Origin of the sequence: Azospirillum sp. A26 (assembly GCF_042604635.1) — a bacterium.
GTDB classification, from domain to species: Bacteria; Pseudomonadota; Alphaproteobacteria; order Azospirillales; family Azospirillaceae; genus Azospirillum; species Azospirillum palustre.
Genome location: NZ_CP170474.1, coordinates 665,001 through 895,686, shown reverse-complemented (window position 1 = coordinate 895,686; position 230,686 = coordinate 665,001). Strand labels below are relative to the sequence as shown.

186 protein-coding genes, 1 tRNA gene, 2 rRNA genes, 22 pseudogenes and 1 other annotated feature (2 of these 212 only partly in view) are annotated in these 230,686 nt (G+C 65.6%); of the genes and pseudogenes, 133 read left to right on the top strand and 78 right to left on the bottom strand.

The window, feature by feature from the left end; genetic code table 11:
• The 4 genes and pseudogenes from ABNQ39_RS27690 to ABNQ39_RS27675 form a co-directional block, all read left to right on the top strand.
• Positions 1–874 carry the 3' portion of an ABC transporter substrate-binding protein gene (locus ABNQ39_RS27690; RefSeq protein ID WP_376964570.1) on the top strand. Its footprint begins 242 nt before the window's first position, so 874 of the gene's 1,116 nt are visible here — the last part of the coding sequence; the start codon falls outside the window, past its left edge; it ends in the stop codon at positions 872–874.
• A gap of 86 nt (positions 875–960) precedes the next feature.
• On the top strand, positions 961–3,489 hold the full coding sequence (locus tag ABNQ39_RS27685; protein ID WP_376964568.1) for an ATP-binding cassette domain-containing protein: 2,529 nt from the start codon (positions 961–963) through the stop codon (positions 3,487–3,489).
• Complete coding sequence (locus tag ABNQ39_RS27680) at positions 3,486–4,442, top strand: ABC transporter permease (RefSeq protein ID WP_376964566.1); 957 nt, start codon at positions 3,486–3,488, stop codon at positions 4,440–4,442. The genes ABNQ39_RS27685 and ABNQ39_RS27680 overlap by 4 nt, the downstream gene beginning before the upstream one ends.
• Before the next feature lie 91 nt (positions 4,443–4,533).
• Positions 4,534–4,862, top strand: a pseudogene (locus tag ABNQ39_RS27675) (transposase); the annotation flags it as partial.
• A gap of 59 nt (positions 4,863–4,921) precedes the next feature.
• Here the strand turns inward: ABNQ39_RS27675 and ABNQ39_RS27670 are convergent.
• The gene (locus ABNQ39_RS27670; protein WP_376964564.1) at positions 4,922–6,622 is read right to left on the bottom strand and encodes a methyl-accepting chemotaxis protein; all 1,701 of its coding nucleotides are present in this window, start codon (positions 6,620–6,622) and stop codon (positions 4,922–4,924) included.
• Positions 6,623–7,053: 431 nt separating this feature from the next.
• Here ABNQ39_RS27670 and ABNQ39_RS27665 point away from each other — a divergent pair, with 431 nt between their 5' ends.
• From ABNQ39_RS27665 to ABNQ39_RS27610, 12 genes are all read left to right on the top strand, one after another.
• A complete protein-coding gene (locus ABNQ39_RS27665) occupies positions 7,054–8,814 on the top strand; it encodes a sensor histidine kinase (protein ID WP_376964562.1) in 1,761 nt (586 codons plus the stop codon).
• Positions 8,811–9,434 carry a response regulator transcription factor gene (locus ABNQ39_RS27660; RefSeq protein ID WP_376964560.1) on the top strand — a complete coding sequence of 208 codons (624 nt, stop codon included), beginning with the start codon at positions 8,811–8,813 and terminating at the stop codon, positions 9,432–9,434. Before ABNQ39_RS27665 ends, ABNQ39_RS27660 begins: the two co-directional genes overlap by 4 nt.
• Positions 9,435–9,715: 281 nt before the next feature.
• A complete protein-coding gene (soxC, locus tag ABNQ39_RS27655) occupies positions 9,716–11,059 on the top strand; it encodes a sulfite dehydrogenase (protein WP_376964558.1) in 1,344 nt (447 codons plus the stop codon).
• On the top strand, positions 11,043–12,077 hold the full coding sequence (locus ABNQ39_RS27650; RefSeq protein ID WP_376964556.1) for a c-type cytochrome: 1,035 nt from the start codon (positions 11,043–11,045) through the stop codon (positions 12,075–12,077). Before soxC ends, ABNQ39_RS27650 begins: the two co-directional genes overlap by 17 nt.
• A 24-nt stretch (positions 12,078–12,101) precedes the next feature.
• Positions 12,102–12,560, top strand: coding sequence for a thiosulfate oxidation carrier protein SoxY (soxY, locus tag ABNQ39_RS27645; protein WP_376964554.1), 459 nt, complete (start codon positions 12,102–12,104; stop codon positions 12,558–12,560).
• A gap of 23 nt (positions 12,561–12,583) precedes the next feature.
• The gene (soxZ, locus tag ABNQ39_RS27640; RefSeq protein ID WP_376964552.1) at positions 12,584–12,895 is read left to right on the top strand and encodes a thiosulfate oxidation carrier complex protein SoxZ; all 312 of its coding nucleotides are present in this window, start codon (positions 12,584–12,586) and stop codon (positions 12,893–12,895) included.
• A gap of 47 nt (positions 12,896–12,942) precedes the next feature.
• Positions 12,943–13,755: a sulfur oxidation c-type cytochrome SoxA gene (gene soxA, locus ABNQ39_RS27635; RefSeq protein ID WP_376964550.1), complete on the top strand. Its 813-nt coding sequence runs from the start codon at positions 12,943–12,945 to the stop codon at positions 13,753–13,755.
• A gap of 11 nt (positions 13,756–13,766) precedes the next feature.
• Positions 13,767–14,432, top strand: a complete 666-nt coding sequence (soxX, locus tag ABNQ39_RS27630) for a sulfur oxidation c-type cytochrome SoxX (protein ID WP_376964548.1) — start codon at positions 13,767–13,769, stop codon at positions 14,430–14,432.
• On the top strand, positions 14,429–16,153 hold the full coding sequence (gene soxB / locus ABNQ39_RS27625) for a thiosulfohydrolase SoxB (protein ID WP_376964546.1): 1,725 nt from the start codon (positions 14,429–14,431) through the stop codon (positions 16,151–16,153). The genes soxX and soxB overlap by 4 nt, the downstream gene beginning before the upstream one ends.
• Before the next feature lie 54 nt (positions 16,154–16,207).
• Positions 16,208–16,636 carry a DsrE family protein gene (locus ABNQ39_RS27620; protein WP_376964544.1) on the top strand — a complete coding sequence of 143 codons (429 nt, stop codon included), beginning with the start codon at positions 16,208–16,210 and terminating at the stop codon, positions 16,634–16,636.
• Between the two features lie 13 nt (positions 16,637–16,649).
• Positions 16,650–17,756 (top strand): YeeE/YedE family protein, encoded by a 1,107-nt coding sequence (locus ABNQ39_RS27615; protein WP_376964542.1) that lies wholly within the window; start codon positions 16,650–16,652, stop codon positions 17,754–17,756.
• 29 nt (positions 17,757–17,785) lie between these two features.
• Positions 17,786–18,796 carry an MBL fold metallo-hydrolase gene (locus ABNQ39_RS27610; RefSeq protein ID WP_376964540.1) on the top strand — a complete coding sequence of 337 codons (1,011 nt, stop codon included), beginning with the start codon at positions 17,786–17,788 and terminating at the stop codon, positions 18,794–18,796.
• A gap of 96 nt (positions 18,797–18,892) precedes the next feature.
• On the opposite strand, the pseudogene ABNQ39_RS27605 reads toward ABNQ39_RS27610, so the two are convergent.
• The 4 genes and pseudogenes from ABNQ39_RS27605 to ABNQ39_RS27590 form a co-directional block, all read right to left on the bottom strand.
• Positions 18,893–20,111 (bottom strand): annotated as a pseudogene (locus tag ABNQ39_RS27605) (IS3 family transposase).
• Positions 19,711–19,827 (bottom strand) — a sequence feature (AL1L pseudoknot). It overlaps the preceding pseudogene by 117 nt.
• Before the next feature lie 56 nt (positions 20,112–20,167).
• Positions 20,168–20,524, bottom strand: a pseudogene (locus ABNQ39_RS27600) (transposase); the annotation flags it as partial.
• Positions 20,525–20,801: 277 nt separating this feature from the next.
• Positions 20,802–21,263 (bottom strand): annotated as a pseudogene (locus tag ABNQ39_RS27595) (transposase); the annotation flags it as partial.
• 148 nt (positions 21,264–21,411) lie between these two features.
• Positions 21,412–22,326 carry a LysR family transcriptional regulator gene (locus tag ABNQ39_RS27590; RefSeq protein WP_376964538.1) on the bottom strand — a complete coding sequence of 305 codons (915 nt, stop codon included), beginning with the start codon at positions 22,324–22,326 and terminating at the stop codon, positions 21,412–21,414.
• Positions 22,327–22,720: 394 nt separating this feature from the next.
• Here ABNQ39_RS27590 and ABNQ39_RS27585 point away from each other — a divergent pair, with 394 nt between their 5' ends.
• Together ABNQ39_RS27585 and ABNQ39_RS27580 are read left to right on the top strand one after the other, a co-directional pair.
• Entirely contained in the window at positions 22,721–23,794 is a 1,074-nt protein-coding gene (locus ABNQ39_RS27585; RefSeq protein ID WP_376964536.1) for a tartrate dehydrogenase, read from the top strand.
• Between the two features lie 150 nt (positions 23,795–23,944).
• The gene (locus tag ABNQ39_RS27580) at positions 23,945–24,478 is read left to right on the top strand and encodes a transposase (protein WP_376965049.1); all 534 of its coding nucleotides are present in this window, start codon (positions 23,945–23,947) and stop codon (positions 24,476–24,478) included.
• Positions 24,479–24,558: 80 nt separating this feature from the next.
• On the opposite strand, the gene ABNQ39_RS27575 is transcribed toward ABNQ39_RS27580, so the two are convergent.
• Complete coding sequence (locus tag ABNQ39_RS27575; RefSeq protein WP_376964534.1) at positions 24,559–25,218, bottom strand: cupin domain-containing protein; 660 nt, start codon at positions 25,216–25,218, stop codon at positions 24,559–24,561.
• A gap of 178 nt (positions 25,219–25,396) precedes the next feature.
• Here ABNQ39_RS27575 and ABNQ39_RS27570 point away from each other — a divergent pair.
• The 22 genes and pseudogenes from ABNQ39_RS27570 to ABNQ39_RS27465 form a co-directional block, all read left to right on the top strand.
• A pseudogene (locus ABNQ39_RS27570) lies at positions 25,397–25,961 on the top strand (IS5 family transposase); the annotation flags it as partial.
• A gap of 363 nt (positions 25,962–26,324) precedes the next feature.
• The gene (locus ABNQ39_RS27565) at positions 26,325–27,392 is read left to right on the top strand and encodes an extracellular solute-binding protein (protein WP_376964532.1); all 1,068 of its coding nucleotides are present in this window, start codon (positions 26,325–26,327) and stop codon (positions 27,390–27,392) included.
• Between the two features lie 68 nt (positions 27,393–27,460).
• A complete protein-coding gene (locus ABNQ39_RS27560; protein ID WP_376965047.1) occupies positions 27,461–28,609 on the top strand; it encodes an ABC transporter ATP-binding protein in 1,149 nt (382 codons plus the stop codon).
• Complete coding sequence (locus ABNQ39_RS27555; protein WP_376964530.1) at positions 28,606–29,454, top strand: ABC transporter permease; 849 nt, start codon at positions 28,606–28,608, stop codon at positions 29,452–29,454. The genes ABNQ39_RS27560 and ABNQ39_RS27555 overlap by 4 nt, the downstream gene beginning before the upstream one ends.
• Positions 29,451–30,236 carry an ABC transporter permease gene (locus ABNQ39_RS27550; RefSeq protein WP_376964528.1) on the top strand — a complete coding sequence of 262 codons (786 nt, stop codon included), beginning with the start codon at positions 29,451–29,453 and terminating at the stop codon, positions 30,234–30,236. Before ABNQ39_RS27555 ends, ABNQ39_RS27550 begins: the two co-directional genes overlap by 4 nt.
• Positions 30,237–30,286: 50 nt before the next feature.
• Positions 30,287–31,537 (top strand): NAD(P)/FAD-dependent oxidoreductase, encoded by a 1,251-nt coding sequence (locus ABNQ39_RS27545; RefSeq protein ID WP_376964526.1) that lies wholly within the window; start codon positions 30,287–30,289, stop codon positions 31,535–31,537.
• Positions 31,534–32,874 carry an NAD(P)/FAD-dependent oxidoreductase gene (locus tag ABNQ39_RS27540; RefSeq protein ID WP_376964524.1) on the top strand — a complete coding sequence of 447 codons (1,341 nt, stop codon included), beginning with the start codon at positions 31,534–31,536 and terminating at the stop codon, positions 32,872–32,874. Before ABNQ39_RS27545 ends, ABNQ39_RS27540 begins: the two co-directional genes overlap by 4 nt.
• A 129-nt stretch (positions 32,875–33,003) precedes the next feature.
• Positions 33,004–33,381, top strand: coding sequence for a RidA family protein (locus tag ABNQ39_RS27535; protein WP_376964522.1), 378 nt, complete (start codon positions 33,004–33,006; stop codon positions 33,379–33,381).
• Positions 33,382–33,451: 70 nt separating this feature from the next.
• Positions 33,452–33,835, top strand: a complete 384-nt coding sequence (locus tag ABNQ39_RS27530; RefSeq protein ID WP_376964520.1) for a RidA family protein — start codon at positions 33,452–33,454, stop codon at positions 33,833–33,835.
• Positions 33,819–34,745, top strand: a complete 927-nt coding sequence (locus tag ABNQ39_RS27525) for a 2-hydroxyacid dehydrogenase (protein ID WP_376964518.1) — start codon at positions 33,819–33,821, stop codon at positions 34,743–34,745. The genes ABNQ39_RS27530 and ABNQ39_RS27525 overlap by 17 nt, the downstream gene beginning before the upstream one ends.
• A gap of 198 nt (positions 34,746–34,943) precedes the next feature.
• Positions 34,944–35,072, top strand: a pseudogene (locus ABNQ39_RS27520) (IS5/IS1182 family transposase); the annotation flags it as partial.
• A gap of 53 nt (positions 35,073–35,125) precedes the next feature.
• Positions 35,126–35,479, top strand: a complete 354-nt coding sequence (locus ABNQ39_RS27515) for a cupin domain-containing protein (protein WP_376964516.1) — start codon at positions 35,126–35,128, stop codon at positions 35,477–35,479.
• A gap of 30 nt (positions 35,480–35,509) precedes the next feature.
• A pseudogene (locus ABNQ39_RS27510) lies at positions 35,510–36,585 on the top strand (isocitrate/isopropylmalate family dehydrogenase).
• Positions 36,582–37,073 (top strand): aldehyde dehydrogenase family protein, encoded by a 492-nt coding sequence (locus tag ABNQ39_RS27505; RefSeq protein ID WP_376964514.1) that lies wholly within the window; start codon positions 36,582–36,584, stop codon positions 37,071–37,073. Before ABNQ39_RS27510 ends, ABNQ39_RS27505 begins: the two are co-directional and overlap by 4 nt.
• A gap of 63 nt (positions 37,074–37,136) precedes the next feature.
• A protein-coding gene (locus ABNQ39_RS27500; protein ID WP_376964512.1) for an IS3 family transposase occupies positions 37,137–38,275 on the top strand; the annotation gives its coding sequence in 2 pieces (ribosomal slippage) (positions 37,137–37,392 and positions 37,392–38,275; 1,140 coding nt in all).
• Positions 38,276–38,668: 393 nt separating this feature from the next.
• Positions 38,669–39,622: a LysR family transcriptional regulator gene (locus tag ABNQ39_RS27495; protein WP_376964510.1), complete on the top strand. Its 954-nt coding sequence runs from the start codon at positions 38,669–38,671 to the stop codon at positions 39,620–39,622.
• A gap of 160 nt (positions 39,623–39,782) precedes the next feature.
• A complete protein-coding gene (gene dctP / locus ABNQ39_RS27490; RefSeq protein WP_376964508.1) occupies positions 39,783–40,808 on the top strand; it encodes a TRAP transporter substrate-binding protein DctP in 1,026 nt (341 codons plus the stop codon).
• A gap of 11 nt (positions 40,809–40,819) precedes the next feature.
• Positions 40,820–41,395 (top strand): TRAP transporter small permease, encoded by a 576-nt coding sequence (locus ABNQ39_RS27485; RefSeq protein WP_376964506.1) that lies wholly within the window; start codon positions 40,820–40,822, stop codon positions 41,393–41,395.
• 1 nt (position 41,396) lies between these two features.
• On the top strand, positions 41,397–42,680 hold the full coding sequence (locus tag ABNQ39_RS27480; RefSeq protein ID WP_376964504.1) for a TRAP transporter large permease: 1,284 nt from the start codon (positions 41,397–41,399) through the stop codon (positions 42,678–42,680).
• Positions 42,681–42,765: 85 nt separating this feature from the next.
• Entirely contained in the window at positions 42,766–43,698 is a 933-nt protein-coding gene (locus tag ABNQ39_RS27475) for a hydroxymethylglutaryl-CoA lyase (RefSeq protein ID WP_376964502.1), read from the top strand.
• Positions 43,691–44,926 (top strand): CaiB/BaiF CoA transferase family protein, encoded by a 1,236-nt coding sequence (locus ABNQ39_RS27470; RefSeq protein WP_376964500.1) that lies wholly within the window; start codon positions 43,691–43,693, stop codon positions 44,924–44,926. Before ABNQ39_RS27475 ends, ABNQ39_RS27470 begins: the two co-directional genes overlap by 8 nt.
• Positions 44,927–44,968: 42 nt before the next feature.
• Positions 44,969–45,598 (top strand): gamma carbonic anhydrase family protein, encoded by a 630-nt coding sequence (locus ABNQ39_RS27465; protein ID WP_376964498.1) that lies wholly within the window; start codon positions 44,969–44,971, stop codon positions 45,596–45,598.
• A gap of 244 nt (positions 45,599–45,842) precedes the next feature.
• On the opposite strand, the pseudogene ABNQ39_RS27460 reads toward ABNQ39_RS27465, so the two are convergent.
• Both ABNQ39_RS27460 and ABNQ39_RS27455 read right to left on the bottom strand, forming a co-directional pair.
• Positions 45,843–46,157 (bottom strand): annotated as a pseudogene (locus ABNQ39_RS27460) (transposase); the annotation flags it as partial.
• Positions 46,158–46,759: 602 nt separating this feature from the next.
• Positions 46,760–47,276, bottom strand: a pseudogene (locus ABNQ39_RS27455) (transposase); the annotation flags it as partial.
• 128 nt (positions 47,277–47,404) lie between these two features.
• Here ABNQ39_RS27455 and ABNQ39_RS27450 point away from each other — a divergent pair.
• From ABNQ39_RS27450 to ABNQ39_RS27440, 3 genes are all read left to right on the top strand, one after another.
• Positions 47,405–48,418, top strand: a complete 1,014-nt coding sequence (locus tag ABNQ39_RS27450) for an aldo/keto reductase (RefSeq protein WP_376964496.1) — start codon at positions 47,405–47,407, stop codon at positions 48,416–48,418.
• Between the two features lie 108 nt (positions 48,419–48,526).
• Positions 48,527–49,378, top strand: coding sequence for a VOC family protein (locus ABNQ39_RS27445; protein WP_376964494.1), 852 nt, complete (start codon positions 48,527–48,529; stop codon positions 49,376–49,378).
• Between the two features lie 63 nt (positions 49,379–49,441).
• Positions 49,442–49,855 (top strand): putative quinol monooxygenase, encoded by a 414-nt coding sequence (locus tag ABNQ39_RS27440; protein WP_376964492.1) that lies wholly within the window; start codon positions 49,442–49,444, stop codon positions 49,853–49,855.
• Positions 49,856–49,912: 57 nt separating this feature from the next.
• Here ABNQ39_RS27440 and ABNQ39_RS27435 read toward each other — a convergent pair whose 3' ends face one another.
• The gene (locus ABNQ39_RS27435) at positions 49,913–50,812 is read right to left on the bottom strand and encodes a LysR family transcriptional regulator (RefSeq protein ID WP_376964490.1); all 900 of its coding nucleotides are present in this window, start codon (positions 50,810–50,812) and stop codon (positions 49,913–49,915) included.
• A gap of 198 nt (positions 50,813–51,010) precedes the next feature.
• On the opposite strand from ABNQ39_RS27435, the gene ABNQ39_RS27430 reads away from it, so the two are divergent.
• Both ABNQ39_RS27430 and ABNQ39_RS27425 read left to right on the top strand, forming a co-directional pair.
• Complete coding sequence (locus tag ABNQ39_RS27430; protein ID WP_376964488.1) at positions 51,011–52,108, top strand: alkene reductase; 1,098 nt, start codon at positions 51,011–51,013, stop codon at positions 52,106–52,108.
• Between the two features lie 55 nt (positions 52,109–52,163).
• Positions 52,164–53,423 carry an MFS transporter gene (locus ABNQ39_RS27425; protein WP_376964486.1) on the top strand — a complete coding sequence of 420 codons (1,260 nt, stop codon included), beginning with the start codon at positions 52,164–52,166 and terminating at the stop codon, positions 53,421–53,423.
• 98 nt (positions 53,424–53,521) lie between these two features.
• On the opposite strand, the pseudogene ABNQ39_RS27420 reads toward ABNQ39_RS27425, so the two are convergent.
• Positions 53,522–53,845, bottom strand: a pseudogene (locus ABNQ39_RS27420) (transposase); the annotation flags it as partial.
• A gap of 85 nt (positions 53,846–53,930) precedes the next feature.
• Between ABNQ39_RS27420 and ABNQ39_RS27415 the strand changes: the two are divergent.
• Positions 53,931–54,140: a hypothetical protein gene (locus tag ABNQ39_RS27415; protein ID WP_376964484.1), complete on the top strand. Its 210-nt coding sequence runs from the start codon at positions 53,931–53,933 to the stop codon at positions 54,138–54,140.
• Here ABNQ39_RS27415 and ABNQ39_RS27410 read toward each other — a convergent pair.
• The 3 genes from ABNQ39_RS27410 to ABNQ39_RS27400 form a co-directional block, all read right to left on the bottom strand.
• Positions 54,124–55,167, bottom strand: coding sequence for a DUF3829 domain-containing protein (locus ABNQ39_RS27410; protein WP_376964482.1), 1,044 nt, complete (start codon positions 55,165–55,167; stop codon positions 54,124–54,126). The two genes, ABNQ39_RS27415 and ABNQ39_RS27410, sit on opposite strands and share 17 nt — an antisense overlap.
• Before the next feature lie 64 nt (positions 55,168–55,231).
• On the bottom strand, positions 55,232–55,735 hold the full coding sequence (locus ABNQ39_RS27405; protein WP_376964479.1) for a hypothetical protein: 504 nt from the start codon (positions 55,733–55,735) through the stop codon (positions 55,232–55,234).
• Between the two features lie 100 nt (positions 55,736–55,835).
• The gene (locus ABNQ39_RS27400) at positions 55,836–56,249 is read right to left on the bottom strand and encodes a hypothetical protein (RefSeq protein WP_376964476.1); all 414 of its coding nucleotides are present in this window, start codon (positions 56,247–56,249) and stop codon (positions 55,836–55,838) included.
• Positions 56,250–56,689: 440 nt separating this feature from the next.
• Here ABNQ39_RS27400 and ABNQ39_RS27395 point away from each other — a divergent pair, with 440 nt between their 5' ends.
• Positions 56,690–57,661 carry a hypothetical protein gene (locus ABNQ39_RS27395; RefSeq protein WP_376964473.1) on the top strand — a complete coding sequence of 324 codons (972 nt, stop codon included), beginning with the start codon at positions 56,690–56,692 and terminating at the stop codon, positions 57,659–57,661.
• A gap of 155 nt (positions 57,662–57,816) precedes the next feature.
• Positions 57,817–58,389: pseudogene (locus tag ABNQ39_RS27390) on the top strand (DDE-type integrase/transposase/recombinase); the annotation flags it as partial.
• 79 nt (positions 58,390–58,468) lie between these two features.
• Here ABNQ39_RS27390 and ABNQ39_RS27385 read toward each other — a convergent pair.
• Both ABNQ39_RS27385 and ABNQ39_RS27380 read right to left on the bottom strand, forming a co-directional pair.
• A complete protein-coding gene (locus ABNQ39_RS27385; RefSeq protein WP_376964470.1) occupies positions 58,469–59,158 on the bottom strand; it encodes a response regulator transcription factor in 690 nt (229 codons plus the stop codon).
• Positions 59,159–59,177: 19 nt separating this feature from the next.
• Positions 59,178–61,607: a sensor histidine kinase gene (locus ABNQ39_RS27380; RefSeq protein WP_376964467.1), complete on the bottom strand. Its 2,430-nt coding sequence runs from the start codon at positions 61,605–61,607 to the stop codon at positions 59,178–59,180.
• A gap of 944 nt (positions 61,608–62,551) precedes the next feature.
• Here ABNQ39_RS27380 and ABNQ39_RS27375 point away from each other — a divergent pair.
• From ABNQ39_RS27375 to ABNQ39_RS27360, 4 genes are read left to right on the top strand one after another with little or no spacing between them, the layout of a single operon-like run.
• Positions 62,552–68,230, top strand: coding sequence for a two-partner secretion domain-containing protein (locus ABNQ39_RS27375; RefSeq protein WP_376964464.1), 5,679 nt, complete (start codon positions 62,552–62,554; stop codon positions 68,228–68,230).
• Positions 68,227–69,993, top strand: coding sequence for a ShlB/FhaC/HecB family hemolysin secretion/activation protein (locus ABNQ39_RS27370; protein WP_376964461.1), 1,767 nt, complete (start codon positions 68,227–68,229; stop codon positions 69,991–69,993). The genes ABNQ39_RS27375 and ABNQ39_RS27370 overlap by 4 nt, the downstream gene beginning before the upstream one ends.
• 21 nt (positions 69,994–70,014) lie before the next feature.
• On the top strand, positions 70,015–71,889 hold the full coding sequence (locus tag ABNQ39_RS27365; protein ID WP_376964458.1) for a tetratricopeptide repeat protein: 1,875 nt from the start codon (positions 70,015–70,017) through the stop codon (positions 71,887–71,889).
• Positions 71,886–73,955, top strand: a complete 2,070-nt coding sequence (locus tag ABNQ39_RS27360) for a tetratricopeptide repeat protein (RefSeq protein WP_376964455.1) — start codon at positions 71,886–71,888, stop codon at positions 73,953–73,955. Before ABNQ39_RS27365 ends, ABNQ39_RS27360 begins: the two co-directional genes overlap by 4 nt.
• Positions 73,956–74,081: 126 nt before the next feature.
• Here ABNQ39_RS27360 and ABNQ39_RS27355 read toward each other — a convergent pair.
• Positions 74,082–74,183: pseudogene (locus tag ABNQ39_RS27355) on the bottom strand (IS5/IS1182 family transposase); the annotation flags it as partial.
• A gap of 63 nt (positions 74,184–74,246) precedes the next feature.
• Between ABNQ39_RS27355 and ABNQ39_RS27350 the strand changes: the two are divergent.
• Positions 74,247–75,419: pseudogene (locus ABNQ39_RS27350) on the top strand (IS3 family transposase).
• A 69-nt stretch (positions 75,420–75,488) separates the two neighbouring features.
• On the opposite strand, the gene ABNQ39_RS27345 reads toward ABNQ39_RS27350, so the two are convergent.
• From ABNQ39_RS27345 to ABNQ39_RS27315, 7 genes are all read right to left on the bottom strand, one after another.
• Positions 75,489–76,166: a DAK2 domain-containing protein gene (locus ABNQ39_RS27345; RefSeq protein WP_376964452.1), complete on the bottom strand. Its 678-nt coding sequence runs from the start codon at positions 76,164–76,166 to the stop codon at positions 75,489–75,491.
• Position 76,167: 1 nt separating this feature from the next.
• Entirely contained in the window at positions 76,168–77,169 is a 1,002-nt protein-coding gene (locus ABNQ39_RS27340; RefSeq protein WP_376964449.1) for a dihydroxyacetone kinase subunit DhaK, read from the bottom strand.
• A 28-nt stretch (positions 77,170–77,197) separates the two neighbouring features.
• Positions 77,198–78,940, bottom strand: coding sequence for an acetolactate synthase catalytic subunit (locus ABNQ39_RS27335; protein ID WP_376964446.1), 1,743 nt, complete (start codon positions 78,938–78,940; stop codon positions 77,198–77,200).
• Between the two features lie 75 nt (positions 78,941–79,015).
• Positions 79,016–80,206, bottom strand: a complete 1,191-nt coding sequence (locus ABNQ39_RS27330) for a CaiB/BaiF CoA transferase family protein (RefSeq protein WP_376964443.1) — start codon at positions 80,204–80,206, stop codon at positions 79,016–79,018.
• A 10-nt stretch (positions 80,207–80,216) separates the two neighbouring features.
• Positions 80,217–81,014, bottom strand: a complete 798-nt coding sequence (locus tag ABNQ39_RS27325) for a CoA-transferase subunit beta (RefSeq protein WP_376964440.1) — start codon at positions 81,012–81,014, stop codon at positions 80,217–80,219.
• Positions 81,015–81,048: 34 nt separating this feature from the next.
• Complete coding sequence (locus ABNQ39_RS27320) at positions 81,049–81,954, bottom strand: CoA transferase subunit A (protein ID WP_376964437.1); 906 nt, start codon at positions 81,952–81,954, stop codon at positions 81,049–81,051.
• A gap of 122 nt (positions 81,955–82,076) precedes the next feature.
• A complete protein-coding gene (locus ABNQ39_RS27315; protein WP_376964434.1) occupies positions 82,077–83,153 on the bottom strand; it encodes a LacI family DNA-binding transcriptional regulator in 1,077 nt (358 codons plus the stop codon).
• On the opposite strand from ABNQ39_RS27315, the gene ABNQ39_RS27310 reads away from it, so the two are divergent.
• The 6 genes and pseudogenes from ABNQ39_RS27310 (at position 83,131) to ABNQ39_RS27285 (ending at position 89,617) form a co-directional block, all read left to right on the top strand.
• On the top strand, positions 83,131–84,897 hold the full coding sequence (locus tag ABNQ39_RS27310) for a sugar ABC transporter ATP-binding protein (protein ID WP_376964431.1): 1,767 nt from the start codon (positions 83,131–83,133) through the stop codon (positions 84,895–84,897). The genes ABNQ39_RS27315 and ABNQ39_RS27310 overlap by 23 nt on opposite strands.
• The gene (locus ABNQ39_RS27305) at positions 84,894–85,901 is read left to right on the top strand and encodes an ABC transporter permease (RefSeq protein ID WP_376964428.1); all 1,008 of its coding nucleotides are present in this window, start codon (positions 84,894–84,896) and stop codon (positions 85,899–85,901) included. The genes ABNQ39_RS27310 and ABNQ39_RS27305 overlap by 4 nt, the downstream gene beginning before the upstream one ends.
• A gap of 60 nt (positions 85,902–85,961) precedes the next feature.
• Entirely contained in the window at positions 85,962–86,975 is a 1,014-nt protein-coding gene (locus tag ABNQ39_RS27300) for a substrate-binding domain-containing protein (RefSeq protein WP_376964425.1), read from the top strand.
• 97 nt (positions 86,976–87,072) lie between these two features.
• Complete coding sequence (locus ABNQ39_RS27295; protein ID WP_376964422.1) at positions 87,073–87,972, top strand: CoA transferase subunit A; 900 nt, start codon at positions 87,073–87,075, stop codon at positions 87,970–87,972.
• Positions 87,969–88,814 (top strand): hypothetical protein, encoded by an 846-nt coding sequence (locus ABNQ39_RS27290; RefSeq protein WP_376964419.1) that lies wholly within the window; start codon positions 87,969–87,971, stop codon positions 88,812–88,814. Before ABNQ39_RS27295 ends, ABNQ39_RS27290 begins: the two co-directional genes overlap by 4 nt.
• 108 nt (positions 88,815–88,922) lie before the next feature.
• Positions 88,923–89,617: pseudogene (locus ABNQ39_RS27285) on the top strand (IS6 family transposase).
• A 358-nt stretch (positions 89,618–89,975) separates the two neighbouring features.
• On the opposite strand, the gene ABNQ39_RS27280 reads toward ABNQ39_RS27285, so the two are convergent.
• Positions 89,976–90,434, bottom strand: a complete 459-nt coding sequence (locus tag ABNQ39_RS27280; RefSeq protein WP_376965064.1) for a hypothetical protein — start codon at positions 90,432–90,434, stop codon at positions 89,976–89,978.
• Positions 90,435–90,491: 57 nt separating this feature from the next.
• Between ABNQ39_RS27280 and ABNQ39_RS27275 the strand changes: the two are divergent.
• The 3 genes and pseudogenes from ABNQ39_RS27275 to ABNQ39_RS27265 form a co-directional block, all read left to right on the top strand.
• Positions 90,492–90,671: pseudogene (locus ABNQ39_RS27275) on the top strand (efflux RND transporter periplasmic adaptor subunit); the annotation flags it as partial.
• 253 nt (positions 90,672–90,924) lie between these two features.
• Positions 90,925–91,278, top strand: coding sequence for an HlyD family efflux transporter periplasmic adaptor subunit (locus ABNQ39_RS27270; RefSeq protein ID WP_376965045.1), 354 nt, complete (start codon positions 90,925–90,927; stop codon positions 91,276–91,278).
• Entirely contained in the window at positions 91,275–93,431 is a 2,157-nt protein-coding gene (locus ABNQ39_RS27265; protein ID WP_376965043.1) for an HlyD family efflux transporter periplasmic adaptor subunit, read from the top strand. Before ABNQ39_RS27270 ends, ABNQ39_RS27265 begins: the two co-directional genes overlap by 4 nt.
• 99 nt (positions 93,432–93,530) lie before the next feature.
• Here the strand turns inward: ABNQ39_RS27265 and ABNQ39_RS27260 are convergent, their stop codons facing one another.
• Together ABNQ39_RS27260 and ABNQ39_RS27255 are read right to left on the bottom strand one after the other, a co-directional pair.
• Complete coding sequence (locus ABNQ39_RS27260) at positions 93,531–94,283, bottom strand: efflux RND transporter periplasmic adaptor subunit (RefSeq protein WP_376964416.1); 753 nt, start codon at positions 94,281–94,283, stop codon at positions 93,531–93,533.
• Positions 94,280–95,614, bottom strand: a complete 1,335-nt coding sequence (locus ABNQ39_RS27255; protein ID WP_376964413.1) for a TolC family protein — start codon at positions 95,612–95,614, stop codon at positions 94,280–94,282. Before ABNQ39_RS27255 ends, ABNQ39_RS27260 begins: the two co-directional genes overlap by 4 nt.
• A 558-nt stretch (positions 95,615–96,172) precedes the next feature.
• Between ABNQ39_RS27255 and ABNQ39_RS27250 the strand changes: the two genes are divergently transcribed.
• On the top strand, positions 96,173–100,966 hold the full coding sequence (locus ABNQ39_RS27250; RefSeq protein WP_376964410.1) for a DUF4347 domain-containing protein: 4,794 nt from the start codon (positions 96,173–96,175) through the stop codon (positions 100,964–100,966).
• 231 nt (positions 100,967–101,197) lie between these two features.
• Entirely contained in the window at positions 101,198–101,665 is a 468-nt protein-coding gene (locus ABNQ39_RS27245) for a DDE-type integrase/transposase/recombinase (protein WP_376964407.1), read from the top strand.
• 339 nt (positions 101,666–102,004) lie between these two features.
• Here the strand turns inward: ABNQ39_RS27245 and ABNQ39_RS27240 are convergent, their stop codons facing one another.
• A complete protein-coding gene (locus ABNQ39_RS27240; RefSeq protein WP_376964404.1) occupies positions 102,005–102,751 on the bottom strand; it encodes a TetR/AcrR family transcriptional regulator in 747 nt (248 codons plus the stop codon).
• Positions 102,752–102,894: 143 nt separating this feature from the next.
• Here ABNQ39_RS27240 and ABNQ39_RS27235 point away from each other — a divergent pair, with 143 nt between their 5' ends.
• From ABNQ39_RS27235 to ABNQ39_RS27205, 7 genes are all read left to right on the top strand, one after another.
• Positions 102,895–104,037, top strand: coding sequence for an ABC transporter ATP-binding protein (locus ABNQ39_RS27235; protein ID WP_376964401.1), 1,143 nt, complete (start codon positions 102,895–102,897; stop codon positions 104,035–104,037).
• A gap of 22 nt (positions 104,038–104,059) precedes the next feature.
• A complete protein-coding gene (locus tag ABNQ39_RS27230; protein WP_376964398.1) occupies positions 104,060–105,124 on the top strand; it encodes an ABC transporter substrate-binding protein in 1,065 nt (354 codons plus the stop codon).
• Positions 105,121–106,017: an ABC transporter permease gene (locus ABNQ39_RS27225; protein WP_127005018.1), complete on the top strand. Its 897-nt coding sequence runs from the start codon at positions 105,121–105,123 to the stop codon at positions 106,015–106,017. Before ABNQ39_RS27230 ends, ABNQ39_RS27225 begins: the two co-directional genes overlap by 4 nt.
• Positions 106,014–106,817, top strand: coding sequence for an ABC transporter permease (locus ABNQ39_RS27220; RefSeq protein WP_376964394.1), 804 nt, complete (start codon positions 106,014–106,016; stop codon positions 106,815–106,817). Before ABNQ39_RS27225 ends, ABNQ39_RS27220 begins: the two co-directional genes overlap by 4 nt.
• 82 nt (positions 106,818–106,899) lie before the next feature.
• Positions 106,900–108,525, top strand: a complete 1,626-nt coding sequence (locus ABNQ39_RS27215; protein WP_376964391.1) for a class I adenylate-forming enzyme family protein — start codon at positions 106,900–106,902, stop codon at positions 108,523–108,525.
• Between the two features lie 65 nt (positions 108,526–108,590).
• The gene (locus tag ABNQ39_RS27210; RefSeq protein ID WP_376964388.1) at positions 108,591–109,367 is read left to right on the top strand and encodes an enoyl-CoA hydratase/isomerase family protein; all 777 of its coding nucleotides are present in this window, start codon (positions 108,591–108,593) and stop codon (positions 109,365–109,367) included.
• A 172-nt stretch (positions 109,368–109,539) separates the two neighbouring features.
• Positions 109,540–110,535 (top strand): MDR family oxidoreductase, encoded by a 996-nt coding sequence (locus ABNQ39_RS27205; protein ID WP_376964385.1) that lies wholly within the window; start codon positions 109,540–109,542, stop codon positions 110,533–110,535.
• A 74-nt stretch (positions 110,536–110,609) separates the two neighbouring features.
• Here the strand turns inward: ABNQ39_RS27205 and ABNQ39_RS27200 are convergent.
• Together ABNQ39_RS27200 and ABNQ39_RS27195 are read right to left on the bottom strand one after the other, a co-directional pair.
• Positions 110,610–111,377: pseudogene (locus tag ABNQ39_RS27200) on the bottom strand (IS6 family transposase).
• A 235-nt stretch (positions 111,378–111,612) separates the two neighbouring features.
• Positions 111,613–112,587 carry a LysR substrate-binding domain-containing protein gene (locus ABNQ39_RS27195; RefSeq protein ID WP_376964382.1) on the bottom strand — a complete coding sequence of 325 codons (975 nt, stop codon included), beginning with the start codon at positions 112,585–112,587 and terminating at the stop codon, positions 111,613–111,615.
• A gap of 171 nt (positions 112,588–112,758) precedes the next feature.
• Between ABNQ39_RS27195 and ABNQ39_RS27190 the strand changes: the two genes are divergently transcribed.
• The 6 genes from ABNQ39_RS27190 to ABNQ39_RS27165 all read left to right on the top strand — a co-directional run bounded on the left by ABNQ39_RS27190 (position 112,759) and on the right by ABNQ39_RS27165 (position 118,229).
• Positions 112,759–114,081: an aspartate aminotransferase family protein gene (locus tag ABNQ39_RS27190; RefSeq protein WP_376964379.1), complete on the top strand. Its 1,323-nt coding sequence runs from the start codon at positions 112,759–112,761 to the stop codon at positions 114,079–114,081.
• A 203-nt stretch (positions 114,082–114,284) separates the two neighbouring features.
• Complete coding sequence (locus ABNQ39_RS27185) at positions 114,285–115,190, top strand: amino acid ABC transporter substrate-binding protein (RefSeq protein ID WP_376964376.1); 906 nt, start codon at positions 114,285–114,287, stop codon at positions 115,188–115,190.
• A 135-nt stretch (positions 115,191–115,325) separates the two neighbouring features.
• Positions 115,326–116,084 carry an amino acid ABC transporter permease gene (locus ABNQ39_RS27180; RefSeq protein ID WP_376964373.1) on the top strand — a complete coding sequence of 253 codons (759 nt, stop codon included), beginning with the start codon at positions 115,326–115,328 and terminating at the stop codon, positions 116,082–116,084.
• An 11-nt stretch (positions 116,085–116,095) separates the two neighbouring features.
• On the top strand, positions 116,096–116,782 hold the full coding sequence (locus ABNQ39_RS27175; RefSeq protein ID WP_376964370.1) for an amino acid ABC transporter permease: 687 nt from the start codon (positions 116,096–116,098) through the stop codon (positions 116,780–116,782).
• 53 nt (positions 116,783–116,835) lie between these two features.
• Positions 116,836–117,615 carry an amino acid ABC transporter ATP-binding protein gene (locus ABNQ39_RS27170; RefSeq protein WP_376964367.1) on the top strand — a complete coding sequence of 260 codons (780 nt, stop codon included), beginning with the start codon at positions 116,836–116,838 and terminating at the stop codon, positions 117,613–117,615.
• 116 nt (positions 117,616–117,731) lie between these two features.
• Positions 117,732–118,229, top strand: coding sequence for a 2OG-Fe dioxygenase family protein (locus ABNQ39_RS27165; RefSeq protein WP_376964364.1), 498 nt, complete (start codon positions 117,732–117,734; stop codon positions 118,227–118,229).
• A gap of 27 nt (positions 118,230–118,256) precedes the next feature.
• Here the strand turns inward: ABNQ39_RS27165 and ABNQ39_RS27160 are convergent.
• A protein-coding gene (locus ABNQ39_RS27160) for an IS3 family transposase (RefSeq protein WP_376964361.1) occupies positions 118,257–119,428 on the bottom strand; the annotation gives its coding sequence in 2 pieces (ribosomal slippage) (positions 118,257–119,143 and positions 119,143–119,428; 1,173 coding nt in all).
• Between ABNQ39_RS27160 and ABNQ39_RS27155 the strand changes: the two genes are divergently transcribed.
• Positions 119,416–119,898, top strand: coding sequence for a hypothetical protein (locus ABNQ39_RS27155; protein WP_376964358.1), 483 nt, complete (start codon positions 119,416–119,418; stop codon positions 119,896–119,898). The genes ABNQ39_RS27160 and ABNQ39_RS27155 overlap by 13 nt on opposite strands.
• Before the next feature lie 180 nt (positions 119,899–120,078).
• Here ABNQ39_RS27155 and ABNQ39_RS27150 read toward each other — a convergent pair whose 3' ends face one another.
• From ABNQ39_RS27150 to ABNQ39_RS27140, 3 genes are read right to left on the bottom strand one after another with little or no spacing between them, the layout of a single operon-like run.
• Positions 120,079–121,182, bottom strand: coding sequence for an ABC transporter ATP-binding protein (locus ABNQ39_RS27150; protein ID WP_376964355.1), 1,104 nt, complete (start codon positions 121,180–121,182; stop codon positions 120,079–120,081).
• A 17-nt stretch (positions 121,183–121,199) separates the two neighbouring features.
• Positions 121,200–122,627, bottom strand: a complete 1,428-nt coding sequence (locus tag ABNQ39_RS27145) for an amidase (protein WP_376964352.1) — start codon at positions 122,625–122,627, stop codon at positions 121,200–121,202.
• A 10-nt stretch (positions 122,628–122,637) separates the two neighbouring features.
• The gene (locus tag ABNQ39_RS27140) at positions 122,638–124,017 is read right to left on the bottom strand and encodes an aminotransferase (RefSeq protein WP_376964349.1); all 1,380 of its coding nucleotides are present in this window, start codon (positions 124,015–124,017) and stop codon (positions 122,638–122,640) included.
• Between the two features lie 212 nt (positions 124,018–124,229).
• Between ABNQ39_RS27140 and ABNQ39_RS27135 the strand changes: the two genes are divergently transcribed.
• The 4 genes from ABNQ39_RS27135 to ABNQ39_RS27120 all read left to right on the top strand — a co-directional run bounded on the left by ABNQ39_RS27135 (position 124,230) and on the right by ABNQ39_RS27120 (position 128,344).
• Positions 124,230–125,183: a transketolase gene (locus ABNQ39_RS27135; RefSeq protein WP_376964346.1), complete on the top strand. Its 954-nt coding sequence runs from the start codon at positions 124,230–124,232 to the stop codon at positions 125,181–125,183.
• Positions 125,180–126,199: a transketolase family protein gene (locus ABNQ39_RS27130; protein ID WP_376964344.1), complete on the top strand. Its 1,020-nt coding sequence runs from the start codon at positions 125,180–125,182 to the stop codon at positions 126,197–126,199. The genes ABNQ39_RS27135 and ABNQ39_RS27130 overlap by 4 nt, the downstream gene beginning before the upstream one ends.
• A 59-nt stretch (positions 126,200–126,258) precedes the next feature.
• A complete protein-coding gene (locus ABNQ39_RS27125) occupies positions 126,259–127,572 on the top strand; it encodes an aspartate aminotransferase family protein (protein ID WP_376964341.1) in 1,314 nt (437 codons plus the stop codon).
• Between the two features lie 94 nt (positions 127,573–127,666).
• Positions 127,667–128,344 (top strand): GntR family transcriptional regulator, encoded by a 678-nt coding sequence (locus ABNQ39_RS27120; RefSeq protein ID WP_376965041.1) that lies wholly within the window; start codon positions 127,667–127,669, stop codon positions 128,342–128,344.
• Between the two features lie 23 nt (positions 128,345–128,367).
• Here ABNQ39_RS27120 and ABNQ39_RS27115 read toward each other — a convergent pair whose 3' ends face one another.
• The 5 genes from ABNQ39_RS27115 to ABNQ39_RS27095 form a co-directional block, all read right to left on the bottom strand.
• Positions 128,368–129,114, bottom strand: coding sequence for an SDR family NAD(P)-dependent oxidoreductase (locus ABNQ39_RS27115; protein ID WP_376964338.1), 747 nt, complete (start codon positions 129,112–129,114; stop codon positions 128,368–128,370).
• Positions 129,111–129,914 carry an ABC transporter permease gene (locus tag ABNQ39_RS27110; RefSeq protein WP_376964335.1) on the bottom strand — a complete coding sequence of 268 codons (804 nt, stop codon included), beginning with the start codon at positions 129,912–129,914 and terminating at the stop codon, positions 129,111–129,113. The genes ABNQ39_RS27115 and ABNQ39_RS27110 overlap by 4 nt, the downstream gene beginning before the upstream one ends.
• A gap of 38 nt (positions 129,915–129,952) precedes the next feature.
• Positions 129,953–131,203: an ABC transporter permease gene (locus tag ABNQ39_RS27105; RefSeq protein WP_376964332.1), complete on the bottom strand. Its 1,251-nt coding sequence runs from the start codon at positions 131,201–131,203 to the stop codon at positions 129,953–129,955.
• Positions 131,204–131,228: 25 nt separating this feature from the next.
• Positions 131,229–132,287, bottom strand: coding sequence for an ABC transporter substrate-binding protein (locus tag ABNQ39_RS27100; RefSeq protein ID WP_376964329.1), 1,059 nt, complete (start codon positions 132,285–132,287; stop codon positions 131,229–131,231).
• Between the two features lie 79 nt (positions 132,288–132,366).
• A complete protein-coding gene (locus tag ABNQ39_RS27095; protein ID WP_376964326.1) occupies positions 132,367–133,410 on the bottom strand; it encodes a polyamine ABC transporter substrate-binding protein in 1,044 nt (347 codons plus the stop codon).
• A 236-nt stretch (positions 133,411–133,646) separates the two neighbouring features.
• Here ABNQ39_RS27095 and ABNQ39_RS27090 point away from each other — a divergent pair, with 236 nt between their 5' ends.
• Entirely contained in the window at positions 133,647–133,850 is a 204-nt protein-coding gene (locus ABNQ39_RS27090) for a transposase (protein ID WP_376964323.1), read from the top strand.
• Between the two features lie 147 nt (positions 133,851–133,997).
• On the opposite strand, the gene ABNQ39_RS27085 is transcribed toward ABNQ39_RS27090, so the two are convergent.
• From ABNQ39_RS27085 to ABNQ39_RS27075, 3 genes are all read right to left on the bottom strand, one after another.
• Complete coding sequence (locus ABNQ39_RS27085; RefSeq protein WP_376964320.1) at positions 133,998–134,804, bottom strand: SDR family NAD(P)-dependent oxidoreductase; 807 nt, start codon at positions 134,802–134,804, stop codon at positions 133,998–134,000.
• A 72-nt stretch (positions 134,805–134,876) separates the two neighbouring features.
• Entirely contained in the window at positions 134,877–135,437 is a 561-nt protein-coding gene (locus ABNQ39_RS27080; protein WP_376964317.1) for a carboxymuconolactone decarboxylase family protein, read from the bottom strand.
• Positions 135,438–135,528: 91 nt separating this feature from the next.
• On the bottom strand, positions 135,529–136,476 hold the full coding sequence (locus tag ABNQ39_RS27075) for a LysR family transcriptional regulator (RefSeq protein ID WP_376964314.1): 948 nt from the start codon (positions 136,474–136,476) through the stop codon (positions 135,529–135,531).
• A 232-nt stretch (positions 136,477–136,708) separates the two neighbouring features.
• On the opposite strand from ABNQ39_RS27075, the gene ABNQ39_RS27070 reads away from it, so the two are divergent.
• Positions 136,709–136,852 (top strand): hypothetical protein, encoded by a 144-nt coding sequence (locus ABNQ39_RS27070; protein WP_376964311.1) that lies wholly within the window; start codon positions 136,709–136,711, stop codon positions 136,850–136,852.
• 35 nt (positions 136,853–136,887) lie between these two features.
• A complete protein-coding gene (locus ABNQ39_RS27065; RefSeq protein WP_376964308.1) occupies positions 136,888–137,565 on the top strand; it encodes a peroxiredoxin-like family protein in 678 nt (225 codons plus the stop codon).
• A gap of 248 nt (positions 137,566–137,813) precedes the next feature.
• Here ABNQ39_RS27065 and ABNQ39_RS27060 read toward each other — a convergent pair whose 3' ends face one another.
• From ABNQ39_RS27060 to ABNQ39_RS27050, 3 genes are all read right to left on the bottom strand, one after another.
• Complete coding sequence (locus tag ABNQ39_RS27060; protein ID WP_376964305.1) at positions 137,814–138,434, bottom strand: NrsF family protein; 621 nt, start codon at positions 138,432–138,434, stop codon at positions 137,814–137,816.
• Positions 138,435–138,445: 11 nt separating this feature from the next.
• Positions 138,446–139,003, bottom strand: coding sequence for a sigma-70 family RNA polymerase sigma factor (locus tag ABNQ39_RS27055; protein ID WP_376964302.1), 558 nt, complete (start codon positions 139,001–139,003; stop codon positions 138,446–138,448).
• A gap of 300 nt (positions 139,004–139,303) precedes the next feature.
• Positions 139,304–139,777 (bottom strand): PRC-barrel domain-containing protein, encoded by a 474-nt coding sequence (locus ABNQ39_RS27050; RefSeq protein WP_376964299.1) that lies wholly within the window; start codon positions 139,775–139,777, stop codon positions 139,304–139,306.
• Here ABNQ39_RS27050 and ABNQ39_RS27045 point away from each other — a divergent pair.
• The 9 genes from ABNQ39_RS27045 to ABNQ39_RS27005 all read left to right on the top strand — a co-directional run bounded on the left by ABNQ39_RS27045 (position 139,776) and on the right by ABNQ39_RS27005 (position 147,614).
• A complete protein-coding gene (locus ABNQ39_RS27045) occupies positions 139,776–140,015 on the top strand; it encodes a hypothetical protein (protein ID WP_376964296.1) in 240 nt (79 codons plus the stop codon). The genes ABNQ39_RS27050 and ABNQ39_RS27045 overlap by 2 nt on opposite strands.
• Positions 139,990–140,562 carry a cytochrome b/b6 domain-containing protein gene (locus ABNQ39_RS27040; RefSeq protein ID WP_376964293.1) on the top strand — a complete coding sequence of 191 codons (573 nt, stop codon included), beginning with the start codon at positions 139,990–139,992 and terminating at the stop codon, positions 140,560–140,562. Before ABNQ39_RS27045 ends, ABNQ39_RS27040 begins: the two co-directional genes overlap by 26 nt.
• Positions 140,563–140,574: 12 nt before the next feature.
• Entirely contained in the window at positions 140,575–141,366 is a 792-nt protein-coding gene (locus ABNQ39_RS27035; protein WP_376964290.1) for a molybdopterin-dependent oxidoreductase, read from the top strand.
• 23 nt (positions 141,367–141,389) lie between these two features.
• Positions 141,390–143,393, top strand: coding sequence for a hypothetical protein (locus ABNQ39_RS27030; protein WP_376964287.1), 2,004 nt, complete (start codon positions 141,390–141,392; stop codon positions 143,391–143,393).
• Positions 143,394–143,519: 126 nt separating this feature from the next.
• Complete coding sequence (locus ABNQ39_RS27025) at positions 143,520–144,662, top strand: trans-sulfuration enzyme family protein (RefSeq protein ID WP_376964284.1); 1,143 nt, start codon at positions 143,520–143,522, stop codon at positions 144,660–144,662.
• Between the two features lie 34 nt (positions 144,663–144,696).
• Positions 144,697–145,413, top strand: coding sequence for a TIGR04282 family arsenosugar biosynthesis glycosyltransferase (locus tag ABNQ39_RS27020; protein WP_376964281.1), 717 nt, complete (start codon positions 144,697–144,699; stop codon positions 145,411–145,413).
• Entirely contained in the window at positions 145,410–146,174 is a 765-nt protein-coding gene (locus ABNQ39_RS27015) for a glycosyltransferase family 2 protein (RefSeq protein WP_376964278.1), read from the top strand. The genes ABNQ39_RS27020 and ABNQ39_RS27015 overlap by 4 nt, the downstream gene beginning before the upstream one ends.
• Before the next feature lie 7 nt (positions 146,175–146,181).
• Positions 146,182–147,249, top strand: a complete 1,068-nt coding sequence (locus ABNQ39_RS27010) for an NAD-dependent epimerase/dehydratase family protein (protein ID WP_376964275.1) — start codon at positions 146,182–146,184, stop codon at positions 147,247–147,249.
• Positions 147,246–147,614, top strand: coding sequence for an EamA family transporter (locus ABNQ39_RS27005; protein WP_376964272.1), 369 nt, complete (start codon positions 147,246–147,248; stop codon positions 147,612–147,614). The genes ABNQ39_RS27010 and ABNQ39_RS27005 overlap by 4 nt, the downstream gene beginning before the upstream one ends.
• 170 nt (positions 147,615–147,784) lie before the next feature.
• Here ABNQ39_RS27005 and ABNQ39_RS27000 read toward each other — a convergent pair whose 3' ends face one another.
• From ABNQ39_RS27000 to ABNQ39_RS26990, 3 genes are all read right to left on the bottom strand, one after another.
• On the bottom strand, positions 147,785–148,525 hold the full coding sequence (locus tag ABNQ39_RS27000) for a Sua5/YciO/YrdC/YwlC family protein (RefSeq protein ID WP_376964269.1): 741 nt from the start codon (positions 148,523–148,525) through the stop codon (positions 147,785–147,787).
• A 31-nt stretch (positions 148,526–148,556) separates the two neighbouring features.
• Entirely contained in the window at positions 148,557–149,768 is a 1,212-nt protein-coding gene (locus ABNQ39_RS26995; RefSeq protein WP_376964266.1) for an MFS transporter, read from the bottom strand.
• Positions 149,769–150,180: 412 nt separating this feature from the next.
• Positions 150,181–151,815, bottom strand: a complete 1,635-nt coding sequence (locus ABNQ39_RS26990; protein WP_376964263.1) for a long-chain-fatty-acid--CoA ligase — start codon at positions 151,813–151,815, stop codon at positions 150,181–150,183.
• A 368-nt stretch (positions 151,816–152,183) separates the two neighbouring features.
• Here ABNQ39_RS26990 and ABNQ39_RS26985 point away from each other — a divergent pair, with 368 nt between their 5' ends.
• Positions 152,184–152,513: a hypothetical protein gene (locus ABNQ39_RS26985; protein WP_376964260.1), complete on the top strand. Its 330-nt coding sequence runs from the start codon at positions 152,184–152,186 to the stop codon at positions 152,511–152,513.
• Positions 152,514–152,603: 90 nt separating this feature from the next.
• Here the strand turns inward: ABNQ39_RS26985 and ABNQ39_RS26980 are convergent, their stop codons facing one another.
• Entirely contained in the window at positions 152,604–153,389 is a 786-nt protein-coding gene (locus ABNQ39_RS26980) for a GntR family transcriptional regulator (protein WP_376964257.1), read from the bottom strand.
• Between the two features lie 110 nt (positions 153,390–153,499).
• Here ABNQ39_RS26980 and ABNQ39_RS26975 point away from each other — a divergent pair, with 110 nt between their 5' ends.
• From ABNQ39_RS26975 to ABNQ39_RS26950, 6 genes are all read left to right on the top strand, one after another.
• On the top strand, positions 153,500–154,357 hold the full coding sequence (locus ABNQ39_RS26975; protein ID WP_376964254.1) for an isocitrate lyase/PEP mutase family protein: 858 nt from the start codon (positions 153,500–153,502) through the stop codon (positions 154,355–154,357).
• A gap of 5 nt (positions 154,358–154,362) precedes the next feature.
• Positions 154,363–155,760, top strand: coding sequence for a 3-isopropylmalate dehydratase large subunit (leuC, locus tag ABNQ39_RS26970; protein WP_376964251.1), 1,398 nt, complete (start codon positions 154,363–154,365; stop codon positions 155,758–155,760).
• 4 nt (positions 155,761–155,764) lie between these two features.
• A complete protein-coding gene (gene leuD, locus ABNQ39_RS26965) occupies positions 155,765–156,370 on the top strand; it encodes a 3-isopropylmalate dehydratase small subunit (RefSeq protein ID WP_376964248.1) in 606 nt (201 codons plus the stop codon).
• Positions 156,367–156,990 carry an MmgE/PrpD family protein gene (locus ABNQ39_RS26960; protein WP_376964245.1) on the top strand — a complete coding sequence of 208 codons (624 nt, stop codon included), beginning with the start codon at positions 156,367–156,369 and terminating at the stop codon, positions 156,988–156,990. The genes leuD and ABNQ39_RS26960 overlap by 4 nt, the downstream gene beginning before the upstream one ends.
• A 35-nt stretch (positions 156,991–157,025) precedes the next feature.
• A complete protein-coding gene (locus tag ABNQ39_RS26955) occupies positions 157,026–157,823 on the top strand; it encodes an MmgE/PrpD family protein (RefSeq protein WP_376964243.1) in 798 nt (265 codons plus the stop codon).
• 102 nt (positions 157,824–157,925) lie between these two features.
• On the top strand, positions 157,926–158,504 hold the full coding sequence (locus ABNQ39_RS26950) for a cysteine hydrolase (protein WP_376964240.1): 579 nt from the start codon (positions 157,926–157,928) through the stop codon (positions 158,502–158,504).
• Between the two features lie 140 nt (positions 158,505–158,644).
• Here ABNQ39_RS26950 and ABNQ39_RS26945 read toward each other — a convergent pair whose 3' ends face one another.
• A complete protein-coding gene (locus ABNQ39_RS26945) occupies positions 158,645–159,424 on the bottom strand; it encodes an IclR family transcriptional regulator (RefSeq protein WP_376964237.1) in 780 nt (259 codons plus the stop codon).
• A 335-nt stretch (positions 159,425–159,759) separates the two neighbouring features.
• On the opposite strand from ABNQ39_RS26945, the gene ABNQ39_RS26940 reads away from it, so the two are divergent.
• The 5 genes from ABNQ39_RS26940 (at position 159,760) to ABNQ39_RS26920 (ending at position 164,156) form a co-directional block, all read left to right on the top strand.
• A complete protein-coding gene (locus ABNQ39_RS26940; RefSeq protein ID WP_376964235.1) occupies positions 159,760–160,581 on the top strand; it encodes a sugar phosphate isomerase/epimerase family protein in 822 nt (273 codons plus the stop codon).
• 101 nt (positions 160,582–160,682) lie between these two features.
• Entirely contained in the window at positions 160,683–161,312 is a 630-nt protein-coding gene (locus ABNQ39_RS26935) for a nuclear transport factor 2 family protein (RefSeq protein ID WP_376964232.1), read from the top strand.
• Entirely contained in the window at positions 161,297–162,391 is a 1,095-nt protein-coding gene (locus tag ABNQ39_RS26930) for a maleylacetate reductase (RefSeq protein ID WP_428846417.1), read from the top strand. The genes ABNQ39_RS26935 and ABNQ39_RS26930 overlap by 16 nt, the downstream gene beginning before the upstream one ends.
• Before the next feature lie 42 nt (positions 162,392–162,433).
• Positions 162,434–163,309, top strand: a complete 876-nt coding sequence (locus ABNQ39_RS26925) for an intradiol ring-cleavage dioxygenase (protein ID WP_376964229.1) — start codon at positions 162,434–162,436, stop codon at positions 163,307–163,309.
• Between the two features lie 43 nt (positions 163,310–163,352).
• The gene (locus ABNQ39_RS26920) at positions 163,353–164,156 is read left to right on the top strand and encodes a shikimate dehydrogenase family protein (protein ID WP_376964226.1); all 804 of its coding nucleotides are present in this window, start codon (positions 163,353–163,355) and stop codon (positions 164,154–164,156) included.
• A gap of 89 nt (positions 164,157–164,245) precedes the next feature.
• Here the strand turns inward: ABNQ39_RS26920 and ABNQ39_RS26915 are convergent, their stop codons facing one another.
• The 9 genes from ABNQ39_RS26915 to ABNQ39_RS26875 all read right to left on the bottom strand — a co-directional run bounded on the left by ABNQ39_RS26915 (position 164,246) and on the right by ABNQ39_RS26875 (position 172,467).
• Positions 164,246–165,139 carry an alpha/beta fold hydrolase gene (locus ABNQ39_RS26915; RefSeq protein ID WP_376964223.1) on the bottom strand — a complete coding sequence of 298 codons (894 nt, stop codon included), beginning with the start codon at positions 165,137–165,139 and terminating at the stop codon, positions 164,246–164,248.
• 7 nt (positions 165,140–165,146) lie between these two features.
• Entirely contained in the window at positions 165,147–165,455 is a 309-nt protein-coding gene (locus tag ABNQ39_RS26910) for a YciI family protein (RefSeq protein WP_376964220.1), read from the bottom strand.
• Positions 165,456–165,498: 43 nt separating this feature from the next.
• A complete protein-coding gene (locus ABNQ39_RS26905; protein ID WP_376964217.1) occupies positions 165,499–166,275 on the bottom strand; it encodes an ABC transporter ATP-binding protein in 777 nt (258 codons plus the stop codon).
• Complete coding sequence (locus ABNQ39_RS26900; protein ID WP_376964214.1) at positions 166,265–167,011, bottom strand: ABC transporter ATP-binding protein; 747 nt, start codon at positions 167,009–167,011, stop codon at positions 166,265–166,267. Before ABNQ39_RS26900 ends, ABNQ39_RS26905 begins: the two co-directional genes overlap by 11 nt.
• Complete coding sequence (locus ABNQ39_RS26895) at positions 167,008–168,009, bottom strand: branched-chain amino acid ABC transporter permease (RefSeq protein ID WP_376964211.1); 1,002 nt, start codon at positions 168,007–168,009, stop codon at positions 167,008–167,010. Before ABNQ39_RS26895 ends, ABNQ39_RS26900 begins: the two co-directional genes overlap by 4 nt.
• On the bottom strand, positions 168,006–168,881 hold the full coding sequence (locus ABNQ39_RS26890) for a branched-chain amino acid ABC transporter permease (protein ID WP_376964208.1): 876 nt from the start codon (positions 168,879–168,881) through the stop codon (positions 168,006–168,008). The genes ABNQ39_RS26895 and ABNQ39_RS26890 overlap by 4 nt, the downstream gene beginning before the upstream one ends.
• Positions 168,882–168,953: 72 nt before the next feature.
• The gene (locus ABNQ39_RS26885; protein ID WP_376964205.1) at positions 168,954–170,090 is read right to left on the bottom strand and encodes an ABC transporter substrate-binding protein; all 1,137 of its coding nucleotides are present in this window, start codon (positions 170,088–170,090) and stop codon (positions 168,954–168,956) included.
• A 59-nt stretch (positions 170,091–170,149) separates the two neighbouring features.
• Positions 170,150–171,205, bottom strand: coding sequence for a Gfo/Idh/MocA family protein (locus tag ABNQ39_RS26880; RefSeq protein ID WP_376964202.1), 1,056 nt, complete (start codon positions 171,203–171,205; stop codon positions 170,150–170,152).
• A 320-nt stretch (positions 171,206–171,525) separates the two neighbouring features.
• Entirely contained in the window at positions 171,526–172,467 is a 942-nt protein-coding gene (locus tag ABNQ39_RS26875) for an alpha/beta fold hydrolase (protein WP_376964199.1), read from the bottom strand.
• 112 nt (positions 172,468–172,579) lie between these two features.
• Between ABNQ39_RS26875 and ABNQ39_RS26870 the strand changes: the two genes are divergently transcribed.
• Positions 172,580–173,218, top strand: a complete 639-nt coding sequence (locus ABNQ39_RS26870; protein ID WP_376964196.1) for a TetR/AcrR family transcriptional regulator — start codon at positions 172,580–172,582, stop codon at positions 173,216–173,218.
• A gap of 16 nt (positions 173,219–173,234) precedes the next feature.
• Here the strand turns inward: ABNQ39_RS26870 and ABNQ39_RS26865 are convergent, their stop codons facing one another.
• The gene (locus tag ABNQ39_RS26865; protein WP_376964193.1) at positions 173,235–174,014 is read right to left on the bottom strand and encodes an IclR family transcriptional regulator; all 780 of its coding nucleotides are present in this window, start codon (positions 174,012–174,014) and stop codon (positions 173,235–173,237) included.
• 88 nt (positions 174,015–174,102) lie between these two features.
• Between ABNQ39_RS26865 and ABNQ39_RS26860 the strand changes: the two genes are divergently transcribed.
• The 6 genes from ABNQ39_RS26860 (at position 174,103) to ABNQ39_RS26835 (ending at position 179,413) form a co-directional block, all read left to right on the top strand.
• Positions 174,103–175,629 carry an MFS transporter gene (locus ABNQ39_RS26860; RefSeq protein ID WP_376964190.1) on the top strand — a complete coding sequence of 509 codons (1,527 nt, stop codon included), beginning with the start codon at positions 174,103–174,105 and terminating at the stop codon, positions 175,627–175,629.
• A gap of 22 nt (positions 175,630–175,651) precedes the next feature.
• A complete protein-coding gene (locus tag ABNQ39_RS26855; RefSeq protein ID WP_376964187.1) occupies positions 175,652–176,551 on the top strand; it encodes a sugar phosphate isomerase/epimerase family protein in 900 nt (299 codons plus the stop codon).
• Positions 176,552–177,146: 595 nt separating this feature from the next.
• Positions 177,147–177,422, top strand: coding sequence for a DDE-type integrase/transposase/recombinase (locus ABNQ39_RS26850; protein WP_376964184.1), 276 nt, complete (start codon positions 177,147–177,149; stop codon positions 177,420–177,422).
• Positions 177,419–177,739, top strand: a complete 321-nt coding sequence (locus tag ABNQ39_RS26845; protein ID WP_376964182.1) for a DMT family transporter — start codon at positions 177,419–177,421, stop codon at positions 177,737–177,739. The genes ABNQ39_RS26850 and ABNQ39_RS26845 overlap by 4 nt, the downstream gene beginning before the upstream one ends.
• Positions 177,739–178,956: a cystathionine beta-lyase gene (locus ABNQ39_RS26840; protein ID WP_376964179.1), complete on the top strand. Its 1,218-nt coding sequence runs from the start codon at positions 177,739–177,741 to the stop codon at positions 178,954–178,956. Before ABNQ39_RS26845 ends, ABNQ39_RS26840 begins: the two co-directional genes overlap by 1 nt.
• A gap of 28 nt (positions 178,957–178,984) precedes the next feature.
• The gene (locus tag ABNQ39_RS26835; protein ID WP_376964176.1) at positions 178,985–179,413 is read left to right on the top strand and encodes a GNAT family acetyltransferase; all 429 of its coding nucleotides are present in this window, start codon (positions 178,985–178,987) and stop codon (positions 179,411–179,413) included.
• Positions 179,414–179,596: 183 nt separating this feature from the next.
• Here the strand turns inward: ABNQ39_RS26835 and ABNQ39_RS26830 are convergent.
• The 3 genes and pseudogenes from ABNQ39_RS26830 to ABNQ39_RS26820 form a co-directional block, all read right to left on the bottom strand.
• Positions 179,597–180,063 (bottom strand): annotated as a pseudogene (locus ABNQ39_RS26830) (IS6 family transposase).
• A gap of 117 nt (positions 180,064–180,180) precedes the next feature.
• Positions 180,181–181,512, bottom strand: coding sequence for an IS4 family transposase (locus ABNQ39_RS26825; protein WP_376964174.1), 1,332 nt, complete (start codon positions 181,510–181,512; stop codon positions 180,181–180,183).
• Positions 181,436–181,603: pseudogene (locus tag ABNQ39_RS26820) on the bottom strand (IS4/Tn5 family transposase DNA-binding protein); the annotation flags it as partial. The gene ABNQ39_RS26825 and the pseudogene ABNQ39_RS26820, both read right to left, overlap by 77 nt.
• 694 nt (positions 181,604–182,297) lie before the next feature.
• On the opposite strand from ABNQ39_RS26820, the pseudogene ABNQ39_RS26815 reads away from it, so the two are divergent.
• Positions 182,298–183,531 (top strand): annotated as a pseudogene (locus ABNQ39_RS26815) (integrase core domain-containing protein); the annotation flags it as partial.
• A gap of 178 nt (positions 183,532–183,709) precedes the next feature.
• Here ABNQ39_RS26815 and ABNQ39_RS26810 read toward each other — a convergent pair.
• On the bottom strand, positions 183,710–186,505 hold the full coding sequence (locus tag ABNQ39_RS26810) for a DNA/RNA non-specific endonuclease (RefSeq protein ID WP_376964171.1): 2,796 nt from the start codon (positions 186,503–186,505) through the stop codon (positions 183,710–183,712).
• A 487-nt stretch (positions 186,506–186,992) separates the two neighbouring features.
• Between ABNQ39_RS26810 and ABNQ39_RS26805 the strand changes: the two genes are divergently transcribed.
• From ABNQ39_RS26805 to ABNQ39_RS26795, 3 genes are read left to right on the top strand one after another with little or no spacing between them, the layout of a single operon-like run.
• Positions 186,993–189,818 (top strand): S8 family serine peptidase, encoded by a 2,826-nt coding sequence (locus ABNQ39_RS26805; protein ID WP_376964168.1) that lies wholly within the window; start codon positions 186,993–186,995, stop codon positions 189,816–189,818.
• A 9-nt stretch (positions 189,819–189,827) separates the two neighbouring features.
• On the top strand, positions 189,828–191,813 hold the full coding sequence (locus tag ABNQ39_RS26800) for a trypsin-like serine peptidase (protein WP_376964165.1): 1,986 nt from the start codon (positions 189,828–189,830) through the stop codon (positions 191,811–191,813).
• Positions 191,814–191,825: 12 nt separating this feature from the next.
• Positions 191,826–195,050, top strand: coding sequence for a hypothetical protein (locus tag ABNQ39_RS26795; protein WP_376964162.1), 3,225 nt, complete (start codon positions 191,826–191,828; stop codon positions 195,048–195,050).
• Between the two features lie 113 nt (positions 195,051–195,163).
• Here ABNQ39_RS26795 and ABNQ39_RS26790 read toward each other — a convergent pair whose 3' ends face one another.
• Positions 195,164–195,919, bottom strand: a complete 756-nt coding sequence (locus tag ABNQ39_RS26790) for a hypothetical protein (protein WP_376964159.1) — start codon at positions 195,917–195,919, stop codon at positions 195,164–195,166.
• Positions 195,920–196,958: 1,039 nt separating this feature from the next.
• Between ABNQ39_RS26790 and ABNQ39_RS26785 the strand changes: the two genes are divergently transcribed.
• From ABNQ39_RS26785 to ABNQ39_RS26770, 4 genes are all read left to right on the top strand, one after another.
• The gene (locus tag ABNQ39_RS26785; RefSeq protein ID WP_376964156.1) at positions 196,959–199,961 is read left to right on the top strand and encodes a PAS domain-containing protein; all 3,003 of its coding nucleotides are present in this window, start codon (positions 196,959–196,961) and stop codon (positions 199,959–199,961) included.
• Positions 199,958–201,547 carry a CHAT domain-containing protein gene (locus tag ABNQ39_RS26780; RefSeq protein ID WP_376964153.1) on the top strand — a complete coding sequence of 530 codons (1,590 nt, stop codon included), beginning with the start codon at positions 199,958–199,960 and terminating at the stop codon, positions 201,545–201,547. Before ABNQ39_RS26785 ends, ABNQ39_RS26780 begins: the two co-directional genes overlap by 4 nt.
• A 69-nt stretch (positions 201,548–201,616) precedes the next feature.
• The gene (locus tag ABNQ39_RS26775) at positions 201,617–202,993 is read left to right on the top strand and encodes a pentapeptide repeat-containing protein (RefSeq protein WP_376964150.1); all 1,377 of its coding nucleotides are present in this window, start codon (positions 201,617–201,619) and stop codon (positions 202,991–202,993) included.
• A 430-nt stretch (positions 202,994–203,423) separates the two neighbouring features.
• Positions 203,424–203,837, top strand: coding sequence for a hypothetical protein (locus ABNQ39_RS26770; protein ID WP_376964147.1), 414 nt, complete (start codon positions 203,424–203,426; stop codon positions 203,835–203,837).
• A gap of 46 nt (positions 203,838–203,883) precedes the next feature.
• On the opposite strand, the gene ABNQ39_RS26765 is transcribed toward ABNQ39_RS26770, so the two are convergent.
• From ABNQ39_RS26765 to ABNQ39_RS26750, 4 genes are read right to left on the bottom strand one after another with little or no spacing between them, the layout of a single operon-like run.
• Entirely contained in the window at positions 203,884–208,815 is a 4,932-nt protein-coding gene (locus tag ABNQ39_RS26765; RefSeq protein ID WP_376964144.1) for an ATP-binding protein, read from the bottom strand.
• Positions 208,812–210,308, bottom strand: a complete 1,497-nt coding sequence (locus tag ABNQ39_RS26760; protein ID WP_376964141.1) for a hypothetical protein — start codon at positions 210,306–210,308, stop codon at positions 208,812–208,814. Before ABNQ39_RS26760 ends, ABNQ39_RS26765 begins: the two co-directional genes overlap by 4 nt.
• Before the next feature lie 16 nt (positions 210,309–210,324).
• On the bottom strand, positions 210,325–212,130 hold the full coding sequence (locus ABNQ39_RS26755) for an ATP-binding protein (RefSeq protein WP_376964138.1): 1,806 nt from the start codon (positions 212,128–212,130) through the stop codon (positions 210,325–210,327).
• 1 nt (position 212,131) lies between these two features.
• Complete coding sequence (locus ABNQ39_RS26750) at positions 212,132–213,319, bottom strand: DNA cytosine methyltransferase (RefSeq protein WP_376964135.1); 1,188 nt, start codon at positions 213,317–213,319, stop codon at positions 212,132–212,134.
• A gap of 132 nt (positions 213,320–213,451) precedes the next feature.
• On the opposite strand from ABNQ39_RS26750, the gene ABNQ39_RS26745 reads away from it, so the two are divergent.
• Positions 213,452–213,904, top strand: a complete 453-nt coding sequence (locus tag ABNQ39_RS26745) for a very short patch repair endonuclease (RefSeq protein ID WP_376964132.1) — start codon at positions 213,452–213,454, stop codon at positions 213,902–213,904.
• Between the two features lie 757 nt (positions 213,905–214,661).
• On the opposite strand, the gene ABNQ39_RS26740 is transcribed toward ABNQ39_RS26745, so the two are convergent.
• The gene (locus ABNQ39_RS26740; RefSeq protein WP_376965062.1) at positions 214,662–214,904 is read right to left on the bottom strand and encodes a hypothetical protein; all 243 of its coding nucleotides are present in this window, start codon (positions 214,902–214,904) and stop codon (positions 214,662–214,664) included.
• The gene (locus ABNQ39_RS26735) at positions 214,871–214,984 is read right to left on the bottom strand and encodes a transposase (protein ID WP_376964129.1); all 114 of its coding nucleotides are present in this window, start codon (positions 214,982–214,984) and stop codon (positions 214,871–214,873) included. Before ABNQ39_RS26735 ends, ABNQ39_RS26740 begins: the two co-directional genes overlap by 34 nt.
• Positions 214,985–215,259: 275 nt before the next feature.
• Between ABNQ39_RS26735 and ABNQ39_RS26730 the strand changes: the two are divergent.
• Both ABNQ39_RS26730 and ABNQ39_RS26725 read left to right on the top strand, forming a co-directional pair.
• Positions 215,260–215,721: pseudogene (locus tag ABNQ39_RS26730) on the top strand (transposase); the annotation flags it as partial.
• A 142-nt stretch (positions 215,722–215,863) separates the two neighbouring features.
• A pseudogene (locus tag ABNQ39_RS26725) lies at positions 215,864–217,522 on the top strand (ISL3 family transposase).
• A gap of 74 nt (positions 217,523–217,596) precedes the next feature.
• Here the strand turns inward: ABNQ39_RS26725 and ABNQ39_RS26720 are convergent.
• Positions 217,597–217,926 (bottom strand): hypothetical protein, encoded by a 330-nt coding sequence (locus ABNQ39_RS26720; protein ID WP_376964126.1) that lies wholly within the window; start codon positions 217,924–217,926, stop codon positions 217,597–217,599.
• A gap of 208 nt (positions 217,927–218,134) precedes the next feature.
• On the opposite strand from ABNQ39_RS26720, the gene ABNQ39_RS26715 reads away from it, so the two are divergent.
• Entirely contained in the window at positions 218,135–218,296 is a 162-nt protein-coding gene (locus ABNQ39_RS26715) for a hypothetical protein (protein WP_376964124.1), read from the top strand.
• Between the two features lie 347 nt (positions 218,297–218,643).
• Here ABNQ39_RS26715 and ABNQ39_RS26710 read toward each other — a convergent pair whose 3' ends face one another.
• The 3 genes and pseudogenes from ABNQ39_RS26710 to ABNQ39_RS26700 all read right to left on the bottom strand — a co-directional run.
• Positions 218,644–218,823, bottom strand: a complete 180-nt coding sequence (locus ABNQ39_RS26710; RefSeq protein ID WP_376964121.1) for a hypothetical protein — start codon at positions 218,821–218,823, stop codon at positions 218,644–218,646.
• 13 nt (positions 218,824–218,836) lie between these two features.
• Positions 218,837–219,067, bottom strand: coding sequence for an AbrB/MazE/SpoVT family DNA-binding domain-containing protein (locus ABNQ39_RS26705; RefSeq protein ID WP_376964118.1), 231 nt, complete (start codon positions 219,065–219,067; stop codon positions 218,837–218,839).
• A pseudogene (locus ABNQ39_RS26700) lies at positions 219,057–219,477 on the bottom strand (transposase domain-containing protein); the annotation flags it as partial. The pseudogene ABNQ39_RS26700 and the gene ABNQ39_RS26705, both read right to left, overlap by 11 nt.
• Positions 219,478–219,861: 384 nt before the next feature.
• On the opposite strand from ABNQ39_RS26700, the gene ABNQ39_RS26695 reads away from it, so the two are divergent.
• On the top strand, positions 219,862–221,034 hold the full coding sequence (locus ABNQ39_RS26695) for a hypothetical protein (RefSeq protein WP_376964115.1): 1,173 nt from the start codon (positions 219,862–219,864) through the stop codon (positions 221,032–221,034).
• 109 nt (positions 221,035–221,143) lie between these two features.
• Here ABNQ39_RS26695 and ABNQ39_RS26690 read toward each other — a convergent pair whose 3' ends face one another.
• Positions 221,144–221,503, bottom strand: a complete 360-nt coding sequence (locus ABNQ39_RS26690; protein WP_376964112.1) for a helix-turn-helix domain-containing protein — start codon at positions 221,501–221,503, stop codon at positions 221,144–221,146.
• A 467-nt stretch (positions 221,504–221,970) separates the two neighbouring features.
• On the opposite strand from ABNQ39_RS26690, the gene ABNQ39_RS26685 reads away from it, so the two are divergent.
• The 7 genes from ABNQ39_RS26685 (at position 221,971) to ABNQ39_RS26655 (ending at position 228,469) form a co-directional block, all read left to right on the top strand.
• The gene (locus ABNQ39_RS26685) at positions 221,971–222,531 is read left to right on the top strand and encodes a hypothetical protein (protein ID WP_376964109.1); all 561 of its coding nucleotides are present in this window, start codon (positions 221,971–221,973) and stop codon (positions 222,529–222,531) included.
• 320 nt (positions 222,532–222,851) lie between these two features.
• The gene (locus ABNQ39_RS26680; RefSeq protein ID WP_376964106.1) at positions 222,852–223,436 is read left to right on the top strand and encodes a hypothetical protein; all 585 of its coding nucleotides are present in this window, start codon (positions 222,852–222,854) and stop codon (positions 223,434–223,436) included.
• Between the two features lie 45 nt (positions 223,437–223,481).
• A complete protein-coding gene (locus tag ABNQ39_RS26675) occupies positions 223,482–223,649 on the top strand; it encodes a hypothetical protein (protein WP_376964103.1) in 168 nt (55 codons plus the stop codon).
• Positions 223,646–223,837, top strand: a complete 192-nt coding sequence (locus ABNQ39_RS26670; RefSeq protein ID WP_376964100.1) for a helix-turn-helix domain-containing protein — start codon at positions 223,646–223,648, stop codon at positions 223,835–223,837. Before ABNQ39_RS26675 ends, ABNQ39_RS26670 begins: the two co-directional genes overlap by 4 nt.
• A 196-nt stretch (positions 223,838–224,033) precedes the next feature.
• Positions 224,034–225,701, top strand: a complete 1,668-nt coding sequence (locus tag ABNQ39_RS26665; RefSeq protein ID WP_376964097.1) for a tyrosine-type recombinase/integrase — start codon at positions 224,034–224,036, stop codon at positions 225,699–225,701.
• A gap of 4 nt (positions 225,702–225,705) precedes the next feature.
• Entirely contained in the window at positions 225,706–226,791 is a 1,086-nt protein-coding gene (locus ABNQ39_RS26660; RefSeq protein ID WP_376964094.1) for a tyrosine-type recombinase/integrase, read from the top strand.
• A gap of 7 nt (positions 226,792–226,798) precedes the next feature.
• Positions 226,799–228,469, top strand: coding sequence for a recombinase family protein (locus ABNQ39_RS26655; RefSeq protein ID WP_376965037.1), 1,671 nt, complete (start codon positions 226,799–226,801; stop codon positions 228,467–228,469).
• Here ABNQ39_RS26655 and ABNQ39_RS26650 read toward each other — a convergent pair.
• From ABNQ39_RS26650 to ABNQ39_RS26640, 3 genes are all read right to left on the bottom strand, one after another.
• Positions 228,426–228,502: transfer RNA gene (locus ABNQ39_RS26650), tRNA-Met, on the bottom strand. The two genes, ABNQ39_RS26655 and ABNQ39_RS26650, sit on opposite strands and share 44 nt — an antisense overlap.
• 81 nt (positions 228,503–228,583) lie before the next feature.
• Positions 228,584–228,699: ribosomal RNA gene (gene rrf / locus ABNQ39_RS26645) — 5S ribosomal RNA — on the bottom strand.
• A 148-nt stretch (positions 228,700–228,847) separates the two neighbouring features.
• Positions 228,848–230,686: ribosomal RNA gene (locus ABNQ39_RS26640) — 23S ribosomal RNA — on the bottom strand (it continues 906 nt past the right edge of the window).

Sequence of the window (230,686 nt, the reverse complement as noted above, 5' to 3'; positions counted from 1 at the left end):
GGAGGGCAAGATCGCCGACTTCATCGTCGCCAACGGCGACGGCTCGACCAACCAGCAGATGAGCCAGATGGGCGACCTCATCCTGCGCAAGGTCGATGTGATCGCCATCGACGCCGCGTCGGAAACCGCGCTGAACGGCGTGATCCAGAAGGCCTGCAAGGCCGGCATCACCGTCGTCGCCTTCGATTCCCTGGTGTCGGCGCCCTGCGCCTACACGCTGGGCTTCGATTTCCGGAAATATCAGGCCGACATGGCGACCGAAATCGCCAAGCGCCTGAACGGCCGCGGAAACGTCATCATCGTCCGCGGCGTCAAGGGATCGGCGCCCGACAACGAGATGTATGGCGGCCAGATGGAGGCGCTGAAGAACTTCCCCGACATCAAGGTCGTCGCCACCGTCTACGGCCAGGCCACGACCGCGACGGCGCAGTCCGCCGTCGCCAACGTCCTGCCGAGCCTTCCGAAAATCGATGCGGTGATCGGCCAGGGCGGCGGCGACGATTTCGGCATCGCCCAGGCTTTCGAGCAGTATGGCGGCGACTATGAGAAGAAGCCGCCGCTCATCACCGGCGGCGGCAGCTCCAACTTCATTCAGTGGTGGGCGGTCCAGAAGGAGAAGTCCGGCTACTCGACCGTCTCGATGAATTCGGCCCCCGGCATCGGCAGCGCGGCCTTCTGGCTCGCCTATGAAATCGCCAAGGGCGCCAAGCCGGCGAAGGCGCTGACCATGCCGGTCACGGTGGTCGACGAGACCAATCTGAACGAGTTCCGCTCGATGCCGTCCGGCACCATCGTCAGCCCGACCTACAGCCAGGATTGGGTTCAGAAGACCCTGCTCGGTGCCGGAGGCCAGACCCAGGCGCAGGCCAAATAGCATCGGCCGCTCCCGCAGGGGACAGCCATCGGGCCGGCACGCAGCCGGCCCGTTTTTGCCTTCACCGACGAGAGGCCGACCGCGCCATGAGTTCCGCCCTTTCCAAGGATGCCCACCGTCTTGACCGCGTCCCGGCGGACGGCGACCCGCTGCCCGGGCGCTCCGGGCCGGTCGTCGTCCTCGACGGGATCTCGAAATCCTATGGCCCGAGCCGCGTCAACGACGACATCCACCTGTCGATCCACCCCGGCGAAGTCCTTGGGCTGGTCGGTGCCAACGGCGCCGGCAAAAGCACGCTGATGCGCATTCTGTGCGGCGTCACCCAGCCGGACGAGGGAACCCTCGCCATCGCCGGCACGCCGGTGGAGTTCGCCGGCCACAGCCCCCGCGCGGCACGGGCCCGCGGCATCCGCATCGTCCATCAGGAACTGTCGCTCTGCACCAACCTGACGGTCGCTGAAAATTTCTTCCTCGAATCGCCGGATTATGGCGGGCGGTTGCCACTGTGGCGCCCGCGCTACCGCGCGCTGGCGCGGCAAGGCATCGAAGCCGTCTTTCCCAACAGCGGCATCGCTCCCGACACCGTGGTCGGCGACCTGACGCTGGGCCAGCGCCAGATGGTGGAGATCGCGCGGGCCGCCAGCGATCCGGCCCTGCGCCTGCTGATCCTCGACGAGCCGACCTCCTCCCTCGACAGCGAACGCGGCGCGCAACTGCACGCCTTCATCCGCCGCCGCGCGCGCGACGGGGTGTCCTTCATCTTCATCAGCCACAAGCTGCGCGAGGTGCTGGATGTCGTCGGCAGCGTGGCGGTGATGCGCAACGGCCGGGTCGTCCGCGAGGGGTCGGCCGCCGGCTTCACAATCCACGCCCTGGTCGATCTGATGGGCGGCGACGGCGAGCGGCGCGGCCGCCGCACCGGCGACAACGCCGCTGGAACAGCCCGACAAGGCACGGCCCCCCTGTTGCGGATCGGCGGACAGGCGACCGCCCCGCTCGGCCGCTCCATCGATGTCGCGGCCGGGACGGTCCTCGGGCTCGCCGGGCTGGAGGGCGCCGGCCAGAAGGAACTGCTCCACCGCATCCGCGCCTGCGCGGCGGGCGGACGCGATCCCGATCTCACCTGCACCGCCAAGGCGGGGTTCGTGTCGGGCGATCGCCAGCGCGAGGGCGTCTTCGCACTGTGGGACGTGCTGCGGAACATGACCGTCGCCGACGTGGCGCGCCGCCGCTTCACCGCCCTGCTGTCGCCCGGCGCCGAGCGCGAGGCGGCGGAGCGGTGGGCCGGCCAGCTGCGGCTGGCGCCGGAGCGGCTGCCCTCCCGCTTGCTCGACCTCAGCGGCGGCAATCAGCAGAAGGCGCTGGTCGCCCGCGCCCTGCTGCCCGGCTTCGACATCGTCCTGCTCGACGATCCGATGCGCGGCGTGGACATCGGCGCCAAGCATGATTTCTACCGGGTGATCCGCGAGGCCGCCGATGCCGGCCGGCTGGTCGTCTGGCTCAGCACCGAGGATGTCGAGCTGCTGGAATGCGACCGGGTGCTGGTCTTCCAGAACGGCGCCGTCGTACGCGATCTGGAGGGCGAGGACATCTCCGAGGACAGCATCGTCGGTGGCGCCTTCCAAAGCGAAGCGTCCGGCCGGTCCGCCACATCTTCCGCGGCTCCCATTGCGGCCACTCCCGAAACGGCACGCTGGACGGCCGGTCTGGTGTCGGCGATGCCTCTGGCGAGCCTCGCGCTCGTCGCCGGGGCGCTGGGCTGGCTGAACCCGTCGGCGGTCAGCCTGTTCGGCATGGATCTGCTGCTCAGTTCCGCGGTGCCTCTCGTGCTGATCGCGCTCGCCCAGATGATCGTCGTCGGCGGCAGTCAGGTCGATCTCGGCATCGGCGCCTATGCCGGGCTGGTGAACGTCGTCAGCGCCACCCTGCTGGTCGAACAGCCCGCCCTGGGTGCGGCGATGCTGGCCGCCGTACTCGCCGGCTATTCGCTGCTCGGCGCCGTCATCGAACGCCGCCGGATTCCCGCCATCGTCGTGACGCTCGGCGCCTCCTTCATCTGGCTCGGCTGCGGCTTCACCCTGCAGGCGGCACCGGGCGGCTCCAGCCCCGACTGGCTCACCGCCGCCTTCGGCTGGCAAATCCCCGGCCTGCCGACCGCGGCGGTGATGGTGGTGCTGGCCGGACTGTGCGGGCTGCTGGTCGACCGTTCGCGCCTGGGCGTCGTCCTGCGCGCCTTCGGCAACAACGGGCACGCCCTGGTCCAGGCCGGATGGTCGCCGCTGCGCCACAGCGTCCTGCGCTATCTCGTCGCCGGGCTGTTCGCCACCGCCGCCGGTCTGTCGATGACCGCCATCACCACCGCAAGCGACATCAACGCCGGCAGCAGCTTCACCCTTCTCAGCATCGCCGCCGTCGTGATCGGCGGCTGCCGGCTGGTCGGCGGCGTCACCGCCCCGGCCGGCGTGGTGGCGGGGGCGGTGACCCTTTCGCTCATCGGCTCGCTGCTGAGCTTCCTCGACATCAGCACTGATTACAACGCCGCGGTCCAGGGCCTGCTGCTGATCGGCATCCTGGCGCTGCGCACGCTGATCGACCGCAAGGAGACCGAAGCATGAGGACGCTTCTGACCTGGACCGACAAGCGCCCCTGGTCGTGGTCGCTTCTGGGCATCCTGATCCTGTGGCTGGTTCTCGGCATCCTGACCGCCCGCTTCAGCGTGCAGAGCCTGTCGGGGGTGATGACGACCGCGGCTTTCCTGCTGTTCCCGGCGCTGGGCCAGATGCTGGTCGTCACCACCGGGCGCGGCAACATCGACCTTTCGATCCCCAGCGTCATCACCCTGTCGGCCTTCCTGTCGGTGAACATCGTCGACGGATCGGACCGCATGCTGCCGCTCGGCCTGCTTGCGGTGCTGGGGGCCGGCCTCGCGGTCGGGCTGCTCAACGCCCTGCTGGTCCTGATGCTGCGCATCCCCGCGATGATCGCGACGCTGGCGACCGGCTATGTGCTGGCCACTGCCACCATGCTCGCCAACCGGTCGGCCGCCGGTTTCCAGATCAGCCCGATCCTGACTTGGCTCACCAGCGGGCGGGTGCTGTCCATCCCGGTGATCGTGATCGTGGCACTGCTCGCCACCATCCTGTGCGCCTTCGTGCTACGGTGGACGGTGTTCGGCCGCGTGCTGTCCGCCGTCGGGCAGAACCAGCGCGCCGCCGCCTTCGCCGGCATCCCGGTCGGCCGGGTGGTCACCACGACCTTCGTCGCCAGCGCCATGATCGCCGCCCTCACCGGGACGCTGCTGTCGGCACGGGCGGGGGGCGCCTTCCTCGACATGGGCAGCCCCTTCCTTCTCCAGTCGGTCGGGGCGGTCGTGCTCGGCGGCACCCTGATCTTCGGCGGCAGCGCCACCGCCGCCGGTACCCTGTTCGGTTCCATCCTGCTGGTCCTGATCGTCACCACCATGCAGATCGCCGGACTGCCTGGAGGAACCCAGGAAATCATCCAGGGGCTGGTCATCATCGCGGTCCTGGCCTTCGCAGGCGATGCCCGCAGCCGCGGCTCGGCATAGGCGGAGCCCGACGTTGGTGCAAATAAGCCGGGCTTGTGGCGGTCGGGAGGGAGAGCAGGTATAGAGGCGGCCCGCTGAAGCCGAGACCCCGATGCCGTACAAGGCCAACGAGCCCCGCCGCCATAAGATCCCGAAGGCCCGCTATCGGGTTGAGAACTGGTCGGCTTACGATGCGGCGCGGCGCCGGCGGGGTGACCTCTGACGATCTGGGTGTCGCCGGAGGCGGTCGCCACGTGGACGCCGCCCGCCACGGGGCGGCGTGGCCGGCCGGTGCGCTACTCGGACTTGGCGGTCGAAGCCGGGATGCTGCTGCGCCTGGCGTTCGGTCGGCCTTGGCGCCAGACCGAGGGGCTGCTGGGATCGCTCATGCGCCTGCTCGGCCTGGAGTTGCCGGTCCCCGATCACACCCCCTTCTCCCGGTGATGCCCGTAACCATCATCTCGCGCCTACAACAAAATTTGCAACAGAGCCGCTGCGGGTTATGCAGTCCGGATTGAAGCGAGAAAACCGCCAACCTGTGCATGCAGCGACGATGCCTCACCGGAAAGCGCTGCGGCAGCGTTCTTGACTTGGTCGGCCGCCGCCTCGGTGTCGCGGGCTGCCGCCTCCACACCGCTGATGTGTGAGGACACTTGGCTGGTTCCCTGCGCCGCCTCCTGGGTGTTGCGTGCGATCTCCCGCGTTGCCGCGCTCTGCTGCTCGACTGCAGCAGCAATGGTGGCAGAGATTTGGCTGATGGAACGAATCGTGTTCCCGATGCTGCGGATGGCCGTGACGGTCTCGGTGCTCGCCGCCTGAATGTCCTGGATCTGTGCGGTGATCTCCTCCGTCGCGCGCGCTGTGGAGGCGGCGAGGTTCTTCACCTCGTTCGCCACGACGGCAAAGCCCTTGCCCGCCTCGCCGGCCCGCGCCGCCTCGATGGTGGCGTTGAGCGCCAACAGGTTGGTCTGGCTGGCGATGCCGGTGATCAGATGGGCGACTTCGCCGATCTTGGTTGCGGCCGACGACAACCCCTCCACAGTCGTGTTGGTGCGCGCCACCTGCTCCACGGCCTCGCCAGCGACGCCGTTGGCCTGCTCGATCTGGCGGCTGATCTCGGCGATGGACGCGGTCAACTCGTCGGCAGCCGCGGCGACCGTCTGCACATTGCCGGAAGCCACCTCGGACGCGTTGGCCACCGCGGCGGTACGCTCGTGCGTCGATTCCGCGGTGCGATTCATGAGTTGGGCGGTTTGCTGCATCTGGTCGGCAGCGTTTGTCAGTACCTCGAGTTGCCCGGTGACGCCAGTCTCGAAGTCGGCGATCAGTCCGTCGACCGTCTGGCGGCGCCGGTCCTTCATCGCCTCCTCCTCATGCTGCCGTGCCTCCAGACGGTGCATCTCGCGCGCATTGTCGCGGAAGATGTGGAGCGCGTGCGCCAGCGTGCCGATTTCGTCATGGCGTCCGATGTCGAGAGCCTCCAGTTCGACCTCCAAGTCGCCACGCGACAGCCGTTCGGTCGCCGATGTCAGGCGGCCCAGCGGGCGGGAGACGTGACGCCGGACGATCCAGGCCAACAGTCCCAACGACAGGGCAATACCAAGCCCCGATCCCAAGGATTGCCAAAATACCGCGGCGTTGTAGATGGCCTCGCCGCTCTTTTGGGCAGCCTGCATCTCTTCCTTGGCTGCGGCGACCAGTTTGTCCGCCTCGCCGTTGATCTTGAAGCGCACGTCGCGCATCTCGCCGAAGATGACCTGGAAAGCCTCGTCCTTCTTGCCTTCGGCCGACAGGGCGATAGCCCGCTGGGCCAACCGGTCATATTCGCCCGACAGGGCCTGAATGTCCTTTGCCGGCATTGAAATGGCCGGCGCAGGATTGGTTTCCAGAATGTGTGCCGAATGATCCAGCACAGCGGTCAGGCGCTGCTGATAGCGTCCGCGAATTGTCTTCACGTCCTCCGGCTTGGTGGCGAGCACGGCGTTCGAGGTGGCGATCGCCGTGACGTTCAACTCGCTGCTCAGACGTAGAGCCATCTCCAAACGCGCCGCATCGCGCTCAACCAATTGCACATTCTGTTCGTGCAAGGTGGACAGCAATACCAGACCATACACCGCGATACCGATGGCGATGGAAGCCAGCAGCAGCGATGGACCCATGATCTTGGTGACAAGACGGGTGCGGGTGAGCGACAGCGACATTAGAGACACCTTATTAAACCCAATCAACCGGACGGACGCTGTACGGGCAGAACACTGTGACGTCACTGTCGAATAGAAATATTTACGGTCAGTTTACATTTTTCATTGTTTAGGATGTTTGCGCGCCGTTTCAGCTGATGCGCCTACGACCAGAACTGCGGTCTACCGCCGAGTATTGCCGACGCTTCCAACGGTTGCGCCGCTGACATGCCTCTCACGACTCTGCGGAGGATGGCGGCATGATTCCAACCCAATTGCTTCTGGAAAATCCGGGACGGTTCGGTCCATCCGATCGTGCCCCACCGTGGCTGGATGTGTCGGAACGCCCCGCATCGGGTCCACGATGTCGTAGCCGGTCCGCGATCCTTCAGTCTATGCTGTCGCTCATGCGGGCATGGCTGATTGTTTCATGTGTCATGATGATGGGCGCGATGCCTGCGATTGCGGAGCCGGACGCCGTGCATGTTGGCGTGCTTGCCTATCGCGGGTCGGAGCGGGCCGCGCGGGATTGGGAACCGACCCTGGCCCATCTTGAGCGCGCGATCCCCGGCCGCCGCTTCGTCATGCTGCCGCTCGACCTGCCGGGCATGGTTCTGGCCGTCGCCGACCGCCGCGTCGATTTCGTCATCACCAACCCCGGCAGTTACGTCACGCTGGAGGCACGCTTCGCGGTGACGCGCATCGCGACGCTGGAGTCCGGCTCGCCGGACCTCCCCATCGCCGCGGTCGGATCCACCGTCATCCGCCGCGCCGACCGCACGGCAATCCGCGGGTTGGCCGACCTGAAGGGCAAGCGGTTGGCGGTGGTGTCGACCGATGCCTTCGGCGGCTTCCAGATCGCTTGGCGCGAGATGGAGGAGGCGGGTGTCCGCCCCTTCACCGATCTGGCGGATCTGACGACGGTGGGCTTTCCGATGGATGGGGTGGTGGAGGCGGTGCGCAGCGGCAGCGCCGACGCCGGCGTGATCCGCGCCTGCCTGCTGGAGGCGATGATGGCGCAAGGCCGCATCGCCCCGGACGAAATCGCGGTGGTCGGCGAGAAACCGTCGGCGGGCATACCTTGCCGTGTGTCGTCGCGGCTTTATCCCGATTGGCCCTTCGCCCGGCTGGCGCATACACCGCGCGATCTGGCCAGGCGCGTGGCCGCGGCACTGATGACCATGGACGGCCCAGCGACCGGGGGACTGAGTTGGACCGCCTCGCTCGACTACACCTCTGTGCATGAACTGTTCCGCACGCTGCACATCGGCCCCTATCCGAAGACGCCGCCGACGCTGGAGGAGATGCTCAGCGACAACTGGCACTGGCTGGCGATCGCGGCGGCGGCGGTGCTTTGGTGGGTGGTCCATGCCGCACGGATCGAGGTGCTCGTCCGCCGCCGCACCGCCGAACTGGAACGCGAAATCGCCGAGCGCGAACGTGCGGAAACGACCGCGCTGCGCCTGCGCGAGGAGCGCGACCAGCTCTCCCGCCTCGGCATCGTCGGCGAGATGGCCAGCAACATCGCCCATGAATTGAATCAGCCGCTGGCGGCCATCGGCAATTTCGCCGGCGGCATGGCCCGCATCCTGGACGCCCCGGCGCCCGACCTCGCGATGCTGCGCGCCGGAGCGCGCTCAGTCGCGGAACAGGCCGAGCGCGCCGCCGCGATCATCCAGCGCACCCGCGGCTTCGTCAGCCGTCGCGACGCCCAGCGCTCCCCCCTGTCGGTGAACGCCGTGGTGGAGGAAACCCTGTCGCTGTTCGGCGCGCTGCCGGAGGCCGGGCTGTCCATCGTGACAGAGCCGGCCGACGGGCTGCCCGAGGTCAGGGCCGACAAGGTGGAGCTTCAGCAGGTGCTGCTGAACCTGCTGCAGAATGCGGTGGAGGCAACGCGGAGCGGCAATGATGGTGGCGGCGGCGACATCGTCCTGCGCACCGCGCTGTCCAGCGGCATGGTGATGATCGAGCTGCGCGATTCCGGTCCGGGCGCGCCGGAGGAGGAGAGACGGCGGATGTTCGAGCCCTTCTTCACCACCAAGCCCGGCGGGCTGGGCCTCGGCCTGTCGATCTGCCGTACCATCGTCGAGCGGCATGGCGGCCGCATCTGGGCGGAGCCCGGGGTTCCGCACGGGCTGTCCGTCCGCTTCACCCTGCCGCCGGCCGCCGGGGAAACCGCATCATCATCGCCCGTCCAGGAGACACGCACATGACCGACACCCCCCTGGTCCTGGTGGTGGACGATGACGAGGCGATGCGCAGTTCGGTGCAGTATCTGCTGGCCTCCATGGGCATCGCCTGTGAAAGCTACGCGTCTGCCGAAAGCTTCCTCGCCTCGCCGCACCTGCGCCCGCCGTTGCGGCCGGGCTGCATCCTGCTGGACGTCCGCATGCCCGGCATGAGCGGGATCGAGCTGCTGCGCCACCTGAAGGAACGCGGGTGCAAGCATCCGGTGATCATGGTCACCGGCCATGGCGACGTCCCGCTTGCCGTCGCCGCCCTGAAGGGCGGAGCGGAGGACTTCATCGAAAAGCCCTGGAAGGAGCAGGCGCTGCTCGACGCCATCAACGCCGCCACTCGCAAGAGCCGCGAGGTGCTGGCGCGCAGCGCCGGCCGCGAGGCGGTGGAGGCCCGGCTGGCCCAGTTGAGCCGGCGAGAACGCGAGGTGCTGGCCCTGGTCCTCGACGGTCGTCAGAACAAGGAGATCGCGACGGCGATGTCGATCTCGGTCAAGACCGTCGAGGGCCATCGCCAGATGGTGATGGAGAAGATGGGCGCCCGCTCCGTCGCCGAACTGGCCCGGCTGGCGCTGACGCCCGGCGACCGGGTTTAAGCGACCGAGTTTAAAGGGGCCGACCAAGGCTTCAGCGGCACGCCCTGCCTGAAACCAAGGGTTTTCCCTTGGTCCCGACCGGAATCGACCCGGTGGCGGCGATTGTTCGCCACACGTACCATAAGCGCGACAAGAACACCGGCAGCGAACCGGAAGGAATTCAGACCGACATGAGCAAGTTGCGGCCAACGGGAGAAGCGACTCCCCGAACCGATCCGCTCGTCCCCGGCGCGGATATAACCAGCCCGGATATCCCCGGCGCGGATATCCGGGCCGGCCGGTTGCGGCGGGCGCCCGAGAATTTCCTGACCGCCGACGACATCCGGCTGGTCGACAAGGGACGGCGCGATTTGCTGCGCGCCAGCTTCCTGGCGGCGGTGGCGGCCGGCAGCGCGGCGGCACTCGCTGGTCGCGCCGCTACGGCAGCGGCCCCGGCGGATGCCGCCGGCGACCCCAACATCCTGAACCCCACCCCCTGGGGCAGCAGCCTGGGTCAGCCGGTGGCGGCCAATCCCTACGGCCAGCCGTCGAAGCACGAGCGCGGGCTGGTGCGCCGGCAAAGCCCCGGCCTGACCCAGGTGGCCGCCGCCAGCGTGTCCTTCGCGCCTTTGCAGGGTCTGTTCGGCATCGTCACGCCCTCCGGCCTGCATTTCGAGCGGCACCACCAGGGCTGGCAGGACATCGACCCCACCCGGCACCGGCTGATGGTCAACGGCGCCCGGCCGGACTTCGTGAAGACGCCCAAGGTCTACACGATGGACGACATCATGCGCCTGCCGCCGGTGTCGCGGATGCACTTCATCGAATGTGGCGCCAACACCGGCATGGAATGGGGCAACGTCGCGGTCCCCACCGTGCAGTACACCCACGGCATGCTGTCATGCAGCGAGTTTACCGGCGTGCCGCTGCGCACCCTGCTGGAGGATTGCGGTGCCGACCTGAAGGCCGCCAAGTTCATCCTCGCCGAAGGCGGCGACGGCTCGTCGATGACCCGCACCATCCCGATCGAACTGGTGCTGTCGGGCGAGGTGATGGTGGCCTACGGCCAGAACGGCGAGATGCTGCGGCCGGAGAACGGTTATCCGCTGCGCCTCGTGGTGCCGGGGGTGCAGGGCGTCTCCTGGGTGAAATGGCTGCGCCGGATCGAGGTCGGCGACCGGCCCTACGCCACCAAGGACGAGGCGGTCCACTACATCGACCTGATGCCCGACGGCCAGCACCGGCAATACACCTCCATCCAGGAATGCAAGTCGGTCATCACCAGCCCGTCGGGCGGCCAGACCCTGCTGGACAAGGGGTACTTCACCATCAGCGGTCTCGCCTGGTCGGGCCGCGGGGCGGTCAAGCGGGTGGATGTCTCGACCGACGGCGGCATCAATTGGACGCAAGCGACCTTGCAGACGCCCGTCCTGTCCAAATGCCTGACCCGCTTCACCCTGCCCTGGAACTGGGACGGCCGTCCGGCGCTGCTGCAATCGCGCGCCGTCGACGAGACCGGCTTCGTCCAGCCCGCCTACGGCCAGCTGCGCGCGGTGCGCGGCACGCGGTCGATCTACCACAACAACGCGATCCAGACCTGGCAGGTCGCCGAAAGCGGGGACGTGAACAATGTCCAGATCCTGTAAAGCGGCGCTGTTCGCCGCCGTCCTCCTCGGCTGGGCGGCGCCGGCGCTGGGGGATGGCTTCGCCAATGTCGGCCGTCCGGCGACACCGGCCGAGGTCAAGGCCTGGGACATCGATGTCGGTCCCGACTTCGCCGGCTTGCCCAAGGGGTCCGGCACCGTGTCGCGCGGCATGGAGATCTGGGAGCAGAAATGCGCCAGCTGCCACGGCACCTTCGGTGAGAGCAACAGCGTCTTCAACCCGCTGGTCGGCGGCACGACCGCCGAGGACATCACGAGCGGCCATGTCGCCGCGCTGAAACGCACCGACTTCCCGGCGCGGACGACCTTCATGAAGGTCGCCACCGTCTCCACCCTCTACGACTATATCCGCCGCGCCATGCCGTGGAACGCGCCGAAGTCGCTGAGCGATGAGGACGTCTATGCCGTGCTGGCCTATCTGCTGAATCTCGCGGAGATCGTGCCGGACGACTACACCCTGACCGACGCGACGATCCGCGACGTGCAGAAGCGCATGCCCAACCGCGACGGCATGACCACCGCCCACGCCCTGTGGCCCGGCCCCGACTTTCCCGGTGTCGCGACAAAAGCCGACACCGCCAACGCCGTCTGCATGACCAACTGCAAGCCGAAGGCCGAACTGGCGTCGCAGCTGCCCGAGCATGCCCGCGGCGCCCATGGCAACATCGCCGAACAGAACCGCATCATCGGGCCGGTCCGCGGCCAGCGCACCGGCCCGGACACGGCGGCAGCTGCGGCCCCCTCCCCTGCCCTGGCGCTGGCGGAGCAGTCCGGCTGCCTGTCCTGCCACGCCGTCGACACCCGCGTTGTCGGTCCGAGCTACAGCGAGATCGCCGCCCGCTACCGCGGCAAGAACAACGCCGACGCACTGGTGTCGAAGGTCAAGGCCGGCGGCGAAGGCGCCTGGGGCGCCGTGCCGATGCCGCCGCAGGACGATCTGAGCATCGACGACGCCAAGACCCTGGTCGCCTGGATCCTGTCCGGCGCGCCGCAGAAGTAACGAGACCGAGGAGGAGCATCTCTCATGACACAGGCAGCGATGGAACGGCGTCAGTTACTGACCTTCCTGGGAACGCTGGCGGCGGCCGGATTCGTGGTGCCGCGGGTGGCTCTCGCCAACTGGGACAAGACCGCCTTCGACGCCAAGACGATGGACGACGCGTTGAAGGCGCTGGGCGCCGGCGCACCGGCCAACAGCGGCGACGTGCAGATCGTCGCCTCCGACATTGCGGAGAACGGGGCGGTGGTTCCGGTCCAGGCGATCAGCAAGCTGCCCAACACCGAACGCATCGCCATCCTGGTGGAAAAGAACCCCAACATGCTGGCCGCCGCCTTCGACATGGGGCCGGACACCATCCCGGAGGTCACCGCCCGCATCAAGATGGGCCAGACCTCCAACGTCATGGTGCTGGTCAAGGCGGACGGCAAATTCTACGCGGCCGCCAAGGAAATCAAGGTGACGCTCGGCGGCTGCGGCGGCTGAGCGGACAGGAAAGGAGCACGACGATGGGCAATCCGATGAAGATCCGCGCCTCCGCCAAGGACGGCGTCACCGAGATCAAGATCCTGATGAGCCACGAGATGGAAACCGGCCAGCGCAAGGACGCCAACGGCACGGTCATCCCCGCCTGGTTCATCAACGAGGTCACCGCCAAGCTGGATGGCAAGACGGTGATGCAGGCGCAGTGGGGGCCGTCGATTTCCAAGAACCCCTACCTCGCTTTCAAGGTCAAGGGCGGCAAGTCCGGCGACAAGGTGTCCGTCACCTGGGTCGACAACAAGGGCGACACCCGCTCCGACGAAGCCACCGTCACCTGAAGTCAGCACTGGCGGACGGACAAGAACAAGGACGGGAGGGGGAAGAGATGGACCGCGTAAGCGTTGGGGTTGCGGCGTTCCTTGCGGTGTCGGCGGTGGCCGCCACGGCGGCCTACGCACAGAAGGATGCGGCACAGGAGGGCATCGAGGCCTACCGCGAAGCTTTGCAGGACGGCAACCCCGCCGAACTGTTCGAGTTGAGCGGCGAGGAGCTGTGGAAGACGCCTGCCGGCCCGAAGAAGGCCTCGCTGGAGAAATGCGACCTCGGCCTCGGCCCCGGCGTGGTCAAGGGCGCCTATGCCCGGCTTCCGCACTACTTCGCTGACACCGACCGCGTCCAGGATCTGGAATCCCGCCTGCTGACCTGCATGGAGACCTTGCAGGGCAAAGACCCGAAACCCTATGTCGAGGCCGCCTTCACCGCCCCGCCGAAGGAAGAGATGATCGCGCTCGCCGCCTACGTCTCCGGTCAGTCCAAGGACGATCCCATCGCCGTCACGCCCAAGCATCCCAAGGAACAGGCGATGTACGACTTGGGCAAGCGGATGTTCTACTATCAGGGCGGCCCTTACGACTTCTCCTGCGCCACCTGCCACGGCCAGGAAGGCACGCGCATCCGTCTCCAGGAGCTGCCCTACATCCCCGGAACCAAGGGAGCGGCGGCCGGCTGGGGCAGCTGGCCGGCCTACCGGGTCAGCGCCGGCCAGATGTGGTCGATGCAGTGGCGGCTGAACGACTGCTTCCGCCAGCAGCGCTTCCCCGAACCGGTCTACACCTCCGACGCGACCATCGCGCTGTCGATGTTCATGGCTGCCAACGCCAGCGGAGCACCGATGAAGACACCTGGAATCAAGCGTTGAGGGAGGCCGCCATGAAAGATGTCGTGAAATACGCCGCCTTCGCCGCCGTCCTGCTGCTGGCCGGCCCCGCGCTCGCCGAGACCAAGGCCGGATCGTCCTGGGGACCGGGGGCCGACGATACCGCCTTCGCCCACATGCTGGCCGCCAGCTTCAAGGATAAGGGCATCGCCAAGCTCGATCGCCTGACCCAGGACGAGACGCAGGCCTTCTGCTCCGACCCCGAAGCCGCCGCCAGCCCGGCCGCCGCCGAGAAGCGTCAGCGCATCGAGGCCGCCAACATGGCGACGGTCAACTGGCCGTCCGACGGCAAATGGCTGGGTGACTGGAAGGAGGGCGAGAAGATCGCCCAGAGCGGCCGCGGCAACACTTGGACCGACAAGCCGGGCGAGCCCAACGGCGGCAACTGCTACAACTGCCACCAGATCAGCCCGGCGGAGATTTCCTACGGCACCATCGGCCCCAGCCTGCTGCAATATGGCGCGCTGCGCGGCGGCGACGAGGAAACGATGAAGGCAGCCTGGGCCAAGATTTACAACGCCAAATCGCTGAATGCCTGTTCCAACATGCCGCGCGCCGGCCATATGGGCATCCTGGCGGAGGCGCAGATCAAACACCTGATGGCCCTGCTGTTCGATCCGGCCTCTCCGGTCAACGCCAAAGCGGGGAAGCCGCAATGAACCGCCGCGAGTTCCTCACCGTCCTGGCCGCCGCCAACGCCGCCGGCCTGCTGCTGCCGGGCGCTGGCCTCGCTCGCGCGGAGGCTCTGGCGGACGCTGTATATGACGCGCCGGCTTTCGGCAACGTCTCGCTGCTGCACATCACCGACTGCCATGCCCAGCTGAAGCCGATCCATTTCCGCGAGCCGAGCGTCAACCTCGGCATCGGCGACATGGCCGGCCGGGTGCCGCATCTGGTGGGCAACCGGCTGCTGGAACATTTCAAGCTCCCCGCCGGAGGCCGCGAGGCGCATGCCTTCACCTGCCTGGAGTTCGAAAAGCTGGCCGGGCTGTACGGCAAGGTCGGTGGCTTCGCCCATCTGGCGACGCTGGTCAAGCGGGTGCGCGCCAACCGGCCGGGCGCCCTGCTGCTCGACGGCGGCGACACCTGGCAGGGATCGGGCACCGCGCTGTGGACGCAGGGCCAGGACATGGTGGAGGCGGCCAAGCTGCTGGGCGTCGACATCATGACGCTGCATTGGGAATGCACCTACGGCCAGGACCGCGTGAAGGAGATCGCCGAGAAGGACTTCGCCGGCCACATCGAGATCGTCGCCCAGAACATCAAGACCGCCGATTTCGGCGACGAGGTGTTCAAGCCCTACACCATGCGCGACGTCAACGGCGTCAAGGTCGCGGTGATCGGACAGGCCTTTCCCTACACGCCGATCGCCAACCCGCGCTACATGGTGGCCGACTGGACCTTCGGCATTCGCGAGGAGGAGATGCAGGCGACGGTCGACACCGCCCGCGCCGCCGGTGCGGCGGTGGTCGTCGTGCTGTCGCACAACGGCATGGACGTCGACCTGAAGATGGCGTCGCGTGTTCGCGGCATCGACGCCATTCTCGGCGGCCACACCCATGACGGCATGCCGGCGCCCAGCATCGTCGCCAATCCCGGCGGCCGGACGCTGGTCACCAACGCCGGTTCCAACGGCAAGTTCCTGGGCGTGCTCGACCTCCATGTGACGGGCGGGCGGGTCGCCGATTTCCGGTACCGGCTGATGCCGGTCTTCGCCAACCTGCTGCCCGCCGATCCGGAGATGGACGCGCTGATCACGCGTGTCCGCGCCCCCTACGAGGCGAAGCTGGGCGAGACCCTGGCGGTGACGGAGGGCACGCTGTACCGGCGCGGCAATTTCAACGGCAGCTTCGATCAGGTGATCCTCGACGCCCTGATGGCGGAGAAGGATGCCGAGATCGCCTTCTCTCCCGGTTTCCGCTGGGGCACCACCCTGCTGCCCGGCCAGCCGATCACCATGGAGAACCTGCTGGACCAGACCGCCATCACCTACCCCTACGTCACGCTGACGCAGATGAGTGGCGAGCAGATCAAGACGGTGCTGGAGGATGTCTGCGACAACCTGTTCAACCCCGACCCCTATTACCAGCAGGGCGGCGACATGGTGCGCGTCGGCGGCCTGTCCTACGCCTGCGACCCCGCCGCCCCGGCCGGGCAACGCATCCAGGACATGACGCTGAACGGCAAGCCGCTGGAGGCGTCGAAGAGCTACAAGGTCGCCGGCTGGGCACCCGTGGCGGAAGAGGCGAAGGCGGCCGGCGGCGAGCCGATCTGGGACCTCGTCGCCCGCAATCTGCGCGCCCGCAAGACGGTGGCGCCGCCGCAGCTTAACCTGCCGACCCTGAAGGGCATGGACGGCAACCCCGGCCTCGCCGCCTGAACCCCGGCTCCCCTTTTCCACGTGTTCCAGCACCGAACCGGAAAGGCTCAGACCATGAGCGTTCGTCGTTTCCTGGCCCCCCTGCTGATGCTGTTCTCCCTGGCCGGCGCCGCCCCGGCGCTGGCCCAGGACAAGGTCGTCTACCACATCGACAATGCGGCCGAGCAGGGCACCAAGGCGTTGCGCAACATCCGCAACCATCTGGACGTGGCGCCGAAGACCGAAATCCGCGTGGTCACCCACGCCGAAGGCGTCGACCTGCTGATGGAAGGCGCCAAGGACCAGAAGAACAACATCGAGTATGCGCCGCTGATCTCCGATCTGAAGGGGCGCGGTGTCCATTTCGAGGTGTGCGAGATCACCATGAAGCGGCGCAACCTGACCAAGGACCAGTTCGTGATGGAGGCGGAGTTCACGCCGTCCGGCGTCGTCCGCATCACCGAATTGCAAGCGCGCGACCACTACGCCTACATCAAGCCCTGAAAGGGCTGCGGACATGGGTCTCACCATCGACGCCCTGATGGAAAGCCTGGGCGAGGACAGCTTCATGGCGCTGGGCGGGCTGCTGATCGGCACGTTGTTCGGCGTGGTGGCGCAGCGGTCGCGCTTCTGCCTGCGCGCCTCGACGCTTGAGGTGGCGCATGGCCGGCTGGGTGACCGGCTGGCGGTGTGGCTGCTCGCCTTCTCCACCGCGCTGATGACGACGCAGGGACTGATCCTGCTGGGGCTGTTCGACACCGGCAGCGTCCGCCAGCTCAACAACCCTGGCAGCCTGTCGGGGGCGGCGATCGGCGGGCTGATGTTCGGCTGCGGCATGACGCTGACCCGCGCCTGCGCCAGCCGCATGCTGGTGCTGTCGGCGACCGGCAATCTGCGGGCGCTGCTGTCCGGTCTGGTGTTCGCGGTGGTCGCCCAGGCGGCGATGCGCGGCGTGCTGTCTCCGCTGCGCGAGGCGATCAACGGCTGGTGGGTGATTTCCGGTCAGCAGCGCGACCTGCTGGCGCTGGCCGGCGCCGGGCATGGCGGGGCGCTGCTGTTCGGGTTGGGCTGGTTCGCGGCCGGCGTGGTGATCGCGCGGCGCAACCGCCTGTCGGGCTGGTCCTGGCTGGGTGCGGCGGGGGTCGGAGCGACGGTTGCCGCCGCCTGGTGGTTCACCTGGCGGGCCGCCGCCGCCGCCTTCGATCCGGTGACCATCCATTCGCTGAGCTTCACCGCGCCCTCGGCCGATTTCCTGATGCTGGTGCTGTCGCCGCCGGGCACCCGCTGGAGCTTCGACACCGGCCTCATTCCCGGCGTGGCGCTGGGCGCCTTCCTGGCCGGGCTGGCAGGTCGCGATCTGAAGCTGGAGGGCTTCAATGACGGCTCCACCATGCGGCGCTACATCGTCGGCGGCTGCCTGATGGGGTTCGGCAGCGTGCTGGCCGGCGGCTGCGCGGTTGGGGCGGGGGTGTCCGGCGCCTCCATCTTCACGGCGACGGCGTGGCTGGTGCTGTGGTCGATGTGGATCGGCGCGGTGCTGACCGACCTCGCCATCGACCGGCCGGCACGGCCGTACACCGCCGCCACCGCCACCGCCACCGTTCCCCCCGTCGCCGCAGACTGACTTCCGGCACCATGCATAGGAGAGCCCGCATGCTTCGCCTGCCCCGCCGCCGCCTGCTGACCGCCGGTGCGGCGCTCCTGGCCGCCTTGCCGGGACTGGAGACGGTCCGCGCCTTCGCCGCCGGGGTGGAGTCCTTCGTCAAGGGGCCGCCGGTGCCCGACATGCTGCCGGTCCAGGTCAGCCCACATGTCTGGATCATCCAGGCGCCCGACGGCTTTCCAACGCCGCAGAACCAGGGAATGATGGCGAACATCACCTTCGTCATCGGCCGCGACGGCGTGATCGTCGTCGACAGCGGCGCCTCGCTCCAGATCGGCGAGATGGCGATCCGCATGCTGCGGACGCTGACCCCCAAGCCGGTCGTCGGCATCGTCAACACGCATTATCACGGCGATCACTGGCTAGGGAACCATGCCTTCGCCGAGGCGTTCGGTGAGGATCTGCCCCGCTACGCCCTGCCCGGCACGCGGGAAGCGATCTCAGGCGTGCAGGGCAGCTTCTGGCAAAGCGCCATGGTCAAATGGACGGCGCAGGCGTCAGCCGGGACGCGGATCGTCGCCCCCAACCGCGACGCCGCCCATGGCGACGAGATGTCGCTGGGCGACGTCCGGCTGCGCCTGCACCATTACGGCACCGCCCACACCCCATCCGATCTGGCGGTCGCAGTGGTGGAGGACGGCGTCATGTGCGTCGGCGACATCATGATGGACCGCCGCATCGCAAACATGGACGACGGGTCCTATCTCGGCACCTTCGAGACGATGGACAGGTTGCGGGCCGACAGCGATACCCGCATCTGGCTGCCGGCCCACGGCGTGCCTGGCCCCGGCGTGCCGGAGTGGCAGCGCAGCCTGTTCGAAGGCATCTATGAGACCTGCGTCGCCGCCGTGAAGGCTGGCAAGCCCGTCGAGCAGGCGAAGGCCGCCGTGCTGGCCGACCCGCGCGTCGCCTCCCGCGCGGCGGAAACCAAGGGCTGGGACAGCAACATCGCCAAATACATCAGCCTCGCCTATCTGGAGGCGGAACAGGCCGACTTCTGAGCGGTGGGCTCCCGGAGTTCTGGAGCGTGGTGAAAGATGCGGCCGGTTGTGGCGGGGTGAACCGCGCCGGGTTTCCCGGAGGCCATTTGTCTTGAGTCACGCTGCCATGGCGACGTCCTCGGTTTGAGCATAATAGCGCGCTTCGGCCTCGGCGGGAGGAACGTTTCCGATGGGTTCGAGCAGGCGCCGGTTGTTGAACCAGTTGACCCACTCCAAGGTGGCGAACTCGACAGCCTCCAGGGTGCGCCATGGCCCGCGGCGCCGGATTACCCCGGTCTTGTAGAGACCATTGATGGTCTCGGCCAAGGCGTTGTCGTAGGAATCGCCAACGCTGCACACGGAGAGCTCGACCCCAGCTTCGGTGAGACGCTCTGTGTAGCCGATCGCAACGTATTGCGATCCACGGTCGCTATGGTGGATGAGGCCGCTGCCCTTGGCGGGCCGGCGGTCGTGGAGTGCCTGTTCGAGTGCATCCAGAACGAAGCCGGCATGGGCTGTGCTGGATACCCGCCATCCCACAAGGTGTCGATGACGAAGACCACGTAGACGAAGCCCTGCCATGTCGATAAGTACGTAAAATCTGCCACCCACAAGGCGTTTGGACGTGGCGCCTGGAATTGGCGGTTCACCAGGTCAGCGGGACAGGGCGCCGCCCGGTCGCTGACCGTGGTGCGCACCACCTTGCCACGCATCGCTCCCTTCAAGCCCATTTGCTCCATCAGTCGGGCCACCGTGCAGCGTGCCACGTCGATGCCCTCCCGCCTCAACTGCCGCCAGACCTTGCGTACCCCATAGACCTGGAAGTTCGCGTCCCAGACCCGCCGGATAGCCCCACTCAGCTCGGCGTCGCTCCGCGAACGGGCCGGCGCCTTGGATGGATCGGCCCGACGGGCGGCATGGGCATAATAGGTGGACGGGGCGATCGGCAACACTCGGCAGATCGGCTCGACCCCGTGAACGGCGCGGTGCGCGTCGATGAAGGCGATCATTTCTTGAACGGGCGGTCGAGCTCCGCCTGGGCGAAATAAGCCGACGCCTTGCGAAGGATCTCGTTCGCCTGGCGCAGTTCCCGCACCTCGCGCTCCAGCGCCTTGATCCGCTCCTGCTCGTCCGTCGTTGGGCCGGGGCGCTTGCCCTGGTCACGCTCGGCCTGGCGGACCCAGTTCCGCAGTGTCTCGGGATTGCAGCCGATCTTCGCCGCAATCGAACTAATCGCCGCCCACTGCGAAGCGTGTTCGCCTTCGTGCTTGAACACCATCCGAACCGCACGCTCGCGGACTTCAGGGGCGTATTTGGGGGATGCCTGTTTCGTCATGATGACCCCAGTTTCTCAGAAGATGGGCCCTCCGGGAAACCCGGCGAGGTTCACAGAACCAGATCGTCCACCGAACGGGTCGAGACGCCCTGGATATAGGCCTCCTGGATCACTGCCGTCAGCGCCTTCTCGGCCATCCGCCGCGGCTCCAGGAAGCCGGGGAAGTAGCTGCCCCTGCGCAGCTTGGGGATGCGCAGTTCGACGGTGCCCGCTCGGGTTTCCCAGTCGCGATCCCGATAGCCGTTGCGCCGGACCAGCAGCTCGACCGACCGTTCACCATGACTGGCGCCGGTCAAACCCTGAACCTCCAGTTCCATCAGCCACTCGGCGGCGAAGCCGATCATCTCGCGCAGAACATCCGCATCCGCGCCCTTCTCAAGCATCGCGCGAAGCGCCATCATCTCGTCGGTCATCGTGGTCACCATCGGTCGAGGTTGTGTTGTGGTGACCAGACGCTATCGAAGAACCACGATGACCGCCCCGCTATGGATAACCGGCCCGCCTACGCCAGCCATCGAAGGGCGCTGCGGCGGGCCGGTTCCCCACAGCTCCTACACCACCTCATGGGACACGACCATAGCCGGTTGATCGCAATTGGATAATTGCTGTCACGGCTCCTCACAGACCGTCCATCAGCCACAATCGGCGACATTGGCATCCCCGCGGCGGAGCGGTCGCCGGTCCCGGAAGTGGGCCTCCATGCTTTTCCAGGTGCCGCTTGCCCGTGCCGAACACCTTCAGCCCGGTGGAGTCGATGACCATGCTGACCGGCCCGTCCGTCCTGGCCAGGGCTGACGCGACCCCCACATTGGCGCTGCGCCAGGAGAAGGTCGTGTGATCCGGAACCGTGATCCGGCACCGGCACCGGCAGTTCCGGGCCGAGCAGGCGCATGAACAGGCCCAGCAAACCCTTGGTCTGCCGCCATGGCCGACTGAACGCCAGACTCAGCATCAGCCCGGCTTCGATCGCCACGTCCGAGTAGCGCGCCGGCCCATTGCGGGCGGCGTCCAGCCGGCAACCGTCTCCGGCGTCACCCAGATCGTCAAGTCACCGCGCCGGCGCAGCGCCGTATCGTAGGCTGACCAGTTCTCCACACGGTGCCGGGCCTGCGGGATCTTATGGCGGCGGGGCTCATTGGCCTTGTACGGCATCGGCGGCTCGACTTCTGCGGGCCGCCTCCATACCCGCTCGCCCTCCCGACCACCACCAGCCCGGGCTTTGTGCATAAACGTCCTTTGAAATCACTTCGCTCGCGGCATGGTGGCCTATTTGCCCCGGTGGCTTCATCGCTTTGAAGCGTCAACTACGCTCCGCATAAGCCTCCAGCCCGCCCTGCAGCAGGGTGAGCATCTCGTCTCGCAGTTCGTCGCGCACACCGCGAACCCAGGACACAGCCAGAGGCAGTCCACTGGCTCCCTTGGAACTCTTCGCCATCAATGGGATGAAGCAGACAGCATCGTTCTTCATATGGGAGGTCCATCGCGGAACGATGGCAATGCCCAGGCCGGCGCCGACAAGATTGATGATCGTCTGCTTCTCTTCGGCAAGTTGTCCGATCACGGGCCGCAAGCCTGCTTCCGCAAACAATCCGGTGGTCGCGTCATGACTGTGAGGACGAAATCTGCGATCGGGCACGATCAAGGGCTGGTCCGCCAAATCCGCAATTTCAACCTGTTCCCGGTTGGCCAGCGGATGCCGGGCTGGAATGGCCACCACGACGGTTTCATGGAATAGAAACTGAAATTCAAGGCGCTTTTCGGGACTTTCCGGCGGCCGGACGAAGGCGAGATCGAGGCGTCCGGACAACAGACGGGGCAACAGGCGGATCGTCTTGTCCTCAACCAGCTGGACGGCGACTTCGGGGTATCGTTCCCGGAAATCGCGCAGCAATCGAGGGATCAGGCCAGCAGCCGCGCTGTCGATGGCCCCGACCCGAAGAACCCTCGCGCGGCTACGTCCCCGCAACCGGAAGCGCGCAGCTATGCCGTCAGCCCTGAGGAGGAGGTCACGGGCTTCGACGAGCAACGCCGCACCGTTCTCGGTCAGTGCAACGTTGCGTGTGGTCCGGCCCAGAAGGCAAGTTCCGAGCTCCTCCTCCAGCAACCTTATTTGGCGGCCCAAGGCTGCCGGCAGCATGTTGAGCCGGTGTGCCGCACGTCCGAAATGCAATTCCTCGGCCGCCGCGACGAAACAGCGAAGCTGGTGCAGATCCATGACTGACTCCCCCGCAAAGCGATTATATCACGTTTTTATATAATCGCGGATGAATTGACTCCCTCGTCGATCTGACGGAATTTGCCTGGAACGGCCATCCGTTCTTCGTCATTTCTGTCGATTTCAATAATCCGGATACTCATTAAACTGAATGATGGGCTCCAGCGAAGCTATCAAAAATAAAGGACAGGAACGATCATCAGTTATTAGATGAAACGCTTGGTTTTTGTGGATTTCATCGCATCTGTATTGTCCTGTTGAATCCGTCCGTTATCAGGAAACGCAGCGAAATCGACGTTCCTGCTCTGGCAAATGCTCCAAATGAACCACAGACGGGCAAGTTCCATATCGCCCGATGCCACTCTTCGTACTCCGGACTGAGGAACTTTCCAATATGCGCACATACTCCATCGCCGCCATTCCCGCCGACGGCATCGGCCCGGAGGTCATCGGCGCCGGTACGATCGTTCTTCACACGCTGGAGCAGCGGATTTGCAACGTCCGGTTCGATGTCGCCACTTTCAACTGGGGTTCTGACTATTACAGGAAACATGGCGTCATGATGCCTGCAGACGGGCTGCAGACACTCAAGTCATTCGACGCCATCTATTTCGGCGCCGTCGGTTCGCCGGATGTGCCCGACCATATCACGCTATGGGGCTTGCGGCTGCCAATTTGTCAGGGCTTCGACCAATACGCCAATGTCCGTCCCACCCGGATCCTACCGGGGATAACCTCGCCGCTCCGGAACGCCGGTCCGGAAGACCTGGACTGGGTGATTGTCCGAGAGAACTCCGAGGGGGAATACGCCGGTTGCGGCGGGCGTGCCCACCGCGGCTTGCCCGAAGAGGTCGGAACCGAGGTTGCGATTTTCACTCGCGTCGGCGTTACACGCATCATGCGTCATGCTTTCAAACTGGCACGGTCCCGGCCGCGCAAGAAGTTGACGGTGGTGACCAAATCCAATGCTCAGCGGCATGGTATGGTGATGTGGGATGAGATCGCCGCCGAAGTGGCGAAGGAGTTTCCTGACGTCGACTGGGACAAGATGCTGGTCGACGCCATGACGGTTCGCATGACGCTGAAGCCGCAAAGCCTGGACACTATCGTCGCAACCAACCTGCATGCCGACATCCTATCGGATCTGGCTGGTGCGCTCGCCGGCAGCCTGGGCGTGGCCCCGACCGCCAATATTGATCCGGAACGTCGCTTTCCCTCCATGTTCGAACCAATTCATGGTTCAGCCTTCGACATCGCCGGCAAAGGCATAGCCAATCCGGTCGCATCGTTCTGGACCGCCGCTCAGATGCTCGATTATCTAGGGGAAACCGAAGCTTCCGCACGCTTGATGCGCGCCATCGAGCGGGTTTGCGCTTCCGGGATCCGCACCCCGGACGTCGGCGGAACCGCAACCATGAAAGAGGTCACCGATGCGGTCGTGGACGCCATCCATAGTTCGAACGTATGACCGGATCCCGACAAATCATCCGCCTCGAGGAAAAGCAACGTCGCGCGTGGCCCGGAGGTCGCTTCGCCGCCATCCGTGCCCACATGGAGGCCAAGGACCTAGCGCGGATTGCCGGGCATCTGGATCGGAGATTCCCATGGACGGGCAGTTGTGATTCAAGGTTCGGACTGGTTGAAGGAGGCCGGTTGCGGCTGGTGCCTCTTGCCGATCGGCAGCTGCGCGCTTCGAGGTTGGGGCTTCCTCGGCGATCCGCTGGGTTGCCCATGTACGAGCGCGCGGCGACCTGAGCCCGGACAAGCGCGGTGGCAATGTCCGCTCGCATCGGATCGACGAGCATCGGGGATCTCATCCTCTTATGTCGAACGGTTTCTGGGACCGACGCTGAGCCACGGAGACGTCGCCGTGGTGGACAACCTGCCCGCCCACAAGCTTCCGGCCGTGCGGGCGGCAATCGAGCGGACAGGCGCTGTCCTGGAGCTCCTGCCGCCCTATAGCCCCGACTTCACCACCATCGAGATGGCATTCTCGAAGATCAAGGCGAACCTCAGGAAAGCCGCTGCAAGGACGCTCCCCGAACCGTGGGAGGCCATTCGCGATGCCATCGACAACGTGACGCCAACCGACAGTCGAGCCTTCTTCATCGCCGCCCCGGCTACGAATCAGAATGATCCGAATCCGCTCTAGTCGTCCTATGTAGCTCCGAACTCATGGATATGCCGGGTCCCATCGGCCCGTCTCCAATGTCCGAGGCTTGTCGTCTCATGTCACAGCAGGAATTCGTTAGGCAGCTTTGCTACAATCCACATGATCTTCGCAGAAAAATCAGTATTATTCTGCAATTGGTGTGGTCGTGTTCCATCGAACAATAGACTATCTCCAACATTAAGATCACTCGATTCACCATCAATCGAGAAAGTTATCTTTCCTTCCATTACCAACGCCCCCTTCTCGGACGGATAAGAGGAAAAGTCCGAGCTGGATCTTGGCGGCAAATCGATAATCATCATTTCAAATACTCTGGACTTGGCATGATGGAGAAGTTGCTTTGACAGCCCTTGACGACCAAACTTCAGTACTGGCCGCCGATTACTGCGGCAAATCGCATCATCTTCCCGGGCGTTGTCGATAGGGCGTTCCTCATCGAAGAAAAAACCGATTGGAAGGTCCAATGCATTTCGAATTTTCTCGACGGTGCGCAAAGATGGGACATTCATTCCGCGTTCGATTTGGCTGAGAATACCCACCGATACGCTAGCCAACGCAGCCAGTTCTTTTAGACCAAGTTTGCGTGATTGCCTGTAAGCGCGCAGCCTGGGACCAAGGCCTCCCGAAGAGGTATTAGCCTGCATTTCGCTCCCATCGGATGGCTGGTCCAATTTTTCCACAATTTTTGTATCCAGCATCATAGATTTGCTGTTTTTCATCCTGTCCTTTGCGGAAGTCTTGGAAACCATTGGAATCTTTCCTGTTGACAATCTTTATTACGAGCAAACAGACCATGCAGCTTACCACATCGGCGCGATCTTAGAGCATTTCACTTCATTGAAACAAGCTTTCAATGAAGTGAGAAATGCAGCCGCTGGACGTTTATACACAAAGCCCGGGCTGAAGGTGTTCGGCACGGGCGAGCGGCACCTGGAAAAGCATGGAGGCCCAGCGCGCCGGAGCTGGAGAAAGCTCCACTTGGCGGTCGATCCCGATACCGGCGAGATCCTTGCCTCGGAGCTGACGACCACGCAGGAAGGCAATGCCTCGCTGGTCGGCCCGCTGCTCGACCAGACCAAGCGCCCGATCGGCACGGTGCTGGCGGACGGCGGCTATGACGGTGAGCCGGTCTACCGCGCCGTCGCCGCCCACATCCCCGACGTCGAGGTGATCATCCCGCCGCGCTCCACCGCGGTGCCGGGCGAGACCGCTGCAAGCGCGCCCACGCAGCGCGACCAGCACATCCCCATGATCGCCGAGCGTGGTCGGCTCGACTGGCAGCGGGCGGGCGGCTACGGACGCCGGTCGCTCGGGGAGGTGGCAATGTTGCGGTACAAGACCTTGATCGGGCTCAGCCTCTGCGCCCGGACCCTGCCTGTCCAGAAAGTCGAGACGGCGGTCGGCTGCAAGGTCGAACATGATGACCAGCCTCGGCATGCCGGCCTCCCGCAAGGTCGCCTGAACGACAACTTTCCAGGGCGGAGTCCGTCAATACGCCACGTTCTCCACCAACGTCTTCGGGCCGATTACCGGCACGAGATAAAATGCGCTGAGGCGCGCCGATATGGGCTGTGCTTCATCGAGCGTTGCGAGCGGCGACCACTCGGCACTGCCTCGTTTTCGCTTCCCGAAGTCCGCATCGGTGCCCGTCCGTGGGAATTCAAATGGACCGGAAAAGACCGAACCAAAACGTCCCGGGCGACTCCAACATTCGATTGACAGAGGCAATCTTCTCTGTTTCAATAAAATGAAACGAGTTCAAACGTCTGAACCGAAGAATTGGCCGACGCCGTTACGTAGAGGCGTTGAAGAACAGGGGGATTAAATGACCAAGACAACGCTTGCTCGGCGCAAGTTCCTGGGTCTGTCCGCAAGTGTCATAGCGGCTCCCTATATACTGACATCGCCGGCCCGTGCGGCACAACGCGTCGTCGTCCGCACGCCGGGCGGCCACCGCGACGAGATTTTGTCAGAAGTCGCCTACCTTCCGTTTCAAAAGGCAACGGGAATCGAAATCGTACCGGTATCTGCTCCGACTTCGAAATTGGTTGCCATGACGAAGATGAAGCAGTCCGAAGTCGACTTGGTCGATAACGGTCCGGTGTCGCTCACCATGCTGGCGAACGCAGGCGCGCTGGAACCCGTACCCTACGACGGCTTCAAGCGTACCAATCCCAACGACATCGACATGGCGCACAAATGGGAGTTCTTTGTCGCGAATTCGATCTACGCCTCGGTCATCGGCTATAATACCGCCATGTTCGAGGGTCGGAAGCCGCCAAACTCCTGGGCAGAATTTTGGGACACCGGGGCGTATCCTGGTCCTCGATCGCTCGGCAGCATGGACGCGAACGTCGCAGATCTCGAAATGGCGCTGCTGGCCGACGGGGTGCCGATGGACAAGCTCTATCCCCTGGATCTGGAGCGTGCATTTGCGTCGCTCACCAGAATTCGCGCATCGGTTCCGAAATTCTGGGAGTCGGGAGCGATGTGCGCACAAATGCTGGCGAGCAAAGAAGTAGCGATGACGTCGATCTGGTCCGATCGGTTGATCCCGCTGGCCAATCAGGGTGCACCCGTCGCGCTCACGTGGAACCAGTGCCGGATAGAACAACAGGTCTACGGGGTAATGAAATACGGCAGCAATCCCAACGGAGCGAAGCTGTTCCTCGACTATGTACTCAGTCCCGAGGTCCAGTCGAAATTCGCCGAAAAGATCGCGGCAATTCCAGCCAACAATAAAGCACTCGATTATGTGCCAGCGGGCTTGGTCGATCCGTCGACCGGAAAATCCTACATGGTACAGCAGGGTTTCTACGTTAATGCGGAATATTGGGTGAACAACATCAAGACGGCGACCAACGAATGGTCCAAGTGGACAGCGCGCCGTTAGCCACCGGCTACCTAGTCGGGTGATGATTATAAATTTGGTCGAATTTACAGGATATGGCGCCGGTGAAAATGTTGAAAGATCAATCTCCAGCGTCATCTGCGACGTTGGCAAAGCCAGCCGCCCAGCAGGCCAATGCGCTGGAGATGTGCGGACTGACAAAGCACTATGGCAGCGAAGTCGTGGTCAACGGCATCAACCTTTCGATAAAACAGGGAGAGTTCTTTTCGTTGCTGGGACCGTCCGGATCGGGCAAGACCTCTTCACTCATGATGGTGGCAGGATTTGTCAGTCCGGACTCTGGGCAAATTCTCGTCGGTGGCCGCGATGTCGTTCCGCAAACACCGCAGCAGCGTGGGTTCGGCATGGTGTTTCAAAACTACGCCATATTTCCCCACCTCAACGTCTTCGAAAATGTGGCCTTTCCCCTTCGCGCCCGCCGCGTTCCGACGGCAGAAATCAAGCAAAGGGTCATGGACGCGCTGCGCATGGTGCATCTGGAACGGTTCTGGGATCGGTCATCGAAGCAATTGTCGGGCGGACAACAGCAGCGGGTCGCGCTGGCCAGAGCCATCGTGTTTCACCCACCCATCGTCCTGATGGATGAGCCGATGGGAGCGCTCGACAAGAACCTCCGCTACCAGATGCAGGCCGAAATAAAAGAAATCCAGCAGCGTTTGCGCATGACGGTGCTCTACGTCACTCATGACCAGGAGGAAGCGATGAGCATGTCCGACAGGCTTGCGATCATGAACAAGGGACATATTGAACAGGTCGCATCGCCGCTGGAGGTCTATGAGCGTCCAAACAACGTCTTCGTGGCTCAGTTTCTCGGGCAGGCGAACTTCGTGCGAGGCGTGGTCACTTCGCTCACCGGCGGATTGGCGCGGATCGCATTGCCGAGTGGAAAAACCATCGTCAGCCGGGCGGCCGAAGGGTTGAGGATGAACGATCGCGCATGCGTCTTTGTCCGGCCGGAGAGGCTGATGCTTACGCAATCCGCAGCTCCGCCGGAAGGAAACGTCAACCGGCTCAACGGAGTCGTCGACCGCATCACCTACCTGGGCAACGTCTTCCGGTTCCATGTCTCCACTGATGACGGCGACCAGCTGACGAGTGAAATTCCCAACATCAACAACCTCTTCCGCCCGGCCGTCGGCTCGCGGATCTCCATCGAATGGGACACGGACAGCGGCCTCGCGATGGAGACGTCCGCATGACGCACACACATAATACCCGTTTTGCGGACGCCATGATCTTCCCCGCGCTGGGAATGTTGATCGTCATCTTCGTGTTTCCGGTTGGGTTCTTCATCTTCGAATCGCTGGAGGGCCAATCCTTCGGCCAGATCACAAGCACGGCCTATGACGTATTGCTCGCACCGGCGGTCGTGAATTCCATAGTCACGACAAATGTGATCGCAGCGGAAGTAACTCTGGGCACGCTGCTGGTCGGCTATCCGATCGCCTTCTATCTGACCCGGACAGCCGGATGGCGATTCTATCTGATCATGTTCGGCATTGTCGCGCCGACCCTTACCAGTACCGTCGTCCGCACATTTGCCTTGATGGTGCTCGGCGGGCGCGCGGGAATCGTAAATTCGTTCCTGCTGCGCATCGGGATATTGGAGAGCCCGGCTCAACTGCTCTACAACCGCGCCGCAGTCGTGGTCGCAATGGTCTACGTGTTGCTCCCTTACATGGTTCTTACCTTGTACGCGTCGATGAGAGCGATCGACGTAAATTTGATGAAAGCATCCAGAGGCTTGGGCGCCAGCGAATTTTATGCGTTTTCACGAGTATTCTTTCCTCTCACTCTGAACGGCGTCATCGCGGGATCGATCATGGTGTACATATTTTCCATGGGTTACTATTTGACACCGGCACTTGTCGGCGGCCGGAACGACGTCATGATTGCACAATTGATTCAATATTCGATCGATAAGACGCTTGACTGGGGTTCTGCCGCCTTCATGTCGCTTGTTCTGACCGGAATGACGCTGGTGCTTTTCGTGATCTATTGCCGGTTTGCCGATATCCGAAATCTGATGGGGCGGAAGACATGAACGGGAAAGTCTCTATAGCCCTCGGCATATATTCGCTGGGAATGGCGGTGCTCTTCATCATTCCCATCATCGTCATTGTGATTATTTCTCTCAGCGGTGATGACTACCTGACGTTCCCGCCCTCGTCGCTCTCCATGAGATGGTTCGTCCAGGTTACCAGTGAGGCGGGTTGGCGCAATTCGCTTGGTCTGAGTGTCGGCGTCGGATTCCTGTCTGCGGTCGTGACGCTCCTGGTAAGCGCGATGGCCGCATATTCGCTGACGCGGGGTATGTTGGTTCCGGCAAAAGCCATCCTCGCGCTCCTGCTTCTGCCGATGATCGTGCCCGGCGTGGTTTCGGCAGTCGGGATGTATTTCGTATCGATGGAACTCAGGCTGGTGGGCAATCCGCTCTGGCTGGCGCTTTGTCACTCGATTATCTGCACTCCGCCCGTCCTGCTGATCCTGCTGACCACATTCGGCGGCATCGACGTTAACTTGGAACGCGCAGGTTACGGTCTCGGGTGCTCGCGCTGGGGCGTGCTCCGCCGCGTTACGCTTCCGCTCGCCCTGCCCGGATTGGTGTCAGGCTTTTTCGTCGCCTTTCTCGGTTCATTCGACGAGTTCATCGTCTCGTCGTTTCTGATGGGGACTGCCGGAGAAACGTTACCGGTCAAGCTGTTCCAGAGCATCGTTTACGAGATCAGGCCGAGCATAGCGGCGGTCAGTACGATCATCATCGGGCTAGCCTGTCTGATGGCAGTCTTCGAAAGAATAATCAGGCGCGCCCTCTCGCGTGCCTGAAATCCGATCCGATCAAACCGGAACATGAAAAGTCGCATCGAGGAGATCCAATGTCCTACGGTAAAGAACGCATTGTCGTCGTGGGTGCCGGCATAGTTGGAGCGTCGCTTGCACTTTATCTGAAGAAGGCGGGAAAGGATGTCCTTTTGCTCGATACCGGTGTCGCTGGGGGAGGTGCATCTTTCGGGAATGCGGGACAAATCAGCCCCGACACCTGCGTTCCCGACGTCATCCCAGGCATAATCAGCAAGATTCCCGGCTGGTTGACCGATCCGCTGGGCCCGCTGGTGGTCCGCGCATCCTATTTGCCCCGTGCCGTTCCGTGGCTGCTGCGGTCCGCAAGATCGGGGGGGCTCGATGAAGTGCTGAAAATCGCGGATAAGATCCGCTCGTTGCATAAGAATGCATTCGGTTGCTACCGGGAACTACTGGGGGACCGGTTCGACTCCCTGATCAAAGTCAATGGCCAAATCTATTTCTGGCAGGACGATCCGACCGGAAAAGCGGCATCGATCCGTGACATCATCGCGGAACGTGTCGGCGCCTCGGTGGAGCCGCTGCCGTTGGAAGATTTGTATCAGATGATACCAAGCCTGACACGGAATATCAAAAAAGCCGTTATCATGAAAAATAACGGGAACACCGTGAATTCATTTAAACTTGTTCAGACGATCGCCGACGAATTCGTATCCAGAGGGGGAGAATTGCGGGCGGAGACGGTAATGAAACTGCTCCCCGAAGAGGACGGGTTCCGAGTGGTGACAAATGTCGGAAATTATCGGACGCGGCAGGTCGCGGTCTGTGCGGGCGCATTCTCGCAGCGCCTGCTAGCCCCATTGGGATACCGGCTGCCGCTTGAATCGGAACGGGGCTACCACGTCACCATCCACAAGCCGAATATCGATCCGCCGCGCATACCGGTCATTTGCATGGACCGTCCCGCCGCTGCGACGCCGGTCGACGCTGGGATACGATGCGCGGGAACCGTGGAGTTCGCTGGACTCGATCGGCCGCTTGACGAAGCCCGGGCAGGCGTTCTTCTCAAACGGATAACCGGAATCCTGCCCCAGCTGAAAATTGACGAGCACTCGATCTGGATGGGACATCGCCCGTCTTTTCCCGACAGCATGCCTGTGGTCGAGCAATCCACGGCGCATCCCGGACTTTTTCTTGGGTTTGGTCATGGAATGGCCGGGATGACCGGCGGTCCGCCGACCGCGCGTGCTCTCTGCGAATTGATGCTGGGAAGAGAGCCGTTCATTTCACTTGCGCCCTTTGCTTCGGCACGATTCGGAAAATGACAAACCATTCCGCCCTTCGCCAGCCGCTCCTGCGTATTCAGACCGACAGTCAATTGCCCTCGCATGTCGACGTGGCCATCATCGGCGCGGGGATCGTCGGAATCACTGCGGCGTACTATCTCGCAAAAAAGCGCCTTTCCGTGCTTGTCTTGGAAAAGGGGATCGTCGGGGGAGAGCAATCGAGCCGAAACTGGGGGTGGTGCCGACAGTTGGGCCGCGACCCGAAGGAACTCGCACTGATGCGGCGCAGCATCGACTGCTGGCAGGATCTGCAGAAGGAGACCGGCCGCGACCTCGGCTTCCGGCAAGGCGGTTCACTGATCGTACTCGGCGACAATGCGCGTGAGGTCCAGTGGCGTGCTTGGCAACAGACCGCCGCGGCACACGGCGTCGAAAGTACCTTTCTGAAGGAAGCGGAGATTCGAGCCCGACTGCCGGATTATGAGGGGCCGTGTGTCGGCGGGGTGACCGTTGCAACCGACGGCCATGCGGAACCCGAGAGGGCAGCGCCATTGCTGGCGAGTGCCGCCCGAGATCTCGGCGTGCGAATTCTCCAGAATTGCGCGGTGCGCCTGCTCGATATGGCCGGTGGTCGCGTGACCGGCGTCATCACCGAGAAGGGCCGGGTATCGGCAAATGCCGTTGTCTGTGCCGGCGGAGCATGGTCAGGCATGCTGATGCGCAGACACGGCATCGGATTGCCGCAGGGTCACGTCCATGGATCGGCCATGACGACCGCCGCTAGTATTGCGGAACTGGCCCGGTGCGTTTCCACACCGACCGTATCCAGTCGAATTCGTAGCGATGGTGGATTGACGGTGGGAATGAATGGAAGGGGTACGGTGTATTTCACCCCCACCCTCCTTCGACATGCGTTCCGCTTCCTTCCGCTTTACATGCATCGTCGTAAATGGGTCAAACTGAGGGTATCACCGCGCTTCTTGGCGGAATTGCTGGAGCCCGCCTGGGGTCCGACGGATATCTCCCCTTTCGAACGCACGCGTACTCTCGACCCACAGCCGGATATGCAGCTGATCCGCAAGTCGTTGCAGGGGCTGATCGAGGCTTATCCGGCAATGTCCGGTGCGACACCGAAATACGCCTGGGCTGGGGTCATTGATTCGCTGCCCGATCTGTTGCCTGTGATATCCGCAGTCGACCAGGTAAAGGGGCTGTACCTGTCGACCGGCTTCAGCGGACATGGTTTCGGCATCGCGCCCGCGGCCGGAGAACTCATTGCCGATCTGATAACCGGCGCGACGACGAAGGTGGATGGCGCGGCGTTCGGTTACAGCAGATTGATAGACGGGACGAAACTCCAACCGAACGAGATGTGACGGTCGGCAGGGCCGTCATGCCGGCGGCGGTAATCGACGCTTCTCCAGCACCGACACAAACCAGAATCCACTGCGCTTCGCGTGGCGTCCGACCCGTGCGAAACCGGTCTGCGTCGCGTATGGAGCCAGATGACGCGAGGGGGTATGGCGATGATTACCCGCGTAGACGTATCAAAAAGCTCATGTGCGGCAACGTCTTTCGGCGGTCTCGTTTTTTTGGCGGGGCATGCGGCGGAGGCAACCAAAGGCAGGTCGGTCAGGAGGCAGACCGAGGAGGTCTTGACACGCATCGATCGGACGCTTGCGACACTCGGCCTTTCCAAGGCGGCTATTCTTGGCGCGCAGATCTACATCGCCAGGGATGATATGTGGGCCGAGATGAACGAGGCATGGGATGCCTGGGTCCCCACCGGGTGCCCTGCAGCCCGTGCATGCGTCGAGGCAGGTCTTGCCGACGGCGTATTCGTCGAGATCAGCGTAACGGCGGCACAACTCGGCGCCGAATAATCCTTGGCCTGGAACGACCAAGGGCGCGGCATCGGAACAACCCGATTTCATGTATAAGGGGCATCTTTCAATGAGTGAGATAAAACGAGTTGGCGTGGCCCACCGGTGGTGTGCCGCCGCCTCTTTCGGTCGGATCGCTTTCATCGGCGGGCACACCGCACGCGAAACGCGCGGCCTGACCGTAACCGAGCAAACCGCAGAGGTGCTTCGTCTGCTGGATCAGACGCTTGCCGAAATCGGCTGCACCAAAGCCGATATCCTGGGTGCTCAGATCATTCTCTCGAACATGAGCATGGCTGCGGAAATGAATGAGGTCTGGGACGCCTGGGTCGCACCGGGTCACCCGCCGGCCCGCGCATGCGTCGGCGCAGAACTTGGAAAGGGGCTGGCAGTCGAAATCACCGCGACGGCGGCAGTTCGTAACCAGGAGGCGTCACTTGACGGTCTTGTATAAATCCGACCCGGTGCGGGGAGCCGTCTGGGCTGAGCTGTTCGCAAGTAAGGCCCCAGACCTGCCCTTCCGGATGTGGCCGGACATCGGCAATTCTGCGGAGGTCCGTTACCTTGTAACCTGGCAGCTTCCCGAGCGCCTCGAACAAACCTTCCCCAATCTGGAAGTGGTTTTTACCATCGGTGCCGGTGTCGACCAGATCGACTTCTCGGAAGTTCCTGCTCACATCCCGATCGTGCGCATGATCGACCCGGCCATAATCGATGGAATGGTGGAATACGTAACGCAGGCGGTCATATCGATACAGCGTGATTTGCCCGACTACGCAATGCTGCAGGCCAATCGACAATGGAGACCGATGCCGGTCAAGGCCGCCGCGGAGACGCGGGTGGGAGTGCTTGGACTCGGTTCTTTGGCGTCTGCCGTGCTTGAACGGCTTGTTCTATTTAAATATTCATGCATGGGATGGAGCCGATCGCAACGAAATATTCCCGATGTCACTTGCTTTTCGGGAATGCAAGGCCTTACCGAAATGATTCGTTGCGCGGATATTTTGGTGTGCCTGTTGCCGCTGACCGACGATACCCGCGGAATTCTAAGTCGCACTCTGCTCGAGACGTTACCCAAGGGAGCATCTCTGATTCAGACGGGTCGCGGCCCACATCTCGATCAGGCCGCGCTGCTTGATCTGCTCGCCTCAGGGCAAATCAGAAATGCATTTCTCGATGTCACCGATCCGGAACCGCTGCCGCCGGACCACGCGCTTTGGTCCCACCCTCGCGTCCGGATCACACCGCACATTGCAAGTGCGACCCGTCCGGAAACCGCCTTCGAGGTTGTTCTCAACAATATCCGACGGCACCAAGCGGGCCTTGGGATGACGGGCTTGGTTGATCGTGACAAGGGATACTAGATGTTTAGTCCCGGCATTTGATGATGCACCCTCCCTGCATGAATGGAGGGAGGCACTATGGGCCAAATACTCCATGTGAGGACGTTGGCGCACAAAGCCCGGGCTGGTGGTGGTCGGGAGGGCGAGCGGGTATAGAGGCGGCCCGCTGAAGTCGAACCGCCGAGGCCGTACAAGGCCAATGAGCTCCGCCGCCACAAGATCCCGCAGGCCCTGCACCGTGTGGAGAACTGCTCAGCCTACAATGCGGCGCTGCGCCGGCGCAGTGACCTGACGATCTGGGTGACGCCGGAGGCGGTCGCCGGCTCGACGCCGCCCGCAACGGGACGACCAAGTTATGCACCAACGTCCGTTCGCGACCGATCTTCAGGAAAGAACACTACATGACTCTGTTGAAGACCATCGAACCGATGCCGAATTTCCCCCCGCGCGAATCCGCGCCTTCGCCGGAGAGATTGATCTCCGGCTCGCCGACCTACAGGACATGGGCGCAGGACGAGGCCAAGGGGCGAAGCGTGTTGACCGGCGCCTGGGAAGCGACCCCCGGTGTCACCCGGTCGATCAAGGGCGACATGTTCGAATTCTGCCATATCGTTTCGGGCATCATCGAGATCACGCCGGACGGAGGCGAGCCGGTCACCTATCGTGCCGGCGACAGCTTCATCATGAAGCCGGGCTTCACCGGTGTCTGGAAGACCATCGAGACCGTACGGAAAATCTACGTTGCTGTGACATGACGAGCGGAGGTGTCCCGGCACCTGGAAGCCATGGTGGCCGTCCCGCCGCCAGCAACGATCGCGGCAGTGACGCATGTCCTGCCAAGTGCCGCGCCGAAGGCATGCCGGGCAGCCGAAGGCCATGCATCAAGTCAAAGGTTAGGCAACATGAGACGCCATTCCATTGCCATTATCAAAGGTGACGGCATCGGACTTCCTGTAATCGACGCTGCCTGGGAGATCCTTCAGGCAGCAGCCAAAGGGTCGGACTTTGCCCTCGACGGCGTGGAGTTTCCCTGGTCCTGCGCTTACTACAAGGAAACCGGCGCGATGATGCCGGCGGACGGACTCCGCACTCTGCGCAGCTTCGACGCCATCCTGCTTGGCGCGGTAGGCTGGCCGGCAGAGATACCGGACGCAGTGTCGCTTCACGGGCTTCTGTTGCCGATCCGGAAGGCATTCGACCAGTATGCCAACATCCGGCCACACCGACCGCTTCCCGGTGTGCGGGGACCGCTGCGACAGGAGGTCTTCGACATCCTGTGTATCCGCGAGAACACCGAAGGCGAGTATGCCGGTGCAGGCGGACGTGTCCACAACGGCACCCCGCACGAGGTTGCGGTGGAAACCAGCATCTTCACCCGCACCGGCGTCGAACGAATCCTTCGGTTCGCCTTCACCCAGGCGCGTGCCCGGCGGGGAAACTGGCATCGGTCACCAAGTCCAACGCCCAGAAACACTCCATGGTGTTTTGGGACGAGGTTACCCGCGAACTCGCCGCCGAGCATCCGGACGTAGAGGTCACCAGCTGTCATGTCGATGCTATGGCGGCCCGCATGGTCACGGCGCCAAAAAGCCTGGACGTCGTGGTCGCCTCCAACCTGTTCGGCGACATCCTGACCGACCTCGGCGCCGCCATTCAGGGGGGCCTGGGTTTCGTCGCCTCCGCCAACCTCAACCCCACGCGGAACGCGCCATCGATGTTCGAGCCGGTTCATGGCTCGGCCCCCGACATCGCTCATCTCGGCATCGCCAATGCCGACACTACGGCGCGGTGCATCGGTACCGTGCCCGGCAGGGACCGGACCGACGAGATTGCCGCCGCGGTACTGCTGGCGCTTTCATGAACAGTACGAAAGGAAAGTTCAATATGTTGCTGGACTTGTGCGATCCGACGCTTTTCCGTCAGCAGGGGTTCATTGGCGGGCAATGGCGCGACGGGACCGCCCGACGCATGATCGAAGTGATCGACCCGGCAACCGACCGAACGGTCGGCACTGTACCGGACATGGACGGCGACGACACCCGCGCCGCGGTGGAAGCCGCCGCGGCCGCCTTCTCCGCTTGGCGCCGGCGCACCCATGCGGAGCGCGCCGCCCTGTTGGAGGGGTGGTATGGGATGATGATCGCCAACCTGGAGGATTTGGCCCGCATCTTGACCATCGAACAGGGCAAACCGCTGGAAGAGGCGCGCGGGGAAATCCGCTACGGCGCCGCCTTCGTCAAATGGTTCGCGGAGGAGGCGCGCCGTGTCGGCGGCAGCACCATCCCATCCCCCACGGCCGACCGTCGGATCGTAACAATGAAGGAACCCGTGCGGGTGTGCGGCATCTGAGATGGTTCCCGTTTTCCGGACAGTCGGATAAGCTTGGTTCGCCCAGGAAGAAGGACGGACCCGATGACGGGGAAACGGAAGCGGTATTCGGCAGAGTTCAAGGCGAAGGTGGCGCTTGAGGCGATCCGTGGCGAGTTGACGGTGTCGCAGTTGGTGGCCAAGCACGGCGTACACCAGACGCTGATCAACGCCTGGAAGAAGCAGGCGATGGAGGGGATGGCCGGTGTGTTTTCCGGCAAGGCTGAAGCTGCTGAATCCAGCCATCGGGGCGAGGTGGAGAAGCTGCACGCAATGATCGGTCAGTTGGTCGTGGAGCGGGATTTTTTGCGCAAGGCCTCCGGTCGATGAGCGTCGGTCGGAGGCGGGAACAGGTCGAGGCGGATCATCCGCGCCTATCGATCACTCGACAGTGCGAGCTGGTTTCGATCAGCCGGTCCAGCTACTACGGACCGGCCAAAGGCGAGCCGGCCGCGAACCTGGAGCTGATGGGGCTGATCGACGGGCAGTTCCTGGAAACGCCCTGGTACGGAAGCCGGCAAATGACCCGGCATCTGCGCCGGTACGGCCATGAGGTCAACCGCAAGCGGGTTCGCCGCCTGATGGTGCGGATGGGCTTGCAGGCGGTTTACCAGCGCCCGAAGACGACCGTGCCACATCCCGAACACAAGATCTGGCCGTACCTGCTATGCGATTTGACCATCGACCGCCCCGATCAGGTGTGGTCCAGCGACATCACATACATTCCTATGCGCCGCGGCTTTCTGTACTTGGTGGCGGTGATGGACTGGGCAACGCGCAAGGTCCTGAGCTGGCGTCTATCGAATACCATGGACGTCGAGTTCTGTATCGAGGCCGTAGAGGAGGCGATGACACGCTACGGTCGGCCGGACATCTTCAACACCGATCAGGGCAGCCAGTTCACCAGCCCGCGCTTCACCGGACTCTTGACCGCGGCCGGCATCCGGGTGTCGATGGACGGGCGCGGCCGCTGGATGGACAACGTCTTCATTGAACGGCTGTGGCGATCGATGAAATACGAGTGCGTCTACCTCCACGCCTTCGAAACGGGCAGCGAGGCCAGAGCTGGGATCGGCCGCTGGATCGATTACTACAATGACGAACGCCCGCACTCGGCACTCGGCGGCAGAACCCCGACAGAGGCCTACCAGGGCACACCGGACCAGATCAGAATGGCGGCATGATACGAACCTGAACCAAGCTTATTCCAGCCGCCAAACTGTCCGGGGAACGGGGACCACCTCACCGGGAGCCCTCGGAGGCATCACCGGTGCAGGCGGGATTTCGCTCGAGTTTCAGTGCAGGAGATTGAGGAGTTTCCTTGGCGCCGACTCACGGCCGTTCTCGTCATCACCAATGTGGACGCGAACGTGCAGCCACGCCCATGTCAGCACCGCATTCTCAGTTTCCGGACAATTTGCGCACTCTCGTGTAGTGACCCCATGACGGCCCCTAATGGAAGGTCCAGAAGGTCGATCGCCTTTAGGTGTTGTCACTCACCGGAAACAGGGGGCGTCCATCCCATCGGAGCCCAACATTCCGCTTTGTTCAGCAAGGGGCCTGTGGGACAAATCGGCATGCCAACCAAGCTGGACTTCCGCCGTCTCCGCTATTTCGTCGCCGTCTGCGAACTTGGCAGCTTTTCAAAGGCCAGCGAGTTTCTGAACGTGGCGCAATCGGCGCTCAGCCAGCATGTGGCTGTGCTGGAAGAGGATCTGGGCGTTCAGCTGCTTGTCCGGCAACCGCGCGGCGTTAACAGGACCGAGGCGGGTGACCGGCTGTTCGCCCATGCCAGAGGCGTGCTGCACGCGCTGGAGCAGGCGGAGCTGGACGTGCTGTCGCTGTCGCGGGCGGTGGTCGGGCCGGTGATGGTCGGCTTCAACTACACGGCGATGGAGGCCATCGGCCTGCCCTTCATCCGCCGCGTCGCCGCCACCCTGACCGAGGTGAAGCTGCGCGTGATCGAAGCGCACAGCGAGATCATGCATCAGTGGATGCTGTCCGGTCAGGCCGACATCGCCCTGACCCTGGTACCACCGAACGACGACCGGCTGGACGGCGTGCCGCTGCTGGACGAGGAACTGGTCTGCCTGGGTACCCGCGCGATGATCGGCGACGGTGGCCCCATCGACCTGGCCGACGTGCTGCGCCTGCCGCTGATCATGCCCGGCCGCACTGCCGTTCTCCAGGCGCTGGCCAGCGACGCCGAGGTGCGCAACGCCATCGCCGCGAAGGTCTATCTGGAGATCGAATCGGCCATCCCGCTGAAGCGGGCGGTCAGCGCCGGGCTGGGGGTGACGGTCCAGTCGGCGGCCCTGGCCGGCGACGAGATCGCCCGCGGCGAGCTGGTGGCGCGGCCGGTGGTGAACCCGTCGATGGGCCGCACCCTGTATCTGGTGTCCTCGCGCATGAAGACCGCGTCCCGTGCCGTGGTGGAAGCCCGGCGGCTGATGATCGACGTGGTGCGCGAGGCCCATCGCAGCGGCCGCTGGCCCGGCCGGCTGCGGGATAGCCATCTCGAAACCAGATAGCTCTCTTCGCGTCTTTGTATTTTACGACGCAACCTCCCCCATGCTGTTCTGCTTTGCAGACGAACAATCCGAAGGCCCGCAGTTGAACGGGCTTCGCTTCCGGCCCTGTTTCCCACCCCGCCGGAACGCTGCAACGAACCACCACCGGGAGGTGCAGGACATGACGCCCACCAAGACGTCCAGCCATTTGAAGACCATGCTGTCGCTGGCCGCCGCGACCTCGGCCCTGGCGCTGACGACGCTGCCGATGGAGGCGGAGGCCGCCACGCGGATGCGGTGCAGCCATCAGCTTCCGCCGTCCCACCACATCTCCAAGGTCATCGAACGCTGGGCGGCGGAGGTGAAGACGCTGTCGGACGGCAACCTCGACGTCCAGGTCTTCGGGGCCGACAGCCTGATCAAGGCCAACGACAACATCCTGGCGGTGGCCAAGGGCGACATCGAATGCGCCTTCTCGCTGAATTTCCAGTGGGGCAAGACGCTGCCGCTGATGAACGTCACCGTCGGCCCCTACACCATGTCGTCGATCGACGCATGGCGGAAATGGCCGACCTCCGAAGCGGCGGCTTTCCTTGAGGACCGGTTGCTGAAGAAGGGCGTCAGGAACGTGGTCTGGATGTTCCAGACCAACACCAGCGTCTTCACCTCCAAAGGCAAGCCGCTGCTGAAGCCGGCGGACTTCCAGGGCCAGAAGATGCGCGGCATCGGGCCGGCCTTCGACCGCGGGCTGAAGGCGATGGGCGCCACGCCGGTCGCCATCCCCGGCAGCGAAGTCTATCAGGCCCTGGCGACCGGCGTCATCGATTCCGCCATCACCGACGTCGCCGCCGCCTGGTCGCGCAAATATTTCGAGGTGCAGGACCATATGACGGTGGTGCCGGTCCTGGCCGCCTATCTGCATGGCTACGTCAATCCCCGCTGGTACGACAAGCTGACCGACAAGGACAAGGCCGCACTGAAGAAGGCGGGCGAGGATGCCGCCGGCTGGGCACTGGAAGCCTCGCAGGAGGCCGCCGCGAGCGCCCCGGCGGAGTTGGAATCGAAGGGCGTCAAGGTCCACGTCGCGACCCCGGAGGAGAACGCAGCCTTCAAGGCGGCCATGGCCCCCGCCTTCGCCGAGGGTTTCGCCGACGAAACCGGTGCCGATGGCCGCAAGCTTCTCGAACTCGTCCAGAAGCTTCAATAAGGGGACCAGACATGAGCAGCATGTCCACCCCGGACGCCGTAACACCGGTCAGCGGCAAGGGAACCTCCCACGGCGCGCTCCGCCTGCTGATCGGGACCGCATCGGCCCTGTCGCGCATCGGCGGCGCGCTGAGCATCCTGCTGATCGCCATCGTACTGGCCCTGACCACCGCCGGGGTCGTCGCCCGCTATGTCGTCGGCCATCCGCTGGAGGGTGTGGACGAGGGCTGCGGCTATCTGGTCGTCGCCATGGTGATGGCCGGCGCCGCCGAGGCGCTGCGCACCGGCCACCATATCCGCATCGATCTGATCATGGGCTTCGTCGGTCCGCGCGGGCGGCGTTGGCTGGATGCCTGGGCCAGCCTCGCAGTGCTGGTCTTTGCCGGCCTGCTGGTCCGCACCGGCTGGCACAGCGCCGCCTTCTCCTACGATTTCGACGCCTTTTCCTCCGGCCAGCTGGAACTGCCGCTGTGGATCCCGCAGGCGACGCTTCCCGTCGGAGCCGCCCTGCTGGGGATCGTCGCCTTCGCCAAGCTGGTCTCCGCCCTGGCGGGCGTCGAAACCGACGAGCGGACGGGGGGCCACTGAGATGACCTTCCTGATCCTGGGCCTGCTGCTGCTCCTGCTGTTCAGCGGCATGCCGATCTTCGCGGCCCTCGCCCTCACCTCCCTCGGCGTGCTGGCCCTGTTCGAGGGCAGCGTCGACAGCATGGCCGACGCGGTGTTCGCCAGCCTGAACAACCCGCTGCTCGCCACCATCCCGATGTTCGCCTTCATGGCCCACATCATGATCAAGGCCAAGGTGGTCGACGACCTCTATGAGATGTCGAACACGCTGGTCGGGCACATCAAGGGCGGGCTCAGCTTCGCCACCATCCTGTCCTGCACCATCTTCTCGACCATTTCCGGGTCTTCGGTGGCGACCGCGCTGACCATCGGGTCGATCTCCATCCCGCAGATGAAGCGCTACGGCTACCGCCAGCGCGACACCTACGGGCTGATCGCGGCGGGCGGCACCCTGGGCATCCTGATCCCGCCGTCTGGGCCGATGATCCTCTACGCCATCGTCACCGACGCCTCCATCGGCGCCCTGTTCCTGGCCGGCATCATTCCCGGCCTGCTGATGGCGGTGATCTTCGCCGGGTACAGCTGGCTCCAGGCCAAGCGGATGGACAGTGTGCGGTCGCAGCCCTGGCCCGGCTTCGGCACCGTCGCCGCCGCCTTCCGCAAATCCGTCTGGGCGGTGATGATGCCGCCGCTGATCCTGGGCGGCATCTATCTCGGGATCTTCACCGCCGGCGAAGCGGCGGCGGTCGGTGCGGTCTATGCGCTGGCGGTGGCGTTGCTGGTCTACCGCAACATCTCCCTCGCCGACCTGCTGGACTGCGGTGTGCAGACGATGCGGACCAGCGTCATGCTGTTCATGATCATCGCCGCCGCCGGCATGTTCGGCCACGCCATCACCATCATCCGCCTGCCGGCCCAGATCATGGAAACCGTGGCGACGCTGGGCCTGTCGCAGAGCGGCTTCATCCTGGCGGTGATGGTCGCGATCTTCATCCTGGGCATGTTCCTGGAGACCATCGCCATCATCCTGATCACCACGCCGATCATCCTGCCGGTGATGACCGCGCTGGGCATCAACCCGATCTGGTACGGCGTGATGCTGATGATCAATCTGGAACTGGCGCTGATCACCCCGCCGGTCGGCATGAACCTGTTCGTCATCAAGGGCATCACCACCTCCTCCCTGGCCGAGGTGACGCGCGGCGCCCTGCCCTATGTGCTGCTGATGATGGCGGGCCTGTTCATCATCTGGCTGTTCCCGCAGCTCTCGCTCTGGCTGCCGCAGGCCGCCGGCTTTGGAACGTAACCGCCGGCTTCCAAACCGCATTCCCTTCAAAGCCTTCCCCCGGATGCGCGCCCTCCCGCGCGCATCCGAACGGAGACTCCTTGCCATGACAAAAGCCCCCGTGACCATCGTCGAGGTCGGCCTGCGCGACGGGCTCCAGATCCTCGACCGCGTGATGCCAACCGCCGGCAAGCTGCGTTGGCTGGAGGCCGAGTTCCGTGCCGGTGTCCGCCGGTTCGAGGTCGCCTCCTTCGTTCCGCCCAAGCTGCTGCCCCAGATGGCCGATGCGGCGGAGGTGGTGGTCGGCGCCCGCAAACTGCCTGGCGTCATCGTCCACACGCTGGCCCCCAACCTGAAGGGCGCCACGGCCGCGCTCGATGCCGGCTCCGACGTCATCGTCCTGCCGCTGTCGGCCAGCGAGGCGCACAGCCGCGCCAACATCCGCAAGACCCGCGAGGAGTCGGTGGAGGAACTGGCCCGCGTCTGCCGCGCCCGCGATGAAGGCGGCTACAAGACCCGCATCGACGCCGGCATCTCCACCGCCTTCGGCTGTACCATCCAGGGCGAGGTGCCGGAGGACGAGGTGGTCCGTCTCGCCGAGGCCTGCCTGGAGGCGGGCGCCGACCGCGTGGCGCTCGCCGACACCGTCGGCTATGCCGATCCGGCGCAGGTCCGCCGCCTGTATAAGCGGGTGAAGGACATCGCCGGCGACCGGTTGCAGAGCGCCCATTTCCACGACACCCGCGGTCTCGGCCTTGCCAACTGCCTTGCCGTGCTGGACATCGGCATCCGCGAATTCGACGCCTCGCTCGGCGGACTGGGCGGCTGCCCCCACGCCCCCGGCGCCAGCGGCAATGTCGCCACCGAAGATCTGACCTTCATGCTGGAGGCGATGGGCTTCGACACTGGCATCGATTTGGACGCCCTGATCGAGGCGCAACGCCTGCTCGCCACCCTGCTTCCCGGCCAGACGCTGCACGGCAAGATCGCCGCCGCTGGTCTGCCGAAGCATTTCCACCGGAGCACCGTCCATGCCTGACGCCAACAACCTTGCCGCCACCCTCCCGCTGGCCGGCATCCGGGTCGTCGAATTCTCCCACATGGTGATGGGGCCGACCTGCGGCATGATCCTGGGCGATCTCGGCGCCGACGTCATCAAGGTGGAGCCGGTGACCGGCGACAAGACCCGCGCCCTGCCGGGCGCCGCCGCCGGCTTCTTCCGCACCTTCAACCGCAACAAGCAGTCGCTGGCCGTCGACCTGAACAACCCGGACGGTCTAGCCGCTGTCCATAGGCTGGTCGACACCGCCGACGTGGTGCTGGAAAATTTCCGCCCCGGACTGATGGCGAAATACGGCCTCGACTATCCCAGCCTCAAAGCGCGCAACCCGCGCATCATCAACCTGTCCCTGAAGGGCTTTCTGCCCGGCCCCTATGAAAAGCGCACGGCGCTGGACGAGGTGGTGCAGATGATGGCCGGGCTCGCCTACATGACCGGCCCTACCGGCCGGCCGCTGCGCGCCGGCAGCTCGGTGAACGACATCATGGGCGGCATGTTCGGGGTGATCGGCATCCTGGCGGCGCTGCGCACCCGCGAGGCCACCGGCCATGGCCAGGACATCCAGTCCGGACTATACGAGACCTGCGTCCTGCTGTCGGCCCAGCACATGCAGCAATTCGCCGTGACCGGCGAGGCCCCGCCGCCCTTCCCCGAACGCATCGCCGCCTTCAGCATCTACGACACCTTCGAGGTGAAGGACGGCGAGCAGATCTTCCTCGGCGCGGTCAGCGACGTGCAGTGGCGGACCTTCTGCACCGCCTTCGGCTTCGACGATCTGCTGGCCGACCCCAGGCTGGACGGCAACACCAAGCGCTGCCACGCCCGCGACTGGATGCTGCCGGAGATCCGCCGCCGTCTCACCGCCTACAGCAAGGCCGAGATTGCCGAACTGTTCGAGCGCAACGGCCTGCCCTATGCCCCGATCAACCGGCCGGAGGAGCTGTTCGACGACCCCCACCTGATCGAAAGCGGCGGGCTTGCCGCCATCACCACCGAAACCGGCGGGGAGACCCGCGTCCCGCTTCTGCCGCTGACGCTGGACGGCCGCCGGCTGGAACCGCGCATGGCGCTGCCGCCGGTGGGCGCGCAGAGCGCGGCGCTGCTGACCGGACTGGGCTACACCCGGGCCGACATCGACCGCCTGCTCGCCGCCGGGGTGATTGCCGATCCGGCAGCGGAGACAGAGGCCGAACGGCTCGCCTCCTGACCGGCGCCAAACGCCCGCAGGCCCCGAAGAGGACAACAGAGAATGAGCACCGAGAGCGCAACTGAAACCGCCTTCGAAACCGGGGCCTTCGAAACCGGGGAAGCCCTGCTCGCCCGTCACCCCGGCGCCATCATCCAGCCCGTCAAGGGAGTATGGCCGCGCATCGCCGCCGACGCCTACATCGCCCCCGGCGCCGTGGTGGTCGGCGACGTCACCATCGGGGTGGAGGCCAGCGTCTGGTACGGCTGCTTGCTGCGCGGCGACGACCACAGCATCACGGTAGGGCCGCGCACCAACATCCAGGACGGCACCATCGTCCACGTCATGCTGAACGAGTATCCGACCTTCATCGGTGCCGATATCGTGATCGGCCATGGCGTGCGGATGCATGGCTGTACGCTGGCGGACGGCTGTCTGGTCGGCATCGGCGCAATCGTGCTGGACGGCGCGGTCGTGGAAAGCGGCGCCATGCTGGCGGCCGGCGCTGTGCTGACCCCGCGCAAGCGCATCCCCGCCCGCCAGCTCTGGGCCGGCAGCCCGGCCAAACATCTGCGCGACGTCACCGACGCCGAAGTGGAGTTCATTGCCTTCGACGTGCGCCACTATGCCGGCTTGGCGCGGGCAGCATCCGGCGTGTTGCAGGGAGGCGGGAGGGCATCGTCAACTTGTTGAGGCTGGCGGTTCGAGAGGACACTGTTTACCGACAGATAGCTGGGACCGAGCGAGGTCCTTCTTGGCTGCCGCGTTAGGACTTCAGCTTGTCGGTGAGGCATTGTCACGTTAACCCGACCGGAGGCAAGGAGAGGGGTTATCAGCGCCCCAACGACACCTGCTACGCAACTTGATTTTGGAGCAAAAATCGGTGCACCGGCGGATTTCGCCTTTTCCCGGAATGTTCAGGCGACGCGGCGTGACACCGGCCCTTTTCGGCAATCAGCTGAAGATGTCGGTCGCGTCGGGTCGGCGCCGTTTCGGCCGTGTCGCTCAACACCGCGCTTTTCCGCGGTGGGATGATCACCGCGGCCTCAGCTGAGTGCGCCGCCACGGCCCGGTGGACGGGATCACCGTCATACGCGCCGTCCGCAAGAACTGCGGCGATCTCCTGCGGGACCTTTTCCAACAGGGCGCCGACCAGAGAGGCATCGCCGTCGTTCGTGGTCCTCAGCTCGGAGGCGAGGAAGGCACCGGTGTCTGGATTGACGGCCAAATGCAATTTCCTCCAGGTCCGGCGCGTTCTCATGCGCGAAATTCTTGCTTACCGTCCTGATCGGCGCCGTCAGGGTCGTGCATCAGGTCCTGAAGGATTTGGCCGGCGGGCCGGCCAGCATCGAGGCTGTGATCGACCGGGCGACCCAGTGCGCGGTACGCTGATCACCCCCGAAACTGGCCCAATGTTCCACAACGATGCTCAAGCTGGGCCGGTCGGTCCTGCGGCGAAACGCATGATGCAGGCGTCGAGCGATGCTGTGGTCACCTCATGATAGACTTCTGTTCCTGCGCGACGGACGACGGAAATTTCCCGGCGGTCGCCGAGATCCGCGATTTCGGCTGTAAACCCACCTGCTATGGCAACCGCGACGCTCAATAAGATACCCACTTCAAAGGTCCCCCTGGACAAGATGTCGCAGGGTGGTACGGCCGAGTTAATAGCGGATGAACATACCTTGGTATGCCACTGCCTTCCTGCAAATAGCTCAGTTTGTTGGCCCACCCATCATGATGTATGAATGATGCCGCCGCACGGAACCGCTGGCTCATTGAGAGGAATGCCCAAAGCCGACTTTGGCGCGTAAATCGCCGTGAACACGGAGTCCAGCGGCCGGTGGCGGGTAATCAGGCGCCCTTGCGGGAGATGGGCATGCCGAGGATGGCCATGATGTTCAGGACCTTGCAGCCGACGGCGGCCTCGACCTTCTGCGTGGGCAGAGTCCGGGCGCGGAGGCTGCGGCTGATCACCTGTTTGTAGCGCATCATCGCCACCTCGCCCAAGGAGCGGCGGCCGTACCGGACGGCCCGCTGCCAGGCCAGCCAACCACACTCGGCAATCCTCTGGATGTGGCGGTCGCGTTGGCTGGGGGCATTTCCGGTCGTGGCGCTCGGCACCGCCGTCGAGCGTGGCGGGACGATCACCTCCGCCGCAGGGCTGTGGGCGGCGACCGCACGGTAGACCGACTCCCCGTCGTACGCGCCGTCGGCCAGCACCGTGCTGATCGGGCGGGCGAACCAGAGAGGCATCCCCTTCCTCGTTGGACGTCAGCTCCGAGGCCAGGAGCTCGCCGGTATCGGGATTGACGGCCAGATGGAGTTTGCGCCAGTTCCGGCGCGCTCGGCCACCGTGCTTTTCCAGATGCCTGTGCGTCTGTGAAGCGCCTTCCAAAGTTCTGCGATTGCGGCCTGGCTACTGCCGGTTTCCCGCTGCGGATATTTCTTCTTTCGACGCTGAGCACGGGGTTCAGCCTGGAAGGAAGGTTCAAGACGATGGCACTCAAGGATATTCTGCCGGGGAAGCTCGGTTTCGGCGCCGCGCCGCTGGGCAATATGTTTCGCGACATCCCCGAAGCGGAAGCCCGCGCGACGGTCGAAGCGGCCTGGAATGACGGCATCCGGTATTATGATAATGCGCCCTTCTACGGCGCGGGTCTTGCCGAGATCCGCATGGGCGCGGCGTTGGCCGACAAGCCGCGCGGGGATTTCGTCATCAGCACCAAGGTCGGCCGTATCATTCTCGATGAGATCGAGGATGTGAGCGCCCGTGATCTGGGCGAGAAGGGCGACGTCTTCAAATATGGCCGTCCGAACAAGATCGTGAACGACTACTCGGAGGCGGCCGCCTACCGCTCGATCGAAGACAGCCTCAAGCGCCTGAAGACCGACCATATCGATATCGCCTGGGTCCATGACATCGCGCAGGATTTCTACGGTGACGAATGGCTCGCCATGTTCGAGCAGGCGCGGCGCGGCGCGTTCAAGGCGCTGGACCGGATGCGTGACGAGGGCGTCATCAAGGCCTGGGGCCTGGGCGTCAATCGCGTCGAGCCGATCGAGCTGCTGCTCGATCTCGAAGGGCCGCGTCCCGACGGCTTCCTGCTGGCCGGGCGCTATTCGCTGCTCGACCATGACCGCGCGCTCCAGCGCGTCATGCCGAAAGTGGCGGAGCGGGAGCTGGGGATCGTGGTCGGCGGCCCCTACAGTTCCGGTGCGCTCGTCGGTGGACCGAATTTCGAATATGCGCCAGCCACGCCGGCCATTCTGGCGAAAGTTGCAGCGATCAAGGCGATCGCCGATCGCCACGGCATTTCGATGAAGGCGGCCGGTCTTCAGTTCGCGCTCGCCAATCCCGCGGTCGCGGCGGTGATCCCTGGCGCCAGCCGCCCCGGCCGCATCGCCGAAGATCGCGCCGCGCTCGATGAAGCCGTGCCGGCGGAATTCTGGCGCGAGCTGCGCGATGCCGGCCTCGTCAATCCGGCGGCCCCGCTTCCCGTCACCGGCTGAACGCTTCCCCCTTCTTGATGCTTTCCCGGTCACTGCGCCCTGCAGCGACCGGAAGGACCCCTGCGCCCCGTATCGGGTGCTCCCCAATCAAACCGAAGGAGAATGATCATGGACAGCGTGCGTAAAGATGATGCCACCAATCTCGGCAGGCGGGACGTCCTTCGCACCACCGGGGCCGCCCTGGCTATCGGCGCCGCAACCGGCTTGGGCGGTCAGGCAATCGCGCAAACCGGAGGGAGCATGTCAGCCGCCTCCCGCAATGCTGCGCCGCTCGGCCTGCGGCTTCAGGGCGTTCAGCATTTCGGCCTGACCGTGCAGAATATGGAGCGGGCCTATGAGTTCTATACCGAGGTGCTGGGTGGCACTGAGGTGTTCCGCCACGGGGATTTTCAGGGCGATCCGGTCCAGAACACCCTGCTCGCCGATCAGGAAATCCGCGCCAATGAGCTGCATGTCGATCCAACCACGATCGGCGTGCCGAACCTGCGCGATGGCGACCAACGCCTCGACGTCCGTTTCATCCAGTTCGACAATGTGGTGATCGAGCTTCTGCAGTATCGCAACGCCGACCAGCCGATGGGCGGCCCCAACAGCTTCGCGCCGCCGCTGGAGAATATGAGTCCGGCATTCCCTCGGATGATGCACATCTGCTTCCATGTCGCCGATGACGTCGACTTCAACGCGTTCATCACCGATCTTGAGGCCGAATCCGCACGTCGTGGCGTGACGCAGGTGCGCGCGAACCGCACCATCCGCGTCCGCAGCGAGGCCGAGCGCCGCTCCGCCCCGCAGGATACCAACACCAACAAGGTCACGGTCGCGCCGTCCGACGGTTGGGAACTGATCTACTGCAAGGGTCCGGAGGGCGAACAGCTCGAGTTCGTCAAGGCGATCGGGCCGGTTAAGCAGCGCTTCGCCAATGCTCTTGCGGGGCGCCAGCGTGCACGCTCCAGCCTGTGATCCTTCCGGGATGGAACGGGCCGTTCCGTCCCGCCCCTCCCCCTTCGGCATGAGGAGATCCGCATGCGCATCCCGCTCATCACGCTCGCACTCCCTGCACTGTTGATGGCTGCCATCCCCGCACAGGCGCCGGCTCAGGAAAGCGCTGCGCCCAGGGAGGACGTCCATTACCCCCGGATCCCGCAAGATGCCTGGTCGATCGTTGCTCAGGTACGGGCAAAACCGGGCAAGGCCGCCGAACTCCGCGAAGCCACTCTTCCTCTCGTGGCGTCGGTTCGAAGCGATCCAAAGAACCTTGTCTATTTCCTGCAGGAGGATCGGGTTGAACCTGGACACTTCATTTTCTATGAAATCTTTGCGACGCGCGAGGATTTCGAGGCGCATAACGCCATGCCCTATGTCCAGGCATGGTTCGCAAAGCTCCCCGAACTGGCGGAAGGCGGCGTGGAGGTGATGCGGATGGAGGTGCTCGGATAGAGCCGGCGTTGACTGGAGGCTGGCCGGTTCGTTTCCCGAGCGGCTCGGTCGCCTCGATCACTCCAGGAATTTCTGCATTCGGGGCACCATGAAGTCCAGAAAGCTTCTCACCCGCGCCGGCAGGAACTGGGATCCGCGAAACAGGGCATGGACGTCGTCCACCACGCCGATGTCGCTGTCGGCGAGAAGCTCGACCAGTTCGCCGCGCTCGATCGGGCCGCGCAGATGATAGTCGGCCAGCCGGATGATCCCCACGCCGGCGATTGCCATCCGGCGCAGCGTGTCGCCATTGTTGACCAGCAGCGATCCGCTCAGCATCCGCTCGACGATCCGCCCGCCCTCGCGCATCGGCCAGACCGGCATGGCACGGCGGAAGTTGAAACCCAGACAATTATGGTGAATGAGATCTTCCGGCGTCTTCGGCGTGCCGTGCCGCTTGAGATAGGTGGGGGACGCCACGATGCACCGCTTCGTCTCGCCGATCTTGCGCGCCATCAGGTTCGAATCCGTCAGCTTGCCGACGCGGATCGCGACATCGGTGCGGTCGAGATAGAGATCGACCACCTCGTCCGAGAGCGAAAGATCGACGATCACCTTCGGATAGGCCTCGAAAAAGGCGGGCAGCAGCGCCTCGAGTGCTGTCGTGCCGAAGCTTACCGACGAAGTGACGCGGACGACGCCCTCGGCCTCGGCGCCGCCATGCGCGATCTGCTGTTCCGTCTCATCGAGCTGGCCGAGCAGTTTCTGGCTTCGCTCATAATAGAACTGCCCCTCCTCGGTCAGCGCAAGCCTGCGCGTCGAGCGCTCGATAAGCCGCACTCCAAGCCGGGCTTCCAGCCGGGCGATCAGCTTGGACACGGTTGAAGGCGTCATCAGCATCAGTCGGGCGGCTTCGGAAAAGCTGCCCGCCTCGACGACCCGGACGAACACCATCATTTCGCCTGCGCGGTTGTCCATGTCCCGCCTGTGACGCGGTTTCCCGAAACGGCGATCCTTATAGCATGGCCGGCGCCGCCATGTCGCCCGATCTGTGAACCAGACTATCAAATCCGGTGAAAAGCGGCTGTCTAATCAATCCTGCGGAGGCATGCGATCTGTATCGGCGACGGGCCAACCCAAAGAGGTCCGCAGGGTCAGCACGAAAGGAATGTTGCCATGTCCGATACGAAAGCCACCGACCTGTTCACACCGACATCCATCGGCGCCATCGCGGTTTCCAACCGCATCGCCATGGCGCCGCTGACGCGTTCGCGCGCTGGAATGGATGGCGTGCATAGCCCGCTCGCCGTTGACTATTACCGTCAGCGCGCCTCCGCGGGTCTCATCATCACCGAAGCCACCAACATTTCACGTCAAGGCCGCGGTTACGCCTACACGCCGGGGATCTATACCGAAGCCCACGTCGAGGCCTGGCGCGCGGTGACCGAGGCGGTGCATGGGGAAGGCGGCAAGATCGTGCTCCAGCTCTGGCATGTCGGCCGCGTGTCGCACAGCAGCCTGCAGGAGAATGATGCCGCGCCGGTCGCGCCATCGGCAATTCGCGGTGGCGGCCGCGTCTACACGCTGGCCGGCGATGATGTCCCCTCCATGCCGCGCGCGCTGGAGACCGACGAAATACCCGGCCTGGTCGAGGATTATCGGCACGCCGCCCGACTGGCCATGGAGGCCGGGTTCGATGGCGTCGAGGTGCATGCCGCCAATGGCTATCTGCTCGACCAGTTCCTGCGCGACAGCACCAATGTGCGCACGGACATCTATGGCGGTTCGATCGAGAACCGTGCGCGCTTTCCGATCGAGGTCGTGAAGGCCGTCGCCGGACTCTGGGGCGGGGACCGGGTCGGCGTCCGGCTGTCGCCGCTCTCCACAGCGATTGGCGAGACGCCGCTCGACAGCGATCCGCAGGCAACCTATGGCCATTTCGTGCAGCAGATCGGCACCCTCGGCCTTGCCTATCTTCACTGTGTCGAAGGTCAGTTGCGCCAAGAAAACGCGTCTTCGGCGTTCGATTTCAAGGCCCTGCACAAGGCGTTCGGCGGCAGCTACATCGCCAACAACGGCTATGATCGGCAAATGGCCATGAACGCCATCACGTCCGGCCATGCCGACATGATCTCGTTCGGCCGCGCTTTCATCGGCAATCCCGATCTGGTCGAGCGACTGGGTCGTAACGCGCCGCTCTTCGATGCCCCGCCCAGCGCCTATTACGGCGGCGGGGCCGAAGGATACACCGACTTCGCAAGTCTGGCCGACTGAGCGCGTCGATCCCCGGGCGTCGCGCCGGGCACACCATACAGTCATGGAGGTTGAAATGAGCAAGTCAGCATCGCTGGCGCTGGACGACCCACGCCTTCATCGCCCCGCCGGGGCATCGGCCCATGCGCCCGGCCACCCGTCATCCATCGTTCAGAACAAGACCCTGCCGCTTCTGGCACTCGCTCTTGGCAGTTTTGTCATCGGCACATCCGAGTTCGCGAGCATGGGGATCATCCAGCTCTTTTCAGAGAGCCTTGGCCTCACCGTGCCGGAGGCCACCAACGCAATCACCGCCTATGCTTCCGGCGTCGTGATCGGCGCACCGCTGGTGACGCTGGCGGCCGCCCGGCTCAACCGGCGCACGCTCCTGCTGATGCTCATGGCCCTCTTCGTCGTCGGCAATCTGCTCTCGGCCATGGCGGACAATCTCGGATGGCTGATGGTTGCCCGCTTCATCAGCGGCATGCCGCAGGGCGCCTATTTCGGGGCCGGCGCCGTGGTTGCGTCCCATGTGGTCGGACAGGGGCACGCCGGCAAGGCCTTTGCGATCGTCATGACGGGCCTGACGGTCGCGACGATCTTCGGCTCGCCGCTCGCCACGTTCATGGGCCAAACCCTGGGATGGCGCGAAACCTATGTCGCCGTCGCTGTCCTTGCGGCTTTTGCGTTCGCATCGATCTATCGGTGGGTGCCGCAGACCGATGCGCTGAATGGCGTGCCGGTGGTTCAGGAACTATCGGCACTGCGCAAGGGATCCGTCTGGGGCGTCATGCTGGTCGCCGCGATCGGCGTCGGCAGCATCTTCGCCGTCTACACCTTCATCGGCCCGATCGTGACGGATGCCACGCATCTTTCCGCCACCATGATCCCGATCGCACTCACCGTTTTCGGCATGGGGATGACCACAGGCAACCTCATTGGCGGCCAGTTGGCGGATCGCTATCCCGCGCGAGGCATCATTCTGGGTTACGGCAGCGCCCTCGTCATATTGGCTGGGCTTGCCTTTGGCGGGGCCAATCCCTGGCTGCTCTTCCCCGCCCTGTTCGGCGTAGGGGCGGCGATGATGGTGGCGATCCCAACGATCCAGGTGCGCCTCACCCGTTTTGCACCGGAAGCGCCGAGCCTGATGGGGGCGATGAATCTCGCTTCGCTCAACGCCGCCAATGCCCTGGGCGCCTGGATGGGCGGGCTGACCATCGACGCCGGGTTCGGCCTTCTGTCACCCGCCTGGGCCGGCTTCGGCCTCACGCTCGCCGGTCTCCTCCTTTTCGGCTTGACCCTCTGGGGTCGGCACCGGACTGCGACAGCCATCTGAGCCAAATTCTTGCCCATCACGTTCAAACTCAAAGGAATGACGTGATTCCCATTTCCCGGAAAGCTTGGCGGCCGGAATAAGCATGGTTCGGGTTCGTGTCACGCCGCCGATCTGATTTGGTTGGTTGTGCCTTGGTAGGCCTCGTCCGGGGTTTTGCCGCCGAGTGCCGAGTGCGGGCGGTCGGCGTTGTAACAATCGATCCAGCGGCCGATCCCGACCCTGGCCTCGCTGCCTGTCTCGAAAGCATGGAGGCAGACCCACTCGTACTTCATCGATCGTCACAGGCGTTCAATGAAGACGGTTTTCATCCATCGGCCACGGCCATCGATCGACACCCGGATGCCGGCCACGATCAAGAGGCGGGTGAAGCGTGGACTGGTGAACTGGCTGCCCTGATCGGTGTTGAAGATGTCCGGCTGACCGCCTCCATTTCGTAAAGCAGGGTCCGGGCATTATGGAATATGGGGCGGCCAGCCGGATCCGGATCGCCGCGGCGGTACCGGCGAGGTGATCGTCCAGGGCGGCACCGCGCCGTCGCCGCCGGACATCGGGCACCAGGCGCGGGGCCTCGACGTCGACCTGTTGGCGGTCTCAACGGAGATCGAGGAGCCGGCCGGGCGAGTGCTGGCCAGCCTGATCCGGATCACCGTCGTCTCCCGGCGAGGTGCACAAGCCCGGCTGCATGGAAAGGGAACCGCCGTCACTGGCCGTTCTTGACCCGCAGGTTGTAATCGTCCACCAGGCTGTTGAACGATTCGGTGATCCGGTTCAGGTCCGGGCCGAGCTTGCGGGTGTCGCCGCCGGCGGTGTCGCGCCGCAGCGTCTTGAGCGCCGTCAGGAAATCGACGGCCTTCGATTCGATGTAGAAAAGCACCGGCTTGTTACCGAGCGCGGTGGTCACCGTGGGATTGGCCGCCATGTAGGCGCGGGCCCCATCGAGCGCCTGTGAGAAGCTCTGCTCGGCCGCTTCGACCTCCGCCGTCTCGACCTTGCCGTTCCGAACCGCCTGTTCGGTCCTGTCGAAGCTGAGACGGGCGCGATGCATCACGTTCAGTTCGTGCCAGCGATAAGCGCGGCCGTCCCGTTTCTCGATGTCGTTCAGCCGCTGTTCGGCGACCACGAGGTTCGCGGCCTCGACGGCGACGCGCATCCGGTCGGAGGCCTCGAAGAAGGTCGCGAAGGAGGCGGTGAGTTTCGGATGCAGGTCCTCGCGCATCCGGCGCCAGCCATCGTCGCGGTAATTCTGCTGGTTCAGATAATCGTCGGTCTGGTTCAGCAGCGGAACCAGCGCCGTCAGGGCGTCGGCGTAGCGCACAGCGGACCCATCGAGTTCGGAATTCGCGGGCGCGGTCTTGCTGGCCGCGACCAGGCCCGACGCGCAATCCTTGGTAAAGCGGTTGTCCACCTCGTAGGGCGCGATCTTGAAGCTGCGGTGATAGATCGTGCCGCCATTGAAGGCAGCCGGAAAGGAGCGGCTGTAGGGTTCGTAATTGTTGCGCATGGCGACGTCGACGCGATTGAGGCAGGTGATGAACGGCGTGAGCTTGCCGGCAAGCGTGTTCGCTTCCGTGGCAGGTGCCGCCGTCCCGGTCGGTGCGCTGCCCGACGCCGCGCTGCCTTGACTGTTTCCGGACAGGCCGAGGTCGCGCAGGAGGGACTGAACGTCACCGTCCTTCGCCAGGAAGATGACGGCCAGCAGGATGACCCCGAGGAGGACGGAGCCGGTTTTCTTCAGGATGGGCATGGGGTCTCTTTCCGGGACGATGCCGCCGGGAAGGCCGCCGGCATCGGACGACGGGGAATGGTGATCAGAGGTTCTTCTCCAGAACGTCGGTGATCGCCTTCACGCGGGGATTGAGGTCGTCGACATTCGCGAAGGGTTTCCAGTTCAGCTTGAGCGCGCCGTCGGCGAAGGTAACGCCATCCCGGTAGTTCGAAGCCGGCGCCGTCGCCTCGTCGTAGGAAATCGTGATCGACTTCAGCTTGTCCTTGAGCGCCTGCCGGCCCATCTCGTCGGAACCGATGGCGGACAGCGCCTTGATCAGGGGATCAATGATCGGCTTGCGGAGGTAGTCGTCGTTTCCGTAGCTGTCCGCATAGCCCGGCAACGCCAGGCTCTTCAGATCCAGCGAGACGGGAACCGCGAAGCCGGCGGTATCCTGGATGGATTTCTCGAGCGGCGGCCAGACATCCTTGGAATAGGCGGCGATGGCACGGCGTTCGGCAAGTCCGCCCCCGCCTTCGGCCTGGACGCCGGTCGCCGGCAGGACGAGGAGCGTGGCGAGAAGCAGGATGGAACGGGTATTCGGCATGGAAACTCCTTTGCCGTCCCGCGTCGGACGCCCGGCATGGCGGGCGTCCGACGGCAAGACGAAGATCGCATTTCCCAGAATCATGGTGCTGGGGATCGCGTTATTGGGCGTTCTCGAACGCCTTGGCGTTCTCATCGTAAGACTTGCAGAATTCCTCCGGCGTCTGGTTGAGGCCCTCCGCCATCTGCTCCAGGCGCAGCTGGCTTTGCTCGCCGTTGTAGATCACGCCGTCCTGGCCCTTCCGGAGATAGAGCGCCGATTTTGCGGCATCTTTCGGCGCCGGCATCGAGGCCATGTACTTCTCGTAGGTCGCAACCGCCTTCTGGGACGGGAAGCCCTTGCCGGTGCAGTATTTGAGGATGCCAAGCTGGTTGCTCATCATCTGATGGAAGCTGTCGGGGTCGGGCATCTGCGCCTGGGTGGCGACGGGCTGGAGCGCGAGCGTCGAAAAGGCGGTGAAAGCCAGAAGCGCGGCGCGAACCGTCCCCTTTGACAGCGTGCAAACAGCCTTCATCGAAAATCTCCTTGGATTTGTGACGATCAACCGGCAGCGTCGGGCCGAAGCCCATCTGGGATTTCCCCATGGCCGGTCGCAGAGGAAACAGGCATCCGTCTCCTAGCCGGGCTTCCGGGGAGCTTGCGTTCCCGACCGGGCTGGGAAATACGGTGATGGGGCGTTGTCGGGTGGGTCATGCATGGACGGTAGCAGGATCGATCCGGAGACGGGTTTACTGGCGAACTCCATCTTGGCTTAACCCGCTGCACGCGTGTTCTCCAATGGGCGAAAAGTAGAGGAATGGTGATTCACCGCTACCCACAATGCCCATGAAGGCTACCTCAGGAGTCTGCACTGTGGCGGTCCCCGGCCAGCCGCCAAGCCGGATTGCGTAAGACTGCTTCGACCTGGAGTGTCGATCCGATCTAAATGCATTCAGCCATCTGCGAGGCGACCGATTGAACGATGACGTGAAGAAAACCGGGTCGGCCATCGAGGGCAGTGAGGCTGCGGGCGTCTCCGTAGCGGCAGGCAGGTCGCCGGCGGCGACGCGGCTCTATGCGATCCTTGCCCGAACGGCGCGGACAGGTGTGATCTTTCGGCGCGGGCCATCACGACAGGTCCAGTTGATCCGTTGGGATTTGCAGGACGACACATTCGAGCATGGCCAGTGGTTCAAGGGCCGCATTTATGAACGGCGATGCGATCTCTCTCCCTCGGGCAGGCTGCTGGTCTACTTTGCGGCGACCTATCGCCCACCCTACGGGAGTTGGACGGCCTTGTCCGAGCCCCCCTTCGTCACGGCTTTGGCGCTGTGGCCGAAGGGCGACGGCTGGGGCGGCGGCGGCGTGTTCGAGGACGAGGAGACGCTCCTTCTCAACCATCGGGCCGCCCCCGATTCGATGGGCTTCGAACTGGCCGAAGGGTTTCGGCTGGCTGCGGGCATGCGGGTGAAGCCGCTCGGAGAGAGGTCGGGCGGTGGGGAGGACAATCCGGTCAACTGGGTGATCCGCAGCCGCGACGGCTGGCGCATGGTCGCCGAAGGCCAGGGGCGGAAAGGCGGACGGCGGGCCAAGGCGTTCTACGCATTCGAAACCCCGCGGACCGTCGAGAAGGAGGGAGAGGGCGGACGGCGGCTGCAAGAGTTGCTGCATGCCATCGGTCGAAGGAAGAGCGCCTGGTACGACCTCAGCCATCGCGTCCTTGATCAGGAAGGACAGGTGCTGGTCGATCTCCCCGGAAGCGACTGGGCCGACTGGGACGGCGGCGACCTCGTCTTCGCCCGCGATGGCCGCCTGTACCGGCTTCCCGAAAGCGCCTTCCGGGACCACGCGCGACCGGGGGCCGACGCCTTCCGCCTGCTTTACGACTTCAGGAACGCGCGGTTCGCAGCGATCCCGCCAGCGGAGAAGCGCCATCAGGAGAGATGAGATGCGGGCTGACGGCGCCGGTCAGCAGCTGAGCCGGTCCCCAATTTCCGGACAGTCGAATAAGCTTGGTTCGCCCAGGAAGAAGGACGGACCCGATGACGGGGAAGCGGAAGCGGTATTCGGCGGAGTTCAAGGCGAAGGTGGCGCTGGAGCCGGTCGAGGCGGATCATCCGCCCCTGTCGATCACCCGCCAGTGCGAGCTGGTTTCGATCGGCCGGTCCAGCTCTACGGACCGGCCAAAGGCGAGCCGGCCGAGAGCCTGAAGCCGATGCGGCCGATTGACGGGCTGTTCCTGGAAGCGCCCTGGTACGGCAGCCGGCAGATGACCCGACATCTGCGCCGGCACGGACATTTTATCTGGTGGCGGTGATGGACTGGGCGACGCGCAAGCTGTTGAGCTGGCGGCTGTCGAACACCATGGACGTCGAATTCTGCATCGAGGCCGTCGAGGAGGCGATGAAGCGGCACGGTCGGCCGGACATCTTCAACACCGATCAGGCCAGCCAGTTCACCAGCCCGCGCTTCACTGGCCTCTTGACCGCGGCCGGCATCCGGGTATCGATGGATGACCGATGGAATACGAGTGCGTCTATCTCCACGCCTTCGAGACCGGCAGCGAGGCCAGGGCTGGGATCGGCCGCTGGATCGATTGTTACAACGTCCACCGCCCGCACTCGGCACTCGGCGGCAGAACCCCGGCGGAGGCCTACCAGGGCACACCAGATCAGATTGGCGGCATAACAGGAACCGGAGCCAAGCTTATTTCAGCCGCACATCTGTTCAGGAAATGTGGACCGGCTCCCTTCTTCAAGGTGCGACAGGTGCGGCGAAGGCATAGCCACGAGACCGCAAGGTCCGTAACGGCAGGATTTCTCCGGCCTCGCCCTCCACCTTCCGACGCAGCCGGTGAATCAGCAGGTCGATGCTGCGGTCGTCCACCATCAGACGCTCGGCCAGCACGCGCCGCTGGATCACCTGCTCGGGGAATTCGAAGAAGGGCGCCAGAAGCTTGACCTCGGCGTCGCTGAGGGCGACCGCCTTTCCGCCCGGCGTCATCAGGCGCCAGTGCGTTGCTTCCAAACGCCATGGGCGCTGGGCAAGCGCGGCGGGGCCGGCCGGACCACGGCGACGCCGCACCACCGAGCCGATGGCAGCCTCCAGTTCGCGCATGTCCAGCGGCTTGACCAGATAAATGTCGGCACCGGCATTCAAGCCCAGAATGCGGTCCTCGACACGGCCGCGCGCCGTGATCATCACCACCCCGAGTTCGCGTTCGCCGGGCTGGACACCGGCAGCCAACCGTTGGGCGATCGATACGCCGTCCTCCTCCGGCAGGCCAAGATCGAGCAGGATCAGGTCGGGACGACGCTCGGCGATGGCCTGATCCATCGCCCGGCCGCAATCGGCAGCGCGCACGGTCATGCCACGGGCCCGGAGATAGGAGACGATCTCCTCGCTCAGATCCGCATGATCTTCGACAACCAGCACGTCCAGCATCGCCGGGGGCCCTCCAGTCTCAGCCATTTCCGTTCTTCGCCCTCTCCGGGATGCTCCCCCAGCCGAATCCGTCATCGCCATCTGCCGGCAGGTCTTCCAGGACGTTCAGCCGGATCGTGAACAGCGTCCCCCCGTCCGGCCGGTTCCGCATGCCGACAGTGCCGCCATGGGCCGACACGATATGGCGGACCAGATGCAGCCCCAGCCCCGCTCCCGGAACACGTGCGGAGCCGGCTCCCCGGTAATATTTCTCGAAAATGCGCTCACGCTCGACCTCCGGGATGCCCGGCCCCCGGTCGGCGATGCAGAATACGGTCTCCTGCCCCTCCCGCCGCAGCCCGACCTCGATCACGCTGGCCGGGCCGGAATATTTCACCGCGTTCTCGATCAGGTTGGCCAGTGCCATGCCCAGAAGCGGTTCGTCACCGGTCAGGTCCGGCACGTCGTCGAGCCTCACGGCGAAGGTGTGATGCGGAGACGCTCCCTCGGCCGCCTCTACGATCCGGCGGAGCAGAGCTGCCGGATCGAACCGGTTGGAGCGCAGCATCAGGCCCGCCCCCTCGATACGGTCGTCCAGCAGGCAGGCGTCGATCATGCCGTTCATATGGCGCACCGACCGTTCGATCCGCTGCACACGCTGCACGGTCGCCTCGTCCCCGGCCGTCAGCGCCATGTTCTGGGCAGCGGTGCTGATCACCGCCAGCGGCGTCCGGAACTCGTGGCTGATCATGGCGAGGAACTGGCGCTGGGCCTCGCGGGCGGCCCTTTCCAACGCGACGGAGGCGTCCGCCATCTCCTTCGCCTTTGTCAGTTCCTGTTCGAGCTGCTTGCGGCTGGTGATGTCGTTGACGGCGAGCAGCCGGGCCGGCTGGCCCTGGTAGTCGAGCGGCACCATCGATGCCAGCGCCCAGAACCGGATGCCGGCAGCGTCCAGCATCTCGATCTCGGCGTTCTCCACCCGCCCGTCGCGCTCCAGCAGGGCCAGCAGCCGGCCGCGGTCGGCGGGGTCGTGATAGAGATCGCTGCCCCCCAGCGACTCCCGCGCGCGCCGGTTGGCGTAGAGAGGAGTCACGCGGGTTCTGTGGCTGATGACGATGGCGAGCGGCACCGCCTCCAGCGTCCGGCGAAGCTGCGCTTCGCGATCCTGCAACGCCACGTTGGCGCGATCGAGCGCCGCCGTGCGCTGCGTTACCCGTTCCGCCAGTTCGGCCTCGTTGCGGCGCAGGGCGACCACCAGGGCACGTTGGGCGTTCTCCTTCTCCACCCGCAGCAGACGCAACTGCGCCGCCATCATGGCCCCGAACAGGAGCATTTCGGCCATGGGCGCGTAGACCGGCAGGAAGTAGGTCGATTCCACCCACGGCACGATGCCGGCATTGCGCAGCGCCGTCACCACGTTGCCGGCCGCAAGCACCGTCCAGCCGGCAATCATGTAACGCGCGGCCCGGTGCCCGCCCGCCAGCCAGGACTGGATGCTGGCGGCAAGACCTGTCACCAGGATCAGCAGCGCAAGGTTGCGCGGGCGCAGGATCACGTCCGGCTCCAGGTCGCCCTCGATGAACAGATCGTAGACCGCGAGCATCAGGACGCCGAACAGGACCGGCGTCGCCAGGATCGGGGCGATCCAACGGACATCGCGGCGCATCGGCAGCGCCGCGAACAGGAACCCGATGCCGAATGCTCCCGAGACGACTAGCCAGACGAAGGGATTGTTGTCACCGGGCAGCACGTGCCGCCCCCACAGCAGCCTGTCCAGACCGGTCATCGCCAGGATGTGTCCGGCGACCGCCAGAGCCGAAACGCCGTAGAACGCCAGCGCCACGCTGGTCAGCGCCATCGCCAGCGCCAGGGCGACGACCCCCAGCAGCACGACGATGGTGATCAGCGCCGTATGCATTAGATTCTCGACCTGCTCGGTCCGCATCAGGGCGCCAGGACGCCAGAGATCGAGCGGGACGGCCATCGAGCCGCTGGTCACCCCCCGGAACCACAGGGTGTGGTGGCCTGCCGGCAGATCGATGAAGGCCGCATTGCGGCGGACCGGCAACGACTGCGGAACACGGTCGCCCAGGACCGCGACCGGGTCCGGCGACACGCTCCAGGAGGCCCACACCTCCATCCGGTCGAAGTTGGGCACCGCCAGGGTAAGGATGCGGCGCCCGGCGGCCGCGGGAAGAACGTCGATCTCGGTCCGCAGCCACAAGGCGTCGCGGGTGATCCCGAGGCTATAGTCCTGGGACAGGCGGGAAGACGGCGTGAACGAGCCTGCCTCGCCTCCCCGCAGGTCGTCGATCGACAATCGCCGACCCGGATCGCGCCGCATGGAAAAATCCGACAGCTCCACGCGGTCCCGGCCGTCGACCAGCACGGGTTCCGCCCGCACCATGGTGGTGGCCAGGCTCAGACACAGGGCGATGAGGCTGCACGCCGCGATCCAATGCCGTTTCACGCGCCGCACATCCCGATCCACGAGTTTCTCTCCCGCCATCCGGCGGCGAAAGCCGCACGCCATCGATGAACGGCCTTCCGTTTCGCCTCCATAAGGATCCGCTTTCGACCTTCAAAGACGACCGGAATCTGGCTTCGATTGACACCATACAGGCTAGCCGCCAGCCGGAAAATGAAAGATTGTGAAACATAAAAGCACCGTGAAATATTAGAGCGATCTTATCGCCCCTCTCCAACAAAAAGAATTCCGGCGTCGGCAAGCTCGAAAGGTCGATCTGAAATGAAGGTCAGGCCACTCCGCTTCGAGACAATTACTGGTGGTCGCCGCCTTTTAAAATGACTGCCGCCAGGAAGCGCTCATTTCGAGAGGCATGCCCGGTGTTCCAGGAAACCGCCGCCTCGAAGCGGCCGTCGCAACGATTCATTGAACACGCCGTCCTCGGAAGAGTAGCGGAGCTGCAATCCCTCGCCCGCAAACGTGACATTCGCCGACCGAAGCGCGGCTGCGTTGAATGAATCGAACGCAAAGCAAGAAACATAATTTCTTCCAATTAACTGGGAGACGAAAACTTCTGAAAGGAAATGAAAGATAGTGAAAGATAACGCTAAACCAACTGTTCAAGAAGTTGCAATTCGTTTCATTTGCTGACTCACAGGCATTGAACGAACTCTATATGATAGCAGAATGAGGTAATTACTTTGAGACAGGGCAGCAGTCTCACGTGATGTTCGTCCGGAACCCGACCGGACCGGCGGCACGGGAACCCCTGCGGGCGAAGGTTCAAAGATGGAACATGGTGATGAGCAACCATTAGGTTGCACCCCCTAAAGGACCGCCATGGTCTGGCGCGGCGCGCCGGGGTTCCGGGCCTGTCCCGAACCTCCGGCAAAGCCTTCACATCCCCGAAGTCAACCGGCAAATCTTCCTGGAACAAGGTGCGTGCGATGCGTTACGGATCCCTGCGGGTGCTGCTGTTCTCCACGGTCGCCATCCTCCCCGCCACCGCCGCCCTGGCGCAGACCGCGCCGATGCTGCCGGTGGAGGGTGCCTTCGTGGCGGGGCGCGGCGGCATCAGCCGCTCCGGCGCCACCATGACCATCGACCAGACGACCGCGCGCGGCATCATCGAGTGGAAGGACTTCTCGATCGGCCAGGGAGCCGCCGTCCAGGTCAACAACGGCGCAGGCGCCACGCTGAACCGGGTGACCGGCGGCAACCTGTCGCAGATCCTGGGCACGCTGAAGGCGACCGGATCGCTCTACCTGATCAACCCGCAGGGCGTGGTGATCGGCGACAGCGGCGTGGTGGTGACCGGCGGCAGCTTCGTCGCCTCCACCATGGACGTGCTGAACGAGCATTTCATGGCCGGCGGCAGCCTGGTGTTCCGGGGCGACAGCAACGCGACGGTCACCAACCTGGGCAAGATCAGTTCGACCGGCGGCGATGTGGTGCTGATCGCGCGGGAGGTGGTGAATTCCGGCACGATCCGGGCGCCGAAGGGAACGGCGGCGCTGGCGTCGGGGACCGAGGTGCTGCTCAGCGAAAGCGGAGCCGACGGCGAGCGGGTCCTGGTGCGGGTCGGAACGGCGGGCGGGAAGGTCGAGACCTCCGGCCTGATCGAGGCGGCGACGGCGGAGCTGAAGGCGGCCGGCGGCAACGTCTATGCGCTGGCCGGCAACAACGGCGGGCTGATCCGCGCCACCGGGGTTGAGACGCGCGGTGGCCGGGTGGTGCTGTCGGCGACCGGCGGCAACGTGGCGACGGCGGGCACGGTGGAGGCGAAGACGGCGGCCGGCGACGGCGGGACCGTCAGCGTGGCGGCCACCGCCGTCACCACCGGCACGGGGGCCGGGACCGTCAAGACGGGCGGCGTGGCGATGCACACTGGCACGCTGTCGGCCAACGGCCGCCGCGGCGGTTCGGTGACGGTTAAGGCGGATCGGGTGTCGAACCAGGGCCGGCTGTCGGCCGACGGCAGCGCCGGCAAGGGCGGCAGCGTCTCGGTGGAGTTCGGCAAGACCTACATCGCGCCGTCGAATTCGACGCTGTCGGCGCGCGGCGCGACCGACGGCGGGCGGGTTTCGGTGACGGGCGCGCAGGCGGACTCGACGCTGTTCACCTCGGGCCGGCACGATGCGACGGGCGGTCAGGCCGGCGGTGCGGTCGATCTGTTCGCCGGCGCGGTCACGATGGTGGACGCGTCGGCCGACGCGTCGGGCGGCGGCAAGGGCGGGTCGATCCGGGTCGGCGGGGACTATCAGGGGTCGGGCGCGATGCTGAAGGCGGGCACCACCCGCATCAGCCCGACCACCAGCCTGCGCGCCGACGCGACGGGCACTGCCGGCGACGGCGGCCGGATCATCGTGTGGTCGGAGACGCGGACCGATTATTACGGCGCCGCGTCGGCCAAGGCCGGACCGCAAGGCGGGGACGGCGGCCTGATCGAGGTGTCGTCGCACGACACATTGACCTTCGCCGGGACCGGCGACGCCTCGGCGGCGGCCGGGCGCACCGGCTTGCTGCTGCTCGATCCCAAGAACATCGTGATCGACAGCACCGCCAACGGCTACCCGCAGTTCCAGCTCAACGACCCCAATCCGGCGGCCGGCAACAAGTTCGGCGCCGTGGTCAAGGCGCTGTCGACCGGCAACATCATCGTCAGCGCGTCGCAGGACGATTTCGCGGCGACCGACGCCGGGGCGGTCTATCTGTTCAACGGCCTGACCGGGGCGTTGATCTCCACCCTGAACGGTGCCAACAGCAACGACAACATCGGACAGAACTCCTCCGACATAACCCTGCTCGCCAACGGCAATTTCCTTCTCGGCAATCCCTATTGGACCAACGGGACGATCACCAATGCCGGGTTCTTGACCTGGGGCAGCGGCGTGACGGGGGTCAGCGGCGTCATCTCCGCCACCAACAGTCTGGTCGGCACCGCCGCCGACGACACGATCGGCTCGAGCTGGACCACGCTGTCCAACGGCCACTATCTGGTCGTGTCCTACAACTGGAGCAACGGCACCGCGACCGCCGCGGGTGCGGTGACCTGGGGCAACGGCAGCACCGGCATCACCGGCTCGGTGTCCGCCGCCAACAGCCTCGTCGGCACCGCCAGCGGCGATTACGTCGGCATGGGCTATATAACGCTGTCCAACGGCAATTACCTTGTCAAGTCCACCAGCTGGACGAACGGCACCGCAACCGGTGCGGGTGCGGTGACCTGGGGCAACGGCACGGCCGGCGTGACCGGCGCGGTGTCCGCCGCCAACAGCCTCGTCGGCACCTCCGCCGACGATGCCGTCGGTTCCGCCATAAACACCCTGTCCAACGGCAATTACATCGTGATGTCCACGGCCTGGGCGAACGGCACGGCGGCCTCGGCGGGCGCGGCGACCTGGGGCAGCGGCACGGCCGGCGTGACCGGCGCGGTGTCGGCCGCCAACAGTCTGGTGGGAAGCTCCACCGGCGACAGGGTCGGGACCAACATGGTGCCCTTGACCAATGGAAACTACGTGACGATGGCCGGGGGCTGGCGCAATGGCACCGCGACCAGCGCGGGTGCGGTGACCTGGGGCAACGGCACGGCCGGCGTGACCGGCGTGGTATCGGCCACCAACAGCCTTGTCGGCACCACCGCCAACGATCGGGTCGGGTCGATCGTCACCCCGCTGTCCAACGGAAATTACGTCGTCGGCGTCAATGGCTGGAGCAACGGCACCATGGCCAGTGCGGGCGCGGCGACCTGGGGCAATGGCACGTCCGGGGTGACGGGGGCGGTGTCCGCCGCAAACAGCTTCGTCGGCACCAGTGCCGGCGACCAGATCGGCGCCAGCATAAGACCGCTGTCCAACGGCAATTACCTGATCGTCAGCCAGTACTGGAAAAATGGCACCTTTAGCAATGCTGGCGCGGTGAGCTGGGCCAACGGATCGACGGGCATGACGGGAAGTGTCTCGTCCAGCAACAGCCTGATGGGATCGTCCAACAACGATTATGTCGGGTCCAACGTCTATACCCTGTCGAACGGCAATTATCTGGCGGGCTCCAGCAACTGGAATTACGGGACCGTGACGGCGGCCGGAGCGATTGCCTGGGGCAGCGGCACCGCCGGCGTCACCGGGGTCGTGTCCGCCAGCAACAGCCTGATCGGAACCAGCAGATTCGCCGCGGTGGGTGGGCAGATGACGCAGCTCGCCAACGGCGCCTACGTGCTCCAGTCCACCGGCTGGTCGAACGGCACCGTGACCTTTGTCGGGGCGGTCACCTGGGGCAGCGGCACCGCCGCCATGACCGGCACGCTCTCGGCGGCCAACAGCCTGATCGGAACGTCCGCCAACGACAAGATCGGCGACGGCATCACCGTGCTGTCCAACGGCAACTATCTGGTCAAGAGCACCTCCTGGAAAAACGGCACGGTCGCCAGCGCCGGCGCGGTGACCTGGGGCAACGGATCGACCGGGGTGACCGGCACGGTGTCCACCGCCAACAGCCTTGTCGGCACCACCAACGGCGATTTCCTCAATCTCAATATCGACCGGCTGAGCAACGGTAATTACGTGGTCCGCGGTACCTTCTGGGACAACGGCACGGCGAGCAACGCCGGCTTCGTCACCTGGGGCAACGGCACGGCCGGCGTGACCGGCGCAGTGTCCGCCGCCAACAGCCTCGTCGGCACCTCCAGCGGCGATTACGTCGGGTCGAACCTGACCACATTGTCGAACGGCAACTACGTGGTCCGGTCCACCGGCTGGGCCAACGGCACCGCCAGCATGGCCGGTGCGGCGACCTGGGGCAGCGGCACGGCCGGCGTGGCCGGTGCGGTGTCCGCCGCCAACAGCCTCGTCGGCACCACCGACTATGACAGTGTCGGCTATCAGGTGACCGCGCTTCCCAACGGAAATTACGTCGTCTCAAGCTATCAATGGGCCAACGGCACGGCGACGAGCGCGGGCGCGGTGAGCTGGGGCAACGGGACGAGCGGCCTCTCCGGCACGATCTCGCAGGCCAACAGCATCATCGGCTCGCAACCCGACGCTTGGCTGGGGAATGGCGCCACCATCGCCGCCGCCGACGGTTCCGTCATCATCGCGGCGAGCCGCGACGGGACCGGCGGACGGGTCTACGTCATGCTGCCGCCGTCGGCGATGGGGTACGCCATGGCAGCCGGCCAGACCGTGACGCTGGCGCCGTCGCGCATCACCGATGTGCTGAACACCGGGACGGCGGTGACGCTGCAGGCCAACAACGACATCACGGTCAACAGCGCAATCACGGCGAACAACCCCTCAGGCAACGGCGGGACGCTGACCCTCCAGGCCGGACGGTCGATCCTCATCAACGCCGACATCACCACCGACAACGGCACCCTGACGCTGATCGGCAACGACCTGACGGCCAATGGGGTCATCGACTCCCAGCGCGACGCCGGCAACGCCGTCATCACCATGGCCGGCGGTACGACGATCGATGCCGGCACCGGCGCTGTGTCTATCGAGCTGCGCACCGGCGCCGGCAAGACGAACAGCGCGTCGGGCGACATCACGCTGGACGCCGTCACCGGGGGCACGATCGGCGTCCTAAACCAGGGCCTGTCCGCCAACAGCGGGATCACCCTGAACGGCGGCACGCTGACGGCCTCGGGGACCGGAAACGCGCTGGTGCTGGCCGCCGACAACGGCGTCTTCAACAACAGCGGCTCGGCAACGCTCAGCACCGCCAGCGGCCGCTTCCTGATCTATTCCGCCGACCAGCCCACCACGACGCTGGGCGGCCTGACGCCGGGCGTCCTCACCGCGAAGACCTACGCGACCTACGCACCGGGCTCGGTCGCCGAGACCGGCAACCAGATCCTCTACGGCAACGGCATTTCTTCGCCCCCGCCGCCCCCGCCGCCCCCGCCCCCGCCCCCGCCGCCTCCGCCGCCTCCGGTATCTCCGCCGCCGCCGCCTGTCGTGGTCTCCCCTCCGGTGGTGGTCTCGCCGCCGCCTGTCGTGGAGACACCGGTCTCGCCGCCCGTCGTCGTCTCTCCCCCGGTGGTGGTTTCTCCGCCGCCCGTGGTGGTGACGCCGGTCTCACCGCCGCCGGTGGTGTCTCCCCCCGTCGTGGTTTCCCCGCCGGTCGTGGTGGCGCCGCCCGTCATGCCCGTCACGCCCACCACGCCCGTCGTGGTCGCTCCGCCTCCAACTCCGCCGGCCCCCGCCCCGGTTCCGCCGGCCCTGGTGCCGCAGACGACGGTCATCGGCGGCACGGCGTCCGGCACCGCCGGCAATGCCGGTTCGGGAAGCGTGGTCATGGCTCCGGTGACGTCCTTCGTCGCCCCGCCGCCGCCCGCCGCCCCGCCGCCGAACGGGCAGCCGGCCGGCCGGGTCGAGGCGTCGGTCAGCGCCGGCGGCTTCCAGGTCGTCTACAGCCAGCCGGCCAACGCCCGGCCCGGCCCCGGCGCTGCCCCCGGCGCGGGAGGCGGATCGGCCTCCATCGCCGGCACGGACGGCACGGGCAATGCGCTCGCCACCGCCTCCAGCTTCTCCACCTTCCGCGCCGACGACAAGCCGGCCGTCGCCATCATCGACGGCGCCAGCGCATCCACCGGCACCGCCGACGACAAGAAGACCGCCCCATGATCCGCCGTTCCGCCGCCACCCCCGTCTCCCTCTCCCTCGCCCTTCTGCTGGCGGCGGCCCCGGCAGCGGCCCAGGACTGGGAGCGGGTGGCGCCCAAGCAGCCGCCGGCCAACCCGCCGGCCGAGGCCCCGGCCCTGCCGGCCCCGCCCCCGGCGGTTCCCGCCGGCGACAGCGTCGTCACCGCCGACCTGAAGGGCCTGCTCTTCGTCCCCGCCGGCTCCGACGTCCGGCGCGGCGGGAGCGACCGCCGCGGTGTCGCCGCCGCCGGCCTCGACATCCCCGACGACCCGGCCTTCCGCGCGGCCCTGGCCTCCCGTCTCGGCCGGCCGCTGACCCTGGACGGGCTCAACGACATCGTCCGCACCACGGTGCTGTGGTTCCGCGAGCACGACCGCCCGCTGGTCGACGTCGTCGTTCCCGAACAGGACGTCACGTCCGGCACCGTCCAGATCGTCGTCGTCGAGTTCCGGGTCGGCGCCGTCGCTGCCGAGGGCAACCGCTGGTTCTCCGACGACCTGCTGACCTCGCAGATCCGCACCCGTCCCGGTGACCGCGTCCGCGCCTCCACCATGCTGGAGGACATCGACTGGCTGAACCGCAACCCCTTCCGCCACACCGACCTCGTCTACCAGCGCGGCGCGGAGCCCGGCACCACCGACGTGGTCCTGCGCACCGCCGACCGCTTCCCAGTCCGCGTCTTCGGCGGCTACGAGAACACCGGCACCGCCGCCACCGGCCGTGACCGCCTGTTCGCCGGCTTCAACTGGGGCAACGCTTTCTGGGCCGATCAGCAGATCTCCTACCAGATCTCGGCCAGCCCCGACCTGCTCGACCGCGGCCTGCGCGGGCCGGGTGGCGACCCGCGCTCCGTCACCCATGCCGGCAGCTGGTTCGTGCCGCTGCCCTGGCGCCACACGCTGACCGTCTTCGGCAGCTACACCGAGACCCACCCCGACCTCGGCAGCGGCTTCGGCCAGACCGGCCGCTCCTCGCAAATCTCGGCCCGCTACGCGGTGCCGCTGCCCAACCTGGGAACGATCCGCCATGAGCTTCAGGGCGGCGTCGATTGGAAGCGGTCGAACAACAACCTGGATTTCGGCGGCAGTTCGGTGTTCCGCAGCAGCACCGACATCGCCCAGGCGGTGCTGGCCTACAGCGCCTCACGCCCCGACGAGTCCGGTGCGACGGCGCTCAACGCCAGCCTGTTCCACAGCCCCGGCGGCATCGGAGACCGCAACAGCAACAGGGTGTTCCGCACCAGCCGGGCCGGGGCGGACGCGCGCTACAGCTACGCCCGGCTGGGGGTTGACCGGCTGACCCGGCTGCCGGCCGACCTTTCCTGGCTGGTTCGGGGGCAGGCGCAGTTGTCGAGCGGCAACCTGCTGCCGTCGGAACAGCTGAGCCTGGGCGGCAACGCCAGCGTGCGCGGCTATGCGGAGTCCGAGGTGCTGGGCGACCAGGGGCTGCTGCTGTCGACCGAGCTGCGCTCTCCGGAGACGAGCCTGGCGCAGCTGTTCGGCGAGCGCGACCTTGGCGACAGCCTGCAGGGACTGGTTTTCGCCGATTACGGCGTAGCGTCGCAGCGCCACCGCCAGGCCGGGGATGACCGGCACACGGTTGTGCTCGGGGTTGGGCCCGGGCTCCGCTACAGCCTGCCGCCCTACGTGACGCTGAAGCTCGACTGGGGTTTCCAGCTCCGCCAGACCAACATGGGGGAGAACCGCTTCGGCCGCCCCCATCTCGGCCTATCCATCGCCTACTGAGCCCTCCCGCGGAGCGACAGCATGTCCGGCACGCCGATCCCGCCCCCGTCCCCGCAAACGCAGACGCTGCGCATCGAGGAAGCGGTCGCCCTGGCCGCGGCTCATCACCGGGAAGGCCGGCTGGAGGAGGCGCTCGCCCTCTACGGACCGGTGCAGGCAGCCCGTCCGGCCGATCCGGAGGTGAACGCCCTGCTCGGCACCGTCCTGGCACAGCTCGGCCGGCTGGAGGAGGCGCTCACCTTCCTGGCGCAGGCGGAGCGGCTGGCTCCCGGCAATCCGGAGACGGTGAACAATCTGGCGATGGCGCTGGAGCAGGCCGGCCGGACCCAGGAGGCTGCCGACGGCTGGAACCAGCTCGGCAGCCTGTTCTACACCGCGCGACGGTACGAGGACGCGCTCGGCATCTTCGGCAAGGCGCTGGTCCTGGTTCCCGGTCATCTGGGGGCCAACGCCAATCTGGGCGCGACGCTTCAGGCGCTGGGCCGCCATGCCGAAGCGGTGGAGCGGCTGGGCGACCTGCTGGAGGGGAACCCCGACGAGGCCGAGGCGCACAACAATCTGGGCAACGCCCAGATGGGAGCCGGCGATCTGGGGGCAGCCATCGCCAGCTACCGCCGGGCCATCGCCCTGCGGCTCGATTACTTCGAAGCCTACAGCAACCTCGGCCTCGCCCTGGCGATGCAGCGTCCGCCCGCGACCGGGGAAACCGGACCTGACGGGGGTGAGCCCGGAGACGACGCATCGCCTGTCCCAGCCAGCCAGGACGTGGCCGGCGCGCTGGTCAATCTCGGCAATGCCCGCGGCAGCCTGGACCCGGCGCTGAGCGTACGAGGCTGCTACGAGAAGGCGCTGGAACTGCGCCCGGACTTTCCGGCCGCCCACTGGAACCTCGCTTTGTGCCTGTTGCTGCAAGGCGATTTTGCCCGGGGCTGGGCGGAGTACGAATGGCGCTGGCGCTGGGACGGCTTCGGCGAGCAGGTCCGGCCCTTCGCCCAGCCGGTGTGGCAGGGCGAAGGGCCGCTGGCCGTCGGCGGTCCGCTGCTGGTCACCGCCGAACAGGGGTTCGGCGACACGCTGCAATTCGTGCGCTACCTCCCCCTGCTGGTGGAGCGCGGCTTCACGGTGGTCTTCGAGGCGCAACTGCCGCTCTTCACCCTGCTGTGGCACAGCCTGGGCCGCTTCGGGGTGCGGGTGGTGCCGCGAGCCGACAGCCCGGCCCGCGTCCACGACGACCTGCCCTTCGCCCGCCATGTCCCGCTGCTGAGCCTGCCCGCGCGCTTCGGCACGACGCTGACGACCATCCCCGACGCCCTTCCCTACCTGTTCGCCGAACCGACCCGGCAGGCGCTGTGGGCCGACCGTCTGGCCGCCGCCGCCGGCCCGCGGCGCAAGGTCGGGCTGGTGTGGAAGGGCCGCCCCGCCCATGCCCGCGACCGCGAGCGCTCGATGCCCGCCGCCGCCCTCGCCCCGCTGCTCGCTCTGCCGGACATCCAATTCTTCGCCCTGCAGAAGGCCGATGCCCTGACGGGCGGCATCGGGCCGGGAGGCGAGACGGGAGGCGAGGCGGAAGCCCTGCCGGCCGGCATCGTACCGCTGGACGGGCTGCTGCATGATTTCGCCGAGACGGCGGCCGCGGTGGCGACCCTCGATCTCGTCATCGCCGTCGACACCGCCGTCGCGCATCTGGCCGGTGCGCTGGGACGACCGGTCTGGCTGCTGCTGCCTTTCAGCCCGGACTGGCGCTGGCTGCTCGACCGTGACGACAGCCCCTGGTACCCGTCCATGACCCTGTTCCGCCAGAGACGGGCAGGCGACTGGGAGGAGGTGGTGGCGGCCGTGGCCGCGCGGCTCGCGGCGTTCGTCGAAAACGGGCAGACGGAGGGAACCGGCGCATGACGGCGGACAGGTTGGCGGACAAGCTGGCGGAGGCCAGCGACGCCCTGGCCAAGGGCGACTTGGCCCGCGCGCAGGCCCTCGCCGAATCCGTGCTCGCCGACGCGTCCGGCCACCCCGAGGCGCTGTTCATCCTGGCCAGCGCCACCGCGATGGCCGGGGCGGCGGCCAAGGCGGTGCCGCTGTTCCGCCGCAGCATCGAGGCCGGCGGGGCGACGCCGGAGCGGCTCTACAACCTCGCGCTGGCGCTGCACCAGAGCGGCGCGCTCGCCGAGGCCGAGCGGAGCTTCTTCGCCGCCATCCTGCGCGCGCCGCGCTTCGCCGAGGCCTATCACGGGCTTGGGGTGACGCTGGCGGCGCGCGGCGATGGCGAGGATGCCGCCGCCGCCTTCCGCCGGGCGGTGGAGGAGCGCCCCGACTGGATCGACGCCCGTCTCAACCTCGCCGCCGTACTTTCCAACCACCGCCAACCGCAGGCGGCCTTCGAGGTCTACCGCGACCTGTCGGCCCGACAGCCGCAGAACGGACATTTCCTGTTCCTGGCCGGGACCGCCGCGCTCAGCGCCGATTTCCTGGAGGAGGCCGACCGGCTGCTGCGCCAAGCCCTGCTGCGCGCCCCCCGCGACGCGGGCGTCCTGAACAATCTGGGTCTGGTCCTGGGACGGCTGGGCAGGGTTGGCGAGGCGGTGCACAGCTTCCGGCAGGCAGTCGCAATCAGGGGCGATTACGTCGAGGCCTGGTTCGGTCTGGCCGCGGCGCTGGAGGCGCAGGGGGATGCCGACGAGGCGCTGGAGGCTTATCGCAAGGTGGCGGAACTGCGCCCCGACGATCCCGGCGCCGACAGCAACCGGCTGATGGCGCTGAACTACCGCGAACCGCTGGCACCGGCCGAGCTGTGCGCCGCCCACCGGCGCTGGGGCGAACGGTTCGGGCGCGCGCTGGTTCCCCTGCCGGCGCCATCGCCGCGCCCGCTGGCTGGCCGGCGGCTGCGCATCGGCTACGTCTCGCCGGATTTCCGGCTGCATTCGGTGGCGATGTTCCTGCTGCCCCTGCTGGAGGCGCATGACCGGACGCGGGTCGAACTGTACGCCTATTCGAACGTCGAGATGCCGGACGTGATCACCGACCATGTCCGGCGGTCGGTCGACGGCTGGCGCGACGTCCAGGCCGCATCGGACGCCGCGGTGGCGGAGCGGATTCGGGCCGATGGGATCGACGTGCTGATCGACCTGACCGGACATACCGCGCGTAACCGGCTGGGTGTCTTTGCTCTTCGGCCGGCACCGGTGCAGATCTCGTGGCTCGGCTATCCGGCGACCACCGGACTGCCGGCGATCGGCGCCCGTTTCACCGACGCCGTCGCCGATCCGCCGGGCGAGGCCGACCGTCACCATGCCGAGCGTCTTGTCCGGCTGGACGGCGGTTTCCTCTGCTATCGCCCGCTGGGGCCGACCCCCGATCCGGCGCCGCCGCCCTGCCTGGAGGCCGGGTTCGTCACCTTCGGGTCCTTCAACGCGCTGAACAAGGTGAATCCCGCCGTCGCAGCGCTGTGGGCAGGGGTGCTGCGCGCGGTGCCGGACAGCCGGCTGGTCCTGAAGGCCGGGCCGCTGATCGACGCTGCGGTGCGCAAGCGGATGCTCGGGCTGTTCACCGTCCACGGCATCGCCGCCGACCGGATCGAACTGCTGGCGCGGGTCCCCGACAATGACGGGCACCTGAAGGCCTACGGCCGGATGGACATCGCGCTCGACCCCTTCCCCTACAACGGGACGACGACCAGCTGCGAGGCGCTGTGGATGGGCGTGCCGCTGCTGACCCTGCGGGGAGACCGTCACGCCGCCCGTGTCGGCGCCTCGCTGCTGACGGCGCTGGACCGGCCGGACCTGATCGCCGCCGACCCCGAGGACTACATCCGGAAGGCTGCGGCGCTCGCCGCCGACCGGGAAGGGCTGGCGGCCCAGCGCAAGGGCTTGCGTCCGCTGATGCGCACCTCCCGCCTGTGCGACGCCGCCGCCTTCGCGCGGGAATTCGAGCGCCAGTGCTTCGCCTTGGCGCAAGTGGCGGAATAGGCGGGACTTCGGGTAGCTCCCCTCCGGACGCGGCGAGCGGTGGCTCAGGAGACTGACCTTGCCCTCGTGCGAAACATTGGTGCAAATCTCGGCGCGTTGACGGATTGCGCCTGAGAACGTTGGAGTTCAGGCGACCTTGCGGGAGACCGGCATCCCGAGGCTTGCCATGATGTTGAGGACCGTGCAGCCAGCGGCGGCCTCGGCCTTCTGCGTCGGCAGAGTCCGAGCGTGAGCCTCCTCCGGATCGGTGGACACCTTTGTTAAGCTCCCGTTGGGAGCGGAGAGGTGGACATGACAACGACACGGCGCTTTTTCACGGATGAGTTCAAGCGAGAGGCAGTGGCCCTGCTGGAAAGCAGTGGCCGGCCCCTGGAACACGTTGCCAAGGAGTTGGACATCCAGCCGTCGATGCTGCGCACCTGGCGGCGGCGCGTATCCGGGTCAGCGGGGCCGGCGCAGCTCCCCACCAAGCAGGCGCCGGCCCCGCTGGCCGCCGGCGATCAGTCGGCGGAGATCGCGCGCTTGAAGCGCGAACTGGATCGTGTCCAGATGGAACGAGACATACTAAAAAAAACTGTGAGCATTTTCTCGGAGCCTCTGAAATGAGGTTCCGGATCATTGAGGACTGCCGCGACGAATACCCGGTTCGATTGCTCTGCGACGCCCTCGGCGTGTCGTCTTCTGGCTATTATGCTTGGCGCACGCGACCGGAGAGCCCGCGCAAGGCGGCGAACCGGCAGTTGCTCGATGACATCCGGCGACTTCACGCCGATCACCGCGAGCGCTACGGAGCCCCGCGCATTCATGCCGCCCTGCGGGCACAGGGCCGGACCGTCAGCCGGGGGCGCGTCGAACGCCTCATGCACCGTCATGGCCTTCGGGCTCAGCGCCCCCGGGCCTTTCGGGTCTGCACCACCGACAGCCGCCACGCCCTGCCGATCACCCCCAACCTCCTGGACCGCAACTTCGCTCCAACCGCTCCGAACAAGGTCTGGCTCACCGGACATCACTTACGTGCCGACCGACGAGGGCTGGCTGTACGTGGCGGTGGTCCTCGACCTGTTCAGCCGCAAGGCGGTCGGCTGGGCCATGCGCGATCACCTGCGCACCGAATTGCCGCTGGCGGCGCTCACCATGGCCCTCCAGCGCCAGCAGCCCGCCCCCGGCCTTCTGCACCATTCCGACCGCGGTTGCCAATACGCCTCGGCAGACTACCGCAAGGCTCTGAAAAACCATGACATCACCCAGTCGATGAGCCGTAAGGGGAACTGCTGGGACAACGCACCAATGGAAAGCTTCTTCGGAAGCCTGAAATCGGAACTCGTCCACCATCACCGGTACGCGACACGCGAGAATGCCAAGCGCGACCTGTTCGCCTACATCGAAGGCTATTACAATCGCCAACGCCTCCACTCGGCAATCGGCTATAGAACACCTGAGCAGGCCGAGCTTCAGGCCGCATAACCCGGTGTCCATCGTTCCGGGGGAAGCTCATACCGCCGGTCGCGGCCGGTGCGGACAGGTCGCTCGATATCAAGGCCTTATCGGGCGGAGACTTTCGACCATATGCCGGAACGCGATCATGCCTGGATCGTCGAGCCCGACCGACCGTTCGGCGAACATGCGGGCGCGACCGATGCGGTTCGGTTTGTTCCGGAAGATCTCGATTGTCCGGTCGGTGGCCCGTGTCGCCGCCCCGTGCTGGGCGGCGGTATCGCTCCGTTCGCCGGCGTCGAGCGACGCCAGCGCCTCCCGCACCGCATCCAGCGGGTCGAGCACGGTCTTGTCGCCCAGGGCCGCCCCACCGCGGGCCGAAAGCGCGCTGAGGATGTCCCCCAGCAACTGCGGCAGCTCGGAGCATGGCAGGGAGGTTCGCCCGGCGGTCGCCTTGGCGGCCGTGAGGAAGGCAACAGCCAGCAAGGTGCCGAAGCTCGACCCCGACGCCTTGGAGCAGGCCATCGCGCAGGCTTTGAAGGCTTGGCCGAGGTCGCCGTCTCCAACACCGCCGTCCCCGGTGCCGCCGTCATCCAGACCAGGGCGGATCGCACGGATGTTCTGGGCGCATTTTGCGAGCGTGGCGCCGAGATCGCCATCGCCCAGACGGCCGTCGAGGGCATTCAGCTCGTCGGCCGCCGCCTCCATCCGGTCGGCCCAGCGGTCGAGCGCCGACGCCAGAACCGCCACCGTCAGTCCATTTTCAGTCGTGTTCATCTCACATGCTCCAGAAGGGGCAGCTGGCTGGGGCGCGCAGCAGCGCCTCCAACTCCTCGTCGAGGCGCAGCAGAGTCAGCGAGGCCCCGGCCATCTCCATGGAGGTGGCATAGCGCCCCACCAGCGAGACGGCGACCGCAACGCCGGCATCGGCCAGCCGGCGGGAGAGGTGGCGGTACAGGATGTACAGCTCCTCATGCGGCGTGGCGCCCAGCGAATTGACCAGCACCGAGACCCGCTCGCCGGGGCCGATGCCGGTGTCGGCCAGCAGCCGGTCCAGCATCTCCCCGGCGATCTCGTCGGCGCGGCGCAGGGGCCCGCGCCAGATCCCGGGTTCGCCATGGATACCCATGCCCATCTCCATCTCGTCGTCGGTGATGGAGAAGGTCGGCCTGCCGGATTCCGGGACGATGCAGGGGGTCAGCGCAACGCCGATGCTGACGGTCGCCGCAACCGCCTTGCGCGCCGCCGCGGTGACCTCGCTCAGCGTCGCGCCCGGCCGGTCGGCCATCGCGCCGGCGATCTTGTAGGCGTAGACCAGCCCGGCGACACCGCGCCGCTTGGTCCGCTCCTCCGGCCCGGCGCTGGCGACGTCGTCGGCAACCAGCACGCTGGTCGTCTCCATCCCCTCCATCTCCAGCATCTCGCCGGCCATGTCGAAGTTCATGCGGTCGCCGCCGTAGTTGCCGTAGAGCCGCAGCACGCCGGCCCCGCCATCGGCCGCCCGCATGGCGTCCACGCAGTCGCCGACACTGGGACCGGCGAAGACGTTGCCGATGGAACAGGCGTCGAGCAACCCCGGACCGACATAGCCAGTGAAGGTCGGCAGATGGCCGGAGCCGCCGCCCGACACGATGCCGACCTTGCCCTGCACCGGCCCGCCGGCCCTGGCGATCACCCGCCCGGTCTCGCCGAGGCGGCGGTAGCTCTCCGGATGGGCGGCGACCAGCCCATCCAGCATCTCATCCACATAATCGGCGGGGTTGTTGAGGATCTTCTTCATGATTGTCCTCCCTGAAGCCGGAACCGGTTCAATAGTTCAGCCGGGCGTTGCCTTCGAACATCGTGACCGGCGGGTGGGCGCGCTGCTCGGTGACGATGTCCAGCACCGTGCTGGTGCCGGCGGCCAGCGCCCGCTGCAGCGCCGGCAGGAAGGCGTCGGGCGTCTCGATGCGCTCACCGGCACAGCCGCAGGCCCGGGCGATGGCGGCATGGTCGACGGCGGCGAAGTCGCAGACGTCGGAGTAGTCGTTGAACAGCACCTTCTCGGCGTGCTTCTGGTAGCCGAGGATCTGGTTGTTCAGCACGGCGACCACGACGTTCAGCCCCATGCGGCGGGCGGTCTCCAGTTCCGACCAGACATGGGCGAAGCCGCCGTCACCGACCAGCGCGAAGACCGAGGCGTCCGGTCGGGCGCATTTGGCGCCGAGCGCGAAGGGCAGCCCCCAGCCGAGCCCGGCCAGCCCGCGCGGCGTGACGAAGCGCATGCCCGGCTTGAGCGAAGTCAGGTAGTTGGCGACCCAGATCGACGAGTAGCTCGCATCGGCCACCACGATGGAGTCCGGCGTCAGCACGCTGTCGAGGTCGCGCATGAGACGCTCGGGCCGGACCGGCGCCGCGTCCATCGGGATGGCGCGGGCGACATCGTCCTTCCAGGCGGCCAGACCGGCGGCGATCTGCGTCTCCACCGCCGGCCGGGCGGCCTGGCGGGCGGAGAGATCCTCACCCTCCATGGCCTCGGCCAAGGCGGCCAGGGTCAGCTTGGCGTCGCCGACCAGCCGAAGAGCCTCGTAGTTGCGGCCGATCTCCTGCCCGTCAACGTCGAGATGGATGAAGCGGGCGGTCTTAGGGTAGAGCGACCAGCTATCGGTGCCGTTCTGGTTGGTGCGGTTGCCGATCAGCAGGATGACGTCGGCGTCCTCGACCATCGGGCGGAGATGGCGGGTGCGGCCGCCGGTGCCCATGAAATAGCCGACCGGACCGAGCGACAACGGGTGCCGCTCGTCCACCGCCCCCTTGCCCATGGCGGTGGTGGCGACGGGCAGCGAGGCGCGGTTTTGGAGTGCCGCCAGTTCGTCGGCGGCGTCTGACAGGTGGATGCCGCCGCCGGCAATGACCAGCGGCGCCTTGGCCGAAGCGAGCAGGGCCGCGGCCTCGCGCACCCGTGCCGGATCGGCGGCGACGCGGTCGAGCGGGAACTGGCCGAGCGAAGCCACACGTTCGCCGCCGCCGGGAGCAGGCACGTCGTTGAACAGGTCGATGGGGGCGATCAGCACCGCCGGGCCGGGACGGCCCGAGGCGGCGGCTGTGAAGGCCATGTCGACATAATCGTCGATGCGCTCGACCTCCGAAACGCGCTTGATCCACTTGGCGCAGCCGCGGAACAGCTCCAGATGGTCGAGTTCCTGGAAGGCGTTCTTGTCGGTCTGCTTGCGGTGGACGTCCTGGACGATGGCGACGATGGGCACGCTGGCCTTCAGCGCCTCGGCGAGGCCGGCGACCAGCAGCGTCGCGGCCGGGCCATTCTGGGCGGTGACGACGGGAACCTTGTGGCTGACGCGGGCGTAGGCGTCGGCCATGGCGGTGCCGGCATTCTCGGTGCGGTAGCCGATCTGGCGGATGCCGAACTCCGGCGCGACCAGGAACAGGGCCGACGGGATGCTCTGCCCGAAGATCATCTCGACGCCGTGACGCTTCAGGGCGGCCGCGAAGACATGGGCGCCGGTGCGGTTGGAGCCTTCGACCGGCTTGGCCGCGGCGAGATGGGTATCCATGCGTGTTCTCCGAAGGGAGTGAATCGGTAAATCGTTTTAGTAAGCAGACGCGCGAAACCGCTCAGGCGGCGGCGGTCAGACGGTGCCGTCGTCCCGCAGGGCGCCGACATCCGCCGGGGTCATGCCCAGCCATTCGCCCAGCACCTCGTCGGTGTGCTGCCCCAACATGGGAGCAGGGTGGCGGATCTCGCCGGGCGTGTCGGAGAGGCGGACGGTCAGGCCGTGGGTGGTCACGGTGCCGGCCTTCGGGTGCTGCGTCTCGACGATCTGCCGAGCCTCGCGCATGTAGGGGTTGGCCAGCAGGTCGGGCAGGGTGGCGATCCGCGCCGCCGGCAGTTCGGCCTGCCGGAGCAGGGCCACCACCTCGTCGGCGGGAAGGCCGGCGATCCAGTCGCCGACCACCGCCTCGATGGCGGGGATGTTGCGCATCCGAGCCTCCAGCGTGGCGAAGCGCGGATCCTCCAGCAGGTCGGGCCGCTTCATGATCCGGGTCAGCCGCGGGAAATGGGCGTCGTTGCCGGCGACCATGTGCAGCCAGACGCCGTCGGCGGCGCGGAAGGTCTGGGCCGGCGCCGAATAGCGGTCGCGGTTGCCGACGCGGGACATAGCCCGGCCGAGCATCGCCTGCTCGGGAATGGCGGTGACCAGCATCGACACGGCGCTGCCCATCAGGCTGGCGTCGACCATCTGGCCCTTGCCGGTCTTGTGGCGGTGCTCGACCGCCGCCAGGATGCCGATGGAGGCGTAGAGCGCGGTGGCGTAGTCGACCAGGAAGGTCCCGCCCATCGTCGGCGGGCCGTCCGGATCGCCGGTGATCTCCATCAGGCCGGAGGTCGCCTGGGCGATGCCGTCGAAGCAGGGCTCCGCCGCCATCGAGCCCTGCTGGCCGTAACCGGAGATACGGGCCATGATCAGGCGCGGGTTGACCGCGTGGAGATCCTCCCAGCCGCAGCCCATCTTCTCCATGGTGCCGGGGCGGAAATTCTCGATCAGCACGTCCGCCTGCTTCACCATCTCGCGCAGCAGGCCATGGGCGCGCGGATCGCGGAAGTTCAGCGTGATGCTGCGCTTGTTGCGGTTGAACACCATGAAGTACAGGCTCTCGCCTTCGACATGGGGTTCCAGGGCGCGGGTGTCGTCGCCGCGGCGCGGTCGCTCGACCTTGACGACGTCGGCGCCGAGATCGCCCAGCATCATCCCGCAATGCGGGCCGGCGATGAAGCGCGACAGGTCGAGGACCTTCAGTCCATCGAGGGGTCCAGGCATGGGGGTCACCTCAGACGCGCAGCAGGACGCGGTTCGGATCGATCACCCGGCGGATGAGATCCAGTTCCTGCATGCTGGGAAGCGGGGTGGCGGGAAGCTGCTCCGGCAGGACCGGGCGGAAGGACATGAGGTCGAACACCTCTTCCGCCGTGACGCCGGGGTGCAGCGATCGCAGGCGCATCTGCCTGCTGCCGGGCTCGAAGTCGAAGATCGCCTTGTCGGTGACGACGAGCTGCGGTCCGCCGGGGGACAGCCCGGCCTCCTCGCGGCTGCGGCCGCCCCGCAGATGGCCGACGCTGGTGATGAAGTCGACAGCCTCGACGAAGACCCGGCGGTCGAGATCGACCACGACGATCGGGCGGGGAACGAAGGCGAAATGCTCGGGCTGGGCGAGGCAGCCGACCAGCCGGACCTTCGGATCGCGGTAATCGCCGATGGCGGTGATGTTCAGGTTGCCGAAGCGGTCGATTTGCGCAGCGGAGTCGAAGCAGACGTCGAAGGCGCGGCGGGCCAGCATGTCGCATTTGACGCCGGTGTCCGACGGGCAAGCGGCGGCCTGCCAGCGGGTGAAGCTGTCCTGCTTCAGGTCGGCGGGCATGCTGGACAGGTCCGGCTCCAGCAGGTTGCCCCAATAGACCGAGGCCGACGGTGCATGGAGCATCTGGGCCAGCCGCACCGCCGTCAGCGGGATGCCCACCGCCAGGGTGAAGGCCCGCCCGTTGGTGCCGACGCCGACGAAGGCAAGGTCGCCGTCACGGATTTCCCGTGCGATGGCGGCGGTGACGATCTCGTTCGTGGTGGGGGACATCGTCGCCGCGTCAGCAGCTAAATCGATTTTATTTTCAGGCATGAGTCTGCTCGCGGTTCGGGACGTCGAGAGCCTCCAGGGCGGCGAGGCCGCCGACCTTGGCGACATAGGCGTCGTGGTCGGGCACGGAGCGGGCATACTCGTCCAGATAGGCCTGCGCCCCCTCCGGCGTGCGGCTGCGCTCCAGATAGCCGGTCAGGTGGGCGTCGTCCTCGTCGTAATGGCCGTCGCAGGCGGCCGGATGGGCGCCGTAGGGCAGCTCGACGATGGCTTCGACCCAGTTGCCGGGGATGTAGGTCAGGGTGGGCCGGCGCTTGATCTCCTCATGCGGGATGATCTTCTCCACCGTCACGATCAGGCGCGTCGCGGCGCTGGCGATCATCTGGTCGATGTCGTCGCTGTCGCGCACGATCGGCCACTGCACGTTGCCGTACTTGTCGCCGACATAGCCGTGAATGATTGTGAAGTCCGCCTTCGCCGCGGCGACCGCCTGGAGCGGCTCGCCGGTGAAGGGACAGGAGAAGGGCCGGATCTGCTCGGGATTGTGGCGGGCGATGTCGGACCCCAGCAGGGTCTTGATCGGCAGGAAGGCCAGCCCCTGGGTCGCGGCGCGGAAGCGGGCAACCATGGCGGTTTCCGAGAAGTCGCGCACGGCGATGGCCCCGCCCTCCACCCCGCGGCGGAAGTTGGGTGCCAAGCCGTAGCTGAACATGCCGGTGTAGATGCCCTCATAGCGGCTGATCGCACCGGCGGCAGCCAGCATGTCGGTGGCCGTCGTCGCCGCCCAGCTCTGCACCGTCAGGTCTTTGACCCCGCGGCGGATCAGGGAGCGGATCGCGGCATTCGGCTGACGGCGCAGCAGGCTACCGCCGAGCGCCAGCGTGCTGCCCGACGCGATGGGGGCGAGCGCCTCCTCCAGGGTTACCAGTTTCTCTTTCACGGTCGATGTCTCGCATTGGTTGGGCCGGGGACCGGCCGGACATGGTCGAGCGGAAGCGATGCGCGGCGGCGGGCACCGCGCTGGAAGAACGGTTTGGGGGTGACGGGCCGTGGTGTTGCGCGTCAGCCGCCTTCGGCGGTTCCGCGCGCCGCAGTCGGCCTGCGGCGGCGCGGTTTCGGCGCGGCCTGCGGCGGTGCCGTGGTGCCGCGCACGATCAGCGACGGCTTCAGCACCACCGAGCGCGGCGGCTCCGTGCGGTCGCCGGCGATGCGTTGCAGCAGCAGGCGGGCCGCGGCATCCCCGGTTTCCCGCTTGGGGTGGTTGATAGTGGTGAGGTTGAGCAGCGGGTGCTCGGCGAGCTGGATGTTGTCGAAGCCGACGACCGAGACGTCGGCCGGAACGCGGATGCCAAGATCGTGCAGGGCGCCGAGCGCGCCGAGCGCCATCAGGTCGTTGGCCGCCAGGATGGCCGTCGGCCGCTGCGAGAGCGCCATCAGGCTGCGCGCGGCGCTGTCGCCGGATTCCATGCTGTAGTCGCCCTGGACCGCCAGCGACGGATCGTCGTCCAGCCCATGCGCCTGCACCCCCGCCTGGTAGGCGGCGAAGCGGTCGTCGGCGGAACTGGAGCGGAAAAGCCCCTTGACGAAGGCGATGCGGCGGTGTCCCAGGCTGACCAGGTAATCGAGCGCCATGCGCACGCCGGACCGGTTGTCGATGCCGACATAGTCAGTGCTGAAATCGGGAGCGCGGCGGTTGACGGTGACGAGCGGGATGCCGGCCGCCGCCACGCGCTCCATGTCCTGGGCGTCGAGATTCTGGGAGAGCACGATCATGCCGTCGATCTGCTTGTCCAGCAGCGAGCGGACATAGGCCGTCTTCTTCTCCGCCTGGAAATCGGTGTTGCAGAGGATCAGGTTCTTGCGTTCCCGCCAGACCACGTCCTCCACCCCGCGGACGACGTCCGGCACAAAGGGATTGGCGATGTCACCCACCACCAGCCCGATCGACCAGCTCCGCCCCAGTCGAAGGCCGCGGGCGGCCGATGAGGCGTGATAGCCGATCTCGCGCGCCTTGCGGCGCACGAGGTCGCGCGTCTCGGCCTTCACGTTCGGCTTGTCGGCCAGCGCGTTGGACACGGTCGCCGGGGAAACGCCGCACAGCGCCGCAAGATCCAGGATGGTCGGCCGGGCGCCGGACACGGACGCAATGGCCGTTCCGTTGGCCGCCCCGCTTGCCGGAGCGCCGTCGCCCTGTTGTCCGCTTGCCTGTTCTTCGCGAGGTCGATTTCTGGACATGCCCCACCAAAAAATGCTTGCGAACCAAATTAAAAACGTTTTAGCTCCTGACTGCAAGCGAAAAAACAATAAGCCGGCACCACAATCCGGCCCGCCAGCGACAAGCACAACCGAAAACATAGGGAGGGGAGCGATGCGCGATTCGGCGCCCCTGCTACGACTGACAGGCATTTCCAAGAGTTTTCCCGGCGTGCGTGCCCTGGACGGGGTCGACCTCACCGTCGGAAAGGGCGAAGTTGTTGCTTTGATTGGAGAAAATGGGGCCGGGAAATCGACGCTGATGAAGATCCTCAACGGGATCTACCAGCCCGATGCCGGGGAGATCGCGCTGAACGACGCGCCTATCTCCTTTCCAGACCCCCATGCGGCGCTCGCCCATGGCGTCAGCATGGTCCATCAGGAACCGAAGCTGTGCCTCGCTCTCAGCGTTACTGAAAACGTTTTAATTGGGCATCTGCCGTGTGGCCGTTTCGGCGCCATCGACTGGAAGCGGGCGCACGAGCGCACGCGGACGCTGTTGCGGCGGGTCGGGCTGGCGATGGAGCCAACGATCCCGGCGGAGCGGCTGTCGATCGCCGAGCGCCAGCTGCTGCAGATCGCCAAGGCGCTGGCATCGGAGTCGGCGCTGATCGTGTTGGATGAGCCGACCGCCAGCCTGACGCCGGTCGAGGTCGACCTGCTGTTCGGCATCGTCCGCGACCTACAGGCCGCCGGGGTCAGCTTCATCTACATCTCCCACCACCTGGAAGAGATCCTGCGCATCGCGCAACGGGTGTCGGTGCTGAAGGACGGCCGCAAGGTCGCCGACCGTCTGATCGTCGACACCAGCAAGGAGGAGATGCTGTCGCTGATGGTGGGCCGCAGCCTGGGCGACCGCTTTCCGGCCAAGGACCGCCGGGCCGGGCCGGTCGCCCTGGAGGTGCGCGGCCTGAGCGGCCGGGGCTTCGCCGACATCTCCTTCCGCGTCCATCGCGGCGAGGTGGTCGGCATCGCCGGCCTCGTCGGAGCCGGGCGGACCGAACTGGCCCGCGCCATCTTCGGTGCCGATCCCCTCAAGGGCGGCTCGATCCTGGTCAACGGCCAGCCGGCGCGCATCCGCAACCCGGCCGACGCCATCGCGCTCGGCATCGCCTACATCGCCGAGGACCGGCGCGACGGGCTGTTCATGCCGCTGCCGGTGAAGGAGAACATCACCTGCGTCACGCCGGAGGCGGTGGCCAGCGCCGGCGTCATCCGCGAGTCCAGCCAGAGGCGCATCGCGCTCGACTACATCAAGCGGCTGAACATCCGCACGCCGTCGCCGGAACAGCAGATCCGCTTCCTCAGCGGCGGCAACCAGCAGAAATGCATCCTGGCGCGCTGGATCATCAAGGGCGTGCAAACCATCATCTTCGACGAGCCGACGCGGGGCATCGACGTCGGCGCGAAGACCGAAATCTACCGCCTGATCGACCAGCTCGCCCGCGAGGGCAAGTCCGTCATCCTGATCTCGTCCGAACTTCCGGAAATCCTCGGCATGAGCGACCGCGTCCTCGTCATGGAGCGCGGACGGCTCAGCGGCGAAGTCGACGGACGCGACGCGACCGAGGAAAGCCTCCTGGCGCTCGCCCTTCCGGCCAACCCCTCTTCCCACGAGCTGCAGCCATGACCGAACCGTCCCAGCCGATGGCGGCACCCGCAACGGGCCCCGCCGCACCGCAATCCGCACCCGCCGGCCGTTCCGTCAACTGGACCGGCTATCTCGTCCAATACAGCAACGTGCTGGCCCTGATCGTCATCCTGCTGGTGGCCTCGGCGCTGTCGCCCTACTTCTTCTCGACCCGCAACATCTTCAACGTCCTGCGCGGCGCCACCATGGTGGGCATCGTCGCGGTGGGCATGACCTATGTGATCCTGAACCGCGGCATCGACCTGTCGGTCGGCTCGCTGGTCGGCCTGTCGGCGGCGCTGACGGCGTCCTTTGCCGACCAGGGCATCCTGGCGGCGGCGGCTATCGGGCTGGCCTCGGGCCTGTTCCTGGGTCTGGTCAACGGGCTGATGATCACCGTGCTGCGCCTGCAGCCCTTCATCGCCACGCTGGGCATGATGATCTTCGCCCGCGGCCTCGTCTTCGTCTACACCGGCGGCAGCAACATCGCAGTCGACCAGCCGAGCGACGCCTTCACCCTGCTGGGATCGGGCTATTTCGGCCCCGTGCCGGTGCCGGTCGTGGTGTTCATCGCCATCTGGGCGCTCGCCGCCTGGGTGCTGCGCTACACGGTGTTCGGCCGCTCGATCTACGCGGTCGGCGCCAACGAGGAGGCGGCACGGCTGTCCGGCATCAACGCCGACCGCAACAAGGTGCTGGTCTACTGCATCAGCGGCGTGCTGGCCGCCTTCGCCGGCGTGGTGATGGCGAGCCGCCTGACCGTCGGCGAACCCAACGGCGGCACCCTGTTCGAACTGGACGCCATCGCCGCGGTGCTGATCGGCGGCACAACCTTCGATGGCGGCGTCGGCAGTGTGCATGGCACCGTGCTCGGCATCCTGATCCTGGCCTTCCTGTCCAACGTGCTGAACCTGCTGAACATCTCCCCCTATTCGCAGATGCTGCTGAAGGGCGTGATCATCGTTCTGGCGGTCGTGGTCAGCGAGTGGCGCAAGCGCAAGTAGCCGGTCGGCAGCCTGCCGCCCTTTCCCAACAAACCGGATAATAAAACGAGGAAACGCATCATGTCGAAGAAGGATATCTGGATGCCCGGCCGCCGCGAGCTGCTGAAGGTAGGCTCCGTCGGACTGGCCGCCGCGACCGCCCTTCCCTTCGTCAACCGGACCGCCTGGGGCGAGACCGGGGTGGAGGGCAAGACCATCGGCTTCACCATGTCGTTTTCCAACACCGAGTGGATCAAGCAGATGCAGCGCGGCGTCGTCGACACCGCCGCGAAGTACGGGATGAAAACCGTCGTCTACGATGCCAACGACCAGCCCGCCAAGCAGGTGCGCGACATCGAGGACCTGCTGGTCCGCAACGTCGACATCATCATCATCTCCACCTACTACGCCGACGCGATCCGGCCGGCGGTGCAGGAGATCAACCGGGCCGGCATCCCGATCGTGGTGCTCAGCTCCCCCCTGCCGGCCGGGGTCGACTTCAACTGCCTGCTCTCGACCGATATGATCGGCACCGCCCACAAGGCCGGCGAATATTACGTCAAGAAGCTGAACGGCGAGGGCAGCGTCGTGCAGATCGAGGGCAAGCCGGGATCGCTGATCAACCAGCAGCGCGGCAGCGGCTGGCGCGAGGTCATCGACAAGCACCCTGGCATCAAGGTGGTGTCGCATGTGGTTGCCAACTACGACCGCACCCAGGCGATCCGCGGGATGGAGGACGCCCTGCAGGCGAACCCGAAAATCGACGCGGTCTACAGCCACAACGATGACATGGCGCTGGGTGCTGTCCGTGCCGCCGCGGAATTCGGCCGCGAGAAGTCGATGTTCTTCACCGGCTTCGACGGGCTGACGCCGGAGGCGCTGGAAGCGATCCACAACGGAACCCTGGATGCCGTCTGGGAGTATCTTCCGTTCGGTGTCGAGGGCGTCGAGGCGGCGGTGCGCATCCTCCAGAAGAAGCCGATCCCGAAGACCATCGCGTTCGAATCGCCGATGATCACTAAGGAGAACGTGCTGGAGTGGTACGACCCGGAGACGCGCAAGCGCCGCGTCCTGCCGTCGCGCCTTTCGCTCTGACCGGAGCCGCTCCGGCCGGCTTCGGCCGGCGGCTCCGCCTCCGGCGGAGCTGGCCGGCCTTGTCCGCCGCACCATTCACTGCACCGGAACTCCTGCCGTGACACCAAGCACATCTAAGGTGGGAAGCATCGCCGATGCCGTCGCCCTGATCCCCGACGGGACGCGGCTGGCGATCGGCGGCTTCGCCATCTACCAGCATCCCATGGCGGTCGTCCGAGCGCTGATCCGCGCCGGCCGCCGCGACCTGACCGTCGTCGGCACGGTCAGCGGCAACGAGGTCGACCTGCTGGCCGGCGCCGGCTGCCTGAAGCGGGTGGAAACCTCCTATGTCGGGCTGGAGAAATACGGCCTGGCCCCCAATTTCCGCCGCGCCGTCGAAGAGGGGCGGATCGAGGTGGTCGACTACCCCGAAGTTCTCAGCTTCGACCGCTTCCGCGCCAGCCAGGAGAACCTAACCTTCTGGCCCTGCGATTACCTGGGCGGCACCGATGTGCTGGCCCGCAACCCCGACATCAAAATCTTCACCTGCCCGATCACCGGGCGCAGCCTGCAGGCGGTGCCGCCGGCCGACCCGGAGGTCGTCGTGCTGCATGCCATCGCGGCCGACGAGCGCGGCAACGTCATTCTGCCGCGGCGTCATCTGCTGCCGCAGGGGCTCGACGTCATCATGGCGCGCGGCTGCGACACCGTGATTGTCACGGTGGAGAAGATCGTGCCGCGCGCGCTGGTGCGCCGCCATGCCGAACAGGTCCAAATCCCTGCCTACAAGACCAGGCTGGTGGTGGAGGCTCCCTGGGGCGCGCATCCCACCGCCGTCCTCGGCCGTTATGCCACCGACGACGCCCATTTCCGGGATTATGTCGCCGCCTCGGCTAGCCCGGAAGGGTTCGCCGCCTATCTCGACCGCTATGTCCATGCCCCCGCCGACCATGCCGCCTATCTGGAGCGGATCGGTGCGGAGCGGCTGGGCACGCTGACGGAGCTCGACACGCTATGAGCGGATCGCACCACACCCCGTCGGCGGGTGCGCCGACACTGGCCGAGACGATCGCCGTCAATCTGGCCCGCTCCTTTTCCGACGGCGAAGTGGGGTTCACCGGCCTCGTCACCGGTGGCGCCGCGGCGCTGTTCGGGACCTCCATCCCGCTGGCCGCCATGGCACTGGCCCAGGCGATGCATGCGCCGAACCTGACCATCCTGCTGGCCGGCTGGTCGCACAATCCGGATTTGCAGTCGCTGTCGGTCATGCCGGATTCGGAATTCGACGCGGTCCTGCGCGACCTGCCCTGCGACGCCCAGATGGTGACCTATCCGGGCCCTTGGTCGATCCGGCGCGGCGACATCGATTTCGGCTTCAGCTCCGGCGTCCAGGTCGATGTCGTGGGCAACATTAACAGCGTCTGCATCGGCGATCCGGCGAAGCCGAAGGTAAGGCTGGTCGGACCGATCCTCCAGCCCGAGCACATGACCCTGTTCGGACGCGAATATGTGATGATGCCCCACCATGCACGCCGCAACTTCGTGGAACGGGTCGATTACGTCTCCGGTGTCGGCTATCCGGGCGGGTTGGAAGGGCGGCGGCGCCTGGGTCTTCACCATGGCGGCCCGGAATGGGTGGTAACGCCGAAGTGTATCTTCGATTTCGACAAGGAGAACGGCCGCATCCGTTTGAAATCGGTGCATAGCGAGGCCGACCGGCAGGACATCGACGTCCACACCGGGTTCGACATCGACAGCGCGGGCGTACCGCGGACGGCTGCGCCGACACTGGAGGAGTTGGACCTGTTGCGGCGTCATGTAGATGCCAGGGGCGTGCTGCTTGGCAGGCGCGACGCCTGACTGGCCCGGGCCGCGTGCATTCCCACGAGTCTGCCGGACGCGAAGGCCCAGGCCGGCGTTGTCACGGGAACCGTGGCGGCGCGTCCGTCGCAGTATTATCTTGCTCAGATGCCGCCGCTCTCCTATGCCCGCCATCAGTTCCCGCCCGCGATCATCCGACATGCGATCTGGCTCATCTCCGCTTCACGCTGAGTTACCGGGATGTCGAGGAACTGCTGGCCGAACGCGGCGTGGAGGTGTCCTACGAGACCGTCCGCCGCTGGGTCCTGAAGTTTGGACCCGCCATCGCAGGCAACCTGCGGCGATTGCGTCCCAAGCCCAGCCCACGCTGGCATCTGGACGAGATGGTGATCAGGGTCAGCGGAAAGCTGATGTACTTGTGGCGGGCTGTCGACGACGAAGGCGAGGTGTTGGAGGCGCTTGTCCAGCGTCGGCGCGATAAAGCCGCAGCCCGCAAGCTGATGCGTAAACTGCTGAAGAAGCATGGTTTCGCGCCCACTCAGGTCACCACCGACAAGCTCCGGTCCTACGGGGCCGCCTTCCGCCAACTCGGTCTGACCGCCCACCATGAACAAGGGCGGCGAACAAACAACCGCGCCGAGGTCTCACACCAGCCGGTGCGGCGACGAGAGCGCCAGATGCAGCGGTTCAAATCATCGGGTTCCGCCCAGCGCTTCATCTCTCTGCATGCCGCCGTCTACAACACCTTCAATTTCCAGCGCCACCTTGTCTCCCGCCGCACTCTGCGCACCTTCCGGGCACAGGCCGTGGCCGATTGGCAGGCCGCCACCGACGCGGCATGAACCAGGTGCGAAGTTCGCAAGTTCTACTTGCCGAATCAGTTGCCGTGACAAAGCCCGCTGGACGCTTGGCCTTTGCGGAGCGCCCGCATCCCTGCTCCATCCCGGTTTGCGCATCGAGGTTGGTGGGCATCCACTTGGCATCCTACCGCCGCGCCACTGCAAAGACGACCGAATCGGCCCAGTCGCGAAAGGTATTCTTAACCATATGTGAAGAAATTTCAAAGTAGTTAACGACTGCTTGCAATGTAAGCATCGCCTGGCTGTCGGGCCGATCGAAGAACACAGGGGTTGATCCATGTCGACCGCAGCAATGGAAAAGACCGTTTCCACGGAAAAGGCTCCCGATGGCGACCGCCGGCTACTCGTCCTGACCGGCCTGTTGCAGCTCGAACGCCGCGCACGGGCGGCGCCGACTGCAGCGGAACTCGGCTTCCTGATGGTGAACGAGACGCTTGGGCTGGTGCGTTACCGGCAGGCCGCCCTGTGGCAGGGCCGGGCGGGCGGGCAGGGCACGGTGGCGGCGCTGTCGGGCGTCTCCGTCATCGACCGACAGGTTCCTTATGTGATGTGGCTGCGCCGCGTGCTGGACTGGATTCACGTGCAGCATGGCCTGGGCACGCCGGTGCAGCTGGTGGCCGCGGACCTTCCCCCCGACCTCGCGCGCCCCTGGGCCGAGTGGCTGCCGACGCGCGCGCTCTGGCTGCCGCTGCACGGCCGCAAGGATCGCGACCCCGGCGCGCTGCTCCTGGCGCGCGACGAGGACTGGACGGTCGGTGAGCTCCATCTGCTGGGTTACGCTGTGGATGCCTACGGGCATGCGTGGCACGCCCTCGCCGGACGCCGCCGGCGCTCAGTAGGGCCGCGCGGCCGGCACATGTTTCTGGCGGCGCTGTTGGCCGGTAGCGCGGTGGTGCTCGCGCTTCCGGTCCCGCAGTCGGCCCTGGCTCCGGCTGAGGTGATCCCCCGTGAACCGACCATCCTGCGCGCGCCCATCGACGGCGTGGTCGACCGGTTCGAGGTGAAGCCCAACGAGCCGGTGCGCGAAGGCCAGCTGCTCCTGGTGCTCGACCGGACCAAGCTGCAGAACCGGCTGGAGGTCGCCCGCAAGGCGCTGGAGGTGGCGCAGACCGAGCACCGCCAAGCCGGCCAGCAGGCCCTGTTCGACCCTCGGGCGAAGGCCGGCCTGGCCATCCTCAAAGGGCGCATGGATCAGCAGGCCGCCGAGGTCGCCTATGTCGAGCAACTGCTGGACCGCATCGAGATCCGTGCCCCCCGCGCCGGCATCGCTGGACTGGATCGGCAAGCCGGTGACGATCGGCGAGCGCATCCTCACCGTCGCCGATCCCCAGGAGGCGGAACTGGAGATCCGCCTTCCGGTCGCCGACGCCATCGCGCTGGAACCCGATGCCGACGTACGCCTCTTCCTCAACATCGACCCGCAGAACGTCATCGCCGCGCGGCTCAGCTACAGCGGCTACCAGGCCGAAACCACGCCGGACGGCGTCGTCGCCTACCGGCTGAAGGCGACGCTCGATCCGACCGTCGCCCCGCCCCGCATCGGGCTGAAGGGCGTCGCCAAGCTTTATGGCGAGCGCAGCCCGCTGATCCTCTCCATCCTGCGCCGGCCGCTCGCCGCCGTCCGACAGCGGCTCGGCCTGTGAGCGTCGCCCTGCACCCCGGCGCGGTGGCTGCCGCTCCGGCGACGCCTGCGCCGCGCCTGCCGCCGTTGCGGGAGGAGCTGTCGCTGCATGCCGGGCCGCCGACGCCGGACGGCGCCCCGACCTGGACACTGCACGACCCGTCCTGCAACCGCTTCTTCCGCATCGGCTGGCCCGAGCTGGAGATGCTGTCGCGCTGGCACCTCGGCGAGCCCACCGCCATCGCGGCGGCCGTGTCGCGGGAGACGACCATCGCCGCAACCCCGGCGCAGGTGGAGACCCTGGCCCGTTTCCTATGGTCGCAGGGTCTTCTCCAGGCCCTGGGCGCGAGCGCCCTCGGCCGGCTCAAGGTCCTAGCGGACGCGCAGCGTCCCCATTGGCTGATGTGGCTGCTGAAAACCTACCTGTCCTTCCGCATCCCCGTGCTGCGCCCGGACGGCTTTCTCAACGCCACCATGCCGCTGGCGAAGCTCCTGTTCACGCGGCTCTTCCTGGTGATCACCGTCCTGGCGGCGCTCATCGGCGGCTATCTGGCGCTGCGGCAGTGGGATGCCTTCCGCACCACCTTCCTTCATTTCTTCTCGCTGGAAGGCGCGCTGCTCGCCGGCTGCGCGCTCGGCGGCGCCAAGCTGCTGCACGAGTTTGGCCATGCCTACACCGCCAAGCGCTTCGGCTGCCGCGTGCCGACGATGGGAGTGATGTTCCTGGTGCTCTGGCCGGTGCTCTATACCGATGTCAGCGAAGCCTGGAAGCTGCCGTCGCGACGCCAGCGTCTGTCGATCGGCGTGGCCGGCATCACAGCGGAGCTGGTGCTGGCCGCCTATGCCACGCTGGCCTGGAGCTTTCTGCCGGACGGCCCGGCGCGCAGTGCCGCCTTCCTGCTCGCCACCTCGACTTGGGTGCTGACGGTGCTGGTCAACCTCAACCCGCTGATGCGGTTCGACGGTTATTTCCTGCTGTCGGACCTGTTGGACGTGCCGAACCTGCAGGAGCGGGCCTTCGCCCTGGCCCGCTGGCGGCTGCGCGAGCTGCTGTTCGGCTTCGGCGATTTGCCGCCGGAGCGCTGGGCCCCGCGGCGGAAGCGGGTGCTGCTGCTCTATGCCTACGCCACCTGGGTTTACCGCTTCTTCCTGTTCCTCGGCATCGCGCTGCTCGTCTACCACCTGTTCTTCAAAGTGCTCGGGGTGTTCCTGATGGCGGTCGAGATCTGGTGGTTCATCGCCAAGCCGGTCGCCACCGAGCTGCGGGGATGGTTCCGGCGTCCCGGCGGCCTTCGCGTCACCCCCAACCTGCTGCTCAGCGCGCTGCTGCTTGCTGCCGGGCTGGCGGCCTTCCTCCTGCCCTGGAGCAGCGGCGTCTCCGCGCCGGCGATCCTGCGCGCGGAACGGCAGACCCATCTTTTCGTCCCGGCCGACGCCCGGTTGGCCGCGATCGACGCCAGGGCCGGCAGGACGGTGGCGGAAGGCGACCGGCTCTTCCGGCTGGAGTCTCCCGACCTCGACCATGAACTGGCGCAGGCCGAGCGGCAGGTGGAGACTCTGCAGGGCCGCGTCCAGGTTCAGACCCTGAGCGCGGACCTGCTCGAGTCCAGCCGCTCGACCTGGCGGGAACTGGAGGAGGCGCAGGCCAAGCTGGCGGCCCTGAGGGACGAGACGGCGCGGCTGGCGGTCAAGGCACCCTTCGCCGGCGTGCTGGTCGACGTCACCGACCCGCTGGTGGCCGGCGAGTGGATGAAGGAGGGAACCGCTCTCGCGACCCTGCTCGATCCGCGCAGCAGCGTGATCGAAGCCTATGTTCCCGAGGAGACTCTGCGTCGGATCGCCGTTGGCACCAAGGGTCGTTTCCTGTCCGACGATCCGGCCGGCCGGGCCGTTCCGGCCGAGGTGATCGCGATCGCCGCTGCGAGCAGCCGCGTCCTGACCGAACCGTCGCTCGCCTCCACCTATGGCGGTCTGGTGCCAACCCATCTCGGCCGCGAGAACATCCTGGTGCCGGAGGCGCCGGTCTACCGCATCCTCCTGCATGCGGCCGAGCCGCGGCCCGCCCCGACGCGAATCGAGCGCGGCATGGTGACCCTGGACGGCGAGCGGGAAAGCCTGGCCGTCCGCCTCTGGCGCAGCACGGTCGGCGTGGTGATCCGGGAAAGCAGCTTCTGAACGGCGATAGAGCCGGAAAGGAACCTGGAAAAGAGCAGGGGGCGGAAGGCCTGACCCTTCCGCCCCCTGCTGGGTTTCGGATGCCGGCGCGCTTGCGCGTCAGTGGAGCGGAGCGAAGACGGCGGTGCCGCTCATGCCGGCGATCAGTTCGGGGACACCGCCACCGGTCACGGTGCCGAACACCTTGATGGTCTGGCTGACCGGATCGATGCGCGCTCCCGTCCGGCCGATGGTCGCCGCATATTCTTTGCCCGTCTCGTCCAGCCGCAGTGTGAACGCGGTACCCTGGCGCAGCCATTGCAGCCAAGTCGACGGCACGGCCAGTTCGACCTCCAGCTCGCGATCGTCGAGGATCTCCATCAGCTCGTGGCCTTCGCCGACATACTGGTGAGCTCTGGCCTTCAGCTCCACGACGCGCCCGGCGAAGGGGGCGGTGATGACGCAGTAAGTGGCGATCGTCCGGTTCATCGCCACCTCGGCTTCCGCGACGGCGAGCTGGGCCGCGGCGGTCTGGAACTCGAGCGCGCTGTTGGAGCCGAGCTTGTCCAGACGGGCCTGGACATTGTAGGTCTTGCGGGCCTGGTCCTGCTGCGCTAGGGCCTTGTCGAGCCGCGCCTTGTGCAGCCGGCAATCCAGGGCGGCGAGCTTCTGCCCCTCGGTGAAACGCTCGCCCTCCCGCACCGTCAGCTCGCTGATCGCGCCCGGAATCTCGGCCGACAGGATCGTGCTGCGGACCGGGCTGATCTGCGCGCGGATCTCGGGATGTCCGCCCTCCGCCGTCTGCGCGTGTGCGGCGCCGGCGAGGGCGAGCAGGGCGGTCAGGCCGGCCCCCGCCAGGCGCCGCGCCGTCACGACCGCGGCCCCACGCTGGCGAGCTGCGTCCGCACGGCCGCCGCGGGGCCGGCGGCCACCGGGATCCCGCCGTCCTTGGAAGGCTCTTCCTTGGCCGGTCCTTCCGCCGGCCGTTCCGCGGTCGGAAGCTGCGGCGCCTCCACTGGCAGGCTGTCCAGCGGAATGCGGCCGGCCGTCCAGTCCGCGACCACCGGGGTCAGCCCCGCGGTCAGGCCCTTGATGTCCTGGCTCTGCACGGTTTCCGGGATCGGATCGAGGCCGAGCGAGACGTAGAGGCTCGACACCGCGTTCTGCAGTTCGGCATAAGCGCGGTCGCGCGCCAACTGGGAGCCCAGCGCCGCCGCCTTGGCACGGATGCGTTCCAGCGGAGATTCGGCGTCGGAGGCGGCGGCCTTCTGCACGTTCTCGTTGATGCGCTTCTCGATCGATTCGAGCTGGAGGGCGCGCTCGAAGGTCGTGCGGCCGCGCTGGTACTGCTGCAGGGCGACATGGACCTGGGTCAGCGTCGCCATGCTGAGCGCCAGGCGCCGGAAGTCGCCGGCCTCTACCTGAGCCTCCGCGGCGCGGATGTTGGCCGGGCCGGAAACGAGGTTGAACAGGTTCAGCGTCACGCGGGCTCCGGCCTCGGCCCAGGCGTTGTTGAGCAGGTAGGAATTGCTGTCGTAGTTCAGTGACGGGTTGAAGGAGATGCCGGGAAGCATCCGCAGCATCGCCTTGCGGACCTCGGCCGAGTTGATGCGCCGCTGATACTGCTCCTCGACCGACGCGGCATCCTTCAGCGCCTGGCGCGCCTCGACCAGCAGACCGTCGATCTCCCCCAACATCCGCTCGCTGCCGGCCGCCAGCCAGAAGGCCCCGCGCACCTGCTGGATGATCGAGTTGACCAGCCGGCGGCGGCGCTCGTGCGCAATCAGCACGCGGTTGGCCTGCTGGTTCGCCTGGTAATAGCTGACGCCGAAGTCAAGGATGTTCCAGGTCAGGCCGAGATCGGAGACGAAACGATCCTTGTCCTGGCTGATGGCCGGTTCGACCGAGCGGAAGTTGGTGGTGGTATTGCGACTGTAGGTCTCGTTCGCGGGGCTGCGCGTGACGAAGCCGGCACTGGCCGCCATGCGCGGCAGCATGTCGTAGCTGGTGACGTCGAGCTGCCGGTTCTGCAGCATCTCCTCCATCAGCGCCTGACGGGAATCCAGGTTGTACTTGATGGCGCGGGCCATCGCCTCGGCCATGGTGATCGGGCCGGTAACCGGCTCCTGGTCGACGAAGAGGCGGGAGCGATCCTGTGTGACCTGCGCCAGCTGTTGATCGACCGTCAGCGGCTCGGGCGTCACGGAACAAGCCGAGACGGCAGCCGCCAGCGCAACCAATACCAGATGTGACGCGCCCAACCGCAGGCGGCGCATTCCGCTCCTTGCCATCGTCATTCCCCTCTTATAGACCACCGACCAAGAACAAGCGGGCATCTCCCTATAGGATATATTGAAAATATCAAGCCGATATCGTTTGTTGCGATGTCAAAACTCCACTACTGTGTTTTTTGTGAAGCACTTATTAGATAGATTTTGTTAACTTTTTGGTCATGCGGTCGGTTTTTTGGCGGACCGTAGTTGAAAGATTCGAAAAGATTCATGGGAAAAGGCCCGTTTAACTGAGATAGCTTTGAGGTTTTCGCCCGTTTTCTGTTTCATATCGTCACATATTAATGAATGTAATAAATATCCGCCTTGGCTTCGCTGTGTCGCGAGTAAATCTTTGACAAAATGGTGAAAATTGTAACGGCCCGGCTGTTGAAGAGCGTTCGAGGCAAGAAAAATTTTGGTTGTGAACCTATTGAAGCCCGCGTATCCGTGAACCGGGAAGTGACGTAGGCCGAGCTGCGGCGGGTCTTCTTGCTCGTTGTCATCATGGAGGGCGAAATGGGTGTTGTGAGACGTGTCGCAGGCAACGGCTCGACGAACGGTGCCCACGTAGCTTCCGGTGGCATGACGGGTGGGCTGGCGATGGCCTTGGAGCCACGCTTCCTGTTCGATGCCGCCGGCGTGGCGACGGCTCAGGACGCAGCCCAAATCGCGGCGAAGGATGCGGGCATTCCCGCTGCAGAACCGGTTTCCGCCGATCACCACATGCTGGCGGCGCTGGCCGGCGAGGCTCACCCGGATCAGCCGGCCGCCTCGAAGGAAATCGTCTTCGTAGATGCAAAGGCCGCCGACAGCCAGGAGTTGATCCGGAACGCTCCCGCGGGCGCACAGGTCTTCGTGCTGGACGCCGCGCGCGACGGGCTCAGCCAGATTGCCGAAGTCATGGAGAACCAGCAGGGTGTCACCGGTCTCCACATCCTGTCGCACGGCAGTCAGGCGTCCTTCTCGCTCGGCAGCAGCACGATCGGCACCGCCACCCTCGGCACCCACCAGCAGGATCTCGCCACCATCGGCGCTGCGATGGCTCCCGGCGGGGACATCCTGCTCTATGGCTGCGATGTCGGGAAGGGGACGGCCGGCCAAGCCTTCATCGACAGCCTCGCCGCCGCGACCGGCGCCGATGTGGCGGCCTCCACCGACGCCACGGGTGCCGCGGCGCTCGGCGGCAACTGGGTGCTGGAACGGCAAAGCGGCACGGTCGAGACCAGGACGCTGACCGACGCCGGCTATTCGCATCTGCTTGCCAATCCGACCGTAGTCAGCATCGAGGACGGCGATTCCGACAACGTCGTTTCGGCGTCCACGCCGTTGACCTATACGGTGGTCTTCAGCAAGGACATCGACGCCTCGACGGTCGATGCCTCCGACTTCAGCAACGCCGGCTCGTCCGGCATGAGCATCGGCACCATCACCAAAGTCAGCGCCGGCATTTTCACGGTGCAGGTGACGCCGACCACGCCCGGCACGCTGCAATTACAGATCGCAAAGGACGCGATCATCCAAGCGGCCGATGGCACCCAGCTCGACACGAGTTCAGCCATCCCCGACAACGACACGCTGACGGTCGAACGTGCCCCGCTCGACACCGGCGGCAATCTGCTGGACTTCTCGGGCACTCCCACCCTGGTAACCGGCACGGCCCTGACACAAGGCGCCGTCTACAAATACACCAATGTACTCACGGTCGGCGGCGTCCAGGTCGATGCCTTCGTTACGCTGACGGACATTACGAACGCGACGCTCACGACCCTCGACAACAACAGCCCCGGCAGCTACAGCTACGCCAACATCGCTGGAAGCAAGCTGTTTGCGCCGGAGATCAAGACCTCGGCCGCCAACGGCGGCGTCACCTTCACGATCGACTTCAAGGGCACCGACGGCAATGCCATCAAGCTCTTGAATTTCTACAACAACTCGCTCGACATCGACGGCCCGGAGATGGTCGAGTATGGCGGATTCGATTCCTTCACCCTGGGATCGAGCAGCGACCTGAAGACCCTCGCCGGCACCGGCAGCAACCTGCGGTTCCAGCAAAACAACAGCAGCACGTCCTACAGCGGTCTGGCGGTCAATGACACGGGGCGCGTTCAGACCCATTTCAACGACGTCTCCAGCATCCAGATCAAAATGGGTGCGACGGGCGACACCGGCGCCACCGCCCGCCAATATGGGGCAGCCTTCGGCGCCATCAGCTTCGCGTCCGCCAAGAGCTACAGCGCGCCCACGGTCAACGGACTCACCACCACGAACCGGACACCGACCCTGACCGGTTCGGTCGGCAGCGCCTATAATTCCGGCACCGACTCGCTGTCCGTCACCGTGAACGGAACCACCTACACCACCGGCAGTGGACAGGTCACGGTCAACGGCACGGCCTGGACCTTGACGATTCCGACGGCGCTTGGCAACACCAGCACCCCTTACGACGTCAAGGTGACGCGACACTATGGCGGCCCGAACCTCGACATTGTGGACCAGACCACGAACGAACTCACCGTGGTCGGCGACAGCACCCCGCCGGTGGTGCTGAGCAGCACCCGTCAGAGTCCCAGCACCGAAGCGACCAACGCCACCAGCGTGACCTTCCGCGTCGTATTCAACGAAGCGGTCACCGGCGTGCAGGCGAACGATTTCGCCCTCTCCGGTACGGCTGCCTCGGGAGCCACCATCGGTTCGGTGACTGAAGTGACGCCCGGCGTCTATGACGTCGTCGTCAACGGCCTCACCAATGCCAATGGCACGCTCAACCTCGACCTGGCTGCGAGCCCGACCATCAACGACCTCGCCGGCAACAGCCTGACCAACACTACGATCTCGGGTGCGGACGAGACCTACATCATCGATCAGACGCCGCCGACCACCCCGACGGTGGTTGCGAAGACGACGAACAGCACCACGCCGTCCATCACCGGCACAGCGACGGTCGGCAGCGGCGAAGTGCTGACGGTGGCGGTCAACGGCACCACCTACACCGCCGGCGACGGCAATCTGGTGCTGACCGGCAGCAACTGGACGCTGACGATCCCGCAAGGCAACGCGCTGACGCAGGGGACCTACGCGGTGACGGCGACGGTCACCGACGCCGCCGGCAACGCCGCCTCCGATACGACGACCAACGAACTGGTCGTCGACACCACGCCGCCGACGGCCCCGACGGTGGCTGCCAAGACGACGAACAGCACCACGCCCGCCATCACCGGCACGGCGACCGTCGGCACCGGCGAAGTGCTGACGGTGGTGGTCAACGGCACCACCTACACCGCCGGCGACGGCAATCTGGTGCTGACCGGCAGCAACTGGACGCTGACCATCCCGCAAGGCAACGCCCTCACCCAGGGGACCTACGCGGTGACGGCGACGGTGACCGACGCCGCCGGCAACGCCACTTCGGACGCGACAACCAACGAGCTGGTCATCGACACCACGCCGCCGACGGCCCCGACGGTGGCTGCGAAGACGACCAACAGCACCACGCCGTCCATCACCGGCACAGCGACGGTCGGCAGCGGTGAAGTGCTGACGGTGGTGGTCAACGGCACCACCTACACCGCCGGCGACGGCAATCTGGTGCTGACCGGCAGCAACTGGACGCTGACCATCCCGCAAGGCAACGCCCTCGCGCAGGGTACTTACGCGGTGACGGCGACGGTGACCGAAGCCGCCGGCAACGCCACTTCGGACGCGACAACCAACGAGCTGGTCGTCGACACCACGCCGCCGGCCACGCCCACGGTGGTTGCCAAGACGACCAGCAGCACGACGCCGGCGATCACCGGCACGGCGACCGTCGGCAGCGGTGAAGTGCTGACGGTGGTGGTCAACGGCACCACCTACACCGCCGGCGACGGCAATCTGGTGCTGACCGGCAGCAACTGGACGCTGACCATCCCGCAAGGCAACGCCCTCACCCAGGGGACCTACGCGGTGACGGCGACGGTGACCGACGCCGCCGGCAACGCCACTTCGGACGCGACAACCAACGAGCTGGTCGTCGACACCACGCCGCCGACGGCCCCGACGGTCGATCCACAAACCAGCGGCACACAGACTCCCACCATCACCGGCACGGCAACGGTCGGCACCGGCGAGGTGCTGACAGTCGTGGTCAACGGGGCCACTTACACGGTGGTCCCGAACGGCGACGGCAGGTGGAGTCTCGATCTCCGTACCGCCACCCCAACCTCCGGCACGTTGGAGCCGCTGTCCAACGGTGGTGCTTACGACGTGGTCGCAACAGTGACCGACGCGGCCGGCAATGCCTCGTCAGATACGGCGAGCGCTGAGCTTGTGATCAATCTGCCGGCACCCCTGTCGCCGGTGTCTCCGCTTTCGCCGCCGGTCCTGCCGGCGCCTCCGCTTCCCGCCGAACCGCCGCTTCCGCCCGCAGATCCATCGCTTACGTTGGTAAAACCACCTGTGGCCCCGCCGATTCTGTCGACCGTGAGCGGCAGCACCGCCACGCCCACCATCCTCGGCGCGGTGATCACCAACACTGTGGCGCCTCTGACGCCGACGCGGGTGCTGGATTTTGGCGGACTGGCGAATTCGCTGTCGTTCCTGGACGGTGCGACACAGAGCGGCAACCTGCCGCGCGGCGTGGTACTTGCGTCCGACGCTTCCCCGGACGGTCCGCGCCTGTCCGTCATCGGGACGGTTGGCGACCGCGTGATCAGTGCCGGTCAGCAGAACAATATCCCGATCCCGGCTGGCACCTTCCAGAGCACCGATCCGCAGGCGATCGTGAAGCTGGAGGCGACACAGGCGGACGGCTCGCCGTTGCCCGTGTGGTTGAAGTTCGATGCCTCCACCGGAACCTTCACGGGAACACCGCCCGCCGATCTCGACCGGCCGGTCAATGTGAAGGTACTTGCCCGGGACAATCAGGGCGCTCAAGCCGTCACTGAGTTCCGCATCAGCGTCGGGCAGAAGGAAAAAGCCGAGGAGGGCACACGCCGCCCCCGCAATCCACAGGCCCCCCCAGAACCGGCCATCGACGCGCCCGCGGACAGTCCGCCGCAAGCACCGCCGGGCGATGCCCCGCCCGACGGACAACCGGAGGGCACCCAGGATAACCTAGGTCCCTCCCCCGATGGTCAGGCTCCCGACGGTCCGATGCCGGACCGGCGTGCCGCCAACGACGGATTCGATCGCCCCCTTCCGGTTGGTAAGCTGCCCTTCAGCCAGCAGTTGGGCGTCGCCGCGGGGTCGGGTGTGGCGGCGGAAATCGCTGCCCTTCTGCACAGCCTGGAGGAGATCATGGCCTGAGCGACGGTATTGCGACACAGCGGCATTGGCTGTTTGGTTGCGGAGCGTTGCAGGGACGTGAATCACAATAAAGGCGGCGCCGTCCCCAACGACGCTGCCGAGGCTTGCCATCACCGCCCGCTTCGGGCCTCACAACTCACAGAGACGCTGCCGATGACCGGAAGAGGCTTCGGTCTCAGGTCATGTTCAGCCGGCCACGTCGCTGGATGGTCGTTGGGCCGGGTGGCTGGGTTGACGCAGAAAACCCGGCCGATCATCCTGGCCGCATATGCGGACGCTTTGCCATCCACAGCCCGACCGATCAGATTGCCAGCCGATTCGGCGTGGTCGGCCAACCTCCCGAGTTCGGCCCGCGCTACAACGGGTTCCGTCAGCGTGCGCGCCAGCTTGATCATCGCGGCGGTGCTGCCGTACCCGCCGGCCTTCGACGAGGTGTTCGGCGACGACGTCGAGCATCGTACTTCCAAGTTCAAGAATAACCATCTCGAGCAAGATCATCGCGGGGTCAAAGGCCGCACGCGCCCGATGCGCGGCTTCCAGACCCACATCAGTGCTCACCGCTTCTGCCGGGCACACGATGAGGTGCGCAACTTCCTGCGGCCGGCGACCCGGCGCAACCAGCACGTCCCGGCCGCCCAGCGACGGGCGATCCATGCCCAAAGGGTCGCCGCCTTGCGCGACATGCTCGCCATCGCCTAACCAACCGTGCTGGAAACTGGCCGCGCCGCGCCCACTCGCCCGGCTTGGCGCGAGAGCTGACGGAACCGCTCGACGGGCGCTGCACGGCCTCGTCGATCAGTTCCGCCTGCTCGGCGAACCGGTCAGACCGGGGATCGACAAAACCCACGGGGACCAAGCGCCCAAGAACGCGCTGAGGTGATTTGGGCGTTGATCCGCGGACTTCATCAAAGTTAGCGGCCATAGGCCGCGACAACAGGCCGGGCGCATGGATGGACCTGACCAACCGTCAACACGAAGTCTTCTCTTGCGCCGAGAAGGCCGTCCACACATGGTCTCAACCTCGTCGCCGTCCGCCGCTCAGTCCCTGCCGTCCGCCGCAGTGGTTGGCCGGGCAGGCCCTTCGAACGCTTCCATCGCAAGGTACCATTGGTCGGATAGGGCTTTTGCAAGGCTGTCGGCAGTGGGGAAGGACCGGCAGAGCAGCGCGTCGCCATGGACGAATCTTTCGCGCAGGCTCTCGATCGTCATCGCGATCAGCAGGCGCAGGACGCCCTCGAACCTGCCGCGTTCCTTCATGCCGAAGGGCTGTCCGCGACGGCGGGCGACGGCCCGGATGATGCGGTCGACCCATTCGGAATTCATCCGCTCGCGCATGCGCAACACCTCAGGATCCCGCGTGGCCAGTTCCGAGAACAGGCTGTAGAAGCCTGCGTTCGCCTCATAGGCGCGGCAATAGTCGGTGTTGGCGGCCAGGATCGCCTCGTAGCTGCTTCGTGGTCCTTTCGATACGGTGCGGCGGTGGGTGACATATTCGAAGAACAGATTGACGAGGACGACGGCACATTCGTCCATGTCTTTGAAATGATTATAGAAGGTTCCGCGTGACAGCCCGGCTTCGTCCAGCAGGGCCTCCACCGTCAGCAGCTTTCCCCGTGTGATGCGCAGGTGGCGGGCGACAAGGGAAAGCAGCATGTAGCGCGTCCGCTCCCGCTTCGGGCGCGTCCGCTCCCGACTCTTGATCGCCAGCACCTCCTCGAAGAAGAGAGGGGGAACGGTTTCATCCTGCTCAGGCCCGCTGCCCTGAATTTTCTCATCCTGCTGCATTCTTATGCCCTCGCTCCCCAACCATCACGGCCCCGACAAAAATGTTCTGCGAACTGACGTTCACGGCTTGACGAGGGCCAATTTTATACATAGCGTCATATTTAGACAATGCGTCATCACTGGACAGGCCGATGGTACCTACGATGGTGGACGTCAATAAACCTTCCAGCGGCTCCTTGAACAGGGAAGCTTTTTCGAAAGCGAAGGCGACCGGTGCGACGATCGAGTTCCAATCCGTTCGCAAGGCCTATGGATCGGTAACAGCACTGCACGATTTTTCTCTGACCATTCATCCCGGCGAGTTCCTGACGATCCTCGGGTCGAGCGGATCGGGGAAAACGACGGCCCTGAATGCACTTGCGGGTTTCTCCGGGGCGGACTCGGGCGACATCCTCATCGACGGCAAGTCGGTAATCGACGAGCCGCCGGAACGCCGGAACCTGGGGATGGTGTTCCAGAACTATTCCCTGTTCCCGCACATGACGGTGTTCGACAACATCGCCTTCCCGCTGCGGATGCGCCGGGCCCCGCGGCGCGAGATCAACGAACGGGTGGAGCGGGTCCTGGAGATCGTCCGGCTCGGTGCGCTCGCAAGGCGGATGCCCCGCGATCTCTCCGGCGGACAGCAACAGCGCGTGGCTTTCGCCCGCGCCATCGTGTTCGAGCCGCCGGTCCTGCTGATGGACGAACCGCTCGGCGCGCTCGATCTCAAGCTGCGCGAAGCGCTGCAGTTCGAGATCAAGGAAATCCAGCATCAGCTCGGCTGCACCGTGGTCTATGTGACCCACGATCAGCGCGAGGCGCTCGCCATGTCGTCGCGCATCGTCGTGCTGCGCGACGGCCGGATCGAGCAGGTCGGCACGCCGTCCGAAATGTACGATGCACCAAAAAGCCGCTTCGTCGCCGATTTCATCGGGCAGACCAACCTGCTGGCCGCCGATCTGTCGACGGCCGGATCGGTGTCCATCTCCGAACTGGGCGCCGTCTATCGGGACGCGGACTCCCAGGCCCGCCAGGGGTCCTGGTACGCCAGCGTTCGTCCTGAAAAGCTTCAGCGCCGCCCGGCCGAAGGGGCGGACATCGCCGTGGGCGTGACCGTTCAAGAGGCGGTGTTCCTCGGCGATGTGATCGAGTTCAGCGCCCGCACCGCCCATGGTGCGCTCATCCACTTCCGGGAACAGAGACGCGACAGGGATCGGATCCCGGAACGCGGCGAGACCATCGGTCTCGTCCTGCGCCCCTCCGACGTCGTCCTCGTTCCGGATCTCGCCAAGACCGGTCGCTAAAGAACTGATTGGGAGTGCCGTTATGAAGAAGCTGCTGTGGAGCCTCTCCGTTGGAGCGGCGATTGTCGGCGGTGCCGGCGACGCCGCCCTGGCCCAGTCCGGCAACAAGTCGATCACGATTGCCAATTACGGCGGTGCTTGGGCGGAAACCCTGAACCGCATCTGCATCGAGCCGTTCACCAAGGAGACCGGCATCACCGTCACCCAGGCGGCAACCGAGGACTCCCTTGCCCAGATTCGCGTCCAGCAGACCACCAAGAACATCCTGTGGGACATTGCGCCCACCGAGCGTTCGGGCCTGCCGGTCTCGTCCAAGAATGGCTGGCTGGAGCCCATCGACTGGTCGGTGGTCGACCCGGAGAACAAGCTCCCGCCGGTTGCCCGCAAACAATACGCCATCGGCGCAATCGCCTATTCCACCACGATTGGTGTGCGCACCGACAAGCTGCCGGAAGGCAAGAGCTTCGGCGGCTGGAAGGACTTCTGGGACGTCAAGGCCTTCCCCGGTCCGCGCACGCTGCGCAACTCCCCGGCGGAAAACCTCGAATTCGCCCTGATCGCCGACGGCGTGAAGCCGTCCGAGGTCTATAACGTGCTGCGGTCGCCGGACGGCGTCGACCGCGCCTTCAGGAAGCTGGACGAGATCAAGCCGGCGATCACCGTCTGGTGGACCAGCGGCCAGCAGCCGGTCCAGCTGCTCGCCAGCGGCGAGGTCTTCTACGCGACCGCCTTCAACGGCCGCATCCAGCAGCTGCAAAAGGACAAGCTGCCGGTCAGGATCATCTGGGACGGCGGGTCGTTGGACGTCAGCTACTATTCCATCGTGAAGGGCGCCCGCAACGTGGCCGACGCCCAGAAATTCATGAAGTATTGCTGGAACACGCCGACGCGCCTGGCCGAGATCGCCCGCGCCATGCCCTATTCCTCCTTCAACCCCGACATCTACAAGATCCTCTCGGCGGACGAAGCCAAGGAACTGCCGACCAGCCCGGCCAACCTCGAGGTTCAGTTCGCGCTGGATTCCGAATATTGGGCTGAAAACCTGCCGCGCATCCAGAAGCGGTGGGAAGCTTGGCGCCTGCAATGAGCGACGGCGTTGCCATGCCGCGCGATGGGAAAGGGGCGGCGCGCGGCAGGCGCGCGCCTCTCTCCTCCCTCTGGCTGCTTGCCCCGGCGGCCGTGCTGTTCCTCTTCGTGTTCATCCTCCCGGTGGGCGAGGTCGCGTTGTGGAGCGTGCAGGGTGAAGCCGGGCTGTCGGCGGAGAATTACGAGGCGGCACTCGGCGCGGGGCCATACCGGACGATCCTGTTCGGAACCTTGCAGCTTTCCTTCGGCGTGGCCTGCGCCTGCATCCTGGTCGGCTATCCGGCCGCCTATTTCCTCGCATCCCGTCCGCCGCGCAACCGCACCCTGCTGCTCCTCCTCATCCTGACCCCGCTGTGGGTCAGCGTGCTGGTGCGCACCTTCGGCTGGATCGTCGTTCTCGGCCGGGAAGGTCTGGTCAACTCCATGCTGATCGGGATCGGCGCCGTCGATGGGCCGCTCCAGATGCTGTACACGCGCGGAGCCGTCTACATCGCGATGGTCCAGGTCCTGCTGCCGGTCGCCATTCTGGTCATGTTCTCGACCATGACCACCATCAACCGCTCCCTGCTGATGGCGTCCCGGATTTTGGGTGCGTCGCCGTGGCGCGGCTTCGTCCACATCTTCCTTCCGCTGAGCGCGGGGGGAGCGGTCAACGCCTGGATGCTCACCTTCGTTCTGGCTCTCGGCTTCTTCATCACCCCGGCGCTGGTCGGCGGTCCGAAGGAGACGATGATCGCGAACCTGATCGCGACGCAGATCACGCTCACCCTCGACTGGGGCCTGGGTTCCGCGCTGGGCATGGTGCTGGTGGTCGCGGGCTTTGCCGTGGTGGGCGCCATCGCGCTGCTCTTCCGGCGGGTGACGGGGCTGAGCGGCCATGGAGGCTCGCGATGAAACGATCGCTTTGGGAAAAGTCCGGGTGCTACCTGCTTCCGGTCTATTTCGTCGGCGTCCTGCTTTACCTGCTGCTGCCGTTGCTGCTGGTCATCCCGATGTCGATCAGCGAAACGCGCTATCTGAAATTCCCGCCGCAGGGCTTCACGTTCCGCTGGTATCAGGAGTTCTTCGCGTCCGCCGGCTGGATCGACGCCACCCTGCGCAGCCTGCTGATCGCCGCGGCGAGCGCCGTGCTGGCCACCGCCATCGGCACCGCGGCCGCCCTGGTGCTGAGCCGGGAGGGCAGCAAGGCCGCGCGGGTGGCCGGACCGGTCTTCCTGGGGCCGCAGGTGGTGCCGGTCATCATTCTGGCGCTGGGCACCCTGCTGGTCTTCAGCCGCTTCGGCCTTTACGGCTCGCTGTGGGGCGTGGCCCTGGTCCATGCCGTTCTGGCTCTGCCCTTCGTCACCACCACGGTGTCCGGGGCGCTGCGTCAGACCGGCGACACGCTGGCCCGCGCAGCCCGCGTGCTGGGGGCCCGGCCGCATGAGGCCTTCTGGCACGTCACCTTGCCGACGATCCGTCCGGCGGTGATCTCGGCCGCCGTCTTCGCCTTCTTCATTTCCTTCGATGAGCTGGTCATCGCCCTGTTCGTCATGGGGCAGAACGAAACCCTGCCCATGCGCATCTGGGCGGACATGCGTCACGACCTGACGCCGGTCGTGGCCGCCGTCGCCACTCTGCTGATCGTCGTCACCTTCGCCGCCGTCTTCATGAGCGATCTGATCCAACGCCGCGCCCAACGGCGCGCGGGGTGACCGGTCGCCCGGCACCGCGCGCCAGCGCCGCACCTCACATGGGCCGCCGCACCCGATGGCCCCATCACCCAGGGAAAGTGTGATGTTCTCAGATTTCCGCAGGGAAGAACCCGATGCTCTCGCCCGCCGCCTGGAGGCGATGACGCTTCCGGATTCGGTGTATGACCTGCTGCTGACCACCGCCACCCGTGTTCCGGCGGCGCCCGCCTGGCGCTTCCTCGACGATGGGGTGGAGCGGAGCTGGGGCGAGGTTCTGGCCAGCGTCGATACCGCCGCCGCCGCGCTGTCCGCGGTCGGCATCGGACCGGGCGTCCATGTCGCGGTGATGGCGTGGAACCGCGAGGAGTTCCCGATCACCTGGCTGGCGCTGTCGCGTCTCCAGGCGGTGATGGTGCCGGTCAACGCCACCTACACCGCGCGCGAGGTCGAGTATGTTTTGAAGACCTCGCTCGCCACCCACATGGTGCTGGAGGCGGAGTTCCTGCCGCATCTGGACAGGCTGGAAGCGGTGACGCTCGATCCCTCGCACGTCATCGTGATCGGCGATGCGGTGTCGGACCGTCACCGCAACTGGCGGGTCCTGATGGACGAGGCCCGCGGCCGTCAGGCTCCGGCGATCCCGCGGTCGATGGACGCGACGCTGAACCTCCAATACACCTCGGGCACGACGGGCTTCTCCAAGGCCTGCATGCTCAGCAACGAGTACTGGCTGTGCCTCGGCATCAGCTCGACCGAGTTCTTCGCCACCGACCTGCACCGATTCTATGTCGGCTCCAGCTTCTTCTACATGGTGGGGCAGCGCATCCTGCTGAACGCCATGGCCAGCGGCGGCTGCGCCTTCTTCCCGCGCAAGCCGGGCGCCAAGCGCTTCATGCCCGACGTGTCGGCGCTGGACTGCGATTACTGCGCCCTGTTCGAGATGGTCTACAAGCAGCCGCCGCGCGCCGGCGACGCGGACAACAGGCTGAAGATCGCCACGATCTTCGCCTTCGGCCCTGAAAGCCACGCCGACTTCCAGCGCCGCTTCGACGTGTATGGCCAGGAATTCTACGGCATGACGGAGATCGGCGGCGGCAGCTACGTCCCCGCCCATCGCCTGCCGGAGATGGCCGGTTCGGGAAGCTGCGGCGTGGCCGCACCCTTCCGCGAGCTGATGGTCGCGGGCGAGGACGGCAAGCCGGTTCCGACCGGCGAGACGGGCGAGCTGTGGGTCCGCGGCCGCGGCATCCTCAAGGGCTATTTCGGCAACGAGGACGCGACGGCGGAGGCCTTCACCGACGGATGGTTCCGCACCGGCGACCTCTGCCGGGTGGATGCCGGCGGCTACCACTACATCCTCGGCCGCACCAAGGACATGGTCCGCCGCATGGGCGAGAACATCGCCGCGCGCGAGGTCGAAGTGGTGCTGCGCATGCTCGACGATATCCAGGACGCCGCCATCGTGCCGGTGCCCGACGATTACCGCGGCGAGGAGATCAAGGCCTACATCCTGCTGGCCCCCGGCGCATCCCCGGACACCTGCACGCCGGAGTTCATCGCCGATCACTGCTCCCGCCATCTCGCCGGGTTCAAGGTCCCCCGTTATTACGAGTACCGCGACAGCTTGCCCCTGACCGACTCACAGCGGGTCCAGAAGAAACACCTGATCGCCGAGAAGCCCGACCTGCGCGTCGGCTCCTATGACCGGCAGGACAAGATCTGGCGCTGACGCCATCCCATCCCCATCGACCCAATCCGAAAAGGCCAGCCGGCCTTTAATCGAGGACCATTGCCATGCCCGAAATTTCCACGCGGACCGAGGGCGCCATCCGCATCCTGACCATCTCCAACGAACGCAAGCGGAATGCGTTCGAAGGGTCGATGGCGGCGGACTTCCTCCGGCTCCTGAACGAGGCGGAAAGCGATGACGCCGTGCGTGTGATCGTGGTCACCGGGGCCGGGGACATCGCCTTCTCCAGCGGCCATGACCTGAACGAGATCGCATCCGGGGCCCACGCCGAAACCAACCTGGGGGAAGAGCCCTTCCTGCGCCCGCGCAGCATGCACAAGCCGGTGATCGCGGCGGTCAACGGCCATTGCTATGCCGCGGCCCTGATCTTCGCGGTGAACTGCGACCTGCGGGTGGCGAGCAGGAATGCGTCCTTCGGTTCGCCGGGGGCGCGTCTCGGCATGCTGCCCGAAGGCGGCCAGATCGGCCGTCTGCCGCGTCTGATGACATCGGCGCGCGCGCTGGAGCTGATGTTGACGGCGAACCCGCTGTCGGCCGACGAAGCTTACCGGACCGGCTTCATCAACCGGCTGGCCGAAAAGGGCGAGGCATTGAGCGAAGCCCTCGCCCTGGCGGGCGACATCGCCAGGAATTCCCCGTCGGTGGTCGCCGCGATCAAGGCCGGGGTTATCCTGGGGGAGGTCGAGGGGGTAGAGGCCGCGACCGCCTATGAGGCGACCGTCGCCCGTCGCCTGGAGAAGGAGGCCGACGCCCACGAAGGCGTCAGCGCCTTCCTGGAAAAGCGCCCGCCGGTGTTCGGCGGCGGTGGGAAGCAACAATAGGGCGGGATGGCGGAAGGCCGCAACGGCAGGCGCCGACAGCGGGTGTCCCCATGGTCGGGCCGCCGGATGGCGCCTATGTTCACCATGATCCGCTGTCCCGGCATCGGCTGCCTCCCGCTCGACGGCGCCGTGCTCATCGCAAATTCTGTTTATCGCGGGGAGGGTCCCAACCATGGCCGAGAACTTCAAAGCCTTCGTGATCGAAGATATCGACGGCAAGCCCAAGGGCGGTTTCACGACGCTGACGCTCGCCGAACTGCCGGACAACGATGTGCTGGTGGAGGTCGCTTACTCCACCCTCAACTACAAGGACGGGCTCGCCGTCTCCGGGAAGGGCAGGATCGCCCGCAAGCTGCCGATGGTCGCCGGCATCGATCTGGCCGGCACCGTGATCGAGTCCCGGTCTCCCGACTGGAAAGCCGGCGACAGGGTGGTCGCCAACGGCTGGGGCATGTCGGAAACGCAGTGGGGCGGCTACACCCGCTTCCAGCGCTTGAAGGCGGAATGGCTGACCCGGCTGCCGGACGCTTTCTCGTTCGAAGAGGCCATGGGCATCGGCACCGCCGGCTACACCGCCGCGTTGTGCGTGGACGCGTTGGAGCGGTGGGGCGCCGTTCGTCCAGGCGGCAAGGAGGTGCTGGTTACCGGAGCGGCCGGCGGGGTCGGCTCCGTCGCGGTGGCATTGCTCGCCAGGAGCGGCTATCCGGTGGTGGCCTCCACCGGTCGGCCCGAGACGCACGACTATCTGCGGGGGCTCGGCGCCACCGGCTTTATCGACCGCGCGGTGCTTCTGGAAAAAGGCGCGCCTTTGCAGAAGGAGCGTTGGGCCGGCGGCATCGACTCCGTTGGCGGGCAGACGCTGGTCAGCGCGCTGTCGCAAACCATGTGGGGTGGGGCGATTGCCGCCTGCGGCTTGGCCGGTTCGTCCGACCTGCCCGGTACGGTCCTGCCGCATATCCTGCGCAGCGTCGCACTTCTCGGCGTCGATTCGGTGATGGCTCCGCAGCATCTCCGCGACGCCGCCTGGAAACGTCTGGCCCGCGACCTGGACAGGACGGCATTGAAGGCAATGTACGAAGTGCAGCCCTTCGACGCGCTGCCCGATCTGGCAACCCGGATCCTCGCCGGACAGATCCGTGGCCGCGTTGTTGTCGATGTAACCCGTTGAGGCGGGTTCCAGGGCTCTGTTGCAAAGTTTGAAGGCAGGCGCGAGGTGATGGGTTACGGGCATCGCCGCCGACGCTATGCGTCCTGGAGTTCGAGCTGCTGGCTGATGAACTGTACAGCTTCGGCGAGCACACCGGGTCCAAGGTTGAAGGTGCGTTCCACAAGGCGCGCCTCGCCCGGTATGTCGCGGGTGATGTTGAAGCTGGACGCTTGGCCTTTGCGGAGCGCCCGCATCACCTCAAAGCCCTTGATCGTCGCGTAAGCCGTCTTCAGTGTCTTGAAGCCCCGCACCGGGCGGATCAGCTGCTTCAGCTTGCCATGGTCGGCCTCCACCACATTGTTCAGGTATTTGACCTGCCGGTGCTCGGTCTCCTCCGGACATTTGCCCTCGGCCTTCAGCTCCGCCAAGGCCGGCCCATACGTTGGCGCCTTGTCGGTGTTGATGACCGTCGGCGTCTCCCACTCCTTCAAGCCGTTCAACGCCTTGGACAGGAAGCGCTTGGCGGCGGCGGTGTTTCGTGTGGGAGAGAGGTAGAAGTCGATGGTGTTGCCATGCTTGTCGACAGCCCGGTACAGGTACGCCCACTTGCCGCCCACTTTCACGTAGGTCTCGTCAACCCGCCAGCTGGTTGACCGTGGGCAGCGCCACTGCCAGCGAAGCCGCTTCTCGATCTCCGGCGCGTACTTCTGCACCCAGCGATAGATGGTCGAGTGGTCGACCGAAACGCCGCGCTCGGCCGTCATTTGCTCAAGGTCGCGGTAGCTGATGCCATATCGGCAGTACTAGCGCACCGCCCAGAGCACGATCTCACCCTCGAAGTGGCGTCCCTTAAAGTCCGACACGGCTTGGCTCCATCCAGCGTCCAGCCATTCCGCCGCCTGCCGGCAAACTTTGCAACAGAGTCCTTCCATGTGTCAGTGCTTAAGCTCGGCGGTATAAGGCCCCCGTTTAGGGGGTGATCGGCAGGTAGATCTTGCGAAAATTGCAACGGGTTCACGCCGCGGCGGTAGCGGCCTGCAGGTCGGCCATGGCCTGTGCACGGAAGGTGCGCATTCTGAGAACCCCCTGAACACACACCTACTGAAACCATATTTTCTGCTCGTCGGCGATCCCGTTCCGCAGCCATTTTTCGAACACCGTGATCTGCGTGCCATACCGATAACCGGGCGGCTTGACCAAAAAGTATGAGGTTGTTTCCACCTGCAACGACGCACCCTCGTATAACGGAATCAATTTTCCCTCATGAACCTCCTTTGCTGTCAGAAGTTCGCTCTCAAGTACAACGCCAACGCCGGCGACCGCGGCATCAATCGCTATGGTTGACCGGTCAAGCCAAAGCTCGTTCAGCGGCCTGAGGCCGTCATGGCCGATGGTGCGAAGATATTCCGCCCAAGTGAGCGCATTGACCGAATGGATCAGCGTGACCCGCGTCAGGTCCTCGACTGTCTTCAGATCAAGCGCCTCTGCAAGCTGTGGAGAGCAATATGGGCGCAGCCTTTCGACCAGCAATGGCTCGGCATGCCAGTGTGGTGATGCGGGACGGCCGTAGGAGATCGCAATGTCGAACCGGACATTGTCCAAATCCCCACGGTCGGACAAGGTCGACAGCCGCACTCCCACTCCCGGATTGGCAGCCAGGAATTGTGGAAGGCGCGGCTGCAGCCATTTGGCCGCGAAGCTGGGGCCGGAGGCGATGACGAGGTGTCCGGTCTGGGATTGCGGGGCGGCCCGCCGGGTCGCTTCGGCGATCAGTCCCAACGCGTGTTCGATCTCGCGGGCGTAAGCCTGCCCCGTGGTCGTGAGGACCGCCCGGCCCGCATGCCGCTGAAAGAGCGCTGCCCCCAGAAAATCCTCCAGTTGCTGAATCTGATGGCTCACGGCCGAGGGTGTCACGCCAAGCTCCTCGGCGCCCTGGCTGAAGCTGCCGTGCCGGCAGGCTGCGTCGAAGGCAAGCAGTGCCTTAAGCGGAGGAAGTCGGGGGCGTTTTGGGCCGGCCGTTGAATTCATCTCACACCGCATTGATTTTTTTCGACTGGTTCGGAAGTCGAACATTGAGTATCAATTTTGTCAAGCACACGCAAGTAAAGATTAGAAAACGCCGAAAGGCGTTGACGAAAATCTCTGTTCTCCATTGAAAATCCACGGAAATACGCAAGCCGTCACAGCAGAACTGTTTGCGGCCTGCAAGCTCAGATCAGCCATGGCGCCAAAGGAAAATCGAAAATGAGCGAAGATCTTTATAACCTGGCTCAGGAATATATGGTCAGGTACGGTGGGGACGTCTTTCCGACCCTGTTCACATCGGCGAAGGGAACCATCGTAAAAGACAGTCAGGGCCGGGAATATCTCGACTTCACGTCGGGTCAGATGTGCGCGACGATCGGCCACAACCATCCAGCCATCGTTGAAGCGGTGCAGAAGGCCGGTGAGAAGGCCTTCCATTTCTTCAGCGGCATGATCCCGGAAGTGGTGGCGGAACTTGCCCAGACGCTGGCACGGGATTGGCTGCCGGGGGATCTCAAGCGCTCGATCTTCATCAATACCGGCTCCGAGGCCAGCGAGGTCGCGCTTCGCATGGCGAAGATGTACACCGGCGGCTTCGAAATCCTGGCGCTGGGCGGATCGTGGCACGGCATCACCGGAGGGGCGAGCGCGGTTTCGATGGCAAGCGACCGCAAAGGCTACGGCGTTCCGGTTTCCGGAATCTACGTGATCCCCGAACCGAATTCATATCGGCCCTACATCGACAAGGCGACCGAGGAAGAGGCGGCACTGGCCAATCTTGACCTTGCGCTCAAGATGTTCGACATGCAGTCGACCGGCCGCGGCGCCGCGATCATTGTGGAACCGGTGATCAGTGCCGGCGGCGTGCTGGTGCCGCCGAAGGCTTTCATGCAAGCGCTGCGAAAGGCCGCCGACGACCGTGGCATGCTGCTGATCTTCGACGAGGCCCAGACCGCATTTGGCCGCATCGGGACCCGGACGGGATCGGAATATTTCGGCGTCGTTCCGGACATCATGACCATGTCGAAGACTCTGGGCGGAGGCCTGCCCGTCGCGGCGGTTTCCACGACCGCGAAGATCGAGGACGACATTCATTCCAAGAAATTCGCCTTCTACACCAGCCACGTCTCGGACCCGCTCGCCGCCGAGGTCGGGCTGGCGGTTCTGAACGTCATCCAGCGGGAAAGCCTGGTCGCGCGAGCCAACGTCATGGGAGCCTATCTGCGTGGCAGGCTGGAGGAATTGCAGCAGCGTTACGAGGCCATCGGCGACATCCGGGGGCTCGGCCTGCTGCTCGGCGTCGAACTCGTCACCGACCGGACCTCCCGCACGCCGGCACACCAGCTGGGCGCATTGACCACGCAGAAATGCTTCGAGCGCGGCCTGAGCATGAACATCCGCAGGCGGCCGGAACGTGGCTCGGTGTGGCGCATCGCCCCACCGCTGACTGTCTCGACCGAGGAGATCGACCGCGCCGTCGACATTCTCGACCAGTCCCTGCGCGAAAGCCTGGACGAGCTGACGGCGAGCAAGGCTGCCTGACCTGATCGGGTCCGCCCAATGTCGGACTCGATCTGCAGCGTGACTCCGATCGCCAAACCCGATGCCGGAGCCTCGTGCACTGACCTAAGACGCACGAGGCTCCGGCGGAGCGCGGACGACTTTTTAATTGCTCGGGGTCCCCGGCTGTTCGACCGCATTGAATCACAACTTGCATCGCCCGAAGGCGACCGACAGGAGGCTTCATGCACCCACGTCAATTCTTCGTCGGCGCCGTCCTCGGCGCCCTCGGCCTGATCACGGTGGCCGAGGACGCTGCCGCCGACAGCAAGACGCTCGCGAAGATCGCGGACAATGGCACGCTGACGCTCGGCTATCGTGAGTCCTCGGTTCCCTTCTCCTACCTGGATGGCAATCAAAAGCCGGTGGGTTTGTCCATCGATCTGTGTCGGGCCGTGGCGGACCATGTGAAGGCGGAGCTGAAACGCCCCGATCTCAGGATCGCCTATGTGGCCGTCAACGCATCGAACCGCATTCCGCTGATCCAGAACGGTACCGTCGATCTCGAATGCGGCAGCACGACCAACACCGCCGAACGCCAAAAGCAGGTCGCCTTCTCGGTAACGACGTTCGTCAGCCAGGCCAACTGGCTCACGCTCGCCTCATCGGGGATCGCCAAAGCGGACGACCTGAAGGGAAAACCCGTCGTCGTGACGCAGGGGTCGCTCAACCGTTCTGTCGCCGAGCGGATCAATCGCGAAAAGGCTCTCGGCCTGGCCTTCATTCAAACCAAGGATCAGGCGGAATCCCTGTTGATGCTCCGCATCGGCCGCGCCGTCGCCTGGTTCGAAGATGACATCCTGCAAGCCGGGCTGGTGGCCAACGCACCCGATCCGAAAGCCTTTGCCATCCTACCGGACTCCCATGGCGACAGCACCTTCTACGGCTTGATGCTCGCCCGCGACGATACCGGCTTCAAACAGCTGGTCGACGGGGTGCTGGCGCGGGTGATGGCGTCAGGCGAGTTCGAACGCCTGTACGACCGCTGGTTCGTGCAGCCGATTCCACCGGCCGGGATGAGCCTCAATTTGCCGATGAGTGCCGCCCTGAAGGAACGCGTCGCCCATCCCAGCGACGCCCTCGCCCCCTGAGTTCCGGTTCACAGACTGGAAACGGCGCCGGACGACAGCGCAGTCCCACCGGCCCAGCAGAGGTCTGACGGTGCTTGCGCCTGCGCTGTCCGGCACCGATGCGGCCAACCGGAAACCTTGCCGAGGGTTTGTCGAATGTTCGATGTTCTTTTCGATCAAGCGTCCGATGGTCAACGCTATCTGGACTGGTTGCTATCGGGGCTTGGCTGGACGGTTGCCCTGGCCTTTTTCGGATGGTGGATTGCTTTCGCCATCGGCGTCCTGATCGGTGTCGGCAGGACGGTCGAGAACCGGTTGGTCGCTCTCCTGGCGCGCCTGTATGTCGAGATCTTCCGGAACATTCCGGTCCTCGTCCAGATGTTCCTCTGGTACTTCGTCTTGCCGGAAATCCTGCCGACGGCGGCTGGCGGCTGGCTCAAGCAGCTTCCGCCGCCTTGGGGAAGCTTCCTGCCGGCCCTGGCCTGCCTGTCGCTCTATACGGCCTCGCGCGTCGCCGAACAGGTCCGGGCGGGAATCGAGGCGTTGCCGAAAGGACAGGCCGAAGCCACGCGGGCGCTGGGACTCTCGTCCATCCAAGCCTATCGGCTGGTAATCCTGCCGCAGGCCCTGCGGCTGATCGTACCCAGCCTGACCAGCGAGGTGATGGCGATCTACAAGAACACGTCCGTGGCCTTGACCATAGGCCTGCTGGAACTCACCGCCCAGGCGCGGCAGGTCAGCGAGGAAACCTTTCAGACCTTCGCGGCTTTCGGAGCAGCGACCCTTGCTTATCTGACCCTGGCGCTCGCGGCTTACGGCCTCATGACCCTGATCGACCGCCGTTTCCACATTCCAGGGCCGACACAGCGCAGCCGGCCGCAGTTCGGTCGCCTGCGGACGGCAAAGGAGGCCTAGGAATGCAAGCCATGGATTTCACGATCATCCTTCAGGCTTGGCCCTATCTGTGTTCGGGTCTCGCCTTTTCTCTGGTTCTTACCGCAACGGCCTTTACGGCCGGGATCGTCCTCGGAACCGGCCTCGCCCTGGCGCGGCATCTCGAAATTCCGGTGCTGGGCCATGCCGCCCGGGTTTACATCGCGACGATGCGGTCCATTCCGCTGATCCTCGTGCTGTTCTGGTTCTTCTTTCTTGTCCCGATCATTCTTGGATCGCTGTCGCCGGATGGCCGGCCTGTCTCGATCGGTCCGACAACGACGGCATTCATCACATTCTGCCTGTTTGAGGCCGCTTATTATTCGGAGATCATCCGGGTCGGACTGCGCGCTCTCAATCGCGGTCAGGTCGAAGCCTCACAAGCGCTTGGCCTCACCACAGCGCAAGCCTACCGCTACGTCGTCCTCCCCCAGGTCGCGAGAACGGCGGCGCCGATCGTTCTCAGCCAGACCATCATTCTTTTCCAGGATACGTCTCTGGTTTATGTGCTTTCCCTGACGGATCTGGTCGGGGCAGCGTCGAAACTCGTCCAGATCAACGGGCGGTTCGTGGAGCTCTACGTCACCGTGGCTCTGGTCTATCTGGCTGTCTGCTGCACGGCATCCCACTGCGTCACCATCCTCAAGCGCCGGACGACCGCCCACGCGGCACAGCGGTGACCCTTCGAATTCGTAAATTCCCGGTCGAGCTTTGAACGGTTGGAAAGAGGCCCATGGACATCCAAATCGCCACTACGGAAAGACGTGCGACGCCGACGATCAAGGAACCGATCATCCGCCTGGACGGTGTGAGCAAAACATACGGTGGGTTCCAAGCCCTGTCGGGCATCGATCTGGTCATCGGCAAGGGAGAGAAGGTCATCATCTGCGGCCCTTCGGGATCCGGCAAATCGACGTTGATCCGTTGCATCAACCACATCGAACGGCACAGCCACGGGCGCATCGTCGTCAATGGCAAGGAACTGACGAACAACACCAAGGATATTGCCGCCGTCCGACGGGACACCGGCATGGTCTTCCAGAACTTCAACCTGTTTCCTCACCTAACGATTCTTGAGAATTGCTGCCTGGCGCCGATGAAGGTCAAGGGAGTCGGGCGGGAACAGGCTCGGGAACTGGCCATTCATTATCTGCGCCGTGTGCGGATTTCCGACCAGGCGAGCAAATATCCTTCCCAGCTTTCCGGTGGGCAGCAGCAACGGGCCGCGATCGCCCGCGCACTCTGCATGCAGCCCAAAATCATGCTGTTCGACGAGCCGACCTCCGCTCTCGATCCCGAGATGGTGAAGGAGGTTCTCGAGACGATGAAGTCCTTGGCGAACGATGGGATGACGATGCTGTGCGTGACCCATGAAATGGGCTTTGCCCGCGAGGTCGCCGACCGGATCATCTTCATGGATCATGGAAGCATCGTCGAGCAGAGCGATCCGGGCGCCTTCTTCTCTGCGCCCTCCACCGAACGGGCCAAGGATTTCCTCAAAATGATCCTATAGCGGTGGCGGCCCCGATCCGGCGCTTCACGCCGGACAGTCGAACCAATCGCCGATCGGTCGGGATTCGCCTCGACGTTGGGGGCGCGCCCGGCACGCAGGGGCCAATGATGAGCGACATGACATCGATCCTGGGCAATGCCCTGATGGAAGACGGGTATTCTTTCCTGGCTGCCGCCGATTTGCAGCGACTGTTGCCGGAGCCCGCGCTGGCGGACTGGGCCGGCTTCAGAGCGAGCTGGGGCCAGCTGGGCCTGGACGCCCACATGGCCGATGGCGGGCGCTACCGTCGCCGCCGCTTCGCCGCATTTTTCGTCGATTCCGGCGGACTCCGCCGCAAGCCGCACCAGCCGCATTTCCAAAGCCGGGACCACAACCCTCTCAACGGAGGCGTGGAACGATGGTTCGAACCGATCGACGACTTCATCGCCGGCCATTCGGTGACCGAGGCCATCCTGAAATTCGGCTTTGCACTTTTCGACCCGCTGGCTCCCGCCGGGACAAGGCCCGACGCCTGGCATGCCGAACTCCATCAGTTCCGGATCGAGCCCGACGCCGGGGCGTCCGCGCCTCCGACACCGGAAGGCATCCACCGGGACGGGGTCGATTGGGTGTGAGTTTCCCCCGGAACGATGGACACCGGGTTATGCGGCCTGAAGCTCGGCCTGCTCAGGTGTTCTATAGCCGATTGCCGAGTGGAGGCGTTGGCGATTGTAATAGCCTTCGATGTAGGCGAACAGGTCGCGCTTGGCATTCTCGCGTGTCGCGTACCGGTGATGGTGGACGAGTTCCGATTTCAGGCTTCCGAATAAGCTTTCCATTGGTGCGTTGTCCCAGCAGTTCCCCTTACGGCTCATCGACTGGGTGATGTCATGGTTTTTCAGAGCCTTGCGGTAGTCTGCCGAGGCGTATTGGCAACCGCGGCCGGAATGGTGCAGAAGGCCGGGGGCGGGCTGCTGGCACTGGAGGGCCATGGTGAGCGCCGCCAGCGGCAATTCGGTGCGCAGGTGATCGCGCATGGCCCAGCCGACCGCCTTGCGGCTGAACAGGTCGAGGACCACCGCCACGTACAGCCAGCCCTCGTCGGTCGGCACGTAAGTGATGTCGGTGAGCCAGACCTTGTTCGGAGCGGTTGGAGCGAAGTTGCGGTCCAGGAGGTTGGGGGTGATCGGCAGGGCGTGGCGGCTGTCGGTGGTGCAGACCCGAAAGGCCCGGGGGCGCTGAGCCCGAAGGCCATGACGGTGCATGAGGCGTTCGACGCGCCCCCGGCTGACGGTCCGGCCCTGTGCCCGCAGGGCGGCATGAATGCGCGGGGCTCCGTAGCGCTCGCGGTGATCGGCGTGAAGTCGCCGGATGTCATCGAGCAACTGCCGGTTCGCCGCCTTGCGCGGGCTCTCCGGTCGCGTGCGCCAAGCATAATAGCCAGAAGACGACACGCCGAGGGCGTCGCAGAGCAATCGAACCGGGTATTCGTCGCGGCAGTCCTCAATGATCCGGAACCTCATTTCAGAGGCTCCGAGAAAATGCTCACAGTTTTTTTTAGTATGTCTCGTTCCATCTGGACACGATCCAGTTCGCGCTTCAAGCGCGCGATCTCCGCTGACTGATCGCCGGCGGCCAGCGGGGCCGGCGCCTGCTTGGTGGGGAGCTGCGCCGGCCCCGCTGACCCGGATACGCGCCGCCGCCAAGTGCGCAGCATCGACGGCTGGATGCCCAACTCCTTGGCAACGTGTTCCAGGGGCCGGCCACTGCTTTCCAGCAGGGCCACTGCCTCTCGCTTGAACTCGTCCGTGAAAAAGAGCCGTGTCGTTGTCATGTCCACCTCTCCGCTCCCAACGGGAGCTTAACAAAGGTGTCCACCGATCCGGAGGAGGCTCAGAGCGCCTGACCATCCTGGGGGCGGACAAGGCTCGGCTGCTTGCCGAGGCCCGGGAGCCCGACGCAGACCTGCCGGCGATCCTGCTGCACCCCAACCTGCCGGACCTTTACCGTCGCAAGGTGGAAGCGCTGGAGGCGGCTCTCGCTGGCAGCGAGGACAGCGCCGAGGCGATGGAGATGGTGCGGATCATGATCGACCGCGTCGTCCTAACGCCCTCCCCGGCCGGGGCGGGGTTGGACGCCGACCTGCATGGCGAACTGGCCGGCATCCTGGCGGTCTGCGAGGGCGCCGCTCAGATGGGCATGGCCCAAACGCACGAACGCCCCGGCTCTTTCAAACCAGGGCGTCAAGTGTCGGTGGTTGCGGGGGCAGGATTTGGCCTTTACCGAACACGTGCTCGGCATTGAAGAACGGATGGAGTTCGAAAAGCACGGTACGAGGAAGCGGCGATCCTGGCTGAAGTTATACATCGGCATGGATGTGGCAAGCGGCCGGATTGTCGCCGCGGCTCTCACCGACCGCGCGGTCCCAATCGACGGTGCGGAAGGCGCGAAAGCGCCTCCCCAGCCGGCGGAATGTCGTTCCGATCAGTGACCCACCGGCAGCGCGATGGCGTCGGCCGGCCCCCATTCCACCCGATAACGGCCACCCGGACGCACATGCTGGTGATCGGCGTTGTTGGGAATTTTCGCGACCAGCCCTGCGGCCGGACCGTCCGCCAGATGCACGCGGATGTGGTCGCCCAGATAAATCAGCTCGGAGACATGGCCGAACAGGCTCCGCTCTCCTCCGGCGCCACCAGCCGCCTCTGCAGGCACCAGCCGGACCCGCTCGGGCCGCAGCGACACGGTGACCGAAGCCCCCGCCTCCAGACCGGCGGCAACACGGGCCTGCACCACCGAACCGCTTTCCAAACGGATGGTCCCGCGATCGTCCTGCCGGTCGGCCAGCACCCCAGACAGCCGGTTGTTCTCGCCGATGAAGCCGGCGACGAAGACGGTGGCTGGTTCCTCGTACAGTTCCGCCGGCGTCGCCAGCTGTTCGACCCGGCCGCGGTTGAAGACGGCAATGCGGTCGGACATGGTCAGCGCCTCCGCCTGGTCGTGGGTGACATAGACCATGGTTACGCCGAGACGTTCATGCAGATGCTTGATCTCGAACTGCATGTGTTCCCGCAAATTCTTGTCCAGCGCCCCCAACGGTTCGTCCATCAGGACCAGATCCGGTTCGAACACCAGCGCCCGCGCCAGCGCCACCCGCTGCTGCTGTCCGCCCGAAAGCTGAGACGGGCGGCGTTGCGCCAGCGCCCCCATCTGCACCATGTCGAGCGCACGGGCCACCCGCCGCTCCGTCTCCACCCGCCCCATCCGCCGCACCTTCAGCGGATAGGCCAGATTCTCGGCGATGGTCATGTGCGGGAACAGCGCGTAGTTCTGGAACACCATGCCGATGTTGCGGCGGTGCGGCGGCACATTCTGGATCGGCTTGCCGGCCACGCGGATTTCGCCGTGCGATGGCGCCTCGAACCCCGCCAACATCATCAGGCTGGTGGTCTTGCCGGAACCGGATGGCCCCAGCATCGTCAGGAACTCCCCCTTCGGGATCGACAGGTCCAACCCTTCGATCACCAGAGTGCGCCCGTCATAGCTCTTCTGGACGCCGGAGAACTCCACAAAGCCCTGTTGTTCCATGATCATACCCTCCGGGGTCAGGCGGCGTGGACGGGCGGGCGGCGGTCCCGCCAGGGGCGGGCGGCTTCCAACTGGCCGGCAAGACGGAACAGCGTTGCTTCATCGCCAGCGCGGCCGGTGAACTGGGAGCCGATCGGCAGTCCTTCGGCGTTCCAGGACAGCGGAACGCTCATCGCCGGCAGGCCGGCCATGTTGGCGAAAGTGGTGAAGGCCAGGAACTGCATGAAGCGGTCCATCACCGCCTCTCCACCATGCAGCCCGGCATCGAAATGGCCGAGCTTCGGCGGCGGAGAGCCCAGCGTCGGGGTCAGCCAGACATCGTAACGTTCCAAGAAGCGCCCGAGGATGCGCGAGAAGCCGTGGAACCAGCCGAGATCCGTCACGTAATCCGCCGCCAGGATGCGGCTGCCACGCTCGAACAGGTAACGGTTGAAGGGTTCGACTTCTTCCGCCAGGGCGGCAGGCGAGCGGTTGGTGGCGCGGCCGATGCTCCACAGGCTGCGCGTCGCCGTCATCGACCAGAAGCGGCGATAGGCCGACTGGTATTGCTCCGCATCGAAGACCGGGGCGGCGATTTCGACGTCATGCCCCAGCTCGGCGCAGAGACGCGCGGTGTCGCGTGCCGCCGCTACGCAATCCGGGTCGACGTCGGTGCCCAGCAGCGACCGGTCGGTGACGGCGATGCGCAGGCGTCCGGGCTCGCGGCCGACCTGCGACAGGAAACTGTCTGCCGGCGGGGCGGCGCTGTAGGGATCGCCGGCCATCGGCCCGTGGGTGGCATCGAGCAGGGCCGCGCTGTCGCGCACGGTCATCGTCACCACATGTTCGTTGACGATGCCGCCCAGGCTGTCGCCCAGATCGGGACCCATGGTGATGCGCCCTCGCGTCGGCTTCAGACCGAACAGGCCGCAGCAGGAGGCGGGAATGCGGATGGACCCGGCGCCGTCACCTCCATGAGCCGCCGGCACCATGCCCCCGGCCACGGCAGCCGCGGCGCCACCGCTCGACCCGCCGCTGGACCGGCTGGTATCCCAAGGGTTGCGGGTGGGGCCGAACAGCGCCGGCTCCGTCGTGCCGAGCGTGCCGAACTCGCACAGGTTGGTCTTGCCCACCGTCAGCAGCCCGGCGCGGCGGTAGCGCGCCATCAACTCGCTGTCATGGTCGACGACGGCGCCGGCCAGAAGGCGGGAGGCGCCGGTGGTCGGCGTGCCGCTGACATGGCAGTAGAGATCCTTGATCAGGAAGGGCACGCCGGCGAAGGGGCCGGACGACGCCTCTCCACGCGCCAGCGCGGCGCGCCCCTGATCGTAGAGCGGCAGGATCACGGCATTCAGCACCGGGTTCACCGCCTCGATGCGGGCGATGGTGGCATCGAGCAGGTCGGCGGCAGAGATTTCGCCGTCGCGGATCAGACGGGCCTGATCGAGCAGATCGAGATAAGTCATGACGGTCCTCTCAGGCGGCGAGGCTATCGCGGGACAGCGCGTCGGCGACATCGTCCAGCGCGGCGCGCAGCCGCTCCACCAGCGCGTCGATCTGGCCGGGTTCGATGACGTAGGGCGGGCAGAGCGCAATGTTGTCGCCCATGTTGCGAATGATCGCGCCATGGGTGAGGCAGCGCCGCTCCACCTGCGCACCCACCCGCAGGGCGGGGTCGAAGTCGCGGCCGGTCGCCGGGTCGGCGGTCAGGCCGACGCCGGCCAGCAGGCCGACGCTGCGGATTTCACCGACCAGCGGGTGCCCGACCAACGCCTCGTCCAGCGCGGCGCGCAGATGGGCGCCCAGCCGGCGGGCGCGGCCGACCACGTCGATCTCGTGATAGATGCGGATCGCCTCCGCCGCGACCGCTGCCGACACCGGGTGGCCTGAATAGGTGAAGCCATGGCCGAAGACGCCGACCTCCGCGCTCTGGTCGGCAATCGCCTGATAGATGCGGTCGCTCAGCGCCACCGCGGCGATGGGGATGGCCCCCGACGACAAGCCTTTGGCCATCGACATCATGTCGGGCAGGAAGCCGAAGGTCTGGCTGCCGAACCAGTTGCCGGTGCGGCCGAAACCGCAGATCACCTCGTCGGCCAGCAGCAGGATGTCGTGGCGGGCCAGCACCGCCTGGATTTTGGGGAAATAGGTCTCCGGCGGCAGAATCACCCCGCCCGCCCCCATCACCGGTTCGGCGATCATCGCCGCGATGCGGTCGGGACCCTCCGCCTGGATCAGCGCCTCCAGCTCGGCAGCGAGCCGCGTCGCGTAGTCCTCCTGGCGTTCGCCCGGTTCGGCATGGCGGGCATGGTTGGGGCAGGCGGCGAAGACCACGCCCTGGTCCGGCAGGTTGAAGGCGCGGTGCATGTGCGGCAGGCCGCTGAGCGCTGCGCCCATCACCGTGCTGCCATGGAAGGCGCCGGTACGGCTGATGATCTTGCGCTTCTCCGGCCGGCCGCGCGCGGCGTTGTAGTACCAGGCCAGCTTCACCATGGTGTCGTTGGCTTCCGACCCCGAATTGGCGAAGAAGATCCTGCCGCCCTTGATCGGCGAAATGCCCGAAATCGCCTCCGCCAGCGCCACGCAGGCGTCGTTCGTGCGGTGGTTGAAGGTGTGGTAGGTCGCCAGCGTCCGCATCTGACGGGCGGCGGCATCGGCCAGCCGCGCCTCGTCGAAGCCGAGTGACGCGCACCACAGCCCGGCCATCCCCTCGATATAGCGGCGGCCGGCCTCGTCGACGACATGGATGCCGTCGCCCCGCACCAGGGCGAGCGGCCCGCGCTCCTCGTGGGCGCGGGCGTTGGTTTGCGAATGCAGATGCAGGTCGATGTCCAAGGCACGAAGGGCGTTGGTCATGGGATCGGCTCTTCCTGATTGCGGGAATTGGGTGGGGACGCCAACGGCGTTCCGGCTTCGGACCCGGCTGGAGACTGGGTCGGAAGGAGCGGCAACGTCGGGCTTGCCATTTCCAACTTGTATCTTATAAGTTATAAGTTGTCGAGGGCAATTCGGCGCGCCTTCGCACCCCGCCCCTCACGTTCCAGCGCCGATCCGCTGACAGGAAGACCATGCCAACGACCGCCATCGCCGCACCGGCGCCCGATCCCATGGGCGCCGACCGGACCCTCACGCCTGCCCCTCTGACACCCGAAACGATCGCCCACCTGGAGGAGCGTGCCCGCCATGTCCGGCTGGAGACGATCCGGCTGATCGCCATCGCCAAGGTCGGCCATTATTCCTCGACCTTCTCCTGCGCGGAGCTGTTCGCGACGCTCTATTACGACGCCATGCGCCTGCGGCACGGCGAGCCGCGCTGGCCCGACCGCGACCGCTTCCTGATGGGCAAGGGCCATGCGGCGGTCGGGCTCTACCCGTTGCTGGCCGACTGGGGCTTCTTCCCGAAGGAGCTGCTGGACGGCTACACCCGGCTCGGCAACCCGCTGGGCGACCATCCGGACATGACCAAGGTGCCGGGGGTGGATTTCAGTTCCGGCTCCATCGGGCACGCGCTGTCCGCCGGGCTCGGCATGGTGATGGGCGGCCGGATGACAGGCCGCCGCTTCGACGTCTATGTCATGCTCGGCGACGGCGAGATGCAGGAGGGGCAGGTGTGGGAAGCGGCGATGGCCGCCGCCCACCAGAAGGCCGGCAACCTGATCGCCATCGTCGACCGCAACGGCTACCAGCTCGACGGCGAGGTGGACGAGGTGATGGGGATCGAGCCGCTGGCCGGCAAATGGCACGCCTTCGGCTGGGAGGTGCATGAGGTGGACGGCCACGACGTCGCCGTCCTCGCCACCCTGTTCCGCCGGCTGAAGCAGGACAAGGCCCGCGACAAGCCCGCCTGCATCATCGCCAGGACATTGAAGGGCAAGGGCGTCGGCTACATGGAGCGGGAGGCCGGCTGGCACCTCGGATATCTGGCGCTGGAGGACGAGGCCGCCGCCATCGCCGAGATCATGGGCCAGCCCGCCTGCCCGGCCATCACCCACGAAGACGTAGCTCAGGGAGACGCCCGATGACCGCCCCGATGACTGCCGCCATGACTACGGCCGACACCCTCACCGGACCGGTCGATCCCGGCAGCTGGCAATACCGGCAGCTCAACTCCCGCGCTCCCGGACTGTCCTACCTGTCGGACGCGCTGTCGGCGCTGGTGGCGGAGGGCCATCCGGTGATGGCCGGGACCGCCGACCTGCAATATTCCAACGGCCTCGCCCGCTTCGCCGCCCGCCACCCCGACCGCTTCGTCCAGTTCGGCATTTCGGAACAGAACATGGTGTCGGCGGCGGCCGGCATCGCCACTACCGGGGTGATGCCCTTCGTGGCGACCTTCGCCTCCTTCCTCGGACTGCTGTGCTGCGAGCAGATCCGCATGGATGTCGCCTATTCCGCCCTGCCGGTGCGGCTGATCGGACATCATGCCGGCATCGCGCTGGGCTTCTACGGCACCTCGCACCATGCGACCGAGGATCTGGCGATCATGCGCTCCATCGCCGGGCTGACCGTGGTCAATCCGGCCGACGGGCCGCAGCTGGCCGCCGCGATCAGGGCATCGGCCGGCCACCCGGAGCCGATCTATTTCCGCATCGGCCGCGGCCAGGAGCCGAACGTCTATGACGACCTCCCGGATTTCCAATTCGGCAAAGCCATCGAGCATGAAACGGGCACCGACCTGACTGTCATCGCCTGCGGCACCATGGTCCATCCCTGCCTTGAGGCGGTCCGCGCCCTGCGGGCCTCCGGCTTGTCGGTCGGCCTGATCGATATGCACACGATCAAGCCGCTGGACCGCGACGCGGTGCTGGCGGCGGCCGAGCGCTCCCGCATCATCCTGACGGTGGAGGAGCACAACATCCTCGGCGGGCTCGGCGGCGCGGTGGCGGAGGTGATGGCGGAGGCCGGCACGAAGGCTTTGCTGATCCGCCACGGCATCCGCGACGAATACAGCCTGATCGCCCCGCCGACCCATCTCTACCGCCACTACCAGCTCGACGCCGCCGGCATCGAAACGGTCGTCCGCGACATCCTGGCCTGACACCGCCGGCCGGGACGGCCGATTCCGGCTTCGTCCCGGCGGCACCACAAGGACCGACCATGCCCCTCAAGACCGACAACGCCGCGCTCACCGCGCGGGCGCGGGCCGTCATGCCCGGCGGACTGCTCAGCCCCAGCCGCCAGTTGGCCCACCCTTATGTCTTCGTCCGCGCCGCCGGACCGTACCTGTATGATGCCGACGGCAACGAGCATGTCGATTATCACTGCGGTTTCGGCGCCAACATGCTGGGTCACTGTGCCGCCGCTGTGCGCGACCGTGTGACCGCGGTGTCCGAGCGCATCGACCTGATCGGCGCCGCGGCGCTGGACCTGGAGATCGAAGCGGCGGAAACGCTGGTCCGCCTGATCCCCTGCGCCGACCGGGTGGCCTTCTGCAGCAGCGGGTCGGAGGCGACCTACCACGCACTGCGGCTGGCCCGGGCCGCCACCGGGCGGCGCACCGTCATCAAGTTCCAGGGCGGCTATCACGGCTGGCACGATTACGTCGCCATGAACGTGCAGTCGCCCGCCGAGCGCATCGGGCAGTACGACCCGGTGTGCGACGGCATCCTGCTCGACGCTGCGCGGCACACTATGGTCCTGCCCTACAACGATGCCCAGGCGTTCGAGGTTTACCTGACCGCCCATCCGGGCGAGGTCGCCGCGGTGATCGTCGAGCCGATCGCCCACAATATGGGATCGGTGATCGCCCATGACGCCTTCCTGCGCGACCTGCGCCGGCTGACCGCCGACCATGGCACCGTGCTGATCTTCGACGAGGTCATCACCGGCTTCCGCCACGCGCTGGGCGGCTACCAGTCCATCGCCGGGGTGACGCCCGACCTCGCCACCTTCGGCAAGGCGGTGGCTTCCGGCCATCCGGTCGGCATCCTCGCCGGCCGCGCCGACCTGATGGAGCGGCTGGCACGGACCGGCGAGGGGGCGGTCTTCATGGGCGGCACCTTCAACGGCACGCCGCCGTCGCTGGCGGCGCTGCTGGCGACCATCGGCGAACTGGAGCGGCCGGGTACCTACGAGCGGCTGTTCGCGCTCGGCGACCGCATGCGAAACGGCCTGTCCGCCATCGTGGAGCGGCTGGGGATTCCGGCGCAGCCGGCCGGCTACGGTTCGGTGTGGCTGCTCTATTTCTTCCAGGGCGCCTTCCAGCGCTACGAGGATCTGCTGCGCAACGACAACGCCGCCGACCTCGCCTTCCGCCGGCGTCTGGTGGAGCAGCGGTTCATCTTCCAGCCCCTGCCGCTGAAGCGCCTCTACCTGTCGACCGCCCATGACGAGGCGCTGATCGACCGCACGCTGGACACCATCGCCGAAACGCTGCATGCGCTGCATCCGGCGATGCGGGTCGGCGCCTGACTTTTCTGTGTTATAGCTTATAGGACGGCAGGAGGCGTGCCCAAGGCATCGCCCCCTGCCGTTCGTCCGTGTGTGAGGAGATGACGTCGTGCGAATGCAGCCGATCGAACCGGGAAACCTGTCGGCGCGGTCCTATGTGGCGGTGCGCGAAGCGCTGATCGCGGGGAGCTTCAAGCCGGGCCAGCGGCTGGTCATGCAGGATCTGGCGGACGAGTTGGGAACCAGCATCACGCCGGTGCGCGAAGCCTGCCTGCGGCTGGTCAGCGAACAGGGTCTGGAGCTGCGGTCGGGCCGCTTCGTCTGCGTGCCGGGGCTCAGCCTGTCGCGCTATCTGGAAATCCGCACCATCCGCATCGCGCTGGAAGGTCTGGCGGCGGAACTCGGCGCCGCCCATGCGACGGCGGCGGACATCGCCCGGCTGACCGAGGCGCATGCCCGGTTCGACGCGGCGGAGCGCGCCCGCGATGTCGCGGCGGCGCTGCAGGACAACCGCGACTTCCATTTCACCGTCTACCGGCTGTCGGGGATGGAGATGCTGGTCGGCCAGATCGAAAGCCTGTGGGTGTCGATGGGACCGATCCTGAACGTGTTCTACAACGATGTCGAACACGACGATTATGCCGGTGCCGACGAGCATCTGGCCCTGATCGCCGCACTCCGCGCCCAAGACGGCCCCGCCGCGCGGGCCGCCATCGAACGCGACATCGTCCGCGGCGGCGAGAGCCTGATCCCGTATCTGGAAAAGGTCGGCCAGTCCCTGACGCCGGCCTGACCGGCGCCGGGGAAAGCCTTTATTCAGTCTTCGTCCAGACCGCGCGGCGTCCGCATGCCGGCGGTCTCGCCGCCGTCGATGGTCAGGACGGTGCCGTTGACGTAGCTCGACCGCTCCGACAGCAGCCAGGCGACCGCGTCGGCGACTTCCTCCGGCGCGCCGAAGCGGCCGGCGGGAATGCGCTGCTCCAGGCGGCGGCGCTTGATCTCCTGGGTCTTGATGCCCTGCATCATGCGGGTGTCGATCTGGCCGGGGCAGACGGCGTTGAAGCGGACCTCGTCGCCGAACTCCAGCGCCAGCGCCTGGGTCATGCCGATCACCGCCGCCTTCGACGCGCAGTAGATCGCCAGCCCCTCCTCGCCGATCTTGCCGGCGACCGAGGCGACATTGACCACCGCCCCGCCCGCCGCCCGCAGCCCCGGCAGGGCGAGGCGGGTGAACAGGAAGGCGCTGCGGGCGTTCACCGCCATCACCAAATCCCAATCCTCCACCAGCGCCTCGGCGAAGGCGACGCGGCGCGACATGCCGGCATTGTTGACCAGCCCGTCGATGCGGCCGCCGCCAAGCTCCATCGCGCGTTCGACCGCAAGGGCGCAGTCGTCGGGCGAGGCGACATCGCCCGGCTGGAAGACGGCCCCCGGACAGCGGCCGGCGAGGTCGGCGCCGGCCGCCTCGTCCCGGCCGGTGAAGAGGACGGTTTGCCCGTCGCCGGTCAGGCGCTCCACACAGGCACGGCCGATGCCGTGCGTGCCGCCGGTAACGATAATCATGCGTTGCTCCCAGGCTTTGAACCGGTTCCCCGCCCCAGCCGGGTCAGGAGAACCATGAAGACGACGGTGACGCCGACCAGCAGGGTCGACATCGCCAGGATGGACGGGTCGATGGTGTCGCGGATGCCGTCGAACATCTGGCGCGGCAGGGTCCGCTGCGCCGGCCCGCCGATGAACAGCGCCACCACCACCTCGTCAAAGGAAAAGATGAAGGCGAACAGGCCGCCGGACAGCACGCCTGGCAGGATCAGCGGCAGGGTCACGGTGAAGAAGGCCCGCACCGGCGAGGCGCCCAGGCTGTAGGCCGCCCGCACCAGGGTGCTGTCGAAGTTTCGCAGCGTCGCCGTCACCGTGATGACGACGAAGGGTGCACCCAGCACCGCGTGCGCCAGGATCAGCCCGAGATAGGAGGCCGTCAGGCCGATCCGCGCGAACAGGAAATACATGGCGACGCCGCTGATCACCACCGGCACCACCATCGGCGCGATCAGCAGACCGAGCAGGAATGAGCGTCCCGGCAGGTCGTTGCGCGCCAGCCCCAGCGCCGCCAGCGTGCCCAACAGCGTGGCGAGCGCCATGGCGCCGGTGCCGACGATCAGGCTGTTGCGCAACGCCGGCAGCCAGGGGCCGGAGGTCGCCAGCACCTTGTCGTACCATTGCAGCGACAGGCCGGGGATCGGGTAGGACAGGAAGCCGGCGGAGCTGAAGGAAATCGGGATGACCGCCAGGATCGGCCCCACCAGGAAGACCATCATCGCGCAGCAGAATGTATAGTGGAGAACACGGGTCGGACTGGGCATGGTTCGGCCTCTCGTGATTGCTCTCTGGAGCGGGGACCTCATTGGATGCCGGCGATGCGGCCGACGCCGATCAGGCGTCCGACCGTCGCGTAAAGCAGCATGATGCAGAGGAGCAGGATCCCCCCCAACGCCGACGACAGGCCCCAGTTGATTGTGGTGTTCGCATAGTAGGCGATGAAATAGCTGGTCATCTGGTCGCGGGCGCCGCCGACCAAGCTGGGCGTGATGTAATAGCCGACGCCGATGATGAAGGTCATCAGGCAGCCCGCCCCGACGCCCGGCAGCGTCATTGGCAGATAGACCTTGAGGAAGCCGACCGCCGGATGGGCGCCCAGCGAGGCCGAGGCCCGCATGTAGGAAGGCGAAATGCCCTTCATCACGCTGAGGATAGGCAAGATCATGAAGGGCAGCAGGATATGCACCATCGCGACATAAAGGCCGAAGCGGTTGAACACCAGTTCCAGCGGCGCATCGACAATGCCGAGTCGGGTGAGCAGCCCGTTCAGCACGCCCTCCTTCTGCAGAACGACGATCCAGGCGCTGGTCCGCACCAGAAGCGAGGTCCAGAAGGGCAGCAGCACGCAGACCATCAGCACCGACGCGAAGCCGCGCGGTAGGCTGACCAGCGCATGGGCGAGCGGGAAGCCCAGCACAAGGCACAGAAGCGTGGTGACGAAGCCGATCCACAGGGTGCGGCCCAGCGTGTCGATGTAGATGCGCTCCTCCGCCGGAGCCCGCACAATGGACCCGCTGTCGTCCATCCGCAGGTCGAGCGCCGTCAGCAGGTAATAGGACGTCAGCGGAGGGCTGGCCCGGCGCAGCGCCGCCCAGGTGGCAGGCTCGCTCCAGCGCGTGTCGATGGCGGTCAGCTCCGCCGTCCAGCCCGCCTGCGGCCGGTCGACGGTCCGGACGGCGCGCGCGGTCTTGGCCAGCAGCGCGCGGTAGCCGGCCCGTTCGTAGTTCAAGCGCCGGCTCGCCTCGCCCAGGCGGGGTTCGCCATAGGCGGCTTTGAGGTCGCGGGCCAGTGCCGCATAGGCGCTTTCGGGCGGCAGGCCCTCGCCGGTCCAGCCGCGCATTTCCGCGGCGACGCCGGGCAGCGCCTCGCCCACCTCGCCATTCTCCACCGCGTGGAACAGCATGCCGCCCAGCGGCAGCACGAAGACCAGGGTGAGGAACAGGACCAGCGGTGCGATCAGCAGCGCCGAGACCATCCGGGCCTTCGCACGCGACGACAGGGACGGCGGCGCCAGCGCCGAAGTCCCGTCCAGAGTTTCAGTGGTGCTTGCCATGCGCGTCATCGCTCCGTCCCGCCGGTCATCGGGAGCGCCAGTTGGCGAAGCGCGCTTCCAGCGCCTCGCCATGGTCGGCCCAGAAGGCGGTGTCGAGCGGGACCGCCAGCTGGAAATTCGCAGGGTTCGTCGGCAGGTCGGCAGCCACCGCCGGGTCGATGCCGAGGTTGGCCTTGCGGTTGGTCACGCCATAGGCGATGTGGCTGGGAAAGCGTGCCTGCACCTCCGGCCGGCTGGCGAAGGAGATGAAGCGCTCCGCGGTGGCGCGGTTCTTCGCCCCCTTCGGGATCGCCCAATAATCGACGCCCAGCACCTGCCCGTTCCAGGCAAGCGCGAAGGTCCGTCCGCCCTGGTTGGCCGCCGTAACCCGTCCGTTGAAGGCGGCGGACATGACCACATCGCCCGACGCCAGCCGCTCGATCGGTTCGGCGCCGGAGGTCCACCACAGGATGTCCGGCTTGAGCCGGTCGAGCGATGCGAAGGCACGGTCGACCCCGGCCGGCGTCGCCAGCAGCTTGTAAACCTCGCCACGCGGCACGCCATCGGCCAGCAGGGCGATCTCCAGCGTCATCTTGGCGGTCTGGCGCAGGCCGCGCTTGCCCGGCCAGCGCTGCACGTTCCAGAAGTCGGCCCAGTTTGTCGGACCGTCGGCGATGCGGGTGCGGTCGTAGGTCATCACCATCGACCAGACGAAGGCACCGACGCCGCACTCGCTGTAAGCCTCGTCGATGAAATCCCTGCGGTCGCCGACGGCGGTCCAGTCGATCTTCTCGAACAGACCCTCCTCGCACCCGCTCAGCAGGCTGTTCTGTTCGACCTGCAACACGTCCCAGCTGACGCTGCCGGTGTCGACCATGGCGCGGACCTTCGCCATCTGGCCGGAATAGGAATCCTCGGTCAGCTGCACCTTGTCGACATCGGCGAAGGGGCGGAAGAACACCGCGCGCTGGGCGTCCTGCAGAACGCCGCCGGCGCCGACGACGGTCAATTGTCCGGTTTGCGCGGGAGATTGCGCCAGGGCCGGCGCGGACCAAAGTCCGGCCGCCAGCGCGCATCCGACGATGCGCGTTGCGTAAAGCGTCATGACTCTCACCTGTTCAGGGAATTGTTTGCGGCGGGCTGTCCACCCGGCCCACGCTGCACCCGGTCCGGTGAACCCGGATCTATTGGGCGACCCAGCGCTCGAAGCGCTGCTGCAATTCGTCTTCGTTGTTCACCCAGAAGGGGGTGTCGATCATCAGCGCGCGCGCCATGTTCTGCGGAGCGGTCGGCAGGTCCGACTGGATTTTCGGGTCGATCAGGGCGGAGGCGCGGTTGTTGGTGACGCCGTAGGGGATCGTTTCGGCAAAGCGCTTCTGCACGTCCGGGCTGGTCATGTAGGCAACAAGCTCCCTGGCCGCCGCCAGCTTGTCGGTGCCCTTGGGGATCGTCCAGTAATCGGCGGAATAGAGCTGCTGCGTCCACAGCATGGTGAAGTTCCGCCCGTCCTTGTTGGCGGCGGCGACCCGCCCATTGTAGGCGGAGGTCATGACGACGTTGCCGGCGGCGAGCCATTCCACCGGTTGCGCGCCGCTGACCCACCAGCGGATGTGCGGCTTGATCTGGTCCAGCTTGGCGAAGGCACGATCCACCCCGGCCTTGGTGCCCAGCGTCTCATAAAGCTTGTCGGGGGCGACGCCGTCGGCCAGCAGGGCGATCTCCAGCGTCATGCGCGCCTGCTTGCGCAAGCCGCGCTCGCCCGGCCATCGCTTGAGATCCCAGAAATCGGCCCAGGATGTCACGCCGGGGGTCTTGGCCGGATCGAAGGCCAGCACCTTCGACCAGACGAAGGCGCCGACGCCGCAGGGCGCCTTGACCTGCGGGAGGATGTCGGCGGCGTTCGGCTGGCTTTTCCAATCGAAGGGTTCGAGAAGCCCCTCGTCGCAGGCCAGCGTCATCTCGTTCTCGTCCATCTGTAGGACGTCCCAGGTGACCGTCCGCGACTGGTTCATCGCCTTCAGCTTGGCGATGCCGCCGGTATAGGATTCCTCGATCAGCGGCGCGCCCGACCGCTTGGCAAAAGGCTCGAAATAGGCGGTGCGCATCGCGTCCTGCAACGATCCGCCGAAGCCGACGACGGTCAGGTCGCGCGCATGCGACGACCCGGACGCAATCAGCATGGCGAACATCATGGGCACGCCAAGGCGCCCTGCCCGTCTCGTCGTCATCCGACCCTCCTCACTTGGATCCCGGAAATTGTGTGGAACCCGGAAGGCCGGTGGCATCGCGCCGCACCAGACCATCCGATGCGGCAATCTTATAAGTTATAAATTACCTGTCAAGGCAGGCAATTTGGTCCGTGCATCGTTTGGTGAAATGCGGTGTAGACCGCCAGCAGGATTCCGTCAGGTGTCACGCCATGTCTGAACTGACGATGCCGAAGAACGTCGGGTGGACATCATGAATGAGGCGATGGCGAGCATGTCGCGCAGCGCGGCGAGCCGCTGACCGCCGCCTTGATGCCGCTGTTCGCTCCTTCGGTCCGCGGCGTGCCCGATATCGTGGGCTCGCCAAAGTCCATTGCCAGCATCTGGCCAGTGCGGCCGCTCTCAACCTCGATCGGATCGTGGCTTGGCAACAAGGCCAGCCCCTTGCTCCCACCCTTTGACAGACAGGAATGTGAGGGTTTCCGATAACCGGAATTGAAGGCATCAGTGCGCCACCACAAAGCCAACGCCTGCAGAAGTGGCGTAGAGGCACTTATGAAGGATCAGCCGGGAGCGGTTTGATCGCCACCCCCGCTGCCGCTCCTTGCTCACAAGGCGGCATGCTCCTTGACCGCCGCCTCAAGGCGGACCTTGAGGTCGAGGAACCGCGCATCGATGGCCAGCGGGTCGTCTCGGTTGAGCGCGATCATCGCCGCCCGCACTTCGCCGCCGCGGATCACCTCCAGCGCCTCCGTTTCGATCGCCGCCACGATGGCCGCAGCCACAGCTTCCGCACTTTCGCGGGTGAAGCCCAGTTCCGGACCGGCGTTGTTCGACGCCATCATCGGGGTGTCGGTGGCGCCGGGATAAACGGTCAGCACATGGATGCCTTCGCCCTTCAGTTCCCGGCGCAAGGCTTCACCGAACCGTGCCAGGCCCGCTTTGGCGCCGGCGTAAGTGGCATAGAATGGCGCGCCGACGAGCCCCAGCCCCGACGATATGTTCACCACCAGCCCTTCGCCGCCGGAACGCAGCACCGGAAGGGCGGCCCGCGTCAACAGGATAGGCGCGGTCAGGTCGACGGCAATCATCGCGAGGATGTCCTCCTCCGTGACCTGCTCCAGCCGCCCGGCGCGAACGCCGCCGGCGTTGTTGACCAGAATGTCGAGCCCGCCCAGTGCGCCGAGTGCGCGTTCGAGCGTCTGCTTGCGCCCGTCGGCGGTGGCCACATCGGCCACGATGCCGGTCACCGACGCTCCAGCCTTCTGCAAGGCGTCGACCGCGGCGGCAAGCCGATCGGGGCGCCGACCGGTGATGGCAAGGGCCACTCCCTTATCGCCCAGCGCCCGGGCGGCGGCAAAGCCGATACCGCTGGAGCCGCCGGTGATCAGCGCGCGTTTTCCAGAAAGAATCATGTCAGCTCCGTGTAAATCGGTTCAGTGACGGGACCTGTCGGGTGGGCGGCGAGAACAGCGCTCCGCCTTGCATCAGTCGATGGCGGGCTTGCTCCACTCGTTGCCCTTCATGAAGGCATCGAGCGGCGTGTGGGTGATGTGGTTGGTGTAGTTGCTCATCACCTTGGTGGCGACGCCGAGCACCACTTCCAGGACGTTGCGGCGGGTGAAGCCGGCCGCCAGGAAGGCATCGACCTCCGCGTCGTCGACCCAGCCGCGATTGCGCACCACCAGCGTGGCGAAGCGGTGCAGCGCCTCCAGCGTGGCATCGGGCAGTTCGCTGCCGGCGCGCAGTGCGGCGATCACGTCCTCGCCCATCTTCTGCATCCGGGCGAGCGTGGTATGGCCGGCCATGCAGTAGTGGCACTCGTTCTCGAAATTGGCGGTCAGATAGACGACCTGCTGCTCATGGGTGCTGAGCGTAGTCTTGGAGAACAGGTCCCACAGCGCCGTGTAGCCGGCCAGCAATTCCGGCGATTCCGCCATATAGGACTGCAGGTTGGGCACAAAGCCGAAAGCGGCCTTCACGCCCTCGAAAATTGGCTTTGCGGCATCCGGGGCGGTATCAAGCGTATGGCTGGTAAACTTGGTCATGGAGCGGTTCCTTGTTCCGTCGGTTGCGTTCGACGGATCGGACCATGACCCATTCCCAGAACGCCGCGTAGGTGGGCCACGCGACTAATGCCTATGCCTCCTGGGAATGATCCCGCTGGGAATGGCCTCCCCCCAACTCCACCTCCTCCGCCGACGCACCATCGCCGTTCACGATGGTGGCGACGAATTCCGCGAAGGCGCGCGCCTTGGTGCTGGCCAGCCGGCCGGTGGGGAACACCGCCCACAGGTCGATCGGCGGTAGCGTCCAGTCTTCCAGCACCCGTCGTACCGATCCGTCGGCAAGCTCGGGACCGAACATCCAGTCGGATGCGACCGCCAGCCCCAGATCGGCCAGCACCGCCGCCCGGATCCCTTCCGCCGCGCTGACCCGCAGTCGGCCGCGCACCACGACCGATGCTTCGGTTCCGCCCTGCCGGAACGCCCAGCTGTTGCTGAGCTGGCTGTAGACCACCGCGTCATGATCGGCGAGATCGGCCGGGGTCTGCGGCACGCCCGCTCGGGCAAGATAGGCAGGCGTTGCCACGACAGAGCGGCCACCGTTGGCGATCCGCCGCGCCACCGCCGTCGAGTCCGACAGCGTGCCCATGCGCAACGCGACGTCGATCCCCTCGGACACCAGATCGATCACCCGGTCGTCCAGGATCACTTCCATGTCCAGCTCCGGATGGCGGTTCAAGAAATCGGGCAGGCGCGGCACGATCAGCAGGCGGGCGAAGGTGGTCGCGGCGCAGATGCGCAGCCGGCCCGACAGTCCAGCCCCGGCACCCCGCGCCTCCAGCTCCGCTTCATCAACTTCCCGGATGGCGAGGCGTGCGCGCTCATAAAAGCGCAGCCCCGCTTCGGTGGGCGTCAGGCCATGTGTCGACCGCAGCAGCAGGCGCACCTGCAACCGCTCCTCCAGTTGCGCGATCGTCTTGGAGATGGCCGGCTGGCCCACCCCCAGTTGCCGGGCCGCACCCGAGAAGGAGCCGGTCTCCACCACCCGCACGAAGCTGGCCATCGCCTGCAATCGGTCCATCGTTATTCCTGACAGGAATTACCGTTATTGCTCCGGCCGGACTGCCGGCCGGAATTTGGAATGGCGATAACTCTCCCATCGGCGGCGACGCTGCAAGGAAGAAGCGAACCATGATCGAGCTTTATGCATTTGCGACGCCCAAACCGCCAAGGACTGGGGCCCCGTCAACGAGATCGTGCCCTCCGGCCAGTTGCTCGTACGAGCGAATGAGATCGCTGAAGGACTGGCCGCCTTGCCGCTGCTCACCAGCCGCTACACGCACATCGCGCTGACGCAGAAGCTGCGCCGGATCGTCGATGAAGGCGCCGGTCACGGCCTGGCGCTGGAAGGCATCAGCGCGGCCGAGATCGCCCGCTCCGCCGCCCCGAACAGCTGATCCGTTTCCCTCCATTTCATAAGAAGGACTTCTCCATGTCGCTCCAGGAAAAGCTCGACGCCTTCAAGGCCGATTTCCAGGCGGGCAAGCCGCCCTATAATGTCCCCCGCTCGGTGATCGAGACGATGCATAGCGCCACCACCGAACTGATCGCCTCCGGCGCTGCCGGCCTTGCGCTCAAGGCCGGGGACAAGGCTCCCACTTTCATGCTCAACGACCCCGACGGCGAGGCGGTGTCGTCCGCCGCCCTGCTGGCGAAGGGGCCGCTGGTGGTCAGTTTCTACCGCGGCGTCTGGTGCCCCTACTGCAACATGGAGCTACAGGCGCTGCAAGCGGCGCTGCCGACCTTCCAGTCCCTCGGAGCAAACCTGCTCGCCATTTCGCCGCAGAGGGCCCCGAACAGCCGCAAGTCGGTGCGCCAGAACGCACTCGGCTTCCCGATCCTGTCGGACCCGCGCAACGACGTCGCAGCCGCGTTCGGCCTGCGCTTCGAACTGCCCGACTATCTGGTCGAGCTGTACAAGGGACTGAAGAACGACCTGCCGGTATTCAACGGCGATCCAAGCTGGACCCTGCCGATGCCGGCCCGCTTCGTCATCGGGCAGGACGGAACAATCCTCTACGCCGAGGTTAACCCGGACTACACCCGCCGCCCCGAACCCGAGGACATGCTGCCGGCACTGCGCAGCGCCAATCGGACGACGGTCGCCTGATCCCTGTCGATCCACCCGCCTGCAGCAACGCCTCCGTTCCAGAACCGGAGCGGGGGCTGGAGATCAACGATGCAACGCAGTTTCCTGATCACCGGGGCGAGCAAGGGCATCGGCTTGGCGCTCCCAACTCAGCATAGGCAGCTCGACGATGCCGGCAACCGGTTCGGAAGGAGGATCAGCGCACCGATCACAACGGCTTCCTTAATGACGGTTGGATCCGTGTACCTGCGCAGAACCGCCAGTGCGCTTCACCATCTCAGGAAGCGACGTCCGGCGAGACAGCCCGCAACCCCCGTGACGAGGATAGCGGCGGAATACCAAGCCGCCACGAAAAGCGGACTGTCGTCGGGGCAGTGCAACGCGTAGAAAGTGGCAGCAATGCCGCCCGCTGCCAGACCGGCGAACCCGCCCGCCAGCACCGGCCGCTCCGGAGCGCCCCTCCGCATCACGGTGATCAGGAGGGCAAGCGGCCCAATGGCCATCAGAGGAATCAGGCTCAGGCAGAATCTGGCGTTGGTGCCGACGAGGCGCGACTGCCAAAGGCTCGCCGGGACCTGATGAAGCTCCAGCGCGACCGCAGCCGTCACGAGGATCGGAACGGCGCCCAGCACCAGCCGCCAACCACCAGCCGTCATTCCCGGCCGGCTCAGGCGCAGGGCGACACCCAGGGCGCCCAGGGCCAGCGGCATCGTCGCGACAAACTTGAACAGGAAACTTGCGCTCTCCGCCGCCCGTCCGATGTCCGGCCGGACCCCGATCACGGCGAGGAAGATGCCGCCGGCGACGAAAATGCTCAGCAGGGTCGCCGCCATGAAGACCGTACCGAAGCCGAAACGCGGCGGCGGGTCGAGCGCCAGCCGGTCGATCAAATCCTCCGTCCTCATGTCGACTGGATCCGGCACAGCTGCGCCAAGGACTTCAGCGCCCGGTGCAGCGCGACGCGGACCGCGCCCTCGGTCATCTTGAAGCGGTTGGCGGTTTCGCGGATGCTGTCGCCTTCGATCGAAATCGAGCGGACGATGTCCTGCTGGCGCCGCTTCAGGGTGGCCAGATGGCTGTCGATGTCCAGCTGCGTCAAGCCCTCGGCCTGCTCCTCGGCCGCTAACGTGTCCATGACGTCCTCAATCGGCACATTCGTCCGCCGGCCCCTCCGGCGCAGCGCATCGATGATCTTATTGCGGACGATCGCCCCGATCCAGGGACCGATCGGCCGTGAAGAATCCCAGCTCCCACGCTTGAGATGGATCGCCAGCAGAACCTCCTGCACGATGTCCTCGGTCTCGCTGTCCGGTGCCCCCAGTGTCCGGCAGCGTGATCGCGCCATCGCCCGCAGATGCGGAGTGATGCAAAGCAGGAACTGGCGGTAGGCACCGGAATCGCCTGCGAGCGCCATCCGCATCAGGTCCGCCCATTCCTGCTCCAATCCCTGGTCCCACATGCTCCTCCCCCGGTCCGGATGCGATGACGGTCAGGCCGAGGCTTCATTGTAGTGCACCCGATCTGAATCGCGAAATCACCGTCGGTCACAAAGGCGTGATCGGCCAAGAGCCGGCCTGCGTGGCCATTCGGTATCCCGCGTCCGGCGTCCGTGTGTTTCGCCAGCGCCGGCTTTGTAACGAACCCGTGCTTCACGGCGTAAGGACCTGAAGGGGGATACTCCCCGCCCTGGGAAACACGGAGATCGGGAATGCCGACCGGAAACATCCATGGCGCACGGCGCAACGAGGGACGCCCGTCCTCAACGGCGGGAAATGGCGATGCGGATGATGTCGTCGTCGGCAATCACGGTGCCGTCCGCCTCTTTCCAGCTGGGAAGCGAGGGGAAATCCTTCCTGGGAATGTCCAGCACATTCAGGTGCCGCGCGAGGATCGCCACCGTCTCGATGGGGATGCCGACCAGACGCCCGCCATGGCCGAACCAGTCGTCGCACCGCGATACCAGCACGATCCTGCCGTTCGGCATCCGAACAACGTCAGTCACATGGCCAAGCGTACGGTCGTCCTCGTCGAGCAGGGGAAGCCCCCGCAGATCGCCGACCCGGACTTTCTGCGGGAAGCGCCGCTTCATCCGCTCCTCCGGCGTCGAGCCGTCCGCCTCGGGCTGCGTCTGGGTGTGCGCTCCCCCCTCCGCTCGCCTGGGCTTGGCATCGTCGGCATGGGCCGGGCTTCGGATCGGGCCCAGAGTCATCGCAGCGAGAAAAAGAACAGCCATGGTGGATCGCATGATGATGCCTCATGGAAAACTGGAAGACTTGAACAAAAAAATAGATCAACTACGGATATTCGTCAATATTCGATGTAGAAAAGAAAATATCTCATATGTAAACATGAGGGATGCCGAAAATGAAATCTTCCAGATTTATGCATCCTCTTGCGGTCAGGCTGATGCATTGGACGAACGCTGCGGCGATGATTCTCATGATCATGAGCGGATGGAAAATCTACAATGACGAGGTTCTGTTCGGATTCCTGCATTTCCCCGAGGAGATTGTGCTGGGCATATGGGCGCAGCACGCCCTGCAATGGCATTTCCTGGGCATGTGGATCCTGGTGCTGAACGGGATCGCCTATCTGACCTACGGCGTCCTATCCGGCCGGTTCCGCCGGCTGTTCTTCCCGATATCTCCGCGTGACCTGGTCCGTGAGACCGTGGCCGCCTTGAGATTCCGCCTCAACCACACCGACCTCACGCACTACAACGCCGTTCAAAAGAGTCTCTATGTCGGCGTGATCCTCGTGGTGGCGCTTCAGGTCGTTTCCGGCCTCGCCATCTGGAAACCGGTGCAATTCTCTTTCCTCGTGTCGCTCTTCTACGATTTCCAGGGGGCGCGTCTGGCCCATTTCGCCGGAATGACGGCCATCGTGCTGTTCGTCCTGGTCCATGTCTCGCTGGCGATCCTGGTGCCGCGGACCCTTCTCGGCATGCTGACCGGCGGGCCGCGCCTCGATGCCGACCGGGAGCCTCCGGTGACGCCCTCCCAAGCCTCGAACCCGTGACGGATGCCGACCATGCCTCTGCGCCGCCCCTTCACCTCGCTCTTCCGGCCGCAACGCGGACCGGACCAGAGCGTCCTCACCGAACAGCGCGGACTCGTCGAGACGATCGACCGTCGCAAGCTGCTGCGCGGCACCCTCAGCCTCGGCGCCCTGACGATGCTGACCGGCTGCAACATCTCCGACCGCGATGCCGTCCAAACCGTTCTCCGGGCTGTGTCCGGCTTCAACGATGGGGTCCAGGCCCTGCTGTTCGATCCGAACAAGCTGGCACCGACCTATGCCGCGTCCCAGGTCGTGAAGCCGCCGCGCTTCAACGCCTATTACGAGATCGAGGACCTGAAGCCGGTCGACATCGACGGCTGGAACCTGGAGCTGAGCGGACTGATCGCCGACAAGCGGCCCTGGAGCCTGGAGCGGATCTACGCCCTGCCGGAACAGGAAGAAATCATCAAGCACATCTGCGTCGAGGGCTGGGATTACATCGGCCAGTGGTCGGGACCCAACCTCCGCGACTTCCTCACACGGGTGGGGGCGGATCTGAGCGCCAGATACGTCGTCTTCCACGGGAACGACGATTACATGGAGAGCATCGACATGCCCTCGGCTCTGCACCCCCAGACCATCCTGGCCACCAGATACGCGGGCGAGCCGATCACCGATCCCTTCGGCTTTCCTCTGCGCCTGCGCACGGCGGTGAAGCTCGGCTTCAAGAACCCGAAATGGATCCGTGCCATCGAGGTCACCAACAGCTACTCACCCGGTTTCTGGGAGAAGCAGGGCTTCAACTGGTTCAGCGGGCTTTGACCATGCCGGAAGCCGGATAAATCGTGCCTTCGCTGTCCCTCGCCGCCCTCTGCATCGCGACCGGCCTTGTCCTGTGGATGGCCAGCGGCTACGCGCTCGCGCGGTCGCTGGCGTTCGACCGTACCATCGCCTTGGCGCTGGCGCCTGTCCTGGGCTGGGCGGTGCAGAACGCCCTGGCCCTGCTGCTCTCGCTCGTCGTCGGCTTCTCGCCCGTTGCGACCGTTAGCGCCGTGGTCCTGATCTGTGCGGCCGGGCTCCTGAGGGTCCGCCGAGACGGGAGCGGGAGCGACCATCGCATCCCGCCTCACACCCTGTGGGTCTGTCTCGCCGCCGCCGTCATGGCGGCTGGACCGGCGCTTGCGGTGCTGCCGAAATTCGTCGGCGACGGTGTCGCGGTGGCGCCGGCACTCTTCGATCACGCGAAGATCGCGCTGATCGACCAGATCGTCCGGGAGGGGGTTCCCCCGATGAACCCCGTCTATGGCGGAGCGGAGGCGCCGGCCGGGGTCGCCTACTACTATCTCTGGCAGTTCGGCGCCGCACAGCTTGCCCAGCTAACCGGTGCGACCGGCTGGGCGGCCGACGCGGCGGCAAGCTGGCTGACCGCCTTCTCGACCCTGCTGCTGATGGCCGGGCTCGCCCGTCGATTCAGCGGCCGCGCCCTCGCCCCCTTCCTCGCGATCGGCCTCAGCGGGCTGGGTTCGCTGCGGCCGGTCCTGGCCGCAATGGCCGGTGAGGAGACGCTCCCACACTGGCTCCAGCCTGCCACCGGACTCGCCGGATGGCTGTTCCAGACGAGCTGGAGTCCACACCATGTCCAGGCCGCGGGCTGCGTCGTGGTGGCGGTGATGCTCATGGTCCGGCTCGCCCGGCGGCCCGGAGCGCTCGCGACCGCCACCCTGGCGCTGTTGGCGGCGGCGGCGTACCAGAGTTCGATCTGGGTCGGCGGGGTGGTCTTCATCCTGGCGGCCGCCGGATGCGCCCTTTTCCTGGCACGCTCCCGCCCGGCGGGCGGGGCGGGAACCTTCCTCCTGCTCGGCGGCGTCGCGGCGGTCGTCGCCGTCGCCATCGCCTCCCCGCTCCTGGTCGAGCAGTATCGCAGCGCCGTCGCCCGAGGCGGCGGCCGTCTCATCGCCATCGATCCCTTCGAAGTGCTGGGGCCTGCCCTGCCCCAACCGCTCGGCCGGGCGCTCGACGTGCCGGCCTACTGGCTGGTGCTGCTGGTCGTCGAGTTTCCGCTCGTCTATCTCGCGGGGGCCATCATGCTCGCGCGGATGGCGGCACGGCCGAATGCGTGGCCGGACGCGTGGCCGGACGGGCCGCTCGTCCGCGCCCTCGCCATCCTGACGGCAGCCAGCCTCGGCACGGGCTGGCTGCTCGTCAGCACAACCGGTGTGAACAACGATCTCGGCTGGCGCGCCGTGCTGCCCGGCCTGATGGTGCTGACCGCCGCCGCCGGCGCCGGGCTGGCCCGCTGCGTGGAGCGGCGGGCGGCGCTCCCTTTGGTCCTGGCGATGGCCGCCGCGACGGCGACGCTGCCCGACGGGCTGCGCCTCGCCGCCGAGAATCTGGCGGGCAAGCCCTCCCCCTCGGCCGCCGCGTTCGCGCGCTCCCCGGCCCTGTGGCAGGCGGTCCGGCGCCATGCGCCGCCCGACGCCCGGGTCGCAAACAACCCCGTCTTGTTCGCCGACATGACGCCCTGGCCGGTGAACCTGTCCTGGGCGCTGTTCGCCGACCGCCGCTCCTGTTTCGCCGGGAACGAGCTGGCCATCGCCTTCGCCGCCCTGTCGTCCGCGCGGCGGGCGGCGATCGCCGACCAATTCCGGCGGGTCTTCGCCGGTGACGGCACGCCGGACGATATCCGGGCGCTCGCACGGACCCATCGCTGCGACGTGGTGGTGGTCACGGTCTTGGACGGTGCCTGGAGCCATGACCCCTTCGCCGCAAGCCCCTTCTACCGCTTCGCGGAGGCCGAACTCGGCCTGTGGCGGATCTACATTGCCGTACCCCGTAAAACGGATGACTGAACCCGGTCCTGAAATAAATCCGACCGGGCTGTAACGACGGGCCGCCAACCACCGTATTCCTCCCATGAGCCACCCGTTTCACCCCCCATCGGCGACCACCGGAGCAACATCCTGAGGCCCCCAATCTTGACGCCACGCACACCGATGCCCCGCACGCTGACGGCGCGGGCCCTGGGCGCCGGCCGTTCTCTGGCCGCCTCGCTGACGCCACCCATCGACGTAAGCGCCACCTACATGCGCGACGCGGACAATGGCTACAGCTCAGGCCATGTCTACGGGCGCAAGGACAACGCTTCGGTCCAGCAGGCGGAGCGTCAGATCGCCGACCTGGAACACGCCCGCGAGGCGCTGCTCTTCGGCTCGGGCATGGCGGCCGCCACCACCCTGTTCCTGGCGGCATCGCCCACCCACATCGTCGCTCCGCGGCAGATGTATTGGGGGCTGCATGTCTGGCTCGCCGAGGCCCATCGCTACGGGCACGAGGTGACCTTCGCCGACATGGCCGACCTCGACGCCGTCGGCCGCGCCATCCGGCCGGGCCGCACCGGCATCGTCTGGATCGAAACGCCGAGCAACCCGCTCTGGACCGTCACCGACATCGCCGCCGTCGCCGAACTTGCGCACCGGGCGGGTGCCTTGGTCTGCGTCGATTCCACGGCGGTGACGCCGGTGCTGACCCGGCCGCTCGATTGCGGCGCCGACATCGTCATGCATTCCGCGACCAAATACCTCAACGGCCACTCCGATGTGGTTGCCGGCGCCCTAGCAGCATCGGCCCCATCGGCTTTGTGGGACCGGATCGCGGCCATCCGCGACCAGCACGGCACGACGCCCGGTCCGTTCGACGCCTGGCTGCTGATGCGCGGCCTGCGGACGCTCGACCTGCGGGTGCGCGAGCAGAGCCGCAGCGCCGCAACCCTGGCCGGCCGGCTGGCCAGCCATCCGGCGCTGTCCGCCGTGCTCTATCCCGGCCTTGCCGACCATCCCGACCACGCCATCGCCGCCCGCCAGATGTCCGGCGGCTTCGGCGGCATGCTGTCCGTCCGCGTCAGGGGCGGAGCGGCGGCGGCGGTGAAGGTGGCGGCCAATGTCCATCTCTGGCGGCGGGCGACCTCGTTCGGCGGCATCGAAAGCCTCATCGAGCACCGGTCCTCGATCGAGGGCCAAGGATCGCCCTGCCCCGACGATCTGCTGCGCTTGTCGGTCGGGCTCGAAGACCCGGACGACCTGTTCGGCGACCTGGAGCAGGCGCTCGACCCCATCCGCTGATCAATCCTCCCTCATTCCGGCGGAGACCCGACCCATGACGACCATAGCGGTGGCCATCATTTGCAAGACGCCGAGCCCCGGCAAGTCCAAGACCCGGCTGTCGCCGCCTCTGCCGCCGGAGGAGTGTGCCGAAATCTCCGGCTGCTTCATCGCCGATCTGGCCGCGACCATCGCCGGCCTGTCGGAGGGCGGCGACGCGCCCGGCTATGCGGTCTATACCCCGGTGGGCTCCGAAGAGGAGCTGCGGCACCTGCTTCCCGACGGCTTCGGGCTGGTGCCCCAGGGCGAGGGCGATCTCGGCCGGCGGCTGGACCAGGGCATCACCGACCTTCTGGCGCAGGGCCATGCCGGCGCCATCCTCGTCAACTCCGACAGCCCGACCCTGCCGCGCCACATCCTCCGCGCCGCGGTCCAGGCGCTCAAGTCCGGCGACAACGCCGTCATCAGTCCGGCGCTCGACGGCGGCTACACGCTCATCGGCCTGTCGCGGTCCCATCCCGAACTGTTCGCGGACATCCCCTGGAGCACCGACACGGTCTACAATCTGACGCTTGAACGGGCGCGTACGATCGGCGTTCCGGTGATCTCGCTCGATCCCTGGTACGACGTGGACGATGCCCGGTCCTACGCTATGCTGGAGGACGAACTCGACGGCCGGCCACCGCCCTTCTCCGCCGCGGGTCGGCCGGTGCCGGAGGCGCCGCGCACCCGCGCGTTCGTGCGACGCCGCCAGACGGTGATGGCGTCATGAGCGGCGCGCAACCGCTTGAAAGCGTGGCCGTCGTCATCCCCTGCCTCGACGAGGAGGACTCCATCGCGGACGTGGTGCGGGAGGTGATGGCCGAGGGCGTCGGCGAGGTCATCGTCGTCGACAACGGGTCCACCGACCGGACCGCCGAGCGGGCCGCCGCGGCGGGCGCCCGTGTCGTGCTCCAGCCGGTGCGCGGCTACGGCCGCGCCTGCGCCGCCGGGCTGGCTGCCGTCCGCCCCGGAACGGAGATCGTCTGCTTCCTCGACGGCGACGGCAGCGACGTGCCCGCCTTCATCCTGCAAGTCATCCGGCCGGTCGCCGACGGCGAGGCGGACTTCGTCATGGGCTCGCGCCTGCGCGGGCGACGCGAGCGCGGCTCGATGACGCCGCAGCAGATCGTGGCGGGGCGGATCGCCGGGGCGCTGCTGCGGCTGACCTACCGGGTCCGCTTCACCGACATGTCGCCGTTGCGCGCGATGCGGGTCGACCGCCTGCGCGCGCTGGGCATGACCGAGGAAACCTACGGCTGGAACCTGGAGATGCAGATGCGGGCGGCGGCCGGCCTGCGCTGCCGGGAAATCCCGGTCGATCACCGGTGCCGGCGCGGCGGCCGGTCGAAGGTGTCCGGCGACCTCGCCGCCAGCCTGTCCGCCGCCTGGAAGATCGGAACCACCTTCCTCCGCCTTGCGTGGCGGCAGCCCGCCAACGTCGAGCCCGCCAACGCCGAAGGCCGGTCGGCGCAGACCATCGTTCGAAGGTAAAAAGAGCATGCGCGTTCTCCTCACCGGCGGGGCCGGTTTCATCGGCGGGCATGTGCTGGCCGAGCTTCTGCGCCGGGGCCACGAGGTGCGCGTCCTGGACTCACTGCGTCCCGACGTGCACCCCACCCCACCGGCCTGGACGGCGCCGGCCGGCGTCAAGGCACTGATCGGCGACTTGCGGGACGCCGCGATACTCGACAAGGCCGTCGCTGGCATCGACGCCGTCGTTCATCTCGCTGCGAAGGTCGGGCTGGCCGTCGCCATCGGCGACATGCCCGACTACGCCTCCTCCAACGAGGTCGGCACGGCCGAGCTTCTGGTGGCGATGGCCCGCGCCGGCGTATCCCGTCTGACGCTCGCCAGTTCGATGGTGGTCTATGGCGAGGGTTTCGGCCATTGTGCCGAGCATGGACGGGTACGGCCGGCCCCGCGGCTGGAAAGCGCTCTGGCACAGCAACGGTTCGAGCCGCCCTGCCCGCTCTGCGGCCAGCCGCTCGAAAGCCTGCTCGTCGCCGAGGACACGCCGTTCGACCCGCGCAACGCCTACGCCACCAGCAAGGCGGCGCAGGAGTTCTACGCCGCCAACTGGGCGCGCTCGACCGGCGGTGCTGTCGCGATGATGCGCTATCACAATGTGTACGGGCCGGGCATGCCGCGCGACACCCCCTATGCCGGCGTCGCCTCCATCTTCACCTCCGCGCTGCGGCGCGGCGAGGCGCCGCGGGTCTTCGAGGATGGCCGGCAGAGACGGGACTTCGTGCATGTCCGCGACGTTGCCTCCGCCACCGTCGCCGCTTGCGAAGGGCAGACGGAGGGCGTGGCCGCCTACAATGTCGGATCCAGCACGCCGCGAACGGTCGGTGACATGGCCGAGGCGCTGTCCAGGGCGTTGGACGGCCCGCCGCCGGTGGTGACCGGACAGTACCGGCTGGGCGATGTGCGCCACATCACCGCCGATTCCTCGTTCTTGCGCCGCCGGTTCGATTGGCATCCATGTGTTGGCTTCGCCGAGGGCATGACGGAGCTTGCCCATCTCGCCCCTGCTTCTCCCGGCGGTATGGTGCGCCTCCCGTGAGCCGCACCATATTGCTCGGTCTGATCCTGACCAGCGTGACGCTCAACGCGTCCGCACAGATTATGCTGCGGTGGGGCGCCCGGCAGGGATTCGGCACAAGCGATGCGTCGGCAATCGACAGCCTTGTCATGATCATCCGGCATCCGGCCATCCTCGGCGGGCTCGCCTGCTACGGCTTCAGTCTGCTCGTCTGGCTGCGGGTGCTGAGCAGGGCGGATGCGTCGTTCGCCTATCCTTTTCTCGCATTCGGCTTTGCTCTCGTCGCCCTCGCCGGCTGGTGGGTGCTCGGTGAGCCGATGACCGTTCGCCGCCTGGTTGGAACGGCGATCATCGTGGCTGGGGTGATCGTGCTCGCAGGGGAGTGATTGTATTCTGCTCGCCACCGCAACTCAGATCATCCAGGCAAAGTGAGCAAGAGCCGTCGACCTGCGGTAAGATCAAAGAGGTAGGCGAGGCGGCTTGCGAGATAGCCGCTCACCATGACCATGCGATCCAGGATTTCATTCAGGTATCCGAGTCCGCCGCATGGGACTGTTCACCTGGCCGAGAGATCGGGCAAAGCGAACTCCTGCAGGTGACCGGATGGGTTCGCGTTCGTTCCCGGGTCTTCAGGCAGTTCGACCTTGAAGTGACGCCGCAGGACGTCGGCGACGAGTTCGTAGCACGATCCGATCCTAACAACCTCAAGCTCGGGGAAGCGTATGATCGTGGCAGAGCGCTTGTATGTATGATACTTGCGGATACCGTAGTCGACGGTGATGTCTGCGATTTCCTGAATCTCCGGCTGGATGTCGTCCACGCGGAATTTCGGCCCAGTCCCCGTCAAGTTGGCGGAGGAGCCGAAGATCGGGTGCAGGTTGTCCCGACTGAGCCGGCAGATCTCGCGGAACAAGGGACCAGCGTTCAGCAGCATTGCCAGGGTTCCGTGGGCGGTGCTGGTGGCCAGGAGACCAGACGGCACGTTCCGCAGCATCGGATGTCCGGGGTCGAACGGCGCCACGGCCCCCAGCGGCAGATCGTAGTCGGACGTGATCGCCTCGATCATCTCCCGTGAACGCGTATCAAGGACGTGCAATTCACGTTGCGTGTCCAATCCGCACAGGAATGCATTCCGCTTGTGTCCTCCCCGTCCCTTGGCCGAGTTGATCCTTTTCACCGCATCTTCGGAGCCGCCCATCAACGCGTAGCCCACGTCGTTCGGGAATATCGCGATGCCTCCGTCCTTGAGGGCGTTGAACACCCGTTCCGCGTCCCCGCGCACGTCGATGACTGCCATGGGATGATCCTCCAACTTTCTGTGAGTGTTTTCAGTTCACGACTTGGGCTGCGATCCGCCCTTGCTGTCTGGCCTTGATCGGGACCAGCGCGAGAGCGCACACGGCCGCGATGCACAAAGAGGCGCTCATGAATGCGAATCCGGCGCCGAAACTGCCGGTGGCTTTCACTAGGTAACCGATGGCCGTGGGAGCCAGGGTCCCCCCGATCTGGCCCGCAGTGCTGACGACTCCGGCATACGCTGCGCGCGCGCGGCCGGGAGCGAGGTCGAGCACCACAGCGCCGTAGGTGGCCAGTCCGGCGTACATGAAGAGGCCGGCGATCGAGAGGGACGCCACTGAGAGAGCGAGTGTCGCCGAGGCGAAAGCTCCGAACAGTGCCAGGCACGCCAACAGATAGACGGCCGCCAGGAAGTAGGGGCGCCCGCGACTTCCGATCTTGGCTCCCGCCCAACCCGCCGCGAGTCCGCCGCAAAGCCCGAACACGTAAGGGAGACCGCCGAGAATGCCGGCGCCCTTGATATCGATGTGGCGTTCCAAAGCCAGATAACTTGGCATCCAGCCTAGGAACCCCCAGTATGCGATGCTCCAGAAGCCGTAGGCACCGCAGATGAGCCAAAGCGACGGCTCGCTGAGCACACTGCGGAAGCCGGCGTTGGTGGCCCGGTTCTCTTTGTTCTGCGCTTGCGGACCGACCGAGGGCACCAGCGCGAAGTTGACCGCCGCCACCGCCAGTGCAGGGATCGCCAGCAGCAAGAACACCTCATGCCAGCCGAACGACGTCAGCAGCATGCCTACAGCGGGTCCCGTCAGCGCAGGCGCGATGGCGAGCGCAGTCACCCATATCGACATGGCTCTTGGGCGATCCTCCGCGGCGAAGTTGTCGCCGATCAGCTTGTACGTCGCAGCGTTCGACAATCCCTCGGAAACGCCGAACAACAGCCGCGCCGCGATCAGTGCAGCGACCGTTGACACCAAGCCGGTCAGACCCGTGAAGAGCGCCCAGAAGAGTGGACCGACGATCACGACGGCGCGGGCTCCCCATTTGTCAGCTATGATTCCCCCGGGTATTTGCGACAGCAGGTACCCCAGGGAGAAAGAGGACAGCACAATCCCGAACGTATCGGTGTCGATGCTGAGGGACTTCATCATTGACGGGCCGGCGAAACTCACCACCACTCGGTCGGCGTAATTCACGAATTGCATGACCCAGATGGCGATCAAAAGCTTGGCGTTTCCACTCATGGCATGCCCTCCTTAGGTTTGTTTTTGAGCTGCTTTGTTCGTTGCAACGGATGTCCGGCCAGCTCTCCTGTAAGGGCGCGGTCGGAAGCCGGCCTGGACAGGCTCGAAGTAGCCTGCGAGCGCGCCGCGGCGAAGCGGCAGTCAAATTGCTGGGCGTGAGCCAAGGGTCAGGCGAGACTGACAGCGAACAGGACAGGTGCGGGCCAAGCGGATTGCTTGATGCTGCAGACTTCGCACCACGTGTCGACGGTGAGGACTCGCTCAGCGCAGCAGTCGTTTGGCCGTCATGCCGGCCTCATACCCAGCCGGCGCCTCTCAGGCAACCCACCCAGACGCCAACTTGACGATGCCCTGTGAATGATCCTAATCACGCCACCGGATCACAACCATTCAGCCGTGGAAAAGCAATTCATCAGCCGACTGTCACACGGAAGGATGGTTTGCCGTAAAGTTCCCGGATTCTTGCCTTGAGCAGCTTTCCCGTCGCGGTGTGCGGCAATTCGTCGACGAAAATCGCGTGATCGGGAATCCACCACCGGGCCACCTTACCCTCATAATGTGCCAGGACTTCCCGTTCCGTCAGCGTTGAACCCGGGCGACGCACGACCACCAGCAGCGGACGCTCGCTCCACCGCTCATCGGGATGGGCCACCACCGCCGCTTCCTGCACCGCGGGGTGAGCCATGGCGATGCTTTCCAGGTCAATCGAGCTGATCCACTCCCCGCCTGACTTGATGACATCCTTGGAGCGGTCGACGATTTGGACGTAGCCGTCGGCGTCCATCGTCACCACGTCGCCGGTCTCGAACCAGTCAGGCGGGGCTTGAGGGGCCTCGCTCTCTCCACGGAAATAGCCGGCGGCCACCCAGGGTCCGCGCACCTGCATGTTGCCGAACGCAATGCCGTCATGGGCAATCTCGGTCCCGTCGACGCCGACCACCCGGAACTCCATGCCGAACAGTGGGCGTCCCTGCTTGGCGGAGAGGGCGACCTCCTGCTCGGACGTCAATATCGGCCGGTTCGGCTTCGGGCTGTTGGCGAGACCGACCGGGCTGGTTTCGGTCATCCCCCAGGCATGCAGCACCTCGACCTTGTGGTCGCGGAACCGTGCGAACATCGCGGGCGGACAGGCGGAACCGCCGACAGCCACGCGCTTCAAAAGCCCAAAGGACTTGTCGTTGGCCGCCGCCCAGTCCAGCAGCGCCATCCATATGGTCGGCACGCCGGCGGTAAAGCTCACTTCCTCTTCGATGATCAGCTCATGCAGGCTAGCCCCGTCCAGCTTCGGTCCGGGCAGGACCAGCTTGGCCCCGACCAGCGGTGCGGCATAGGGCAGGCCCCAGGCGTTGACATGAAACATCGGCACCACCGGCATCGCAACCGAGCCTGCGCCCAGCGCGAATACGTCCGGCATGCACACCGCCATCGCATGCAGCACGATGGAGCGGTGGCTGTAGAGCACCCCCTTGGGATCACCCGTGGTGCCCGAGGTGTAGCACATCGCAGCCGCTTCGTTCTCGTCGAGCTGCGGCCAATCGAACCTGTCCGGTTGGACGGCCAGCAGATCCTCGTAGCAGAGCAGGGTCGGAAGCCTGCGGGATGTCGGCATGTGGGCGGCGTCGGTCATCACGACGATCGCCTCGACCCCGGTCAGCCGATCGGCGATCGATTCCAGCATCTCGACGAAGCTCAGCTCGACGAACAGGACCCGGTCGCCCGCATGGTTGATGATGTAGGCGATCTGGTCGGGGAACAGGCGCGGGTTGATGGTGTGGCAGACATGGCCTGCTCCCGACGCCCCGTAGTAGATTTCCAGATGCCGGTAGCCGTTCCACGCCAGTGTCCCGACCCGGTCACCGCGTCCCAATCCAAGCGCAGCCAGCGCATTGGCGAGTTGCTGGCTGCGCATCCAGGTCTTGGCATAAGTCGTGCGATGAAGCGGCCCCTCGACCGTGCGCGAAACAATTTCGGTATCGCCGTGATAGAGCGCGGCATGGCGAAGGATTGAGGAAACCATCAGCGGCACGTCCATCATGGTCGAGCGCATCGTCTACTCCCTTATTTGATGATCTTGTCGCTGAACCCTTCAAAGCGGATCAGCGAAGCCGTCACCGCGTTTTCGGTGTGGAGCCGAACTCCGCGCGCCGGAGGCTGCGGGGGCGCACCGACGGACGTTTCCGGCTTTGGCCCGGGCATCATCGAACGCGATTCCCGCTGTTGCGGAACGCTGCTCCATGGTCGGCGAGAGTCATGCTTCCCTCCCATCGGTTGTTCCGGAATGCCGAAGGTGACTGCGGCCGCCCCCCGCCCCGAAGGACAAGGCGCTCTTCATCCGGGGCCTCCATTGTTCGCTAGGCATAGCATTTATCATCACAACATGCAACATCTTATTATACTATGTTGAGCGCCTGCCCAATGTCCGCCCCGGCCGCAGCGGTGCGAACCTTCGGTGCCATCTCCTTCGCCGGGATCAGCGCGTTGTCGTTTATGTGGCAACAACGCGTCGGAAACTTCTGGTCGTCGATGTTGATTCCGGCCGCTCCGGCGGGCTCCATCCGGCGAACGATATGGAAGGTGCTCAGCGCATTGCCTCACCCGGTGTCGCCATCGGTCATCACCGGAATCGAGACGGCGTTGACGATCGACTGCACCGCATTGACTTGGTTGCGCATCTACAGGATGCCGCCAGGATTCCAGCGTCCGGCCGCAGCCGTTCCAAATCTCCAGGGGGGACACCAGACATGAATATGCCCCGGCGCGCCTCCGCTGTGATAAGGCAGCAGGAACGATGCATCATAACATATCGATTATTGGCGTTATGCCCTGAGCGGCACCTCAGTCGATCCGCCCCGCCGCCTCGAATTCCAGCATCCGCCCGTCGCCGAGCTTGCTAGATGAGATGCGGTAGCGGAAGGAATCCCAACGGAAGGTGGCGATCATCCGCTGGATCGGCCGTCCGCTTCCATCGCGCACCAGCCGGTCCAGGATGAAGACCGGCGCTCCCGGTTCCAGCCCGAGCAGGGCCGCCACTTCCCCATCGCATGGGGCGGCGCGCATCTCCTGTTCGACGCTGCTGGGCTGGATGCCACGGGCAGAGAGGAGGTCGAGCATCGTCGTTTTGACCAGCGCCTCACGCGGCAGCATCGCGCCGATGGCCGCCGGCACATGGGCCATCGTATGAAGGATGGCTTGACCCCGCCGGCGCCGCACGCGCTCCACCTGGAGAACCGGCTCGTCGGCGGGAGCCTCCAGCGCCTCGGCCACCTGTGCGGTGGGCATGCGCCAGGCGTAGGACAGCACCTCCGCCTCCATGCCGCGGCCGATCTGCAGGATGGAGGCGAGTTCCTCCTCGATCCGGGTGTTGACGGCGGCAGTCAGCAGGGGGGCAACACGGGCCTGCCGGCCCCGGCCGCGCTCGATCAAGCCCTCGCGTTCCAACTCCTCCAGGGCACGGCGGACGGTGATCCGGCTGACCTTGTGCTCGTCCTCCAGTTCCTTCTCGCTGGGCAGCAGCGAACCGGGGGCGAAGACACCGGCCCTGATGGCATCGCGCAGGTTCTGCTGCACCCGCACATAGAGCGGCTTGGCATCGGCAGCGGCCTCATCGGAGCGACTAATCATAATATCTCCTTGCTCGATATCATACTATGTGATACGTAGGGCCAGCATGTTTCGGATAAGTCATAACATGCGATAGCTCAAGTCCGATGCAGGGGACAGAACTTATGACAATGGCTCACACCCTCAGGGCACAGCTTCGCGACGGCGGGCTCCTCGTCGCTCCCGGCGTTTACGACGGCATCACCGCCCGGCTGGCAGTCCAGGCCGGGTTCGAGACCGTCTATATGACGGGCGCCTGCGTGTCGGCCGCTCGCGGCTATCCGGATTACGGCCTGCTGACTTTAACGGAAATGGCCGAAGCGGCCGGTGTTATCGCGGCCGCGGCCGGCGTGCCGGTCATCGCCGATGCCGACACCGGCTACGGCAACGAGCTGAACGCCACCCGGACGGTGCGCGAATACGAGATGCGCGGCGTTGCGGCGCTCCACATCGAAGATCAGGTGATGCCCAAGCGCTGCGGCCACCTCGACGGCAAGGAGGTGATCGGCCGCGAGGAATTCGCCGCCAAGATTGCCGCCGCCGCCGCGGCACGACGGTCGCCGGACTTCGTGGTGATCGCGCGGACCGACGCCCGTGCCGTCGCCGGTCTGGACGAGGCGGTCGCCCGCGCCAATCTGGCGCTGGCCGCCGGGGCCGACCTCGCCTTCGTCGAGGCGCCCCAGTCATTGGAGGAGGTTGCCGCGATCCCGCAGTTGGTCAAGGGTCCCTGCCTGCTGAACATCGTCCCCGGCGGACGGACCCCCGACGTGACCATGGCCCAGGCGGCGGAGATGGGGTTCCGGGTCGCCATCCTGCCCGGCCTGCTGATCACCGCCGCCATCCGCGCCTTCGACACGGCGCTTGCCGCCTTCGCGGAAACGGAGACCGTCGATTCCAGCACCGGGCCAAGTGTCCGTGAACTGTTCGGCCGGCTCGGCGCGCCGGAATGGGACCGCCTGCGCCGCCGGTACGCCCAGGCTGCGGAGTGACGACGATGCCCCGCACCCTGTTCGACCGCATCTGGGACAGCCATGTCGTCGCCGACCTGGGCGACGGCTGGGCCCTGCTCCACATCGACCGTCATCTTCTGCACGACCTGTCGGGAACCGGCGGACTGCATGAGGTCGAAGCCCGCGGCCTGACGGTCCGCCGTCCCGACCTCTGCTTCGCCACGGCCGATCACGCGGTCAGCAGCGCCCCCGGCCGCACCGGAACGAGCTATGGCCGGGGGGCTGCACTCTACACCGGCCTGAAGGAGCGGAGCGGCCAGCTCGGTATCCCCTTCTTCGACATTGGGCGGGACGGGCAAGGCATCGTCCATGTGATGGCCCCCGAGCTCGGCATCACCCTGCCCGGCACGATCCTGGTCTGCGGCGACAGCCATACCTGCACCAACGGCGGGTTGGGGGCGATCGCCTTTGGCATCGGTTCGTCGGAGCTGGTCCATGTCCTGGCGACCCAGACGCTACGGCAGCGCAAGCCCCGGCAGATGCGCATCACCTATCACGGTTCCCTGGCGCCGGGGGTCACGGCGAAGGATCTGGCTCTGCACGTCATCGCCACGCTCGGGGCCTCGGCCGGCACCGGCTTTGCCATCGAGCATGCCGGGCCGGGCATCGCCAACCTGCCGGTCGAGGGTCGGATGACGCTGTGCAACTTGTCGGTCGAACTGGGCGCCAAGATCGCTTTGTGCTCCCCCGACGACAGGACCATTGAGTATGTCCGCGGCCGGCGCTTCGCCCCTGCCGGCAATGCATGGGAGGCAGCGCTGGCCGACTGGCGCAGCCTGCAGACCGACGATGATGCGGTGTTCGACGCCGAGGTTCGCTTCGATCTGGCAGAGGTGCCGCCGACCGTCACCTGGGGAACCTCGCCCGATCAGGCGGTGGCGGTGAACGGCAGCGTACCGGACCCTGCACGCGCGCCCGACCCGACCAGAGGTGCCGCTTGGCAGGCCGCGCTCGACTACATGGGGCTGCAGCCGGGCCAGCGGCTGGAGGGGACCAGGATCGACTGGGTATTCATCGGCTCCTGCGCCAACTCCCGGCTGTCCGATCTCCGGGACGCCGCGCGCATCGCCCGCGGGCGCCGGGTCGCCCCCACCGTCCGCGCCTGGGTGGTGCCGGGCTCAGAAGCGGTGCGGCGGGCGGCCGAGGCGGAGGGGCTGGACGAGGTCTTCCGCGCCGCCGGGTTCGAATGGCGCGAGCCGGGGTGCAGCATGTGCGTGGCGGCCAACGGCGAGCAGGTGCCGCCGGGCGCCCGATCGGTCAGCACCTCCAACCGCAACTTCGTCGGCCGTCAGGGACCGGGCGCCCGCACCCATCTGGCAAGCCCGGCCATGGCCGCCGCCGCAGCCGTCACCGGAGCGATCTCCGATGTCCGGAGGTTTTGAAGCAATGCAGCCGTTCAAAAGCGTCACCGGCCCCGCCGCCCCATTGATGCGCCGCGACATCGATACCGACGTGATCATCCGGATCGACCGATTGACCCAGTACGCCCGCGGCCAGCTCGGTCCCTTCGCGCTGGAGGCGCTGCACGGCGACGATTTCGTGTTGTCCCGACCGCAGTTCCGTGGAGCGTCGATCCTGCTCGCCGGAGCGAACTTCGGCTGCGGCTCCTCCCGCGAGGCCGCGGTCTGGGCGCTGCAGGAGGCCGGGCTGCGCTGCGTGGTCGCTGCATCGTTTGGCGACATCTTCTTCTCCAACTGCATCCAGAACGGTGTACTCCCGGTCGTGCTTCCCGAGGCGACGGTGGAAGCGCTCGCCGTGCAGGCGGCCGACGGCGCCCCGCTGACGGTCGATCTGGAGACCTGCACCCTCACCGCCCCCGACGGAACGGGGCACACCTTCATGCTCGATGCGATGCAGCGGGAAACCCTGCTGGAGGGGCTCGACGAGCTGGGCCTGACCCTACGCTGCATCGACCAGATCGCCGCCTGGGAACGTGCCGACGCCCTGCGTCGCCCCTGGGCGATCCCGAGCATCCGGAAGGACGCCGCATGAGTTCGGTTCACGAAATCCGATCCGACCGCGCCGCCACCGATCCGGCTGGCCCGACCGGGCGCCTCGCCGCTTGGCTCGCCAGCCTGCGGCTGGAGGATGTGCCGGAGCGTGTCCGCCAGCGGGCGACCCATCTTCTACTCGACGGGATCAGCTGCGCCCTGGTCGGCGCCCGGCTGCCCTGGTCGCGGCGTGCAGTGGAGTCGCTTTGCCGCCTGGAAGGATCCGGACCTGCCCAAATGATCGGCTGGAACCGCGGGGTGCCGCCGCCGCTCGCAGCATTGCTGAACAGCACCTTCATCCAGGGCTTCGAGCTGGACGATTTCCATCCCTTCGCCCCACTGTACAGCGCGTCGCTCGTGCCGCCGGCGCTGCTGGCCTGCGCCCAGGCGAATGGAAAGCGTGGTGGGCGGGTCACCGGCGCCGACTTCCTCAAGGGAGCGATCGCCGGATTCGAGGTCAGACCGCGCGTCGGCCTCGGCCTGCATGGAATCGAGATGCTGTCGCGCGGATGGCATTCCGGAGCGGTGTTCGGTACCCACGCCGCCGCTGCTGCGGCCGGAACGCTGCTCCGCCTCGATCCCGCCGGGTTCGAGGATGCGCTCGGCATGTCGGGAACCTAGTCGGGCGGCTTGATGGCCGCACAGTTCGAGGCAATGTGCAAGCGCAGCACCATGGCTTTGCCGCCCGCGCCGGCCTCGGCGCCGCCTGGCTCGCCGCCGACGGCTACACCGGGATCAAGCGGGTGTTCGAGCGTGACTATGGTGGTTTCCTCGCCGCCTTCGGCGAGGGGCACGATCCCGACGCCTCGCAGGTCGCCGCCGATCTGGGAGAGCGTTGGGAGACGGAGCGTATCGTCGTCAAGTTCCACGCTGCTATGGGTGGCCTGCATTCCACCATCGACGCGATCCGCGGAATGCTGGCGGAGTGTCCGTTCCAGCCGGAAGATGTTGAAAGCATCGACGTCTGGGTCGGCAAGGGCGTCTATCATCACGGCGCCTTTCCGGTGGAACGGCCCCTGACCTCCATCGGTGCGCAGATGAGCCTTGCCTATACAGCCGCGGTCGCAGCCGTCGACGGCAAGGCGATGATCTCGCAGTACACGGCGGACCGGATCGCGTCCGACGATCTCTGGACCCTAATCCCCAGGATCCGGATGCATGAGGACGGGAGCTTCCAGGGCGGACCGCACAAGAAGCTGGGCTGCCGACTGCGCATCGCGCTTACCGACGGATCGGCGCGCGAGGTGGAGCAGGGCCTTCGCTTCTCCGAGGCGATCTCCAACGGCGACATTGTCGCCAAGTTCCGCACCCTATGCGAATCGGTGGTTCCGGCCAACCGTTGCGAGCGGATCGTCGAGGCAGTGCTGGGACTGGAGCGGGTTGGTGACTTGAGCGGACTGTTCGGGCTGCTGGCGGAGGAAACCGCATCGGCACTCGGAGCGCAGGAGGACTGAACTCTCCCGATTATCCTGAAGCTTGCCGCTTCCTGACGCCTTGGCCAAGCGCCGAGGGGTGTCGGTGCGCAGCAGGCCAACTTCAACCTTCTAGAGGCCATTATGACTGTAACACAACTCGATTCCAGAACAGCGCTGATTGTCATAGACTTGCAGAAAATCATGGCATCGATGCCCGTCGCTCATCCCTTTACGAACATATTGGAGAACGCCGCCCGTTTGGCCGGCATCTTCCGCCAACACGATCTTCCCGTGGTCCTGGTCAACGTCGTGGAGGCGGCGCCCGGCCGGACGGAGCAGAGCCATTTCAGCGGCGCACTCCCGCCTGACTGGTCCGAACTGCTGCCGGAATTGAATCGGCAGCCGCAGGATCACCTCGTGTCCAAGAGAACATGGGGAGCGTTTACCGAAACCGATCTTGAAGAATACCTCAAATCCGCCGGAGTCACCCAGATTGTGGTCTGCGGCGTAGCGACGAGTATCGGCGTCGAATCAACCGCACGCCAGGCCCATGAACTCGGCTTCAACGTCACCCTCGCCATCGACGCCATGACCGATCTCAGTGCCGAAGCGCACGTCAACAGCCTCGATCGAATTTTCCCCAAACTCGGCGAGACCGGCACGACACAGGATATTGTCGATCTCCTGTCCAAGCGAACAACTGAAATGTATCGGCCCTGAACCGCGCCCGGTATCCCGTTGGCTGGTGTGGCTGAGCCACGCCGCCATCGCGGCGTCCTCTGTTTGAGTGACCCATTGCAGGGCGGCGAATTCAATGCCCTCCAGGGTGTGCCATGATCAGGACGATGGAGCGCTCGGCGTCAAGTTGACGGTGTCCGGCGCAGTTGTTGGGAGACGGCAGATGCAGCCTTTTCCAGCACCGCCGCCGTCCGGTCGCGCGCGGCGGAGCTGTAGCGCACCGCCGGCATCGCCACGTTGATGGAGCCGAGCACCGTCCCCTGATCGTCCAGGATCGGACAGGCCATGCCCACAATCCCCTCGGTGAACTCCTCGAACGAATAGGCAAGGTTCTCCCGTCGTATCGTCTGCAACTGGGCCCGCAGGTCGGCGATCTTGCGGATCGTCTTGTGGGTCGCGGGCACCAGTTCCACCCGCTTCAAATACTCTTCCTGCATGTCGGGCGGCAGGAAGGCCAGGATGACCTTGCCGCCCGACGTGGCATAGAGCGGCGCCAGATCGCCCAGCCGCATGTGTGACAACAGCCGCATCGGACTATTCACCGCCGCCACCACCTTCGCCTCGTCCCCGCTCAGGATGTTCAGCGCCGAGGATTCGTTGGTCGTCGCGGTGATTTCCTCCAGCAGCGGCTTCACCAACTCGACAAGGTCATAGCTCTGCGAACTGCGGTCGGCCAGACGGCGGATCGCCCGGCCCAGGCAGTACCCCTTGGTCAGCGGCGAATAGGCCAGATACTCCCGCGCCACCAGAGTGCGCAGCAGCTGGGTGAGGCTGCTCTTCGGGATGCCCATCGCGTCGGCGATTTCGGTATGCGACATCTCGCGGTCCCAGCGTCCGAGAAGCTCCAGCAGGGTCAGCACCCGATCCGCAGATTTCACCGTCGCCCGGTCATCGCCGTTCATCTCAGAAGAATCCATTCACATATGTGTATTACCCTATCGCTACCATGGAGAAGCCGGAGCTGTCAACGCCACCGCCCCGGTCGTGGCGATACAAGGCGGCATGTTCCGACCCGCAGAGAGTTTCCGGGCAATTCGTTCGATCGAGCCTCACATCCACATCGCGCAGTATGATGGCAGCCCTGAGAAACCTGCACGCGAGTCATTTTCACACGTGAATTTTCCAAGGAAGGCGCACCACCCCCAAACGCCAAAGTTCCTATTTGAAAACTAGTTCATGTAGTGGTACAAACTGCGGCGGACGCCCACCCTCTCCGACTCCGACCGGTGATCCTCCGATGCCATTGCTGTCCTTTCACCACCTATGCCGGATCGACACTCACCCGGTGGACCTGATCGAGGCCGCTGCTGCCGGCGGGTTCGATTTCTGTGGTCTCCGTCTTGTCGCCCCCCGGCCCGGCGACCCACTGGTGCCGGTCGTGGGCGATGAGGCGGCCGTGCGGGCCATCGAGCGCAGGCTGCGCGACACCGGCGTGCAGGTGCTGGATATCGAGGCCGTCTGGTTAGCGCCGGACACCGATGTCGCGGCTCTGCGCCCGGCGATCGAAACCGGCGCGAGGCTCGGGGCACGTCACCTCCTGGTCGTCGGCTTCGACACGGACCGGACGCGGCTGCTCGACAACTTCACAGCCCTGTGCGAGCTGTCCGGCTCCCTGGGCCTGCGCACCATGCTGGAGTTCATCACCTACACCACGATCCGCAACCCGGCCGAGGCGCTTTCCCTCATCCGCGACAGCGGGACAGACGCGGGGGTGTTGATTGACGCATTGCAATTCTTCCGATCCGGAAGCGTCCCCGCAGAGCTGGCCGCGTTTCCCCCGTCGCTGTTCTCCTACATGCAAATCTGTGACGCCCCGCTGCGCGCGCCACAGACCGTGGAGAACCTGCGCAGGGAGGCCCGAACCACCCGGCTCCTGCCGGGAGAGGGGGAACTGCCGCTCGATACGCTACTCGCGCAGCTTCCCCGCGACATCACGCTCAGCCTCGAAGCGCCCAATGCGCGTTTGACGGCACTCCCGCCGGCCGAACACGGCCGCGTCGCAGGAGGTGCCCTGCGACGCTTCCTGGAGCGGCACCCCGCTTCCCGGAGAGCCGGCTGACAAAGGGCTTGGCGATCCGTCGGACAGGTACCGGCTTCCTTCCCTTCCATTCAAGAACCGCCGCGATGCCGGACGCATGGCGGCTCAGGAGATCAGAAACGATGACCGACGAGCAACAGGACCGGCTTGCCCTGCGCGATTTGATCGAGAACTGGGCGCTGTGGCGCGATGCCGGCGACTGGGAGCGCTTCCGCACCGTCTGGCACCCGGAGGGCCGCATGATGGCCACCTGGTTCCAGGGCGGCTTCGAGGAGTTCATCGCCGTCAACCGCAAAGGGTGGGAGCGCGGTGTGCGCATCCTCCATTTCCTGGGTGGCATGTCGGTGGACCTTTCCGGCGATCGCGCCGTCACCCAGACCAAAATGACGATCTCCCAGCGTGCCGACGTCCATGGCGTCCGCTGCGACGTCGTCTGCACCGGACGCTTCTACGATTTCCTGGAAAAGCGCGAGGGACGATGGGGCATGGTCCTGCGCCAGCCCATCTACGAGAAGGACCGTCTCGACCCCGTCGATCCGGGGGCCAGCCTTGACCTCGATCCGGCCCTGCTCGCTCGCTTCCCCGAGGGCTACCGTCACCTCGCCTATCTCCAGACCTCCATCGGCTACGACGTCAAGCCGGACATGCCGGGCATCGACGGACCCGAGGTCCAGGCCCTCTACCGGCGCGGGCGCGGCTGGCTCGACGGTGGCGCGGCACTCGCGGAGGGCGAAGGGTGGGCCGTCGCATGAGGGACGGCTTCGTCTACAACGGCCTGCCGATCCGGGTCATATTCGGCGACGGCACCCTTGCCCGGCTGCCGGAGGAGGTCGAGCGTCTCGCCCTCAAGCGGGTTCTGATCCTCTCGACCGCACAACAGCGTGACCAGGCGGAGAGGCTCGCGGAGCTGCTTGGGAAGCGGGCCGCCGGCGTCCATCCCGCGGCGGTCATGCACACGCCGGTCGCGGTGACCGAAATGGCCTTGGCCCGCGTCACGGCGGAGGGCATCGACGGGTTGGTTTCGCTCGGAGGCGGCTCGGCCATCGGCCTTGGGAAGGCCATCGGTGTGCGCACCGGCCTGCCCCATTTGGCGGTCCCTACCACCTACGCGGGATCGGAGATGACCCCTATCCTGGGGGAGACCGACAACGGCATCAAGACCACCCGGCGCAGCGGCGCGATCCTGCCGGCGGTCGCGATATATGACGTCGCCCTCACCCTTGGTCTGCCGGTTGCGTTTTCGGTCACCTCCGGCCTGAACGCCATCGCCCATGCGGTGGAGGCACTGTATGCCCAGGACCGCAATCCGATCGTCTCGATTATGGCGGAACAGGCGATCGGCGCCCTCGTCCGCGCCTTGCCGGGCGTCGCCGCCGACCCGGCCGATCCCGTCGCCCGCACCGACGCCCTATACGGGGCCTGGCTCGGCGGCGCCTGCCTGGGGTCGGTGGGAATGGCCCTTCATCACAAGCTCTGCCATGTGCTCGGCGGCGCCTTCGACCTGCCGCACGCGGAAACCCACGCCGTGCTGCTTCCCCATGCCGTCGCCTACAACGCCGAGGCCGCTCCCGACATGGCCGGACGGCTCGCCGGTATCCTGAACGACGGGCCGCAGATGGAGTCACAGGCCGGCAACGCCCTGCAAAGCTTCGCCCGGCGCCTTGGCGCGCCAACAGCGTTGCGTGCGCTCGGCATGCCGGAGTCCGGCATCGACCATGCCGCCGATCTGGCCGTCCAGTCCCCCTACTGGAACCCGCGGCCCGTCGAACGCAATGCCATCCGCACCCTGCTGGCCCGTGCCTGGGCCGGCGAGGCCCCGATCACACCCTGACGCAGAGGCCTTGCGGCCGCCATCGCCTTTGGGGAGAAAACGATGCTCGACACCCGAGAGGATGCCATCACCCGGACCGTGCTCGACCGCATGCAGACGACGGCCGATCCACGCCTGCGACGCATCAGCGAGGCGGTGGTCCGCCATCTGCACGCCCTGGTGCGGGAAATCGAACCGACGCAGGAGGAATGGCGGGCGGCCATCGACTTCCTGACCCGGACCGGACAGCTCTGCAGCGACACCCGGCAGGAGTTCATCCTTCTGTCGGACGCGCTCGGCGTCTCCATGCTGGTGGACGCGGTGAACCATCGCCATCCGCAGGGGGCGACCGACACGACCGTGCTCGGCCCCTTCTATGTCGAAGGCCCGCCGCCGTTCGAGAATGGCGCCGACCTGTCCGGCGAGATGTCGGGACTGCCGATGCTGATCCACGGCTCCGTCGCGGCGGCCGACGGACGGCCGCTGGCCGGCGCCGTCGTCGACATCTGGCATGCCGACGACCAGGGCTTCTACGATGTGCAGCAGCAGCCGGACATGCGTGCCGGGCGGGGTCGGCTGCGGACGGACGCGGACGGACGCTTCCGGTGCTGGTCGGTGCGCCCGGTCTCCTACCCCATCCCCCATGATGGGACGGTCGGGGCGATGCTCGAGTTGCAGGGGCGCCATCCCTACCGGCCGGCCCACGTCCATTTCATGATCGCCGCGCCGGGCTTCGAGCCGCTGGTCACCCATCTGTTCGTTTCCGGCGATCCCTATTTGACCTCCGACGTGGTGTTCGGTGTGAAGGAGTCGATCATCGTCGATCTGATCGAACATCCCGCCGGCAGGGCGCCCGATGGCCGAATGATCGCAACGTCCTTTGCCGAGATGTCCTACGATTTCCGGCTGGCGCCGGCCCGTAGCCGCCAGTCAGCATGACGCGATCACCCTCCCGATCATCATCCGAAGGAGTCAGGCGTCCATGCCACTGGGACTCGGCGGGGCAACCCGCGTCTACGTCATCGTTGGCGACCCCATCGCCCAGGTCAAGGCGCCCGGGTCGCTGACCGCCGCCCTGCAAAGACGGGGGCACGACGCCATCGTCGTGCCGATCCATGTGTCACCGGACCATGTCGACCGCTTCATCGACACGATGGGGCCGATCCGGAACCTGGACGGCATTATCGTCACGGTTCCCCACAAATTCGCCGCCAGTTGCCATTGCACGAGCCTGAGCGACCGCGCCCGCTTCCTCGGCGCCGTCAACATGATGCGGCGCAACCCCGACGGCTCCTGGGACGGCGACATGCTCGACGGCGTCAGTTTCCTGGCCGCCATGCGGCGGGCCGGCCACGACCCGGCCGGCCAGCGTGTCCTGCATGTTGGGGCCGGCGGTGCCGGACGGGCCATCGCCCTGGCGCTGGCGGAAGCGGGCGCCCGCGATCTGGCGATCCACGACGAGGACACCATTCGCCGGGATGACCTGATCGTCCGGCTTCATCGGGCGGGTTGGACTGCCTCGCGTGTCGGATCGCCCGATCCCGCCGGGGCCGACATCGTCGTGAACGCCACCCCGTCGGGGATGGGCAGCGGCGACCCACCACCGGTCGACATTGCACGGCTGTCCTCCGCCATGCATGTGGGCGACGTGATCACGGTGCCGGAGATCACGCCGCTGCTCGCGCACGCCCGCTCCATCGGATGCACGACGCAGAGCGGCATCGACATGTTCGACGCGCAGCTTGATCTGATGGTGAATTTCCTGAAGGGACAACGCGCAGAATGACGGAATGACGGCAACGGCCGGGCCAGCGATCTTCGCCGGCCCGGCCGTTGTTGTTTCACCAGAACTCCACCAGGACGCCTGGTCCGTCGTCATCGCGCTCCGTTGAGGAATGGAACGAGCTGGCCGACGACGAAGTCCGGAACATCCTCCGGCATCATGTGGCTGGACGCGACGGACGCGCCGCGCACGTCGTCAGCCCAAGAACGCCAGATGTCCAGCGGGTGCGGCGATGCCGCCAAACTCGTCTCCGGCAGAAGCACGAGCACGGGACAGGCGAGCCGCCGGCCGCCGGCACGATCCGCGCTCTCCGCCTCGGCATCGACCGTCATGGCCGACCGGTAATCCTCGCACATCGCATGCCGCACCGCCGGATCGCGAAATGCGGCGTGATAAGCGGCCAGCGCCCGTGGATCGTAGATGTCGCGGCCATCGGCCATCTTCCGCAGCGTCCAGGCGAGGAATCCGTCCGGGTCGCCGGCGAGCAGCCGTTCGGGAAGATCGAAGGGCTGGGACAGGAAGAACCAGTGATAGGCGTTGAACGCGAACGCCCGGTTCACCCGGTCCCAGATTTCGATGGTGGGGATGACCGTCAGGGAGGCGTAGGCCGACACCCGCTCCGGATGATCCAGGGCCAACCGATAGCCGACACGCGCTCCCCGGTCGTGGCCGACCACGGCAAAGCGCGTGAAGCCGAGCGCCTGCATCAACTCGACTTGATCTCGGGCCAGTGTCCGTTTCGAATAGGCCTCGGCCCCGTCGGGGTCGAGGGCGGTGCTTTCGCCATAGCCCCGCAAATCCGGCGCGACGACCGTGAAGCCTTTGGCGACGAGGCTTGGCGCGACGCGATGCCACGCGTGTCGGCTCTGCGGATAGCCATGGAGAAGCAGAACCGGCGGGCCCGACCCGCCGACCACACAACGGAGGTCCGCCCCGGAAGTGCGCACCCGTTCGGTCCTGAAGCCTTCGAACAGGCTGTCGTCCATCGTCATTCTATCCAACCCTCCGTTCGGCCCCGTCGGAACGGGCAATGCCTCCAAGCGTGACAGTCCATTCGAAGATGCGCACATCGTCGTAGATACCGTGCAGGACGAAGAGATCGCCGTCACTGAAGGCCACGAACTCCTCCATATCGCCGACCTCGGCCACGATCAGCCCGCCGGAAACCGATGAGCCCGTCAGAGGCCCCGATTGCAGGATGCGGACGCCCCCGCTCCTCAGATACGCCTTGTGCGCCTCGATCAGGCGCTGGCGTTCCGCAGCTTTCCGGGGACCGGAACAGGCGACCCTAACAACGATCATGATGGACTCCCGAATGTTTGAACGCCGGCCGCCCCGCGCCATGTCAGGCGGCGGCGCCGGTCTCGACCGAACCACCGAGAAACAGCTCCGCAACCCGCGGATCGTTCAGGATCGCTCCGGCGGTATCGAAGATGCGCGTCTGTCCGAGTTCCAGCACCACGCCATAGTCGGACATCTTCAGGGCCGAGCGCGCGTTCTGCTCGATCATCAGCGTCGACACGCCCTTGTCGCGCAGGTTCAGCAGGATGTCGAAGGTCTCCTGCACCATCATCGGCGACAGTCCGATGGACGGTTCGTCGATCAGGATCAGCTTCGGATCGAGCAGCAGCCCGCGCACGATCTCCAGCTGCTTCTGCTCGCCGCCGGACAGCGTGCCCGCCTGGCGGTCGGCCTTGCGGCGCAGGACCGGAAAGCGGTTGAGGGCCAGTTCGATGCGGGCCGGCATGTCGGTGATCCCCTTGCCCGCCGCCACCGCCCCGAACTCAATGTTGTGGCGCACGCTCATCTCCGGAAAGATGTTGCGGCCTTGAGGGATGTAGCAGATGCCGGCCTCCGGCAGGCGGCGCGGCGTCCAGTTGGTGACGTCGCGCCCGTCGAAGCGGATGCTTCCGGCACGTACGGCCAGCAGGCCGAAGACCGTCTTGAAGACTGTCGATTTGCCGGCCCCGTTGGGGCCGATCACCGTGGTGATCGCCCCGCGCGGCACGTCGAAGCTGGTGCCGTTGAGGATCGTCATCGCCCCATAGCCGGCGACCACGTCGCGGAGCCGCAGGATGGGGTCGCCGGAGATCGTTTCGCCGAAGATCGTCTCAGTGTCCAAGATAGGCCTCGATCACTTGTCCGTTGGCGCGCACCTCGGCCGGCGTCCCTTCGGCGAGAACCTTGCCTTCCGCCAGGACGATGACGCGGGTGCACAGCGACATGACGAAATCCATGTTGTGCTCGATGACGACGAAGGTGGCGCCCTGCTCGGCGTTGATGGCCTTCAGGCGCTCCTTCAGGTTGCTCAGCATCGTCAGGTTGACGCCGCCCGCCGGCTCGTCCAGCAGGACCAGACGCGGCCCGGCCATGAAGGCCATGGCGGCATCGAGCAGCTTCTGCTGGCCGTAGGACAGCCCGCCGGCCCGCTGATGCGCGAGGTGATCGAGCTTGAAGAAGGCGATCATCCGGTCGGCATCCGGACCGAGCCCGGCATCGCGCGGCCCGAACAGCCGCCGGGCCATGCCGCCCTTGTGCTCCTGCCCGGCGAGGATCAGGTTCTCCCGTACGGAAAGCTGCGGGAAGACCTGCAGAAGCTGGAAGGTCCGGCTGACGCCAAGGCGGTTGAGCTCGCACGGGCGCATGCCGGTGGTCACCCTGCCATCGACCCTCACCTTGCCCTCAGTGGGGCGGAGCTGGCCGAGGATGCAATTGAACAGAGTCGACTTGCCGCAGCCGTTGGGCCCGATGATGCCGAGGATTTCACCCTCGCGGACCTCGAACGAGACCCCGTCCACTGCCGTGATGCCGCCGAACCGTTTGCGGATGCCTTCGACCTCCAGGATCGCGTTCGTCATTGCGCCTGCTCCTTCAGGGTCGCCACCGAGGCGGCGCGGGCGGCGGAGGCGGCCTGCGCGCTGCGTCGTGCCAGATGGCGATCGAGGATCCCGAGAATGCCGGAGGGCGACCAGGCGAGCAGCGCCATCACGAACGTCGCATAAAGGATGAGGTACAGACCATCGGCGAAGCGCAGCCATTCCGGCAGCAGGACCGCGATGAGCGCGCCGAGGAACGGGCCGAGGAAGAAGCCGGCGCCGCCGACGATCACCATCAGCAGCAGGTTGAACGACAGGACGAGCGTGAACGGCGTCGGATCGACGAACTCCAGCAGCGGCGCATAGAGGCTCCCCGCCACCCCGCCGAGCGCCGAACCGAGCGCGAAGGCCATCAGCGTGTAGCGGCGCGTGTCGACGCCGAGCGACAGGGCCCGGACCGGATTTTCCCGCAGAGCCAGGAAGGCGCGGCCCCATGGCGAGCGGATCAGGCCGAAGGTGAGCGCCGAGACGAGGCTGAGGATGGCAAGGCACAGGTAATAGAAGGAAGCCGGGCTGTCGGTCGCCAGACCGAAGAGCGTGGGGCGCTCCACCACGATGCCGACGACGCCGTTGGTCAGCCATTCCTCGTTGCGGAGAACCAGGAAGACCAGCGTGGAGAAGCCGAGCGTGACGAAGGCGAGATAATGGTGCTGCACCCGCAGGGCGGGATAGCCGAGCAGCCAGCCGACGGCGAAGCAGAGGACGACCGCCGCCGGCAGCGCCGCCAGGAAGGGCCATCCCGCGCCGGTCAGCAGCGCGGCGGCGTAGGCGCCGATCCCGACGAAGGCGCCCTGTGCGAGCGACACCTGTCCGGCATAGCCGAGCGTCAGATTGAGCCCGACCGCGGCGATCGACATCACGCACCACATCGACAAGATATAGGTGCCGTAGCGGCTGAGCAGCCAGGGCGCCGCCACCAGCGACCCGGTGACCATCACGGCGAGCAGGACGAAAAGCCTGCGGTTTTGGGAGGCGTTCATACCGTGCGCTCCTCCGTTCGGCCGAACAGTCCCTGCGGCCGGACCATGATGAAGGCGATGAGCAGAAACAGCGGCACGGCATCCCGGTACTTGGTCGAGATGTAGGCCGCGGCCAGATTGGACACGACGCCGAGCAGAAGCCCGCCGGCGATGGCGCCCCGCACCTGATTGAAGCCGCCGATGATCGCCGCGATGAAGGCCGCCTGCCCCAATATCTCCCCCGAGGAGAATTTGGCGAGGTAGATCGGGCTGATCAGCAGCGACGCCACCGCGACCAGCCCGCCGTTGATCAGGAACGCGTGGCCGATCATCCGCCGCACCGGGATGCCGAGAATGGTCGCGACGGCCGGATTCTGCGCCGCCGCCTGCATCTGCCGGCCAGTCGAAGTCCGGGTCAGGAACAGGTGCAGGGCCACGACGGCGACGATGGCGACCACCAGCGTGCCAACGCTCTGCAGCGACACGACCGTGCCGGCGATGGTCACGTCGACGGGCGGAATGATGGAGGGGAAGGGCTGCGCCTCCGCACTGAACCCGTCCTTGACGCCCTCCTTCAGGAAGATCGACAGCGCCATGGTCGCCATCGCCAGGGGCAGCACGCCGTGACGCAGCATGGGATCGACCAGGAGCCGCTTGAAGGCGAAGCCGAGCAGGGCGACCGAAACCGCGATGCCGACCAGAATGCCGAGCCAGAACGGCAGTCCGGCATGCATCGCCGCAAGCATGAAGAAGGCGGGAGCCATGACGAACTCCCCCTGGGCGAAATTGACCGTCTGCGACGTCTGCCACAGCAGTGAAAAGCCGATGGCCATCAGGGCGTAGATTCCGCCCGTCGCGAGGCCGGTGATCAGAAGACTGATGAAGTCCGACATGCTGTTGGCTCCTTGAAGAGTCCCGTTGCCGGTCGGACCCCGGCGCCGGCGCCGAAGGTCCGGAACCACCGCTCATCCGCCGGTTCGCGGCAGGGTCTTCTCGATCCGGAGCGTGTTGTTCTTTTCCACGACCGCCAGGAACCCGTCGCGGTCGATGTCGCCGTTCCGGTCCCAGCTCGTGGTCAGCAGGACGCCGGGTTCCTCCTCGGCGGTGATGGTCAGTCCATGGAGGGTTTGCGCGAACAGCTTCGGGTCCGCCTTGCCGGTCTTGCCTAGCACCGTCTTGACCACATGACCGACGATGTATCCCTGGAAGCCGTTGTGATCCGGGGTGTAGTTGAATTTCGCGGCAAAGCGGCGCGACAGGTCCTGCAGCGCCGCGACCGGCGCATCGCCGGTGAGCGGGATATAGCCCTTGGCCCCGATCCCGGCATCGCCGGCGAGTTGCAGGACGATCGGGTTGAGCAGGGTCTGTTCGCCGAAGATCGGGGTCTTCAGCCCCTGGCGCTGGCCCTCCTTCAGGAAGCGCGCCACCTCCTCCTCGTGGATCGACAGGAAGATGGCGTCCAGCGCGCCGCTCTTGAGCTTCAGGACGTCGGATGCGAAATCCGCCTGCCCCTGCTCGCTGGACAGGTCGACGGGAACCTCGATGCCCTTCTCCTTCGCCGATTGGAGAAAGACGTCGCGGCCGCCCTTTCCCAGATCCGTGTTGGCATAGATCACGCCGACCTTCCTGGCATGCACGGTCTCGGCAAGATAGTTGACCACTTTCGGAATGCTCGTCCGCTGGCTGCCCAGGGTGCGGAAGATGTAGGGGTTTCCCAGTTCGGTCAGCTGAGCGGCACCGCCGCCGGTGAATTCGGGAATTTCCGCCTTCTGTGCGATCGGCATGGCGGCCCTGACCGATCCCGAATAGGTCGGCCCCACCAGAACGAGCGGGTTCTCGTCGAGCGCCTTCTGCATCTGCCCGCGGGCGATGCCGGGATTGGTCTGGGTATCGTAGAACTTGGCCTCCAGATTGCGGCCCAGCACCCCGCCCTTCGCGTTGATCTCCTCGACAGCCATCTCCAGGCCGTTCTTATAGGCCGTCCCGACGGGCGCCCCGGCGCCCGACAGCTCCAGAATGCCGATGATCTTGATCGGATCGGCCGCCAGCGCGGGGACCGCCGTCAGGCAGCCGGCCGCGACCAGAATTCCATGCAGCTTCATCGCCCTTCCCTCCCTCGTTTTTCGTTTTGCATTGATCTCGTTTCACACCGGGTTTCGCTTCACACCGGGATCGCCTGCCCGGTCTTCGCCGCCCTCTTGATGGCCTGCGTGACCTCCAGCGTCCGCGTGGCGTCGGCACCGGTCACTAGCGGCGCTTCGAGCCCCTGCGCCACCCTCAGGAAATGTTCAGCCTGATGGCGGTAGGGATCGCCCGGCTCGAAGGGCACCTGCCGCACGTCCAGCGGATGCGCCCAACCCTGTTCGCCGGAGAAACGGTAGTGCCGCAGGTTCGGCAGCGTCAGGGACCCCTGGGTTCCCGACAGGAAATGCGTGTCCTCCCTGCCCCGGTCCACCAGCCCCGCCTTGTCGGACATCAGGTCGAACTCCCCCGATGCGAGGTCGTAGGACCAGGGTGCCGCGACACAGTCGGACAGGGTGACCGTCCCGACCGCACCGGAGGCGAAGCCGAGGAGAATGACGGCGCTGTCCTCCACCGGCAGGTGCCGGACGGCGTGCGACTGCATGGCCTGCACGGATGTGACGTCGCCGAGCAGGAAGCGGAGCTGGTCGACCTCGTGGATGAGGTTGATCAGGATCGGACCGCCACCCTCCGGTTCCACATGCCAGGGAATGTCGAAATAGGCGTCCGGCTTCCGAACGGTGTAGAGAACGGTCGCCACGGTCGGCTGCCCGATCAGCCCATCGCCGATCAACTCCGCCGCCATCCGCACCACCGGGCTGTGCCGCCTGTGATGCCCGACCAGCAGGGGAACTCCGGCCGCCGCCGCCCGCCCGGTCAGCAGGTTTGCGGCTTCCACGCCGTCGGCCAGAGGCTTCTCGACAAGGATCGGCAGGCCGCGCTCGATGCATTGCGAGGCCGTTTCCAGATGGTCCGCGGTCGGCGTCGCGATGACGGCTGCGCCCAGTCCGCCCGCGTGCCACGCGGCCGGGATGTCCGGATAGACGTCGAACCCCATGCCTTGTGCCTGTGTCCGCCCCTGAGCGCCCGGCTCCACGATCACGACGCGCTCGCAGGCGGCACAGGACCGCAGCACCTCGGCATGCTTCCGTCCGATGGCCCCGAAGCCGGCGACGGCAATGCGCATGCGCTCCATTGCGCCTCCCTCCATGCTGTTTGGAAAATCCAATCCGGCGCGCCTCCACAGAGTCCGCGCCGGATAGATTTGTTTATGTAAGAGAACGAATACCTTTATGTGAACAGTTGGTCAAGGCGATTTTCCGCGATGCCTCGCGACCAAAGTTGCCTTTTCCCCTGCTCAAGGCTCCATTTTCGCGCCGGAAATCCACCGCCGGATGCCCGTTGGCCATCGGGGCATCATCGGCGGCGCCGGGACTTTAATTCATAAGTGTGAACAAAGACCCCACCGGCGCGGATCAGGATGCGCCCTGCCGATGCGGCCTTTGAAGGAAGGGTTCAGCCCTTGACGATCGTGGTGACGAAGGCGGACAGCTCCCGCCCATAACGCGCCGACTCCTCATAGAAGGGAGAGTGCCCGCTATCCTGGTAGAGCGACAGTTGGCTGCGGGGATGGAGCGCCTTGATCCGCTCGGACATCTCCACCCGCACAAGCCGGTCATGCACGCCGTGCGTCAGCAGGATCGGACCCGTGAATGCCTGGAAGGCCGGTTCCAGATCGGTGGTCTGCGTACCGGTGAACCCCTCGTTGACCGCCCTCGCCGTCATCCCGTTGACGACGAGCATCCGCTGCAAGTCGATGCCCGTCGGCGGCTGGTGGAAGCAGGCGGACAGGAAATCGGTGGTCGCGGCCGTCCGTTCGGCGAGATCATACGAGCTGGTGCTGCGCGCGAAGCTTCCCGCCAGTGGGGTCAGGAGTTCCGGCGACAGCTTGGTCACCGCATCGACCAGATTGATCCCGGCAAGCGCCGCTCCGCCATAGGCCCGCAGATAGGCGCCGACCACATAGCCGCCGAGCGACCAGCCGACCAGAACCGGGCGGCGTAGGCCGGCTCCCGCGATCACGGCGGCCAGATCCTCCGCCCACCGGTCGGCGTCCCGATAGGCATCGGGCGACGCCGGCTTGTCCGAATCCCCATGGCCGCGCAGGTCGAAACGGACCAGACGGAAGCCCGCCAGCGCCGGGTCGGCGAACTGCCGGTCCCAGCTCAGCCGGCTCTGGCGCAGACCATGGACGAACAGAATCTCGGGCGCCTGCGGGTCGCCCTGCGCGTCCCCCGTCAGCACCGTCCCATCGGATGAGCGAACGGAGAAGCCCTGCGGCGTTGCGGCCGGCCCGGCGGCTTGCCTGCCGGTCTGCGAGGTGGCCTGTGAGGTGGTGGCCCCGATGGCCGGGCCGGCAACCACGCCGACGGCAGCCGCGCCGGCGAGGCCCAGCATCAAGTTCCGCCGCCCGAACTCATACTGCGATCCCATTGCGTCACCTATTTGTTTATCGATCGATAAACAATGCGGACTTGCGGCCGGCCCGTCAAGGATCTAGTGTCGCTGCATGGCGACATCCCCGACCAGTCCTCCCCAGACGACACCCCGGCCACGGGGCCGGCAGCCGACCTTCGACCGGAACGAGGCGCTCGACACGGCGCTTGATCTGTTCTGGCGGCACGGTTATGACGGGGTCAGCATCGCCGATCTGACGAAGGCGATCGGCATCGCGGCACCAAGCCTGTATCATGCGTTCGGCAGCAAAGCCGATCTCTACCGCGAGGTGTTGCGGCGCTATGGGGCGAGCGGCATCGATCCCGATGAGATCACCCAGGCGCCCTCGGGCTACGAAGCGGCCCGCTTGGTGCTTGAACGGGGCATCGCGGCGGTCACCATGCCGGGCAAGCCGCTCGGCTGTATGATATCGAGCGGCATGCTGATGACCTCCGCCGAAAACGCCGATCTGGCGGCCGAACTGAGGGCGATCCGCGCCACCACACGCGTGGCGCTGGAGCGCCGCATCCAGCGCGACATCGACGACGGGCATCTTCCCGCGACGACCGACGCCCCGACGCTCGCGCGCTTCCATGCGACCCTATTGCAGGGGCTTTCCGTACAGGCCCTGGACGGCGCTACCGCCGAGGAGCTGCTTGCGGTGGCGGGCCAGGCCCTCGCGGCATGGCCGGACAGCCCGCCGCCGGGATGATCCGTTCCGGCCCGCCTCAGCGCTTTGCGGTGGTGAACAGGGGCGAGCCGGCGGCAAGCAGGGAAAGTTCGGCTGCGACCTCCCGCAGGATCGGTGCGATCCCTTCCATGCGGGCCTCGGTCATCCGGATCGTGGGGCCTGCGACGCTGACCGTTCCGACCACCCCGCCCTTGCGGAGGATGGGCACGGCCACCGCCGATGTGCCGGCTTCGTAAGCATCGACGACCATGGCGAAGCCGTTGCGCCGGGCCCGTTGCAGAGCGTCCAGAAGCTCCGCCATCGACCGGGGGGCGCCCGGGCCATAGCCCTCGCGCCGGATGCCCTGCCGGACCGCGATCGCCAGCGCGGCGTCGTCATCCATGCAGGACAGCCACGCGTGCCCGTTCGCCGTAGCGACCAGATAGACCTCGGCCCCGTCGTCGGGATCGACCCGCAGCCCATGCTGCTTGCCCTGCGCCTTTGCCACCCAGGTCAGCTGCTCGCCATCCACGACCGCCAGCCGGGCCAGTTCCCCGGTCGCCTCGGCCAAGCGGTCGAGCACCGGCTGCGCGACGTCCGGGATGCCGTTGCCGGCGAGATAGGCGAAGGCCAGCGTCACGATCTTGGCCGTCAGCCGATACGGCCCCCCGTCACGATCCTGCCGGACATAGCCGGTCTCCTTAAGATCGGCGAGCACGCGGTGCGCGGCCGCCCGCGGGATGTCCAGCCGGTCGGCGATCTCCGCCAAAGGCAGCTCCGGAGGATGATGCGCAAGAAGATCGAGAATGGACAGCGCACGATCCCGGACGCTGGGCATGGGCAAGGTTCCTGGTGAAGCGACGGGACGTTCCAGCTAAGCCGCCGTTCCTACGGAGTCAAGCCACGTTTCTGGAATAGCATTCCATTTGAAATTCTATCTCAACCTTGTTAGTGTGCCCTACGAACAAGTCGGGCCGCCGCTCCGGTCGAGCGCAGCAGGAACCCGACCATGCTCCCGCCCGGCCGCATCCGATCAGGTGGATCGGCCTTGGGTCGCCAGCAGCAAACCAAAAACTCCATCAATCAGAGGAAGCGCCCCCATGTCCAAAGCGGCACGGCTCGACATCCAGGATTTCATAGACCGGCGTCCGGTCGGCGGCTTTCAATGGAGGGTGCTGATCCTCTGCCTGATCGTGCTCGTTCTCGATGGCTTCGACATCGTCGCCATGGGATTCATCGCGCCGGCACTGGTGAACGACTGGCACATCTCCCGCGAAGCTTTGGCGCCTGTTCTCAGTGCCGGACTCTTCGGTCTGGCGATCGGCGCGATCGCCGGCGGCCCACTCGCCGACCGCTTTGGCCGGCGCTGGGTGATTATCGGTGCGATGCTCTTCTTCGGGGTGATGAGCCTGGCCTCCGCCTGGTCCACCGATGTGTGGACCCTCACGATCTTCCGTTTCCTGACGGGACTCGGACTCGGGGCCTCCCAGCCGAACGCCGCCACGCTGGCGTCGGAGTATGCACCGAAAGGGCGCCGGTCGTTGTTCGTCACGGTGGTCTACTGCGGCTTCACGCTCGGCGCGGCCGGAGGCGGCTTTCTCAGCGCCCAACTGATCGGCTCCCATGGCTGGCAGTCGATCCTCGTGGTCGGAGGCATTGTGCCGATCCTGTTCGCCCTTGCCTATATCCTGCTGCTGCCGGAATCCATCCGGTTCCTGACCCTGCATTCCGAGCGGCGCGGGGCGTTGCTTGCCATCGTCAACCGGATCGCACCGGGCACGGCCGACGACCGGACGATGATCGTCATTCCGGAGCCGGTGCATCGCGGGCACAGCTCGATCGGGCTGGTGATTTCGCGGCCCTACCTTCTGCCGACGCTGGCGCTTTGGGTCGGCCTGTTCATGAATCTCCTGACCGTCTATCTGCTCAGCAGTTGGCTTCCGATCATGATCCGCGACGCAGGGTTCAGCATGACCGACGCGGCCATGGTCGGAGCCATGATGCAGGTCGGCGGCACCCTTGGGAACATCACCATCGGCTGGGGCATGGACCGCTTCGGGCCGCACGTCACACTCGCCGGGATGCTGGCGGCGGCCGGAGCCTTCGCTCTGCTGATCGGTGTGGCTCCGGTCGACGTCGATCTGCTGATGGTTCTGGTCTTCGGCATCGGCTTCTGCATCAACTCGTCCAACACCGGCTGGACCGCGCTGGCAGCCCTCTTCTATCCGACGGAGATGCGCGCCACCGGCACCAGCGTGATGACCGGGATCGGCCGTTTCGGCGCGATCTTCGGAGCGACGGCGGGCGGACTTGTCCTCGGCGCCGGCTGGAGCTTCAGCCAGATCTTCATGTTCCTGAGCGTTCCCATCGGGCTGGCGATGCTGGCGGTGATCGCCAAGGCCCGCGCCTCCGAGCGTTCGGCTGCTGCCGTCGCGATCAAGACGGTCCATTGAGTCCCATCACCGGAGGCACGCCATGAGGATCGGCATCGATTCCTACTGCTATCATCGCTTCTTCGGCGAGCTGTATGCGGGGCTGGAGCAGCCTCCGGATCGAAGCATGTCGCTTCTCGACGTCGTCGACCGCGCCCACGCCCATGGTGCGGAGGGCGTGGCGCTGGAGTCCTTCATGCTCGGCGACCTCGACCCGGCCATGCTGAAGGAACGGCTGGACCGCTTCGACCTGTACCGGATGTGGGCCTGGGGCCATCCGCATGGGCTCGGATCGGGAACCATGCCCGAGGCGCTGACGGATCTGACAAGGCACGTCGACATTGCCGCCGGTGTCGGGGCCGATGTGATGCGCATCTGCGCCGGCGGGCGACGCACCCGCAAGCTGACCTGGGCAGAACACCGCCGGCTTCTGCTGCCGCTGCTCCGCCGGGCCGCCGATCATGCCGGTGAACGGGGAGTGGTGCTCGCAATCGAGAACCACGTCGATCTCTCGACCGATGAGATGCTGGATCTCGTCACTACCATCGACCATCCGGCACTCGGCATCTGCCTCGACACGGCCAACCAGTTGCGGATGTTCGAGGATCCGACGGCCGCGGCGGAGCGGATGGCTCCCTATACGCGCGCGGTACATTTCAAGGACGTCACGGCCTATCGCGGCAGCCCGCAGGAGTTCGGATTCTGGCCGAGCGTCCCCACGGGGGAGGGACTCATCGACTTCCCCCGCGTGCTACGCGCGCTGGCGCGCACCGGCTATGATGGGTTGCTGGCGCTGGAGCTGGATTATCTCCACCCTGCCTATGGCAGCGAGGACGACGTCATCGTCCGCAGTCTCGGCCGGATGCGTGCATTGCGCACATCCATGAAGGGCACCGTAGAATCTGATGGCACCAAAGGCGAGACCCGGCATGGTCAACCGTGAATGGGAAGCTGTTTGCAGCGGGCGCCCCCTATCCGATGCTGACTGGGGCTCTACTTTAGGATGAAGGCGGAGGTTGGTCCGCAGGCACTGGCATGACTAAGGCTGTCGCCAACAGTTATCAGGCACCAATCTATGGGCACTGCTGTTCATCCCGCAAGCACCACGGCGGCCTCTTGGAACGCGTTCTGCGACGTAAACGCGTTGGTGGATGAGGATCTTGCCGAGTAGACGTCCATGACGACGGATAGCACACGGCCGATACGGCCCAGTCCACGTCGAGCGCGACGACGGAGCGTTCGGATCGGACGGTCCACGGTTACCGCCGCTTCCGCTGCCAGGAGTTTGAGGGCGGTTTCAACGAACGCACCGGCTCGGTGCTGAACCGGTTGCAGCTGCCTTCCGACATCGTCTTCCTGATCATGCTGCGGCGGCTCCGATTCAAGCTGGGCCTGCGTGATCTGGTCGAAATCCTGCTCCTGCGTGGCTTAGTCTTCTCGCACTAGGCGGTGCGCGACTGGGAGACGAAGCTCGTGCCGTTGCTCACCGACGCCCCGCGCGCCAGCGACGCAGGGACAAGATCGGCCGCCGTTGGTATGTGGATGAGACGTATCTGAAGGTCGGCGGGCGATGGCAGTACCTGTACCGCGCCATCGACAGCGGCGGTCACTTGGTTGATGTCTATCTCAGCGAAACTCGCAACCAAGCGGCCGCCGAAGCGTTCTTCCGTTCGGAGGCGGCTTCATCCGAGATCGCGAGTTTCTGCTTGCGAATGCCGCGACGTTGCAATAACGATATTGTCGCGAGGCCACGTACTCGCCCCACTCGTGGGTGTTCAAGACCGGGCCGGCCCGGCAGCTCTCTTAAGAGATGAGGCTGCTGTGGCTTGGATCGCAATCATCATCGCCGGGCCGTTCGACAACCGCGATGAAGTATTCGGCCGGCTTTACGCGAATTTGGACTTCGATAGCTACCGTAGCCGGCATTGCCGTGAGATTCTCGCTTCTCTCCTGGTCCATGAGAACTCTGCTCCTTGGCAGTGCGTACATGGTCTGGACGGGCATTGACTCGGTGTGCGCCCTTATCGCCGGGGTGGCGATGTTCGGCGAAAGTGCCTCGCTGCCGAGGCTGACCGCCGCCAAACTGATCATGGGCGGCATCGCCCTCATGAAGTTCGTCGGGTCGTACTGATGGCGGTGGCCTCAATGATAATTCAAAACAGAAAGAACGCGATGCACTGGCAAACACGCTTGATCCATTCCAACGCAAAGGCGCCATCTGGCTTCCGTTCGCTGGCAACGCCGGTCGCGCGCGGCTCGACCGTGATCTTCGATAGCGTCGCTCAAGCGACTGATGACTGGCACCAGTCCGAGCGCGGGTATACTTACGGCCTGTTCGGCAGCCCGACGGTTCTCGAACTGGGCGCGCGGATCGCCGAGTTGGAAGGGGCTCACCACAGCTTCATCGTGCCTGGCGGCCAAGCCGCCATCTCGATCGTCTATCTCGCCCTATGCCGGGCCGGCAGTCATGTGCTGCTACCGGCCAACGCCTATGGTCCCAGTCACGATCTGGCGACCGGAACGCTGCGAGCCTTCGGAGTGACCGTCGAAACCTATGATCCGTTGATAGGCGGCGATATCGAGCGGCTGATTCGCCCGGAAACCACGCTGATCTGGACGGAAAGTCCCGGCTCCATAACCATGGAGATCCAGGATGTACCGGCAATTGCCGCTGTTGGGCGTTCTCACGGCATACCCGTTGCGCTCGATAACACCTATGCGGGGGGCGTTCTGTTTGACGCCTTCAGGCACGGAGTGGACATCTCAATACAAGCGTTAACCAAATATATCGGCGGTCACAGCGACGTGCTGCTTGGCTCCGTATCCGTAGCAAGTCGAGAACTCTACGAGCGCGTGGGGACCGCATGGAGTCAACTGGGCATGGGCGTTTCGCCCGACGAGGCCAGCTTAGCGCTGCGGGGATTACAGACGCTCGGCATCAGACTGGAGAGGCTCGAGCGCACCGCGCTTGCGGTCGCGCAGTGGCTCGCAGATCAACCGGAAGTCGACAAGGTGCTCCATCCCGCCCTTACCGAAGCACCTGGTCACGACCTCTGGAAACGCGACTTCACCGGTTCTGCGAGCGTCTTCTCGATTATATTCCGGCACGAAATCAGTCCTGACCAAGTCGCATGCTTCGTCGATGCTCTTCGTCTGTTCAAGATCGGCTACAGCTGGGGCGGTGTGACCGCGCTCGCGTTGACATATCCCGGTCTCGGTCGCCCCGATGCTGAGTCAGGCGACCGTCTCGTTCGGCTGAACGTCGGCCTCGAAGAGCCGGGAGATTTGATCGCGGATCTCGACCAAGCGCTCGGATCAGCGATGCGCCAGCCGACGACTGGCAGATAAGCGAACAGTCAAAGATGAAGGAAGGCCCATGTTCCTGAACATTCGAAGTGCAACGCTCGATGATGAGCTGAGTGTGATCACACTATGGCGCGCCTGCGATCTAGTCGCGAGCTATAATGACCCCGCCGCCGATTTTCGCTTTGCCCTTGACGGCGACAATTCCACTGTATTGGTGGGCGAAGACGATCGGAAAACCATAGTTGGGGCTGTCATGGTCGGACATGATGGTCACAGGGGCTGGCTCTACTATGGCGCCGCTTCGCCGGCTCTGCGAGGCCATGGCATTGGGCGCAAGCTGGTTGACGCCGGGGAGAGTTGGTTGCTGGCGCGCCACGTGGTCAAGGTCCAGTTGATCGTCAGGCCCACGAACACTGCCGTAGTTTCGTTCTACGAGCACCTTGGCTTCGAAGAGATGCCGCGGACACTTATGGGAAAATGGCTGAAAAAGCCTGACTGAGTGGCTTGTAATAATTATTATTCACCGCTCATTAATATCACGTGATTATAGTAGAAACGTTGGGTAATCGTCAATCTCTCGAACTTTTAGCGATCGATTCAGAAATCGCTCTTTGGCGGGTGTTGTCAACTTGACCAACCAAGGACGCAATGAAGATAAGCAGTCCCGTTTCTGGGCCTTTGATCAGTTGACCTGAGCAAGGCCAGTCACCTCACGCCAAGCGGTGAAGGCGCGAGCGCGGGCGGCGCGGTGCTCGGAAGCGGAGATCAGGTGGCGGCGCAGTTGGAAGTGATTGTGGATCGAGCTGTGGTTGGAGAGAAATTGCTGGGCCTGCCGGACGGATTTGAACCGCTTCATGCGCCGCTCGCGCCGTCGAGTTGGCTGATGCGAGACTTCGCAGGCATTGTTCAGATATCGGCTTTGTCGGTGTTCGCCGCCGATCTTCAGATCCTTCTTTGCTGCCGCGTATGACTTGAGCTTGTCAGTCACGATGACACGCGGGGCGTACCGCAACCCTTTCAGTAGCTTGGAAAAAAGCGTTTGGCCGCCTTCTTGTTGCGCCGGCTCTGGACCAGAATGTCGAGGACAACGCCGTTCTGGTCGACGGCCCGCCACAAATAGTGCTGTTTGCCGCGGATGCGAATGAACACCTCGTCCAGCAACCACTTGTCGCCCGGCCGGGGGCGACGGCGCTTGAGCGTGGTGGCGAACCCCCGGCCAAAGCGCAGGCCCCACTCACGGATGGTCGTACGCCCCCGGTGAGTCTTTCAATTACCCACAAGCTGGGGAGCGATCTCCGCTCCCAGGGTGATGTCGATCAGGCGGACCACGCCCCGCCACATGACCGTGTTCCCCGGTGGCGGATCGCAGCCACGAGCGAGATAACCGCCGAGCTTGGCGACTTTGGTGAGATAAATGCCCAGGGTGTTTCGGCCCGGCAAAATGGGGGGCTTGTTCGGGATCAGGAAATCAAGGATCTCCTGCTCACGCTCTGTGAAGACGATCCCCGCATCGACGTCTGGTGCCGACCGATTGATCATCGTCAGCCAGAAAACACGCCAACTTACCAAGCAGTAGACGGCAATCAACTTGACGAGACGGTCTGCGCTTCGCAGCCTCGCCTCCTCTGCTTTGCAGCCCGATTTCAGGATTTTGTGAAACACCTCGATCTTCCACCGGACAGCGTACCAGCGTAGCTTTTCGATGGCCGCTTCTGGGGAGAGGACGGGCAGATCGGTAAGAAGCTTCCAATCAATGCGCGGCCGGTCAGCGGGCTCTTCGCGTTCCCGGGCATGAAGAACCGTCAGCGTCAGCGCCGGATAGCGCTTCTGTTTCCCAATCGGCGGCAGGGGCCGCAGGCTGCGGTAGGTCAATTCGACCTCCGTCGTACTGACGTGACCGTGGGCGTCCCGGACATCGACGGCATGCGCGCCTTGGACAGTGACTTCACCCATCACGGCATCGACGGTGGTATCCCCGCCCAGGGCAAGCCGATCGACGCAAGTCCGGACCAAAAAGTGCGTTCCCATCTCCCGAGCCAAGCAGAACAGCTCGTAGATGTCGCTCTCGCGGTCACCAACATGAATGCAGCGGTCTGGATCACCGAACAGTTCCGTGATGCGGCGCAGGTTCTCCAACCAGCGGATACTCTCCTTCTGCTCGATAGGGACACGCGTCGGGTTGATCGTCCTCTTCAGAGCGGCGGTGCCCTTGAACTTCGTCCAGGTCCAGAACTTGACTGCACCAAGACCTAAGGGCAGCCCGTCGGTCGTGACCGCCAGACTGGCATGCATCAGCAGCCCGCACACGGTGTGCATGCGGAATCGGCCGTCCTGGTCCTGGCCGCTGTTCACCCGGCAGGTCTGGCCGATCTTCTCGGGGTGCTCACGCTGGAAGGAGAATTCAGTGGTATCTTGAAGGACCAGGATGGGACCGCCGGTCGCGGCGACACGCTGACGTGTCGCGTCGAAGTGCCCGGAGAGGATGTCCCCTTCGCTCACCCGGTCGTTGGAGAAAAACCCGGTAGGCCGCCTTGGTGTTGGCCCAGTCCTGGCAGGCCAGAGGAATGCTGTCGCCCATTGCCCCCGACATCTGATCAAGCAATGTGCTCAGGCGCCGCTCCAACCGCTCGTCGCCAAGACGGCAGCCGGCGAGTTCATCCTCGATCCATGCGTTGCTTCCCGTAACCATCGGCACCTCCCGAACTTCGTTCAGGACCAACAGACCGATGGTCACGTCATCTGGGCCGGTAGACATCAGCCCAACCCCTATGCTGACATGTGGATAATTGAAAGACTCACCGGATGCTTACTTTGCTTCAGCACTGGCGAGACCTACGGTGTCGAGATCGAGCCGGAGGGCGATCTGGTTGCGCTGCTCAGCCTTGGGCTGAGTCCGAACGCACCGAAGGCCGGCGCTGCGGAAGCGGCCAGCCTTCGGGAGCAGGTGTGTTCGGTAATGATTGGTTGCGGGGGCAGGAAGCCACCGAGAATTGACTCTGCCAACGGTGGCAATCTAACCAAGCAGCTTTTTAACCACTAATCGGCTGCTTGATGCGGATGCGCTCCATTCTGATCCACCGCATGCCCGGCCTCGCTCGGGGCATCCCGATCCTCCTTGTCCTGTGCTTTGGAAGGATCATGTGGAAGCGTCTCGATGCAGAACCCGACGTCCATCGTGTTCGACCTGGGAAGCCCGGCCTTGCTTCTTCAGCAGAAACCGGAAGTACAGCCTCACCACCATAGTGAGGTGCGGCACGGTTCGATGAGACACCCGGCTGCGGTAGATTGAACCGCAACCGGAGGTCTTTGAGGTGGACAAGGAACAGGGGCGTCAGCCCGAGGGGGCGCCGGAGCGCGCCCACAACGCTGGCGCAGGCGTCCCCTCGGGCGCGGACGCCAGCACGCCCCAGCGCTTCTCCGCGGGGCGCAAAGTGGCGGCGGTCACGCGCCTGTGCTGCGCGGCGAACCGTTGGAGGTCGTTGCGCGCGAACTGAACGTCACCGTGGCCCGTTTGTCGGAATGGCGCGAGCGCGCTCTGGCGGCAGCCGCGTCCGCCATGAAGAAACGCGAGCGCGACGAGCGCGATGAGGAGATCGCGCGCTTGAAGGCCAAGGTGGGCGAGATTACCATGGCCAACGAGCTGCTGGAGGAGAAGATCGCGGCCTTGGAGGGCAAGCGCCCTTTGGCCCGGCGGAGGTCGAGACGATGAAGCCGGACCACCTCGCCCTCCACCGGTCGCCTCTACGGTCTGGCCCGCGTCGCTCGAACCTGGCGGGTGTCGCGCGCGACCGTCTACCGCCGGCGAGCGTGCCTCCCAACACCGGCTCCGCGGCGACCGGGCCCGCTTGGCGCCTGCTTGGATGCTGAACTGGTCGCGCATATCCGCCAGCAGATCCTCGCCTCACGCTTTCACGGCGAGGGCTACCGCAAGATCTGGGGGCGCCTGCGCTTTGCCGGGGTCCGCACCTCGCCTCGCCGGGAGCGGCGGCTGATAGGAGCGCACGACCTGCTGGCGCCACATCGGGTCGGGCGGCTCCGCTCGCGCACGCACGACAGCACCATCGTCACCGAGACGGTGAATGTCATGTGGGGGACCGACATGACCGAAACGATCACCGTGGCCGAGGGCGGGGCGCGCGTCTTCATCGCGGTGGATCACGCCAACTCCGAGGTAGTGGGCATCTACGCTTCCAAGAGCGGTAACCGCTTCGAGTCCCTGGAGCCAGTCCGCCAGGGCGTGCGGCGCCACTTCGGCAGCATCGGCCCCGGCATAGCGGTCAGGTTGAAGCTGGGCCACGATCACGGCTCCAATTACATGTCCGGCGACTTCCAGGCCGAGATCAAGTGCTTAGCCATTATCAGTTCGCCCTCCTTCGTACGCGAGCCGGAGGGCAACGGCGTGGCCGAGCGATTCATCCGGACGCTCAAGGAAAACTTCCTCTGGGTCCACACCTTCGACACCGTCGAGGACCTGCGCCGCGCTCTGGTCGAATTCGCCCGTCACTACAACAAACCTGGCTCGTCGCCCGGCATGGACACCGCATCCCAGCCCAGGTGCGCGCCGACCAACTCGGGGTTGATAAGGCGCCCATGCCCGAGCTACCCTTGGCCGCCTGAATAAGCCCAGCCGGGTGTCTCATTTTCGGGCCGCGGTACACACCTCCGCGCCCCGTGATATGGGGATGCTCTACCAACGATCCGCAACCGCGGGCGCACGCCATCAGGCACGAAGCCCGCGTCGCCTGTGAACGCAGCGGTCCGGATTTTTCGGGCCGCGCGTCCGCCATCCCGGATGTCAACCCACTCCGGGACCGCTTATGTCCCACGCGGTCTCGTCGTCATACACCGCCTTCTCGGAGCGGACGGAGAGGTGGACGTGCTTGTTGTGCGGATTCGATCCCGTGTAGGGTCGCCACGCCCAGGGGGGCTGGCCCCCGACGGCCGAGGAATTCGCGATGCGGCGATCCCAGATCACATATTTCACCCGCGAATCCTTGCTGGCGACGACGCTCGCCGCCAGTGCCCCGGCGTCGCAACCGCCGCGAGGATCATGGGTGATGTCCATGGCGGTGACCACCCCCATCGCACCGTCGGTCACCCAGGGATTGTGGTCGGAGTTGCGATTGGCGTGGCTCGGGTCGCCGATGGTGCCGTCGCTGGCCCGGTTGCGTCCCGGCGCCCGCCGGTTCACCTGCCCGCGAAGGGTCAGAAGGCTCTTGGCGACACGCCAGGATACCGGAGCCTCGGTCAGGGGCGCGGTGCGGTCGACCCCCGGCACGGCCTCCGCGTCGTCGCCGGCATGCGGCGTCCGGTCCTCCCCGGTGCGCGCGAGAGACCGCGTGCGAGCCAACCCGCCGCGGGTAGCGATCTCTTCCGCCGCGTCGGAGGCGTACCGATCCGATCCGCGCAGGATTTCCCCGAAATCGACTCCCGCGGCCTCCTCAATGGCGGCCAGGGGCGCCATCAGGCGCCGAAAATTTTCGGGAACGACGAATTCCAGCTCCGTGCGGCTGAGATCCTGTTCGAGCACGAAACCGTACGCCGCGAGCCCATCCTCGGTGCTTGCCACCACGACCTTCCAGTAGCGCGACGGAATCGGCACCGGCGGCTGCCCGCCCCGTCCCGGGAATTTCCCGTCGCCCGCTTCCAGGATCGGGCCTGCGAACACACAGTAGCGCTCGCTCGCCGACTGGACCTGGACAAGATTCTCCAGATCGCCCCAGTTGTCCTCGCCACGCGAGGACTGGTTGAACTGCGCCACCTGCGGCGAGCAGTTGGTGATGTGGAAAGTGTCGCCGTTAGCGCGCTTCAGCTCGCCGTAGGTCCTGCCCCAGGCCACGTCCTCGCGGCGGACGATGTGCCCCTTGTCGAACGCGCCGCCGTCACAGCTGTAGAAGGCATCGGTCAACTGATGGACCGCGTCCAGCCGGGGATCGGGGAACCACGTCTCCCGGTCGTTCGTCCCGAGGCCGCCGAGGTCCTTGCGGGTGTAGGAACGCCCCGGCTCCGGTTCCCGCAGGGGCTTCTCCCGGGTGACGTTCGCCGCGGTGACCAGGGCGAGCCGCCGCTCGGCGTGCATGAGGATGGAGAAGTTCTGGTAGGTCAGCTCGGTTCCGCCCTCCTTCAGCGTCGCGAGCGCCCGCGGGTCGCGGGCCTTCGGCAGGGGGACCTCCCGCCCCGTCAGGAAGAAGGGGCTGTAGCCCCAGCGCCCTGTGTAGTCGGTGTCGTGGTCGGGTTCACGAAGCGCTTCCTGCATGCCCTGGCCATCCCCGGCGCTCCGTTCGGCGCGCAGCGGGGCCGGTGCGGACGCGTCCGGAGCCATTCGGACGGCATCCCCGATCGTGACCGTGATGCGCACGGGAATCTCGATCGTGGTCGCGCCGTCGGGTTTCCGCGGCGGGCCGGAAGGACGGGTCTCGTTCTGCATGCTGGCCTCCGTGTCGTTCCACGCGTTCAACCAATCCGGTGCGAGATCGGACGGCGCATCGCCGGCAATGGCGACGCCGGCATCCCGGACACGCCCGTCCCTGGCCAGCTCCGCCGCCGGAACCGCAACGTTGACGTCCAGATAGCGGCCGCCGAAATGCAGGGCGACTACCTCCCCGGTTGCAAGATCCATGACCATCGAACCCGAATTGCCCATGAGGGTGGAGCAGTCGTGGGTGGCCGCATCGACGATCTTGCCGAAGCTGGCCGCCTTCGCCGAGGCGGCGACCTCCCCGGGCTGGAGGCGCTTCACCCCATAGGTGCGGTCGAACAGGCGGTTCTGCACGGCGGGATCGTTGCCCAGCGGATCATAGGCTGGATAGCCGATCACGGCGACCTCGCGCCCGGCCATGTCGCGGGCGTCACGGGTCGACAGGCGCAGGAGGCCGGCGTCGTCCGGAAGCCCTTCCACATCGAGGAGGGCCATGTCCCACCAGGGATGGATCATGCGAACCGACCTCACCTTCAGGATCGCGCCAGAGGGCTGCCCCCGCTCCCGCTTGAAATCCACGCCGGCGGCCGTCCCGGTGCGGAAGCGGATGCCCCGCTCCCCGACCCCCAGAGCGAATATGTCCGCCACATGGCGGTTCGTCATCAACAGACCGCGGCCGACGACGAAGCCGGTCCCGCAATAGGGAATGCGCGACTGGCCGGGCAGTTCGATCCGCCCGACGCAGGGAATGGCGCTGCGCAGACGGCGATGGATCGCCGGATCGGTCTTCAGCTTTCCCCAAAGCCGGTGGTTCGCCGTGAAGTCCCCGCCGATGATGTCGAAGGCCGGGCGCTTTTCCGGAATGATGATGGCTTCGGTCGCAAAGCGCTCCTCCGGTGAGAGGGGCGTCTTTCCGTCCCTGAGCTTCTCCGCCGCGCGGCACGCCGCTTCGGCCAGCGTCGCGTCGGGGATCAGCTTGGCGCCGTCAGGCATGGCCGGGGGGCGTTCCGGCGCTCCCGCCTCGGCAAAGGCCGCCTCGGTCCGAAAGGGGCCGGCCGCCGGCAGCGATTCGGTTGCCGCCGCCACCTGCCGGGGAAGGTCCTCCATTCCGGCGGGGCCGGGCATGATCCGCCGCAGATAGCGCCGGAGACGATCCTGGTCCGGTTCTGACACGGCATTTCCTCCCTGTCGCCGTTCATGCGCGATGCGAGGCGGGGCCGGCGGTCATCCCCGTTCCGACGCCGGCAAGCCGTGCCTGCGCCGTGTCGGCCGGCGCTCCCCGACCGGTCCTGGCGCCCCGCCGGCACCGGAACGCCGAAGGCCGCGGCGATCGGCGCGAGCACGAGTCGGGCAGGGTCGTGGCCGCAGGTGCCAATCACCGACGGGCGCGCCGCTGTTTCCCCCGCCGCCAGCGTGCTCCAAACCTCGTTCGAAGGAACCGAGACCGAAAGCTCTCCCAATTTGACTCCCAAGAACGATTTTCTGCAAGAGTTTAGAGAGAATTCATGCGAATGTATTTCGTAAAAGATGCAGCACCTCTCTTGATGACGCGCTTATCAGGACGGTTGATCTCGAATTCATCAACCCTTACCATCCGTTCAGAACCTTTGGCGGCCCGAAGGACACTGCCGCGCCGGGATGGGCGATCGGAGGGAAGGGCATGGGACTGGAACTGTTGAAGGCCGCCGCGGCGGCCGTGGAAGGCTCCCAGGACGACCGACTCACGCAGGGCATCCTCCGCTTCTCGTTGGAGTACGGGAGCCCGCCGGAACCCGGCGCGGAACGCGTCCGGATCGCGACTCTCCTGCAATCCTCCGGCTTCGCGTTCTACCCGCTGCCGCCGGGCGACGATCCGGCGATCTTCGTCCTGGACTTCAAGGGTGTGTCCCGGGTCCAATCCGCCCGGTACCTGTTCGAGCAGGCCCACGAGTTGGCCGATGCCCTGCAACTCGTGTCCTGCACCCCGGACGTGGACCCCGGCTGGCGCACGGACGTCGAAAGCGACCCCTCGGCCCCCGAATCCGTCAGGACCGCCGTCGAGCGCTCGTGCAGGTCGCCGGCCCCGGCGCCGGAGGACGCCCTCTGGGCGACCAAGGCCGTCGGGGCGGACGAGGCCTGGGCCGCCTTCGAGACGCGGGGAGAGGGCATCCGGATCGGCCAGCCCGACACGGGCGTGACCGATCATCCGGAGTTGCAGGGCGCGGTGGACATCGGCAACGGGATCGACGTGATCGCCGGCGAAGGACCGCCGCTCGATCCGCTGGGCAGCCACATGCGGTCTCCCGGCCACGGCACGGCCACGTCGAGCTGCGTCGCCAGCAGGCCGGCCGGCGGCGTCCTGGGTTCCGCCCCCGGAGCGACGGTGGTTCCCATCCGCTGCATCGACAACGTGGTGATCGGCAGCGGCGCCGCGGTGGCGGCGGCCATCGATCACGCCCGCCGGACGGGCTGCCACATCGTCAGCCTGAGCCTGGGCGGTCCGCTGCCTTTTCCGGACCTCAAGCGCGCCATCGCGCGCGCGGTCGAAGCCGGCATGATCGTGCTGGCCGCCGCGGGCAACTGCGTGCGCATCGTCGTCTATCCCGCCTGGGACGAGAACGTCATCGCCGTGGCCGGCGTGGACGTCCACGACCGGCCTTGGAAGGGAACCTCGCGGGGCGGTAAGGTCGACGTGTCCGCTCCGGCGGAGAACGTCGCCGTCGCCCGGCGCACCACGCCGGCTCCGGAGGATCCAGCCCTGGTCGAACCGGGACAGGGCACCTCCTTCGCCACCGCGATCACGGCGGGCTGCGCCGCCCTGTGGCTGGCCAGGCACACGGTGGAGGCCGTGACGCGCGAAGCCGCGAGCCGCGGCACGACCGTCCAGGCGCTTTTCCGGGCGGCGCTCCGCCAAACCGCCCGCCGCCCTCCCGCCGGCTGGGACGAGGAAGCGATGGGGACCGGCGTCGTGAACGCCGAGAGGCTGCTGGCGCTGCCGTTGGCGGAGATCCAGCTCCCCTCCGCCCCCGCCGTGGCGGCGCATCCCGCCGCGGACATCCGGGCGCCGGGCCTGCCCTGGGACCGCTTCTCGGCGGAAGCGGGCTATCTGGCGTTCGACAAGGCGCTCCGGCTCGCTCCGGACCACACTCCGGCCCTCGAATCCGTGGTCCCGGCCCGCCCCAGCTCCGCCTTGGCCGAGGCCATGCGGCGGAGCGGCCAGTCCCCCGAGCGGCTGGCCGCGCCGGCCGTCCTGTCGATGCCCATCCCGCCGGACATCGAGCCGGCCGCCGCCCTCCGCGTGATCGCGTCCCGCCGCCCCGGCGGCATGGAAAGCGCCGGCGCCATCGGTGAAGCCCAGGCGCGCGACATTCTGCGCGGTTCCGGCAAGCAACTCTTGCTCGAAAACGCGGAAAAGATGCTGGGTGCGACGGCCCGCCCGCCATCCGCCGTGATCGCGACGCTGCGGCAGGAGGTGCTGGGCGCGATGCCCGGCGTCCTGGACGGCTTCATCGGCGGCGTCTCTTCAACCCGCTCCTTCTCGGGCATCAAGAGGGTTGCCGCGGAAGCGTTGATCAGGCTGACCGGGCGCCCGGCGTTGCGGGTCGACGCAAACGGGTTCGTCGACCTCGACAGCCCCCGGATGGACAGTTGGGGCCCCGACCTCACCGTGCGCCGGCACGGCATCAAGGCGATCATCGCGGCCACCGGTCGGATCGACATGACGGTCGACGGCGTCTCCTCCCATGTGGGGACGGGCACCGTCGTCGGGCCGGGGCTGGTCATGACGAACCGCCACGTCATCGACGCCTTCGCCGAACCCCTTCCCCGGCCGGGCGGCGGCCATGATTTCAAACTCACGGCTCCGGTCACCATCAATTTCGACCCGGCGGCTCAAGCCGCCGACCGCTGCTTCACGGTGGAAGGAGTGGTCGCCGCCGGTCCCGACCGGATCGGGGAGTATGTCGACGTCCGCAAGCTCGACATGGCCCTTCTCGCCGTCTCGGCCACCAGCGCGACCGGAAACGCGGCGCTGCCCGCGGCGGTCAAGCTGGCCGGGTTTCCAGATCTTGGGAACCCGGCCCGGAACATCGTCGTCGTCGGCTATCCGGCCAAACCGAACTACGCGGCGGGCATCGACCCGGCCACCGGCCAGCAGTCCCTGGACATCTGGGACCGGCTCTGGGAGCTGTACGGCGAGGATTACGGCTTCAAATACATCAGCCCCGGCGAGGTGGAGCGCAAACCCGGCGAGCTTCCCGAAGACCTGCGCGCCTGGGCCTTCGGTCACGACGCGACGACACTATGGGGAAATTCGGGTTCCTGCATCCTGTCTCTTACTGGCGACGGGGACACGGTGTGCGGCCTGCATTTCGGCGGAGCGCCCAAACGCGTCAACATGGCCCACGACCTTTGGGCCGTCCGGCTGGTCGCGACCGGCGGCGGACCAGCCGGCGGCGGAATCGACGGCGAGATCGTCGAGGGATTGAACTGGGTGGACAGGGGCTGACGGCACGCCATGAGCGAAGCGCAAAACTCCTTCCTCGACGCATTGAAAACGGCGCGGGACGTTGCCGATCTCGTCTCCGCTCCCCGGCTCGTGTTCCAGCAGTTCTTCGACGATTACGTCGCCGGATTGAACGATCCGGCCATGCCGCGGGGGTTCGCGCAGGCCGTCGTGCTGGCGCAACTGCGCGCCCGGCTGGCCGGCATCGCCGACCTCGACCCGGCGCGGCTGGAGGACGCAGTCGCGCTGGCGCTCGCGATGCTAGGGTCGCGGGACGCGATCGGAGAGGCCTGCTTCGCGGCGGCGGCGGCCGGCATTCTGTCGGCGCAGGGAACCGCCTCCCGGCCGCCCGGTTCGCCGCCGAAGACGCTGACGGAGGCCGTCGGGCGATCGGTGCCTGAGAAAATGACCGATCCCAACGCGGACATGCCCGACCCGGACATTCTGGTTCCGGCGATCCTGCTGGCCAGGAAACGTCTCTGCAAGGTCGTGGCGGAGAAGAACAACACGATAGAAAATGGGACCGGCTTTCTCATTGGCCCTTCGGCGGTCCTGACGAACTTCCACGTCGTCGAGGGGCTCACCCCAGGCGGGCCTTTGCAGGACGGTGAAGCGTTGCGCGTGATCTTCGACTATTCGCGGACCAGCGGGATGCCAACCGGACCATCCTCCGTGGTTCACGCCCAGCAGGACTGGTGCATCGCCGCCAGCCGCCAGGGCACCCTTCAGCCGGAGGGGGCGGAAGACCGCTGGTGGATGGACGAGGCCATCCGACGCGCCTGGGCTTCGTCGCTGGACGATTCCCTGGATTACGCGGTGATCCGGTTGCAGGGAACGCCCGGACTCCAGCGCGGCTGGTACAAGCTGTCGGACCGGAGCGAGGCGCTGGCCGGGTCCTGCTGGCTGCTGCACCATCCGCTCGGCGACGGCCGTTCGATTTCGGGCGGATCGTTCCAGTTCGAGAACGATCCGCCGTCGCCACGCGTCTTCCACAGCGGTCCGACGGTGCTGGGTTCCTCCGGTGCCCTTGTCCTCGACCGGAACGGGCAGCCGGCCGCGCTGCACCATCTCGGCATCGGCAAGAATCGTCCCGGCGCGGACGGGCTGCGCGTCCCGCAGGACGTGGTGAACGTCGCGATTCCGCTTTCGGCCATCGCCCGGTCCCTCGCCGCCACGTTGCCGAAGATCGTTTCGACGGTGGAACACCATCTGGAGGGCGGCTGCATCGATCGCCGGCGGCCGGTGTTCGGGCGCCAGTCCCTGATCCGGCAGTTGTCCCTCCTCGCCAAGAGGTCGGCGGTCGGGGCCGGCGAACGCGGCAAGCAGGTGCTGGTGGTGCGTCCACCGACCAGCACGACGCAGCAGAGGATCGGGAAAAGCTTCACGCTGGACATCCTGAAACATGTGTTTCCCGGGCCGGAGAACATTTACGTGTCGTTCAGCGCCGACACGGTGCCGGTCGGGGCGAAGGAGATGGCCGCCCGGATCCTGACCGCCCTGTCGCCGCACGCCTTCCAGGACATGCCCGAACAGGAAACGACGGACCCCGCCTATGCCAAGCGGCTCGTCGTGTTCCTTCGCGAGATCCTGGCCGAGCAATTTCCCGGAAAAACGATATGGCTGGTCATCGACGACCTCGACGTGCATCCGCTGACGGATGCCGGAGGCCGCCTGTTCCTCGACGTTCTGTACCAGGACATCCGGATCGTCGAGCAGATGCGGATCGTCCTGATCGGCCTGAACGTGTCCCTGTATCATATTCCGGAAGAAGCCCGCCTCGACTGCCCCATCATCGACGAGGACGTGCGCGACATGGAGAACCTGATCAGGATCTGGCTGGATTTCCGCGGCCTCAACAGGAGACCGCTGGACGCCCAGGTCGCGAGCCTGATCGCGAAGGTGCTCGTTTCCTACGCCGGTGGCCGGACTCCGCTGCCGAACCTTGCGGATTTCACCGTCAACCATCTGGACGAGGCCCTCGAATCCTACTTCTGCTAAGGAGATGGTGCGATGAGTTCGGCCTTCCTGGACACGCTCACGCTTTTGACCGCCGTTTCCGGGCGCTTCGATCCGCTGGCGCTGCTGGAACAGGTTCCGGAGCCGGACCGAGAGGAGGTGGCCGGCGCTCTCGCGGCGCTGTGCGACGAGGATCTGTCCAACGGCGCCTACCGGTGGATCCTGAAATCGGCGCCGCGGCGCGCGGCGCTGAGCCGGCTGACCGCTCCCGGTCTGGTCGGGCCGACCATCGCCGAAGCGCCGCCCGTGGAGGCGGGCGACCTTTTCGGGAAGATGCTGCGCGATGCGCTCCGCGGCAGGGCCAGCGGCCTGGGAGCCTTCCCGGCGCCGGGGAGGAAGGGCGACGAGGGGCGTCGGGAGCAGGAGGACGAGGCACGCTACGCCGCTTCCCAGTTCGCGTCCTTCACGCCCGCCGTCGGGCAGGAGTTGAACCGGTCGGAACGGGAGGACGCATCCTCGCGCATCACCATGCGCCGGCGCCTGTCGAGCCTTTCCGCGGTGCTGCCGAACACGCTCTTCGGGCGGGACGCCATGACGCGCAGGCTCAGGCAGCACGTCCTCACGCAGGGAGAGCCCGCGCTGCCGCTGCTGGTGAGCGGCGAAGGCGGTTTGGGAAAATCGGCGCTACTGGCGAATCTGGTGCGCGCCTGGATGCGCAACGACAAACCGCCCTTCGTCGTTCTATTGGATTTCGACCGGCCGACCCTGTCCGGCGGCCATCCAATTGACGTCATGCAGGAATTCCTGAGACAGCTCGGCGCCGAATATCTGCGCGCGGGCCATGCGAAATCCGCCAGGCACCAGACGGCGGCGGACGCACTGCACGCGCTACGGAACGATCTCAGCGAGGCGACCGGACCGGCGGCAGACCGGCCCCGCCCGACAATCGATGCGGAATTCTCAGTCATCCAGTCCTTGGTCCTCGGCCAGATCACGCACAGAGTGCCGCCGGATCTGCGGGCGATGCCGATCGCTTTCGTCATGGACAGCTTCGAGAGCGTGGGCAACCTCGGCCCCGAAACGGTGAAGGCCCTCCTCGACCTGGAAGAGCGCCTGCGCGCCGACACGGTGTTTCCGGGGTTGCGGGCCATCGTGAGCGGCCGCGGCATCCCGTTGCCGGAGCGGCAGGCCGTCGATCGCTTCGGTCCCAGGAAACGCTGGCTGACGGTCGGCCCTCTGCCCGTCCGTTCGGGGGCGGCGCTCCTGGAACAGCGTGACCGGGTGAACGCTCCAAACGGGCCGCGCTTTCCCAGGCTGGAGCAGCGCGTGCGGGCCGCGAGGGCTCTGCAAGGGCATCCCCTGGCCCTGATCGTCCTCGAACGCTTCGCACGCCAACAGTCCGAGGATGAGATCGACGCGCTGCTGCGTGACATCGAGACCGATCAGGCTTTCTCGGCGGAGTTCGCCCAGACCTTCCTTTACAGCCGGATCCTCGACCGGATTTCGGATCCGGACGTCCAGAAACTGGCCCATCCCGGGCTTGTCCTGCGCCGGATCAACGTCGACCTGATCCGGCTGGTGCTGGCGGGGCCATGCCTCGGCCGATCGATCGACCTCGATGAGGCGGAGAGTCTGCTGTCCAGGCTGGCGGCGCATTACTGGCTGGTGGAGCCGACCGGCGAAGCCGGCGTGGTCCGCCACCGCCCCGACCTGCGCCGCCTCATGCTGCGGCAGATCTTCGCCGGTCCCCGCAGGACGGATGGCCCCGCCGTGGTAAAGCGCAAGGAGGATCTCCAGCGCGCCGCCAAACAGGTGAACCTGGAAGCCGTGCGCTTCTACAAGCTCAGGCCCGACGACGGAGCCTCGTCGTTCTGGGAGAGCCTGAACGACCGCCAGCGGGCGGTCGAGGTCGCGTATCACGGCGCCCTCGCCGGGGGCGATCCGCCGGCGCCGCTTCCCTTCGACCTTGCCGCCGACCTGCGGGCCATGCTCGGCGACGATCTGGAGACGCTGCCGGTCGCGTGGCGGGCGGTCGTCAAGGCGACGCTCGGCGCCTTCTCGGGATTGACCGACGCCGACTTGCAGCACCTGCCCGGCGACCTGCGCGCCGCGGCGTTTTCCGCGCTGAGCCGCAGAAGCCTGGAGCGGGGGGACACGGAGGTCGCCGCCCGCCACATCCGGAGCGAAACTGAGAATCTGCGAAGTCCGTTTCCGGAAGGCCTGGCACCCAGCGCCTTTTTGTCGGGCGGTGAAAGGCCGTCCATCGACCCGGACCGGCTCGACCGTCAGGTTCTCTCCGCTTTCGACGCCGTCGATTTCGACAGGGTGCGCGAAGTCGGGTACACCCTGCTCGAAATTTTCATCGAGCATGGCGACACGGCGGACGACACCAGGAAAAAGGTCGCCGCCGGGCGGCTCTGGGAAGCGGGCTTGTGGAAGGCGGCCCTTTGCTGGGGGGTTCGCCAGGATCATCGCAGGACCAGAGACCTGGTGGAACGCTTGCGCGACAGCGAGACTAAAGGATGGCACACCGATGGCCGCCCCACCTATTTCCTGATCGCGTCACTGCTGAACGGTGCGCAATTCGGCTACCATGTCGGCTGCAAGGACTTTCGTTGGCAGAACTACCGCGCGCAGAAGTCCCTCGACGTCAACCGCACCTTCGCCGGCCTGATCAGTGCCAACTCCTTCGCGATGGAATTGTGGACTTCCCCCAGCCCGATCGCATCCAACTGGCTTTCGCTTGCCGGAGCCTGGGTTGGAGACGCCGGAAAGGCATTGCACGGCCGGGACGACAACCGGAATATTTTCGGAATCCCCGGAGGCGCCCTACGCGACTTCATCCAGGCACGGTCGTCCGGCGCGCGCTTCAGCACGGCCGAACTTGCGCGGCTTTATGGAAACGAAATTGGCTTGAGCGTCGAATTTCCCGATGGCAAGCCGTTGCGCCCACGGGAAATGGCCCGTCTTCTGGATATCCTGCGAGGCTTGACGCCGGAACTCCACACGCCGCTGGCGCAGTGCATCGGAGGAAACGAGGACAGGGCAAACGGCTTGCTCGCCCGACTCGCCGAACGCGCACAATTCTGGCCGCAGGATTTGTTGCCCGGAAAAAACCGCTACACGAAGCGCGATGATTTCCGAATCATCGAAACGGCGGACCGTTGCGGTGCGCTCGATATTGCTTGCGATTTCCTGGGAAAACAAAATTCCACCGCGGAAGATTTGTGGAAAATTTCGAAGCTGATCTCGGCGCGGTTGTTCACGCCCACGGATTGAGACCGTCGAAGAGCGAGAGGCACGGAACCCGTCACACACGCACGATGAAAGCGCGGCAAGGCGCTTCGGTGACTTCGCACGAGCCCGCCCCCCGATGGAGTCGATCGCTGCGGTCAGATCTCGATATTCCTGATGTTGTCGACGATGTAGGGCTGGACCTTCCGCGACAGCGCGGACTCGGTCTGCGCGATTGTCCCGGCGCTGATCACGCCATCAACCTGGGCACTTCTGAGAGTCGCTTTTTCCTCTGAAAATTTGAAGAACAGGACTTGGTCCAAAGTCTTCGAGGCCTCCAGGCTGAAGAAGGCCGTCGTCAGCGATACGCCTTCGTCATCCTTGCCGTCGATGTAGTTCATGGTGAACTTCGCCGCCTTTACGTTGAGGCTCCTGTGCTCGAACAGGGTCAGCCAAGGTTGGTCCTTGTCCATGGTTTGCAGCTGTCCCAGCACTTTGAGGATGATCGAGCTGGCCGCGGCGGCCGGCCCGAAGGCGGCCATCAGGACGGGAATGATGGCTTCATGCACCGATGCATTCCGACCATCGACGTCATGCTGGGTCTGTTGGGCGCCCGTCGGCAGCCAGCCGATCTTTTCCATGACGGTGCAGTATTCACGGTACCAAGCCCAAGGGTCGTCCCGCCCCGCGGTCGCCTTGCGGGCCGCGAGATGCCCCAGCAGCAGACCATTGCTGATCGCCGGACGGACGGATCGCGGCACCGTGCCGCTGAACTCCGCCATCTGGGAACCGACGACCAACGCCTGGGAGGCGGCGGTGAAGGCGGCGGTGGGCTCATCGCGGCTCACCGCCTCCGCTCTCGGAGAGGCCGCCGGCAGCTCAAGCTGGTCGATGTAGCTGGTGACATCCATCATAGCGTTTCCTCGCGCTGGTTCCGGCCGCGTCTCGCACCATTCCCGAACATCCAGGGGCTGGCCGAGAGCTAGACCCGCTGACAATCCCACGCCCTCCCCCGCGCCGGCACAGCCCTCCCCGAAGGCGAGAAGGGCGCGGTCGGCGGTACGAACTCCGGGTCAGCGAATGGGAAGGCTCTCCTTCACGCCCGGTTTCGAGGTCGGCTTTTTCCGCATCAAGCGGACAGCCCTCAAAGCCAATCTACAACAACCAACGGCCTCCATATCGCGCCAAAATAAACATACAAATCTTGCCAATATCACGTTTCGATTCGTCCCTGACAGCCGATTGCAATCTTTGCGAGGAATTGTCCAAAGCGCAATACCTCCTCTGGGAATCGGCACCATCGCTGCAGAGCAGTCGCGGGGTGCAAAGGAGAGATGACCGATCATCCTTTATCTGAAATGGGCAACTGTTTCGGATGGAAGGGGCTTCGTTCTTGAATATTTTCCCACACCATTCACAATCCGAACGTCAACGACGGGCTTACCCTTCGACCAATCGGGTACAAGACGTTTTCCTCAACAAACCAGAATTTCGAAAATATCGGAAAGCTCATATCCGCGTATGTATTTCCCCGACATGCTTCCTGCACGATATCTGATTTCGAGGTATTCAGCCTGTTCTGAAGGGTGACTTGCAAAACGGCGACCGATGCGTTCTTTGGAAACGTTTGTTGCCAAAACAAAAATGAGTTCACGGAATCCCGCATCCAGGGCTCGCGATCGCGCGGTTGCGAGCGTGGACTCCTATTGCGCTGAAATCGCCGGGGACATCAGGGGACGCACGATGGGCGCGGGAACTCGCAAGGACAACGACCGGAGGAACGAAGCGACGGTGGCTGCGGGGCCGGACGACGAACGGCCCCGGTCTCGAAGTGGTCCAGCCCGGATCGACGTTGAAACCGCGCATGCCTTGTGGAACGGGTGGCTTCGCAAGCTACTCGTCCATTGGGGGAGCGGCGCCCCCCCGCGGATCCGCCTCGTGGAAGAGGAAGCCTTGAAGAAGCGCGACCTCTTCCACCTCGTCGTGCAGGCCATGGAATCCGACGCGTCGCCCGCGACCGTGATCGCGGCGGCGACAGCCAAGGTTCAACGCCTCGACTATGCGATCACCGACCTGTTCATCGAACTCTCCTCGCTGGAAGACACGTTCGACGAGGTGTTGCGTCATGATCGGGCACCGGGGGACGACGTCGAGAACACGATCGGTCGCCTGCGCCATGTCGTCCGGTCGACGCTGCTACGGGTGCTGGAAGGGACGGCCGAGGTGCACGAGGCGGCCCTTGAAGCGAGCAACCGCGGCTACTGCCTGCTCGACGACGAGGGGATCATCACCTTCGCCAATAACGAGATGAACCGTCTGCTTGGCGTCGCGTCGGCCCATCACCGCAGGCTGGCGGACTTCCTCGGCGACGGCGCGCGCGTCCTCGACGACGCACTGGCCGGCCATGCGGAGACCGGATCGGGCATGCACATCCTGCGCCTGCGCCGGCCGGACGACGCCACGCTTCCCGTCGGCGTCAGCATCGGGCGGGTCGTGCGCGAGGGCACTATACGCGGCTACGCCATCCTGAGCGACCTGTCCCGCATCGTTCGCGAGGAGCTTCGGATCTTCGACATGATGCCGCTCGGCATCCTGCTGTGCGGTCCGACGCTGACGATCCAGCACGCCAATCCAAAGCTGCGCGAGATCTTCGGGGTTCCGGCGGAAATGTCGGTCGAGGGCATGTCCGTGTGGGATTTCATCACCGACGCGGAGACGCGCGCGGTCATCGAAGGGAAGCTGATCGAGCGGAGTGAAGGGCTCAGCGAGGAATACACGCTTCGGGTCCGTCGCCTGAACGACCACCATCCACTTCACATTATGGTGGCGTCGACGCCGATCCTGGACACGGCGGGGAGCGTCACGGCCCTGCTCGCCATCGTCCGCAGCCTGGAGCTGGAAACGGCCGCGACGGCCATCCACGCGTTGGCGGACAGCGCGCTCGAACCGGAGCAGTTGCTGGTCGACATGGCCGAAGCGATGAGGAGGGTCATCCCCTTCGACACCTTCTCCGTGTCGCTGTTCAGCGCCGACGATGGGGAAAAGCACCGGCACCACGCACGGACGCTGGTCTCCGTCCCCGACAGGATGGGGCATCACGCGCGCTGGCAACCCATCTCGCCCCTTCTCACGTTCTGGCTGATGGAGCCCGGCCCCCGGGCGATCCCCGACTTCGAGGCGTTCCTGAAGCAGGACCACATGCAAGAGCTGCGGGATTCGCCCGACTGCCGGGACTACCTGATGCGGGGATACCGGTCCCTGCTGGTCTACGCCATCCGCCGCGAAGGGGGCATCGCGGCAACCGTGACTTGGCACAGCAAATCCCTGGACTTCTATGGCGCCACCCACAGGGAGGCGCTTTCCAAGCTTCCCATCGACAAGACGGTGGGCGTGGCGCTGGCACAGCTCGGCCGGCGGGCGGAGAAATTCCGCTCGAACCTGATCCTGCTGGCCTCCGCCGCGCGCAACATCGACGACATGGCCAAATGCATCGTCAAAGAACTAGTCAAGCATTACGGCTGGCAGAACGCTGCCTTGTTCGAAGCGGACACGGACCGGGGGGCGTTCGTCCTGCGCCAGCAGGCGATGGGGGCGTTCAACGGCTATCTCCTGCCCCTGGGGTTCACCCAGCCGATTGACGGAGGCATTCTGGGCCGCGCCTATCGGGAAGGCCGACCCGTCAATCTGAATCGGAGCGGCGCCCTCAGTGGGGGCGGGGGCCGGACGGGACCGAACACCTCCCCGGCCCGTTCCGGGCTCGCCCTTCCGATCTCCTTGGACGGGCAGGTCCGCTGGATCCTCAGCATCGAGGATCGGCAGGAGAACGCCTTCTCGACCAGCGAACGGGCCGAATTGATTTCCCTGTTCGGAAGCATACGGTCGTTCCTGGAAAACCTCATGCGCTACTGCATGCTGTACGAACTGCTCCGGGTCTCCCAGGATCTGATCGTCGTCACGAACGATGACTGCCGGATCGTCGAGATCAACCCGGCCGGTGCGAGAATGCTGGGGTGCCCGAAACAGGACGTCGTCGGCAAGGATCTCCAAAGCTTCCTGAAGGCTACCGGAGAAGGCGTTCCGCAACTTCGCGTCGATAATTTCGTGCCGACCAAGGCGGAGCTGCGCGTCCCGATAGAGGACGGCGCCGGCTGCGAGCCCGGTGGACACGCCGCCGGACAGGCGGTGACGGTCCTGCTGTCCGGGCGGAAGATGCCGGATTTCGGGCGGCGGGTCTTTTTCGGGCGCGAGTGGGGCGATTATCGCCGCTACGCCAGGAGCGACGACATCAAGGACATGTTCCACGAGATCGTCAATCAGACGCGTCCGGCCCTGTCCCTGGTCGCCGGCACGCTCAGCCGGCTCGCCAGGAAGGCGCAGAGCGAGGACTGGGGCAGGGAAATTCCCCGGATGATGCGCTATTTGCGGCGCATGGACATGCCGTTCGACCGGCTGCTGCTCTACAACCACGGGGAAGGCGCAGTGCCCTACGTCCCGGTCCGGCTTTCCATGCGCCAAGTGGTGCAGGAGATCGTCGGGTCGCTGCCCGTCATCGACGCCGAGGCGGTCGTTCTGAAGCTCGCCTCGACGGACGGGATCGTGCGGGCTGACCCCTATCAGATGAGCTTCGTCATCGAGACGATCCTGTCCTACCTGCTGCGCAACCTACCGGACGAGGCACGGGTGACGGTCGGCTTCCGGCAGGAGGGCGACGATCTGGTCCTGGGCATCGAAGGCCCCTTGCCGACCGAGCCCGCCGCCGAATCGGAAGATGGGACCGTCGATGCCGGAACGGCGCTGGCGCGCGCCCGGCTCCGTGCGGAACTGGCGCTGGGCGAGGCCACCATCCGGCGCTTCGTGCAGAGGAACCATGGCGCGTACCGGCCGCCGGAACCCTCCGCCGAAATCGCCTCCTTCGAAATCCGGCTTCCTCTCCAACCTGTCGCAGGTGCGGTATGAAGGTCTTGCTGGCGATCCCCAAGCGGGAGCAGGACGGGCTGGGCAATCTCATTCTTCACCTGATCGCTGAGCGTGCCGGCCATCCCGCCGCCCTTCAGGTCGAACGGGCCGGCAACGCCGCCGACGCCAAGGCGCTCGCCGACGAGACGTTCGACCTCGTCGTGGCGCATCTCGACCTGCCGAAGAACGCGGGGGCGCGGGTCGTCGAAGGAGCGCTGCTGGGAATGGGGGTTCTGCGGCACTACCGCTTCGAAAAAGGAAACAAATCGCCATTCCTTCTGGTGACCCGCGCGACGAGCGGCGGAATGCTGGAGGAAGCGGCGGCCCTCGGCAAATGCTGTGTCGTGCCGCAGATCGCCGACATGGATCCGCTCCTGTCCGAGGCGATCACGAAACTACTGCCGCAGCAGGCCAACTCGCCGCACGCAAACAGGAAATTCGCCGAAGTGGAGATCCATCTGCTGGAAGGCGCATCGTCCTGGCGCATCAGCAAGCGGTCCCCAAGCGGCAATGAATTCTATAATGACCGGTTGGACATCGATCTCTCCAATTTGGACGACGTCATGCGCCGGCACGCCGACATCGCATCCTCCGGATACCCGCGATGGCAACGTGAACTGAAGGAGATGGGCAAGGCTTTGGTCGCGCGTCTGTTCGCCGACCACCGATTTAAGCATTACTTCGGGCGAACCGTGTCGGACGTGGGGGGCCTGGACAACGTCCAGATCCGGTTCGTGGTCGATGAGAAGTATCAGTCCCTTGGCTGGGAGGCGTTGTGCAGCCAAGACTTTCTCGGAGACGAACCGGAGGGCGCGCCCTTCTGGATGCTGAAATCGCCCATCATGCGCAATCTTCGGACGAATGAGGGCTTCTACCCGAAGCTCGCCGAATGGCGGAAGGGCGGAGAACTGAACTGCCTGATCATCGATGCCTCCTTCTGCGCGTTCGTTCCCAGGATGGGTTACTTTCCGGAGCTGGAAAACGTGGCCGCGGAATGCGACACCCTGGAGGCCATCATCGAGGGGCATCGAAAAGAATGCTTCGACCAAAACCGGCCCGCCCTGTTCCACGCCCCCGTCCGGTTGTCGCCGGCCACGGCCCCCAAGGACAAGCCGTTCCATCTGCACGTCCGCGAAACCCTGCGGAACGGAACGATGTGGCACATCGTGCATTTCGGCGGTCATGCCTATTACGACGAACGGCGCGGCTACGGATGGATCTGCTTTCCGGGTGCCCCGGTGGATGTCATCGAGCTGGAACGGTTCGGCAACTGGCTGCGCAACGCCGGCTTCGTCTATCTCAGCAGTTGCCGGGAACCGGGCGACCGGAGCGTGTACGCGCTGGCCCGCCACAGCATACCGGCGATCCTGGGCTTCCGCTGGGACATGGACGATCACAAAGCGATGAAGCACGCGGAGTCCTTCTACCAGGAGCTGATATGCCGTTCGACGTCCTTTGAAACGGCGTCCGTCACGGCCCGCCGGTCGTTGTACAGGCATTACGAAACGGATCGCGCCTGGGCGGCCCCTCTTCTGGTGACGCAGCCCGATCCCCATCCAGAGCGGTTCATGCGGCCAAAGCCCTGAAAGTCGCAGCCTCCGGGAACTCCCACGGGCCAGCGCCCCGGCCGATCCCGGCCAAAAGGAGGATTTCGCATGGCGGACATCCAGGATCTGGAGCGGCTGGCCAAGGGAACGAAGGCCTGGAACGCGTGGCGCAAGGTCGATCCGGACCGCCAGCCGGATCTGCGGGAAGCCGAACTGCGCAACCTGGAGGCGGAAGGAATCGATTTCTCCGACACCTTGCTGAGCGGGGCCGACCTGTCCGGCGCCGATCTGTCCGAAGCGTCGCTTCGAACGGCCGACCTGTCGCAGGCCAAACTGCCCAACGCGGTGCTTCGCGCGGCGGACCTGTGGAAGGCCAAGCTTAAGCATGCCGACCTGTCGGGCGCCAATCTAGGGCGCGCGAATCTGACGGGCGCCGAGCTGCTCCACGCCACCATGGTCGGGACGCAACTTTCGCGGGCATCTCTCCAGGGCGCTATCATGACGAGCGCCAACCTGACGCGGGCCTGCCTCCACGACAGCGACCTCAGCTTCGCCACCCTCAACGAGGCGCTGCTGGTCGAGGCCGATCTGACCCGGGCGAAACTCGAGGGCGCCGAACTGACGCAAGCCGGACTGACGCGTGCCGACCTGAGCCAAGCCAACCTGCACCAAAGCTCGCTGAAGCAGGCCTATCTCGCCGAAGCGAACCTCAGCCAGTCCCGACTCACCGAAGCGGAGCTCAAATCCACCTGCCTGGAGCGCACGCTCCTTCTCGAAACGGATCTGCGCGGCGCCACGATCCACGACTGCAAGGTTTACGGCATTTCCGCGTGGAAGCCGCTCTTGAACGGGGCCAAGCAGGCACGCCTGCAGATCACTCCCAGCGACGAGACCAAGCTCACCGTCGACAGCATCGAAGTGGCACAGTTCATCTACCTGATGCTGAGCAGCGAAAGGATCAGCGATATCTTCAACGCCACCGACACCAAGGGCGTCCTGCTCCTGGGCCGGTTCACCGAAAAGCGCAAGGAGATCCTTGAAAATTTGCGGAACGCCCTTCGCAACTCCTACAATCTGGTGCCCATCGTCTTCGACTTCGACCGGCCGGCTAGGAGCAACCTCGGCGAAACCATATCCCGGCTATCGGGGCTGTCCCGCTTCATCATCGCCGACATCACCCAGCCGAGAGCGGTTCCCGCGGAACTTCAAATCATAGCGCCAAGCCACCGGATCCCGATCATCCCGATTCTTCAGAGGGGCAAGCCGACCTACGCCCTGTTTAGCAACCTTCTTACCCATACCTGGGTCGGCGAGGTGTTCCTTTACGATACCGCCCAGGACGTCGGGAACGCCTTGCCCGAACTGATCCGGCGGGCCGAAACCATCGCGGAAGCGATCCGGCGGCAACCCGATCGCAACGGCGTACCGGCGGGAGGCCCGGACGACGAGGACGAGCCGCCACGCCACGAGCCCGGCGGGGGCTGACCTTGCGCGGCGCCACGGACCGGGACCGCCGTCGCGCCCTGCGCGAGACTGTTCAAAACCGGCCGCCCGGCCCGCCTGGGGATCTTGCAGAACGGAACGTGTCAACGATTGTGAGACAGCCCGGTCTGCCGTTGAAGCCCGGCAAGTACGGGACGATGACGCACGATTACAAGCGCAACAGCACCACCACGCTGTCAATCGGCTTGAGATAGGGACCCTGGGTCGGCACAGAAAAGGGACCCCCTGATCTGTTGAGGACTTGTCGTCCAGGTAGTCCATGGAGGGGACCCGCGCGTGCCGCGCAGTGCCCCCATCTGCGACGGAGCGGCACGCGCGGGGAGGCGCTGTGGACCCACCTGGGCGACATCGGGGCGAGGTCAGGCGTGGTTCACAACCAAGTTCGCAGCATGGCCAGAGATTGTGAATCGGCATGGAGAACACCAGCCATGCCTTCCTGGATGCCGTGCACAAGTCGATGCGCCAGATCCGCGCCGTCATCGGGGTGGCGACCGTCGATCCCGCCCTGCTCAGGGCGACGGAGCGCATCCAGTACGAGGGCTATCTGTGCCAGGAAAAGACCAACAGCGTCATTCTCGCTCTGGCCAAAGGGGGTGTTGCCATCAAGGAGACGTCCGCCACACCAGCCACAGCCGCAAGCTCGTCCGGAAGGTCATGCGCGGTCAGCGGTCCGACATCTTCCGGATCCGGGAAAGCTCGCTTAACCTGCAGCTCCCCTGGCTGGATGTACAGTGGGCTGCCGGGCGACACAACGCGACGGACCTCTGGCATCATCCCGCCCGTCGGATGCCGACGTGCGCGGCGGGCGGGATGCACCTCGGGTTGACGCAGGCGCGATTGGCACGGCGACGGACGGACGCGAGCACAAAAACCTATCGAGTATAGCTGAGGATGCTCTCCATCTCCTTAGGACGCTCTGGAATGAGAAGTTCGGGGCGGTCCCTCCAGAGCTGAGCCATTCTGACGAGCACCGGCCTGGAGTTGCCCAGGGACACGAACGCTTCGCCTTCTGCTAAGTTGCGAATCTGGTCGGGCAGCGTGCGGTCGCTGGGGTCGAGCCTCTTCGCTGCGGCCTTTGCCATCATGGGATCCAACTGGAAGCAGATCTTCGTCTGGGCGTTGGTGGCGACTTCCTGGGGAAGGTCGCTCGGCTGCTGCGTGGCCAGGATAACCGCAAGACCCTTCGACCTGCCCTCGCGGATCATGGTATGGACAGACTTGAAGCCGGCCACCCGGTGGGCCTCATCGACGACGACGACGTACCTGATCTGTTTGGAGACCTGGGGGAGGCTCATCACCTTCTGCAGCAATGCGGAGAGGATGAACCCACCGGCAAGGACAGTGGTTAGGCCCGTGCCGGGGATCTTCGACAAACCGAAAACGACGTTCTCGGCGATCACCTCGCCGAGCGGCGGCCCGTCGCGGAAAAGGCGGTGACGGGTCAGGTCACCGATGACGCCCCTTAGATCTTCGTCGAGATAGTCGTCGAGCGTCTTCAGTGTCGGCCAGCGCCCCTCGGCGCGGCACTCGCGGTATACGGTCTCCAAAGCTTGCGCCAGCTTGCCAAGCTGCCTGTGGCCCATGTGGGCGAAAGTTCTCGCGGCGATGTCGACGGCGTCACGAATCTCGATGATCGCTGCGGCGATTGAGCGCTCGTCTGTTGTCATGAGTGCAAGCGGGTTGTAGGGCGCCCCGTTGTCCCAAAGGTCAATGAATCTCGCGCCGGCAGAGTCCGGGAAACCTCCGGCGTAGTCGTTCTTGAAGTCGGCTATGCCGAAGCAGGCCCCGCAGTTCGCAGAGAGCTGGGCGAGCAGTGACATTGTAAACTGAGTCTTCCCCTTGCCAGAGGAACCCCAGATTTCGACGTGCCCGTTGGTGAGTTCGGCCTGCGCTCCTGCGGAGCGCCAGAGAACGGGTTCGCCGTTGTCCATCCGCCAACCGAGGATAGGCGGCACAAAATCGGTCGGCGCCGGACGGGGCTCGGCCGGCGACTTCGTTTCGCTTGGCACAGTCTCGACGGCTCCGCCACTTTTTCTTTCGGGGCCGTCAGTTCCGTCCGGGGTTTCCGTACTGTCTGCGGCAGGAATGCCGCTGCCCGTTACGGACAGCGGCGCGCTGTCGTCGAGCATGATATCTTGGTTGGCCTTGGCGTCCTTGCCGTCCTCGGGAATGTCCTGGCGTTCGGGCCTTGGGACACCGCGTTCGGGACGGCGCCTCTGACGACCGCCGGGGAGTGGGCCCTTCTCCGTCTCGACGGTCCTCAGGTTGATGAGGCTGGACTTGGTAGCCTCCTCCAAGAGTTCCTTAGTAAGGCGCATGGAGTGAACGGCGATCGGGACCCTGTCGCCAAAGCGGTTATGGAAGTAATGCCGCTCGGACTCATCCAGGCTCGGTCCGAAGACGAGAGCGATGGCGGCCCATTCCTGGACGCCCACGCCGCGGCGAAACGCCTCGATCGCCTCGATCTCGGCAGACTCTAGGCGAAAACCGATCTCGCGCGCCACCGAATAGGCGGCATCGGCGATCCTGTTGAGCCAGACCCTGGTGTAGAGGTGGCTAGGATCGTGGTAGGCGGCGTACTGGGTCGCCGTGAGAGTGTGGCGGAGCTGGTCTATAGCTTCCGCCTCTGCTTTGGTGTCTGACCGTCTTGCCTTCACCTCGATGGCGGCGACGTGGACTCCCTTGTTCTCCTTGTCCAGCGCGAGGGCGAGCAGGTCGGCCCGCTTGCCAGTGGCGAACCAAGAGGCATACTCGTCAAGGCTGACGAGGAGGACCCTACAGCCGGGAGGCAGCGGCCAAGGGGTTGCCTTGCTTCCAAGCAGCGAGAAAGACACCACGTGGGCAACCAGCTCATTGATGCCGGACCCGCTCGTAGCGGCCTCGAGCGCCAGCACGCCGTGACCTTGCGATGCGACCTCACGCAGTTTCCGGCCGATGTCCCGCGAGGCCTCCTCGTCGGACACAATGCGAGCGGACTTGAGGCTTCTGGCGATCGCCCTGTCGGCCGAGCCGCCGGACCGCTGGCTGATTACGAGGCCCACCGGGGATTCGGAAGAAAGACGCCTTTCCTGGTGCAGGATTGCCACGTCCTCGCCCATGGCTCGCTCGATTGCGTCGCGCGAGGCATACCGGTCGACCGTCGCCACCCAGAGCGACATGTCGTGCACGGCCTTCAGGTAGGATTTTACCTTCCCCGGAGACGGGTTGAGCTCGGGGACACGCACTTCGTCTTCATCTGGCCACCTATCCTCAATGGCGGTTGCGAGAGTGAGCCAAGCGGCCCCCGCCTCGGTAACGCCCGGCGGAGCAAGCAGCATCCGGCGGCTGGCGCCGGGACGGACCCACGTCTTCGGAGTCATGAGGACGTCGTCCTCGCGCTCGGGCATGCGGAGCGGGACGGTGTCCAAGGAGAGCCTGGAGACCGAGTTGGAAAGGCCGGTGACCACCGCAAGGTGGGCGGTTGGCGAGCCGACCGTCGATGGCAGATGCCTCGTAGCCTCGTTGAAGTCCTTGAAGTAGCGGAGCTTCAGCAGATGCCGGGAATGTCCCCCGAGCAGGGTGTCCGCGGCAGCGAGCGCCTCCGCGTCTGGCCTCTCGCTTACGCAGATGATTTCGCAGCTCTCCAGCCTGCCCCTCCCCACCTTGCAGCCGAGCAGCTTCAGCGCCTGTCCAACCAAAAGCGAGGCGGCGCCGGGGCCGAAGGCGAGGCACTTCAGGTGCCCGCCAATCTCCGGCTGCAAAGTCAGAAGCTTGTCGATGACGTCGCCGACGGCACCTTCCGCATAGTTCTCGCTTGGAGAACCGAACTCGGAGGAATACGCGCTCCAGCTGCGGCTTTCGGTGACTGGCAGCAGCGGCCGATTGTCCGAGGCTTGGCGGATGAACGCCGGGTAGTGGCACGATGTGGCACGGGCGAGGGCGGCAGCAGCCTGGGCTCGCACCTGAAGACGTTCCGCGTCGGTCTCGGGCCTATTGGCGGTCAGGATCGCCTCGCCAGCAACTTCGCGCAGGGTTTCTAGGGCAGAGGCGACCCATTCGGCCTTCAAGGGGCTGAGCAGTCCAAGGCCAACCGAATCGCGGCCGACCACCACCCCCGCCAGGGACAGCGTCTCGAGAAAAGCGACGGCGTCCGACCCGCGTGCTTTTTCAACACAGTCGGTCCACTCGGATGCGATTCTGCGGAGCGAGGACGGGATCAGCCCCCCGTCGAACACGGTGTTGGCGACCTCGTTGATGACGGTAGCCAAGGAAGATGCGCGCGGGTCGCCCGCGACTCCTCGAACTTCGGGCGCACCGCAGAAGGCAGGCGCGGTCACCTGACCTTCGGTCTCAAGCCTTGCACACGGCGAAAACGAGAACTCGACGGCAAGCCGCAGTGACGCGAGATCGTCTGCCGAAGGTCGCCATCTGAGCTCGACGCTGTCGCGGGGCTGCTCACCGTGCAGCCTGAGCTGAAGCAGGGGGAGGACGGCATCATCGTTCACTTCTGTCCTGGAGAAGAAACCTGCGAATAGGGTTTCGTCGGTGATACCGACCAGTTCGCGCGGGCTCCTGACGAGCGCCCCGTCGACGTCGACGCCCTCTGCGGAGACGCTTTCCAGCAGCGGCTTGAGTCTGAAGGACGCGCAGGCGAGGACGGCAAGCTTCTGTGCCGCCGCGCGGGTGTCGCCTTTGTCGGGAGGGAACGGAGCGATTAGGGAGATCCGCCGCACAGGGGATTCCAGAGCGAGGGCGCCTCTGACGAGCAGATCTTCGAGGCAGTCCGAGGTGGCTGCGATGGAGCGTTCCCTGACGAGGCTCTCCAGCTTCTTCTTGGTCGGCTTTTGGAAGACCTTGCTATCATGGGCTCTGTCGAACTCCAGCAAGCCCCGGGCTGCGTCCTTCTTCTCTTCGGCCGACTTGAGGCTCCGGGCCAGATCCATGTAGTCATCCCAGGGGACCTCGCGGATCAGGTCCTCCCCGTCGGGATGGCTGGCGAGCTCGCGCTGGTAGTCCTTGGTCTCCTGGATCACCTGATCGGTGAGGTCAGGGACATAGTTGTCCAGGACGGACTTCGCTTCCTCGAAGGCGAGGTATTGGAGCCTGGACTCACTTTCCGTCTGAAGCAGCCGTACGAGTTCCTCTGAAGTCCGCGGCTTGGATGACGTTCGCTGAAACAGCCTGTCTGCCTTTTTGCGGATCTCGATGAACGAGGACGGGCTGTCGCCGAAGGTCCGATGCGCGAGCCTCAGGTTCTCGAGGAGGCGAACCGTCCCGAATCCTGCTGCGGCGGCTTCGGCATCGGAGAAACCGCCGATGAGCGGCAGCATCACCAGCGGATCATCGCCCTTGGCGATCGCTTCGAAATAGTCGGCAACCTGCTGGGCAGTCGGTCGGATCTGTACCTCGGCCTCAAGGATCGCCGCGCGAATAACTCGGAGAGGGCCGTCCAACTCAACCTTGCGTGAAGCCTCAGCAAGAAGTACGAGGCCACGCTGAGTAGCGAGGAGGTCCGACGGCGAGAGACTGGGGAAACGGGCGACGGACTGCCAGTCCGGTATCTCGAATCCCCTGCATGCAATCACGACCACGCCCCCGGAACTGTGATTCCGGATGGTCGTCGACGCCGATTTCTCATTGAGGGCCCGAATACCGAATGCGGTGGGATCGTCGCTGCCTACGAGGAGCGGGGGCAGGTCGGCGCGCCATTCCTGGGCGATACCGAACGCGAGCTCCTTGGAAATCCCCTCCATCAGAATGAACTTGGAAGCGCCCGGCATCTCGTGGATGTGGCGCACCAGGGCCTTAGCCAAGCGGTTGCTCATTCGGGCCTCCGTACGCGTTCGCCGATCATGGTGGTACTGTCGGACAGGGCGATGCCAACACCGGCGTCGACGAGAAGCGCCTCGGCCCTTCTGGCGTTCCGCGCCAGCTCTGAGCCGTCCAAGGTCGATAGAAGGCTAGTCTTCTGCCCCGCCTCGGGGGAGACGACGACGTTCCATTCCTTGTAAAGCGCGGAGAAGAAGTCGCGGGACGAGAGTGGCATACGCGACGAGAGTGCGCCGACCATCGCAGCCAACAGTTCGGGCGTTGCCGAGAAATAGCGAAAGGCGCCGGTGCCATGAAGCAACCCAATGGATTCGAGCAGCACCCTGACGCCCTCGCCTGCGCGGTCATAGTTCGCACGTTCGAACACCGTGCGGGCGATGGCCTCGAACTCGGCGGGTCCGCTGGTCTGCCTCAACTTCGGCACAAGGTCCTCTAGCCCGCTTCGACGCTCGAACTCGTCCTCCCAATCGGTTTCGGGATCCCGAGACAGCTCGGACATCTTGTCGCGCAGCGTACGGATGGTCGCCTCACGGATCTTCATCCTGGCGCGCTGGTACGAAAGCTCGCTCTGCTGGCGAACCATGTTTGCGCTCCTCTGCGGCCCACCGAAGCAAAGCAGCAGGTACCGGTCCTCCTGAGGCGTCCCCGTCGCCTCCCAGGCAACCCTAAGCGCGTGGACAGCTAGGTCCAGCGCGACGATGTTCCTGACGGCCCACAATTTGGCGACATTGCCGGTTGCCGCCTGGTTCATCACATCGTCAGCGTGGCCCGCAATCGCCTCGCCCAAAGCGCTGAGGCGGGTGTCCGCGCCCACGTCCCAGGCATCCCTCTCGTCGTCTTGGACGGCACCCTCGTCGGCGATCCCCGAGAGAGGTCGCTCGATGCGGTCGGCGATACCGGCCAGAGGCGTGTCATCCTTCAGGGCCTTCTTTAGGGCACCGACTGCCGAGGAACCCTTAGCCCTGACAGACTCTGTCGGTCCATCCAAAAGCAGCCGCGCAACGGTTATGCCAGACCCGCGCATGTACACTTTGCGGACGCTCCATGGGCGTCCGGCGCTGAGTCTAGCATCGTACCAAAGAAAGTTCTCGTGAAAGGGATAGAGGAGCCATGTACCCGGCTGGCCACGGGCAGTCTGGGGATCGATCAGCCCCGCGATCGCATCCCGGGCAAGGGCAAGGTTCTCGGATCCTTGGAAGTCCTTGCCCAAGGACAAGTAGTGGCCATAAGAGGATGCTCCATGCGTGCCGTTGCCGATCGGCGCGTTGTCCACATTCTCGAGAAAATTCCGGCCCAAGGCTAGCGAACGGAGGCCGAAGCGCCGCAGCTTGGGGGAGCGAAGATTGTTGGGGTTGTCGGGCTTCGTGTAGTCGTTCGCGGCGAGGAGTAGCAGGGTTTCGGCATAGATCTGCGACGCCCTCTCGTCTCGGTCGGGATCGATCACGAAAAGGTCCTTGGCGATCTTGCCGGGGCTTAGGCGCAGGCTCATACAGGGCTCTCCGGCTTCAGATGATCGGCAGGCGGACGGGGACGAGAGTCTCCCGAATTGGATCGGTGACGCGAGGCATGTCTGACGGCGCGTTCGCCAACGCGACGCGACCGTAGAAGTCCCTCAGCTCGGTCATCTCCGCAGTGCCGTTGCCCACCGGGCCGGAATATGCCTCGGCTTGGCGGATGGCCTCGTAGATCTCTGGCCCGATGCGGAGGACGGTGGCATCCGGCCCGTCGTCTACGGCCAGTTCGATCTCAATGTGGTCGACGTCGAGGATCTCGGTCACGAGTTTGCGGTCTGGACACCTGAGCAAGAGGCGGTCGATGGGGATCTGGGCATGCACAACGGAAGGTTTGGCGGGGCGGAAGGCGCCTGGGTCGCGCGAGAACAGGCTCGCGCTGTCCGGGACGATCAAACCCTCGCCAACGTTCGGGAACCCTGTGACGAGCATGTTCAGGCCTTTGACGATGACCTGGAGTTCCAGGACCGTCACCTCTTCGGCAGCGCACCGCCTCGCGGTTTCTAGAAGGTCGGGCAGGAAGGGCGTTCCTAGCAGCTTGGCAGCCGCACGCTTCAAGCTCCCGAAGCTTTCCTTGGCGCACTCGAAGAAGACTCTTCGCCTCCAGGTGGCAAGGGCAGAAACATCCTTGGACACCAATACGTCAAGGCAGGCGTCCACCTTCTCGGGGTCTTCGCTGGTGGAAACGGTTTCGCCGAGCGCCGCGAAGGTCATCGTGCCGACCGACGTGCGGACTAAGGACAGGTGCGATGGTGGCATCGGTGGTAGGCCGTCGTTTACATGCGCGATAGCGCGCACCGCCGACGGGGCTGCCTGGGCGTCGCGGAGCCATTCGTCAACTTCAAGGTCGGCGACCCAACCCAGACCGGTCGACCTGATCGCCGACATCACGGGCGATCGCTCGACGGCCTCGAAGTTGAGCCCCTCGCCGAACAACAGGGAGCAATACGCGTAGCGCGAATCGAACGCTTCGTGGCCCAAGTCCCTATTTCGGTCCCTCACCGTCTCGCAACAGATGCCAGCGGTGGATTCCGGCGACCCGACGGCCATCCACGAGACGATCGAGAGGACGTCCCGCAGCGTCGGAACGGTGCGGCCGCCCGCATACCTGAACAGGAGACGAAGTGCCTCGCGCACCTCGGGCTCGCGCAGGGCCCGGACATTCGCCAGGACGGGGTCGGCGAGCCCGTCGAACTCCTTCTCGTGCTCCGACCAAAGCTCCTCGCCGGTCAAGTAATCCATGAGCCGGTCCCACAAACCGGGCGCCGTCGGCCGTTGCCTGTTGGTGTTGACCACGGTGATCTCGCCGACCTTGGCGGCGCCGCAGCGGAGGGCGTGGTCTAGCGCCTCGGTAAGTTCGGCCGGGCATTTCGCGACTGCGAGAGTCCTCCGTATAACGCCCTCGTTGGCGCAGATCACCCTCTGCGAGCCGGACTTGGAAAGCACCTCCTCAAGCACCGCCACTCGGCGCGCGGCGGAGGGGACGCCGGAAAGATCCTTCACAACCCACCCACCAGGAACGACCTCGACCAGATCGTCCACCTTGGGCAAGTCGACTCCCAGCTTCGTGCAGTACGCCTCGATAGCGGCGGTCTTGCCGGTTCCGGCGTTACCGGTCAGAATCACCAGCCCGGGGGCGCCTCTGGCTGCCCAAGACGACATCCAACGAGTGAGCTTTGTAGGGATGTCGGGCCCCAAGACCGTGGCCACGGCCTGATAGTGTTCCCGGTAGGCACCAGCCTGGTCTGCCCCAAACACAGAAATGGATTTCAGCGCGGCGACGACAGCGGTATCCTGCATGTTACGCCTCCGCCTTGGCCAAGCTGCATCCAGAGGCGATGTGGCCCGCAGCGACCCTCGCACTTTCGATCTCCTTGGCGGGCCTTGGTCGCACTCCGGCGACGGTCAGCGCGTTGCAGATGGCGTCGATAATCACTCTCGCTCCTTCGGGTGGCACGGCGTTCCCGATCTGCCGGCGGATCGCCGGATAATCGGCTGCCTTGCCCCGTCCCTTGGGCCCGCAAAACACGAACCAGTCCGGAAAGGATTGAAGGCGGGCGCGCTCGCGGTTCGACAGCCGGCGCGGCTCTACGTGATGATAGCCGTGCGTCCCGCCACCACCGCCCGCGATGACGGTGTACGAGGGGCGGTCCGGGTCCAGCCGCTTGTAGACGTGGCTGATCAGCCCTTTAACGGCAAGCGGGTGCCCGTTAGGAATCACCCTATAGTTCGATCCTGGGGGGATCAGCTTCAACCGCTCGACGACTTCAGGCGAGTCGTAGCCGACGTCATGGTTAGCCTCGCCGGCGGGGGGAAGCGGGACTGCGTCCAACGCCTCGCTCACCGTCCGGTGCCTTCCACGGAAAGGGAGCGGGATCGCCGGCGGCTCCATCCCGAGATCAGACCGAAAACCAGTGACAATAAGCCTTTCGCGGTTTTGCGGGACACCGAGGTCTGCCATGTCGACGCATTCGACACGAAGGACGTAGCGCGGCCCGCCCGTCATTCCAAAATATGCAGCAGGCGCTCTGAGGGCATGGCGGACCACCGTCCATGCTTGGCCATGGTTGGCCGATAAGAGGCCGGTGACGTTCTCAAGCACGAACGCGGGAGGACCCATCACGGCGAGGTGGCGGGCAACTTCTCTGAACAATGCCCCGCGTTCAGTATTCGCACCGTCATGGTTCCAGAGGCTGGAAAAGTCTTGACAGGGAGGCGAGGCCAGAAGGATGTCGCAGGAGAATGGAGGAGGCTCAAGAGTCCGCACATCGGCTTGGACGATGTGGGCACCAAGATTTCGGCGGTAGGTCTCGGTAGCCCAGTGGTCGTTGTCGACGGCATACACCACCTTAACGCGCCCGGTCATCTCGGCGCCGAGATCAAGACCACCGCAGCCCGCGAAGAGAGTCGCGGCGCTGTAGTGCCCGTTGTCGGCCGACGTGCCGGCAAACGCGACCGTAGTCGTAGAAAGCTTGTGCTGACGCCCCATAGGAAATACCCCCTCTTATGGGGGAGGTTATACCTCGAGCGCATGGCGGAGGTCCAGATGTTCAACTCTGGAATGTGGCGGTACGATGACATCTTTGGTCAGCCGGCCCCGAGGCCTGCGAAGGAGGGGGAAATGGCTGATGTCCTTAGTCCCGCAGAGCGGGGCAAGCTGATGTCGAGGATCCGTGGGGCCGACACGAAGCCCGAGATCGCCGTCCGTCGCCTTCTCCATGGCATGGGCTACCGGTTCAGGCTCCACGTCCGAACGCTGCCAGGCACCCCCGACCTCGTGTTCCCAGGCCGCAGGAAAGTTATTATGGTGCACGGCTGCTTCTGGCATCGCCACGAAGGCTGCCGCAGAGCCTCACGACCCAAGAGCAGGGCCGAATACTGGGAGCCTAAGCTGGAGGGCAACGTCCGCCGTGATAGGGAAGCCGTCGCTGCGCTGGAAGCTGGTGGATGGGAAGTCGCGGTCGTCTGGGAGTGCGAGGTCCGGGACTCCAAGGCGCTAGCCGCCCGCCTCTCGGACTTCTTGGGAAAGCCGGGCGGCAAGATTACTTCAAAGTCACCAGCGCCTACAGGATGAGGCGCCCAGCTTCATGCCGCCCCATCTATCTTGGAGGCCAGAGGGCATCGGCCTTGGAGAGGACAAGCAACGCCAAGGCGTGTTTAGACTAAGCTGAGCTGTATCAGCGTTCGTGCAGCGCGTAAAGCGTATTGGCGAGATTGCCGAGCGCACAGGGCTGCGGCATAACCAGCAAGCTGCCGGCGGACGTGTCCGCATGCCTGACCGACAAGGCGCGAGCGCTTGGCGGTACTTGTCGCCGACTACACTACGGCCGATCTGAACGCTTATGCGGATTGGCTGTAAGCGTTGACTGAGGGCTGCCTTGCGGGGTCAACGGGCTCTCTGTGCTGAAAGCTGGGCGTCGTGGGTGCCGGACGGCGTGGCCGGCTTGGCAGCGTGGTTTGCACCGTGGCGATCCAGCGTACTGAGGTCATCACCGCCGCCGGAGGGCGGCGCATCTATTCGGCCGAGGAGAAGATCCGTTTAGTTGGCGAAGCCCACTGAGGGCGTGGTGCCCTCGTCGCGGCGGCACATCGTCATGGCGTGTGCACCACAGCCTGATCTACCCCTGGCCCCGGCGGAACTGTCCGCCGAGGCGCCGACGTTCGTGCCGCTGCACATGCTTGAGTCGCCACCACCTGTCGGCATCGCTCCGAGCCGAGCGCCGAGCCGCCCTGGTCGAGCTGCTGGACGACGGTGACGAGCCCGTCGAAGCCCTTACGCATGTTGACCGGCCGCGCCGCAAGCCAGACCCACACCCCTGGCAGCACGCTGATTATCGCCGCCCCGTGAGCGCGGCGATCAGCGCCGTCAACGCCGGCGTCGGGTAGTCCGCGCCGATCTCCAACCGTGTCCCGTCGGCAAACCGAACCAGCGCGCAAGGCGCAGATGCCGGCGGCGCGAGCGATGGCTCCGCATCGCAAGCCGGGACCGTGTCGAGCGCCACCGGGATCAGCAGCAGGGCGTCAATCACGTGGCCGCGAATCAGCCATTCCATCGACCAGCTGGGGAGCGCCACGTGTAAAGGAAGCTTTCCGCCTCCCCATACCGGCGGGCAACATGGGCGACGATCGTCCCCGGTTCCAGCGTCTCTGCCACCAGCCGCGCCTAATTCGCCTCGCTCCACCACCGGCACCGCTCCTTGCCGATGATGGCCGCGACCCCCTGTATGAAGGAGCGAGGGTCGTGTCCCACGATGTGGTGTAGGAGCGGCTGTGGGGAAGCGGCCCGCCGTAGCGCCCTCCGATGGTTGGCGTAGGCGGGCCGGTTGTCCACAGCGGGCGGTCATCGCGGTTCTTCGGTAAAGTCTGGTCACCACAACACAACCTCGACCGAGGGTGACCACGATGACCGACGAGATGATGGCGCTTCGGGCGCTGCTTGAGAAGGGCGCGGATGTCCGCGAGGTTCTGGATTACATCCCGGCGCGCTTCACCGTGATCCGCCACATCCGCCCGGCGCTGTCGTGCCGGTGCTGCGAGGGCATGGTTCAGGCGCCGACGCCGTCGCTGCCCATCGAGCGCAGCCTGCCCTCGGCCGGGCCGCTGGCGCATGTGCTGATCGCCAAATACTGCGATCACTTGCCGCTTTATCGGCAATCGGCCATTTACGCCCGCGAAGGCGTGGAGTTGGAGCGCTCGCTGCTGGCCGACTGGATCGGCAAGGCGGTGGCACTGATGGCGCCGCTGACCGAGGCCATCTCCCGGCACGTGCTGGCCGGTTCCGTGCTGCACGCGGACGACACGCCGGTTCCTGTGCTCGATCCCGGGCGTGGCAAGACCAAGACAGGGCGGCTGTGGGTCTACCTGCGCGACGAGCGCCCCCATGCCGGACAGGATGTCAATCGGCTTTAGATAGGGGGCTTTTCCAAGTTTTGTGTGACCAAGCAGAGGTTGAGTGGACAGCGCTGGACAGCCGGTGGTAGGTGCGATCCCTCACAGGCCAGGGAACGCCATATGGAAGGAAACCTCCTTCACCATGGTTGTGTTCTTGAACATCTCTCTGCAGTCGATCGGCTTCCTCGCCCAACTTAAGATCCTGGATCAGATCGATCACGGCTTTCATCGGATCACCGTGCGTGCACAGCCGGTTGCCGCCTCGGTGTCCTGCACCGGCTGCGGCACGCCGTCACGCCGCGTTCACGGCGCCTACTGGCGCAGCCTCGGTGATCTGGCGTGCTTCGGCCGCCCCACCGTTCTGCTGGTCCGCGTCCGGCGCTTCTGCTGCTCCGAGGCCTACCGTCCGCGCCGCACCTTCACCGAACCCTTGCCCGGCGTCGCCCGCCCGCGGGCGCGCCAAACCGACCGGTTGCGCGCCATGCACCGGAGCATCGGCTTAGCACTCGGCGGCACCCCCGGATCCCGTCATGCCACGGCCATGGGCGTGCCCATCAGCCGGACGACCCTGGTGCATCGGGTGCGCGCCAGCATCGGCACGCCGGCTGCTCCGGTGACGGTTCTCGGGGTGGATGACTGGGCTTGGCGGAAGGGCCACCGGTACGGAACGATCCTGTGCGACCTCGAACGCCGGCGCGTCATCGATCTGCTGCCCGACCGCAGCGCCGACGCGCTGGCGGCGTGGTTGGCTGCCCACCCCAGCGTCACCATCGTCGCGCGAGACCGCGCCAGCGCCTACGCCGAGGGGACCGCACGCGGGGCACCGGACGCCCTCCAGATCGCCGACCGCTGGCATCTCCTGCGCAACGCCAGCGATGCCCTGCGCGGCATCCTGGAGCACCATCACCGTGATCTGCGTGCCGCTGCGCGGACGGCGGCCACACCATCGGAACTGCCGGAGGAGGTGAGCGAGGCTCCCCAGCCGGTCGCCCCTAAGCCGGACCGGCCGTTGCGCAGCACGGAGCGGCGGGCGCAGGCGGCCCAGGAGCGCCGCGACGCCCGCTACGCCGAAGCGGTTCGCCTGCGCGAGCAGGGCCTGTCCATCCGGGCGGTTGCCCGCTCGCTCGGCGTCGAGCGCAAGACGGTACGCCGCTGGCTGCGCGCCGGCCATGCCCCGACATGGCGGCATGCCGATCGAGGCACCAGCATCCTCGACCCGTACCACGGCTACCTGGAGGAGCGGTGACAGGCCGGCTGCCGCAACGCCGCGGCGTTGTGACGGGAACTCCAAAAGCGCGGCTTCCCCGGGCAATACAGCTTCGTGCGGGATTGGGGAACCTGGCGTCGGCGACAGGATCCGCCCGCCGAACCACGGGAGACCTCCAACAAGCCGGTGCCGGCGAAGCGATCCGAACCGCCGACGTCCCGGCGTGCGGTGCGGCTCCTGGCTGGCGATCCCGACACGTTGACCGACGAAGACCGCCGCTTTGTCCAGGCCTTGCGGGAGCGCTCACCGTCCATCGCGACGGCCACCGACCTTATCACCCGCTTCTGCAGGATGGTGAAGGGCAAGTCGTCCGACCCGTTCGAGAATTGGCTGCGCGAGGCGGAGGCCAGCGTGCTGGCGCCGTTCGCCGCCGGGATCCGCCGCGACGAGGACGCAGTGCGCGCCGCCCTGAGGCAGCCGTGGAGCAGTAGACAGGTCGAGGGCCATGTCAACCGGCTGAAGGCGATCAAGCGCGCGATGTATGGCCGGGCCGGCTTCGATCTACTGCGCGGTCGGGTCCTCGGTCACGCTTGACGCGAACCTCGAGAGCCGAAACACGTCTCGGTGTTCCACACAAAACTTGGAAAAGCCGCTTATTCCATGCCGATTCACAGGCAGCCTTTGCGGCACTTCCTGATCCAGTTGGCGGTCAACTCCTCGAGGCGATTACGGCCGACAAGGCGCAGTTCGGGGTACATGTTTTCCCGGTTGGCATGGAATCCCCCGGTGTCGCTGACGGTGAAGGGGAAGCCAGCTTTGGCGTAGAGCCTAGCTGCCGCCGCAAGTAAGTCCATCAAAACGATGTTGCCGACCCTCTCCGTGCGCGCCAAGATGATTTGGTCGATCAGCAGGCCAGCATCGTTGCGGACGTAGTGCGGTCTGATACTTGGCTGGGTCGTGCTTGATGAAGGACAGGATTTGGTACGGGGCGCACGCATACTTGACGCCAATAACACGGTTCTATTCGATGGCCCTTGATCGCAGCAGCATTGCTCTGGCTTCGGCCGGCAAATGGTATGGATGACGAGTTCGCCTCACCAAAGGTTACCGTTGATCGCGTTGCCAGTTGTCGAAACAGATTTGCCTCCGTTGGGGCAGCCGGCGTCACCCCCCTGCCGCACCCTGCCGGACGGGAAAGTTCTTCCGATGATGACGGACGAAAGGCGCCTCGCCCTGGCGGCGCAGCTGCGGGATCGAGCGGAGAGACAGCCCAGCCTGACGGCGGAGCAGCGGGCGGAAGCGCGCCGGCAGGCCGCCCGGCTGGAGCGGATGACCAAGGACCGGCAGAATCCGCCTCCGGCCCGGTAACCGAAAAGACCGACCAGATCCTCATGCGGACTTCGGCCGGTGGGTGAAGCGTGGTGTCCCGGTCGAGATGTCGGAGCTGAGGCTTCAGACGCCGGATAGCGTGAGCTTCGGCAATAGCCGCCACCGCTTCGCCTACCTGCACGACCAGGGAAAGACCCGCATTCCGGTCCTGGTGCCGGCGGAGGATGCCGCCACGCTGCGCGCTGATGGGGTGGCGCGGCTGGCGAAGGAGGAGGCCAAGCCGGCGGGGTCCGATTTTACCGTACAACGGGAGCAGGACACCGCGGAGCGCGACGGTGACCGCTTTGCCGCAAAATCGAACCCCACCGTTTTCGGCGACCAAGGCTTCAGGGCGGTCCTGTCAGCTCCGACATCTCGACCAGGATGCCGCGCTTCTCCATGCGGCCATCCATCCGGGAGAGCATCTGAATCACTTGGGCAAGGCCGCTCTTGATGTCCGCGATGTCGCTGGCTTGCCGACGTTGCACGGTTTCGATGGCGGTCAGGCGGTCGTCAACAGACATCATCGGTTTATACCCATCACTTGTCCGCCAGGGCGCGCAGGATGTCGCGGTCTTCGTGCATGATTTCCTCTGCTATCGCCATCTGGCGCTCGAACTCAGGATCGTATGGCGTGATGCGGTAGCTGCCGTCCGGGGCTTCGGTCAGGAACAGGGTGTCGCCCTGCTGGACCTTTAGGCGGGACAGGGCTTCGTTGGGCAGGATCACGCCGGCCGAAGATCCGACGGTGATGACCTTGAGGGCAAGCATGGCTTTCACTCCTGATGTTATAGTGAAAATTACATAAATGACGTGGCAGGGGCAACATGGCGGTCGAATAAACGACTGCTGGGTTATTTTTGCCCCTATGAACGCCGGCCGGCACGCCTTCTGCAGCCGCGCCAGCCTCCAGGTCCTCTATCGCGAATTCGAGCTAATCGATCTCGCGGTCAATCTTCTCGGAAGAACGCCCGAATTGCATGCTCCACAGCTGCGTTATCCGAACCTTGAGCTTCTCTACCTCCATCGCCTTCGCCACTAAGCCGGCCTTGCGGCGGCCAATCCGGCCTTACTGGTTTCACGGCACCAACGCTCGGCGCCAGCTCCGCAGCCTGCGCGGTGATGATCGCGCGCAGCGTCGTCTCGATGCCGGTGGGCCGTGGCCCGACTGTGGTCGACATGGCCGGGTTCTACCCGATCGGCGACTCCCGGAGGAGGGGGGATCACCGCTCCTGCGCCGCTCCTCGACGAGCGTGCGGTCAGGAGTGAGCTTCCCCGGACGCTGACACGCGGCTCACCGCCTTCGCCAACATCGCCCGGACAAGCGAGCGCGTCCTGACCTTACTCGGCGATCCGGCAACGTAAGCGCTCTTGGTCGGCACCCTTCAGCGCCATTACCGGATGGCAAGCCCGAATTGATCGCTTCCAAGCCGGTACGGACGAGGTTGACCTGCGGATCCTGTCTCCCGCTCTGGCGACATCGGCATGAAGCTGATCTCTGCTAACCGGGCAATTCGATAAGCGGCGACAAATATGAGAAGAGCCAACTCACCTTGGAGCCCATTTTGCCCGCTATCAGCCTGCTCGACAAATTTCGGCTTCTGGATGCAGTCGCCTGCGACCCTGATCGTAGCCGTATCGAAATCGGCATTGTCGCCTGCGTCCTCCATTGCCTCGACAACAACAGCGGCCTAGCTCGCGTTGGATTTGAGCGCCTTTCCGAACGGACGGGCGCCAGCAGGAGCGGCGTTCAACGAGGAGTCAAAAACTTGGAGCGCGTTGGCATCTTGCCGGTTCACAGGCGCGGTGGATCGAACAAGGAGGGTGATCGCATGGCGAATGTCTATCGCCCTAACTTCTCCTATCGTCCTGCCCATTTTCGGACCGCAGGCGATGCGGATGAGGTTTCTGGCAGCACCAGTAGCGAGGACGCAACCAGTAGCGCAGACGCCGTCGACCAGGAGCGTTGGCGCACCGGACTGGTCGCGTCCACGCTCCCCCTTCCCTCTTCTCTCCCCGGGTTTAATCCCGAGGGAGAGGAAGAGGGGGTTACCCCACCACCGCCCGGCGCCGTCACCGCCGTTGGCGGCGCCGTCGACGGTGGGGTAACGGCTGCAGCTCAAGATCACACGGATCGCTTCGAGGAGTTCTGGTCAGCCTGTCCCAAGCGCGAGCAGCGGAAGCAAGCCATGGAAGCTTACCGCGAGGTCTTGGCTTCTGGTGCCGCGACGCCATCTGTGCTGATCGCCACCATGCAGCGGTACGCGATTGCCAAGGCTCACCTGACCGACCCGAAGTACCTCAAGTTCCCGCATAACTGGCTACGCGGGGAATGCTGGCTGGAAGACCCTCTGCCGCCGCAGGCAAAGCTAGTGAATTCTTCAAGAGCCTCTACAAACAAGCGGGGCAAATTGGAAAAGCCCCTAATAGAGCCGGCGAAAACGCAACGATCTTCAAAGAAAATCCCTGATGATCCGACGACTAAAAAGCTAAAAGCAAGAAATAATAAGAAGAACGTCTCGGACAGTTTGACCAATTCCGAAGCGGACAGCGCAAAATCGCATGAACCTATCTATTCAATTGGGGACAGCGTTAAGCATCACCTTCATGGAGAAGCAAAAATTGAGGGTGATTGGACAAAAGACGGATACGTCAGAATCCGTCTCAAGAATCAAACAATTACATATGCATATGAGAAAAACCTCAGGCACAGCTCCGTCCCAAGGTGGGCTTTTTAACTTCAAAGCCCGCAAGTACGGAAGATATAATAACTATCATAGTAATTTTGGAGCCGAACGTTTGCTATTGAACGTTCGGCTCCATTTTTTCTGGTGCGTCATCCATTTTTCAATCACGCTCCCTAACTTCAACAATAACAGCAAGTTGGCCAACCGCAATCTTTAAATCTTCCAATGATAAGCGACGACCAATTTCCCTTAGTTTTCCCTCCAACATAAAGCGTTGATCGTCGACATCCGGTTCAGCACCTTCGAAAAACTGATGAACCGGCACCCTGAGGCTATAGCCGAGCTGCTCCAGCGTCTCGATTGTCGGAAAGGTCCGGCCTCGTTCGATGTTGGACACTGCCTCGACAGTCCGGCCGATCAGATCCGCCAATGCCTCTTGCGTGAGGCCGCGGGCCAGCCGCGCCTCTTTGACCCTCAACCCGACACGTTGCTTCAGGCCCAATGACATGAGCCGGATCATTACGCCGTTCTGGCCCCTTGACCACGGCCTAGCAGATCGGTATTGCTTCGTGAAGACGAACCAATGGATCGGCATGAGCCCATGCAAGCCGACAGACCTATCAGCGGCGGACGTTTCCCCATCAGCAGAACACCCATCAGGTGCACCGATGGGTCCGGCCCGCGGCCCCGCCGGTTACGCCGCTTACCTCGCCAGTCCTCAATGGCGCGCTCTGCGGCGTGATGCTTTCGCCCGCGATGGCGGGCGGTGTGTCCTGTGCAATGCGACAGACCAGTTGGAAGGGCATCACCGCATTTACCCGCCCCGTGGCGACTGGACCCAGGACCGCCTGGAGGCCGTGACGACGCTGTGCGCGCCTTGCCACGCCACCGTGACCGGTATGCTGCGCGGTCGCCGCTACGCCACGGCCACGGTCAACCTCCCCGACACCCAGCCAAGCCGCCCCCGTCCGCGGCTGGAGGCCCCCGATGTATCAGCCCCTGAGCTTCCAGATCACCGGCGTCTCACCCCTTCTCATGCACAACGGCCGTCTGGCCGACCCGCTCGACCCGCTGGTCAAGGACATCAAGAAACTGAGCAGCAAGCGGCCGAAGACAGAAGCCGATTTGGAGCGGATGGCCAAGCTTGAATTCCTTGGCTCGCTGTATCTGCATGGTGGTGAACCCTGCCTCCCCGGCGAATTGATCGAGGCGGCGTTGATCGACGGCGCCAAGCGCAAACGCCGCGGGCCGCTGGCCAAAGCGGGCATCCTGTGTGACGGCAACATCCCGCTTCAGTATGACGGTCCCCGTGAGCCGGAGGCGTTGTGGGATGATGGTCACTTCCGCTTTCGCACCGGCGTCCGGGTTGAACGCCTGCGGGTGATGCGGGTCCGGCCACGCTTCAACGACTGGAGTGCTGCCGTCACCATCCAGTTCATGCCGTCGCTGCTGAGCGAGGATGATGTCCGGGACATCATCCGCACCACCGGCGAGGTGGTCGGCCTTGGAGATTGGCGCCCCAAATTCGGACGCTTCACGGTGCATTGAGGGGCCGACTGGCACCTCAATGCAGCCTTGGCGTGGCACGGATCGGCGTGGCATGGCAAGGCTGGGCATGGCAGGGGAAGGGCGGCATCAGCCGCCCTTCATGCAGCGGGATGGTCCCGGTATGATCCGACGTGACACGGCGATGTCGTCCCCCCTTCGGCATCACAGCGATAACCATCATGACGGAACAGGTACCTCCGCCGACGAAAACGCAGGATGAGCCCTGGCAGCCGTTGTTCGATGCTGTCGTCAATCGGCTGCAATTGTCAGATCCCAGCAGGATTGCGGCATGGCGCCATTACGTCCAGCAACTTCCGGCCTTGGCGGCGTCCCACGCGGCCATCGATCAGACACCGCCCCCCAGCGCCACCCGCGACCGGATGAAGCGCGTCGTGGCGGCGTGCGACGCCCTGCTGGAGGCCATCCAGGACGGCACACCGCAGGACGGGCACCTCCGTCCCGTCCCGCAGCTTCTTTGGGGCTTGGCCGCGCAGTTGGCGCCGGACGATCCCAACGTCGCCATCGTCGATGGACAGGTAGACAACGCGCTTGAGGACGCCTTCGGCGGCGTGCTGATGCTGCGGGCTGCGGCTGAACTTGTGCGAGATGCCGAAGCGGACCGCGTCACCTCCGGCGTCGGCGGAACGCGCCACAAGGCCGCGGCCGGCTACCACATGACTTTCGACTTCCTGCTTAACGTCTACGAGGCGATCAGCGACCGGCCGCTCGGCACCTCCTGGGACGACATGGAAGGAGCCGCCGGCGGGCCTCTGGTCGACTTCCTCCAGCGCTGCCTGGAGGCGCTGGGCTACACGCCGACCAAGAACGCCCTGCGCACCGCAGTGAAGCGCGCCATCAAAGCCCGGCGAACCGACCTGAACAAATCAGCTGCGCCGCAAAGCTGATCTGGCCCTTTCGGCATAAGAGTCTAGCTTTGGCACGAAGAGGGGATGACCCACCATGTCCTCTCCTCCGACACCGCCGCCCCCTGCACCCCTCCCGAATCCGAGGCTGCGGTCGAGCGCCTGCGTGCGCTGGCGCGCCTGTTGGGCCGCATGGCGGTGCGGGAATACTTGGCGGCTTCGGGCGAGACGACGCAGCCCCCGAAGCCGGAATGACCAAGCCCTCCTCCCGTCTCCCCGCCCTGATGACCATCCCTGAGGTCGCCGAGCGCCTGCAGGTCAGCATCAAGACCATCCGCCGCTGGATCGCGTCGGGCGACCTGCCCACCGTTCGCCTCGGCCATCAGATCCGCATCCAGCCGAAGGACCTCGACATCTTCCTGCGGCAGCGCTGGACCAGCTGACCACCGTTGTCCATCATTGTCCAATATTGGCAAGAACTTATACGATCGTCTGGAAGAGGTGGCTCTCATATTTTCGAACCAAAAACGTGCTACGTCTTCCCGATCCGGACTTTCTGTCCACTCTTGTCTTCCCGAAGCCACGGATGACCACTTCCACCACTTCCCAGTCCAGTCCAGCCTGCCTGCGGTGCTTAATATGCGCTCTCTTGCCGACCTGCTGACGCGCGTCCTGGCCGACCCCGCCCTGCCGCCGCAGCGCGCTCGGGACCACGCCTCGTCCCTGCGCCGCTTCGGCGGCATTGTCGGACGCGACCTCGCCGCCATCCCCGCCAGCTTCGATGCGCTGCGCCCGCTGATCGCCTCCGTCCATCCGGCGGCCCACGGCCTGTCGCTCAAGCGCTGGCAGAACATCCGCTCCGCCGTCAGCACCCTGCTGCGCCACTATGGCGCCACCGCGATCCATCGGCGCCTCGCCTGCCACCTGCCGGAGCCCTGGTACAGCCTCCGCGCGGCGGTCACCGACCCGGCGATGCAGCGCGGCCTCGCCCGTTTCCTGCGGTACTGTGCCGAGCACGACATCGGGCCGGACGCCGTGTCGGACGCCACCTTCACCGCCTTTGCCACATCGCTGACGACCGGCACTCTGGTCGCCAAGCCGCAGCGGGTCGAGCGGATGGCCCGCCAGCAGTGGAACCAAGCCGTCGCCGTCGCCCTGCCCGGCTGGCCAACCACGCCGGTGCCGGTCACCAGCAACCGGGACGACTACCAGTTGCCGTTGGACCGCCTTCCGGCGTCCTTTGCCGCTGACCTGGAGGCATGGATGCGGCGGCTGTCCGGCGCCGACCCACTGGACGAGTTCGGCCCGGCCCGCCCGTTGCGTCCCAGCTCGCTGAAGACCGCCCGCGGCCATGTGCTGCGTTTCGCTGCTGCCCTCGTCCATGCCGGCGAGGCCCCCCAGGCGTTGACCACGCTGGCGGCGCTGGTGGTGCCGGAGCGCTTCAAGATCGCCCTGCTGTGGCTGATGACCCGCCGGGGCGGCGCCAGCCCCGGCCTGATCGAACAGGCAAAGTGTCTGCTCTCCGTCGCTCGCCACTGGGTTCAGGCGCCGAAGACGGATCTGGAACGGCTGAACAAGCTGGTTGCCAAGCTCGGCAGCCGGCGCAAGGGCATGACCGACAAGAACCGCGCCCGCCTGCGCGCCTTTGACGATCCCAAGCACCTGCTGGCGCTGCTCACCCTACCCGAGCGTCTGATGGACAAGGCTGACCGCGTGGCAGTGCCCAGCCGCCGGGAAGCCCTGATGGCGCAAAGCGCGGTGGCAATTCAGATTTTGCTGTTGGTGCCGCTGCGCCGCCTCAACCTGCTGCGCCTGGACGTCCATCGCCATCTCTGCCGCAGCCGCTCCGGCCGTCACGCCGTCGTCCATCTCGTCATCCCAGCGGAGGAGACCAAGACCAGCCAGCCGATCGAGGCGGTGCTGCCGGAGCCGCTGGTGCGGATGATCAACCACTTCATGAGCCGTTACCGCCCGCTGCTGACGTCGGACAAAAACGGTCTGCTGTTTCCCGGAGGCAACGGCGGCTACAAGCACATCACCGCTTTGACGGCGCAAATCGAGCGGGCAGTGCGCGGTCACACCGGCCTCGTGGTCAATCCCCACCTGTTCCGCCACCTCGCCGGCAAGCTCAGTCAGCAGTTCGATCCCGGCAATTACGAGCTGTCGCGCCAGCTCCTTGGCCATCGCTCCACCGACACGACGGTGACCTACTACACCGGACAGGACACCGCCGCCGCGGTCGCCCGCTATGACGCCAACATCCTGGAGCGCGCCCGCTCGCTCCGCGGTAGCGTCGTGGGGCGCTGAGGTGATGAACAAGACCTCCTCGACCATCGACCGCCGCAGCCTGCCGGTCAGCGCGTGGCCCGAGCAGGACCGCAGCTTGTGGCAAGCCGCCTGCGAAGCCGGCGGGCCGCTGGACGACGCCGGTGCTGCCGCCGACTGGGCGCCCGCGACCCGTCGCAGCCGCGCCGCCAACTACGGCCGCTGGCTCACCTTCCTCGACCAGCAGGGTCTGCTGACGCCGGTTGCCGCCCCTGCCGACCGCGTGACGGCGGACGTGGTGCGTCGCTACATCGCCCTGTTGCGTCCCGTTCTGGCGCCGCTGTCCTTGTGGACTACCATCGACCAGCTCGCCGCCATCATGCCGGCCCTGGCGCCTGACGCCGATTGGGGGTGGCTGCGCCGCACCGCGGGCCGCTTGAAGCGGGGCGCCGCCAACCGGCGACCGATCACGCCGCGCATTCGCAACGCTGCCGACCTCTATCAACGCGCCCTCGCCACCCTTGCCGAAATCGAAGACAAGCCCGAAGCCCGACCATTCGCACACGCCACCGCCTTTCGCGACGCCCTGATGATCGCCCTCACCGTCGCCCGGCCGATCCGCCGCCGCACGTTGGCGGGTTTGCGGGTGGGCCAGCATCTCCGGCCGACCTCCGATGGCTTCCTGATCCAGTTGGAGCGCGAGGACCTCAAGTGCGGCAGTCCGATGAGCTTCCCGCTGCCGGCCAGCTTGGTGCCCCACATGGCGCGCTATCTCGACCACCATCGTCCGTGGCTGCTGCAAGGCCACGCCCATGATGCCCTGTGGATCACCCGCGAGGGGCTGCCGATGACTCTCAATGGCGTCTCCAGCCGCTTCGAGCGCGCCACCCCGGCCATCCTCGGCGAGCGGATCAACCCGCACCTGCTGCGCCACTGCGCCGCGACCAGCATCGCCCTCGACGACCCGCAGGGTGCTCGGTTGACGGCGGCGCTGCTCGGCCACAGCACGCTGCGGACCAGTGAGCGCCACTACACGATGGCCAAAGGGCTGGAGGCGAGCCGCCGCTATCAGGCCACCCTCACCGACCACATCACCCACCTGCGCCGCGCCGTTCGCGGCGAGCGCCCGTAGGAGTTCCATGATGCGTGCCGTCATCTACGCCCGCTACTCCAGCGACCAGCAACGCGAAGCCTCCATCGCCGACCAGATTGAGGTCTGTCGGCGCTATGCCGAGCGCCAAGGCTGGACTGTCGTCGACCATTACAGCGATGCTGCTCTCAGCGGCGCCAGCCGTCACCGTCCGGCCTTCCAGAAGCTGCTGCGTGAGGCCGGACAGCGCCGCTTCGACATCGTGCTGTGCGAGGCGATCGACCGGCTCGGCCGCCGCCTCGCCGACACCGCTGACCTTCAGGACCGCCTCGCCTTCTACGGCGTGCGGCTGTTCACCCCGCAGCTCGGCGAAATCACCACCATCCATGTCGCCGTCATGGGGATGATGGCGCAGGTCGCTTTGAAAGACTTGGCGGACAAGACCCGCCGCGGTCAGCTCGGCCGCGCCATGGCAGGCCGGATGCCGGGCGGCAAGGCCTTCGGCTATGACGTGCTGGAGGGCGACGCTGAGGGTCGCGGCAAGAGGCGGATCAACCCGGTTGAAGCCGCAGTCGTCCAGCGCATCTTCCGCCTGTTCGCCGACGGTGCCAGCCCGCGCGCCATCGCCAAGCGCCTCAACGCCGACGGCGTGCCCGGTCCGGAGGGACGGCTCTGGCAGGACACCACCATCCGCGGTCAGGTCGAGCGCGGCACCGGTATCCTCAACAACGCGATCTATGCCGGACGGCTGGAATGGAACCGCTGCTCCTACGTCAAGGATCCGGAAACCGGCAAGCGGGTTGCGCGGCCCAACCCGCCGGAGGCATGGGAGGTGGTGGAGGTGCCGGAGCTGCGCATCGTCGACGCGGCACTGTGGGAGCGGGTAAAGACCCGGCAGGCATCAATCAGCTTCGAAATCAGTCGCGACGATCAGGGCAACGCGCTGAACCGGGCGCACCGTCGCAAGTTCCTCCTGTCGGGGCTGCTGACCTGCGGGTGCTGCGGCGGCACCTACGCCATCATGGCCAAGGACCGCTATGGCTGCGCCGCCCACCGCAGCAAGGGCACCTGCACCAACGACCATACCATCACCCGCTTCGACATCGAGCGGCGGGTCCTCACCGGGCTTAAGGAACGCCTGCTGGCGCCGCAACTGATTCAGGAGTTCGTCGATAGCTTCCGTGCCGGCGTCGAAGCGGCAACGGCCGACCGCGAAGCCAACCGCCGCACGCGCGAGCGCGAACTGGCGGCGGTCGAGCGCAAGATCGCCGGCATCCTCAAGGCGATCGAGGACGGGCTGTACCACGAGTCGATGAAGGAGCGCCTGAATATCCTGGAGGCGGACAAGGCCCGGCTGCTCGCCGCGGCCGAGGAGCCCGATGCGGACCTGCCGTCGGTCCTGCTGCACCCCCAGCTGCCGGATCTTTACCGCCGCAAGGTGGAAGCGCTGGAGGCTGCTCTCGCTGGCGGCGAAGACAGCGCCGAGGCGATGGAGATGGTGCGGATCATGATCGACCGCGTCGTTCTGACGCCCTCCCCTGCCGGAACCGGGCTGGACGCCGACCTGCACGGCGAACTGGCCGGCGTGCTGGCGGTCTGCGAGGGCGCCGCTCAGCTGCGCAACGACGAGACGCACGAACGCCCCGGCTCTTTCGAACCGGGGCGTCAAGTGTCGGTGGTTGCGGGGGCAGGATTTGAACCTGCGGCCTTCAGGTTATGAGCCTGACGAGCTACCGGGCTGCTCCACCCCGCGGATGTTTGTTCTGTGGGAGGATGGGCGGTGAAGATGCAAGCATGCGCGCTTTGTGTAAGGAGCGTCTCCTGTGCCTGAGCGACCTGGCGGCGACCTACTCTCCCACGTCTTAAGACGCAGTACCATTGGCGCGGAGGCTTTTCACGGCCGAGTTCGGGATGGGATCGGGTGTTTGACACCTCGCCATGACCACCAGGTCACCGAGGCACAAGACCGACGCTGTTACCGAAAGCGCTGTATGCTTGTTCGTGCAAGTGAGTCGAGGATGGGATCGAACGGCTGTGCGCTGGTCAAGCACTGCTTTGGAGCAGGCTTGCTGCTGCGCATGGCGCGGTTTGTGGTGTCGAGATCAAGCCGATCGAGCGATTAGTAAGGCTTAGCTTCAGGCATTGCTGCCCGTCCACATGCCTCCTATCGACGTGATGGTCTGTCACGGCTCTCAAGGGAGCTCTGGTTTAGAGGTGGGTTTCCCGCTTAGATGCTTTCAGCGGTTATCCCGTCCATACTTAGCTACCCGGCCATGCCACTGGCGTGACAACCGGTGCACCAGAGGTATGTCCATCCCGGTCCTCTCGTACTAGGGACAGATCCTCGCAAAACTCCGACACCCACGGCAGATAGGGACCGAACTGTCTCACGACGTTCTAAACCCAGCTCACGTACCACTTTAATCGGCGAACAGCCGAACCCTTGGGACCTGCTCCAGCCCCAGGATGTGATGAGCCGACATCGAGGTGCCAAACGACTCCGTCGATATGGACTCTTGGGAGTCATCAGCCTGTTATCCCCGGCGTACCTTTTATCCGTTGAGCGATGGCCCGTCCACGTGGAGCCACCGGATCACTATGGCCGACTTTCGTCTCTGCTCGACTTGTCAGTCTTGCAGTCAGGCGGGCTTATGCCATTGCACTCGTCGAGCGATTTCCGACCGCTCTGAGCCCACCATCGCGCGCCTCCGTTACACTTTGGGAGGCGACCGCCCCAGTCAAACTACCCGCCATGCAGGGTCCCGGACCCGGATAACGGGCCACGGTTAGATGCCAGAGACTTCAAGGGTGGTATTTCAAGGTTGGCTCCACACGAGCTGGCGCCCATGTTTCCAAGCCTCCCACCTATCCTACACATGAAGTCCCTAGCACCACTGCAAAGCTGTAGTAAAGGTGCACGGGGTCTTTCCGTCTGACCGCGGGAACTCCGCATCTTCACGGAGAGTTCAATTTCGCTGAGTTGGTGTTGGAGACAGCGGGGAAGTCGTTACGCCATTCGTGCAGGTCGGAACTTACCCGACAAGGAATTTCGCTACCTTAGGACCGTTATAGTTACGGCCGCCGTTTACCGGGGCTTCAATTCAGAGCTTGCACTCCTCCTCTTAACCTTCCGGCACCGGGCAGGCGTCAGACCCTATACGTCGCCTTGTGTGGCTTCGCAGAGCCCTGTGTTTTTAGTAAACAGTCGCTACCCCCTGGTCTGTGCCCCCCGCCTGCGCTTGCGTACAAACGGGGCCCTCTTCTTCCGAAGTTACGAGGGCAATTTGCCGAGTTCCTTCAACACCATTCTCTCAAGCGCCTGGGTATACTCTACCAGTCCACCTGTGTCGGTTTGGGGTACGGTCTATATGGCGGGGCTATTTCCTGGAACCGGTCCACAGCACGATCAATCCGATAAGATCGTACACGCTTTCCAATCCGTCACCTCCGCCAGGCCCACGAATATTAACGTGGTTCCCATCGACTACGCCTTTCGGCCTCGCCTTAGGGGCCGGCTCACCCTGCGTGGATTAACCTTGCGCAGGAACCCTTGGACTTTCGGCGACAGTGTTTCTCACACTGTTTGTCGCTACTCATGTCAGCATTCTCACTTCCGATACCTCCAGGCGGCCTCACGGACACCCTTCGCAGGCTTACGGAACGCTCCGCTACCACGTGATCAAAGATCACATCCGCAGCTTCGGTACACGGCTTGAGCCCCGATACATTTTCGGCGCAGGCCGGCTTAACTAGACCAGTGAGCTATTACGCTTTCTTTAAAGGATGGCTGCTTCTAAGCCAACCTCCTGGTTGTCATGGCCTTCCCACATCCTTTCCCACTTAGCCGTGATTTGGGGACCTTAGCTGGCGGTCTGGGCTGTTTCCCTCTCGACGATGGACCTTAGCACCCACCGTCTGTCTGCCGGACTGCACTCTG

Excerpts from the sequence above, each read along its gene's own strand:
- ABNQ39_RS27685 (WP_376964568.1), top strand. The coding sequence starts at position 961 with ATGAGTTCCGCCCTTTCCAAGGATGCCCACCGTCTTGACCGCGTCCCG.
- ABNQ39_RS27680 (WP_376964566.1), top strand. The coding sequence starts at position 3,486 with ATGAGGACGCTTCTGACCTGGACCGACAAGCGCCCCTGGTCGTGGTCG.
- ABNQ39_RS27670 (WP_376964564.1), bottom strand. The coding sequence starts at position 6,622 with ATGTCGCTGTCGCTCACCCGCACCCGTCTTGTCACCAAGATCATGGGT.
- ABNQ39_RS27665 (WP_376964562.1), top strand. The coding sequence starts at position 7,054 with ATGCCTGCGATTGCGGAGCCGGACGCCGTGCATGTTGGCGTGCTTGCC.
- ABNQ39_RS27660 (WP_376964560.1), top strand. The coding sequence starts at position 8,811 with ATGACCGACACCCCCCTGGTCCTGGTGGTGGACGATGACGAGGCGATG.
- ABNQ39_RS27650 (WP_376964556.1), top strand. The coding sequence starts at position 11,043 with ATGTCCAGATCCTGTAAAGCGGCGCTGTTCGCCGCCGTCCTCCTCGGC.
- soxY (WP_376964554.1), top strand. The coding sequence starts at position 12,102 with ATGACACAGGCAGCGATGGAACGGCGTCAGTTACTGACCTTCCTGGGA.
- soxZ (WP_376964552.1), top strand. The coding sequence starts at position 12,584 with ATGGGCAATCCGATGAAGATCCGCGCCTCCGCCAAGGACGGCGTCACC.
- soxA (WP_376964550.1), top strand. The coding sequence starts at position 12,943 with ATGGACCGCGTAAGCGTTGGGGTTGCGGCGTTCCTTGCGGTGTCGGCG.
- soxX (WP_376964548.1), top strand. The coding sequence starts at position 13,767 with ATGAAAGATGTCGTGAAATACGCCGCCTTCGCCGCCGTCCTGCTGCTG.
- soxB (WP_376964546.1), top strand. The coding sequence starts at position 14,429 with ATGAACCGCCGCGAGTTCCTCACCGTCCTGGCCGCCGCCAACGCCGCC.
- ABNQ39_RS27620 (WP_376964544.1), top strand. The coding sequence starts at position 16,208 with ATGAGCGTTCGTCGTTTCCTGGCCCCCCTGCTGATGCTGTTCTCCCTG.
- ABNQ39_RS27615 (WP_376964542.1), top strand. The coding sequence starts at position 16,650 with ATGGGTCTCACCATCGACGCCCTGATGGAAAGCCTGGGCGAGGACAGC.
- ABNQ39_RS27610 (WP_376964540.1), top strand. The coding sequence starts at position 17,786 with ATGCTTCGCCTGCCCCGCCGCCGCCTGCTGACCGCCGGTGCGGCGCTC.
- ABNQ39_RS27590 (WP_376964538.1), bottom strand. The coding sequence starts at position 22,326 with ATGGATCTGCACCAGCTTCGCTGTTTCGTCGCGGCGGCCGAGGAATTG.
- ABNQ39_RS27585 (WP_376964536.1), top strand. The coding sequence starts at position 22,721 with ATGCGCACATACTCCATCGCCGCCATTCCCGCCGACGGCATCGGCCCG.
- ABNQ39_RS27575 (WP_376964534.1), bottom strand. The coding sequence starts at position 25,218 with ATGAAAAACAGCAAATCTATGATGCTGGATACAAAAATTGTGGAAAAA.
- ABNQ39_RS27565 (WP_376964532.1), top strand. The coding sequence starts at position 26,325 with ATGACCAAGACAACGCTTGCTCGGCGCAAGTTCCTGGGTCTGTCCGCA.
- ABNQ39_RS27560 (WP_376965047.1), top strand. The coding sequence starts at position 27,461 with ATGTTGAAAGATCAATCTCCAGCGTCATCTGCGACGTTGGCAAAGCCA.
- ABNQ39_RS27555 (WP_376964530.1), top strand. The coding sequence starts at position 28,606 with ATGACGCACACACATAATACCCGTTTTGCGGACGCCATGATCTTCCCC.
- ABNQ39_RS27550 (WP_376964528.1), top strand. The coding sequence starts at position 29,451 with ATGAACGGGAAAGTCTCTATAGCCCTCGGCATATATTCGCTGGGAATG.
- ABNQ39_RS27545 (WP_376964526.1), top strand. The coding sequence starts at position 30,287 with ATGTCCTACGGTAAAGAACGCATTGTCGTCGTGGGTGCCGGCATAGTT.
- ABNQ39_RS27540 (WP_376964524.1), top strand. The coding sequence starts at position 31,534 with ATGACAAACCATTCCGCCCTTCGCCAGCCGCTCCTGCGTATTCAGACC.
- ABNQ39_RS27535 (WP_376964522.1), top strand. The coding sequence starts at position 33,004 with ATGACGCGAGGGGGTATGGCGATGATTACCCGCGTAGACGTATCAAAA.
- ABNQ39_RS27530 (WP_376964520.1), top strand. The coding sequence starts at position 33,452 with ATGAGTGAGATAAAACGAGTTGGCGTGGCCCACCGGTGGTGTGCCGCC.
- ABNQ39_RS27515 (WP_376964516.1), top strand. The coding sequence starts at position 35,126 with ATGACTCTGTTGAAGACCATCGAACCGATGCCGAATTTCCCCCCGCGC.
- ABNQ39_RS27505 (WP_376964514.1), top strand. The coding sequence starts at position 36,582 with ATGAACAGTACGAAAGGAAAGTTCAATATGTTGCTGGACTTGTGCGAT.
- ABNQ39_RS27495 (WP_376964510.1), top strand. The coding sequence starts at position 38,669 with ATGCCAACCAAGCTGGACTTCCGCCGTCTCCGCTATTTCGTCGCCGTC.
- dctP (WP_376964508.1), top strand. The coding sequence starts at position 39,783 with ATGACGCCCACCAAGACGTCCAGCCATTTGAAGACCATGCTGTCGCTG.
- ABNQ39_RS27485 (WP_376964506.1), top strand. The coding sequence starts at position 40,820 with ATGAGCAGCATGTCCACCCCGGACGCCGTAACACCGGTCAGCGGCAAG.
- ABNQ39_RS27480 (WP_376964504.1), top strand. The coding sequence starts at position 41,397 with ATGACCTTCCTGATCCTGGGCCTGCTGCTGCTCCTGCTGTTCAGCGGC.
- ABNQ39_RS27475 (WP_376964502.1), top strand. The coding sequence starts at position 42,766 with ATGACAAAAGCCCCCGTGACCATCGTCGAGGTCGGCCTGCGCGACGGG.
- ABNQ39_RS27470 (WP_376964500.1), top strand. The coding sequence starts at position 43,691 with ATGCCTGACGCCAACAACCTTGCCGCCACCCTCCCGCTGGCCGGCATC.
- ABNQ39_RS27465 (WP_376964498.1), top strand. The coding sequence starts at position 44,969 with ATGAGCACCGAGAGCGCAACTGAAACCGCCTTCGAAACCGGGGCCTTC.
- ABNQ39_RS27450 (WP_376964496.1), top strand. The coding sequence starts at position 47,405 with ATGGCACTCAAGGATATTCTGCCGGGGAAGCTCGGTTTCGGCGCCGCG.
- ABNQ39_RS27445 (WP_376964494.1), top strand. The coding sequence starts at position 48,527 with ATGGACAGCGTGCGTAAAGATGATGCCACCAATCTCGGCAGGCGGGAC.
- ABNQ39_RS27440 (WP_376964492.1), top strand. The coding sequence starts at position 49,442 with ATGCGCATCCCGCTCATCACGCTCGCACTCCCTGCACTGTTGATGGCT.
- ABNQ39_RS27435 (WP_376964490.1), bottom strand. The coding sequence starts at position 50,812 with ATGGACAACCGCGCAGGCGAAATGATGGTGTTCGTCCGGGTCGTCGAG.
- ABNQ39_RS27430 (WP_376964488.1), top strand. The coding sequence starts at position 51,011 with ATGTCCGATACGAAAGCCACCGACCTGTTCACACCGACATCCATCGGC.
- ABNQ39_RS27425 (WP_376964486.1), top strand. The coding sequence starts at position 52,164 with ATGAGCAAGTCAGCATCGCTGGCGCTGGACGACCCACGCCTTCATCGC.
- ABNQ39_RS27410 (WP_376964482.1), bottom strand. The coding sequence starts at position 55,167 with ATGCCCATCCTGAAGAAAACCGGCTCCGTCCTCCTCGGGGTCATCCTG.
- ABNQ39_RS27405 (WP_376964479.1), bottom strand. The coding sequence starts at position 55,735 with ATGCCGAATACCCGTTCCATCCTGCTTCTCGCCACGCTCCTCGTCCTG.
- ABNQ39_RS27400 (WP_376964476.1), bottom strand. The coding sequence starts at position 56,249 with ATGAAGGCTGTTTGCACGCTGTCAAAGGGGACGGTTCGCGCCGCGCTT.
- ABNQ39_RS27385 (WP_376964470.1), bottom strand. The coding sequence starts at position 59,158 with ATGCTGGACGTGCTGGTTGTCGAAGATCATGCGGATCTGAGCGAGGAG.
- ABNQ39_RS27375 (WP_376964464.1), top strand. The coding sequence starts at position 62,552 with ATGCGTTACGGATCCCTGCGGGTGCTGCTGTTCTCCACGGTCGCCATC.
- ABNQ39_RS27370 (WP_376964461.1), top strand. The coding sequence starts at position 68,227 with ATGATCCGCCGTTCCGCCGCCACCCCCGTCTCCCTCTCCCTCGCCCTT.
- ABNQ39_RS27365 (WP_376964458.1), top strand. The coding sequence starts at position 70,015 with ATGTCCGGCACGCCGATCCCGCCCCCGTCCCCGCAAACGCAGACGCTG.
- ABNQ39_RS27360 (WP_376964455.1), top strand. The coding sequence starts at position 71,886 with ATGACGGCGGACAGGTTGGCGGACAAGCTGGCGGAGGCCAGCGACGCC.
- ABNQ39_RS27345 (WP_376964452.1), bottom strand. The coding sequence starts at position 76,166 with ATGAACACGACTGAAAATGGACTGACGGTGGCGGTTCTGGCGTCGGCG.
- ABNQ39_RS27340 (WP_376964449.1), bottom strand. The coding sequence starts at position 77,169 with ATGAAGAAGATCCTCAACAACCCCGCCGATTATGTGGATGAGATGCTG.
- ABNQ39_RS27335 (WP_376964446.1), bottom strand. The coding sequence starts at position 78,940 with ATGGATACCCATCTCGCCGCGGCCAAGCCGGTCGAAGGCTCCAACCGC.
- ABNQ39_RS27330 (WP_376964443.1), bottom strand. The coding sequence starts at position 80,206 with ATGCCTGGACCCCTCGATGGACTGAAGGTCCTCGACCTGTCGCGCTTC.
- ABNQ39_RS27325 (WP_376964440.1), bottom strand. The coding sequence starts at position 81,014 with ATGTCCCCCACCACGAACGAGATCGTCACCGCCGCCATCGCACGGGAA.
- ABNQ39_RS27310 (WP_376964431.1), top strand. The coding sequence starts at position 83,131 with ATGGTCGGCCGGGCGCCGGACACGGACGCAATGGCCGTTCCGTTGGCC.
- ABNQ39_RS27305 (WP_376964428.1), top strand. The coding sequence starts at position 84,894 with ATGACCGAACCGTCCCAGCCGATGGCGGCACCCGCAACGGGCCCCGCC.
- ABNQ39_RS27300 (WP_376964425.1), top strand. The coding sequence starts at position 85,962 with ATGTCGAAGAAGGATATCTGGATGCCCGGCCGCCGCGAGCTGCTGAAG.
- ABNQ39_RS27290 (WP_376964419.1), top strand. The coding sequence starts at position 87,969 with ATGAGCGGATCGCACCACACCCCGTCGGCGGGTGCGCCGACACTGGCC.
- ABNQ39_RS27280 (WP_376965064.1), bottom strand. The coding sequence starts at position 90,434 with ATGCCCGTAGGCATCCACAGCGTAACCCAGCAGATGGAGCTCACCGAC.
- ABNQ39_RS27240 (WP_376964404.1), bottom strand. The coding sequence starts at position 102,751 with ATGCAGCAGGATGAGAAAATTCAGGGCAGCGGGCCTGAGCAGGATGAA.
- ABNQ39_RS27235 (WP_376964401.1), top strand. The coding sequence starts at position 102,895 with ATGGTGGACGTCAATAAACCTTCCAGCGGCTCCTTGAACAGGGAAGCT.
- ABNQ39_RS27230 (WP_376964398.1), top strand. The coding sequence starts at position 104,060 with ATGAAGAAGCTGCTGTGGAGCCTCTCCGTTGGAGCGGCGATTGTCGGC.
- ABNQ39_RS27225 (WP_127005018.1), top strand. The coding sequence starts at position 105,121 with ATGAGCGACGGCGTTGCCATGCCGCGCGATGGGAAAGGGGCGGCGCGC.
- ABNQ39_RS27220 (WP_376964394.1), top strand. The coding sequence starts at position 106,014 with ATGAAACGATCGCTTTGGGAAAAGTCCGGGTGCTACCTGCTTCCGGTC.
- ABNQ39_RS27215 (WP_376964391.1), top strand. The coding sequence starts at position 106,900 with ATGTTCTCAGATTTCCGCAGGGAAGAACCCGATGCTCTCGCCCGCCGC.
- ABNQ39_RS27210 (WP_376964388.1), top strand. The coding sequence starts at position 108,591 with ATGCCCGAAATTTCCACGCGGACCGAGGGCGCCATCCGCATCCTGACC.
- ABNQ39_RS27205 (WP_376964385.1), top strand. The coding sequence starts at position 109,540 with ATGGCCGAGAACTTCAAAGCCTTCGTGATCGAAGATATCGACGGCAAG.
- ABNQ39_RS27195 (WP_376964382.1), bottom strand. The coding sequence starts at position 112,587 with ATGTTCGACTTCCGAACCAGTCGAAAAAAATCAATGCGGTGTGAGATG.
- ABNQ39_RS27190 (WP_376964379.1), top strand. The coding sequence starts at position 112,759 with ATGAGCGAAGATCTTTATAACCTGGCTCAGGAATATATGGTCAGGTAC.
- ABNQ39_RS27185 (WP_376964376.1), top strand. The coding sequence starts at position 114,285 with ATGCACCCACGTCAATTCTTCGTCGGCGCCGTCCTCGGCGCCCTCGGC.
- ABNQ39_RS27180 (WP_376964373.1), top strand. The coding sequence starts at position 115,326 with ATGTTCGATGTTCTTTTCGATCAAGCGTCCGATGGTCAACGCTATCTG.
- ABNQ39_RS27175 (WP_376964370.1), top strand. The coding sequence starts at position 116,096 with ATGGATTTCACGATCATCCTTCAGGCTTGGCCCTATCTGTGTTCGGGT.
- ABNQ39_RS27170 (WP_376964367.1), top strand. The coding sequence starts at position 116,836 with ATGGACATCCAAATCGCCACTACGGAAAGACGTGCGACGCCGACGATC.
- ABNQ39_RS27165 (WP_376964364.1), top strand. The coding sequence starts at position 117,732 with ATGACATCGATCCTGGGCAATGCCCTGATGGAAGACGGGTATTCTTTC.
- ABNQ39_RS27150 (WP_376964355.1), bottom strand. The coding sequence starts at position 121,182 with ATGGAACAACAGGGCTTTGTGGAGTTCTCCGGCGTCCAGAAGAGCTAT.
- ABNQ39_RS27145 (WP_376964352.1), bottom strand. The coding sequence starts at position 122,627 with ATGACTTATCTCGATCTGCTCGATCAGGCCCGTCTGATCCGCGACGGC.
- ABNQ39_RS27140 (WP_376964349.1), bottom strand. The coding sequence starts at position 124,017 with ATGACCAACGCCCTTCGTGCCTTGGACATCGACCTGCATCTGCATTCG.
- ABNQ39_RS27135 (WP_376964346.1), top strand. The coding sequence starts at position 124,230 with ATGCCAACGACCGCCATCGCCGCACCGGCGCCCGATCCCATGGGCGCC.
- ABNQ39_RS27130 (WP_376964344.1), top strand. The coding sequence starts at position 125,180 with ATGACCGCCCCGATGACTGCCGCCATGACTACGGCCGACACCCTCACC.
- ABNQ39_RS27125 (WP_376964341.1), top strand. The coding sequence starts at position 126,259 with ATGCCCCTCAAGACCGACAACGCCGCGCTCACCGCGCGGGCGCGGGCC.
- ABNQ39_RS27120 (WP_376965041.1), top strand. The coding sequence starts at position 127,667 with ATGCAGCCGATCGAACCGGGAAACCTGTCGGCGCGGTCCTATGTGGCG.
- ABNQ39_RS27115 (WP_376964338.1), bottom strand. The coding sequence starts at position 129,114 with ATGATTATCGTTACCGGCGGCACGCACGGCATCGGCCGTGCCTGTGTG.
- ABNQ39_RS27110 (WP_376964335.1), bottom strand. The coding sequence starts at position 129,914 with ATGCCCAGTCCGACCCGTGTTCTCCACTATACATTCTGCTGCGCGATG.
- ABNQ39_RS27105 (WP_376964332.1), bottom strand. The coding sequence starts at position 131,203 with ATGGCAAGCACCACTGAAACTCTGGACGGGACTTCGGCGCTGGCGCCG.
- ABNQ39_RS27100 (WP_376964329.1), bottom strand. The coding sequence starts at position 132,287 with ATGACGCTTTACGCAACGCGCATCGTCGGATGCGCGCTGGCGGCCGGA.
- ABNQ39_RS27095 (WP_376964326.1), bottom strand. The coding sequence starts at position 133,410 with ATGACGACGAGACGGGCAGGGCGCCTTGGCGTGCCCATGATGTTCGCC.
- ABNQ39_RS27090 (WP_376964323.1), top strand. The coding sequence starts at position 133,647 with ATGAGGCGATGGCGAGCATGTCGCGCAGCGCGGCGAGCCGCTGACCGC.
- ABNQ39_RS27085 (WP_376964320.1), bottom strand. The coding sequence starts at position 134,804 with ATGATTCTTTCTGGAAAACGCGCGCTGATCACCGGCGGCTCCAGCGGT.
- ABNQ39_RS27080 (WP_376964317.1), bottom strand. The coding sequence starts at position 135,437 with ATGACCAAGTTTACCAGCCATACGCTTGATACCGCCCCGGATGCCGCA.
- ABNQ39_RS27075 (WP_376964314.1), bottom strand. The coding sequence starts at position 136,476 with ATGGACCGATTGCAGGCGATGGCCAGCTTCGTGCGGGTGGTGGAGACC.
- ABNQ39_RS27065 (WP_376964308.1), top strand. The coding sequence starts at position 136,888 with ATGTCGCTCCAGGAAAAGCTCGACGCCTTCAAGGCCGATTTCCAGGCG.
- ABNQ39_RS27055 (WP_376964302.1), bottom strand. The coding sequence starts at position 139,003 with ATGTGGGACCAGGGATTGGAGCAGGAATGGGCGGACCTGATGCGGATG.
- ABNQ39_RS27045 (WP_376964296.1), top strand. The coding sequence starts at position 139,776 with ATGGTGGATCGCATGATGATGCCTCATGGAAAACTGGAAGACTTGAAC.
- ABNQ39_RS27050 (WP_376964299.1), bottom strand. The coding sequence starts at position 139,777 with ATGGCTGTTCTTTTTCTCGCTGCGATGACTCTGGGCCCGATCCGAAGC.
- ABNQ39_RS27040 (WP_376964293.1), top strand. The coding sequence starts at position 139,990 with ATGAGCGGATGGAAAATCTACAATGACGAGGTTCTGTTCGGATTCCTG.
- ABNQ39_RS27035 (WP_376964290.1), top strand. The coding sequence starts at position 140,575 with ATGCCTCTGCGCCGCCCCTTCACCTCGCTCTTCCGGCCGCAACGCGGA.
- ABNQ39_RS27020 (WP_376964281.1), top strand. The coding sequence starts at position 144,697 with ATGACGACCATAGCGGTGGCCATCATTTGCAAGACGCCGAGCCCCGGC.
- ABNQ39_RS27015 (WP_376964278.1), top strand. The coding sequence starts at position 145,410 with ATGAGCGGCGCGCAACCGCTTGAAAGCGTGGCCGTCGTCATCCCCTGC.
- ABNQ39_RS27010 (WP_376964275.1), top strand. The coding sequence starts at position 146,182 with ATGCGCGTTCTCCTCACCGGCGGGGCCGGTTTCATCGGCGGGCATGTG.
- ABNQ39_RS27000 (WP_376964269.1), bottom strand. The coding sequence starts at position 148,525 with ATGGCAGTCATCGACGTGCGCGGGGACGCGGAACGGGTGTTCAACGCC.
- ABNQ39_RS26995 (WP_376964266.1), bottom strand. The coding sequence starts at position 149,768 with ATGAGTGGAAACGCCAAGCTTTTGATCGCCATCTGGGTCATGCAATTC.
- ABNQ39_RS26990 (WP_376964263.1), bottom strand. The coding sequence starts at position 151,815 with ATGCGCTCGACCATGATGGACGTGCCGCTGATGGTTTCCTCAATCCTT.
- ABNQ39_RS26985 (WP_376964260.1), top strand. The coding sequence starts at position 152,184 with ATGTCCGCCCCGGCCGCAGCGGTGCGAACCTTCGGTGCCATCTCCTTC.
- ABNQ39_RS26980 (WP_376964257.1), bottom strand. The coding sequence starts at position 153,389 with ATGATTAGTCGCTCCGATGAGGCCGCTGCCGATGCCAAGCCGCTCTAT.
- ABNQ39_RS26975 (WP_376964254.1), top strand. The coding sequence starts at position 153,500 with ATGGCTCACACCCTCAGGGCACAGCTTCGCGACGGCGGGCTCCTCGTC.
- leuC (WP_376964251.1), top strand. The coding sequence starts at position 154,363 with ATGCCCCGCACCCTGTTCGACCGCATCTGGGACAGCCATGTCGTCGCC.
- leuD (WP_376964248.1), top strand. The coding sequence starts at position 155,765 with ATGCAGCCGTTCAAAAGCGTCACCGGCCCCGCCGCCCCATTGATGCGC.
- ABNQ39_RS26960 (WP_376964245.1), top strand. The coding sequence starts at position 156,367 with ATGAGTTCGGTTCACGAAATCCGATCCGACCGCGCCGCCACCGATCCG.
- ABNQ39_RS26950 (WP_376964240.1), top strand. The coding sequence starts at position 157,926 with ATGACTGTAACACAACTCGATTCCAGAACAGCGCTGATTGTCATAGAC.
- ABNQ39_RS26945 (WP_376964237.1), bottom strand. The coding sequence starts at position 159,424 with ATGAACGGCGATGACCGGGCGACGGTGAAATCTGCGGATCGGGTGCTG.
- ABNQ39_RS26940 (WP_376964235.1), top strand. The coding sequence starts at position 159,760 with ATGCCATTGCTGTCCTTTCACCACCTATGCCGGATCGACACTCACCCG.
- ABNQ39_RS26935 (WP_376964232.1), top strand. The coding sequence starts at position 160,683 with ATGACCGACGAGCAACAGGACCGGCTTGCCCTGCGCGATTTGATCGAG.
- ABNQ39_RS26925 (WP_376964229.1), top strand. The coding sequence starts at position 162,434 with ATGCTCGACACCCGAGAGGATGCCATCACCCGGACCGTGCTCGACCGC.
- ABNQ39_RS26920 (WP_376964226.1), top strand. The coding sequence starts at position 163,353 with ATGCCACTGGGACTCGGCGGGGCAACCCGCGTCTACGTCATCGTTGGC.
- ABNQ39_RS26915 (WP_376964223.1), bottom strand. The coding sequence starts at position 165,139 with ATGGACGACAGCCTGTTCGAAGGCTTCAGGACCGAACGGGTGCGCACT.
- ABNQ39_RS26910 (WP_376964220.1), bottom strand. The coding sequence starts at position 165,455 with ATGATCGTTGTTAGGGTCGCCTGTTCCGGTCCCCGGAAAGCTGCGGAA.
- ABNQ39_RS26900 (WP_376964214.1), bottom strand. The coding sequence starts at position 167,011 with ATGACGAACGCGATCCTGGAGGTCGAAGGCATCCGCAAACGGTTCGGC.
- ABNQ39_RS26895 (WP_376964211.1), bottom strand. The coding sequence starts at position 168,009 with ATGAACGCCTCCCAAAACCGCAGGCTTTTCGTCCTGCTCGCCGTGATG.
- ABNQ39_RS26890 (WP_376964208.1), bottom strand. The coding sequence starts at position 168,881 with ATGTCGGACTTCATCAGTCTTCTGATCACCGGCCTCGCGACGGGCGGA.
- ABNQ39_RS26885 (WP_376964205.1), bottom strand. The coding sequence starts at position 170,090 with ATGAAGCTGCATGGAATTCTGGTCGCGGCCGGCTGCCTGACGGCGGTC.
- ABNQ39_RS26880 (WP_376964202.1), bottom strand. The coding sequence starts at position 171,205 with ATGGAGCGCATGCGCATTGCCGTCGCCGGCTTCGGGGCCATCGGACGG.
- ABNQ39_RS26875 (WP_376964199.1), bottom strand. The coding sequence starts at position 172,467 with ATGCTGGGCCTCGCCGGCGCGGCTGCCGTCGGCGTGGTTGCCGGCCCG.
- ABNQ39_RS26870 (WP_376964196.1), top strand. The coding sequence starts at position 172,580 with ATGGCGACATCCCCGACCAGTCCTCCCCAGACGACACCCCGGCCACGG.
- ABNQ39_RS26865 (WP_376964193.1), bottom strand. The coding sequence starts at position 174,014 with ATGCCCAGCGTCCGGGATCGTGCGCTGTCCATTCTCGATCTTCTTGCG.
- ABNQ39_RS26855 (WP_376964187.1), top strand. The coding sequence starts at position 175,652 with ATGAGGATCGGCATCGATTCCTACTGCTATCATCGCTTCTTCGGCGAG.
- ABNQ39_RS26845 (WP_376964182.1), top strand. The coding sequence starts at position 177,419 with ATGAGGCTGCTGTGGCTTGGATCGCAATCATCATCGCCGGGCCGTTCG.
- ABNQ39_RS26840 (WP_376964179.1), top strand. The coding sequence starts at position 177,739 with ATGGCGGTGGCCTCAATGATAATTCAAAACAGAAAGAACGCGATGCAC.
- ABNQ39_RS26835 (WP_376964176.1), top strand. The coding sequence starts at position 178,985 with ATGTTCCTGAACATTCGAAGTGCAACGCTCGATGATGAGCTGAGTGTG.
- ABNQ39_RS26805 (WP_376964168.1), top strand. The coding sequence starts at position 186,993 with ATGGGACTGGAACTGTTGAAGGCCGCCGCGGCGGCCGTGGAAGGCTCC.
- ABNQ39_RS26800 (WP_376964165.1), top strand. The coding sequence starts at position 189,828 with ATGAGCGAAGCGCAAAACTCCTTCCTCGACGCATTGAAAACGGCGCGG.
- ABNQ39_RS26795 (WP_376964162.1), top strand. The coding sequence starts at position 191,826 with ATGAGTTCGGCCTTCCTGGACACGCTCACGCTTTTGACCGCCGTTTCC.
- ABNQ39_RS26790 (WP_376964159.1), bottom strand. The coding sequence starts at position 195,919 with ATGATGGATGTCACCAGCTACATCGACCAGCTTGAGCTGCCGGCGGCC.
- ABNQ39_RS26780 (WP_376964153.1), top strand. The coding sequence starts at position 199,958 with ATGAAGGTCTTGCTGGCGATCCCCAAGCGGGAGCAGGACGGGCTGGGC.
- ABNQ39_RS26775 (WP_376964150.1), top strand. The coding sequence starts at position 201,617 with ATGGCGGACATCCAGGATCTGGAGCGGCTGGCCAAGGGAACGAAGGCC.
- ABNQ39_RS26770 (WP_376964147.1), top strand. The coding sequence starts at position 203,424 with ATGGAGAACACCAGCCATGCCTTCCTGGATGCCGTGCACAAGTCGATG.
- ABNQ39_RS26765 (WP_376964144.1), bottom strand. The coding sequence starts at position 208,815 with ATGAGCAACCGCTTGGCTAAGGCCCTGGTGCGCCACATCCACGAGATG.
- ABNQ39_RS26760 (WP_376964141.1), bottom strand. The coding sequence starts at position 210,308 with ATGAGCCTGCGCCTAAGCCCCGGCAAGATCGCCAAGGACCTTTTCGTG.
- ABNQ39_RS26755 (WP_376964138.1), bottom strand. The coding sequence starts at position 212,130 with ATGCAGGATACCGCTGTCGTCGCCGCGCTGAAATCCATTTCTGTGTTT.
- ABNQ39_RS26750 (WP_376964135.1), bottom strand. The coding sequence starts at position 213,319 with ATGGGGCGTCAGCACAAGCTTTCTACGACTACGGTCGCGTTTGCCGGC.
- ABNQ39_RS26745 (WP_376964132.1), top strand. The coding sequence starts at position 213,452 with ATGGCTGATGTCCTTAGTCCCGCAGAGCGGGGCAAGCTGATGTCGAGG.
- ABNQ39_RS26720 (WP_376964126.1), bottom strand. The coding sequence starts at position 217,926 with ATGCGTGCGCCCCGTACCAAATCCTGTCCTTCATCAAGCACGACCCAG.
- ABNQ39_RS26715 (WP_376964124.1), top strand. The coding sequence starts at position 218,135 with ATGATGACGGACGAAAGGCGCCTCGCCCTGGCGGCGCAGCTGCGGGAT.
- ABNQ39_RS26710 (WP_376964121.1), bottom strand. The coding sequence starts at position 218,823 with ATGATGTCTGTTGACGACCGCCTGACCGCCATCGAAACCGTGCAACGT.
- ABNQ39_RS26705 (WP_376964118.1), bottom strand. The coding sequence starts at position 219,067 with ATGCTTGCCCTCAAGGTCATCACCGTCGGATCTTCGGCCGGCGTGATC.
- ABNQ39_RS26690 (WP_376964112.1), bottom strand. The coding sequence starts at position 221,503 with ATGATCCGGCTCATGTCATTGGGCCTGAAGCAACGTGTCGGGTTGAGG.
- ABNQ39_RS26685 (WP_376964109.1), top strand. The coding sequence starts at position 221,971 with ATGTATCAGCCCCTGAGCTTCCAGATCACCGGCGTCTCACCCCTTCTC.
- ABNQ39_RS26675 (WP_376964103.1), top strand. The coding sequence starts at position 223,482 with ATGACCCACCATGTCCTCTCCTCCGACACCGCCGCCCCCTGCACCCCT.
- ABNQ39_RS26670 (WP_376964100.1), top strand. The coding sequence starts at position 223,646 with ATGACCAAGCCCTCCTCCCGTCTCCCCGCCCTGATGACCATCCCTGAG.
- ABNQ39_RS26665 (WP_376964097.1), top strand. The coding sequence starts at position 224,034 with ATGCGCTCTCTTGCCGACCTGCTGACGCGCGTCCTGGCCGACCCCGCC.
- ABNQ39_RS26660 (WP_376964094.1), top strand. The coding sequence starts at position 225,706 with ATGAACAAGACCTCCTCGACCATCGACCGCCGCAGCCTGCCGGTCAGC.
- ABNQ39_RS26655 (WP_376965037.1), top strand. The coding sequence starts at position 226,799 with ATGATGCGTGCCGTCATCTACGCCCGCTACTCCAGCGACCAGCAACGC.